This is a genomic window from Streptomyces sp. NBC_00569, from assembly GCF_036345255.1.
GTDB lineage: Bacteria > Actinomycetota > Actinomycetes > Streptomycetales > Streptomycetaceae > Streptomyces.
This window is the reverse complement of record NZ_CP107783.1, coordinates 7,723,429-7,949,276: the sequence shown is the minus strand read 5'-3', so window position 1 is coordinate 7,949,276 and position 225,848 is coordinate 7,723,429. Positions and strand designations below refer to the sequence as shown.

Below are 225,848 nucleotides of genomic sequence, written 5' to 3'. Positions count from 1 at the left end.
GGTACGGCTTTCCCTGCTTCCCGGGGGTGCCGGGCTTACCTGACTTCTGGGGACGCCGGCCGGGCTGGTCGTTCAAAGGTGCTCCGCTGCTGGTATCGGCTCGAACCCATTCAGCCTACGTCGGTCCCGCCCAGGCGCTCGCCCGGGGCGATCCGCACCCCGCGCGCCCAGTCGGCCGCGACCATCGGCTTCTTGCCCTGAGCCTGCACCCACAGCAACTCGACCGCGTACGAGCCGGTTCCCACGTACAGGTTCTTCTTGCCGACGGCGAGCTCGCCGGGCGCGAGATCGGTGCGGGCCGGAATCGGCACGGCCTGGATGAGCTTGAGGCGCTCGTCCCGGAAGACGGTCCAGGCGCCGGGCGCCGGCGTGCAGCCGCGGACGACGCGGTCGACGCGCAGGGCGGGCGCCGCCCAGTCGACCAGCGCGTTCTCGACGGTGATCTTCGGGGCGACCGTGATGCCGTCGGCGGGCTGCGGCAGGGCCTTCAGGGAGCCGTCCTCGATGCCGTCCATGGTCGCGGAGAGCAGTCCGGCGCCCGCGAACGCCAGCCGGGTGAGCAGGTCACCGCTCGTGTCGGTGGGCCGCACCATCTCCGTCACCGTCCCGTAGAGCGGCCCGGAGTCGAGCCCTTCCTCGATCAGGAACGTGGACGCACCGGTGATCTCGTCGCCGGCCATGATCGCGTGCTGCACGGGGGCGGCACCGCGCCAGGCGGGCAGCAGTGAGAAATGGAGGTTGACCCAGCCGCGCGCGGGGACGTCGAGGGCGACCTTCGGCAGCAGCGCGCCGTACGCGACGACCGGGCAGCAGTCGGGCGCGATCTCGCGCAGCCGGGCCAGGAACGCCTCGTCGCGCGGCTTCGCGGGCTTGAGGACCTCGATCCCCGCCTCCTCCGCGCGCTCGGCGACCGGACTGGCGACGAGCCGGCGGCCGCGGCCCGCGGGAGCGTCCGGCCGGGTGACGACCGCGGCGACCTCGTGGCGGTCGGAGGCGATCAGGGCGTCCAGAGCGGGAACGGCGACCTCGGGGGTGCCTGCGAAGACGAGCTTCATAGGTGTCTTTCGGCCTCTCGGGGCAGGGACTTGACGGGCAGCACACCAGTCTATGACCGTTCCACGGGGCCCTTCCCTCCGTTATTCGCGGCCGCTCGCCCCTGGGGGCGTACGCATCGACGCGCGCCCTGTGCATATGCGCATACGCCCCTCCAGCGTGACCCCTCACCAACTGGCGCGTTGGTCAAGGAAGAGTTGACCAACCAAGGGCCACAGATGCGGCCCGATCCGTTTCAACGCCGGTCTCGAGAGGCTTGTTCATGGCCGACCACGCAACCCACGACGCCCAGGCACGGGCCAGCCTGCACCTCCTGGTACGGGACATCGAGCGGGTCCGCCGGCAGGTGGACGCACTGCGCACCCTCACCGCCCAGCTCGGCAACGTCTACCGCCCACGCCGCTCCGGCCCCTCCGCGGGCTTCGTCGTCTACGGGCGCGCTCCCGCCCCGACCGTCCGCCTGGCCCAGGAGCTGCGCGACAGCGTCGAGACCCTGGTGACCGCCGCCGTCGACTTCGACCGCTCGCTGGGCTTCTCGTGGGACGCCGTGGGCTCCGCGCTCGGGGTGACGAAGCAGGCCGTACACCGCCGGTACGGGGCCCGCAGGGCCGCGGCACAGGCGGCGGCCGACGCCGAACGGGCGACGGAGACGGCCGGGACACGGCCCCCCGTCCCCATCGGCACGGCGACGATCCCGTCCGTCCCTGCCGCCCGCTCCATGCCCACGCAACCGACAGCGGGCAGCCAGGCACTGCGCGAGGACCCCCGCCCCACGGCCTTCCCCGGCCCGCGCAACGGCTGACCTCACTCACAGCCTCCCCGTCTGCCACATACGGGGAGGCTGAGGTGTGTCGGGGGTGTGCAGGGCGTTGTTCCGGGGCCCACCCGGGCCGGGCCCCCACCGGCCCTCGGGGCGAGCCGCCCCGCCGCGTCAGCCGATGTCCGGCGGATCGACCCGTACCCGTACCGGCTCCGTGCCCCCGCGGGCCATCCGGGCCGCCTGCGCGTGCTTCAGCGCCGACGCGAGTGCCGCGCCGCTGCCGGGCGGGACCCGGACCAGGACGCGCTCCCAGTGCTCCCCCGGCGGCGGGGCCCCGGGGCGGCGCGACGATCCCGGCGGTGCGTCCGGCACCGGAACAGGGCCCAACACCTCGGCGTCGCCCGGCAGTTCCACCGCCGCCAGGAATCCGGCCAGTGCCTCGGGCGCGCCCGAGACCGCCGCCATCCTCGACACCGGCGGGAAGCCGAGTTCGGCCCGCTCGGAGAGCTCCCGCACGGCGTGCCCCACGGGGTCCCACCGCACCAACGCCTGCACGGGACGCAGTGTCGGCTCGGCCACGATCACCACCGTGCCGCCCACCCCCTGTGGTCTCACCAGCGAGGCTGCCGCGATCCAGCGCCGCAGCGCGTCCTCCCCCGCCCGCAGATCGGGGCGGCCCAGCATCGCCCAGCCGTCGAGCAACAGGGCGGCCGCGTACCCGCCTTCGGCCACCGGCTCCGCGCCCGGCGTACTCACCACCAGGGCCGGCGCCCCCGGCACCGTGTCGAGGACCTGCTCCCGCCCGGACGTGCGCACCGGCACCGCGGGAAACGCCCGCCCCAGCTCCTCCGCCGTCCTGCGCGCCCCCACGACCTGCGCCCGCAGCCGGAACCCCCCGCACTCCTGGCAGTGCCAGGCGCTCTCCTCCTGGCCGCACCAGCCGCACTTCAGGCTGGACGTCCCCTCACTCGCCTCCAGCGGCCCGGCGCAGTGGCGGCAGCGCGCGGGCTCGCGGCACCGCTCGCACGCGAGCCGCGGTACGTAACCCCGTCGCGGCACCTGCACCAGAACCGGCCCGCTCTTCAGCCCTTCCCGCACCACCTGCCACGCGAGCGAGGGCAGGCGCGCGGCCCGCGCCGCCTCGTCGCGCGCGAGATCCCCGTCCCCCACCGTCCGTACGAGGGGTGCGGCGCCCCGCACCTGGTCACGCCCCGCGACGAGGGGCGCGGCCCAACCGCTCTCGACGAGCTGCGCGGCCTCGACCGTGCAGCTCCAACTCCCCAGCAGAAAAGCACACTTGTCGTGCGCGGACCGCAGCAGCAGCACATCGCGCGCATGCGGCTGCGGGGCATGCGGCTCCGCGTGGCTGGAGTCGCCGTCGTCCCAGATGACCACGAGACCCAGATCCCGCACGGGGGCGAACATCGCGGCCCGGGTGCCCACGACCGCCCGCACCGACCCGCGCCGCACCCCGAGCCACTCGCGGTACCGCTTCTCGGGGCCCGCGTCGGCGGTCAGCACGGCATGCCGTCCCTCGCCGAGTACGGCGCCCAGCGCGGCGTCGACCCGGGCGACCACGCGCCCGTCGGGCACGACGACCAGGGCGCCGCGCCCCGAGGAGAGGGTCGCGGCGACGGCACGCGCCACTTCGTCGGCCCACTCGGGTCCGGGCAGCGCGGTCCACACGGCCCTTGGCGCGCCGCCCGACGCGAGAGCCTCCAGGAATCCGGCCCCGCGCTCGTACCGCCGCCAGCTGCCCGCGTCCGGCGCCGGCGGAGGCGGGAGCGGCTCGGGCGACGGCTTCTTCTCCGCGCGTGCGTTCCGTGGCGGGACGGCCAGCTGGAGCACGTCGGCGAGGCTTCCCGCGTACCGGTCGGCGACGGCGCGGGCGAGACCGAGCAGTTCCTCCCCGAGCACGCGCTCGGGCGACACGACCTGCGCGAGGGCGGCGAGCGGCCCCTGGTACTCGGACGCGGCGACCCGTGCGACGACGAACCCGTCGATCAGGCCGCCCCCCTCGCGGCGCCCGTCCCGCACGGAGTGCTTCCCGGCGCCGAACCGCACGCGCACCCGCACGCCCGGCTGCGCGTCGGCGTCGAGCTCCTCGGGCACCGCGTAGTCGAAGTACCGGTCGAGATGCAGCACGCCCTTGTCCACGAGCACCCGGGCGACGGGCAGCTCCTTCGCCAGCGGCGCACCCCGCCAGGTCCGCGGCTTGGCCTTCGGGACCTTGGCGCGGCGGACGGTCTCCCGGATGAAAGCGAGTTGCTCCGCTTCGGGCCGGTCATTCTGGCTGCTCACAGTTGCATTCCTACCAGAGCGGTCCGACATCGCCGTCGGGCGTGGGCGACGGGCTGCGGGCGGCTGGGGGTTGCTCGCGCGGCTCCCCGCGCCTCATGAAGGCGAGAGCCGCGCCCGAGAACGACACCGGGGCCCGTCCCTCCCGAAAGGGAGGGACGGGCCCCGGTCGAGCCGACGTATCCGCTACAGGCCGGCAGCCTTGCGCAGCGCGTCCACGCGGTCCGTGCGCTCCCACGTGAAGTCGGGGAGGTCGCGGCCGAAGTGGCCGTACGCGGCGGTCTGCGCGTAGATCGGGCGGAGCAGGTCGAGGTCGCGGATGATCGCGGCGGGGCGGAGGTCGAAGACCTCGCTGATCGCGTGCTCGATCTTCTCCGTGTCCACCGCGGCCGTGCCGAACGTCTCGACGAACAGGCCCACGGGCTCGGCCTTGCCGATCGCGTACGCGACCTGGACCTCACAGCGGGTGGCGAGGCCGGCCGCGACGACGTTCTTGGCGACCCAGCGCATCGCGTAGGCGGCCGAGCGGTCGACCTTGGACGGGTCCTTGCCGGAGAAGGCGCCGCCGCCGTGGCGGGCCATACCGCCGTACGTGTCAATGATGATCTTGCGGCCGGTCAGGCCGGCGTCACCCATCGGGCCGCCGATCTCGAAGCGGCCGGTCGGGTTCACCAGAAGGCGGTAGCCGTCGGTGTCCAGCTTGATGCCGTCCTCGATGAGCTGGCCCAGGACGTGCTCCACGACGAACTCGCGGATGTCGGGGGCGAGCAGCGACTCGAGGTCGATGTCCGACGCGTGCTGGGAGGAGACCACGACCGTGTCGAGGCGGACGGCCTTGTCGCCGTCGTACTCGATGGTGACCTGGGTCTTGCCGTCGGGGCGCAGGTACGGGATCGTCCCGTTCTTGCGGACCTCGGACAGGCGGCGCGACAGACGGTGCGCGAGGTGGATCGGGAGCGGCATCAGCTCGGGCGTCTCGTCGCACGCGTAGCCGAACATCAGGCCCTGGTCGCCCGCGCCCTGCTTGTCGAGCTCGTCCTCGTCACCCTCGACACGCGACTCGTACGCCGTGTCGACGCCCTGGGCGATGTCGGGGGACTGCGAGCCGATGGACACCGACACGCCGCAGGAGGCGCCGTCGAAGCCCTTCTTCGAGGAGTCGTAACCGATCTCGAGGATCTTCTCGCGCACGAGCTGCGCGATCGGCGCGTACGCCTTGGTCGTGACCTCACCGGCGACGTGCACGAGGCCCGTGGTGATGAGCGTCTCCACGGCGACCCGGGAGGTCGGGTCCTCCCGCAGAAGCGCGTCGAGAATGGTGTCGCTGATCTGGTCAGCGATCTTGTCGGGGTGACCCTCGGTCACGGACTCCGAGGTGAACAGGCGACGGGACACAACGCTCCCTGTGGTTGCAGCGGCTGCTGGCTGATCATTTGCGGACGGCCGGGGGCTGCGCCCGGCGTCGTCCGCGACCAGTTTATCGGTCACTCTCGGCCGTCGGACCACGCGTCTCGCTACTTGGGAGCGCTGTGACCAGCGGCACTGCATTCTGCGGTACGACGATCGCTCTTAGGAAGAGGCGAAGGTGTCCGAATTGTAATGGTCTATTGCGGTTCGGTGCCTCCGCTGGAGCGAAAGTGGCGTTCACTCGCCGTCATAGATCCGCTCCTGGGCCCGCGCGTCGCCGATGGGCAGCAGCCGGACGACCTCGTCCCAGATCGTGTCGGAGAGCACTTCCTTCGGACCGTACGGGACCGGGGTCTCGCTGCCGTCCGCGCCGAGCAGGACGGCCTCGTTCTCCTCGGAGCCGAAGGTCTTGCGCTCCCCCACCTCGTTGACGACGAGCAGGTCACAGCCCTTGCGGGCCAGTTTTTTGCGGCCGTTGGCGAGGACGTCGTCCGTTTCGGCGGCGAATCCGACGACGATCTGCCCGGGGCGCGGCCGGTCCGCCGAGAGCTCGGCGAGGATGTCCGGATTGCGGACCAGGACGATGGGCTCCGGCTCCTGCCCGTCCTTCTTCTTGATCTTTCCTGTGGCGTACGTCTCGGGGCGGAAGTCGGCCACCGCGGCCGCCATGACCACCACGTCCGCCTCCGGTGCCGCCTCGAGGGCGGCCTCGCGCAGCTGTACGGCCGTCCCGACGTGGACGACGTCGACGCCGGGCGGGTCGGGCAGCGCCGCGTTCGCGGCGAGGAGGGTGACGCGGGCACCGCGGGCGACCGCCGTGCGCGCGAGGGCGTACCCCTGCTTGCCCGAGGAGCGGTTGCCGAGGAAGCGGACCGGGTCGAGGGGCTCGCGGGTGCCGCCGGCGCTGATGACGACGTGACGTCCGGCGAGGTCCTGGACGGTCGCCTGATCACCGCGCGCGAGGACCCGGCGTACGAATTCGAAGATCTCCACGGGGTCGGGGAACCGGCCCTTGCCCGTGTCGACGCCGGTGAGGCGGCCGACGGCGGGGTCGATGACGAGGGCGCCGCGTCGACGGAGCGTGGCCACGTTCTCCCGCGTCGCCGGGTGCTCCCACATCTCCGTGTGCATGGCGGGGGCGAAGACGACCGGACAGCGGGCGGTCAGGAGCGTGTTCGTGAGGAGGTCGTCGGCCAGGCCGTGCGCGGCCTTGGCGAGCATGTCGGCGGTGGCGGGCGCGACGATCACGAGGTCGGCGTGCTGCCCGATGCGGACGTGCGGAACCTCGTGGACGGACTCCCACACCTCGGTCGACACCGGGTTGCCGGACAGCGCCGACCAGGTCGCTTCGCCCACGAAGTGCAGGGCGGACTCCGTCGGCACGACGCGTACGTCATGTCCCGACTCGGTCAGCCGGCGCAGGAGCTCGCACGCCTTGTAGGCGGCGATTCCTCCGCTGACCCCCAGAACGACCTTGGGCTTGTCCACCGTCCGTGCCTCCCCGCACTCGGATTCCCGTACTCGGGAACGTACGACTCCATGACACACCACAGGCCCGGCAGTCGCACTGCCGGGCCTGTGGTGAAGAAAAACTGATTGATTACTGAGCCGGGCCCTCGATGGCCTCCGACGTCAGCAGCCCCGCGTTGATCTCGCGGAGCGCGATCGAGAGCGGCTTCTCGTGGACGTGGGTGTCCACCAGCGGGCCGACGTACTCGAGCAGGCCCTCACCGAGCTGCGAGTAGTACGCGTTGATCTGGCGCGCGCGCTTGGCGGCGTAGATCACGAGGCTGTACTTCGAGTCGGTCGCCTCGAGCAGCTCATCAATCGGCGGGTTGATGATGCCCTCGGGCGCGGTAATGGAAGAGGACACTCTCTGCCTTCCGATGGGATTGAAGATCACATGTGATCAGGAAAACGCGGGACTGCTCCGGCGGAATTCGAGATCACAAATAGATCGAAGATCAAACAACTCTCATCAAGGCTAGCAGCTCGCGGGCCACGTCCTCGACGGAGGTGTTGACCAGGGTCGTGTCGAACTCAGCCTCGGCGGCGAGCTCGATCTTGGCGGCCGCGAGTCTGCGCTCGATCACCTCGGGGGCCTCGGTCCCCCGGCCGGTGAGCCGGCGGACCAGCTCCTCCCAGCTCGGCGGGGCGAGGAAGACCAGCTGGGCCTCCGGCATCGACTCGCGGACGAGCCTGGCGCCCTGGAGATCGATCTCGAGGAGGACGGGTTCGCCCGACTCGAGACGGTCCAGGACGGCCCGGCGGGGGGTCCCGTACCGGTTGCCCGCGAACTCGGCCCATTCCAGCAGCTCGCCGTTGGCGATCAGCTTGTCCATTTCCTCGTCGGTGACGAAGAAGTAGTGGACACCGTGCTTCTCGCCGGGGCGCGGCTTGCGGGTGGTGGCCGAAACCGACAGCCAGACCTCGGGGTGTTCCTTGCGCATATGAGCGACGACCGTGCTCTTGCCGACCCCGGAGGGGCCGGAGAGCACGGTCAGCCGCGGACGTTCACTCATGCAGCGATTATTCCAGCTATCCCCGCATGCCCGGACCAGTCGGTCCGGGCACGGAGGACTAGGCGCCGGTGCTGCCGAACTCGCGCTCCAGCGACGCGATCTGGTTGGAACCGAGTCCGCGCACGCGGCGGCTCTCGGAGATTCCGAGCCGCTCCATGATCTGCTTGGCGCGGACCTTGCCCACGCCCGGGAGGGACTCAAGGAGGGCGGAGACCTTCATCTTGCCGATGACGTCGTTCTCCTGACCCTGCTTGATGACCTCGTGCAAGGAGGCGCCGGAGTGCTTGAGTCGATTCTTGACCTCGGCCCGCTCCCGGCGAGCCGCGGCGGCCTTTTCGAGCGCGGCTGCGCGCTGTTCAGGGGTAAGGGGCGGAAGAGCCACGCCTACGTCACCTCGGATGTCGAACTGTCGGATACGGACCGGTGAGGAACCTAGTCGCCCCTCACCTGGGGAGCAACGAGCAAAGCGCTCGCCCGTTCCTCCCCCACTGCCTTGAGAGTGCGGGAGGTGCCCCCACTCGACGGAGACTAGCGGCCAGGACCGCCTGAGTCAGCGAGAACAGACGAAAAGTCCTGGTCAGCCTCCGTCGAGCCAGACATTACAGACATATGACCCCGGATTTCTGCCCGGATCCGGATGCGAGCCCTTCCCCGGGGCCCCACTGAAACATCACGGAATGGTCAAGGAGGCCCTCAAGGGCCCCCGCGAAGTCCGTTTTCGCACCTCGGCAGCACCGCGACAGCGCCTCTCAGCACCGAGAACAGCTGCGAATCCGTGACCTGATGCCCGCATTCCGGATACCTCACGTGCATGCCGAAGGCCCCCGCACGCGTGTGCGGGGGCCTTCGGGCGTTCGGACCGGGTCAGGCCGCGACGACCGCCGCACGGACCTCGTCGGCGAAACGGACCGACGCCTCGCGCAGGGCGGCGACCGAGGGGCCGGCCTTCAGAACGGCGCGGCTGACGTTCGGGACGACGTTGCGCGCGGCCGCGCCGAAGACACCGGGCAGATCCGCCGGGGTCGCGCCCTGGGCGCCGATACCCGGGGCGAGGAGCGGACCATTGATGTCCAGGTCGTACGAGGACAGGTCCCCGAGCGTCGCCCCGACGACGGCGCCGAACGAGCCCATGGGCGTCTCGCCCGCGTTCTCCTCGGCGAGGTGGGCGAGCATCGTCGCGCCTACGTTGCGGCCGTCGGCGCGTACGGCGTGCTGGACCTCGCCGCCCTCCGGGTTCGAGGTGAGCGCGAGGACGAAGAGCCCGGCGCCGGACTCGCGGGCCAGGTCGACGGCAGGCTTCAGGGACCCGTAGCCGAGGTACGGCGAGACGGTCAGGGCGTCCGAGAAGAGCGGGGAGTCCTTGTGCAGGAAGGTCTCCGCGTACGCGGCCATGGTGGAGCCGATGTCGCCGCGCTTGGCGTCCATGACGACGAGCGTGCCGGCGGCGCGCAGGTCCGCGACGGCGCGCTCCAGGACGGCGACGCCGCGCGAGCCGAAGCGCTCGAAGAACGCCGACTGCGGCTTGACGACGGCGACGGTGTCGGCGAGCGCCTCGACCGAGATCCGCGTGAAGCGCTCCAGGCCGTCGATGTCGTCGTTCAGGCCCCACGCCGACAGCAGCGCCGCGTGCGGGTCGATGCCGACGCAGAGGGGGCCACGCTCGTCCATGGCTCGGCGCAGGCGGGCGCCGAAGGGTTCGAGAACCGTCATGCGTGGGCCTTCTTCACGTCGGCGCCGACGGCGTCGGCGAGGGTGGCGTACGGCGAGGTGTTCAGGCGGGCGGCGAGGCCCTTGTGGAGGTCGCGAGCATAAAACGGGCCCTCGTAGATGAAGGCGCTGTAGCCCTGGACGAGGGTGGCACCGGCGAGGATGCGCTGCCAGGCGTCCTCGGCGTTCTCGATGCCGCCGACGCCCACCAGGGTGATCCGGTCGCCCACGCGCGCGTAGAGGCGCCTGAGGACGGCCAGGGAGCGTGCCTTGAGGGGCGCGCCGGACAGGCCGCCGGTCTCCTTCACGAGGGACGGGTCGGAGGTCAGGCCGAGGCCGTCGCGCGCGATGGTGGTGTTCGTGGCGATGATCCCGTCGAGGCCGAGCTCCACCGCCAGGTCGGCGACGGCGTCGACGTCCTCGTCGGCCAGATCGGGGGCGATCTTCACCAGGAGGGGGACGCGGCGCGAGGTGACGGTGCGGTCGGCGGCCTCGCGCACGGCGGTCAGGAGCGGGCGCAGCGCCCCGGTGGCCTGGAGGTTGCGCAGGCCGGGCGTGTTCGGCGAGGAGACGTTCACGACGAGGTAGTCGGCGTGGGCGGCGAGCCGCTCGGTCGACTTCACGTAGTCGCCGGCCGCCTCCTCCTCGGGGACGACCTTGGTCTTGCCGATGTTCACGCCGACGGTGGCCCTGAAAGCGGGCTTGCGGGCCGCCAGGCGCTCCGCCACGGCCGCGGAGCCCTCGTTGTTGAAGCCCATGCGGTTGATCAGCGCGCGGTCCGGCACGAGGCGGAACAGGCGCTTCTTGGGGTTGCCGGGCTGCGGCTCGCCCGTGACGGTGCCGATCTCGATGTGGTCGAAGCCGAGCATCGTCATGCCGTCGATCGCGACGGCGTTCTTGTCGAAGCCGGCGGCGAGCCCGAAGGGGCCGTGCATGCGCAGGCCGAGGGCCTCCGTGCGCAGTTCCTTGTGGCGGGGCGCGAGGACGGCCGCGACGAACGTGCGGAGCACGGGGACGCGGGCCGCGAGACGGATCCAGCGGAAGGCCAGGTAGTGGGCCTTCTCCGGGTCCATGCGCTTGAAGACGAGGTTGAAGAAGAGTTTGTACATCGTGGGTGTCCTCACACGGAGGGGGACACCGTTTCCGATGTCCCCCTCAGTGGGCTGCTAGTCGCGGGCCGCGGTCAGGTGTTCCGCGTGTTCCTGGAGTGAACGGACGCCCACGTCACCGTGGTTGAGGGCGTCGATGCCCTGTACGGCGGCCGCGAGGGCCTGCACCGTGGTCAGGCACGGGACGCTGCGCGCCACCGCCGCCGTACGGATCTCGTAGCCGTCGAGGCGGCCGCCCGTGCCGTACGGGGTGTTGACGATGAGGTCGACCTGGCCGTCGTGGATGAGCTGGACGATCGTCTTCTCGCCGTTCGGGCCCTCGCCCTCGCTGAGCTTGCGCACGACCGTGGCGTTGATGCCGTTGCGGCGCAGCACCTCGGCGGTGCCGGACGTGGCGAGCAGCTCGAAGCCGTGCGCGACGAGCTCGCGAGCCGGGAAGATCATCGTGCGCTTGTCCCGGTTGGCGACCGAGATGAACGCGCGTCCCTTCGTCGGCAGCGGGCCGTACGCGCCGGCCTGCGACTTGGCGTACGCCGTGCCGAAGACCGAGTCGATGCCCATGACCTCGCCGGTGGAGCGCATCTCCGGGCCGAGGACGGTGTCCACGCCGCGGCCCTGGATGTCGCGGAAGCGGCTCCACGGCATCACGGCCTCCTTGACGGAGATCGGCGCGTCCAGCGGCAGCGTGCCGCCGTCGCCGGTCTTCGGGAGCAGGCCCTCCGCGCGCAGCTCGGCCACGGTCGCGCCGAGCGAGATGCGCGCGGCGGCCTTGGCGAGCGGCACCGCGGTCGCCTTCGAGGTGAAGGGGACGGTGCGCGAGGCACGCGGGTTCGCCTCGAGGACGTACAGGATGTCGCCGGCCATGGCGAACTGGATGTTGATCAGGCCGCGGACGCCGACGCCCTTGGCGATGGCCTCGGTCGAGGCGCGCAGGCGCTTGATGTCGAAGCCGCCCAGCGTGATCGGGGGCAGGGCGCACGCCGAGTCGCCGGAGTGGATACCGGCCTCCTCGATGTGCTCCATGACGCCGCCGAGGTAGAGCTCGTGACCGTCGTAGAGCGCGTCCACGTCGATCTCGATCGCGTCGTCGAGGAAGCGGTCGACGAGGACAGGGCGGGACGGGGAGATCTCCGTGGACTCCTCGATGTACGAGGCGAGGCGGGTCTCGTCGTACACGATCTCCATGCCGCGGCCGCCGAGGACGTACGACGGGCGGACGAGGACCGGGTACCCGATCTCGTCGGCGATGGCCTTGGCCTCGGAGAAGGTGGTCGCCGTGCCGTGCTTGGGCGCGGGCAGTCCGGCCTCGGCGAGGACGCGGCCGAAGGCGCCGCGGTCCTCGGCGGCGTGGATGGCCTCGGGCGGGGTGCCCACGACCGGTACGCCGTTGTCCTTGAGCGCCTGCGACAGGCCCAGCGGGGTCTGGCCGCCGAGCTGGACGACGACGCCCGCGATCGGGCCCGCGAGGGACTCCGCGTGGACGATCTCCAGGACGTCCTCGAGCGTCAGCGGCTCGAAGTACAGACGGTCGGAGGTGTCGTAGTCCGTGGACACGGTCTCCGGGTTGCAGTTGACCATCACGGTCTCGTAGCCGGCGTCGCTCAGGGCGAAGGAGGCGTGGACGCAGGAGTAGTCGAACTCGATGCCCTGGCCGATGCGGTTCGGGCCGGAGCCCAGGATGATCACTGCGGGCTTGGTGCGCGGCGCGACCTCGGTCTCCTCGTCGTACGAGGAGTAGAAGTACGGGGTCTTCGCGGCGAACTCGGCGGCGCAGGTGTCGACCGTCTTGTAGACCGGGCGGACGCCGAGCGCGTGCCGGACCTCGCGGACGACGTCCTCGCGCAGACCGCGGATCTCGGCGATCTGGGCGTCGGAGAAGCCGTGCCGCTTCGCCTCGGCGATCAGGTCGACGTCGAGGCGCTCGGCGGCGGCCAGCTCGTCGGCGAGCTCCTTGATGAGGAAGAGCTGGTCGACGAACCAGGGGTCGATCTTCGTGTACTCGAAGACCTCTTCCTGGGTGGCGCCGGCGCGGATGGCCTGCATGACGGTGTTGATGCGGCCGTCGGTCGGGCGGACGGCCTCGGCCAGGAGCTCGGCCTTGTCGCCGGGCTCACCGACGAAGGTGAACTGGCTGCCCTTCTTCTCCAGGGAGCGCAGCGCCTTCTGGAGGGCCTCGGTGAAGTTGCGGCCGATCGCCATGGCCTCGCCCACCGACTTCATGGTGGTGGTGAGGGTGGAGTCGGCGGACGGGAACTTCTCGAAGGCGAATCGCGGGGCCTTGACGACCACGTAGTCGAGCGTCGGCTCGAAGGAGGCCGGCGTCTTCTCGGTGATGTCGTTCGGGATCTCGTCGAGCGTGTAGCCGACGGCCAGCTTGGCGGCGATCTTGGCGATCGGGAAGCCGGTGGCCTTCGACGCGAGCGCCGAGGAACGGGAGACGCGCGGGTTCATCTCGATGACGATGATCCGGCCGTCCGCCGGGTCGATCGCGAACTGGATGTTGCAGCCGCCGGTGTCGACGCCGACCTCGCGGATGATCGCGATGCCGATGTCGCGCAGGCGCTGGTACTCGCGGTCGGTGAGCGTCATCGCCGGGGCCACGGTGATGGAGTCACCCGTGTGGACGCCCATCGGGTCGAAGTTCTCGATGGAGCAGACGACCACGACGTTGTCGTTCTTGTCGCGCATCAGCTCGAGCTCGTACTCCTTCCAGCCGAGGATGGACTCCTCCAGGAGCACCTCGGTGGTGGGAGACAGGGTCAGGCCCTGGCCGGCGATGCGGCGCAGCTCCTCCTCGTCGTGCGCGAAGCCGGAGCCCGCGCCGCCCATCGTGAAGGAGGGGCGGACGACGACGGGGTAGCCGCCGAGCGTGTCGACGCCCTGGATGACGTCGTCCATGGTGTGGCAGATGACCGAGCGGGCGGACTCGCCGTGGCCGATCTTGGCCTTGACGGCCTCGACGACGCCCTTGAAGAGGTCGCGGTCCTCGCCCTTGTTGATGGCCTCGACGTTGGCGCCGATGAGCTCGACGCCGTACTTCTCGAGGACGCCGTTCTCGTGCATGGAGATCGCGGTGTTGAGCGCGGTCTGGCCACCGAGGGTGGGCAGGAGCGCGTCGGGGCGCTCCTTGGCGATGATCTTCTCGACGAACTCGGGGGTGATCGGCTCGACGTACGTGGCGTCGGCGATCTCCGGGTCGGTCATGATCGTCGCCGGGTTGGAGTTCACGAGGATGACCCGCAGGCCCTCGGCGCGCAGGATGCGGCAGGCCTGGGTGCCCGAGTAGTCGAACTCGGCGGCCTGGCCGATGACGATCGGTCCGGAACCGATGACCAGGACGGACTGGATATCGGTGCGCTTAGGCACGCTGGCCCTCCATGAGCTCTACGAAGCGGTCGAACAGGTAGGCCGCGTCGTGCGGGCCCGCCGCTGCCTCGGGGTGGTACTGGACGCTGAATGCCGGCTGGTCGAGGAGGTGGAGCCCCTCGACGACCTGGTCGTTCAGGCAGACGTGGGAGACCTCGGCACGGCCGAAGGGGGTGTCGGAGACCTTGTCGAGCGGGGCGTCGACGGCGAATCCGTGGTTGTGCGCGGTGACCTCGACCTTGCCGGTCGTGCGGTCCTGCACCGGCTGGTTGATGCCGCGGTGGCCGTACTTCAGCTTGTAGGTGCCGAAGCCGAGGGCGCGGCCGAGGATCTGGTTGCCGAAGCAGATGCCGAACAGCGGGGTCTTCCGGGAGAGGACCTCCCGCATGACCGCGACGGGGCCGTCGGCGGTGGCCGGGTCGCCCGGGCCGTTGGAGAAGAACACGCCGTCGGGCTGGACGGCGTAGATGTCCTCGGCCGTGGCCGTCGCGGGCAGCACGTGCACCTCGATGCCGCGCTCGGCCATCCGGTGCGGGGTCATGCCCTTGATGCCGAGGTCGACGGCGGCGACGGTGAAGCGCTTCTCACCGATCGCGGGGACGACGTACGTCTCCTTGGTGGCGACCTCGGCGGCGAGGTTCGCGCCCTTCATCTCGGGCGCCTGGCGCACCTCGGCGAGCATCGTGCCGGCGTCGGGCAGCGCGTTGCCGGAGAAGATGCCGACGCGCATGGCGCCGCGCTCGCGCAGGTGGCGGGTGAGGGCGCGGGTGTCGATGCCGCTGATGCCGACTACACCCTGCTTGCGCAGCTCCTCGTCGAGGGAGCGCCGCGAGCGCCAGTTGGAGGGCACGCGCGCGGGGTCCCGCACGACGTAGCCCGCGACCCAGATCTGCTTCGACTCGGGGTCCTCGTCGTTCACGCCGGTGTTGCCGACGTGGGGGGCGGTCATCACGACGACCTGGCGGTGGTACGACGGGTCGGTCAGCGTCTCCTGGTAACCGGTCATGCCGGTGTTGAACACCGCCTCGCCGAAGGTCTCCCCCACGGCCCCGTAGGCGCGGCCGCGGAAGATGCGGCCGTCCTCCAGGACGAGTACGGCGGGAGCGTTGGCGGCTCCCCGGGTGGAGGTCGTCATCGTGCGGTGCCTTCCGTCGTGATGGTCGTGCTGTTCATGCTGCTTGTGGTGTCGGTACTGCTTGTGCTGTTCGTGTCGATCATGTTGTTGAGGGTCTCGACCCACTCGGCCTGCTCCGCCGCGTGGTCGGAGCGGAAGCCGGAGTCGATCAGCTTGTCCCCGTGCCCCCAGGTGACGATCAGGAGACCGCCCTCCGTGAGGACCTTGCCGGCGATGCCCTTGTCGAGCCGGGCCTCGCGCAGCTGTGCGACGGGGATGAAGAAGTCCGTGGCTCCGGGGCGTACGACGTCCAGACCCGCGTCCGTGAGCGTGAGCTCGACGCGGCTGCGGGTGCCGAGGCCGTGCGCCACGATGCGGTCGAGCCACTGCCCCGCGGTCGTGGAGCCGTGGTACCGGCCGCTCAGCTCAAGTCTGGTCGGACCCGGCGCGGACGGCGCGGCGAGGAGCGGCGGCAGGTCGCCCTGGAGGGTGCCGCGCCACTTCCACCCCTGGCGCATCAGCCAGTAGACGAGCGCGATGAAGAGGAGCAGTCCGACGATCCAGCCGATCCGGTCGGGCCAGTCCGTCACGTCCGCCGACTTCTGTTCGGCGGCGAGCACTGCCAGTGGTTGCGTCAGTCGTGTCACGCGAGCTTCCCGTCGACGAGCGTGGCCTTGCCCCGCAGCCACGTGTGCGTGACGCGCCCGGGCAGCTCACGCCCCTCGTAGGGCGTGTTGCGGCTGCGCGAGGCGAAGCCGGCGGGGTCCACGGCTCCACGGTAATCGGCGTCGACCAGGACGAGGTTCGCGGGCTCACCTGCCGAGACGGGCCGTCCGTGTCCGTCGGCCCGGCCGATCTGCGCGGGCTTGACGGACATGCGGTCGGCCACGCCGGCCCAGTCGAGCAGCCCGGTCTCGACCATCGTCTGCTGCACGACGGACAGGGCGGTCTCGAGCCCGACCATGCCCATGGCGGCCGCGGCCCACTCGCAGTCCTTGTCCTCGTGCGGGTGCGGCGCGTGGTCGGTGGCGACGATGTCGATCGTGCCGTCGGCGAGCGCCTCGCGCAGGGCCATGACGTCGCGCTCGGTGCGCAGCGGCGGGTTGACCTTGTAGACGGGGTTGTACGTACGCACCATCTCGTCGGTGAGGAGCAGGTGGTGCGGGGTGACCTCGGCGGTCACGTCGATGCCGCGGGACTTGGCCCAGCGCACGATCTCGACGCTGCCGGCCGTGGACAGGTGGCAGATGTGCACGCGGGAGCCGACGTGCTCGGCGAGCAGCACATCGCGGGCGATGATCGACTCCTCGGCGACGGCGGGCCAGCCGCCGAGGCCGAGCTCGGCCGACACGATGCCCTCGTTCATCTGGGCGCCCTCGGTGAGGCGGGGCTCCTGGGCGTGCTGGGCGACGACGCCGCCGAAGGCCTTCACGTACTCCAGGGCGCGGCGCATGATCACCGCGTCGTCGACGCACTTGCCGTCGTCGGAGAAGACGGTGACGCCGGCGGCGGACTCGTGCATGGCGCCGAGCTCGGCGAGCTTCTTGCCCTCCAGGCCGACGGTGACGGCGCCGATGGGCTGCACGTCGCAGTAGCCGGACTCCTGGCCGAGCCGGTAGACCTGCTCGACGACGCCGGCGGTGTCGGCGACCGGGAAGGTGTTGGCCATCGCGAACACGGCGGTGAAGCCACCGGAGGCGGCGGCCCGGGTGCCGGTCAGGACGGTCTCGGAGTCCTCGCGGCCCGGCTCGCGCAGGTGGGTGTGGAGGTCGACGAGGCCCGGCAGGAGGACCTTGCCGCCGGCCTCGACGACCTCGGCGCCCTCGGCGGACAGGCCGGTGCCGACCGCCTCGATGACGGAGCCGTCGATCAGGACGTCCTGCTGCTCGCCGCCGAGCACCTTCGCACCACGGATAAGGATCTTGCTCATGGTTCTTACTTCTCCTCGGTACGGGTGTGGGTGACGGCGGGCTCGTTGCCGCCCAGAAGCAGGTACAGGACGGCCATGCGGATGGAGACGCCGTTGGCGACCTGCTCGATGACCGTGCAGCGGTCGGAGTCGGCGACCTCGGCGGTGATCTCCATGCCGCGGACCATCGGGCCCGGGTGCATCACGATGGCGTGCTCGGGCATCTTCGCCATGCGGTCGCCGTCCAGGCCGTAGCGCCGCGAGTACTCGCGCTCGGTCGGGAAGAAGGCGGCGTTCATCCGCTCGCGCTGGACGCGCAGCATCATGACGGCGTCGGACTTCGGCAGGGTGCTGTCGAGGTCGTACGAGACCTCGCAGGGCCAGGTCTCGACGCCGACCGGGACGAGGGTGGGCGGGGCGACGAGGGTGACCTCGGCGCCGAGGGTGTGCAGCAGGTCGACGTTCGAGCGGGCGACTCGGCTGTGCAGGACGTCCCCGACGAGCGTGATGCGCTTGCCCTCGAGGTCCTTGCCGAGTCCGGCGTCGCGGCCGACGAGGCGGCGGCGCATGGTGAACGCGTCGAGGAGCGCCTGCGTGGGGTGCTGGTGGGTGCCGTCGCCCGCGTTGATGACCGGGGCGTCGATCCAGCCCGAGGTGGCGAGGCGGTAGGGCGCGCCGGAGGCGCCGTGCCGGATGACGACGGCGTCGACGCCCATCGCCTCCAGGGTCTGGGCGGTGTCCTTGAGGGACTCGCCCTTGGAGACGCTGGATCCCTTGGCGGCGAAGTTGATGACGTCCGCGGAGAGGCGCTTCTCGGCGGCCTCGAAGGAGATCCGGGTGCGGGTCGAGTCCTCGAAGAAGAGGTTGCAGATCGTGCGGCCGCGCAGGGCGGGCAGCTTCTTGATCGGCCGGTCGGCGACCCGGGCCATCTCCTCGGCGGTGTCGAGGATGAGGACGGCGTCGTCGCGGGTGAGGTCGGCGGCCGAGATGAGGTGTCGCATCATCGGGGAGGCTCCGTAGGAAAGTTCAGGAGTATTCGGGCATACGGGCGCGCGGCGGCACCCTCAGGGTCGGGCTGAGGGTGGCTACTGCTCGCCGGCCGGAGCGGTCCGCTTGGCGCCGAGCAGCACGGAGTCGCGTCCGTCCTCCTCGGCGAGCTGGACCTTGACCGTCTCCCGCAGCGACGTGGGGAGGTTCTTGCCGACGTAGTCGGCTCGAATGGGGAGTTCGCGGTGGCCGCGGTCGACGAGGACCGCGAGCTGCACGGCGCGGGGGCGCCCGATGTCGTTCAGGGCGTCGAGTGCGGCGCGGATGGTGCGGCCTGAGAAGAGCACGTCGTCGACGAGGACGACGAGGCGGCCGTCGATGCCGTCGGCGGGGATCTCCGTGCGGGCCAGCGCACGCGGCGGGTGCATGCGCAGGTCGTCGCGGTACATGGTGATGTCGAGGGAGCCGACCGGGATCTTCTGTCCGGTGATCTCTTCGAGCTTGTCCGCGAGCCGGCGGGCCAGGAAGACGCCGCGGGTGGGAATGCCCAGGAGCACGACGTCTTCGGCGCCCTTGGCGCGCTCGACGATCTCGTGAGCGATGCGGGTCAGTACCCGCGCGATGTCGGGGCCCTCGAGTACGGGGCGTGCCTCATCGGAGCTGCTGATGTCCATAAAAAACGGACCCCCTTCTCCGCCTCACGGGACGGACCTTAAAGGACGTCGGATTTGCGCCGTCAACGCTACCAGGCCCGCAACGCCACGAATCACCCCCCTGGAGGTGCGGGACACGCCGTTCCGAGGGATGGTCGGTAACGGACCACTCGGCTTGACGCAGCCAAGTAACGCTGCGTAACCTCACAGTGAGTTACCAGCCACGCGGCGGAGCCGCACGTTGATACAGCGTCCGGGAGCTATATGTCCAGCGAATACGCCAAACAGCTCGGGGCCAAGCTCCGCGCCATCCGCACCCAGCAGGGCCTTTCCCTCCACGGCGTCGAGGAGAAGTCCCAGGGACGCTGGAAGGCGGTCGTGGTCGGTTCGTACGAGCGCGGCGACCGTGCCGTGACCGTGCAGCGCCTTGCCGAGCTGGCGGATTTCTACGGGGTGCCGGTGCAGGAGCTCCTGCCGGGCACCACGCCGGGCGGTGCGGCCGAGCCCCCGCCGAAGCTCGTTCTCGACCTCGAGCGCCTGGCCCACGTCCCGCCGGAGAAGGCGGGCCCCCTGCAGCGCTACGCGGCGACGATCCAGTCCCAGCGCGGTGACTACAACGGCAAGGTGCTGTCGATCCGCCAGGACGACCTGCGCACCCTCGCCGTCATCTACGACCAGTCGCCCTCGGTCCTCACCGAGCAGCTCATCAGCTGGGGCGTCCTGGACGCCGACGCGCGTCGCGCTGTCGCACACGACGACCTCTGACAGACAGAAGTCGGCAGAAACGTCACGCCAGAGGGGCGGGCCCGCTTTTTCGCGGCCCGCCCCTCCGGCGTTCTTGTGCCCTGCCGCCCTGCCGCCCTGCGTCCCGCAGCCGCCCCGTGCCCGCCGGCAGTCCCGGGGCTCCGGAGCCCCGGAGCCCCGGAGCCCCGGAAAAGCATCAGGCCCGGGGCGGAACACTGAAGAGTGTTCCGCCCCGGGCCTGATGACTGTCGCTGTCTGCCTGCCTGCTATGCCTCGTCGCGGCGCAGCGTCGGCTTCAGGTCCTTGAAGCGGCCCAGAAGCCCGTTGACGAAGGCCGGGGAGTCGTCCGTGGAGAACTCCTTGGCGAGCTGCACGGCCTCGTCGAGCACCACGGCGTCCGGGGTGTCGTCGACCCAGACGAGCTCGTAGGCGCCCAGGCGCAGGATGTTGCGGTCGACGACCGGCATCCTGTCCAGGGTCCACCCGACGGCGTACTGCGCGATGAGCTCGTCGATACGCGCGGTCTTGCGCGCGTATCCCTCGACCAGCTCCATCGTGTACTCGCTGACCGGCGGCTGCCGGGTGTCGGACCGGGAGAGCCGGATCCAGTCCGCGAGGACCGTCTGGACGTCGACTCCGCGCTGGTCTGCCTCGAAAAGGATCTGGAAGGCGCGCTTGCGGGCCGTGTTGCGAGCAGCCACGGTTAGCTGTTCACCCGGCCGAGGTAGTCGCTCGTGCGGGTGTCGACCTTGATCTTCTCGCCGGTCGTGATGAAGAGCGGCACCTGGATCTGGTGGCCGGTCTCCAGCGTGGCGGGCTTGGTGCCACCGGTGGAGCGGTCGCCCTGGACACCGGGCTCGGTCTCCTGGACGACGAGCTCGACGGCGGCCGGCAGCTCGACGAAGAGCACCTCGCCCTCGTGCTGCGCGACGGAGGCGGTGAAGCCCTCGATCAGGAAGTTGGCGGCGTCACCGACGGACTTGCGGTCGACCATGAGCTGGTCGTACGTCTGCATGTCCATGAAGACGAAGTACTCGCCGTCCATGTACGAGAACTGCATGTCGCGCTTGTCGATCGTGGCCGTCTCGACCTTGACGCCGGCGTTGAAGGTCTTGTCGACGACCTTCCCGGAGAGCACGTTCTTGAGCTTGGTGCGCACAAAGGCAGGGCCCTTGCCGGGCTTGACGTGCTGGAACTCGACGACGGACCAGAGCTGGCCCCCGTCGAGCTTGAGCACCAGGCCGTTCTTGAGGTCGTTCGTGGAAGCCACGGTTGCGGAATCTCCTGGACTGACGATGGACGACCCCGGGGGCGCGCGCCGTTACAGCGCGAGCAGCTCCTTGGTCGTAATGGTGAGTAGCTCGGGTCCGCCGTCCGCCTCGGGGCGCACGACGAGCGTGTCATCGATCCGGACACCGCCCCGGCCCGGGAGGTGGACCCCCGGTTCGACGGTGACCGGCACACAAAGGTCCAGTTTACCCATGGCCGCGGGGGCCAACTGCGGCTCCTCGTCGATTTCGAGTCCGACACCGTGTCCGGTGAGCTGTGAGAGGCCGTCCGCGTACCCCGCGGAGTCCAGTACATGGCGCGCCGCGCGGTCCACCTCACGGCACTCGGCGCCGGGTGCGAGGCTCTCCCGGCCGGCCCTCTGGGCTGCGAAGACCAGGTCGTACAGGTCGATCTGCCAGTCCGCGGGCGAGGTACCGATGACGAACGTACGGCCGATCTCGCAGCGGTATCCGCGGTAGGCGGCGCCGAGGCAGACCGAGAGGAAGTCGCCCTCTTCGACGCGGCGATCGGTGGGGCGGTGGGCGCCACGGCCCGAGTTCGGCCCGGTGCCGACCGAGGTCGGGAACGCGGGGCCGTCGGCGCCGTGGTCGACCAGGCGGCGCTCCAGCTCCAGGGCGAGATGACGTTCGGTGCGACCGACGAGGATCGATTCGAGCAGTTCACCGAGGGCCTGGTCGGCGATCTCGGCGGCGATGCGCAGGAAGGAGATCTCGTCCTCGTCCTTGACGAGCCGCAGCTGCTCCACGGCGCCGCCCAGGTCGGCGAGGCGCAGCCGGGGCGCCACGGAACCGAGCGCACGGTGCCTGGCCACGGTCAGATGGTGTTCCTCCACGGCCAGCGAGTCCACCCCCAGGGAGAGCGCGACGTCGGCGGCCGCGACGGCGGTGTCCCCGCCGGGCGCATCAAGCACCTGGACGCGCAGCGACTCGTCGGGCCGTCCCTCGGCGGGCTGCTCGCTGGGCGGCTGCCGGCACATCAGGACGTCGTCCTCGGCTTCGGGCCCCTTCCCCAGCAGGAGTACGGCGCCGTGGGGCGCCGCGCCCGCGAGATAGCGAACGTTGGCGGGGCGCGAGACGAGGACGGCCGCATTGCCGCCCGCCGCAGCGCGCTCCCTCAACCGGTCCCTACGGGCCGCGTACACCTCTGACATGAACCGAGCGTACGAGCGGTGGCGGAACGCGGCCCGGTCAGCGCGTCCGGACGAGCGGCGCGGAGGCCTGTACGGCGGGCCGGGGGCCCGCTACCACTGGGGCGGGCTCGCGATCGAGCGGGCGAGTACGTCGTCCAGGACACGGGCCGTGGTGGGGACGTCCATCTGGGAGTTGTCGATGATGGGCAGGCCCGAGCCGTACCAGCCGGCCATGCGGCCGTGGATGCGGGCGACCTCCTCGTCCGTGAGGCGGCGGTTCCCGCTGCGCTCCGCGTTGCGCTCGAGGACGATCTCCAGGCCGGGGAGCAGCACCACGGGCAGCAGGCCGGGGCCCACGTGCCGCTTCCAGCCGCCGAGACCCACGACCGGACGGTCCGGGAAGACGGCGTCGTCGAGGACGCACGAGATGCCGTTGGCCAGGAAGTTGCGCGCGGCGAAGCCGCAGGTGCGGCGGGCGAGGCGGTACTGGGCCTCGGAGTGGTCGTTCCACCCCGACTGCGGGTCGGCGAAGCCGGAGCGCACCCACTCGCGCACGTCGTCGAGGCTGATGTGGGCCGTGGGGACACGGCGCTGGTCCGCCCAGAACTTGGCGACGCTCGTCTTGCCCGCGCCGGCCGGGCCGATGAGCAGGACGGCGAGCGTCGTGGCGGTGGCGTCGGCGGTGCCGGCCGCGGGCGGCGGGCTCGGCATGGCGACGGGGCCGCCGGGCGGGAGCTGCACATGGCCCGTGGTGTCCCGCGAGGGGGGCGGGGCGTGCTGAGGGCCGCCCGGATGCGGGTGCTGGCCCTGCGGCGGCGGACTGTGCGGGGCCTGGGGATGCGGGGCGGGTTGGTGCGGGGCGGGCGCCGGAGCGTGCGGCGCGGGTGCCTGCGGGACCGGGCCCGAGGGGCCGGGCGGGCCCGCGAAGCCCGGGGCAGGCGGTGGCGGACCCGCTGGTCCGGGGCCCGGGTGGTGCGCGGCCTGGGACCAGCCGGCGGCCGGTCCGTGCCCCGAATGAGGGGGCGGCGGCAGCGGCGAACCCACTGCGTGCTGCATCCGGTGCGACTCCGTCTCGTACAGGCAACTGGCGCCGGCGAACAAGGCGCTACCGAACGGTACCTTCCCCGGCCGCCGTTGTGTGAACGGCCGGGGAGGTCGCGAAGTGCCCGAAGGCGGGAGCTATTCGGCCACTTCGCCGTACGCCGCGAGGAGCACGGCCGGGTCGGGGCCCTCGAGGACCGTCGGCTTGGCGAGGCCGTCGAGGACGATGAACCGCAGCAGGTTGCCGCGGGACTTCTTGTCGACCTTCATGTTCTCCAGGAGCTTGGGCCACTGGTCGTAGCGGTAGCTCAGGGGCAGCCCGACCGACTCGAGGACGGTGCGGTGCCGGTCGGCGGTCGCGTCGTCCAGGCGTCCGGCGAGACGGCCCAGTTCGGCGGCGAAGTGCATGCCGACGGAGACGGCGGCGCCGTGCCGCCACTTGTAGCGCTCGTTCTTCTCGATGGCGTGCGCGAGGGTGTGCCCGTAGTTGAGGATCTCGCGCAGGCCCGACTCCTTGAGATCACCGGAGACGACCTCGGCCTTGACCTTGATGGAGCGCTCGATGAGCTCGGCGGTGTGCGGGCCCTGCGGGGAGCGTGCCGCCTCGGGGTCGGACTCGATCAGGTCGAGGATCGCCGGGTCGGCGATGAAGCCGGCCTTGATGATCTCCGCGAGGCCGGACACGAAGTCGTTGACCGGCAGCGAGTCGAGGGCCGCGAGGTCGCAGAGCACGCCGGCCGGCGGGTGGAAGGACCCCACGAGGTTCTTGCCCTCGGCGGTGTTGATCCCGGTCTTGCCGCCGACGGCCGCGTCCACCATGCCGAGCACGGTGGTCGGCACGGCGATCCAGCGCACCCCGCGCAGCCAGGTCGCGGCCACGAACCCGGCGAGGTCCGTGGTGGCGCCGCCGCCCACGCCGACGATGACGTCGGTGCGGGTGAAGCCGGACTGGCCGAGCGCCTTCCAGCAGTAGGCGGCGACCTCGGCGGTCTTGGCCTCCTCCGCGTTGGGCACCTGGATGGCGACGACTTCGAAGCCCTGGTCGGCGAGGTCACCGCGCAGCGCCTCACCGGTCTCGGCGAGCGCCTCGGGGTGGATGATCGCGACGCGCTGGGCGGACTCGCCGATCAGACCGCCGAGTTCGCCGAGGAGCTGACGTCCGACGAGGACCTCGTACGGGTCGGTGCCCGCCGTGCCGCCGACCTGGATCCGGGTCACCTGCTGCTCGGTCATGCCTTCTTCAACTCCAGGGCGTCGAGGACCGCGTCGGCGACCTCTTCGGGGGTGCGGTCGTCGGTGGGTACGACGACGCGGGCGACTTCGGTGTACAGGTGGCGGCGGGCCTCCATCAGCTCGCGCCACTGGCGGCGCGGATTGACGGCGAGCAGCGGACGGGCCGTGTTGAGGCCGGTCCGCTTGACCGCCTCCTCGACGTCCATCGACAGATAGACGACAGGGAGCGGAGCCAGCAGCGCGCGCGTCGACTCGTCGAGGATCGCTCCGCCGCCGAGCGCGAGCACACCCGGGTGCTCGGCGATGGCTTCGCGCACGGCCTGCCGTTCGAGTTCGCGGAAGCGGGGCTCGCCCTCGTCCACGAAGATGTCCGCGATGGGGCGGCCCTGGGCGGCCACGATGTCGGCGTCGGTGTCCCGGTAGGGGGAGCCCAGCCACTCGGCGAGCAGCTCCCCCACCGTGGACTTGCCGACGCCCATGGGGCCGACGAGTACGACCAGCGGGCCGGTCACCGGATCTGGAGGTTGTCGAGGTACGACCGCACGTTGCGCCGGGTCTCGGGGACGCTGTCGCCGCCGAACTTCTCCGCGACGGCGTCGGCGAGCACGAGCGCGACCATGGCCTCGGCGACGATGCCGGCGGCCGGGACCGCGCACACATCGGAGCGCTGGTGGTGAGCCTTGGTGGCCTCGCCGGTCGCCACGTCGATGGTGGCGAGCGCGCGCGGAACAGTCGCGATGGGCTTCATCGCGGCGCGCACGCGCAGCAGTTCACCGGTAGTGAGGCCGCCCTCGGTGCCGCCGGAGCGGCCCGACGTGCGCTTGATGCCCTCGTCCGTGCTCACGATCTCGTCGTGCGCCTTGGAGCCGGGCACGCGCGCGAGCTCGAAACCGTCGCCGACCTCGACACCCTTGATGGCCTGGATACCCATGAGGGCCCCCGCGAGCCGGGCGTCGAGACGCCGGTCCCAGTGCACGTGCGAGCCGAGGCCCACCGGCACGCCGTAGGCGAGGACCTCGACGACGCCGCCGAGGGTGTCACCGTCCTTGTGGGCCTGGTCGATCTCCGCGACCATCGCCTTCGACGCGTCCGCGTCCAGGCAGCGCACCGGGTCGGCGTCGAGCTTGTCGACGTCGGCCGGGGTCGGGTAGACGCCGTAGGGCGCCTTGGCGCTCGCCAGCTCGGTGACGTGGCTGACGATCTCGATGCCGGCCGTCTCCTTGAGGTAGGAGCGGGCGACGGCGCCGAGCGCGACGCGGGCCGCCGTCTCACGGGCGGAGGCGCGCTCCAGGATCGGGCGGGCCTCGTCGAAGCCGTACTTCTGCATACCGGCGAGGTCGGCGTGACCGGGGCGGGGCCGGGTCAGCGGCGCGTTGCGCGCCAGATCGGCGAGGATCTCGGGGTCGACCGGGTCAGCCGACATGACCTGCTCCCACTTGGGCCACTCGGTGTTGCCCACCATGACCGCGACCGGCGAGCCCATGGTGAGTCCGTGGCGCACGCCGCCGAGGAAGGTCACCTCGTCGCGCTCGAACTTCATCCGCGCGCCGCGTCCATAGCCGAGCCGCCGCCGGGCCAGGTGGTCCGCCACCATCTCCGTGGTGATCGGCACGCCGGCGGGAAGTCCCTCCAGCGTCGCGACAAGTGCGGGTCCGTGGGACTCCCCCGCGGTCAGCCAGCGCAACCTGCTCAACGGTGCTCCTCTTGCTCGCGCCTCGAACTGCGATGGCGCGGCCGGGTGCGCGGCCCTGGCCCGCCACCCCCGATCCTCCCACGTCCGCGCACCTGACCCGGCCCCCGGTCCATCAGACGGACGCCGGGACGGACACGGCCCGGGTCAGCCGGCGAGTGCCCGCTCCCCCGCCCGGCGCATCGCACCGAGCGGCGCCGGGGCGCGCCCCGTCATCTGCTGGACCTGGAGGACGGCCTGGTGCACCAGCAGGTCGAGCCCGCTGACGACCGCTCCGCCGTACCCGGACCAGCGGGCCGCGAGCTGTGTCGGCCAGGGGTCGTAGAGGACGTCGAAGAGGGTGCCGGGCCGCTCGGGGATGTCGGCGGCGAGGGCGTCCGTGGTGCCGGCGGGCGTCGTGGCGACGACCAGCGGCGCGGTGAGGGCACGCGCCGCGTCCGACCACTTCCCGATCTTCACGTCCACGTCGAGCCGCTCGCCCCACTCGCGCATCTCGGCGGCGCGGGCGTCACTGCGTACGTACGCGACGATCTCGCCGGTGCAGATCCGCGACAGGGCGGCGAGCGCGGAGGAGGCGGTGGCGCCCGCGCCCAGGATCGCGGCGGACTCGGCCTTGTCGATGCCGCGCTCGGCGAGGGCGGCGACCATGCCGGGGATGTCGGTGTTGTCGCCGACCTTGTGCCCGTCCTCGGTGAGGACGACGGTGTTGACGGCCTCGACGGAGGCGGCCGTGTCGCTGATCGTGTCGAGCAGCGGGATCACGGCGCGCTTCAGCGGCATGGTCAGCGAGAGGCCCGCCCACTCGGGCCCGAGCCCGGCGAGGAAGTCGGGCAGAGCCACCTCGTCGACCTCGAAGCGGTCGTAGGACCAGTCCTCCAGGCCCAGTTCCTCGTAGGCGGCACGGTGCAGCACCGGGGAAAGGGAGTGGGCGATGGGCGACCCGAGCACGGCCGCCCTTCTGATTGACGGCATCAGTTCTTCCTCGACGCGTTCCACTTGTCGACCAGCTTCTGGTGTTCCTCGTTCGTCTTGGTGAACTCGCTGGTCTTGCCGTCCATCGAGATGAAGTAGTACCAGCCGTCGCTGGTCGGGTCGACGGCACCCTTCAGAGCTTCCTCGCCCGGGTTTCCGATCGGCCCGGGCGGCAGGCCCTTGTAGTAGTACGTGTTGTAGCGGTTGTCGTACTTGCGCAGCGCGGTGAGGCTCAGATCGATCTTGCTCTGGTTCTTGACGTAGTTGTACGTCGAGTCGAACTCCAGCATGCCGTTCGTCTGCTCGTTGCCGGGCTTGAGGCGGTTGTAGACGACCTCGGCCATCTTGCGGAAGTCGTCGTGGCTGGTGCCTTCGGCCTGCGCGAGGCTCGCCACGGTGATCAGTTGCCACGGACTGTCGAGGCCAAGGCTCTTGGCCTTCTTCTCGACGCCGTAGGCCTCGTACGTCTCCGTCGCCCGCGACACCATCTGCTTCAGGACCGCCTCGGGCTTTCCGCCCTTGGCGACGCCGTAGCTGGACGGGTAGAGGAACCCTTCCAGCGGGTCCTTCACATTCGGCTCGTTCATGGCCCAGGCGGGCAGTCCGAGCTTCTTGTAGTCCTTCTTCGCGACCTTTTGCGTGGTCCCCTTGGCGACGCCGAGCCGCTTGTCGATCTGCTCGTAGACCCACACGTTGCGGCGGCCCTCGGCGATGATCAGGTTGTTCCGGCTGCTCGGGCTGAGCATCATCTCGACCGCGCTTGCGGCCGACATTTCCTTCTCCAGCGTGTATCCGCCGTCCTGAATGGACTTGCCGCGCGGATTCTGCTCCTGCGCCGAAACGAAGGCGTCTACGCTCTTGATGACGCCCGCTTCCTTCAGACGCTGGCCGATGACATAGCCACCCGCACCCTTGGGAATGTCCACGGAAACGGATTCGCCATTTCCGGACCCCGCATAATCCGGCGCCGATCCAAAACGGTTCTGATAGAACTGATACCCGAAATAGCCGACACCGCCGACACCGCCGACGAAGATCACGGTGAGGACCAGGCAGGCGCATCCGCTGCGCCGCTTCTTCGGCTTCTTGCCGCCGCGGCCGCGGCGGCTGCCCCGGTCGCGCGGGTCGTCGTAGTCGTCGCCGTCGTCATCGCCGCCACCGGCGAAGAACGCGTGCTCACCCTGGTCGGGGCCCGGGTCCCAGTTCGTCTCCGGCTCCGCGGCGGCCCCGCGCCGCCCGGGCGGCTCCGGCGGCGGGTACGCGTCGGGGGTGCCGTAGAGATCCGGCTGCTCACCGCCGTACGCGACAGGCTGCTGCTGACCGCCGTACGGGTCCACGGGGTCGGCGCTGTACGGGACATGGCCGTGCTGACCGGTGTCCCAGCCGCCGCCCTGCGGCTGGCCGCCGTACTGCTGACCGCCGCCGTACTGCTGCTGGCCGTGGCCGTACTGGTCGTGCTGACCGGTGCCCCACTCGCCGCCGTGCTGCTGCGGCTGCTGCTGGTGGGACTGGGGATGCTGCTGCGGCTGCTGCGGGTGGGACTGGGGATGCTGCTGCGGCTGCTGCGGGTGGTACTGCCCCTGGCCGCCGTAGGCAGGCTGACCGTCGGCGGCCTGCTGCCCCCACCCCTGGTCCCCGTACAGCGGGTCCTCGGGGTGCCACGGTTCGGAGCCAGGGCCCCGGCCATACTCAGTCATCGATCCCCTACAAGCCGCGAGGCGGCGGCCGCGTCCGGGTGGCAGGGCAACCGTTCCGCCTCTTGATGCTGTGCGGCAGCTGTTCGAACGCCGCCGATCGCGCGGAACGTTACCGTATCGCGATCAGATGCCCACTTCGACGCCCTCGCCCGGAGCTTTACCTGACGCCCGTTCGGACTCCAGTGCCTGCTGGAGAATGACGACCGCGGCCGCCTGGTCGATGACAGACCGGCCCTTTTTGGACTTCACGCCCGAGGCGCGCAGCCCCTGGCTCGCCGTCACTGTGGTCATCCTCTCGTCCACGAGCCGCACGCCGACGGGGGCGATCCCGCCGGCCAGCTCCTGGGCGAACGCGCGGACCTTGACCGCGGCCGGCCCCTCGCCCCCCTTGAGGGAGCGAGGGAGTCCGACGACGACCTCGATCGGCTCGTACTCCTCGACGAGCTGCCGCAACCGCCGGTGAGCGGCCGGGACATCGCGTCCCGGCACGGTCTCCACCGGGGTGGCGAGGATCCCGTCGGGGTCGCACGAGGCGACCCCGATCCGGGCGTCCCCGACGTCGATCGCGAGCCGTCGGCCGCGTCTCATCAGGCGGTTTCCGCGACGAGTCGCTCGACGGAGGCCACGGCGTCACCGATGGCGGCCGGGTTCTGGCCGCCGCCCTGGGCGACGTCCGGCTTGCCGCCACCGCCGCCGCCGAGGGTCTTGGCGGCCGTGCGGACCAGGTCACCGGCCTTCAGACCGCGCTCACGAGCGGCCTCGTTCGTGGCGATGACCGTCAGCGGCTTGCCGTTGACCGTCGTGAACAGGGCCACCACGGCGGGGCGTCCGCCCTGGATGCGGCCCCGCACGTCGAGGACCAGCTTGCGCAGGTCGTCGGCGCCGGTGCCGTCCGGGACCTGACCGGTGACCAGGGCGACCCCGCGCACGTCGGTGGCGCCCGCGGCAAGACCGGCGGCGGCCTGGAGGACCTTCTCCGCGCGGAACTTCTCGATCTCCTTCTCGGCGTCCTTCAGCTTGCCGAGCATCGCCGAGATCTTCTCCGGCAGCTCCTCGGAGCGGCCCTTGACCAGCTCCTGGAGCTGGGCGACGACCGTGTGCTCGCGGGCGAGGAAGTTGTACGCGTCGACGCCGACCAGGGCCTCGATACGACGCACGCCCGAGCCGATGGAGGACTCGCCGAGCAGCTTCACCAGGCCCAGCTGGGCGGTGTTGTGCACGTGCGTGCCACCGCACAGCTCCTTGGAGAAGTCGCCGATGGTGACGACGCGGACGCGCTCTCCGTACTTCTCACCGAACTCGGCGATGGCGCCCTGCTTCTTGGCGTCGTCGATCGACATGACCTCGGCCTGCACGTCGAGTTCACGCGAGAGGACCTCGTTGATCTTCTGCTCGACGTCCGTCATCACGGCCGTGGGCACGGCGGACGGCGAACCGAAGTCGAAGCGGAAGCGGCCGGGCTGGTTCTCCGAACCGGCCTGGGCGGCCGTCGGGCCGAGGGCGTCGCGCAGCGCCTGGTGCGTGAGGTGCGTGGCGGAGTGGGCACGGGCGATGGAGCGGCGGCGTGCCACGTCGATGACGGCCTGGGCCGGGGCGCCGACGGTGACCTCGCCGACCTGGACGACGCCCTTGTGGACGTAGACGCCCGGGACGGGCTTCTGGCAGTCGCGGATCTCGATGACCGCGCCGTTGTCCAGCCTGATGCGGCCGGTGTCGCCGATCTGGCCGCCGCCCTCGGCGTAGAAGGGGGTGCGGTCGAGGACGACCTCGACCTCGTCGCCCTCGGAGGCGGCCGGGGAGGAGACGCCGTTGACCAGCAGGCCGACGATCGTGGACTCGCCCTCGGTCGACGTGTAGCCGATGAAGTCCGTGGCACCGGCGGCGTCCGCGATCTCGCGGTAGGCGCCGACGTTGGCGTGGCCGGTCTTCTTGGCCTGGGCGTCGGCCTTGGCGCGCTCCCGCTGCTCCTTCATCAGGCGCCGGAAGCCGTCCTCGTCCACGGACAGGCCCTGCTCGGCGGCCATCTCCAGGGTGAGGTCGATCGGGAAGCCCCACGTGTCGTGGAGCAGGAACGCCTTGTCGCCGGCCAGGACCGAGCCGCCCGCGGCCTTGGTCTCGGTGACAGCGGTGTCGAGGATGTTCGTGCCGCCCTTGAGGGCCTTGAGGAAGGCGGCCTCTTCGGCGAGGGCGACGGTCTCGATGCGCTTGCGGTCGGTGATGAGCTCCGGGTACTGCTGGCCCATCGTGTCGATCACGACGTCGACGAGGTCCTTGACGACCGGACCGGTGGCGCCCATGAGACGCATGTTGCGGATGGCGCGGCGCATGATGCGGCGCAGGACGTAGCCACGCCCCTCGTTGCCGGGGGTGACTCCGTCACCGATGAGCATCACGGAGGTGCGCATGTGGTCGGCGACCACACGCATCGAGACGTCGGTGTCGTGCTTGTCGCCGTACTGGACACCGGTGAGTTCGGTGGCCTTGTCCATGACGACCCGCAGGGTGTCGGTCTCGTACATGTTCTGTACGCCCTGAAGGATCATGGCGAGACGCTCGAGGCCGAGACCCGTGTCGATGTTCTGCGACGGCAGGTCGCCGAGGATCTCGAAGTCCTCCTTGCCGATGCCGACGCCGCGCTCGTACTGCATGAAGACCAGGTTCCAGATCTCCACGTACCGCTCGTCGTTGACGGCCGGGCCGCCCTCGACGCCGAACTCGGGGCCGCGGTCGTAGTTGATCTCGGAACAGGGGCCGCAGGGGCCGGGGACGCCCATGGACCAGAAGTTGTCCTTCTTGCCCAGGCGCTGGATGCGCTCCTTGGGCACGCCGACGACCTCGTGCCAGATGCGCTCGGCCTCGTCGTCGTCGAGGTAGACCGTGATCCAGAGCTTCTCCGGGTCGAGGCCGTAACCACCGTCCGCCACGGAGCTGGTGAGCAGCTCCCAGGCGTACTTGATGGCGCCTTCCTTGAAGTAGTCGCCGAACGAGAAGTTGCCGCACATCTGGAAGAACGTGCCGTGACGCGTGGTCTTGCCGACCTCTTCGATGTCCGGCGTGCGCACGCACTTCTGCACCGATGTGGCGCGCGGGGCGGGCGGCTTGACCTCGCCGAGGAAGTACGGCTTGAACGGGACCATGCCGGCGGGGACGAGCAGCAGAGTCGGGTCGTCCGCGATGAGCGACGCCGAGGGCACGACCTTGTGGCCACGCTCCTCGAAGAAGCTCAGCCAGCGGCGGCGAATTTCAGCCGACTCCATCAGTGGTCCTCATTCCGGTTGTACGAGTACGTCGTGTTCTCGAGGTACTTGGGGTTGTTCTTCACGTGGTTGTTCTTCACGTGGTTCTCGATGACGGCGAAGCGGCGCTGCGCGGGGAGTTCGGCGTCCACCGGGGCGTTGAGGCCCAGCGCGTCGTCGAGTTCGGCCTCGCGCTCGGCCATACCGTCGCGGACGTCGAGGGCGAAGTCCTTGAGGCGGTGGCCCGCCTCGATCGCCTTGTTCGCGGCCTGCGCGGCGAGGCTCTCCGGCGTCAGCTTCTTCAGCTTGCGGTTGACCTTGGTGGTGGCCCATACGCCGGCGGCTGCGCCCGCGGTGAACCAGAACGTACGGCGGAACATCGCTGCGTCAGTCCCTCTTATTCCGGTTGTTGCGCGTGGCCTGCTTGCTGCGCCGCGCCGACGGGACGGTGCGGCCCACGATCACGGTGCGGCGGGACGGCTTGGCGGGCGCGTCGGCTGCGGAGGCACCCGTGGACTTGCGACCGATCGCGCGGCGCACGCCGTAGCCGAAGGCGGCCACCTTGACGAGCGGGCCACCGAAGGTGGAGGCGACGGTGGAGGACAGCGCCGACGCGTTCGACGTGACTTCCTGGACGTCCGACGCGATGGCGTCGACCCGGTCGATCTGCGTCTGTGCGGAACGCACGGCCGCGGAGGCGTCGGCAAGCAGCGGGACCGCCTGCTCGGTCACATCCGCCACGAGCTTGGTGGTCGCCCTGAGCGTCTGGGCCAGCCTCGCCAGAGCCACCGCGAGGAAGGAGACCAGGATCGCCCAGAAGACGGCCACCAGGATCCCGGCCACCTCTCCACCGGACACTTAGCACCGCTTCCTGAACATCGAAAAGTCGTCCCCCGAGCCTATCGCGCCGGGGTCCGCGCTCCGTACCGGATTACCTCTCGCCGCGGCCGGAGTTACGCGCACCGATTGTACGGAGTGCGTACGGATGAGTACGCTCCGTACTTCATGCGACGCGAACTGCGCCCTGCCGACAGGCCCGAGGGTTCCACCCCTCCCGGCAACCTCCCCCTCGAGCTCAACCGCTTCGTCGGTCGTTCCGCCGAACTCGCGGAGCTCACGCGGGCTCTTGAGGCGGCTCGCCTGGTCACCGTGACCGGTGCCGGCGGAGTCGGAAAGTCCCGCTTCGCCGCGAGAGCGGCCGCCCCGGCCGCGGGGCACCTGGGCTGTGACGCCGTCCGGCGGGTGGACCTCGCCGCCGTGCGCGAGCCGAAGCTGGTCGAGTACGCGCTCGCCGCTGCCCTCGAACTGACCGACCACACGAGCCGCCCGCAGCGCGAGGTCCTTCTCGACCATCTCGGGCAGCGCCAACTCCTGCTCGTCATCGACGGGTTCGAGCATCTCGTCGACGCGTGCGCCTCGCTCGTGACCGAACTGCTCGGCGCGGCGCCGGATCTGCGGATCCTCGCGGTGGGGCGCAGACCCCTGTCCGTGGAAGGGGAACGGATCTTCCCGCTGGCACCGCTCGACACCGCGGACGCGGCCGAGCTCTTCGCGGACCGGGCCGCCGCACTGCTGCCCGGCTTCGCCCTGGACGACGGGAACCGGACGGATGTCGTCGAGGTGTGCGAGCGGCTCGACTGTCTGCCGCTCGCGGTGGAACTGGCGGCGGGGCGGCTGCGGGCACTGTCACCGGCGGACCTGCTCGGCCGGCTCGACGACCGGTTCAGGCTGCTGACGGGCGGCACGCGCGGGGCGCTGCCGCGGCATCAGACGCTGCGGACGGCGATCGGCTGGAGCCATGAGTTGTGCACGGCGCAGGAGCGGCTGCTGTGGGCGCGACTGTCGGTCTTCTCCGGGCAGTTCGACCTGGACGCGGCGGAGTACATCTGCAGCGGGGACGGGCTGCACGCCGACGCGGCCCTCGATGTGCTCTCCGAGCTGATCGCGCAGTCCGTGGTGATCCGCGAGGAGGCGGACTCCGTGGTGCGCTACCGGATGCTCGACACGGTCAGGGCGTACGGCGCGCACTGGCTGGAGGTGTCGGGCGACACCACGCGCATGCGGCGCAGGCACCGCGACTGGTACATGGGTCTGGCCACGTGGGGCGAGCTGGACTGGTTCTCGCCGCGGCAGGCGCAGGTGGCGACGCAGATCGGGGCGGAGCTGCCGAATCTGCGGGCCGCGCTGGAGTTCTGCCTGACGGAGCCGGGCGAGACCCATCTGGGGCAGTACCTCGCGGGCACGCTGTGGTTCTACTGGGCCGGCTGTGGCCATCTGTCGGAGGGACGGCACTGGCTGGAGCGCAGCGTGGAGCTCGACGCGGAGGCCGAGGACGGCGACTACGACTATGCCCGGTCCCGTCTGAAGGCTCTATGGGTGCTCGGCTATGTGGCGATCCTCCAGGGCGACACGGTGCCCGCGCTGGCCGCGCTCCAGGAGTGCCGTGACGAGGCGGAACGAGTCGGCGACGCCACGGCGATCGCGTACGCGGTGCATCGCAGGGGCTGCCTGGCCCTGGTCACGGACGATCTGCCGCGCGCCGAGGAGCTTCTGCGGACGGCCCTCGCCGGGTACCGCGAGATCGGTGAGCTGAACAGCAGCGTGCTGATGGGCCAGGTCGAGCTGGCGATGGCCGTGGCGTTCCAGGGGGATCTGGCCGCGGCGGTCGAGCTGTGCGAGGACGTGCGGCTGGTCTGCGAGGACCACGGCGAGCGATGGACGCTGGCGTACGCGCTGTTCGTCCTGGCGTACGCGGAGTGGACCAAGGGCGATCTGGTGCGGGCGCGGCAGCTGCTGCGCGAGTGCCTCGTCATCGGGGACACGTTCCACGATCTGCTGGGCACGGTCCTGACGATCGAGCTGATGGCGCTCGTCACCGTGACGGAGGGGGACGCGGGCGAGGCGGCGCTGCTCCAGGGTGCGGCGGGCCGGATCTGGCCGTCCGTGGGACTGCCGCTGTTCGGCTCGGCGCACTACAACGCGCCGCACGAGCGGTGTGCCTCGGACGCCCGGGCCATCCTCGGCGACGCGCGGTTCGAGTCGTTCGTGGCGGCCGGGGCGCGCCTGAAGCCCGGGGAGGCTGTTCAGCGGGCACTCGGACGGGACACCGCGTCCCGACCGGCCGTGGTGCCGGGACCGCGTACCGCGCATCCGGCCCCGGAAACGCGCGAACCCGCCGCCTCTCCGACCGTGCAGGGCGGGGAGACGACGGGCTGAAACGCAGGAAGTGCTACGTCCGCCGGATGATCAGCGGGCGTAGTACTCGACGACGAGCTGCTCGTCGCAGATCACGGGGATTTCCTTGCGGTTCGGGTCACGGTCCAGACGGAAGGCCAGGGCCTTCAGGTTGACCTGGAGGTAACGCGGGATCTCGCCGTCGGGGGCGAAGCCACCCTCACGCGCGACCTGGAACAGCGGCTTCTCGCGGCTGCGCTCGCGGACCATCACGACGTCGTCGGGACGGACACGGTACGACGGCTTGTCGACCTTGCCACCGTTGACCTCGATGTGGCCGTGAACGACCATCTGGCGGGCCTGGTAGATCGTGCGGGCGATGCCCGAACGCAGAACCAGGGCGTCGAGACGACGCTCCAGCTCGATGACCAGGGCCTCACCGGTCTTGAGCTGCGTCTTGGCGGCACGCTCGTAGGCGCGGACGAGCTGGCGCTCGGACACGTCGTACTGCGCGCGCAGACGCTGCTTCTCGAGCAGACGGACCTTGTAGTCCGAGTTCTGCTTGCGGCCGCGGCCGTGCTCGCCCGGCGGGTAGGGGCGGGCCTCGAAGTACTTGACGGCCTTCGGGGTCAGCGCGATACCGAGGGCACGCGACTTCTTGACCTTGGGGCGGGACTGGTTCGTCATGAACCAAACACCTCATTGTTCTGTGTGGATACGGCTTCACCAGGGTTAAGGGAGGTCGCATCCGCAGCCGGGGAAACCCGCCTTGTCCTTGCGGACGGGGCAGGCAGCCGCTCCCTGGTCTGGGCACATACGTGCAGCACGCGAGTGGCCCACCGACCGCTTCCCGGGGTCCGGGACGGTGGTGGGCTGCCCGCGACACCTATCGACGGTGCGCGACGCTCCTGGATCCCCATGCCTTGCGGCGTCGGGGTTCCGGCTGCATGTCCCGCTCTGGTGGTGCCGGCCGGGGCCGGACGCGAGACGCAGCGCTTCGGGAAGTTTACAGGGTGGCGAGGAGTGCTGCGGACCGGGGTCGCGCGACCCAAGGAGCGCGGCGAACTGCGCGACCGGCCACGGAACTCCCGCACCCGGCAGCGCACCCGCCGCACACGCTCAGCCCCCGCCGTCGCCGCGCAGCCGCTCCCGCACCCGCTCCACGACGTCCGCGTACCGGGCTTCGCCGCCGTACCGCGTCGGCTCGTAGTACCGCCGGCCGGCAATCGCGTCCGGCGCGTACTGCTGGGCGGCGATGCCTCCGGGGACGTCGTGCGGATACACGTACCCCTGCGCGTGGCCGAGCTTGGCCGCGCCCTTGTAGTGGCCGTCACGCAGGTGGGGCGGGACGGGGCCCGCGAGACCCTTGCGGACGTCCTCCATGGCGGCGCCGATCGCCGTCGTCGCGGAGTTCGACTTCGGGGCGAGGGCGAGGGCGATCGTCGCGTGGCTGAGGGTGAGCGCCGCCTCCGGGAAGCCGATCATCGCGACGGCCTGGGCCGCCGCGACGGCCGTGGGCAGCGCCGTCGGGTCGGCGAGGCCGATGTCCTCGCTCGCGGAGATCATCAGGCGGCGGGCGATGAAGCGGGGGTCCTCGCCGGCCTCGATCATGCGGGCCAGATAGTGCAGGGCCGCGTCCACGTCCGAGCCGCGGATGGACTTGATCAGGGCGCTCGCGACGTCGTAGTGCTGGTCACCGTCACGGTCGTACTTGACCGCGGCGCGGTCGACCGACTCCTCCAGGGTCTGGAGGGTGATCTCCTTCTCCTGCTTGGCGAGGGCCGAGCCCGCGCCCGCCTCCAGCGCCGTGAGCGCCCGGCGCGCGTCGCCGCCCGCGATGCGCAGCAGGTGGCCCTCGGCCTCATCGGGCAGCGTGACCGCGCCACCGAGGCCGCGCTCCTCGGCGAGGGCCCGCCGGAGCAGGGCGCGCAGGTCGTCGTCCGTGAGGGATTCGAGGGTGAGGAGCAGGGAGCGGGACAGGAGCGGGGAGATGATCGAGAAGTACGGGTTCTCGGTGGTCGCCGCGATCAGCGTGACCCAGCGATTCTCGACGGCCGGCAGCAGGGAGTCCTGCTGGGCCTTGCTGAAGCGGTGGATCTCGTCGAGGAAGAGGACGGTCTCCTTGCCGTGGCCACCGAGTGCCCGGCGGGCGCCGTCGATGACGGTCCGCACTTCCTTGACGCCCGCGGTGATCGCGGAGAGCTCGACGAAGCGCTTGTTCGTCGCCTTGGAGACGACGTACGCGAGGGTCGTCTTGCCGATGCCGGGCGGGCCCCAGAGGATCACCGACGAGGGCCCGGCGGGCCCCCCGCCACCCTCCCCCACGAGGCGGCGCAGGGGGGAGCCGGGCTTCAGCAGATGCTGCTGGCCGACGACTTCGTCGAGGGTGCGCGGGCGCATCCGGACGGCCAGGGGGCTGCTGGACGGGTCCTTTTCCTGGCGGTCTTCGGCTGCGGCGGTGAACAGGTCGGGCTCCACGTCGAAAACCCTATGTCACCCCACTGACAATCCCGCCCGGCCCCGTGCAGCAGGGCCCCCGGCCGTGGCTCAGCTGGTCCAGAAGTCCCACCAGCGCGTCAGGATCAGCATCCCGATGACCCCGACGTGCAGCACGGGCAGGACCCACGTGAACTCACCGAAGAACGACCGCAGCCAGGACGGCGCGGGCAGGAACCCGTTGCGCACGTTGAACGACGTCACGTACCAGAACATGACGATCGTGGCGACCCACGCCAGAGAGCACCACAGGCACAGCGAGTTGATCCGGTACAGCGACTGGAACTGCAGCCACGTGCAGAACCCGACCCCGAACAGCGTGCCCGCGTTGAACGTCAGCCAGTACCAGCGCGGGAACCTCGCCCGCCCCAGCAAGCTCATCCCCACACAGATCACGACGGCGTAAGCCGCGAGCCCCAGCATCGGGTTCGGGAACCCGAACACCGACGCCTGGTCGCTCTTCATGATGTTCCCGCAGGACACCACAGGGTTGAGGCTGCAGCCCGGCGTGAAGTTCGGGTCCTCGAGCAGCTTGAACTTGTCGATCGTGATGACCCACGCCGCGAGCAGCCCCGCCGCACCGGTGATCACCAGAAGCAGCGCGAAACCCAGGGAACCCCCGGCGCTACGGGCAGAGCCCGCTCCGTCGTCGCCGGTGGAAGAGGAGGCGCTGTCGCTTGCCGTGGTCGTCTTGCTCATCACGCCGTTCCGTCGCTTGGGGTGGTGGCCTGCTGGCAGCCTCATTCTGCCGCACGCTCCTGTGTGTCCACCGTTCGATGGTCATCAGCATGTACGGCCGACGGTCGCGAAGTGTTCGCTCCGACGGAACACGCCCTGAGATGACGACGACGGACGACGCACACGGCGCGAACGGACAAGGAGCGGGGCACGCGCGTGCCCCGCTCCTTCGACCGCTCCAGGGGCCCGGCTACGCCAGCTTGGCCTTGAGGACGGCCACGATCTCGTCGACCGCCACCGCGTCCTGCTCGCCCGACTCCATGTCCTTGAGCTGGACGACGCCGTCGGCGAGGTCGCGCTCGCCGGCGACGATCGTGAAGCGGGCGCCGCTGCGGTTCGCGTTCTTCATCGCGCCCTTGAGGCCCTTGCCGCCGTACGAGAAGTCGGCGGAGACGCCGGCCCGGCGCAGCTCCGTCACCTTGGAGAACAGGACGCGGCGCGCCTCCTCACCGAGGGGGACGGCGAACACGCTGGTGGTGGAGGGGAGTTCGAGCTCCACGCCCTCCGCCTCGAGCGCCAGGACCGTACGGTCGACGCCGAGCGCCCAGCCGACGGACGGGAGCGACGGGCCGCCGATCATCTCGGAGAGGCCGTCGTAACGGCCGCCGCCACCCACCGCGGACTGCGAGCCGAGACCGTCGTGGACGAACTCGAAGGTGGTGCGCGTGTAGTAGTCGAGGCCGCGGACCAGCTTCTCGTCGTCCTCGTAGGCGACGCCCTCGGCGGTCAGGAGCTCACGCACCTGCTCGTGGTACGCCTTGCAGCCGTCGCACAGGTAGTCGCGCAGCGAGGGCGCGCCGACGAGCTGCTTCTGGACCTCGGGGCGCTTGTCGTCGAGGACGCGCAGCGGGTTGATCTCGGCGCGGCGCAGGGTGTCCTCGTCGAGTTCGAGACCGCGCAGGAAGTCCTGGAGCGCGGCGCGGTAGACCGGCCGGCACTCCTTGTCGCCGAGCGAGTTCAGCAGGATGCGGAAGTCGCGCAGCCCGAGCGAGCGGTACGCCTGGTCGGCCAGGATGATCAGCTCGGCGTCGAGCGCCGGGTCCTCGGCGCCGATCGCCTCGGCGCCGACCTGCGAGAAGTGCCTGTAACGGCCCTTCTGGGGGCGCTCGTAGCGGTAGTACGAGCCGGAGTACCAGAGCTTGACCGGGAGGTTGCCGGCCTTGTGGAGGTTGGCCTCCAGGGCGGCACGCAGCACGGACGCGGTGCCCTCGGGGCGCAGGGCGAGCTTGTCGCCGCCCTTCGTCTCGAAGGCGTACATCTCCTTGGTGACGATGTCGGTGGACTCACCGACACCGCGCGCGAACAGCTCGACGTTCTCGAAGCCGGGCGTCTCGACGTAGCCGTAGCCGGAGTTCCTCAGCGGGGTGGAGATGGCGTCGCGCACCGCGAGGTACTTCGCGGAGTCGGGGGGAAGCAGGTCGTACGTGCCCTTGGGGGCCTGAAAGGTGCTCACGGAAGTCTCTCGTCACATTCCTCGTCGGGGAGCCTCGAAGGAGGTTCCCTGGCCGGCGGCCACCTGCCGCAGATACGGGTTGGTGGCGCGCTCCTGGCCGATGGTCGTCTGGGAGCCGTGCCCGGAGAGCACCACGGTCGAGTCGTCGAGCGGCAGGCACACGCGTGCCAGCGATTCGAGCATGTCGTCCATGGAGCCGCCGGGCAGGTCGGTGCGTCCGATGGAGCCGGCGAAGAGCAGATCCCCGGAGAAGAACACGGACGGGATGTCCGCGCTCTCGGGCATCCTGAAGGCCACCGACCCCTTGGTATGACCCGGCGCGTGCGCCACGGTCAGGTCGAGACCCGCCAGCTTCAGTTCGGTGCCGTCGCTCAGCTCCCGCACGTCGTCGGGCTCCCCCACGGTCAGCTCACCCATCAGCGGCATGCCGATGGAGCGGCCGAGCGCCTTCTCCGGGTCGCTCATCATGTAGCGGTCGGAGGGGTGGATCCACGCCGGGACGTCATGGGCCCCGCACACGGGGACGACGGAGGCGACGTGGTCGATGTGGCCGTGCGTGAGGATGACCGCGACCGGCTTGAGCCGATGCTTCTTGAGCGCGTCCTCGACTCCCTGGGCGGCCTGGTGGCCGGGGTCGATGATCACGCACTCCTCACCCGCGGCGGGGGCAACCAGGTAACAGTTGGTGCCCCAGGCCCCGGCGGGGAACCCGGCAATCAGCACGATCGTCCTTCGTATGTCGTCCGGCGGAAGTGTGTCCGCAGAAGAATGCGGCAGATCAGAGCCTACCGGCGCTGCCGATTCCACAGCTAACCCATATACGGTACGGGGCACACAGCAGGCGGTCGTAACAGGTCCAGTTCAGATCAGGTTCGTCCCGTTCGGATCACTTCGCATCGGTTCGGAATCAGGTCTCGCGACGTACGAGGAGTAGACCCGGTGGTCAGCAACGATCAGCGGCGGCGGCAGCTCGCCCGGGAAAAGTTCTTGCGGCAGCAGCAGCGGCGGGAGTCGGCGCGGCGCAAGGCGCGCACACGCAACACGGTGATCGCATCGGCGTTGGCCGTGGTCGTGGTGGCGGGCGCCGGCGCGTTCGCCGCCGGGGCCTTCGACGGCAAGGACACGAAGGACTCCGCGGCCTCCAAGCCGAGCGCGAGCCCCTCCAAGGCCGCCGACCCGTGCGCGAAGCCCGCCGCGGGCAAGGTGAAGTCGCTCAGCTGGAAGAAGGAGCCGGCGCTCACCATCGACAAGTCGGCCGGCTACACGATGAACCTCGCGACGACGTGTGGCGCCATCGGCATCGACCTCAAGACGAAGGAGGCGCCGCACACGGTGAACTCCTTCAACTTCCTGGCCGGCAAGGGCTTCTTCGACCACACCAAGTGCCACCGGCTCACCACCAACGGCATCTACGTCCTGCAGTGCGGCGACCCCAAGGGAACCGGCGCGGGGGGCCCGGGCTACACGATCCCGGACGAGAACCTCAAGGACAAAAGCCTGAAGGGGAACGTGTACCCGGCGGGCACGATCGCGATGGCGAACACCGGCCAGAAGCACACCGGCGGCAGCCAGTTCTTCCTCGTGTACCAGGACAGTCAGTTGCCGCCGAGCTACACACCGTTCGGGACCATTTCCGATTCCGGCATGAAGGTGCTCAAGAAGATCGCCGCCGCTGGTGAGAGCACCGGGCAGGGCGACGGTGCCCCGAACGCCACCGTCGTGATCGACAAGGCGACCGTGAAGAAATCCTGACCGCCGGCGGTGAAATTTCGGTCGCGCTGGATGCGGACAGCCGCCCCGCCGGTCGCCTATGTTGGCCGTGACGAAACTGTGGACGATGCCCGGGGCCCCAAGGCGCCCCGCAGGCATCATGTGGAGGAGGCGCTGTGAGCAGCGACCCGTGGGGCCGCGTCGACGAGACGGGGACCGTGTACGTGCGTTCGGCCGACGGCAGCGAGCGTGAAGTCGGTTCGTGGCAGGCAGGTTCTCCTGACGAGGCCCTCGCCTACTTCAAGCGCAAGTACGACGGCCTGGTCGTCGAGATCGGGCTCCTCGAGCGCCGGGTGCAGACGACCGACCTGTCGGCGAAGGACGCCACGACCGCCATCGAGCACCTGCGCGAGCAGGTGACGGACGCGCACGCCGTCGGCGATCTGGAAGCTCTGGGCAAGCGTCTGGACAAGCTCGTCGAGACCGTCGACGCGCGCCGCGAGGAGCGCAAGGTCCAGAAGGCGAAGCAGTCCGACGAGGCGCGGCACGCCAAGGAGGCCCTGGTCACCGAGGCCGAGGAGCTCGCCCAGAGCGAGCAGTGGCGCTCGGCCGGTGAGCGGCTGCGGGCGCTGGTGGACACCTGGAAGGGTCTGCCGCGTCTGGACCGCAAGTCGGACGACGAGCTGTGGCACCGCTTCTCGCACGCGCGCTCGGCGTTCTCGAAGCGCCGCAAGGCGCACTTCGCCTCGCTGGACGCGCAGCGCGAGGACGCCCGCCAGGCCAAGGAGAAGCTGGTCGCCGAGGCCGAGTCGCTGTCGGGCTCGACCGACTGGGGCACCACGGCCGCCCGGTACCGCGAGCTGATGACGGACTGGAAGGCCGCGGGCCGCGCCCAGCGCGAGCACGAGGACGACCTGTGGAACCGCTTCCGCGGCGCCCAGGACGTGTTCTTCGCGGCCCGCAGCTCGGTCTTCGCCGAGCGGGACGCCGAGCAGGGCGAGAACCTCAAGCTCAAGGAGGAGCTCGCCGACGAGGCCGAGAAGCTCCTGCCGATCGGGGACCTGAAGACGGCCCGCGCCGCCTTCCGCTCGATCAACGAGCGCTGGGAGGCCATCGGCCACGTGCCACGCGACGCGCGTCCGAAGGTCGAGGGCCGGATGCACGCCGTGGAGCGGGCTCTTCAGGAGTCCGAGGAGACCGAGTGGCGCCGTACGAACCCGGAGGCACGCGCGCGTGCCGAGGGGCTCACCGGTCAGCTCCAGGCCGCGGTCGACAAGCTGCGGGGCCAGGTCGACGCGGCCCGCGCGCAGGGCAACAACGCGAAGGCCGACAAGCTCGAGCGTGAGCTCGACGGCCGTCAGGCGCTGCTCGACCAGGCAGTCAAGGGCCTGCACGAGTTCGGCGGCTGAGCAGTCATCACATGAGAGGGGCCCCCGGCGCTGAGCGCCGGGGGCCCCTCTCATGTCGGTTCGACTACGGCCTGCGTGCCGACGTCACGCGGTAGACGTCGTAGACGCCCTCCACTCCCCTGACCGCCTTCAGGACGTGACCGAGGTGCTTGGGGTCGCCCATCTCGAAGGTGAAGCGGGAGGTGGCCACCCGGTCGCGGGACGTCTGCACGGCCGCGGACAGGATGTTGACGTGCTGGTCGGACAGGACCCTGGTGACGTCCGAGAGCAGTCGCGAGCGATCGAGGGCCTCCACCTGTATGGCGACCAGGAAGACCGAGGACTGCGTGGGTGCCCACTCGACCTCGAGGATCCGCTCGGGCTCGCGGGACAGCGACTCGACGTTCACACAGTCGCTGCGGTGCACCGAGACTCCGCTGCCGCGCGTGACGAAGCCGATGATGGGGTCGCCGGGGACGGGCGTACAGCAGCGGGCCAGCTTGACCCACACGTCGTCGACGCCCTTGACGACCACGCCTGGATCGGCGTTCGCACGGCGCTTGCGGCCGCGCGACGGGGGTGCGCTCTCGGCGATGTCCTCGTTGGCGGCCTCCTCGCCGCCGAGGGCCTGCACGAGCTTCTGGACGACGCTCTGCGCGGTGACGTGGCCTTCGCCGATCGCCGCGTACAGGGACGAGATGTCGGGGTAGCGCATCTCGTGCGCGAGCGTGACGAGGGAGTCGCCCGTCAGGATGCGCTGGATCGGCAGGTTCTGCTTGCGCATGGCCCGCGCGATGGCGTCCTTGCCCTGCTCGATCGCTTCGTCGCGGCGCTCCTTGGAGAACCAGGCGCGGATCTTGTTGCGCGCGCGGGGCGACTTGACGAAGCCCAGCCAGTCCCGCGAGGGCCCGGCGCCGGCCGCCTTGGAGGTGAAGACCTCCACCAGATCGCCGTTGTCCAGGGTCGATTCGAGCGGTACGAGCCGCCCGTTGACCCGGGCTCCTATGGTGCGGTGGCCGACCTCGGTGTGGACCGCGTAGGAGAAGTCGACGGGGGTCGCTCCGGCCGGGAGCGCTATGACGTCGCCCTTCGGCGTGAAGACGAAGACCTCGTTGCGCGAGAGGTCGAAGCGCAGGGACTCCAGGAACTCGCCCGGGTCCTCCGTCTCCTTCTGCCAGTCGAGCAACTGGCGCAGCCACGCCATGTCGTTGAGGTGGTCGTCCTTGCCGGTGGCCTTCGGCTGGTCGCTGCGCACCTTGGAGGCGCCGGCGACGGCCTCCTGCTTGTACTTCCAGTGCGCGGCGATGCCGTACTCGGCGCGGCGGTGCATGTCGAACGTACGGATCTGGAGTTCGACGGGCTTGCCGTTGGGGCCGATCACCGTCGTGTGCAGCGACTGGTACATGTTGAACTTGGGCATCGCGATGTAGTCCTTGAACCGGCCGGGGACCGGGTTCCATCGCGCGTGCACCGTGCCGAGGGCCGCGTAGCAGTCCCTCACCGTGTCGACCAGGACACGGATGCCCACCAGGTCGTAGATCTCCGCGAAGTCACGGCCGCGGACGATCATCTTCTGGTAGACGCTGTAGTAGTGCTTCGGGCGGCCGGTGACGGTCGCCTTGATGCGGGCGGCGCGCAGGTCGCTCTGCACCTCGTCGGTCACTATGGCGAGGTACTCGTCGCGCTTGGGCGCGCGCTCGGCCACCAGACGCACGATCTCGTCGTACATCTTGGGGTAGAGGATCGCGAAGGCGAGGTCCTCCAGCTCCCACTTGATGGTGTTCATGCCCAGGCGGTGCGCCAGCGGAGCGTAGATCTCCAGCGTCTCGCGGGCCTTCTTCTCCTGCTTCTCGCGCTTGAGGTAGCGCATCGTGCGCATGTTGTGCAGGCGGTCGGCGAGCTTGATGACCAGGACGCGCGGGTCCTTGGCCATCGCGACGACCATCTTGCGCACGGTCTCGGCCTGTGCGGCCTCGCCGAACTTGACCTTGTCGAGCTTGGTGACGCCGTCGACGAGGAGGGCGACCTGGTCACCGAAGTCGCGGCGCAGGGTGTCCAGGCCGTACTCGGTGTCCTCGACGGTGTCGTGCAGCAGGCCCGCCATGAGCGTCGCGGGGTCCATGCCGAGCTCGGCGAGGATCGTCGTCACGGCCAGCGGGTGCGTGATGTACGGGTCGCCGCTCTTGCGCTTCTGGCCACGGTGCCAGCGCTCGGCGACCTGGTAGGCCCGCTCGACCTGGCGGAGCGTGGACGTCTCGATCTTCGGGTCGTTGCTGCGCACTATCCGCAGCAGCGGCTCGAGAACGGGGTTGTACGGGTTCGAGCGCTGCACGCCGAGACGGGCGAGGCGGGCGCGGACGCGGTTCGAGGAGCCGGAGCGGGCGGGCTGGCCTGCCGCGGGGCGCACCACGGGCGGCGTGGGCGGTGCGGCCGGAGCCGGGGCGGCGGCAGCGGGCCCGGGGGCCGGGCTCTTGCCGGCGGGGGGCTTGGGGCGCGGCTGCTGCTCGGCCGTCCTGCCCTGCGGGGTGCCGGTGGAGCTCTGCCCGGTCTGGCCGGTCTTCCCGGGCTTCGCGGGCACGCCTGCGGGAGCCGCGGCCTGGTCGGCCTTCTGGTCGGGCTTGGCGGCTGTGGGTACCCCCACGCGCTCGGCGCTGGGGGAGAGTGGCTTGGCCTCGTCTGGCAACGGCGCTCCTCGTGCGCGACGGGTCCCCCGTTCAGGTCCCGGAGAGCCCATGGTATCGACACTGGGCCGCCCGCTCGCCTTCGGCCGGTGGGACGGCCTTCAACAGGGCAAACGCAAAAGGCGGGCACCGGATTCCTCCGGGCCCGCCCTTACGCCTGTGACCAGGTGTTCAGACCTTGAGCAGTGCGTCCAGCGGGGCGCCGTCAAGAGCCGGAAGCAGCCGTTCGCGGCCGCCCAGGAAACCCAGCTCCATCAGGACGGCGATGCCGGCGACCTCGGCGCCCGCGCGCCGGATGAGCCGCACCGACGCCTCGGCCGTGCCGCCCGTGGCGAGGACGTCGTCGATCACCATGACGCGGTCGCCCGTGACCAGGTCCTCGGCGTGCACCTCGATCTCGGCCGACCCGTACTCCAGGTCGTACGACTGGCTGAGTGTCGCCCCGGGGAGCTTGCCCGCCTTGCGTACGGGGATGAAGCCGAGCCCGGCGCGTACGGCGGCGGGGGCGCCCAGGATGAACCCGCGCGCCTCCAGGCCGACCACCTTGGTGGCGCCGTTGGCGACACAGAGCGCCGCGAGGGCGTCGGTCAGTGCCGTGAAGGCCGACGGGTCCGCCAGGAGCGGGGTGATGTCCTTGAACATCACGCCCGGCTCCGGGTAGTCCGGCACATCGCGGATGCGGCTGTGGAGCAGCGCCGAGAGTTCTGCGAGCTCGGTCATCGACGCTTCCCCGAGGGCCGGCCGCGGCCGCGGTTGCGCGACGCGGGCTGGTGGCGGGGGCCGACGACCGCGGCGCCCTCGTCGTCGTCCGACAGGTCGTCGTCGAAGTCGTCGCCCTCACCCTGTGTTGCCGGGGCCTCGGCGGACTCGCCCTTGGCGGCCGCCGCGGCGCGCTTGGCGAGCACGCGCTTCTTCAGGGCCTTGATCTGCGGGTCGCGTTCCTTGAGGTCGGCGACGAGCGGAGTGGCGATGAAGATCGACGAGTACGCACCGGCCGCGAGACCGACGAACAGCGACAGCGAGATGTCGTTGAGCATGCCGGCGCCGAGGAAACCGCCACCGATGAACAGCAGGCCCGCCACCGGCAGCAGCGCGACGACCGTGGTGTTGATCGAACGCACCAGGGTGCCGTTGATGGAGCGGTTGGCGATCTCGCTGTACGTGTAGCGGGTCTGCTTGGTGATGTCCTTCGTGCCCTCCTTCAAGGAGTCGAAGACGACCACCGTGTCGTAGAGCGAGTAACCGAGGATGGTCAGCAGACCGATCACCGTACCCGTGGTGACCTCGAAGCCGACCAGGGCGTAGATACCGACCGTGATTGTGATGTCGTGGATCAGTGCGACCAGGGCCGCGATGGCCATGCGCCACTCGAAGGCGATGGCCAGATAGATCACCACGAGGATCATGAACACGATCAGGCCGGTCCATGCCTTGTTGGCGATCGTCTCGCCCCAGCTGGGTCCGACGAGGTCGGCGTTGATCTTCGCCTCGGGGACGTTCAGGTCCTTGGCGAGTTCGGTCTTGATCTGGTCGGACTTGGCGGTGTCCACGCCGGAGATCTGGATGCGCAGACCGCCGGTGCCGAGCTCCTGGACGATCGCGTCGTGCCCGGAGGCCGCTTCGGCGGAGCGCTCCGCCGAACCCGCGGAGACGCTGGTCTTCGGAGTGGTGAAGACCGCGCCGCCCTCGAACTCGATGCCCATGTTCAGACCACGCACCGCCAGGCCGACGATGGCCGTGATGGTGATCAGGATCGAGATGCCGTACCAGATCTTGCGCTTACCGATGAAGTCGTAGCCGACTTCACCGCGGATGAGCCGGGCGCCGAGATGGCCGAGCTTCGACATCTCACGCCTCCTTCGTGTCGACAGGGCCTACGGGAGAGCCGGTGGCACGGCGCGTGCGGCGCAGTGGCGGCTTGGCGCCGAGCCGCTTCGGGTCGAGCCCGGACCACGGGTGACCGCTCGCGAAGAACTTCTTGCGGGCCAGGATCGTCATCAGCGGCTTGGTGAACAGGAAGACGACGACCACGTCGAGCACGGTGGTCAGGCCGAGCGTGAACGCGAAGCCCTGGACCTTGCCGACGGTGACGACGAACAGCACCGCGGCGGCGAGGAACGACACGAAGTCGGAGACCAGGATCGTGCGCCGGGCTCGCGGCCAGGCGCGCTCGACAGACGGCCGCAGCGAGCGACCCTCACGGATCTCGTCCCTGATGCGTTCGAAGAACACGATGAACGAGTCGGCCGTGATACCGATCGCCACGATCGCGCCACAGACCGCCGGCAGGTTCAGCGCGAAGCCGATGGCCGGGCCCAGGAGCGTCATGATCACGTAGGTGAGGACGGCGGACACGAGGAGCGAGGCGAGCGCGATCAGCGACAGGCCGCGGTAGTAGACCACCAGGTAGATCACGACGAGCAGGAGGCCGATGGCACCGGCGATCAGGCCGGCGTGCAGCTGCTCGCCGCCGAGGGCCGCGGTGACCGTCGTGACGCTCTGCTCCTGGAAGGAGAGCGGGAGCGCACCGTAGGACAGCACGTTGGCGAGGTCCTGGGCGGACTGCTGGTCGAAGCTGCCGGAGATCTCCGCGCTGCCGCTCAGGGTCGAGCTGACGCTGGGAGCCGAGACCACGTCGCCGTCGAGCACGATGGCGAACTGGTTCATCGGCGGCTGCTGCTGCGAGAGCTTGCTGGTGATCTTCGCGAACTTCTTCGAGCCACCGCCCGTGAAGTCCATGTTGACGACCCAGGCACCGGTCTGCTGGTTGATCGTGGCCTGCGCCTTGTCGACGTCCTTACCGTTCACCTCGGCGGGGCCGAGGATGTACTTCTCCCACTGGCCGGACGAGTTCTTGCCGCACGCCACGGCGGTGTCCTCGGGCCTGACGCCCGCGGTGACCTGGCTGCGGGCGGCCTTGTCGGTGCAGTCGAGGTCCGTGAACTTCTTCTGCAGCGCGGCCGTGGCCGCGTCCGGGGTGGGGCTCGCCGAGGGGGTGGGCTTGCCGCTCGCGGAAGCGCTCGCGCTCGGCGTCGGGGAGGTGTCCGCCTTCAGGGCGTCGGTGACAGCACGGCCCTGCGAGGTCGCGGAGGCGGTCGGCGTGGGGGTCGGCGTGCTGGACGCCTTGCCCTTGCCGCCGTCCGTGGCCTTGTCGGTCGCCTTGTCGGTCGCCTTGCCGTTGCCCGAGCCCGAAGGGCTGGCGGAGGGCTCGGGGGTGGGCGCACCGGCGGCCACGGTGATCACGGGGCGGAAGTAGAGCTGGGCGGTCGTGCCGACCTGCTCGCGCGCCTGCGCCTCGTTCGTCCCCTTGGGGATGTTGACGATGATGTTGTCGGAGCCCTGGGTCTGGACCTCGGACTCCGTGACACCCAGACCGTTGACGCGGCGCTCGATGATGCTCACGGCCGTGTTCATGTTGGTCTGGTTGACCGCGTTCTTCTGACCCGGCTCGCTCTTCGCCTTGAGCGTGATGCTCGTACCACCGGCGAGGTCGATGCCCAGGCGCGGCGTGGTGTGGCCGGACAGGAACATCCCGCCGGTCAGCGCCACCATCGCGATCAGGATGAAGGCCAGTGTGCGGCCCGGCCTGCTCTGGGCGCCGTGACTTCGGCCCTTCTTGGGTGCTGCCACCTTCTCGTTCTCCCTCTCCATCCGTCCAGCAGCGGGGTACGTGCCCGGACGGCCATGAAATGGTGTCGAGAATCCGTGCGGAAATCACACGTCCAGGACCGCGGAGCGCGAGCGGGCGCGCGCGGCCCTGGGGGCGTGACTACTTCGCGTCGGACTCGCCGTCGGTCTTCTTCGGCTCGGCGCCGTCGGCCTCGGGGGCCGCGTCAGTGGCAGCGGCCTCGTCCTTCTTGCCGAGGTCGATGCGCGAGTCGTCGGAAGCGCCGGCGGGCTCGTCGGTCTCGGTGAGGGAGGAAGCGTCGTCCGGCACGATCGCACCATCGGCGCCGAGGGCGTCGTGGTCATCGTTGTCATCACTCTCGGTGCCGTGGACGATGCGGTTGTACTCGTCGTCGCCGAGGACGGCGCCGATCGAGTTCTTCGCGTAGACGGCGTGGACGCCGGGGGCCACCTCCAGAAGGACCATCTCGTCGTGGACCTCCTTGACGGTGGCGTACATGCCCCCGATCGTGCGGACGCCGGAACCGGGCTGCATCTGGTCCCGCATCTGGCCTGCCGCCTGCTGCTTCTTCTTGGCGGAGCGGGTCATCAGGAACATGGCCCCGATGAGCACGATGAACGGGAGGAGGGTCACGATATTCACGGGACGGAAATTCCTTCGCACGACCGCGCACGTAAGCGGCCTGTTGGATGGGGGTGGGCACGCCGTCCACAAGGGCGGCATCGGCGGAGTCTAAGCGAGTCCACGCTCAAGGAACAACGCTCGACATGGCACCGGGGTTCCTGACCTCACGACTACGCTGCGCGATCAGGCCCCGAACAGGTCCTGTTGTCCGCTTGTGCCCCTTGTCTGCTGGGGCGGCGTGAGGCCGAGGTGCGCCCAGGCCGCCGGGGTGGCGACCCTCCCGCGTGGCGTACGGGCCAGCAGGCCTTCGCGTACGAGGAAGGGTTCGGCGACCTCCTCGACCGTCTCGCGCTCCTCCCCCACGGCGACCGCGAGGGTGGAGAGGCCGACGGGGCCGCCGCCGAAGAGCTTGATCAGCGCTTCCAGGACGGCGCGGTCGAGCCGGTCGAGGCCGCGGCCATCCACCTCGTAGACGCCGAGGGCCACGCCGGCGATGTCACGGGTGATGTGCCCGTCGGCCTTGACCTGCGCGTAGTCGCGGACCCGGCGCAGCAGTCGGTTGGCGATACGGGGGGTGCCTCGGGAGCGGCCGGCGATCTCGGCGGCGCCCTGGGCGTCGATCTCCACGTCGAGGAGGTTCGCGGAGCGGTGGATGACGCGCTCCAGCTCGGCCGGCTCGTAGAACTCCATGTGCGCCGTGAAGCCGAAGCGGTCGCGCAGCGGCGGGGGCAGCAGGCCCGCGCGGGTGGTGGCGCCCACGAGGGTGAACGGGGGCAGCTCCAGCGGAATGGCCGTGGCGCCGGGGCCCTTGCCGACGATGACGTCGACCCGGTAGTCCTCCATCGCCATGTAGAGCATTTCTTCGGCGGGGCGGGACATGCGGTGGATCTCGTCGAGGAAGAGGACCTCGCCCTCCTGGAGGGAGGAGAGGATCGCGGCCAGGTCGCCGGCGTGCTGAATGGCCGGGCCGCTGGTGATCCGGATGGGGGCGCCCATCTCGGCCGCAATGATCATGGAGAGCGTGGTCTTGCCGAGGCCGGGCGCTCCGGAGAGCAGGACGTGGTCGGCGGTGGCACCACGCGCGCGTGCCGCCCTGAGAACCAGGTCGAGCTGTTCACGGACCTTCTCCTGACCGATGAACTCGCCCAGGTCCTTGGGGCGCAGGGCGGCCTCGACCGCCTGGTCCTCGCGGTCGGCGACAGAGCCCACGAGCCGCTCGGAGTCTGGCGTCGCCTCGGTCGTGTCGTCCCAGTTCATGAGGTGTGCCTCGCGGTGGTGGTGGTTCGGGCGGGGAGCGGGCGCGGCCCGGTCAGCGGGTGCGGTTCAGCGTCTGGAGCGCGGCCTTGAGGAGCTTGCCGACCTGCGGCGTGCCCCCCTCCGCCTCGGCCTGCGGGGCGACCGCCTCGATGGCCTCGTCGGCCTCGCGGGTGGCGTAGCCGAGCCCGATGAGCGCGGCGTGCAGCTGGTCGCGCCAGCCGGAGGTCACGGGGACGCCCACGCCCGTACCGGTGCCGAGGGGCGCGCCGAGCCGGTCCTTGAGTTCGAGGAGCAGCTTCTGGGCGCCCTTCTTGCCGATGCCGGGCACGGCGGTGAGCGACTTCTCGTCACCGGAGGCCACCGCGCGGCGCAGGGCGTCGGGGCTGTGCACGGCGAGCATGGCCTGCGCGAGCCGGGGTCCGACGCCGCTGGCGGTCTGGAGCAGCACGAAGGTCTGCCGCTCGTCGTCGTCGGCGAAGCCGTAGAGCGTGAGCGAGTCCTCGCGCACGACGAGGGAGGTGGCGAGCTTGGTCTGCTGGCCGATGCGGAGCCCGGAGAGCGTGTTCGGGGTGCACTGGACGGCCATGCCGATGCCGCCGACCTCGACCACCGCGGTGTCAGGGGCGAGGGCGGCCACCGGGCCGCTGACGAAGGCGATCATGCGATACGGCCTTTCGGTGCTGTGGCAGGTTTCGATGCGTGCAGGGCGACGGCCTGCTGGAGTCTGTTCTGCGCGGGGGCGCGCCAGATGTGACAGATGGCGAGGGCCAGGGCGTCGGCCGCGTCGGCGGGCTTGGGGGGTGCGTCCAGTCTCAGCAGGCGGGTCACCATGGCGCCCACCTGGGCCTTGTCGGCCCGTCCGCTGCCCGTCACGGCGGCCTTGACCTCGCTGGGCGTGTGGAGGGCTACGGGGATGCCGCGGCGGCTGGCGCAGAGCATGGCGACCGCGCTCGCCTGGGCCGTCCCCATGACCGTCCGCACGTTGTGCTGGCTGAACACCCGCTCCACGGCGACGAATTCGGGCCGGTACTCGTCGAGCCACTGCTCGATGCCCTGCTCGATGGCGACGAGACGGTGGCCCAACTCCGCGTCGGTCGGGGTCCGTACGACGCCGACCCCACGCATCGTCAGGGGCCGCCCCGCGACCCCCTCGACCACGCCGACACCGCACCGGGTCAACCCCGGGTCCACGCCGAGTACGCGCACCCCGCCCCTCCTTCGATAGCCAGTTTGTGCAGGCTATCGGGTACCGCTGACAATGCGACGGGCCGACGGGGTGTGTGTCCCGTCGGCCCGTGTGCTGCCTGCGTGTCAGGCGTCGACCTTCTCCATGACCTCGTCGCTCACGTCGAAGTTGGCGAAGACGTTCTGCACGTCGTCGCTGTCCTCGAGCGCGTCGATGAGCTTGAAGATCTTGCGGGCGCCCTCCTCGTCCAGCTCGACCTGCATGGTCGGGACGAAGTTGGCGTCGGCCGAGTCGTAGTCGATGCCGGCCTCCTGGAGCGCGGTGCGCACCGCGACCAGGTCGGTGGCCTCGCTGAGCACCTCGAAGGACTCACCGAGGTCGTTGACCTCTTCGGCGCCCGCGTCGAGCACGGCGCCGAGGACGTCGTCCTCGGACAGCTCACCCTTGGGGACGATCACGACACCCTTGCGGTTGAACAGGTACGAGACGGAGCCGGGGTCGGCCATGTTGCCGCCGTTGCGGGTCATGGCGACACGCACGTCGGACGCGGCACGGTTGCGGTTGTCGGTGAGGCACTCGATGAGCACCGCGACACCGTTGGGACCGTAGCCCTCGTACATGATCGTCTCGTAGTCGGCGCCACCGGCCTCGAGACCGGCACCGCGCTTGACCGCGGAGTCGATGTTCTTGTTCGGGACCGAGCTCTTCTTGGCCTTCTGGATGGCGTCGAAGAGCGTCGGGTTGCCGGACACGTCGGAGCCGCCCGTGCGGGCAGCGACCTCGATGTTCTTGATCATCTTCGCGAAGAGCTTGCCGCGCTTGGCGTCGATCACGGCCTTCTTGTGCTTCGTCGTAGCCCATTTAGAGTGGCCGGACATCTGCCTGTCTCCTTCGCGTAACCAACCCAGTACGAACTCCCCCTGGCCTCAAGGGCCGGGGGACCCCCCGAGATCCTACAAGGACCCGGCCACCAGCTTCGCCCGCACCATGTCGACGAACAGCGCGTGCATCCTGTGGTCGCCGGTCAGCTCGGGGTGGAAGGACGTGGCGAGGGCGTTTTCCTGCCGTACAGCAACTATGTGCCCGTCGTACTCCGCGAGTACCTCGGCACTGGCGCCCACCGACTCGACCCAGGGGGCGCGGATGAAGACGCCCTCCACGGGGTCGCCCTCCACACCGCGTACGTCGACCGCCGCCTCGAAGGACTCGTTCTGACGTCCGAAGGCGTTGCGGCGCACGATCATGTCGATCCCGCCGACCGTCTCCTGGCCCGAACGCGGGTCGAGGATCTTGTCGGCGAGCAGGATCATGCCCGCGCAGGTGCCGTACACCGGCATGCCTTCACGCACGCGCGCGCGAAGGGGCTCCATGAGCCCGAACAGGACGGCCAGCTTGGAGATGGTGGTCGACTCCCCGCCGGGCAGGACGATGCCGTCCACCTCGGCGAGTTCCTCGGGCCGCCGCACGGGCCTGGCCACGGCGTCCGCCGTGGCCAGGGCGACGAGGTGCTCCCGTACGTCGCCCTGGAGCGCAAGGACGCCCACTACGGGAGAGGTCATTACCAGCCCCGGTTCGCGTAGCGCTCGGTTTCGGGGAGGGTGTCGCAGTTGATGCCGACCATGGCCTCGCCCAGGTTACGGGAGGCGTCCGCGATGATCTTCGGGTCGTCGTAGAAGGTGGTGGCCTTCACGATGGCGGCGGCGCGCTTGGCGGGGTCGCCGGACTTGAAGATGCCGGAGCCGACGAAGACACCCTCGGCGCCGAGCTGACGCATCAGGGCGGCGTCGGCGGGCGTGGCGACACCACCGGCGGAGAACAGCACCACCGGCAGCTTGCCGAGCTCGGAGACCTCCTTGACGAGCTCGTAGGGGGCGCGCAGCTCCTTGGCGGCGGCGTACAGCTCGTTGTTGTCGAAGCCGCGCAGCTTGGCGATCTCGTTCTTGATCTGGCGCAGGTGGCGCACGGCCTCGACGACGTTGCCCGTGCCGGCCTCGCCCTTCGAGCGGATCATGGCCGCGCCCTCGGCGATGCGGCGCAGAGCCTCGCCCAGGTTGGTGGCGCCGCACACGAAGGGGGTCGTGAACGCGAACTTGTCGCTGTGGTTGACCTCGTCGGCCGGGGTCAGCACCTCGGACTCGTCGATGTAGTCGACGCCGAGCGACTGCAGGACCTGGGCCTCGACGAAGTGGCCGATGCGGGACTTGGCCATGACCGGGATGGAGACGGCCTCGATGATCTCTTCGATCATGTTCGGGTCGGACATCCGGGCCACGCCGCCGTCCTTGCGGATGTCGGCCGGCACCCGCTCGAGCGCCATGACGGCCACCGCGCCGGCGTCCTCGGCGATCTTCGCCTGCTCGGCGTTGACGACGTCCATGATCACGCCGCCCTTGAGCTGCTCGGCCATGCCGCGCTTCACGCGCGCGGTGCCGGTGGTTTCGACGGACTGGGGGGTGCTGGACACGGGTGACCTCGCTCGATGGAAAAGAAAGGGGGATTGCTACTCCACAGAGGAAACGCCCCGCGACCAGTCCACATCAAGGGCCAATGTCCGACCGGTGGCTCATTCTCCGTACATGCGCCCGGTCACCACCGTGTTACGTGCTGGGCCGGTCCGCCCCTTATGTAGTGGGCCGGTCCGCGAGCGCGACGGGCGGCTCGTCGTCCATCTCGAAGGCCAGAGGGAACGGCGCGTGGCCCGCGAGCCGGAACCAGCGCACCTTGCGGTGCCTGCGCAGGGCGCGTGCGGCCCGTACGGCGTCGTTGTGGAAGCGCCGGGCCATCGGCACCCTGCGGACGGCCTGAGCAAGCTCCTCGGCCGCGTCGGGGCCGCCCGGGGCGGCGCGCACCTCCTCCATCTGCCCGGCCTCGCCGAACACGGCCCGCAATGCCTGGCTCAGCTCGCTCTCGGCGACCTCACGGTGGTCCTCCTCGGCCTGCCGCGCCGCGTGCGCGGCCTCGTACAGGACGATCGAGGCGGCAGGGTCGAGCACTCCGGAGGTGGCCAGCTCCTGCGCCACCGAGGCGCGGCGCAGCAGTTGGGCGTCGAGGGCGGCGCGGGCGGCGTCGATCCGGGCGTGCAGCCGGTCGAGACGGCCCGCTGTCCAGCTCAGGTAGAGGCCGACCGCGATGAGGAAGACCGCGATCCAGATCAAAGTGGAGGTCACGGGCGCAAAGGCTACAGCCGTGCACCGCACCGTCGATCAGCCGCGTACGCGACGGGAGGGACGTACCGGTTTGTGCGCGTGGCGCGCCGGTACGTCCCGTCAGTCGCGCGCGAGCCCGAACCGGGCCCGCAGTCCGCTGCGTTCGTCGGTGGCCACGGCCGCTGCGCCCGTGGTCACCGTCTCGTACACGGACAGGATGTCCGCCCCCACGGTCGACCAGTCGAAGCGCCGCACGTGCTTGCTGCCGCGCTCGCGCAGTTCCTCGCGCCGGTCGGCGTCACCCAGGAGCCGGACGGCCGAGTCCGCCAGAGCGTTCGCGTCCTCGTTGGCGAACAGCTCCCCCGCGCCGCCCTGGTCGAGGACCTGGGCGAACGCGTCGAGGTCCGAGGCCAGGACGGGTGCGCCCGCCGACATGGCCTCGACCAGGATGATGCCGAAGCTCTCGCCGCCGGTGTTGGGGGCCACGTACACGTCGACGCTGCGCAGCAGCCGGGCCTTGTCCTCGTCGCTGACCATGCCGAGGAAGACGACCTGTTCGCGCATCTCGGCGGGCAGGGTCTCGACGGCCTCCTCCTCGTCACCGCGTCCGGCCACGAGCAGCCGGGTCCCGGGCCGCTCGGCCAGGATCCTCGGCAGGGCCCTCATCAGTACGGGAAGACCCTTGCGGGGCTCGTCGATGCGCCCGATGAAGCCGATGGTGCCGCCCTGCCACTCGGCCTTGGGCTCGGCGCCGGCGAAGAAGTCCACGTCGACGCCGTTCGGGATGACGACGGCGTCCCCGCCGAGGTGCTCCACGAGCGTGCGGCGCGCGTACTCGCTCACCGCGATCCGCGCGCTGATCTTCTCCAGGGCGGGCTGGAGGATCGGATACGCGGCGATCATGGCGCGGGACCGCGGGTTCGACGTGTGGAACGTGGCGACGATCGGCCCCTGCGCGGCCCAGCAGGAGAGCAGCCCCAGCGAGGGCGAGGCCGGCTCGTGGATGTGGATCACGTCGAACGTGCCGTCGTGCAGCCAGCGCCGCACGCGCGCGGCGCTCAGGAAGCCGAAGTTGAGCCGGGCGACCGAGCCGTTGTAGGGCACGGGGACGGCGCGGCCCGCCGAGACGACGTACGGCGGCAGCGGGGTCTCGTCGTCGGCCGGGGCGAGGACGGACACCTCGTGCCCCAGGGCGATGAGGTGCTCCGCGAGATCGCGGATGTGGAACTGGACGCCGCCCGGCACGTCCCAGGAGTACGGGCAGACGATGCCGATCTTCACGGTCGGCGCTCCTCGAGGTCAGCGAGCCAGAGTCGCTGCAGCATGTGCCAGTCCTCCGGGTGGTCGGCGATCCCTGTGGCGAAGGCGTCGGCCAGCGCCTGCGTCATGACAGACGTCTTTTCGGCGCGGGTACCTGTCTCGGGCACCTCGATGGGGGCGTGGATCCGTCCGCGCATGACGGGCGACTCGTCGTACCAGAGGGTGACCGGGAGGAGCAGGGCGCCGGTCTGCTGGGCGAGTATCGCCGGGCCCGCGGGCATGCGCGCGGTGTCGCCGAAGAACTTCACCTCGACGCCGGACTCGGACAGATCGCGGTCGGCGACCAGGCAGACCAGGCCGCCGCCGCGCAGGCGGCGCGCGAGGGTGCCGAAGGCGGATCCGCCTTCGTGCGGCAGGACCTCCATGCCGAGGCTCTCGCGGTAGGCCACAAAGCGGTCGTAGAGGGTCTCGGGCTTGAGGCGCTCGGCGACCGTCGTGAACGGGGTCTCCAGCTCGGTGGTGACCCAGGCGCCCGCGAGGTCCCAGTTGCCCAGGTGGGGCAGGGCGAGGATGACACCCTTGTCGGAGGCGAGGCCGTCGGTGAGGTGGTGGACGTCGTCGATGTCGAAGCCGTTCCTGACCCGGTCCGCGCTCCAGGACGGCAGCCGGAACGACTCCATCCAGTACCGCAGGTACGAGCGCATGCCCGCCTTGGAGAGCTCCTTGAGGCGCTCCGGGGAGGCGTCGGGCACCACGCGCGCGAGGTTGGACTCCAGGCGCAGGACACTCTTGCCGCGCCGCCTCCACGTGAGGTCGGCGATGGTGCGGCCCAGGCGGACCGCGACGGGCTCGGGGAGCTTCTTGACCGTGCTCCAGCCCGCTCCGTAGAGGGCGTCGACGAGCCGTTCGCGCGCGTTGCTCACGATGCGGTCCCGCTCTCCTGGGAGGCCTCGGCGGCGGCCTCCGCGTCGGCCTCCGCCGACTCCCTGCGGACGGTCACCATCCGCTGGATCAGCGTCACGAGGCTGCCCGCGGCGACGGCCCACAGGGCGATCGGCAGCAGGACCTGGATGCCGGGCACACCGAACGTGTGCAGCCCGGCGAGGCCGGCGGCGACGAGGGTGATCACGAGCCGCTCGGCGCGCTCCACCAGGCCGTTGACCGCGACGGGCAGGCCGATGGCCTCACCGCGGGCCTTGGTGTACGACACGACCTGGCCGCTGGCGAGGCAGAAGATGGAGACGGCGCACAGCATGTTGTCGTCGCCGGATCCCGCGTACCAGAGGGCGAGGCCGCCGAAGATCGCGCCGTCCGCGACGCGGTCGAGCGTGGAGTCGAGGAATGCGCCCCAGCGGCTGGTGCGGCCGAGCTGGCGCGCCATGTTGCCGTCCACGAGGTCCGAGAACACGAACAGCGTGATGACGATCGTGCCCCAGAAGAACTCCCCGCGGGGGAAGAAGACCAGCGCGCCCGCCACGACCCCGGCCGTACCGAGGAGCGTGACCGCGTCGGGGCTGACCCCGCGACGGATGAGAAACGCGGCGAACGGTGTGAGGACACGCGTGAAGAATGCACGCGCGTACTTGTTCAGCATGGCCTTCCCGAGGGTCGGATGGCCGCGCGGCCCTTCTGGCTACCGGCTGGCCCATCGTAGTCACGCGCGCGCGTGGTCGGCCTACGGGCACCCGCGTGCCCCGGGGGATCACGTACGACGTATGGACGCACCGTGACGCGAGTGGAAAGCTCGAAGACACCGCGGGCGTCGTCGGAGCCGCCGTCGCGGGTCCCACGTGTCCGCGCCCAATGGGACCCCCTCTTCAGCAGGGGTGCCACCTCACCGTGCAAGTAACCGGGAGGCAAGGCATGGGCGACAAGGCGAACACACACACCGGAGCCGCCGGCAGGGCTACGGCGGCCGACCACCCCGCGTCCGTGAGGAATGTGGTGCTGGTCGGCCACAGCGGATCGGGCAAGACGACATTGGTGGAGGCTCTCGCGCTGACCGCGGGGGCGGTGAACAGGGCGGGCCGGGTGGAGGACGGCACCGCCGTTTCCGACTACGACGAGATCGAGCACCGGCAGCAGCGGTCGGTGCAGCTCTCCCTGGTGCCCCTCGAATGGGACGGGTACAAGATCAATCTTCTGGACACCCCCGGATACGCGGATTTCGTCGGGGAGCTGAGGGCCGGTCTGCGGGCAGCGGACGCGGCCCTCTTCGTCGTCTCGGCGTCCGACGGGCCCGAGACCATGGCGGGCGCGACGCGCATGGTGTGGGAGGAGTGCGCGGCGGTCGGCATGCCACGCGCCATCGTGGTGACACACCTGGAGGCGGCGCGTTCCGACTTCGAACAGATGACGCGGACCTGTGAGACGTTCTTCGGCGGCGACGATCCGGACGCCGTCATCCCGCTCTACCTGCCCCTGCGCGGCGAGCCGGGGCCCGACGGGCACGCGCCGGTCACCGGCCTCGTCGGCCTCCTGTCACAGCGCGTGTTCGACTACGCGTCGGGCGAGCGCAAGGAGTCCGAGCCGGACCCCGATCAGCTGCCGCTCATCGAGGAGGCACGCAACCGTCTGATCGAGGGGATCATCGCCGAGAGCGAGGACGAGACCCTCATGGACCGCTATGTGGGCGGTGAGGAGATCGACTACAAGACGCTGGTCGGGGACCTGGAACGGGCCGTCGCGCGCGGTGTCTTCCACCCCGTGCTCGCCGCTGCCCCCGCGGCTGCGGGCGCCCGGCAGGGCATCGGCACGGTCGAGCTGCTCGAACTCATCACGGGCGGCTTCCCCACTCCCCTGGAGCGCGCGGCCCCCGTGGTCACCACCCCGTCGGGCGACGCGCGCACGGTGAACGTCTGCGATCCGGACGGCCCCCTGGTCGCCGAGGTCGTGAAGACGGCGTCCGATCCGTACGTGGGCCGGATCTCGCTGGTACGGGTCTTCTCCGGAACCCTGCGACCCGACGACACGGTGCATGTGTCGGGGCACGGCCTCGCCGACCGCGGCCACGAGGACCACGACGTCGACGAACGCATCGGCGCCCTCTCGTCACCCTTCGGGAAACAGCAGCGCGTGCTCTCCCACTGCATCGCCGGTGACATGGCGTGCGTGGCCAAGCTCGGCAGGGCGGAGACCGGCGACACCCTCTCCGCCAAGGACGACCCGCTCCTCATGGAGCCCTGGGACATGCCGGACCCACTGCTTCCGCTGGCGATCCAGGCACACAGCAAGCCGGACGAGGACAAGCTCTCGCAGGGCCTGTCCCGGCTGGTCGCCGAGGACCCGACGATGCGGCTCGAACAGAACCAGGCCACGCACCAGGTCGTCCTGTGGTGCCTCGGTGAGGCCCATGCGGACGTCGCCCTGGAGCGGCTGCGCAACCGGTACGGCGTCCAGGTCGACGTGGTCCCCCACAAGGTCTCGCTGAGGGAGACGTTCGCCGACAGGTCGGCAGGTCGCGGGCGGCATGTGAAGCAGTCCGGCGGGCACGGGCAGTTCGCGATCTGCGAGATCGAGGTGGAGCCGCTGCCGAACGGCTCCGGCATCGAGTTCGTGGACAAGGTCGTCGGCGGTGCGGTGCCCCGGCAGTTCATCCCGTCCGTGGAGAAGGGCGTGCGGGCACAGGCCGCCAAGGGCGTGGCCGCGGGCTATCCCCTCATCGATGTGCGGATCACGCTGCTCGACGGCAAGGCGCACTCGGTGGACTCCTCCGACGCGGCGTTCCAGACGGCGGGCGCGCTGGCGCTGCGGGAGGCGGCGGCGGACGCGAAGATCCATCTCCTGGAGCCGGTGGCCGAGGTGCAGGTGCTCGTCGCCGACGAGTACGTGGGCGCGGTGATGAGCGACCTGTCGGGGCGGCGCGGCCGCGTGGTCGGCACGGAACAGGCGCCGGGGTCTCGCACGCTCGTGCGGGCGGAGATCCCGGAGATCGAGATCGGCCGGTACGCGGTGGACCTGCGGTCGCTGTCGCACGGCACGGGGCGGTTCAGCCGGGCGTACGCGCGGCACGAGCCGATGCCTTCGCAGCTGGGCGACAGGATGCGCCAACAGGCCCAGAACGTCTCATAGTTGGCCCTACCCCGGCCGTCCGACAGCCGGGCCGCCCGCCCGATCCCCTTCCGGGCGGGCGGCTTCGGCCGTCCTCTGACGGATGTCGGCGGGCCCGGATACGCTGAAGACCCGATCAAGCCGATGACCTGATCAACAGGTGTGCGGGGCAAGGAAGTCGGGAAAGCCGCAGGAGCGAAGGCGCGCGGCGATGGGGGCGGCAGTGGCGGACGACGTATTCGACTTCAGGCCCGGAGCGCAGGTGCCGTTGCACGGCTCCGCGGGCCAGACCGCGGCCACGTACGCCCTCGCTTCGGCGGCGTACCGGGACGCGAAGGTGGACGAGCTGCTCGCCGCCAACAGCGAGTGGCACAAGTCCGAGGTGAAGAAGGGACTTTGGTCGCTGGCTGCGCCGAATCTGGGCGAGGCGTTCTCGCGGGCCGTCCAGGGCCGACTGCTCGGCGGCGCCCGCAAGCCGCTCATCCAGTCCTTCGGCACCGAGCCGCAGGTCGTCGTCGAGCACTGTCTCGCGGCGAACCGGATCCGTAAGCAGCGCGACAGCTGGCTGACGGCCGTGATGGCGCTGTGCGGCCTGCTCTTCCTGCCCGGCCTGATCGTGTGGCTGCTCGTCTTCCAGATCCGCCGCATGATCGCCGGCCACGAGAACAAGCGCATGGCCGCGCTGTTCACGACGCTGATGGTGGCGGTCGCGGCCGTCGCCGTGATCTTCATGGTCCGGCTGCCGTTCACGGGCTTCTGGGCCTGGTACCTGCGGGCGGCGGTCGTGGCGCCCGTGGTCGGATGGCTGTGGGCCCGCCAGATCTGCGAGCGCACGGCGCAGGACATGCGGGAGCGCTGGGACAGCCTGCTCGCGGGCGGCGGCATCGGCGCCAAGATCCCGGAGGCGGTGCCCGGCAGCCCGGGCGAGACGGCCGCCGAGCGACTGCGCCAGAGCCTCGCCAAGCTGACCGCCGAGCAGCAGTCCAACGCCGTGTTCTACGCGGGCCCCAAGGGCATCCTCGGCATGGGCACCCGCTGGGGCAGCTGGCAGCTCGCCGAGGAACTGATTCCCCGCGACGAGGGCGCGGAGATCCACCCGTTCCGCAGCTGGGACGTCATACGGGCGGTCCACGACAAGCTGCGGCTCCTGGAGCGCGGCCCCCTGCACACGGGCGGGTTCCCGACGCCGTCGATCAAGCACTGGATCGTCTCGCCGATCGGGGAGAACGCGAAGAAGGTGGCCCGCCCCAGCGGCACCGACGTCGAGGCCTTCCAGATCAAGAACCACGAGATACAGCGGATCTGCAACGAGCAGCAGTTCGGCAGCGGTGACCGCCACTACCTGGGCGTGCAGTTCACCCTCTGGGACGGCCAGTTGGTCATCACGATGCTGATCACGGTGACGGTGCTGCACGAGACGCTGCGCATCGAGATCACGGGCCATGCGCTCGGCCCGGTGCACTCCCTGTTCACGACGAAGCCCGAGCCGAAGGTGAAGGAAGTCGCCAAGGCCGTCAAGTTCTGGGAGACGGTGGAGAAGAAGCTCCCGCTCATCGAGCCCGACGAGGTGGTCCGCCTCGCGGTGCGCGCGCCCTTCACGTGGTACCCGCCGCTCCTGGACTTCATAGGCGGCAAGCTGATCCTGCCCGAGCCCTTCGGACTGCGGCACGCCTGGGCGGACAAGCCGTGGCGGCACCGCTTCATGGCGGACGACGCGCTGCGCACGGCCACCCCGGTCCTGCGCGTGGTGCACGCGGCGGCGATCAAGGTCTTGGAGGAGAACGGCGTGGACACCGAGAAGTTCGGTACGCGCTCGTCGTTCCTGAGCAACCTGGTCCAGTCCCCGACGCCGATGAACGCCGACGTGTACGACACCTGACCGGGCGCGGCCGGCCCCGGACGTACTCGCCCGGGGCCGGCCGACCGGTCACGATCGGCTCAGTCGGCGTCCGGCCAGGCCTTGGCCAGCGCGGTCCTGGTGTCGCCGAGCAGCTGCGGCAGCACCTTGGTGTGACCGACCACGGGCATGAAGTTGGTGTCGCCGCCCCAGCGCGGAACGATGTGCTGGTGAAGGTGCGCGGCGATGCCCGCCCCCGCCACCGTGCCCTGGTTCATGCCGATGTTGAAGCCGTGCGCCCCGGACGCGGTGCGCAGCGCGGCCATGGCGTGCTTGGTGAAGAGGGCCAGCTCGGCGGTCTCGCCGTCGTCCAGGTCCGTGTAGTCGGCGACGTGCCGGTACGGCAGCACCATCAGGTGGCCACCGTTGTACGGATAGAGGTTGAGGATCGCGTAGACGCTCGCGCCGCGCGCCACGATCAGCGCTTCCTCGTCGGTCATGCCGGGTGCGGCGCAGAACGGACAGCCGTCGTCGGCGCCCGGTCCGGTCGGCTTGTTCTCCCCCTGGATGTAGGCCATCCGGTGCGGCGTCCAAAGGCGCCCGAACCCGTCCGGCTCACCCACCGGCCCCGTGTGCTGCTCCGGCTCACTCGTCATGTGGTGCAGCATATGGCTTCGCCCGTTCGAAGCGTGTCGGCGGGGCAGCTCCCGGTCCCCGCCCGCGATCCTTGACCGATGGACGAGAGACGGCGCACGCCGTGGGAGCACCGGATGGAGACCCCGCTGACGGTGGCGGCCCTGCTGTTCCTCGCGTCGTACGCGGTCAGAGTCCTGGGGCACGAGCTTCCGGAGGCGGTGCGCGACGCGTGTCTCGCGGTGACCTCCGCCGCCTGGGCCGTCTTCGCGCTGGACTTCGCCATCCGATGGCGCCACAGCGGCAAGGGGCTCTCGTTCGTGCGCCACCACTGGCTGGACGCGGTGGTCGTGGTGCTGCCGCTGCTGCGCCCACTGCAGATCGTGCGGACCTACGACGCCGTGCAGCGCCGGCACGAACAGCCGCGGCTCAGTCTGCACGCGCGCGTGGCGACCTACGCCGCAATGTCCACGGGGCTGCTCGGATTCTCCGCGTCCCTGGCCATGTACCAGGTCGAGCACGGGCAGCCGCACGCCACGATCCGTACCTTCGGGGACTCCGTGTGGTGGGCCTGCTCGACGCTGTCGACCGTCGGATACGGCGACATGGTCCCGGTGACCCCGCTCGGGCGTCTGGTGGCGGTGGCGCTGATGGCGTGCGGCCTGGCGCTGCTCGGGGTGATCACGGGCTCGTTCTCGTCCTGGATGTTCCAGGTGTTCCGGCGCGACGGCGACGAAAGGCCCCCGGGGAACTTCCCGGGGGCCCCTTGATGTCGTACGTCGCTGCCGTCAGCGGCGGCGTCAGACCTGCACGCGCTCCTCGACGACCTTGACGATCTTCTCGATCGCCTCGTCGACGGGGATGCCGTTCTCCTGCGAGCCGTCGCGGTAGCGGAAGGAGACGGCGCCGGCCGCCATGTCCTCGTCGCCCGCGATGATCATGAACGGCACCTTCTGCTTCTGCGCGTTCCTGATCTTCTTCTGCATACGGTCCGACGAAGAGTCCACGTCGACGCGCAGCCCCCTCCTCTTCGCCTTGGCCGCGAACTCCTCGAGGTACGGGATGTGCGCGTCACCGATCGGGATGCCGACCGCCTGCACCGGCGCGAGCCAGGCCGGGAAGGCACCCGCGTAGTGCTCGAGGAGCACCGCGAAGAACCGCTCGATGGAGCCGAACAGCGCACGGTGGATCATGACCGGGCGCTGCTTGGTGCCGTCGGGGCCGGTGTACTCCAGGTTGAAGCGCTCCGGCAGGTTGAAGTCGAGCTGCACGGTCGACATCTGCCAGGTGCGACCGATGGCGTCCTTCGCCTGGACGGAGATCTTCGGGCCGTAGAACGCGGCGCCGCCCGGGTCCGGGACCAGCGGGAGGCCCTGCTTCTCGGCGACCTGGCGCAGCGTCTCGGTGGCCTCTTCCCAGACCTCGTCCGAGCCGACGAACTTCTCCGGGTCCTTGGTGGACAGCTCCAGGTAGAAGTCGGTGAGGCCGTAGTCGCGCAGCAGGCCGAGGACGAAGGTGAGCGTCTTGTCGAGCTCCTGCGCCATCTGCTCCTTGGTGCAGTAGATGTGCGCGTCGTCCTGCGTGAAGCCGCGAGCGCGGGTGAGGCCGTGCACGACGCCCGACTTCTCGTACCGGTACACGGTGCCGAACTCGAAGAGGCGCAGCGGCAGTTCACGGTAGGAACGCCCGCGCGCATCGAAGATCAGGTTGTGCATCGGGCAGTTCATGGGCTTGAGGTAGTAGTCCACGCCCTCGTCGAGCTGCATGGGCGGGTACATGCCGTCGGCGTACCAGTCCAGGTGGCCCGAGGTCTCGAAGAGCTTCCCCTTCGTGGCGTGGGGGGTGTAGACGAACTCGTAGCCCTCCTCCTCGTGCCGGCGGCGCGAGTAGTCCTCCATGACCCGGCGGATGATGCCGCCCTTGGGGTGGAAGACGGCCAGACCGGAACCGATCTGGTCGGGGATGGAGAACAGGTCCAGCTCGTTGCCCAGCTTGCGGTGGTCGCGCTTCTCGGCCTCGGCGAGGAACTCCAGGTGCGCCTTCAGCTCGTCCTTCGACGGCCAGGCGGTGCCGTAGATGCGCTGGAGCATCGGGTTCTTCTCGCTGCCGCGCCAGTACGCCGCCGCGTTCCGCATCAGCTTGAACGCGGGGATGTTGCGGGTGGTGGGCAGGTGGGGACCGCGGCAGAGGTCCTTCCAGCACAGGTCACCGGTCTTGGCGTCGAGGTTGTCGTAGATGGTCAGCTCGCCGCCGCCCACCTCGACATTCGCACCGTCGTCGGTGGACGCGGAGCCCTTGATGCCGATGAGCTCCAGCTTGTACGGCTCGTCGGCCAGCTCCTCGCGGGCGTCCTCGTCGGTGACGACACGGCGCGAGAAGCGCTGCCCGCGCTTCTGGATCTCCTGCATCTTCTTCTCGATGGCCTTGAGATCCTCGGGCGTGAAGGGCTTCTCCACGTCGAAGTCGTAGTAGAAGCCGTCCTTGACCGGCGGACCGATGCCCAGCTTCGCGTCGGGGAACAGCTCCTGCACGGCCTGCGCCATCACGTGGGCGGTGGAGTGGCGCAGGATGTTGAGGCCGTCCTCGGAGGAGATCTCGACGGGCTCGACCTCCTCGCCGTCCTGCACGGCGTACGCGAGGTCCTTCAGCTCGCCGGCCACACGGGCGGCGACGATGGTGCGCTCGCCGGCGAAGAGCTCGGCGGCCGTAGTGCCCGTCGTCACCACGCGCTCTTCCCGCTCGGAATCGCGTTGGATGATCACACGGACGTCTGACACCGGACTCTCCTGCCTGAAGGGGGCACGCGATGATCTGGCCACGCGCGCAATACACAGGGGATCGTACCGAGCCCGGGGCCCGACTCGCGAAACGGCATCGACGCGGCCCGCGCCGCGATCCCCGCGCACACGCCGGGAACCCTCCGCCCACGCGCCCGTGGCGTCAGTCGTCCCCGCTGCACGCCTCCTCGAAGAAGTCCAGATTCTCCTGGAGCGACTTCATCAGCCGGTCCCGCTCGGCCTCCTCCACCTGTACGGGCACCACCTCGCTCGCCCCGGTCAGCCGCCGGAAGCCGCCCCGGCTCTCCAGCCGCCCGTGCACCCTGATCGGCAGCCCCACGAGATGTGCGTGCCCCGCCGTCCGGTACGCCTCCTCGTCCAGCGTCATCCGGACGTGCGGCACATCGGCGCCCCCCATGACGTGCAGCCGCACCGTGCCTTCTCCGCGCGGCCCCGATCTGCGCATGCGCACGACGGTCCCGGTGATCCGGACGGCGATGGACGGCTCGGACTGCAGATAGCGGGCGCTCGCCTCCCGCAGCACCGCCAGGTCGCCGGGCGAGAACTCGAGGGGCGCGTCCCCGGCCGTGCACTCGTCGGGCACCCCGGCCGCCGGTGACCACTCGACGCCGACGCGGGCTCCCTCCGTACCGCGGACGAGGGCGATGAGCGCTTCGACGAGCTCGTGACTCACCCCCGCCTCGACCGCACCGTCGAAGGCGTCCATGCCGCCGGTGGCCCGCCGGTAGTCGATGGCCTCGCGGGCCGCGTACAGCGCCTGGTGGAGACGGACCGCGAGTGCGCGGCCCAGGGCGACGGGCACGAACGCGGTGAGCCTGCGGCCGCCGGGGGCGTCACCGACGAGGACGGTCTCCAGCGACGCGGCGGCGGGCCTGCGGTGGCGGGCGCCGTAGTAGCCCGCCCTGCCCCGGGCGGCGAGCGCGGCGGCCAGCAGCATCCGCCGGGCGGCGGCGCGCAGTTGCTCCTCCACCGGCCACGCGGCGCTGCCCGCGGGCCCGGCCGGCACATCGCGCCACCAGCGGATCTCGTCGCTCGGCACGGTGAGCGAGACGAGGACCTCCCGCGCGGACGGCGACCCGCTGCGCTCCAGGGCCTCGAGCGCCTCGCCGAGCAGGTCATCGCTGTCGGGGAAGGCGCGGGTCTCCGGGACGAGCAGGCTGGTGCGCCCGGAGGCACCGGGCAGCGTCCAGCGCACATAGCGCCCGGTGGCGCCGCCGCGGCGTTCCCAGCCGTGCCGGTCGAGCAGTGCGTTGAGCACGACCGGGTCGACCTGCTCCGGTCCGGGGCCCGCGAGGTCGGTGGGGTGGGATCGGGCGGTGTTCAGGGCGCGCAGGCGCTCGTCGGTCGGGCGGTGCTGCATCAGGGTCTCCCTCCCTGTCCGTCAGGGCCTCGCGCGTTGCCCGTCAGGGGCTCCCGCGTCCTTCAGGGCCTTCCGCCCGTCCCGATGCGCGTCATGATCTCGCAGAGCGCACGGTCGTCGAAGATCCGCGAGGTCGGGATGCGCACGGTGGTGCGGCGCCTTCCTGTCACGGGGTGGCCGGCCAGGTTGGTCCAGTAGCAGCAGTGCCGCAGGTCGAGCCGGTCGTGGCCGGCCCGCAGCCAGTCGTCCTGCGAACGCGGCACGATCATCACGACCAGGATCTTGTGCACCGACACCGGTGTGCGGGCGAGCTTCTCCAGGTGTGCGTTGTCGAGCGTGAACGAGAAGGACGGCCCCGGCGGGCTCGGCGTGAGCTGGTACGTGCACTTGAGCTGCACCTTGATGGTGACCTCGTCGTCGACCGTGTGCCCGGGGGCGCTGTGGCTGACGTGCCAGTCGATTCCGTTGTCAGGGAACGGCTGAGAGAGCGAACAGCCCGCGGCTGCCGCTACGGCGTGCAGATAGCCCACCTGGAGTGTCTCCATGCAGGCGGTGGTGGCGAGTGTGCCGCGCGGCGGTGCGATCCGGTCGGGCAGCAGCCCACCCTGTTCGGGCTGCGCGAGCGCCATGTCCAACTGACCTTCCGAAACAGGTGAATCCCCTGGGCGGGCCGCTGAACTGCCGTGACCCGTATCTGTGTTGTCTCCGGTCGGCGTACGACGCAAACAGCCCGGGTATCACCGAAACGGGCAGCAGCGAGGGGCCATCTGCCGGGTGTGAACGAGGAGTTGCATTGACATGACGTGCTGGTACGAGGGTCCTCTGGCCGCCTTCGACACCGAGACCACCGGCGTGGACGTGGAGAGCGATCGCATCGTGTCGGCCGCGATCGTGGTGCAGGACGCCGCGGGCAGCCGGCCGCGCGTCTCACGCTGGCTCGTGAATCCGGGGGTGCCGGTGCCGGCCGGGGCGACGGAGGTGCACGGCCTGACGGACGAGCACCTCCAGCGCAACGGCCGCTGGCCGGCTCCCGTCATGGAGGAGATAGCCCGGCTGCTGGGCGAGCAGGCCGCGGCGGGCCGCCCGCTCGTGGTGATGAACGCGCCGTTCGACCTGACGCTCCTGGACCGGGAGTTGCGGCGACATCGCGCCTCCGCGCTCGGCCGCTACATGGAGAGCTCGTCGCTGTGCGTCCTCGATCCACGCGTCCTCGACAAACACCTGGACCGCTACCGCAAGGGCCGCCGCACCCTGACGGACCTGTGCGCGCACTACGAGGTGGAGCTGGAGGGCGCGCACGACGCGGCCGCGGACGCGCAGGCGTCCCTGGATGTCGTACGGGCCGTGGGGCGCCGCTTCGCGTCCCGCCTGGAGCGCCTGTCCCCCGCCGAGCTGCACACCCTTCAGGCGGTGTGGCATGCCGCGCAGGCGCGTGGGCTGCAGGCGTGGTTCGCGCGCAGCGGCAATCCGGAGACGGTGGATCCGGCGTGGCCGATGCGCACGGAACTGCGGGAGGCCGCCTGACAGTTGCCCGTACGGGCTCGGGTCCGGGGCGCAGAAAAGCCGGTCCGTCTGCTGACGGACCGGCTTTCTCCCGGGTGGGCGATACTGGGTTCGAACCAGTGACCTCTTCGGTGTGAACGAAGCGCTCTCCCACTGAGCTAATCGCCCGGGAACGGGTTGAACCATACAGGCCCCGGCGGGTTTCCAACAAACCGGTTCGGTCAGCACCGCCGCAGATGCGCGACGAGCCCGCGCCGCCCACCCCGCATCATCAGCGCGTGGTTGGCGAGGAACACCGGCCTGCCGACGAGGGCGAACCGCCGCAACAGGGGTTTGCACACCTCCACCTCCTGCTCGTACACCGCGCGCGTCCCGCCCTCTTGCGCGCACACGGTCCACCGCACCCAGCCCTCCAGGTCGCCGGACATGGCGATCTCCAGGACCCCGGCCTCGATGTCGCGGCGCAGCGCGGTGGCGGTCACGAACAGGTCGTACGGGAGGAGCGAGCGGAAGCGGGCGGTGCCGCGGCGCTCGTCGAGAGGTGTCGCCTCGCGCACTTGCGGCCACCACAGGGGGTATTCCTCGGCACGCTCAAGGGCCGCGAACACGTCGGCGAGCTCCGCGGGCAGGTCCCAGACACTGCGAAAGCGGTAGCGGTTCCAGTCCATGATGCGAGTCTCCCCCGTGACGCGGTGACTCAACTGAACATGAATTGGCTTGATGGTGACTGTCACTGATTCACCATCAGCAGTTCCTGATTCCCGGCGAAGTCCCAGAACTCTGAAACAGGGTCAGGTTCGCCCGCCCGTCGAATTACCGAAGGGTCCTCACGGGGTTTATATCCCAGGCATCCGTACGGATTATGGGATTCCTGTTCCGGTCGCCGGACATCAGGAGCGCGACGCGGCCAGAAACCGCTTGCCGATCACGGCGGCCGGACCCGGAAACGCCGAGTGCCCCGGAGGCTTGAAGCCTCCGGGGCACTCGGTCCGGGGTGGGCGATACTGGGTTCGAACCAGTGACCTCTTCGGTGTGAACGAAGCGCTCTCCCACTGAGCTAATCGCCCGGGCGCAGAGAGAACATTACCGCATGTCAGCAGGTGCTCCGACCAGCCCTGGCACCCCCGGCGCGACCCTCGCGGACCGCCTCGCTCACTCCTTGATCTTCCACGGCATCTCGAAGCCGAACTTCCACACGTAGATCGCCACGAGCACCGCGATGATCACCACGCCGACCGATGTCAGGATGATGTTCCGTCGGCGCACCGCGGGGTCGAGCGCGCGCTGCGTGGCCTCGGTGACCTTGCGCTTCGTCCAGCGGAGCACGAGCTGCGCCCAGACGAACTCGGTCGCCCAGATCGCCATGCCGCCGAAGATCACCAGCCAGCCCGGGCCCGGCAGCGGCAGCATGATCACGCCCGCCACCACCACCGCGAGCCCGACCACGAAGACGCCGACCTGCCAGCTCAGATGCAGGGCCCTGCGGGCCTTGATGAACTCCGGCGCCCGCGAGCCGAGCTCCGGCTCGGCCTTCGCCCCGCCCCCCGCCGTCTCGGCCGCGGATTCGGACTCGGCCGCCTCGTCACTCCCCGTATTCATACAACCAAACCTACCCGACGGAAACCCGTCACCGGAATGGCCGCTCCGGAGCGAGAAACACTCGGCCGTCCGAGCTACCTAAAGGCACTCAAAACACTCAGAGGGGTTTACAACGGCACCGTAGGTGGCATGTCGATTTCGCCGACGTGCGAATCCCCGAGCGCACACTGAGCGAAAGGCCCTGGCGCTTATGAACACCACGGTCAGCTGCGAGCTGCACCTGCGCCTCGTTGTGTCGAGCGAGTCCTCACTGCCTGTACCCGCAGGACTGCGGTATGACACGGCCGATCCCTACGCCGTGCACGCCACCTTCCACACCGGAGCAGAAGAGACGGTCGAGTGGGTATTCGCCCGCGATCTGCTCGCCGAGGGCCTGCACCGGCCCACCGGCACCGGCGACGTCCGAGTCTGGCCATCCCGTAGTCACGGCCAAGGCGTCGTCTGCATCGCACTGAGCTCTCCGGAGGGCGAGGCTCTGCTCGAAGCCCCTGCGCGGGCGCTGGAGTCGTTCCTGAAGAGGACCGACGCGGCCGTGCCACCCGGCACGGAACACCGCCACTTCGATCTCGACACGGAGCTCTCACACATCCTGGCCGAAAGCTAAGGCCTGGAGCCGACGCCGGCACACCGCCGGGGTCACGCACCGCGAGAGCCGCTCGATGCCGTCCACTCGGGGAGACGGACCGAGCCATAACAACTGCATATGACACACACCGATGCCGTCGCCATGGGAGCTCCCACGGCGGCGGCGTCGGCGCGTCCATGGGCCGACGGCCGGGCGCCACACGGTCGGGCGGACCTATAACATCGGCCAGCATCGGCGGGCGCAGGCCCGACCCCCAGGCCAGGGAGCAAATCGTGCTGATCACCCACGACACCCGGTGCGCCCTCGACACCGTGGTCGATCTGGTGAACACCGCACCGGACGACGAGCAGGCCGTCGACGGGCTGGCCGATGTGGCAGCCCTGCGCGAATTCGTACGAAGGAACGACATCAGCGACGTCGGGATGCTCACGGAACGTGACCTCGACGGCGTACAGAGCGTGAGGGGACGGTTCGCCGCCGTGTTCGCGGCGCCCGACCCGCACGCGGCCGCCTCGCTCATCAACGAGCTGGTCGCCGCCGCGGGCACCACGCCGCGCCTGACGGACCACGACGGCTACGACTGGCACGTGCACTACTTCGCACCCGGCGCGTCCGTGGCCGACCATCTGGCGGCCGACTGCGGGATGGCGCTCGCCTTCTTCGTGGTCGCCGGGGAGCAGGAGCGGCTGCGGCGGTGCGAGGCCCCGGACTGCCGGCGGGCCTTCGTCGACCTCTCCCGTAACCGGTCCCGCAGGTACTGCGACAGCCGCACCTGTGGAAACCGCTTGCACGTGGCGGCGTACCGGGCGCGCCGCAAGGAGGCGGCGGGCTGACCCGCCCGGGGCCTCACAGCAGGAACAGATCGTGCAGCGAAGCCAGGAGCAGCAGGCAGCCGATCACCGCCAGAAAGATCATCAAGGGCGGCTGTGACAGCGCGAAGAGGCAGCCTCGGCGTTCGTCGACCATGAGGGCGTCGTGTCGCTCGTCGGCCTGCGGGGCGGAACCGCCCTGTGTTGTGTCCAGCATCTCGCGGCGATGATGACGCAGCCGGCACACCGCAGTCGATCAACACGCTCAAAAGAAGCGGGAGTTCGCCGGATCCCGTGACATGGGTGGTACGAGGTCGACCGGGAAGGGTCGGCGGCTTCCGTTTTCCGACCGGGGTCGACCGACCGTCCGAGAGATTGCTCGGGTCAGATCCCGTGCTTCTTCAGAATCGCCTCGATGTCGCTGAAGTCCTCGGAGCCGGGCTTCGCCGCAGGACGGGCCGCCGCGGGCCGGGCGGTCTGCCCCAGCGAGGGGGCGGAGGCCGCGGGTGCCACGGCCTGGGTATCGGTGGCGGCCTTCGCCGCCTTGCGCTCCTTACGGGTGCCACCGCTTCGGCGCTCCACCGCGCGGGTCACCATGAACAGGAGCCAGGCGCCACCGAGCACGACGAATCCGGCCCACGCCGTGGGGCTGAACGCGGTGTTCGCCAGCCAGCCGACCGCACCGGTCATCACCAGACCGATCGGCACCAGCGAATACGCCGCTGTGCGCGCGGCCGCGAGGAAGCGCTTCCGGTACGCGGTGACCGCGGCGATGCCCAGCCCGGCCACGGAAACGGCGGAACAGACGGTCTCGGCAATCATCCGGTCCTCCTGGCACAGGCAGCGGGCGACGGAGCTTTCCGTCCTCTCCATCGTGCACCGCCCCTGGGTCCGGAGGCCACGGTCCAGCCCGACCTCAGGGACATTTCCGGGTACGGCCTCCTCCGTAGGTGCCGGTCCGGGGCCTGTCAGGGGTCCTGCCAGGGGCTGATCAGGGAGTCTGCCGCAGGTGCCGGTTGGGGTCCGCGGCGCCCGGCTGGAAGACTGGTCACATGAACGACGCCTCTCCCGCCTCCGCCCCTCAGGGCCGCCCCGTGCTCGACGTCTGGTGCGAGCTCCAGTGCCCCGACTGCCGCACCGCTCTCGACGACGTGCGCGCACTGCGGGCCCGCTACGGCGACCGCATCGACCTGCGCCTGCGGCACTTCCCGCTGGAGAAGCACAAGCACGCCTTCGCCGGCGCGCAGGCAGCCGAGGAGGCCTTCGAGCAGGGGCAGGGCTGGCCGTACGTGGAGGCGGTGCTCGGCCGGGTCGAGGAGCTCGACCGCAAGGGCGAGGCGTTCCTCGTCGAGGTCGCGCGTGAACTCGGCCTGGACGCCGAGGAGTTCGACACCGCACTCATCGACGGCCGGCACATCCTGATCGTCGACGCGGACCAGGCCGAGGGCAAGGCGATCGGCGTCACGGGCACACCCACGTACGTCATCGACGGTGAGCGGCTCGACGGCGGCAAGAGCCAGGACGGCCTGCGCGAGCGCATCGAGGAGATCGCCGACCGGCTGCTCGGCTCGTAGCCGGCGGCCCGCGGGCCGCTCAGAGCAGCGGCTTGTACAGGTGGAACTCGGTCGCCCGGTATCCGAGCGACTCGTACAGACGGACGGCCGGGGTGTTGCCCGCGAAGACGTTCAGCCCCAGGCGGGCGGCGCCCGCGGCGTGCGACTCGGCCTCCGCCAGGAGCATCAGCGACCGCCCGTGGCCGTGTCCGCGATGCTCGGCCGCGACCTCGACGTCGTAGACGTACGCGCTCTCGCCGCGCAGCGCGACCCACAGCGTGCCCACGACCGCGCCCTCCGCCTCGAGCACGCTCAGGACCGCGTCCCGTGCGGCGAGCCCTTCCGCGAGCGTCGCCGCGTGATCGGCCTCGGCCTTGGCGCGTGCCTGGGCCTCCGGGACGCCCCGCTCGACCAGGGTGCGCACATAACCGGCCTGCGTGTGCGTCTCCCACGCGGTGAACTCGGGGCCGGTCATGCGCCGTCCCGCGCTGCCCGCCGGAAGCGTGGGGGGCTCGGCGGGAAGCTCCTTCTCCATGTTCCGGTTGCGCTCGACGTAGCCGAGGGCGGTGGCCAGGGCGAGGGCACGCTCGGCCGGCGCGGGGATCGAGACCTCGATCCTGCCGCAGCCCCAGCTGCGCGCCACCTCCTCGGCGGCGAGCGCGGCGACGGTGCCGCGGCCACGCCCGCGGTCCGCCTCGTCGATCCGCAGATCACGGATCCGGGCCACCCCCTCGCCGTAGACGGGGTGGGTGCCCAGACCCAGCTCGCCGACGGGGCGGCTGTTCACGCACACCTGGTAGTGGCGTGACCGCGTCCCGTCGGCATCGCGCTGAAGCGGCTCGGTCGGCCGCAGGGTGGTGGTCATCAGGGGTGTTCTACCCGCCCTGCGACCACCGTGTCACCCGGATCAGGAGTCGTCCTGTCTACGGGTCGAGGTCGTCCGCCGCGCGCTCGTCGAAGACGCGCATCGCCTTGGCCGTGACGGGACCGGGCGCGCCGGGCAGCTCGCGTCCGTCGACCCGGTGCACGCCCTGCACGTCGCGCAGCGTGGACGTCAGGAAGATCTCGTCGGCGCGCTCCAGGACGTCCAGCGGCAGATCGGTCTCCTTGGCGCCGGTCCACTCGACGGTCAGCGCGCGGGTGATGCCCGCCAGGCAGCCGGAGGCGACCGGCGGGGTGTGGATCTCGCCGTCGAGGACGACGAAGACGTTCGACCCCGTGCCCTCGCAGAGCTGACCCACCGTGTTGGCGAACAGCGCCTCGGAAGCGCCCTGTTCGCGCGCGCGAGCGAGCGCGACGACGTTCTCCGCGTACGAGGTGGTCTTCAGGCCGGTGAGCGCGCCGCGTTCGTTGCGCGTCCACGGGACCGTGACCGTGGCGGTGGAGTCGGGGCGCCGGGCGGCCTCGCCGAGGGCGACCACCAGTGTCGGCCCGTGCTCACCGCGGTCCGACCCCAGCGGGGAGAGCCCTCCGGTGTACGTGATCCGCAGCCGGCCGAGCGGCATCGGGTTGGCCTCGAGGACGGCGTCGCAGGCCCGGCGCACCTCGTCGAGGTCGGGCTCGGGCAGACCGAGACCGCGCGCGGAGCGGGCGAGCCGGTCCAGGTGGCGGGTCAGCGCGAACGGCTTCCCGTCGACCGACTTCACGGTCTCGAAAATGCCGTCGCCCACAGTCAGGCCGTGGTCGAACACCGAGACACGGGCGGCCTCGAGGTCCTGCAGTGTGCCGTCGAGCCAGATCTTCACGTAGGGATCCCTCCACTTTCCTGGTACGTACCCGACGCTACCGCGAGCAGCCGAGAAGCCTTCAGTTCGGTCTCCCGCCACTCACCTTCGGGGTCGGATCCCCAGGTGATTCCGGCGCCGGTGCCGAACCTCAGGACGCCCTCGGCCCGGTCGGCCCAGAAGGTGCGGATGCCGACGGCCAGCTCGCCGGTGCCCCGGTCGGCGTCGACCCATCCGATGCCGCCGCAGTACGGACCTCGGGGCGCCGTCTCCAGGGCGTCGATGATGCGCAGGGCGCTGGACTTGGGCGCTCCGGTGACCGAGCCGGGCGGGAACGCGGCGTCGAGCAGGTCACGCCAGCCCGCGCCGTCGCGCAGTTCACCGCGGACGGTGGAGACGAGGTGGACGAGGCCCGGGTGCTTCTCCACGACGCACAGCTCCGGGACGGTCACGGAGCCGGTCGCGCAGACGCGTCCGAGATCGTTGCGGACCAGGTCCACGATCATCACGTTCTCCGCGTAGTCCTTCTCCAGGAGGTCCGCCTCGGTACGGCCCGTGCCCTTGATCGGTCCGGACTCGACGGTCCGCCCGGTGCGGCTCAGGAAGAGTTCAGGGGACGCGGTGGCTATCTCCACGCCGTGCTCGGGAAGGCGGATGGTCCCCGCGTAGGGGGCCGGGTTGCCGCGCGCGAGGAGCGCCGTGAGGGCGTCCACGTCCGCGCGCGGGGGGAGGGGCGCGGACATGACGCGGCAGAGATTGGCCTGATAGACGTCGCCGGCCGCGATGAGGGCGCGGATCCTGCGGACGCCCTCGGTGTACGCGGCCCGGTCGAGGGACGACGTCCAGTCACCGGCCGCGGGCCCCTGCCAGGCCCCGGGGACCGGGGCGGGCACGGGCTCCTCCCGTACGGAGTCGAAGCGGGCACACACAAGACGGCCCTCGAAGTCCGCGGACACGGCCCAGAAGCCGGCGGAGTCCAGGGCCTCGGGATCGCTGGTCACGTCGCGCAACTCGGTCGCTACGAGACCGCCGAAGCGGGCCAGAGGGGGCAGGTCGTGAGGGAGGTCGCGCACGTCTTCGAGTCTATGGCGGGTGTCCCCCGCGTGACCTGGGGCGGTCGCACCGCAGCACGCTGCGCAAACGCGTTTTTGTACTGGCCCAGGAATCCGCTAGAGTTCAACACGTCGCCGGGACGCGCAAGCGAAACGGAAACGACAAGCGGACGTAGCTCAGTTGGTAGAGCGCAACCTTGCCAAGGTTGAGGTCGCCAGTTCGAACCTGGTCGTCCGCTCAGGAAGTGGGGGATCTTCCCGAACCCCCACACTCCTGGTGGAGTGGCCGAGAGGCGAGGCAACGGCCTGCAAAGCCGTCTACACGGGTTCAAATCCCGTCTCCACCTCCAAGGACGATTAGCTCAGCGGGAGAGCGCTTCCCTGACACGGAAGAGGTCACTGGTTCAATCCCAGTATCGTCCACTGGATCATCGCGAAGGTCATCTTCCCGACGGTCCGAAACCCCGCGCGATTAGCTCAGCGGGAGAGCGCTTCCCTGACACGGAAGAGGTCACTGGTTCAATCCCAGTATCGCGCACGCAGTACCACTCACGGGTCCTGATACAGTCTGGTCCGTCCCGCGCGATTAGCTCAGCGGGAGAGCGCTTCCCTGACACGGAAGAGGTCACTGGTTCAATCCCAGTATCGCGCACACTCAAGAAGCCCCCAGCCTTTCGGCCGGGGGCTTCTTCATGTGCAGGGCGGCTCAGGAGGAGAAGAGCATCCGGCCGAAGCCGCCCTTGTGGTGGCCGTGGTGACCGTGGTGACCGCCGTGGTGCGGGGCACCCCAGGCGGGGGCGGGGGCCGACGGGTACGCCTGCGGGGCCGGAGGCGCCGGCGGCACCTGTTGCTGCCACTGGGACTCGAGGCGCGTCAGGGACTCCAGCTCGCCGTAGTCGAGGAATATCCCCCGGCAGCCGCTGCACTGCTCGATCTGGACGCCATTGCGGTTGTACGTGTGCATCGGTGCATGACACTTGGGGCACTGCATGGTCGGCTCAACTCCTCGCCGTTCGGCACTTCTTCGCCGGAACACTTCCCGGCATCGGTCCGTTGCACCCTACTTCGCCACGCCGTGTGCCAACTCGGCCGGTACCGCTGCCATTCGGTCACAGGCGTCGACCATGGCCTCCTCCGCCTCGTCGAGCGCCCGGCCGGCCGCGACGGCCTTGGCCACGGCAAGCGCCGCGGTCTGGACGGTGAGGGCGCGGGCCGGGGCGTCGAGGGTGGACCACGGGTCGCCCTGGAGCGACGGAGCGCCGCCCGCCTCCTGGTACGCGGTGAGGAACCTCGTCCACTCCTGTGCGGGAAGCAGGCCGCACGCGAACCACGCAGCAGGGCGGGCGAGGTCCCAGGCCGGGTCTCCGGTGCCGAGGTCGTCGACATCGATCAGGAGCCAGGGGCCGGTGCCGGCGGGGCGGCGGACGAGCTGGCCGAGGTGCAGGTCGCCGTGGCACAGGGCCGACGCGTGCCGGGCGGGGCTCTCGGCGCGGGCCCAGGGCGGCAGGCCCGACCAGGCGCGCAGGATCGGGGAGGACGCCGGGTGAGGGCCGGCGGCCAGGAGCCGCGCGACGGCGAGAGCCGCCTTGGCCGGGCCGCGCATCGGCGGGAGCGGGCCCGGGAGTTCCGCCGTGGGCACCGCGTGGAGGCGGGCCAGGAGCGTGGCCGCCTCCTCCCACGGCGCGTGTTCGGGGGCGTCGGGGTCCACGGGGCTGCCGTGCGGCCAGACGGTGACGAGCCGGTCGTCCACATCCGCCGCGACCGGGGCGAGGGGCGGCAGCAGGATGCCGGGGAGTGCCGCCGCCGCGGCGAGGCGGGCGCCGAGCTCGGCGGGATCCGTACCGGGGGCGTGGGCCTTGGCGACGATGTCTCCGTGGCGCACGACCGTGCCGTCCGCCCGGTCGGCGAGTACGGTGCCCGCGGCCGGGCAGGCGCAGGGCCCCTGACCGGGGTGCGCCGCGCGGCGTGCCGTGGCGGTGAGTGCGGGCAGCAGGACGGATGCGGTCATCGGTGGTTCCCCCCGGGTGGTGTCACCACGAGCGTATGCAGAGACCGGCGGGTGGGTCCTGCCGGTGCGCGGGCAGAACAATGGCCGCGCAGCTCCCCAGCTGCGCGGCCATCATGTGCCGTCCGCCGCACCCCCGTCCCCACGGGGTTTCATGGCCGGATGTCCCCGCCCGGACCGCTCTTCCGGGCCTGGGGCGCCGCTCAGCGCCCCAGCATCACGCCCACGGACGACGCTTGTGTGACCACTGCTTCCCAGCCGCCGAAGACGACTACGAGCAGGGCCGCCAGGGGAAGAACCATGGCTGTCGCCACCAAGGGGTGACGGCGCTCGGAACGACGGCCGCCGAACGCGGCGAATGCCCTGCGTCCCTGCGTGCGGACCATCGTCCGCGGTGCCGTGTCCGCCATGGTTCCTCTCCCGGTCAAGATCTTCGGTTTGGCAGCGGCGGGTACCTGACCTCGGGGGACGAGTGCTTGCACCCGCCGCTTGACCTCAAATCTAGGCGCGTCAGGCGCCACGGGCGTCATGCCCTCGTACCGATTGCCGGGCCTCCCGGAGGATGACCGCCGCTCCTTCGCCTACTCCCCTGGGTGGAGAAGAGGACCTAGGTCTCGGGCTAGGTCTCGGGGTCTTCCCGGAGGGGACGCCCGGCGCGGGCCGCCGCCTCCGAGGGCTCCTCCCTGGGCACCGGCTGCTCGACCAGGGCGAGTACGCGGGTCGCCATGAATCGTGCCGTACGCACGACAGATCCGGAGCGGGTGACTTCGCTCACTTCCACCACGCCCCTGCGGACCGCCGTCTCGACCCGGCGGCCCGCCCGACTCGCCACCACCTCGTACGTGCGCGTCGTGTCCCCCGCGTCCACGACTATCTCCACTCGGTCACCCTTCACAGGCCCAATCCCCCTTCTACGACGGATGGTTGGCGATCAGGGCAGGTGCGGGTCGCACCGCTCCCGCTTTCCCTGACCACCTCTCAAGTTTCCCACCGGGCACTGACAATCGATCGGATCGCGAGGGCGCGGCCTATGCGCGCACCCGGCCGTGGAAACGTAAGCTGTCGCTCGTCAAACGGACCGGGCAGCGGGGATGGACATGGCGATGATGCGCCTGAGGCGCGAGGACCCGCGTGTCGTCGGCTCGTTCAGGATTCACCGGCGGCTCGGCGCGGGCGGGATGGGCGTCGTCTATCTGGGCTCCGACCGACGTGGCCAGCGGGTCGCGCTGAAGGTGATCCGGCCCGATCTCGCGGAGGACCAGGAGTTCAGGTCGCGCTTCGCGCGCGAGGTCTCCGCGGCCCGCAGGATCAGGGGCGGCTGCACGGCCCGCCTGGTCGCGGCCGATCTCGACACCGACAAGCCGTGGTTCGCCACCCAGTACGTCCCCGGGCCCTCGCTGCACGACAAGGTCGCCGAGGAGGGGCCGCTGGCCGCCTCCGACGTGGCCGCGGTCGGTGCGGCGCTGTCCGAGGGGCTCGTCGCCGTGCACGAGGCGGGCGTCGTGCACCGCGACCTCAAGCCGTCGAACATCCTGCTGTCGCCCAAGGGGCCGCGCATCATCGACTTCGGCATCGCCTGGGCGACCGGCGCCTCCACGCTCACCCATGTCGGTACGGCTGTCGGCTCCCCCGGGTTCCTCGCCCCCGAGCAGGTGCGGGGCGCCGCCGTCACGCCCGCCACGGACGTCTTCGCGCTCGGCGCCACCCTCGCGTACGCGGCGATGGCCGACTCGCCCTTCGGGCACGGCAGTTCCGAAGTGATGCTGTACCGGGTCGTGCACGAGGAGGCCCAGCTGCACGGTGTACCGGACGCCCTGTCCCCGCTGATCCGGGCCTGCCTCGCCAAGGACCCCGCGGAGCGGCCCAGCACGCTCCAACTGTCCCTGCGGCTCAAGGAGATCGCGGCCCGCGAGGCGCAGGGCCTCGGCGACGCAAGGCCGCCCGCCCCGCGCGGGGACACCGACCGGCCCACGGGCCGGCTCGCCGAGCAGTACGCGGAGCAGCGCACGCAGCGCCGCGCTCCGCAGGGCACTCCCCCGCCCCGTCCGAGCAACGGCTCCTCACGGACCGGCGGCAGCACAAGGCCGGGCGCGCCCCGCAACACGACGCGTTCGGGCTCGCGCCCCGCTGCTCCCCGCAGCAACGGCGGGCGGCAGGGGCCGCGTACGACGGGGACCGGGAAGCGACGGCCCGCCAATCCGCGGCTGCTGCGCCAGCGGCTCTTCGTGTTCGTGGTGGTGACGCTGCTCGTGGCGCTCGCGATCGCGGCGGCGCAGGGCTGCCAGGGGCCGTCGCGCGGGCTCGGTGAGCCGCGCGACGGCGTGCACGCGCAGGAGACGCTGCCGCGCCCCTACCTCTGAGGTCCGGTCAGGACCGGGGGCTGCCGGTGGCCACCGCGTAGAACGCGACCGCGGCAGCCGCTCCCACGTTGAGCGAGTCGACGCCGTGGGCCATCGGGATGCGCACCCATTCGTCGGCGGCGACCAAGGCCTGGGTGGAGAGGCCGTCGCCCTCGGCGCCGAGCATCAGGGCCACGCGGTCCATCCTGTGCGGGGCCACCTCGTCGAGGCTCTTCGCCTTCTCGTCGGGGGTGAGAGCGAGCAGGCTGAAGCCCGCCTCGCGTACCGACTCCAGTGACTTGGGCCAGGATTCGAGGCGCGCGTAGGGGACCGAGAAGACGGCGCCCATGGAGACCTTCACCGAGCGGCGGTAGAGCGGGTCGGCGCAGTCCGGGGAGAGCAGGACCGCGTCCATGCCGAGCGCGGCCGCGCTGCGGAAGATGGCGCCGATGTTCGTGTGGTCGTTCACCGCTTCCATGACGACGACGCGGCGCTGCGTGGCGAGGAGTTCACCGGCGGTCGGGAGCGGCTTGCGCTGCATCGAGGCGAGGGCGCCGCGGTGCACGTGGTAGCCGGTGACGCGCTCGGCGAGGTCCGGGCTCACGGCGTAGACCGGGGCCGGGACCTCGTCGATGACGTCGCGCATGACGTCGACCCACTTGGCGGAGAGCAGCATGGAGCGCATCTCGTACCCGGCCTGCTTGGCCCGTCTGATCACCTTCTCGCCCTCGGCGATGAAGAGGCCCTCGGCGGGCTCGCGCCTGCGGCGGAGCTCGACGTCGGTCAGGCCCGTGTAGTCGCGCAGGCGCGGGTCGTCGGGATCTTCGATGGTGATGAGACCTTGAGCTTCAGCCACAGGTTGATACTGCCTTGTCCTGGGTGCGGTGCCAACGGCTCGGAGCGAGTTCTGTTACCGCTGGTTACGTGTGGGGGTTCGAGACGGGTCAGGCGGTGCGCCGCGGGCCCACCGCGACGACGTCGCCGATGACGATGACGGCCGGGGGCCGCACCTCGTGGGTGCGGACGGCCTCCTCGACCGTCTCCAGGGTCGCGTCCACGCGGCGCTGGGCGGCGGTGGTGCCCTCCTGGACCAGGGCGACCGGCGTCTGCGCGGACTTGCCGTGCGCGATGAGGGTCTCGGCGATCCTGCCGATCTTGTCGACGCCCATGAGGACGACGAGGGTGCCGCGCAGCTTGGCGAGGGCGGGCCAGTCGACGAGCGAGCGCTCGTCGTCGGGCGCGACATGGCCGCTGACCACGGTGAACTCATGGGCGACGCCGCGGTGGGTGACCGGGATGCCCGCCGCTCCGGGGACGGAGATCGAGCTGGAGATGCCGGGGACGACCGTGTACGGAATGCCCTCGGCCTCCAGCGCGATGGCCTCCTCCATGCCGCGGCCGAAGACGTACGGGTCGCCGCCCTTGAGGCGTACGACGGCCTTGCCCTGCTTGGCGTGCTCGATGAGCGCGTTGTTGATGGCCTCCTGGGCCATGTAACGGCCGTACGGGATCTTCGCCGCGTCGATCACCTCGACGTGCGGCGGGAGTTCGTCGAGCAGGTCGCGGGGGCCGAGCCGGTCCGCGATGACGACGTCCGCCTCGGCGAGGAGACGGCGGCCGCGCACGGTGATCAGGTCGGGGTCGCCGGGTCCGCCGCCGACCAGGGAGACACCGGTGGCGCGGGTGCGGTGGTGCGGGGCGACGAGCGTGCCGTCGCGCAGGCCCTCGACGATCGCGTCGCGCACGGCCGCCGTGTGGCGGGGGTCGCGCCCGGCGGCGTCGGTGGTCAGGACGGCGACCGTGACGCCCTCGGAGCGGCCGGTGGCCGGTGTCCAGGCGGTGGCCGCGTCGGCGTCGTCGGAGCGGACGCACCAGACGCGGTGGCGTTCGGCCTCGGCGGAGGCCGCCTCGTTCGCGGTGCGGTCGCCGGTGGCGATGAGGGCGTACCAAGCGTCGGCCAGGTCCCCCTCCGCGTACGGGCGCCGCGACCAGGTGAGTTCACCGCCGTCGGCCATGGCCTCCACCGAGGGCGTCGCGGTGGGCGAGACCAGGTGGATGTCGGCGCCCGCCGCGATGAGGGCCGGGAGGCGGCGCTGGGCGACCTGGCCGCCGCCGAGTACGACTACGCGGCGGCCGGTGAGACGGAGGCCTACGGGGTACGCGGGGTGTTCTGCGGCCATGGGCGTGCGGCTCCTCGTGCGGGTGGCGCGTGTGACGGGTGATGCCTACGAGGCTCGCTTCGGCGCTGGAGCGGGCCTTTGACGTGCGGGTTCAGCGTACGGGGCGGGCGGGACCCGTGTCCCGGCCCGCCCCTGTGACGGTGAGGGCTGCCGCCCTCGGCCCTGCTACTTCTCCGTGACGCCCGCCGAGTCGAACGTCGCCACCTCGTGCATCGCACGGGCCGCGCTCTGGACGATGGGCAGGGCGAGGAGCGCTCCCGTGCCCTCTCCGAGGCGGAGGTCCAGGTCGATCAGGGGGCGCAGGCCCAGCTTGTTCAGGGCCGCCACATGGCCGGGCTCCGCGCTGCGGTGGCCGGCGATGCAGGCCGCGAGGACCTCGGGGGCGACGGCGCGGGCGACCAGGGCGGCCGCGCCGGCGCTGACGCCGTCCAGGATCACCGGGGTGCGCAGCGACGCGCCGCCCAGGAGGAGACCGACCATCGCCGCGTGCTCCAGGCCGCCGACCGCGGCGAGGACGCCGATCGGGTCGGCCGGGTCCGGCTGGTGGAGGTCGAGCGCGCGACGGACGACCTCGACCTTGCGGGCGTGGGTCTCGTCGTTGATGCCCGTGCCCCGGCCGGTCACCTCGGACGGGTCGACGCCCGTGTAGACCGAGATCAGGGCGGCCGACGCCGTGGTGTTGGCGATGCCCATCTCGCCGGTGAGGAGCGCCTTGTTGCCGGCCGCGACGAGGTCACGGGCCGTCTCGATGCCGACCTCGATGGCCGCCTTGACGTCCTCACGGCTCAGCGCGGGCCCGGTGGTCATGTCGGCGGTGCCGGCCCGGACCTTACGGGGCAGCAGGCCCGGGGTCGCCGGGAGTTCGCTCGCCACGCCCACGTCGATGACGCAGACCTCGGCGCCGACCTGGTTCGCGAACGCGTTGCAGACCGCGCCGCCGCCCAGGAAGTTGGCGACCATCTGGGCCGTGACCTCCTGCGGCCACGGGGTGACACCCTGGGCGTGCACGCCGTGGTCGCCCGCGAAGATCGCGACGGCCGCGGGCTCGGGGATCGGGGGCGGGCACATCCGGGACAGGCCGGAGAGCTGGGCCGAGATGATCTCCAGCATGCCGAGCGCGCCGGCCGGCTTCGTCATCCGCTTCTGCCGCTCCCACGCCTCGCCGAGCGCCTTGGCGTCCAGCGGGCGGATGTTGGAGACGGTCTCGGCGAGCAGGTCGTGCGGGTCCTCGCCGGGCAGGGCGCGGCGGCCGTACGTCTCCTCGTGGACGACCCAGGACAGCGGGCGTCGCTTGGACCAGCCGGCCTGCATCAGCTCGGGCTCGTCCGGGAACTCGTCGACGTAGCCCACGCAGAGGTAGGCGACGACCTCGAGGTGGTCGGGCAGGCCGAGGGTGCGGACCATCTCGCGCTCGTCGAAGAAGCTGACCCAGCCGACGCCGAGACCTTCGGCGCGGGCCGCGAGCCACAGGTTCTCGACGGCGAGCGCGGAGGAGTACGGGGCCATCTGCGGCTGTGTGTGGCGGCCGAGGGTGTGGCGGCCGCCGCGCGTCGGGTCGGCGGTGACGACGATGTTCACCGGGGTGTCGAGGATGGCCTCGATCTTCAGTTCCTTGAACTGCTTCGCGCGGCCCTTGGGCAGGGACTTGGCGTACGCGTCCTTCTGGCGCATGGCCAGTTCGTGCATCGTGCGCCGGGTCTCGGCGGAGCGGATGACGACGAAGTCCCAGGGCTGCGAGTGGCCGACGGACGGCGCCGTGTGGGCGGCCTCCAGGACGCGGAGCAGCACGTCGTGCGGGATCGGGTCGCTGCGGAAGCCGTTACGGATGTCGCGGCGCTCGCGCATGACTCGCAGGACGGCCTCGCGCTCGGCCTCGTCGTAGCCGGGAGCGGCCGGGCCCGCGTGGTCGTCGGCCGGGGCCGGCGGCGTCTCGGGGGTCGCGTCCGTCACGTCCTGAGGGGCGGGGTCGGCCTCGCGGGCGGCGGGGACGAGGGTCTCCGGCGCAGCCTCCACGAGCGTCTGCCCGGTCTCCGCGACGGGCTCGGCGGCCTCAGGGGCGATCTGCGGCGCTTCGGCCGGGACGGGGGTCTCGGCGACGGCGACGGGGAGCACGGGAGATGCCTCGGCGGGCGCCTCGAACGCCTCGGGCGCCTCGTTCACCCCGGCGGTCGCGTAGAGCTCAGCCGCCTCGGGGATCTCAGTCACCTCAGGGATCTCAGGGGCTTCGTGCGTTGCCTGCGGCTCGTTCGTCGCGTGCGTTTCGTTCATCGCGTGCGCCGCGTCGTCGACCGCGTGCGCGTCATGTGTCTCGGGTACCACGTGGACTTCGTGTGCTTCTTGCGCTTGGGGGACCTGGTCCGCGTCGGGTGTTTCGAGGGCCTCGTCGATGAGGACGGGGGCCGGGGCGGCGGGCGCCGCCTGTTCGGGCGACTCGGCCGCGGGTTCCGGCAGCGGCGGCACGACCATGTGCTGCGGCGGCGTCGGCGCGAGGTGCGGCGTGGTCGGGATCGTCCCCTCGACGGGCACGAACTGGCCGAGCGGCTGCGCCGCCTGGTCCGCCGGACCCTCGGAGGGAGCCTGCGGGAAATGCCGGCCCTGGACCGCCTCGGGTGCCATGGCGAACTGGCCGGAGTGCGGGTCGACGGGGAGCTCACCGGGGTGCGCGGCCATCTGCTGATGCCCCGCGTAGGCGGCCACCGGCTCGGGCTGCACCGCGAACTGGGCGCTCTCGGGGCCCTGCCCGACCGGCGCGAACTGCACACCGTTCGGAGCGGAGGAGTAGTCGACGGCGTACTCGGCCGGCGCGGCCTGCTCCTCGGCGAACAGGACAGCGTCGGGAGCCGCCGCGTACACCGGCACCTCCTCGGGGACGGCGAACTCCGGGGCCACCGTGGCCTCCGCCGGCTGCTCGGCCTGCGCGGCGTGCGGGTCCTGCAGGTCCTGCGCTTGCTGCGGCGCCGGGGCGAACACGGGGGCGTCGCCGACGGTCTGCTGCGTCGGGGCGGCCGGTGCGACGGGAGTGGCGTCCGGGACGACCGTTTCTGCTGCGGCCTCCGGCGCGAGCTCCTGTGCGACCTCCGCGGTGGGCGCCTCGAAGTCCTGCTGCGGCTCCTGCACGCCCCAGGGAGCGGCGCCCTGCGGCGGGATCTCACCGAGCTGCGGCGCCGGGGCGCCCGTCTCGTCGCGCGGGATGTCGAGGTACTCGGGCTCCGTGGTGGGCGGGCCCGCCTGACGTACCGGCATGGGGTTCGGCGGTGTGTGCGCGGGGCCTCGGTCGGCGAGCGAACGGACGGGGCTGCCCGTGCCGTCCGGCACCGGCGGGCCCATGTGCAGCGGGCGACGCGCGGGCCCGGGGTGCGGGGCGGGCGAGGGCCCCGGCACTCGGACGCCGTTCAGGTCGACCTGGCCGCTGTCCCGGCCCGCCGTCTCGTGGGGGCCCGGCTCGTGCGGGGCGGGCATCGGGGCGGCCTGCGGCTCGCCCCAGGCGCCCTGCGAACCCGGCATCAGCAGCAGATCGTCGTCTTCGGTGGGGGTTTCGGAGGGGTCGAGGAAGGTGTACGCACCCGGGGCGGGGACGCCCGGCTGTTCCACCGTGCCTGCGTTCTCCGGCAGCCCCTCGCCCGGAACCTGGCCGGTGTCGGTCATGCGTACCCCTCGCCCATCGGTTAGTGCTTCTTCGGCAGCCCCCGGCCGTCGGCCGGGGATGCGACCCCAGTGACCGGAGCGGCGCACCGACCGCCCGTCATGAAGAACGAGCGTGAGTGCCGTGCGGCACGAGCCGGCTGAGGACAACAGGTATTGTCCCGCTCGGCCGGCTGCCACCGCACCTGGATCGGGCACGGCCCGCTGTGGACTGCGCCACGTTGCGCATCCTCCGGTCCTGCCGTACCACACGCACCCCAAAAGTGGCGCGTTTTCCGGACATTGACCGACGGAAAGCCGGACGTCCGGGTGCAGTACAACGATCGGCCAGCCTACAGCGCGCCCCGGAGCGACGGGGTCACGGGTTGCGGTCGGGCAACTCCCCGGAGAGCAGGAACCCCACGGTCCGCTCCTTCTCGGTCCAGGCGCGAGTGTCCAGCTCGACGGACTGCAGGAGCGAACACTCGACCCGGTAGCCGTGCTCCGTCAGGTCCCGGCCGATGAGTTCGGCGGCATCGCGTGTCGCGGCGTGCGTCACGATGCGTCGGGGACGGCGGTCCGCGACGGCGGAGACGACGGCCGCTCCCCCGCCCCCGATGCGTACGACATCGGGTTCGGGCAGGTCTTCGAGGATGTGGGGCGCCGTGCCGTGCACGATCTGCGGCTGCACGCCGAAGCGGCGGGCGGTGGCGAGCGTGCGGGCGCAGGCGTCGGCGTCCCGGTCGACGGCGATGACGGCGGCGCCGAAGCGGGCGGCCTCCGCGGTGAAGGCTCCGTTGCCGCAGCCGATGTCCCAGACGAGGTCGCCCACGCGCGGCCCGGTGCGGGCGAGTTGGGCGGCGCGCAGGGGCTCGGTCTCGCCCTCGCCGAGGCGGCCGCCGTACTCGGCGGCGGGCAGTGCCCAGCCGCGCGGGGTGGCCGAAGGGGCGCCGCCGGCGAGCCAGGCGCTGTCGTCGGACGGGGCGGTCGGGCCGCCGATGACGATGACGACGTTCGGGTCGCGCCAGGTGTGGTCGGCGGCATTGTCGCTGGTCACAACGGTGACCTGCTCGCGGTCGGTGCCGAGCTCCTCGCAGATGACGAAGGTGCGGTGGACGCCTTCGAGGAGCAGTCCGAGTTCGGCGGGGCCCGCTCCGGGCGAGGTGAGGACGGCGACCTTGGGGTGGGCGCGGCAGACGTTGACGGCGCGGCGCAGGGTGCGGCGTTGGGCGACGACGACCTGGGCGTCATCCCAGGGCATGCCGGCGCGGGCGAAGGCCTGGGCCACGGAGGAGACGGCGGGGACCACTTCGACCTCGAGGCCGAACTCGGGCGCGCGCAGAGTGCGTACGACTCCGAAGAAGCCGGGGTCTCCGTCGGCGAGGACGACGGCGGTGCCGCGGTGGGCGGCGATGCGGCGGGCGGCGAGCGACACACTGCCGAGCCTGATCCGCTCGGCGCGGCCCGGGAGCTCGGGAAGGGCGAGGTGGTGGCCCGCGCCCGCCACGAGGGTGGCGGCACCGAGGGCGGAGCGTGCCGCCGCGGTCAGGGGCGAGCCGTCCCAGCCGATCACCGTGACCCGGTCGGCCATCGTCGTCAGTCTCCTGGGGGTTCTCGCGGGTCGAACGGGCTCGGTGAGCGTACCTGGTGTACCTGGGTGCGACCTTCGGGGTCAGTTCCAGTCCGGAAAGGTCGTGTATCCGCCGGTCTCGGCGAACTCGTCGGAGACGCCGTCGAGGTCCTCGGGCAGCAGGCTCCACACGATGAAGTCGGTCCGCAGGTCCTCCCAGCCGCCGTCCTCGGTACGGGTACGCGCTATGCACGCGTTGCGCAGGACGCCCTCGCTGATGCAGCCGATCTTCTGGGCGACCTGCTGGGAGGCGGTGTTGTCGGCCGCGGTGCGCAGCTCCAGGCGCTCCAGGCCCTGCTCGCGGAAGAGCCAGCGGGCGGTGGCGAGCGCCGCCTCGGACGCGTAGCCCTCGCCGCGGGCCCAGGGCGCGATGATGTACGACAGCTCGGTGGAGCCCACGTGCCAGTTCGTCTTGCCGAGCTGGACGATCCCGACCAGGCGCTGGGTGAGGAACTCGGTGACGGCCAGGTCGAGGCCGCGGCCCGCGATGCGCTCGGTGGGGGCGTACCGGGTGATCCAGGTGCGGGCCTGGTCCTCACCGAAGGGCTGGGGCACCGACGTCCAGGCGGCGACCATCTCGTCGTTCATCATCTCGGCGAGGGCGGGGGCGTCGTCCTCCTCGAGGGCACGCAGGACCAGCCGCTCCGTGCTGATGGAGATGTCCGGGAAGCCCCGAGTACCAGTCGTCATGGCGCCGCTCCGTAACCTTCATGGCCTGGTGAAGTGCCCAGCATGCAGCATGAAGGCACGTAACCGCACCACGGGGTCCTCTCCCGGTGCGGAAGAGGACCCCGTGCAGGTGCGGTGGCTGCGGGTGGTGTCAGCCGGCGGCGACCGGAAGCACCGAGCCCTTGTACGTGTCCTCGATGAACCTCTTCACCTCGGGCGAAGTCAGCAGCCCGGCAAGCTTCTTGACCCGGGGGTCGTCCTCGTTGCCCTGCTTGACGGCGAGGACGTTGTTGTACGGGTTGCCCTTCACGGACTCCACGAGAATGGCGTCCTTCTCGGGGCTCAGGTTCGCGTCGAGCGCGTAGTTGTTGTTGATGACCGCCGCGTCGACGTCCCCCAACGAGCGGGGCAGCTGGGCCGGTTCGAGCTCCTTGAAGACGAGCTTCTTCGGGTTGGACGCGATGTCCTGCGGGCTCGCGTTCGCGCCTGCGCCCTTCTTGAGCCCGATGACGCCCTTGGAGGCCAGGAGTTCGAGCGCCCTGCCCTCGTTGGTGGTGTCGTTCGGCAGTGCCACGGTCGCCCCGTGACGGAGGCCGGTGACGTCGTCGGTCTTCTCGGAGTAGACGCCCATGGGCGGCAGGTACACCTCGGCCACCGCGCTCAGGGTGGTGCCCTTGGACTTGTTGAAGTCGTCCAGGTAGGGCTTGTGCTGGTACAGGTTGGCGTCGAGGGTGCCGTCCTGGAGGGCGGTGTCCGGCAGGACGTAGTCCGTGAACTCCTTGATCTCCAGGTCGAGTCCGGCCTTCTTCGCCAGGTGCTGCTGTACGTACGCGAGGACTTCACCGGCCGGCGTCGGGGTGGCGCCGACGACGAGCTTGCCGCTCCTGTCGCCGGAGCCGGACCCCGGGTCGCCGGACCCGCAGGCCGTCAGGCCGAGCGCGAGGGCTCCGGCGATGACGGCTGCGGGGATCGTGACGGCGCGCATCAGTAGGTGCTCGTGTCCCGGCTCAGAAGGAGGGGAGCACGGAGCCCTTGTACTTGTCCTCGATGAACTTCTTCACCTCGGGCGACGTCAGCAGCTTCGCGAGCTTCTTGACGCGCGGGTCGTCCTCGTTGCCCTTCTTCACGGCGAGGACGTTGTTGTACGCGTTGTTCTTCGTGGACTCCAGGGCGAGGGAGTCCTTGGCGGGGTTGAGGTGGGCACCGATCGCGTAGTTGCCGTTGATCACCGCGGCGTCGACGTCCTGCAGGGAGCGCGGGGTCTGGGCCGCCTCGACCTCCTTGAACTGGAGGTCCTTCGGGTTCTTCGCGATGTCCTGCGGGGTCGCGGTGGCCTCGGAGCCGCTCTTGAGCGTGATGAGCTTGTTGGCGGCGAGGAAGCGCAGGGCGCGGCTCTCGTTGTCGGCGTCGTTCGGGAGGGCGATGGTGCCGCCCTTCTTCAGGTCGCCGAGCGCCTTGGCCTTCTGGGAGTAGAGGCCGAGCGGCTCGAGGTGGACCGTGGCGACGGACTCGAGGTGCGTGGCGTTCTTCTTGTTGAAGTCTTCCAGGTACGGCTGGGTCTGGAAGTAGTTGGCGTCCACGGACCCGTCCTCGGTCGCCGTGTTCGGCGTGACGTAGTCGGTGAACTCCTTGACCTCGAGGTTGAGGCCGGCCTTCTTCGCCAGGTGGGCCTTCACGTACTCGAGGATCTCGGCGTGCGGGACGGGGGTCGCCGCGACGACGAGCGGGTCGGAGGCCTTGGCCTTGGTGTCGCCCTTGTCGGAGCCGCAGGCGGTCAGGCCCAGGGTGAGGGCGCCGGTGGCGAGGACAGCAGCGGTGATCTTGGTGGTGTTACGCACGAAAAGTGCCTTTCTCCATGGGTGGTGCAACCCGCCGGGTGGGGCGGGGAGACAGTGATCAGCGGGTCAGGGGGTCAGCGGGTCTTGGCCGGGGTGGCCTCCGCGGTGGCGACACCGCCCAGCAGACCGGCGAAGGCGCGGAAGCGGAGCGGTTCGCCGCCCTTGCCGCTCCGGCGGTGCAGGACGCGGGCTCCGCTGTCGCCGGCGAACTGGATCAGTGCGATCACGACGGCGAGGATCGCCACGATGATCCACATCAGCTCGGCCTCGAAGCGCTGGTAGCCGTAGCGGATCGCGAGGTCGCCGAGGCCGCCCGCGCCGACCGTGCCGGCCATCGCGGAGTAGCCGATGATCGCGATGATCGTCGTGGTGGTGGCCGAGATCAGCGACGGCAGCGACTCCGGCACGAGGACCTTGCGGACCACGGTCCAGGTGTTGCCGCCCATCGACTGCACGGCCTCGACCAGACCGCCGTCGACCTCGCGCACGGAGGTCTCGACGAGTCGCGCGAAGAACGGGATGGCGCCGATGGCGAGCGGCACGATGGCGGCCTCGCGGCCGATGGTGGTGCCGACGATCCAGCGCGTGAAGCCCATCAGGGCGACCATCAGGATGAGGAACGGCATCGAGCGGACGATGTTCACGATCTGCCCGATGACCTTGTTCACCACGGCGTTCTGCAGCAGGCCGCCGCGGTCCGTGAGGACCAGCAGGACGCCGAGGGGCAGGCCCACCACGACCGCGATCAGCGTGGACCAGCCGACCATGTAGAGGGTGTCCCAACACGCCTGGGACAGCAGCGGCTGCATCTCCGACCAGGTCACTTGGTGACACCTTCCTTCAGCAGTACGGGCTCGTGACCCTGGATCTCGACCTGGAGGCCCTGCTCGCGCAGGAACCCGATCGGCACGACGTTCTCGTCGAATCGGCCGGGCAGCTCGATGCGCATGCGGCCGACCTGCTTGCCCGCGACGGTGTCCATCGCGGCGCCGAGGATCGAGATGTCGATGTTGTAGGTGCGCGACAGCTGCGAGATGACCGGCTGGGTCGTCGACTCCCCGTGGAAGGTGACGTCGATGACCGTGCGGTCCGCGCCGGAGGCGTCACCGCTGACCGGGAAGAGCGCGGCGGCGAGCTCGGAGCCGGGCGTCGCGAGCAGCTCGCCGACCGTGCCGGACTCGACGATCTGTCCGCGCTCCATGAGGGCGGCGGAGTCGCAGACCGTCTTGACGACGTCCATCTCGTGCGTGATGAGCAGGACGGTCAGGCCGAGCTGCTGGTTGAGGTCGCGCAGGAGCTGGAGAATCGAGCGGGTGGTCTCGGGGTCGAGGGCGCTGGTGGCCTCGTCGGAGAGCAGCACCTTCGGGTCGCCGGCCAGGGCGCGGGCGATGCCGACGCGCTGCTTCTGGCCGCCGGAGAGCTGGGCCGGGTAGGCCTTGGCCTTGTCGGCGAGCCCGACCAGGTCGAGGAGCTCCAGCGCCTTGCGGGAGCGTTCCTTGCCCGACTTGCCGAGGATCTCGAGCGGCAGCTCGATGTTGTCCTGGACCGTGCGCGAGGACAGCAGGTTGAAGTGCTGGAAGACCATGCCGATACGGCTGCGTGCCTCGCGCAGCTCCTTGCCGGCGCGGGAGCCGCGGCCGACGAGGGCGGTGAGGTCCTGTCCGGCGACCGTCACGGTGCCGGAGGTGGGACGCTCCAGGAGGTTGACGCAGCGGATGAGGGAGGACTTGCCGGCGCCGGACTGGCCGATGACGCCGTACACCTCGCCCTCGCGGACGTGCAGATCGACGCCGTCGAGGGCGGTGACCTCTCGACCGCTCGAGCGGTAGACCTTGGTGAGGCCCTGGGTGGTGATCACGTGGGATTCCGTCACTGTCGATTGCGCGGCGCGGGTGAGCGCCTGCGGCGGGCATTCATGGTCGGGATCGGCCTGGGCGCAGCACGGTTCTCGCTGTGGCGGTGGAACCGGGGGGAGACTGTGCGCGGGGCGGCCCGGTCACGTACGGAATGAGCACGGACAGGGCGCGGCGTTTCGCTTCGGGGCGCGAGAACAGGCGGTGCGGGGGCCCTCAGAAGGCGCACATTCGACACATACAACGAGCACCGGGCGTCATCGTCGCCTCGGTCGCAAGGGTGCGGCTGCTCGTCGTGGTCATGCGAAAAGTAAAGCAGAAGTGCGCCCGGATCCCCGAACCGCTGTCCGAATAGCGGACAGCCCTGGACAGTGGACTGCCCGGCCCGGCCCCCGCCCGAGTGACCCGTGCGGCCAGTGCGGGCAGGGGCAGGAGGTGGTTCCCGCCGTCCTCCACGCCCGGCCCGGCACCCGGCGCGCTGTGGCCAACGCCACGGTGGCGGGGCCGCGCGCAGCGGGCCTTTTCGGCCGTAATAGGGTCTCGGCATGCTTGATGCCCTGACGGTCGCGACCGCTGTCGCCGCGCTCGCGCTCGCCGCCTGGTGCGGCTTCGCCGCCTACCGCGACCAGCCGACCAAGGACTGGCACTTCATCGGCATGGCCGTGGTGTCGCTGCTCGCCACGGTCCAGCTGATCGTCGGCATCGTGCAGCTGGCGCGCGGCGAGAAGCCCGACCAGGGCACGACGATCTTCGTGGCCTATCTGATCGGCGCCTTCGCGTGCATTCCGGCGGCCGGCTTCATGTCGCTCGCCGAGCGCACCCGCTGGGGTTCGGCGACGGTGGCGGCCGGCGGCATCGTGCTGGCCGTCCTGCAAGTGCGGCTCTACGACATCTGGGGAGGCTGAGGTGTCCGTGACCTCACAGAGCGAGAGCGGCAGCAAGCCGCAGAGACTGACCAGCGGCCCCGGCACGCTGCTGGTGTGGCTGTACGGCGTGATGGTGGTCGGCGCGGTCTCGCGCTCGGCCGTCCAGATCTCGACGGAGTTCGGCCACGCGCCGCTCGCCTACTCACTGTCGGCGCTCGCGGGCATCGTGTACGGCTTCATCACGTACTCACTCGTGCGCGGTGGGGAGAAGGCCCGCAGGGCGGCGCTGGTGTGCTGCGCCGCCGAGCTCGTGGGCGTACTGACCGTGGGGACGTGGACACTGGCGGACCCGTCGGCGTTCCCGGACGCCACGGTCTGGTCGGACTACGGCATGGGCTATCTGTTCATTCCGGTACTGCTCCCGGTGACTGCCATGTTCTGGCTCAACAAGGCGCGCAGGACTGCCGCCCAGGGCTTGCCGGCAGGGCCCTAGGGAACTGCCGGCCCTCTAAGCGACGAAGGCACCCGCTTCCGCGTCCTTGGCGAGCGTCACCACGGTGAGCCGCTCGTCGACGCGCTTCGTGGACACGGCCGCGTAGCCGTGCTTCCGGTAGAGCCGCAGGTTGTGCTCGCTGCGGTGGCCGGTGAACAGCTGGAAACGCTTGGCGGCACCGTCCGCGCCGAGCTTCGTCTCGACAGCGTCGAGCAGCCGCCCGCCCAGGCCGTGGCGCTGCATGCGCGGGTGCACGACGAGCTTGCCTATCCGGGCCGTGCCGTCCGCGTCGATGGTGCCCCGCACCGCGGCCACGACTTCCTCCCCGAGCCGGGCCACCAGGACCGTGCCGCCCGCGAGTTCGGCCCTGACGGAGTCGAGCGGTTCCGTCAGCGGCTCGATCGAGTAGTCGCCGTAGAGCTCGGCCTCGCTCTGGTAGCACAGGTACTGAAGTTTGAGGATCTTCTCGGCGTCCTGCTCGGTCGCCGCAGAGATGATCACGCTCATGCCCATGTGTGCATGCCTCCCGCTCACCTGCTCCGCCGGTTGTCTATCGCTCCTTTCCCCAGGGTTCAGGAGCCGCAACCTCCGCTGCCAGCATTCTGCGCAGGCATCCCAGACATCTGGAACGTTCCGGACCGAGGCTGCCCTGTGAGATACCCAACTCGCCTGCGATCTCGCGGTAGGTGAGGTCCTGCGGCGACAGGAAGGCGGCCACGACGCGGGGGCAGCGCCCGGGCAGCCGGCGCACTGCGGCGTGCAGCGCGCGGTGGCGGTCACCGGTCAGTGCTCGCTGTTCCGGGCCGTGTTCGAAGTCGTCGGCGGGCTCGGTGACGTACGAAATCTCCCGCAGCGCGGCGTGGCGGGTGCGGCGGGCCTCGGAACTGACGGCGGCTGTGAGCCAGGCGACGGGGTCGGCGGGCGGGCCGTCGGAGTCGATACGCTCCAGCAGGCGCAGCCAGACGGCCTGTTCGAGGTCGCCGGGTTCACCCGCGCCGGCGTGGGCCTCCGCCGAGACCTCGGCGGCGATGAGCGGGCGCAGGGTGTCGATGACCAGGTCGTACGTCATGCCGGGCGGGACGCGGCCGCCCGGGCGTGTGGTTGCCGGGGCGGCCGCGCGTCACCCCAACCGGGGCCGGGGTGCGCGGTGTTGACGGCGCGCTGACGGAGGTCAGGCCTTCAGGAAGTCCTCGCGGGCGAGGAGCGCCGTGTCGCAGTTGTCCGAGAAGATGCCGTCGATGCCGGTGGCCAGGTAGGCCTTGAAGGCGCCGAACGCGTCGCCGTAGGCGTTCGGGTCGGTGCCCTTCTTGAAGTCGGCGGGCAGGAAGGTGTTCTCGTTGCGCATCGTGTACGGGTGCAGGATCAGGCCCGCGGCGTGCGCGTCCTTGACGAGCGTGGTGGGCGCGAGGAGCTTGCCGTCCTTGTCCTTGGGAATGACGAGGTCGAGCGTGGGGCCGATGCCCTGGGCGTACGAGGCGATCTCGTCGAGGCCCTCGGGGGTGATGAGGTCGGCGACGGTGCGCGGGTCACCCGCGTCGACGAAGTCCCAGGGGCGGGAGTTCGCCGTCGACAGGAGCACGACGAGCGGGTTGTCGACCAGCTTGTTCAGGCGCTGGATGCTGGTCGGCTCGAAGGACTGGAGGAAGACCGGCGAGTTCTTCTTGTTGACGCCGTACTTGCGCAGGAGCGTGGCGACGCGCTCCTCCAGGCCGAGGCCGAGCTTGCGGAAGTAGGTGGGGTGCTTGGTCTCGACGTGGATCCACACCTCCTTGCCGCGCTCGCGGCTCTGCCGCTCCCGCCACTTGAGGACCTCTTCGAAGGTGGGGATCTCCCAGCGGCCGTCGTAGAGGGTGTTGCGCTGGCGGTTGCCGGGGATGCGCTCCTTGGCGCGCAGGGTCTTCAGCTCGGCGAGCGTGAAGTCCTCGGTGAACCAACCGGTGGTGGCGACCCCGTCAAGGCTCTTCGTGGTCTTGCGGCCGGCGAACTCGGGGTGCGCGGAAACGTCGGTCGTCCCGCCGATCTCCGGCTCGTGACGGCATACGAGGTGACCGTCCTTGGTGGGCACGAGGTCGCCCGCCTCGATGACGTGCGCACCCATGTCCAGGGCCAGCTGGTACGAGCCGAAGGTGTGCTCCGGTCGGTAGCCGCTCGTACCGCGGTGGGCGATGACGGTCGGCGCGGGCAGGCTCTTGTAGCCACCGCCACCGTGATGTCCGCCACCGCTGCGCTCGTCGGCGCTCGCCACGCCGGGCGCGCCCAGGACGGCTCCGCCCGCGCCGAGCACCGCCGCACCCAGTACCGAACGGCGGCCGAGCTGCGACCCCCGGGACTCCTGAGACTTCCGCATCCCCATTGAGCACTCCTCCCACATCGCTGCCTTGCACCTGTCAAAGCGCAACCGATCGTAGGTGTGCGGGAGTGACCAGTGGGAGACCCTGGGCCGAACGGAAGGGTGATGCGGGGTGACTCCTGTGCGCCGGATGACGGCCAACGGAGCGTAAATGCGGGTCAACACTGCGTATCGAGTGCGTGAACCCGATGTGCAACGGGCCGGGGGCCGCGAGTATCGTCCTCACCTGCACAGACTTCAGCTCATCAACCACGGCTTAGGCCGCCACCCCTTGACACCGGAGGGCCCGTTGTCCCGTTTCGCGTTCATCAAGGCAGTGCTCTCACCGATCATGCGCCTGATGTTCCGCCCCCGTGTGGAGGGCGCCGAGAACATCCCGGGCACCGGTCCGGTCATTCTCGCGGGCAACCACCTGACCTTCATCGACTCGATCGTGCTGCCGATCGTCTGTGACCGTCAGGTCCTGTTCATCGGCAAGGACGAGTACGTCACCGGCAAGGGCGTCAAGGGCCGCGTCATGGCGTGGTTCTTCACCGGCGTCGGCATGATCCCGGTCGACCGGGACGGCGCGAACGGCGGTGTCGCGGCGCTCATGACAGGCCGTCGCGTCCTGGAGGAGGGCCAGGTCTTCGGCATCTACCCCGAGGGCACCCGCTCCCCCGACGGCCGGCTCTACCGCGGCCGCACCGGCATCGCCCGGCTGACCCTGATGACGGGCGCGCCCGTCGTCCCGTTCGCGATGATCGGCACGGACAAGCTCCAGCCGGGCGGCAGTGGCCTCCCGCGGCCCGGCCGCGTCACGGTCCGCTTCGGCGAGCCGATGGAGTTCTCCCGCTACGACGGCATGGGCCGCGACCGCTACGTGCTGCGCGCCGTGACGGACTCGGTGATGGCGGAGGTCATGCGCCTGTCCGGCCAGGAGTACGTGGACATGTACGCGACCAAGGCGAAGGCCGCCTGAGCGGGTCGCACTGGAACATGACGAAGGGCCGCACCCGGTGGGTGCGGCCCTTCGTCATACATATGGACGCCTCGACGCCAGGTGATGGTGCGTCATCCGTACGGCCGTGTCGTCATCCGTACGGCCGCGTCCGTCACGGGTGTTCGACGCCGTCCTCCAGCTTCTGGCCGCGCAGCAGGAACCACGCCGCCACCGCCGTCGCGAGGAGTACCGCCGCGCCGACCCCCGCGGCCGCCCGCAGCCCGTCGACGAAGGCGTCCTGCGCCGCCGAGATCAGTTCGCTCGCGCTGTGCGCGGGCAGCGCCGAGACGGAATCGACCGCGCCGCCCAGGGATTCGTGGGCGGCCGACGCCACCTCGGACGGGGTGCCGGCCGGGGCCGTGAAGTCCCGGTAGACGCCCGTGACGATGGAGCCGAGCAGGGCGATACCGAGGGCCGCGCCCAGCTCGTACGCCGTCTCGGAGACCGCCGAGGCCGAGCCCGCCTGCTCCTTCGGCACGTTGGAGAGGATCACGTCGGCCGTGACGGTGAACGAGAACCCCGCGCCGACGCCGACGATCAAAAGCACCGACCCGAGCAGCGGATAACCGGTCGACTGGCTCAGCCCGGTCAGCCCGGCCAGGGCGAGGCCCACCGCGGCGAGGCCGCCCGCGACGACGGAGCGCACGGAGAACCGGCGCGCGACCCTGCCGGCGACCAGCCCGGCCGCCACCGCGCCGATGGCGGCGGGCAGTTCGGCGAGACCGGCCTCGAACGGACCGCGCCCCTGGACCAGTTGCAGGAACTGGGAGAGGAAGAACACCAGACCCGAAAGACCGAGGATGGTGAGCAGGTCGGCCAGGACCGCGGCCGAGAATCCGCGGTGGCGGAACAGGCGCATGTCGAGGAGCGGCGCGGGCAGCGTGAGCTGGCGTCGGACGAACCACGCCAGAGCGGCCAGTCCGAGCACGCCGGACGCCGGCACCTGCCAGCCGAGGCCGTGCGACGCGGCCTCCTTGACCGCGTAGACGACGCCGATCATGCCGACGAGGGACAGGACGACGCTGATCAGGTCCCACGGGCCGCCCGCCGGGTTCTTCGACTCGGGCAGCAGCTTGACGCCGACGACGACGAGGACCGCCATCACGGGCAGGTTGATCAGGAAGACCGAGCCCCACCAGAAGTGTTCGAGCAGGAAACCGCCGACGACGGGACCCACGGCCGCGCCCGCCGAGGCCGCCGCACCCCAGATGCCGACGGCGAGGGAACGCTCGCGCGGGTCGGTGAAGATGTTGCGGATCAGGGCGAGGGTCGAGGGCATCAGGGTGGCACCCGCGACACCGAGCAGCGCCCGGGCCAGGATCATCATTTCGGGGCTCGTCGCGTACGCGTTGAGCACCGAGACGGCACCGAACGCAACCGCGCCGGTGAGCAGCAGCTTCTTACGGCCGATGCGGTCGCCGAGGCTGCCCATGGAGACCAGGAGTCCCGCGATCACGAACGAGTAGACGTCGCCGATCCACAGGAGCTGCGTACCGGTCGGCTCCAGGTCCTCGCTGATGTACGGCGTCGCGAGACCGAGCACCGTCGCGTCGACCGCGACCAGGAGCACCGCGAGCACGAGGACGGAGAGCGCGAGCCATCGTCCTCGTCCGGGCCTCGGCTCCACCTCCGCCGCGAATGTGCGCTGGTGTGTGCTGGTCATGGTTCCACTCTCCGTCTGGCGCCGCCGAGCAGAAGCTCGACGATCATGTGTTGGAAGTCCTTGGCGGCCACACGGCCGTCCTGTACGGCCCAAGCGCCCCCGCCGATCAGGCTGTAGAGCGCCTCCGTGAGCCACGCGGGTGTCAGGTCGATACGGAACTCGCCGCGCTCCTGGCCGCGCGTGAACAGCCCGGCGATACGGGCGTCGAGCCGGGCCCAGCCCTCGTTCTGCGACTCGCCCTCGAAGAGCTGGTTCTCCGTGACGAGGAAGGCGAGGAGTCCGGCGCACGGCTGGACCTCCGCCACGAGCCGGCGTACGGCGTCGTCGGCGCTGCCCTCGTCGAGCCGGGCGGCGTCGAGAGCCGCTTCGCACTCCTGGATCCCCAACTCCTCGAGGGCCCGGACGAGTGCGTCCCGGCCCGCGAAGTGCCGGTGCAGCGTGGCGCGGCTGAGACCGGCCGCCCTGGCCACCTCGTCCATCGTGGCCGTGGCCTTGCGGGTGAGCAGGGCGGCTGCGGTGCGCAGCACCTGGTCTCGGTCGACTGACATGAGACGAGGATAGACCATGTGAGACATGTTTGTCTCATGCAGGCCGTAGACGTCTCACAGGGGCTGGCTATACAGGGGCGAATCGGGGCGGGGCGGGCGCGCCAGAGGGGTTCGCGGGCTCGGGTCAGGTCCGCCAGGCCTCGCGGCACAGGGCTGTGGACGCCTCGTCGAGGTATCGGGCCGTGGCGAGCCAGGCACGGGCGAAGGCGTCGGTGTCCGCCGAGACGAGGCGGCCGAACCCGTCGCGGCCCCGCTCGGCCGCGGATCTGCGCATCGCGTCGAGGAGCTCGGCGGCGGTGGACAGGCCGGCACGCCGCAGGAGCGCGGTGTCGGGTGTGGTGGCGTGCGGTGCCGTGGTGTGCCGTGCCGTGGTGTGCGGACGGGCCGGTGCTGCGTGCGTCAGAGCTCGGCGGCCCGCGACAACCACCTGTTCCGTGCGGCGGCGCAGGATGTGGAGGGGAGCGGAGGGGGTGGGGCGGACTGGGCCGGGTGCGGGTTCCGGCAGGGGTGATGTGGGGGTCACGTCCTGGCGTTGGAGGCGGTCCAGGCCGAGGTCGTACCGGCCCGTGGGGAGACGGACGGCGAGGAGGGCGGCCCGGGGATGCCCGGCGGGCACGAGGCGCGCGACCGCACGGACTCTGGTCCCGGAGGCCGTGGCGAGGAGGGCGAGGTTCTCGCGGTGGGCCAGCTCGGGGTGGTCGTCGGCGGCGGTCAGCCGCACGGTGAGCCCGTCGCACTCGGCCAGGAGGCAGTCACCGCCGGCCTCGCGGGCCACGCCGGTGAGCGTGGCGTCGAGGAACAGCAGGTCCTCTCCCGTGGCCCGGGGGGCTTTGGCGGCTCCAGCGGCGAGGGCGCGCGCCACCTGGTGAGCCACGGGGACGGACCACAGAGCCGCGAGCGGTTCCGCGGTCCAGTCGGCTCCCGCGGCGGCCGCGGCCCGCACGCCCCGGCCCGCGCCGAGCCGCCCGTCGGCGGAGACGGTCGCCCCGGAGACCACGAGCCCGGCGCGGGCCAGGTCCCGGTGCGTGAGTGCGGTGTCGCCCATCCTGACGGCTCGGTCACCGGCGTTCCTGGCCCTCGCCGGTCCCCCGGGGGCCACGTCGGGAACGGTGTAGAGGCGGCCGGCGGCGTCGGCGGTCCAGGTGACCACGCCCGCGTGGCCGGTCGAGGTGAGGACGGGTTCGGTGAACAGTCCGTAGAGCCGCAGCGAGCCGCCCGGCGCGTAGGCGCGGCGCGCCGTTCCCCGCAGGGCGGCGTGCGCGTCCGGGGTCCCGGGTCGGCGCAGCCCGTACGCGGTGGCGAGCAACTCCGCCAGGGCGTCGGCCAGTTCGGCTGTTCGGTGGCCGGGTTCGGCGGCGCGGGCCGCGCGCAGGCCGTTCACCGTACGGATCGCGGCGGCCGCGGGCCGGGGCAGGGCCGCGAGGCGGGCTGTGTGGGCGGCCCTGAGCAGACCGGCCTGGAGCACGGCACCGGCGCCGTCGACACCGGCGTCGAGGACGAGAACGGCGGCCTGCCACAGGGCTTCGGCGGCGGCTGCCTGGGACGGGGTGGTGGGCGCGGAGCCGGTGAACGGAAGGGTGGTGGGCGCGGAGGTGGTGGGCGGAAGGGTGGTGGGCGCAGAAGTGGGCGGCGCAGAAGTGGGCAGCGCAGAGCTCGTGGGCTCAGAGGCGGGCGGCCCAGAGGTAGGCGGCGCAGAGCTCGTGGGCTCAGAGGCGGGCGGCCCAGAGGTAGGCGGCGCAGAGCTCGTGGGCTCAGAGGCGGGCGGCGCAGAAGTGGGCAGCGCAGAGCTCGTGGGCTCAGAGGCGGGCGGCCCAGGGGTGGGCGGCGCAACCCTCGTGGGCTCAGAGGCGGGCGGCGGTGAGGTGCGGGCTTCGGTCGGCTCGGTGGGGGGTGCGGTTGCGTCCGCCTCGTCCGGGGCCGGCGGGGACGGCTGATCGGGCGCGTCGGAGGGGGCGGGTGCGGATGTGTCGTCCGCGATCGGTGCGAGGGCCGCCGCCGCGGCCCGGTGCACGCAGGCCGGGGCGAGCAGGCAGCCGCAGCGGATCGCGTCCTCGGCCGTGACCGTGCCTCCGGGTGCGTGCAGTTCGACGAAGGTCTCGTCGTCGACCGCGATACGGCAGATGCCGCCGTCGGACGTCACCGGTCGCGCGGCGAGCTTCTCGACAGCCGCGTCGAGGCGCTTGCGCAGGCGCGGGGAGAGCGCGGCCACGACGGCGGCGGTGACCTCTGGCGGTACCGGAGGAAGTTGCGGCGTCGGGTGAGACCGCGGCTGAGAGTGTGGCGTCGTCAACGGATCTTCTCCCCTACCCAGCGGGCGAGTTCGAGCGGGCTGAGTGCGGCGACCGGCATGCCCGCGGCGACGAGCTGTCCCGCGATGCCGGTGGAGTAGCGGGGGCGCCCGGCGTCGTCGAGGCTCGCGCAGCCCAGTACATGGCAGCCCGCGCCGACGAGTTCGCGTACCTCGGCGAGCATGCCGCCGACGGGGTAGCCCTCCTCGAAGTCGCTGACCACGACGACGAGGGTGCGCGAGGGCGCGGTGACGAGCGTGCGCGCGTGGCGCAGTCCGGCGGCGATGTGGGTGCCGCCGCCGACACGTGCCTCCAGGAGGAGGGCCAGCGGGTCGTGGACGTGGTCGGTCAGGTCGAGGACTGTCGTCGAGAACGCCAGGAAGTGCGTGGACAGCGCGGGCACGCCGGCCAGGACCGACGCGGTGAGCGCCGACCAGATGGTGGAGGCCTCCATCGAGCCGGACACGTCCGTGAGGATGATCAGCCGCCAGTCCGCCGAGCGCTGGGCCCTTCCGTGGAACACGGGGCGCTCGGGGACGACGTGGATCCGTCCGTCGTCGGTGCGCCGGGCCGTCGCGAGGTTGGCGCGCAGGGTGCGGGCGAGGTCGAGTCTGCCGCCGGGTCGCCGGGTCGGGCGGGCGGTCGCCGCGCCGGTGAGTGCGGGGCGCAGGCGGGTGGCGAGGGTGCGGGTGAGCTCGTCGACGAGTCGCCTTACGAGGGGGCGCAGGGCGGCGAGCTTGGCCTCGGGCAGGCCGCCCGCGTGCTGGAGGACGGTGCGCAGCAGTTCCACGGAGGGGCGTACGGCTTCGGGGTCGAGCGCGGACACGACGTCCGTGCGGCCGCGGGTGGCCGCGGCGGCGAGGACCTCTTCGCGGATGCCGGGGCCGAAGAGCGCCGTGAGTTCCTCGGCCCATTCGCGTACACCGGGGTAGGGCGCCTCGCGCCCGCCCCGGCCGCCCGCGCCGCCGGGCAGATCGCCGCGCGCGCCTTCGCCTCGGCCCTTCCCGTACAGCTCGTCCAAGGCGGTCGCCAACGGGGCGATGCCCTGAGGGAGTTGATCTCCTCGCCGGCCGAGGACGAGGCGCCATCGCTCGGCGGGGGCGATCCGGGCGTCGCCGGTCGGGGGGACGGGAACGGGAGCGGTCACGGGCGTGGGAGCGGATGGGGGTACGGGGTGAGGGCGGTCGTGCGTGTCCGGCGCCGTGGGCAGGAGGCCGAGCGCGGCCAGCGCCTCTCGGGCGGCGAGATCCGCGGTGGTCCACGCGGCCAGGGTCCGCGCGTCCGTGTCCGGGGGGAGGTCGGCATCGAGGGTGCCGTCGATGCGTTCCTCGATGACGGTGAGCAGCCGGTCGCGGGCGGCCGGGCTGAGCGTGTCGAACCCGCCGCGCAGGGCGGGGAGCCGTTCGAGGAAGGGGCTGTCGGGCAGTTCGCCGACGCGGTCGAGCAGCGGGGCGAGCGCCTCGGGAGCCGTCTCCAGGAGGGATCCGGCAGCGGTGAGCAGGCCGGTCAGCTGGGCGGTGAGCTCCGCGCGGGTGCCGGGATCGGTGGCCGTGTCGACCCAGGACGCCGCGCGTGCGCCGAAGACGGTGGCGGGGGTGTGCCCGAGCAGAACGCGCACCGCGGCCGCGGCGCCACGCATGAGCGGCGTTCCGCCGTCGGCCAGCCGCGCCAGCGAGTCGGCGAGCCGCATTCCCCCGAACACGTCGGCACGCCGCGCGAGTTCGACCAGAGCGCGGGCGTCGTCCGGGTCCTCGGAGCCGGCGAGCCCGTCGAGGCTGCGGACGGCGGCGACGGTGAGGAGGTCGGCGCAATCGGCGAGCGCGTGGGGCCAGGGGGTGGGGGCGGCGGTGAGGTCTGCGGTGGGGGCGTCGGCAGGGTCAGTGGCGGCGTCCGGCACGGCCAGGCCCGCGATGTGGCCCGAGGTGAGGCGGTCGGTGAGGTCGAGGCCCCTGAGGAGTTCCGGGAGGGTGCCGATGGCGGGCAGCACCGTGGTGACCTCTGCCAGGGATTCGGCCGCGAGTGCGGACAGCGCGCATGCGGCCGCCTCACCGAGCGTGGTCAGCGCCTGCGCCGCGGTCGGGCCGCCCTCCGCGTGGGCGGCACGGAGGCGTGCGCGGAGCACGCCCTCCGCCACCTGCGCCGGGGTGACGCCCCGGGTGGTCGCCGTGGTGAGGACCGCCGCCGTGGCGGGCGTCCAGCGCACGGTCCAGCGCGTGGTGAGCGCGTCGGCCCCGCCTGCCCCGCCGACAGTGGTCTCCTGCGCGTACGGGATGCCGCACAGCGCGAGGCGGCGCAGCAGCACCTCGCGCCTGCGGTCCGGGTCGGAACGCAGGGGGTCGAGCCGAAGCTCCTTCTCCCGCCCGCCACTCGCCGGGCCCGGCAGACCGAGCGCGGCCAGCTCCGCCTCGACGGCCGGTGCGAGTCCGCCCCGGGGTGCGCCGGGGGCGGCGCGGCCCGTGCGCTCGCCGACGAGGACCCGCTCCAGCGCGCGGGCGACGGCGCGTCCGCGACCCAGCGGCTCGCCCTGGGCCAGCACGGTCTGCACGGCCTCGACGAACTCGCTCCGGCCCGGCGCGGGCAGCCCGCGCAGGCTTGCGAGGTCGCCCGCCACGCGGCGGATCTCGCGGGCGTCCGCCGGACCCGACGGGTGGCCCTGGGCGCGCAGTTCGCCGGTGACGCGGACGGCGCAGCGCAGGGCCGTCTCACCGACCGCGGCCGGGTCCCCCGCCGACTCCAGGACCTGGTGCTGCCACTCGGGGTCACGGATCCCGGCCGGATACCCGGAACGGGCGTCCAACAGCGCGTACGTGTACGGGATCAAGGAGACGGCGCAGGTGGCCGCCGCCCGCGATGCCGCCCCCGCCGGGGCTTCCGCGTGCGGCTCGGCGGGCACCCGGGCCTGCGACTCGACCGACGGCGGGGCGGCTGCCGACGGTCCGGCGCCGGGCCTGGTCTCCGGCGACTCTGCGGGTGCCCCGGCCGACGCCTCCGCGACCGGCCCGCCGAGCACCCCCGCCGACGGCCCCGCGACCGACTCCCCCGGCTCCTCGTCCCTCAGCGCCCGCGCGCTCAACGCGGGCGCGTGGAACGCCCCGATCACCGCCGCCGCCCTGCGCCCGCCTCGTGCCGCCTCCCGCAGGCGGGCCCGCATCCACTCTTCCCTGGCGAGGTCGAGCGGGTCGATTCCCGGGCCGTCCTGTGCGTCGCGGCGCAGGGCCCAGCCGGTGAGGAGCGCCGCGCGGCGCAGGGCCTGTGGGGTGGCGCCCGGGGCGGGTGCCTCCACGAGGCGGTCCCAGAGGTCGTCGCCGTCGCGGCCGGTCAGCCGTCCACGCACCGCGTCGTGCAGACTCCGCCTGCGTCCGGCGGGGGCGGATGCCTGTTCCGCCGGGCGCGTTACGCGCGGCTCCCGCCAGGCCCGTTCCGCCAGTGGCAGATCACAGGCCAGCACCGGGACGCTGTTCCGTGCGGCCCAGCGCAACGCCGCGAGCTCCGGCGAGAAGTCCGCGAACGGGTAGAACGCCGGGCCCGACTCCGCCTCCCCGTCGAGCACCGCCGCGAGCGCGACCGGCGCCACCGTCTCCTCGTGCGCCAGCCAGGGCAGCAACTCCTGTGTCTCGGAAGGGAGTTCGACCAGCAGGACGTCCGGGGCCGCCTCGTCGAGGAGTCGGGGGACGACCGCGGCCAGCGACGGCGCGTGGTGGCGTACGCCGATGAGGTAGGGCCCGTCGGGATCGGTGAGCGCGTCGACGGCCGCGCCCGCGTCGGTGGTCATGGTGGGTCAGCCCTCCAGGACGGAGCGCAGGTCCCACAGCGTGCGCCAGGTCGCGGAACCTTCCTCGGCACGGCGCCGCACCGCACCGTCCCAATAGCCGAGCAGCCGCGCCGCGTCCGCCGGATCGTCCTTGCGGACCACGCCGGTGAGGTGGCCCGGCAGGAGGGCGAGGGCGTCGCGGTCACCGGGGAAGTAGGCGGCGGCGACGCCGAGCGCCGTCGCGACGGAGACGGCCTCGGCCGTACTCATCACGGTGGACGGCCGCTCCACCTCCCAGCCCTCGGCCGAGCGGCCCGACCGCAGCTCGCGAAAAGCGGTGACCAGGACGTCGAGGACCATGTCGTCGAGCTGGTACACGGCTCCCGCCCGTTCGACGGCTGCCTTCGACTGGCGGCGTACGAGGTCGAGTTCGGCGTCGAAGTCGCCGATGGGGCCGACCGTCTCGAAGTTGAAGCGGCGCTTGAGCGCGGCGGACATCTCGGAGACGCCCTTGTCGCGGAGGTTCGCGGTGGCGATGACGTTGAACCCGGGGGCCGCGTGGGCCTGGGCCGCGTCCGTGCCTGCCAGCTCGGGGACGGCGATGCGCCGTTCGGAGAGGAGGGAGATCAGGGCGTCCTGCACCTCGGGGAGGCAACGGGTGACCTCCTCCACGCGTGCGACGGCGCCCTGGGTCATGGCCGCGAGCACGGGTGAGGGTACGAGTGCCTTCAGGCTCGGACCCTGGGCGAGCAGCAGGGCGTAGTTCCAGCCGTACTTGAGCTGGTCCTCGGTGGTGCCGGCGGTGCCCTGGACAGTGAGCGCGCTGGTGCCGCTCACGGCGGCGGCGAGCAGTTCCGACAGCATCGACTTGGCGGTGCCGGGCTCGCCGACCAGGAGCAGTCCGCGCTCGCCGGCGAGCGTGACGACGCAGCGTTCCACGAGGGCGCGCTCACCGACGAACTTCCGCCGGACGGCGAGCCGGCGCGGCACGCCCTCGCCGGGGTCGGCGCCTTCGGGCAGGCGCAGCGGTTCGTCGGCGCCCATCACGAACGTGACGACGGCGCGCGGGGTGAGCCGCCAGCCGGGAGGGCGCGGGCCGGAGTCATGGGCGGCGAGGAACGCGAGCTCGTCGGCGTACAACTCCTCGGGGGGCACGATCTGCCGCGGCGCGGCGGGCATCGTGCCCAGGACGGTGTCGGTCGTGGTGCTCATCGGCGGCGCTCCCGCGGCTGCGTGGCCCCGCACTGCGCGGCCGGGACGGACTCGGTGGTGGTCGTACTCATCGGGCGACGCTCCCGCAGCCGCGCACCCCGACACCGCGCGCGGGGGACGGTCGGCGCGGTCGCCCCGCTCGGGATGGTCGGCGCGCTCGGAATGGTCGAGACGGTCGGCGTAGCCGAGACGGCCGGAACAGGGACGGTCGTGGTCGGCGCGCTCGGGACGGTCGGCGTGGTCGAGGCGGTCGGAACAGGGACGGTCGTGGTCGGCGTCGCCAGGACACCCGAGGCTGCACGGTCTCCCCAGTGCGCCGCCAGGACCGATTCGGTCGTCGTGCTCATCAGGCGGCAACCCCGCAGCCGCGTGCCCCGGAACCGTCCGCTCGGCGCGGTCGGGACGGTCGGCGCGCTCGGCGCGGTGGGCCCGCTCGGCGCGGTGGGCCCGCTCGGCGCGGTGGGGACGGGTTCGGTGGTGGCCAGCGACGGTTGCGTGACCGGCCGTCGCATGTGTCGCACCGCCGAGGTGACCCGAACTACCCCGGTCGTCACTGCCCGCCGCACGCCCCAACGCCACAAGCCAGGCACCGCCGGGGCGACCCGGACTACCCCGGTCATCACTGCCCGCTGCGCGATCCGACGCCACAAGCCACGCACCGCCGAGGTGACCCGGCGCGTCCTCCTCCTCATCGGCGCCGCCCCTTCCGGGTCGCGCGGGTCGTGAGTTCTTCGAAGGCCGGGACGTCGCCGGCGCGCACCCGGTCCCACGCTCGGGTGAACAGTTCCGGGACGGGCCGCAGCGGGACCGTCGCGGTGTGGCCAGGGATGTCGTACAGGTCCCGCTTCCAGGACTCGACGGGCAGCGCGGGCGCCTTGAGCGCCAGCCAGGCGCCGGGCAGGAACAGACCGCGGCCCGCGCGGGTGCGCTTCGCCTGCACCACCAGTGCGGTCGCGGCGAGTTCGGCGCGGGCCTTCTTCATGCGGGTGGACTTCCAGCCGGTCCAGCGTGCGCTGTTGCGGTCGGTCGGGTCGGGCAGGGCGAGCAGTTGCAGGTAGAGGGCGGCGGCGTCCTCGCCGATGCCGTGCGCCTCGGCGACCTCGGTGACCAGGCCGGGGACACTGCGCGTGGGGTCCTGCGCGTAGCCCTCACGTCCTGCCTCCCGTCCACCCGCACCCGGCCCGTCCACACCCGGCGCGCCCGCCGACACCGCGCGGCCGAGCCCGTCTCCCAGTACCGCCCTGATCGCCCGTAGTGGGGCGTCCGCGCGGTATCCGGTGAGGCCCTCGATCAGGCCGAGCGCCGGGTCGTCGGGGCCGGTGAGGCCGGCCGGGCGCAGGAGGACGGCCTCCTGCCGGTGCCAGGGGTGGACCACGAACGCCGCGCCCACCCGCGTCAGCCCGTCCGCTCCGGCGCCGCCCGCCTCGGGCATGCCGTACGCCTTGCGCAGTTCGGGGGCGGTGGCGTCGCCCTTCTCGGTCCAGGCGAGGCCGAGCTGGAGCAGCAGCCCGGGGTCGGCGAGCCGGGTGCGCAGGGCCTCGAGGGCGACGGGCAGGGCGGCGCGCAGCGGGTGCCCGTACGGCAAGCCGTAGGCGAGCGCGCCGAGGGCGGACACAGCGGGCACCAGGTCCCTGACGTGCGGTACCGCGGTGGCGTCATCGCCCGTCAACCGGCCGTCCGTGTGGAGTCGCTGGACGGTGGTGCGGCTGAGCCACGGGGTGTGCCGGGGGTTGAGCACGGCCTCGGCGTTGCCGATGGTGGAGACCCCGTTCAGCGAGATCTCCATGTCCTCGGGGAGGCGTACGAGGGTGCCGAACCGCTCCGTCCAGACCTTGCGGGCGGCCTCGACGGCCGGCCCGGTCTCCCAGAGGTCGGCGACGGTCTCGGGGAGCAGCGCGGTGACCACATCGACGCGGTCCTGCCATGGGAGGGCGGTCAGGCGGTCGTGACCCGCCTCCACTTGCGTGCGGGTGAGCCCGGAGCGGGCCTGGCACTCGGCGGATGCGACGTCGTCGGCGAGGACGCCGGAGGGGCGCCCCGCGAGGAGCAGCGCCGCCTGGACCGGGCCGCAGCCTGGCGCGGCCGCCAGTGCGGTCGCGTTCTCCGCGTGCCAGGGCGTGGCACCGCGCTCACGAACGAGGGCGGCGAGCGACGCGATCCGGTCGCCGGTGAGTGTGCCGGGGATCCGCTGTGCCTCACCGGTGATGAAGTGGGCGACCGGCCCGAACACGCCCGAAGGGTCGTGGTCGAGGGCCAGCCAGTCCACCCCGTCGTCGTGACTGCGCGTGCGGACCGCAGCGAGGATCGCGACGGTGCGGTCGCCCAGGCGGAGGACCTGGCCGGCGCGTGGCCGGTAGGCGCCCTTCTCTCGGAGTTCCACGCTGCGCAGCTGACGGTGCGGATCCGCGAGGGCGCCTTCGGCGACGGCGTCCAGGAGGTGCAGGAGCGCGGATCTGTCGGTCTCGTCCATGCCGGGGACGGTGGCGCGGTACGCCAGCGCGGGCAGGTGGCGCAGGACGCTCAGCCAGGTGGACGTGCAGCTCGGGATGGTGAGTTCGTCCGTGGTCCAGCCGCCGGTGAGCTTCGTGAGGTCGTGCCCGCCGGGCAGCGGGGTGCCTTCGGCAGCCTTGCCCGCGATGACGTGGCCGACGGACCTGATCTGGCGCAGTGTGCTCCAGGTGCCGGGGCTCCAGTGGCCGTGAACGGTGTGGCCGAGGACGCCGCGGATCGCGCTGAGCAGGGTCCGGTCGTCGCCGTCGTGGGGCGAGAAGTCGTGGAACATCTCCTGCCTGCGCGCCGCGACGGGCCGTGCGGCCGCCGCCTGAGGGTCGGTGAACTCGGCCACGGATTCGCGGAGTTGGACCATGGCGAGCGTGATGGCGCCGATGCCCGCATGCAGCGACGGGTGCCCGATCGCGGGCAGGGCGCGCTCGGTCGCGGCGAGCAGGTCGCGGCCGAACTGGTCGGACGCAGCCTGCTTCTGCTCGTCCGTGAGGCCGGTCCTGGCCTCGCCCGTGGTCTTCCTCCGGTGCTGTGCCAGCGCTGCCGCCGCGTCGTCCGCCAGTGCGGCGGCCTGCCCGTCGGCGAACGCGCGCAGTGCCTTGGAACCGTCCGCGTCGCGGGCCCGCATGGCGTGCCAGAACGGCGCGGGCGGGACGAGCGGCGTGCCGGCCGCGTATTGCGCGCCCGCGCGGGACGTCACGATGTCGCCGAAGGATCCCTCGGCCGGCCCGGCGCCGTCCGCGTAGAGGCCCAACTGGGTTCCGGCGACGGCGAGTACGGGCTCCGCGCCGCCGGGCAGGCGCAGCGCGCCGAGCGGCACGGGGGCGCCGCCGCCGCTGAAGCGGGCGGGCAGCGTGACCTCGCGACCGTCGGGCGTACCCGCCGTCAGCCGCTCCTCCACGCCGTCTGCGGCGCCGTCGCTGCGGACCCAACGGCCGACGACCGTGCCGTCGGTGCCCAGGGGGCTGTTCTCCAGGCCCGCCTGGAGGGGCAGTACCTGGCAGTCGGCCTGCCGCAGCCGTCCTTCGTCATGCACGGCGCCCGCGAGGAGCGGCGGCAGCGAGGAGCGGCCGGTGGCGCCGGTGGCGGGGTCGTACTCGATCCATGTGCTGGCCGTGCTCGTGGTGCGCAGCCGCCAGTGGTTCACGCCGTCGCCGCTGACCCGGTGTTCCTTGGGCAGGGTGGTGTCGCCCGCGTGCAGGGGGCGGGCGCCGGTGCTGCGGCCGCCGTCGGGGAGGGGCAGGGAGGCGTCCAGGGTGTGTGCGCGCCACTGGGTGGCCGACTCGCCGCCGAGGTGGAAGACGTCGGCGGGGCGCGAGGACCAGTAGGCGCGCTGCTTGCCCTCGTGCCACCAGGTGACGAGAAGTTCACCGCCGACGAAGCGGAAGGCGGGCTGCCGCCAGTGGTCGGGCTTGCCGGGGATACGCAGGTCGTGTTCGAGGAGGATGCCGTCGGGTCCCGCGACGACGGCCTTGTCCCGGTGGGCGACGATCAGCGCGGGCCAGGCCTCCTGGACGGTGAGCCCGCCGCCGTGGCGCTGCTCGGGCACGGGCCCGAGCAGTTGCATGGCCTCTTCGAGCGCGGGCCAGCCCAGTTCGTCGACGATGCCCGCGCGCAGGGTGCGGCCGAGGTTGCCGCTGAGGTCGTGGGCGCGGACGCGGGCGACGGCGTCGGGCGCCACGTCCGCCGCGACCGACCGGAAGCGCCTGAGGTGCTGGAGTGCCGAGCGGGCGCCGGGCAGGCCCGCCGCCGCGGTGAACGCCTCGGCCTGTTCGGTGAGCCACTCGGCCAGGAGCGGGCGCAGGACCGGGTGTTCCGCGACGGCGAGGGTCTTGCGACCGCCCACGCTGCGGTGGGAGTTGCCGCCGATCGCTTCCTTGAGCAGGGGCCTGAACCGCGCGTCGGCGGCCACCGCGGCGAGGTCGCTGCGGCCTGTGTCGGGTCCGCCGAACCAGTCGTCGAGGCCGATCCCGTGACCGTCCGTGCGGGGCGCGGGGTCCGCCACGGCGACGCCCGACGCGAGGCACACGTCGATGAGGTCCAGGTCGGCCCAACTGCGCCAGCCGCGCCCGCGGAACAGGTCGACCGGCCGCCCCTCGGCGCGCAGGCGGGCCGCCATGCGCTCCACGAGGCCGTACGTCATCGGGGAGCGGCGCACCCCGCGCCAGCCGCCCTTCAGGTGGGTGGACCAGCGCGCCAGCCAGTCCCCCGCGTCGACGGCCGCGTCCGGGGCCGGGTCGGTGAGGAGCTGATCGGCGCCGGTCTCGGCGAGCAGCTCCAGCCAGTCGCCCTCGGAGCCGTTGTCGTGTCCGAACCCGGTCGGCATGATCTCCAGCAGCCGCTCACGGACGGCGGGTTCCTGCGCCGCGAGGACCAGGAGGGTGGGCCGGTACGCCGTCCAGAACGTGCCGGGCGCGCGTACCACCGCAGGGGACGCCAGGAGGTCCGCGAGCAGTCGGCACTCCTCCTCGACCCGGTCAAGTCCGGCGGCCTTGATGAGCTTGCGGGCATCCTGCGGCAGGGCGGCGTACGGCGGCATCCCGGCGCCGCAGCGCTCGACGATGAGCCTGCGGTACTGCTCCCAGGCCGCCTGCGGCGCGAGACGCTGTGTCAGGTCCCGCACATGGTCCTTGAGCGCCTTGACGGTGAGCGCGCCGGCGAAGGCGAACTCGAGGAACACCGCGCGCTGCCGCTGCTCGTCCACGACGAGGCTGTGGACGCGCTCGGCCTCGCGTGCCTTGCCGAAGAGGGCAGCCGCATAGGTGGTGTTCTCGTGCCGGAGGAAGGCGCGGCCCGCCTCCTCGTAGTACGTGGGCAGGAAGTGCGGGACGGAGCGCCCGAGGCGCTCGCCGAGCTCCTCGAACCCGTCCTTGGCGGCGCCCGCGCGGGCCTTGGCCATGCGGGCGAGGCGCTCGACGTCCTTGACGAGGGCGAGGGCGTGGTGCCCGTTCTCCGGGTCGTTCACCAGGGCCCAGGCGGGGAAACCGAGGGTTTCGCGGCGTACCTGGCCGAGCCCGTCACGGACGCTCTCGCGCCGCAGCCCGAGGAAGTCCAGGGCGAGGTCCTCGGCGTCGCCGAGCGTGCCCGGCACGAGGCGCACGACAGTGCGCCCTTCGAGGACGGGGTGGGTGTACGTGCGGGCCGTGAGGTCGTCGGCGTCCTCGCCGCTGTGCGCGCCGGGGAGCAGGACGGCGCCCGCCTCCAGGAGTGCTCCCGTGTCGACCGTGCCGTCGCCCGTGCCCATCGTGCCCCGCTCCCCCGCTGCCTCGCCCGCCGAAGCCGCCGTACCCGCTGTGCTGGTCGTGTCTGCCGCGCCCGGACCCGTGCCCGCGCCGCTCACCGCCGTGTTCACGCCGCCTGCTCCCCGTCCTCGAGCTCGCGGCCCGCGTAGAGGGCGGCGGCCATGCGCAGGCCCTCCGACCAGGCCACCGGCCCGACTTCGGCGAGGGCCAGGGCCTGTCCGCCCTCGGTGGTCCAGGTGAGCGGTCCGGTCTCCGTCTCGGCGTAGCCCTCGTAGTCGCCGATCCAGACGCGGGCCTCGACGGTGCGTCCGGCTTCGAGCACGGGCTGGACGGCGTGGCCGCCGCGCACCCGATAGCCGAGGGAAGTGGCGCGGCCGGCGAGGAAGCGGAGTTCCTTGAAGGCGCCGCCCTCGTAGTCGTCGACCGCCTGGGCTGCCGGGTCGCGGTCGGCGCCGCGGGTCCAGATCTCGCGGAACAGCTGCTGGACGCCTTGGTCGACCCCCAACTCGACGGCGAATTCGCGCAGTTCGCCGAGGTCGTCCAGGAGGACCGGGTGGGGAATGCTGATCTGCCGCGGGCGGATGCGCACGGTGTCCCCGTCGAGGTCGACGAGGCCGATGCCGCGCTCGGGGTCGGCGTCGCGCAGGAACCCGGCGACCGTCCCGTCGTCGCCGGTGACGACCAGGTCCTTCAGGGCGGCGCGCCAGGCCGGGTCGGGCCAGACCTCGGCGAGCACCGCCGCCGGTACAGGAAGGGAGCGGGTCATCCAGCGCTCGGCCCGCTCCCGGCAGTCGCGCTCGTGCCGCTCCAGCCACTCGGTGAGCTGCCGGAGCCCGATGACGGCCTGCTCGTCGGCGATCTTCGGCGGCACCGACTTCAGGAGCCGCCCCTTGCTGTTGCGGCAGACGACCTTGCCTCCGTCGTCCAGGGCGACTTCATAGTCGCCCGCGCGCATCCACCCCACCACTGCCTCCCCGACAGTCGCTTCCCGTTCCCCAGATGTCGACCATCGGTCGTGGGCGCGCGCCGAAGGCACGCGTCACGAGCACCGGTTGTGAGCCGGTGTTGATCAACTGCAGGAGACTTTAGGGGCAGCCACTGACAACGCGGTGCGGCCCGGCCCCCTGAAGGGCCGGGCCGCACAAAAGGCAGGTCAGGACTTGGCGTCGGCCCATGCGCGCTGCACGGCGAGGTCGTCCTTCACCTCGGCGAGCTGCACCGCGACGGCCGAAGGAGCGGTGCCGCCCCGGCCGTTGCGCGAGGCGAGCGCGCCCGGCACATCGAGGACGGTGCGCACCTCGGGCGTGAGGTGCTCGGAGATCTTCGCGAACTGCTCGTCCGTGAGCTGGTCGAGCTCGATGCCATGCTGCTCGCACTCCTTGACGCACTCACCGGCGACCTCGTGCGCGACGCGGAACGGCACGCCCTGCTTGACGAGCCATTCGGCGATGTCGGTGGCGAGCGAGAAGCCGGCCGGGGCGAGCTCCTCCATCCGCTCCCGGTTGACCGTGAGCGTGGCCATCATGCCGGTGAACGCGGGCAGCAGGACCTCGAGCTGGTCGCAGGAGTCGAAGACCGGCTCCTTGTCCTCCTGGAGGTCGCGGTTGTACGCGAGCGGGAGGGCCTTGAGCGTGGCCATGAGGCCGGTCAGGTTGCCGATGAGGCGGCCGGACTTGCCGCGGGCGAGCTCGGCGATGTCCGGGTTCTTCTTCTGCGGCATGATCGACGAGCCGGTGGAGAAGGCGTCGTGGAGGGTCACGAAGGAGAACTCCTTCGTGTTCCAGATGATGATCTCCTCGGCGATGCGCGAGAGGTTCACGCCGATCATCGCGGTGATGAAGGCGAACTCCGCGACGAAGTCCCGCGACGCGGTGCCGTCGATGGAGTTGCCGGCCGAGCCGCGCTCGAAGCCGAGGTCCTTCGCGACGGCCTCCGGGTCGAGGCCGAGCGACGAACCGGCCAGGGCTCCGGAGCCGTACGGCGAGACCGCCGTGCGCTCGTCCCACTGCCGCAGCCGCTCGGCGTCCCGGGACAGGGACTGGACGTGCGCGAGGACGTGGTGCGCGAACAGGACCGGCTGGGCGTGCTGGAGGTGCGTGCGGCCGGGCATGGCGACGTCGGCGTGCGCCTCGGCGAGGCCGACGAGCGCGTCCTGGAGGTCGGCGACGAGGCCGCCGATGACGCGCGCGTGGTCGCGCAGGTACATGCGGAAGAGCGTGGCCACCTGGTCGTTGCGGGACCGGCCCGCGCGCAGCTTGCCGCCGAGGTCGACGCCGAGGCGCTCAAGGAGGCCGCGCTCCAGCGCCGTGTGGACGTCCTCGTCGGCGATCGTCCCGACGAACGAGCCGTCCGCCACGTCCGCTTCGAGCTGGTCGAGGCCCGCGAGCATGCGGGTCAGCTCGTCCTCGGTGAGCAGGCCCGCCTTGTGCAGCACGCGCGCGTGGGCGCGGGAGCCGGCGATGTCGTACGGCGCCAGGCGCCAGTCGAAGTGGACCGAGGCGGAGAGTTTCGCCAGGGCCTCGGCGGGGCCGTCGGCGAACCGGCCGCCCCAGAGGCGGACATCGCCGGTGTTGCTGCTCACGGTTGCTCCTAGATGTGCGGTGACGCGGGGCGGGTTTTCTCTTCCCCGTCCCGCCCCTTCCCGTAACGGGTATCAGGCGAGGTCGCGCTTCGCCGCGCTCTTCGAGGACAGGGCGAAGACGTCGATGACGTCATGCATGAGTATGCATTGCACTGCATGATTCGTCAATCGGCCCGTCGATCGACCACCCATGGACCGAGACGCGCGCGAAATCCTTAGACAGGCGAACGATCTCGGGTCGATAATCCAGAACCATGGGAAAGACCTACGAACGCATAGACGGCAGGCTGCGCACCTTCATCGAGGAGCAGCCGATGTTCTTCACCGCGACCGCGCCCCTCTCCGAGGACGGCACGGTGAACCTCTCACCCAAAGGACTGAGGGGATCCTTCGCCGTGCTCGACGAGCGGACCGTCGCCTACCTCGACTTCGCCGGCAGCACCGCCGAGACCATCGCGCACCTGCGCGAGAACGGCCGCATCACCCTCATGTGGTGCGCTTTCCAGGGTCCTCCGAACATCGTCCGGGTGCACGGCCACGGAGAACCCGTCTTCCGTGACGACCCACGGTTCAGGGACCTGCTCGAACACTTCCCCGACATCGACCCCAGCCTCCACGGCCTGCGCGCCATCGTCGTCGTGACCGCAGACCTCATCCGCGACAGCTGCGGATACGCGGTGCCCTTCATGTCGTACGACGCGGACCGCGACCTGCACGGGAGGCGGTTCGCGCGCGAGGACGACGCCTCCCTGAGCGAGTACTTCAAGAAGAAGGAACACATCGAGCACAGCATCGACGGACTTCCGGGGCTGCCGCTCCCGCTGCCTCCGACTACCGTCTGACACATGCGCTCACGACCTGTCACCATCGCGTCCCTGGCCGCGACGACCGCCCTGCTGATCCTGGGCGCGGCACCGCCCGGCGGGCCCGCGCCGCTGCCCGCCCGGATGGCCGACACGGGCGGCGGCTCCCAGCTCGTCACCGCGCAGGCCGCGCGCACGGGCTCCATCACCGGCACCGTCACCTGGTGGGACCGGCGCGACGGCCGGTGGGTCGCGGCAGGTTCGGCGGCGGCGCGGTTCGGCGCGAAGGGCCTCACCGACGGCGGCTCGCGCAAGCAGGGCACGTACACGACACCCACGGGGCTGTACGGCCTGCCGTTCGCCTTCGGGACCGAGCCCGCCCCGGCCGGTACGACCGCCGCCTACCGGCGCGTGCACCAGGACTCCTGGTGGTGCCAGGACAACGACTCGCGGTCCTACAACCGCTGGACCGAGCCGCGTCCGGCCGACTGCCGCGCCGCCGAGTCCGAACACCTCGTGTCGTACGCGACCCAGTACGCGCACGCCTTCGTCGTCGCCTACAACTACGACCGGCCGGTGCGCGGACGCGGAGCGGGGATCTTCCTGCACGTGAACGGGCGCGGGGCGACGGCCGGATGCGTGTCGGTCCCGGCGGACGCGATGCGGCGCATCCTGCGCTGGGCCGAGCCGGGCCGGCGGCCGCACATCGCAATCGGAACGGCGAGCGGCGCGACCGCGATCACGCGCTACTGAGGCGGCGCCTTCGGCAGGCGGACCGTGAACACGGTCTCGCCCGGCTCGCTGCGCAGCGTCGCGGTGCCGCCGTGTGCCTCCGCGACCGCCGTCACGATGGCGAGGCCGAGTCCGGTGCCGCCGCCCGCCCCGGCCGGCCTGGGCCGGTCGCCGTGGGTGAAGCGTTCGAAGATCCCGTCGCGGATCTCCTCCGGGACGCCGGGACCGTCGTCCCGTACCGACAGCGACACCCCGAGCTCGTCGGCGTCGATGCGGGCGGTGACCCGGGTGCCGGGCGGGGTGTGCAGGCGGGCGTTGGCCAGGAGGTTGGCGACGGCCTGGTGGAGGCGGTGCGCGTCGCCCGTGACGGTGACCGGTTCTTCCGGGAGCTCCATGACCCAGCGGTGGTCCGGACCCGCCGCCCGGGCGTCGGTGACCGCGTCGAGCACGAGGCGCGTGAGGTCGACCGGCTCGCGTTCCAGGGGTCGGCCCGCGTCCAGGCGGGCGAGCAGGAGCAGGTCCTCGACCACCTCGCCCATCCGTCCGGACTCCGCGGCGATGCGCTCCAGCGCACGGCGGACCTCGGCGGGTACGGGGCCCCGGTGCAGGAGGGCGAGTTCCGCGTGGCCGCGGATGGAGGCGACGGGGGTGCGCAATTCGTGGCTCGCGTCGGCGGAGAAGCTGCGCAGGCGTTCCTCGGAGGCGTGCCGGCGGGTGAGCGCGTCCTCGACGTGGCCGAGCATGCGGTTGAAGGCGGACGCCACCTGGCCGACCTCGCTGCGCGGGTCGGACTCGGGGGCGCGCGGCGGCAGGACCACCGCGCCGCTCGCGAGCGACAGTTCACTGACGCGGGTGGCGGTCGCGGCGACCCGGCTCAGCGGGCGCAGGGACCAGCGCACCCAGAGGGCGCCGGCGACGCCGGTGGCGGCGAGCGCGATCCCGAAGACGCCCGCCGACACGAGTTCGAGGCGGTGCACGGTGGCTTCGAGGGGCTCCAGCGGCAGGCCCGTGACGAGGACGTCGCCGTCCCTCCCCTCGAAGGCCTCGACCCGGTAGCGGTCCAGGGACGACAGCCGCACGGTGTGACCGCGCCCGTCGACGGGCAGGCGGGCGAGGGTCCTGCGGTCCGCACCCGACAGGCGCACGCCCAGGTCGGCAGGGCCATCGGAGACTGCGCCCGCCCGGACGACGGCGGCGCTGGTGACGGCGCCGCCGAGGAGCCGGACGCCGAGGGTGCCGGTGGCCTGGCGGCGGGTGTCGGCGTGCTCGTCCCCGTCGTGATCGTCGGGCGCCCGGCCGCTGTGTTCGAGGCTGGCGGGCAGGGCGCTGCCGGCCTCGTGGAGCTGCTGGTCGAGCCGCCCGGTGAGAAAGCCGCGCAGTTCGACGACCGCGGCCACACCGACGGCCGCGCAGCTGACGGCGAGCAGCAGGACGAGCCCGGCGGTGAGCCGGGCGCGCAGGGTGTGCGGGATGCGCGGGCGCGGCCGGTTCATCGGCCGGCCGGCTTCAGGACGTACCCGGCGCCGCGCACCGTGTGGATCATGGGTTCGCGGCCGGCGTCGATCTTCTTGCGCAGGTAGGAGACGTAGAGCTCGACGACATGGGCCTGGCCGCCGAAGTCGTAGGACCAGACGCGGTCGAGGAGCTGGGTCTTGCTGAGGACGCGGCGTGGGTTGCGCATCAGGCAGCGCAGGAGCTCGAACTCGGTCGGCGACAGGTCGATGCCCGTGCCGCCGCGCGTGACCTCGCGGGCGTCCTCGTCCATCACCAGGTCACCGACGGTGAGCTGGGCGCTCGCGGCGAGTTCCCTGGTCATGCCGGCCCGGCGCAGCAGGCCGCGCAGCCGCGCCACCAGTTCCTCCAGGCTGAACGGCTTGGTCACGTAGTCGTCGCCGCCCGCGGTGATGCCGGTGACCCGGTCCTCGACGGTGTCGCGGGCCGTGAGGAAGAGCACGCAGACGTGCGGCTGCGCGGCGCGCAGTTCGCGCAGGACGGACAGGCCGTCACGGTCCGGCAGCATGATGTCGAGGACGACGGCGTCGGGACGGAAGTCGAGTCCTTCGCGCACGGCGTCACGGCCGGTCCCGGCGGTGCGGACGTCCCAGCCCTCGTAGCGCAGGACTCCGGTCACGACCTCGGCGATGTCGGGTTCGTCGTCGACGACGAGCACGCGCACGGGGGTGCCGTCGGGGCGGGTGAGTGCGGGGCGTTCGTTCATCTCGTCGCAAGGCTCTCTCGGATTGCTGTGAGTTCGCTCTGAAGAAGGTGCGGGGCCGCCCGTTCAGAGCCCGCTCAGAGGTTCGGGCCGCACAGTTGCGTCCTGTCCGGCCCGCCCGACCTGATCCGACGAGGAGCCGCTCCGGTGACCACCACGCACAGCCCCCCGCCGCTGCGCCACCGAGCCCCGCGCCCGGCGCGCCGCCGCTCCCCCGCGGTGCCCCTGCTGGCCGCCGCGGGCGCGGGCGGGGCCGCGGTGCTCGCCCTGTGGTGGCAGGGTACCGGCGTCGTGTCCGGCGCCGACGGCTGGCTGACGGGGGCGGGCCGGATCATGGGCCTGATGTGCGGCTACATGTGCGCGCTCCTCGTCGCCCTGATGGCGCGCGTGCCGCTTCTGGAGAAGGGGCTCGGCAGCGACAGGACGGCGCGCTGGCACGCCTCGGCCGGCCGCTGGACGGTCGGTCTGCTCCTCGGCCACATCCTCCTGATCACTCTCGGCTACGCGGCGCAGAGCCGTACCGACCCGGTGTCGGAGCTCGGCACGATCGTCCTCGACTACCCGGAGATGCTGAAGGGCACGGTGGGCGCGGCCGTGCTCGTGCTCGTGGGCTTCGTGTCGGCACGCGCGGTGCGCCGCCGAATGCGGTACGAGACCTGGTACTACCTGCACGTCCTGACGTACGCGGCGATCTTCCTCGCGTTCGGGCACCAACTGGCGCTCGGCGCCGACTTCACGGGCGGGGCGGCCGCCCGTGCGGCCTGGTACGCCCTCTATCTGGGGGTGGCCGCGCTCGTGCTGTGGTTCCGGGTGCTGGTGCCGGTGCGGCTCAACGTCCGGCACCGGCTGCGCGTCGAGGCCGTCGTGCGGGAGGCGCCGGGGGTGACGTCGGTGTGGGTGGGCGGCCGACGGCTGGAGGCGCTCGGCGCGGAACCGGGTCAGTTCTTCCGCTGGCGCTTTTTCACGCCCGGCATGTGGGGAGCCTCGCACCCGTACTCCCTGTCGGCGGTGCCGCGCGGCGGGTTCCTGCGGATCACGGTGAAGGCGCTGGGCGACCACAGCGCGTCCGTCGCGGGCCTGACGCGGGGTACGCGGGTGTGGGCGGAGGGGCCGTACGGGGCGCTGACGGCGGGGCTGCGGCGCTCGCGCCGGGTGCTGCTGCTCGCGGGTGGCACGGGCATCACCCCCCTGCGCACGCTCTTCGAGACGCTGCCGGCGGCGCCGGGCGACCTGACGCTGCTCTACCGGGCGCGCACCGCCGAGGAGTTGGCGCTGCGCGGTGAACTGGAGTCGATCGCGGCCGGCCGCGGCGCCCGCCTCGTGTACGCCCTGAACGACGCCGACGGCACCCGGACGGACGTCACCGCGGACGGACTGCGCCGGATGCTCCCGGACATCGCGGCCCACGACGTCTACCTGTGCGGGCCGCACGGCCTCGCGCTCGCCTCGTACGACGCCCTGCGCGAGGCCGGAGTGCCCGCTTCCCGTGTCCACTACGAGTCGTTCGAGCTGTGAGCCGCGCCATGAGAGCCCATCCGATCCGCCGTACCGTCCTGACCTGCGTCGCGACCGTCTCCGTGACGACGCTGGCGCTCGCACTCAAGCCGCACTCTCCGCCGGCCACGGCGGCCCCGCGGACCCCGGCGTCCAGCCGGTCCCCGGCGGTCCCGGGCGGCACCGGGTCCGGCAGCGCGAGCGGGAAGCGGACTCTCACCGGCGAGACCGTGCAGACGCGTTACGGCCCCGTCCAGGTCGAGATCACCGTCGACGGCGCGAAGATCACCGCCGTCCGTGCCGTCAAGACCCCGTCGGGCGACCGGCGCAGCCAGGACATCGCCTCGTCCTCGGTCCCGACCCTCGTGCAGGAGACCCTGGACGCCCAGAGCGCCCGGATCGACACCGTCTCCGGCGCCACGTTCACCAGCGAGGGCTACATCTCGTCGCTGCAGAGCGCGCTGGACCAGGCCCGTGGGTGAGGCGGCCGGGCTGCACCGGGTCGTGCACACCATGGGCACGGTGTTCTCGATCACCGTGCGCGGCACGGACGTGGATCCGCGGGCGCTCGACGAGGCGGAGGCGTGGCTGCGTCATGTGGACGCCGTCTTCTCGACGTACCGAGAGGACAGCGCGGTCAGCCGGATCGCCCGGGGCGAGCTCGCGCCCCAGGACTGTGCGCCCGAGGTCCGCGAGGTGCTGCGACGGTGCGAGCGGGCGCGGGAGCACACCGGCGGCTGGTTCACCGCGGGGCACTCCGGCGGCTTCGACCCGAGCGGCCTCGTCAAGGGGTGGGCGGTGGAACGCGCGGCCGAGGGGCTGCTCGCCGCGGGCGCGACCGGCGTCTGTCTGAACGGCGGCGGCGACGTCCAGCTCCACGGCGGCCCGTGGCGCGTGGGCGTCGCGCATCCGCTGCGCCCGGGTCGGGTGGCGGCGGTCGTCGAGTCCCGGCAGGGCGCGCTCGCGGTGGCCACGTCGGGTCCCGCGGAGCGCGGCTGCCACGTCGTCGACCCGCACACCGGGCAGGCACCCGTCGGCGGTCTCGCCTCCCTGACCGTCGTCCACGAGGGGCTCACCGACGCGGACACCTGGGCGACCGCCGCGTACGCGATGGGTCCGGGGGCGCGGGCGTGGCTGGAGGCGCAGCCCGGGGTCACGGCGTTCGCGGTGACGGCGGACGGGGAGACCTGGTCGGTGACCCCCTGACGAGGACAGGGGGAAGATGTGACGGCCCCATGAAGATGTAAGGACCACATAACGAGACGCGGTTGCGGGCGGGCCGGGCGGCGGCGTTGCATCACCCGGTGCAGACCGAACAATTGATCCCTCAGCCGACGGACACCGGCAACCGCGCCGCGCGCCTGGCCGTGACCGTGTTCCCCGTACTCGTGCTCGCGGCGGGCGGTATCGGGCTCGCCCTGCCGGACGCCTTCGTGAGCTGGAAGACGAACGTCCCGTACCTGCTGGGTGTGGTGATGTTCTGCATGGGGCTCACGATGACCCCGCACGACTTCAAGGGCGTCGCGAAGCGGCCCTGGGCCGTCGGCCTCGGACTCGTCGCGCACTACGTGATCATGCCGGGGCTCGGCTGGCTGATAGCCAACGCCCTCGACCTGCCGCCCCAGTTGGCGGCGGGCGTGATCCTCGTGGGCTGCGCCCCCAGCGGCACGGCCTCCAACGTGGTGACGTATCTGGCGCGCGGCGACGTGGCCCTGTCCGTCTCCGTCGCCACCGTCTCGACCGTGCTCGCCCCGCTCGTCACGCCGCCGCTGACCCTGCTCCTCGCGGGCGAGTTCCTGCCCGTGGACGCGGGATCGATGGTCACGGACATCCTCAAGACCGTGCTGCTGCCGGTCATCGCCGGACTCGTCGTGCGCCTGGTCCTCGGCCGGTACGTCGACCGGGTGCTCGGCTTCCTGCCCTGGCTGTCGGCGCTGACGATCGCCGTCATCGTGGCCGTGGTCGTCGCGGGCAGCGCGACGGCGATCAAGTCGGCGGCCGGGCTCGTCCTGCTCGCCGTCGTCCTCCACAACGGCCTCGGCCTCGCACTCGGCTACGGCGCCGGAAAGCTGGCCCGCCTCGGGGCGCCCGCGTCCCGCGCGATGGCGTTCGAGGTCGGCATGCAGAACTCGGGGCTCGCCGCGTCGCTCGCCACAGCCCACTTCAGCCCGCTCGCGGCGCTCCCCGCGGCGGTGTTCTCCGTGTGGCACAACGTGTCGGGCGCCCTGGTCGCCGCCTGGATGTCGTACCGGGCTCGCCGCGCCGAGCAGGCCTGAGAGAACGCGAAAGCGCCCCGGACCGCCCGTGCATCGGGCGGTCCGGGGCGCGAGCCCGGACGATTCAGCGCGCTCAGTGGTCGTTCTGGGCGAGCCGCAGCAGATGGTCGGCGAGCGCCTGCCCGCCGGCCGGGTCGCGGCTGATCAGCATCAAGGTGTCGTCACCCGCGATCGTGCCGAGGATGACCTGGAGTTCCGCCTGGTCGATCGCCGAGGCGAGGAACTGGGCGGCGCCGGGCGGGGTGCGCAGGACCACGAGGTTCGCCGAGGCCTCCGCGGAGATCAGCAGTTCCCCCGCGAGCCGCCGCATCCGCTCCTCCTTGGCGGAGCCGCCGAGCGGGGCCTGCGGGGTGCGGAATCCGCCCTCGCTGGGCACCGCGTAGATCAGCTCGCCGCCGGTGTTGCGGATCTTGACCGCGCCCAGCTCGTCCAGGTCCCGGGAGAGCGTCGCCTGCGTGACCGTGAGGCCGTCGTCGGCGAGGAGCTTCGCCAGCTGGCTCTGCGAGCGCACCGGCTGCCGGTTGAGGATGTCCACGATCCGGCGGTGGCGCGCGGTGCGGGTCTGCGGCACGGCGGGTCCCGCGGCATGCTCGTTGTCCTGCGCCTGACTCATCGTCGTCGTCCCATTCCTCAGGATCGTCCTTCCCCGTCGGCCGCTTCGAGGGCCTTGTCCAGGACGCCGGGCAGCGCCTGGAGGAGGGTGTCCACCTCGTCGTCGTGGAGGTTGAGCGGCGGCATGAGCCGTACGACATCTGGGGCGGGCGCGTTCACCAGGAGGCCTGCGTCCTGAGCCGCCTGCTGCACCTGGGGCGCGAGCGGCTCGGTGAGCACGATACCCAGGAGGAGCCCGGCGCCCCTTACGTGGCCGACGAGCGGGTGCCCGAGTGACGTGATTCCGTCCCTCAGCCGCGCCTCGGCACGCTTGACGTTGCCCAGGAGGCCCTCGCCCGCGACGGTGTCGAGCACCGCGAGGCCGGCCGCGCAGGCGACGGGATTCCCGCCGAACGTCGTGCCGTGGTGACCGGGCTTGAGCAGCTCGGCCGTCTCACCGAACGCGACGGTCGCGCCGATGGGCAGTCCGCCGCCGAGCCCCTTGGCGAGCGTGACGACGTCGGGGGCGATGCCCTCCTCCGCCTGGTACGCGAACCAGTGGCCGGTCCTGCCGATACCGGTCTGCACCTCGTCGAGGACGAGCAGGGTGCCGGTGGCCCGGGTGATCTCCCTGGCCGCCCTGAGGTAGCCGGCGGGCGGGACGACGACGCCGTTCTCGCCCTGGATCGGCTCGATGATCACGAGCGCGGTCTCTTCCGTGACCGCCGCCCGCAGCGCCTCGGCATCGCCGTACGGGACATGCGTGACGTCGCCGGGCAGCGGTACGAACGGCTCCTGCTTGCCGGGCTGGCCCGTCAGCGCGAGGGAGCCCATCGTCCGGCCGTGGAAGCCGCCCTGGGTGGCGACCATGTGCGAACGGCCCGTCAGGCGGCCGATCTTGAAGGCACCCTCGTTGGCCTCGGCGCCCGAGTTGCAGAAGTACACGCGGCCGGACCGGCCGAAGAGCTGGAGGAGCCGCTCGGCGAGCTCGACGGGCGGCTCGGCGACGAAGAGGTTCGAGACATGGCCGAGGGAGGCGATCTGCTCGGTGACCGCCTGGACGACCGCGGGGTGCGCGTGGCCGAGGGCGTTGACCGCGATGCCGCCGACGAAGTCGACGTACTCCTTGCCGTCGGCGTCCCACACCTTGGCGCCCGCGCCGCGGACGAGGGGCAGCCGGGGCGTGCCGTAGTTGTCCATGAGCGCGCCCTGCCAGCGCGCGGTCAGCTCCTGGTTGCTCATGACTCCCCCTGTGCGTCGATGGCGCTCACGTCGGTGGCCTCGGGGGCGTCCGGCACGACCATCGTGCCGATGCCCTCGTCGGTGAAGATCTCCAGCAGGATCGAGTGCGGGACCCGGCCGTCGATGACGCGGGCGGTCGTCACGCCGCCCCGCACGGCGTGCAGGCAGCCCTCCATCTTGGGCACCATGCCGCTGGCCAGCTCGGGAAGGAGCTTCTCCAGCTCGCTCGCGGTGAGCCTGCTGATGACCTCGTCGGAGTTCGGCCAGTCCTCGTAGAGGCCCTCGACGTCGGTCAGGACCATCAAGGTCTCGGCGCCCAGCGCCGCGGCGAGGGCCGCAGCCGCCGTATCGGCATTGACGTTGTAGACGTGTCCGTCGTCCTGGGAGCGGGCGATCGAGGAGACGACGGGGATACGGCCGTCCGCGAGCAGGGCCTCGATGGCGCCGGTGTCGATCTCGGTGATCTCGCCGACCCGGCCGATGTCGATCAGTTCGCCGCCGATCTCGGGCTTGTGCTTGGTGGCGGTGATGGTGTGCGCGTCCTCGCCGGTGAGGCCGATGGCGAGCGGGCCGTGCTCGTTGAGGAGCCCGACGAGCTCGCGCTGCACCTGGCCGGCCAGGACCATCCGCACGACGTCCATCGCGTCCTCGGTGGTGACCCGCAGGCCCGCCTTGAACTCGCTGACGATGCCGTGCCGGTCGAGGGCCTTGCTGATCTGCGGTCCGCCGCCGTGCACGACGACGGGCTTGAGGCCCGCGTGGTGCAGGAAGACGACGTCCTGCGCGAAGGCGGCCTTGAGGTCCTCGTCGATCATGGCGTTGCCGCCGAACTTGATGACGACGGTCTTGCCCTGGTGCCGGGTGAGCCAGGGCAGCGCCTCGATGAGGATCTGCGCCTTGGGCAGCGCCGTGTGCTTCCGTGTCGTGCTCATGAGCTGTACGCGCTGTTCTCGTGGACGTAGTCCGCGGTCAGGTCGTTCGTCCAGATCGTCGCGGTCTCGGAGCCGGCCGCCAGGTCGGCGGTGATGACGACCTCCCGGAAGCGCATGTCGACGAGCTCGCGGTCCTCGCCGACGCCACCGCTCTTGCAGACCCAGACGCCGTTGATGGCGACGTTCAGCCGGTCGGGCTCGAAGGCGGCGGACGTCGTGCCGATCGCCGACAGCACCCGGCCCCAGTTGGGGTCCTCGCCGTGGATCGCGCACTTGAGGAGGTTGTTACGGGCGATGGAGCGGCCCACCTCGACGGCGTCGTCCTCGGTCGCGGCGTTGACGACGTCGACCCTGATGTCCTTGCTGGCGCCTTCGGCGTCGCCGATGAGCTGCCGTCCGAGGTCGTCGCAGACCGTGCGGACGGCCTCGGCGAACTCGGCGTATTCGGGGGTGACTTCGGCGGCACCGGAGGCCAGGAGCAGCACGGTGTCGTTCGTCGACATGCAGCCGTCGGAGTCGACGCGGTCGAAGGTGACCTTGGTGGCGTCCCGCAGGGCCTTGTCCAGGACGCCGGCCTCCAGGTCGGCGTCCGTCGTCAGGACGACGAGCATGGTGGCGAGGCCGGGGGCGAGCATGCCCGCGCCCTTGGCCATGCCGCCGACCGTCCAGCCGTCGCCCTCGAACACCGCGGTCTTGTGCACGGAGTCGGTGGTCTTGATGGCGACGGCGGCCTTCTCACCGCCGTGCGGGCCGAGCTGCGCGACCGCCGTGTCGACGCCGGGCAGGAGCTTGTCCATGGGGAGCAGTTCACCGATGAGGCCGGTCGAGGCGACGGCGACCTCGCCCGCGTTCAGGCCGAGCGCCTCCGCGACCTTCTCCGCCGTGGCGTGGGTGTCCTGGAAGCCCTTGGGGCCGGTACAGGCATTGGCGCCACCGGAGTTGAGGACGACGGCGGACACGAGCCCGCCCTTGAGGACCTGCTCCGACCAGAGCACCGGCGCGGCCTTCACGCGGTTGGAGGTGAAGACGCCGGCGGCGGCCAGGCGGGGCCCGCTGTTGACCACGAGGGCCAGGTCCGGGTTGCCGTTCTGCTTGATCCCGGCGGCGATGCCCGCGGCCGTGAATCCCTTGGCTGCCGTCACACTCACGCTGTCTCCTCGTTCGCTTCTCCGCCCGCGCAGCGCAGCGGCGCGGCTTTCGTTCCCGTCTGCGGCCCGGTGGCTGCGCGCGCGTCGCTCACGGCGCGACTCCGATCGTGGTAAGCCCCGTGGTCTCGTCGAGACCGAGGGCGATGTTCATGCTCTGGAGGGCGCCGCCCGCGGTGCCCTTGGTGAGGTTGTCGATGGCGCTGATCACGATGATCCGGCCGGCCGCCGAGTCGTACGCGACCTGCACCTGCACGGCGTTCGAGCCGTAGACCGAAGAAGTGGCGGGCCACTGCCCCTGCGGGAGCAGGTGCACGAACGGCTCATCGGCGAAGGCCTTCTCGTAGACGGCCCGTACGCTCTCGGCGCTCACGCCCGGCTTCGCCTTGGCGCTGCACGTGGCGAGGATGCCGCGCGGCATCGGGGCCAGCGTCGGCGTGAAGGAGACGGAGACCGGCACACCGGCGACCGCGCCCAGGTTCTGGATCATCTCGGGGGTGTGCCGGTGACCGCCGCCCACGCCGTACGGGGACATGGAGCCCATGACCTCGGAACCGAGCAGGTTCGGCTTGGGTGCCTTGCCCGCACCGGACGTCCCGGACGCGGCGACGATCACGGCCTCCGGCTCGGCGAGCCCGGCCTCGTACGCGGGGAAGAGCGCGAGGGAGACGGCGGTCGGGTAGCAGCCGGGGACCGCGATGCGCTTGGTGCCCTCCAGCGCGGCGCGCGCGCCGGGCAGCTCGGGGAGCCCGTAGGGCCAGGTCCCGGCGTGCGAGCTGCCGTAGAACTTCTCCCAGTCGCCCTCGTCCTTCAGCCGGAAGTCGGCGCCCATGTCCACGACGAGCGTGTCCTCGCCGAGCTGCTCGGCGACGGCGGCGGACTGCCCGTGCGGCAGCGCGAGGAAGACCACGTGGTGGCCGGAGAGCACCTCGGCGGTCGTCGGCTCGAGGATCCGGTCGGCCAGCGGCACCAGGTGCGGCTGGAGCGCGCCGAGGGGCTGCCCCACGTTCGAGTTGCCGGTCAGGGCGCCGATCTCCACATTGGGATGAGCGAGCAGCAGACGCAGCAGCTCTCCGCCCGCGTATCCGCTTGCCCCTGCCACTGCTACGCGTACCGCCATGGAACCCTCCTCTTGGATGGCATGACTATACGCATGAATGCACGTTTATGCAATGCGAGTGATCGCCGAGCCTCGGTCCCGTCAGTCGGCGATCAGTCGGCGATCAGCTGATTCCCGCCGCGCAGGCCGTGGCGTGATGCGGCCCGCTCACGCCGGCGGCGTACGAGGTAGCGGCCGGGGGCGATGCCGGTGCCGCCGTGTTCGGGGTGGATGAGACAGGCGACGGCGGTGTTCTCGATCATGCCGAGCGCGAGGCCCGTGGGGTCGACGACGCGGTCCGTCCAGTGGCAGGCGCCCTCGTCCGCGACAAGGGTGTGCGGATTGCCGCCCGCGGCGCTGCGCAGGAGCTCGATCCCGGCAGCGGGGACGCGCCGCCGGTCGGAGCGCCTCGGCTCGCGGAGATGCCCGGCGTGGCGCAAGGGATTTCCGACGGCTCGACCCCGTCGCCGGGCGGGGTCGCGCCAGGCGGCAAGATGGGGAGCACGGGCGACGAGATGGGTGGGACGAGATGAGTGAGGCCTGGCCGGTCCCCGACGTGCTGGCCCATCTGGCGGGCCGGTGGCACGTCGAGCGGACGGTGCGCGACCTCGCCGGCGACGCGGTCGGCACCTTCTCCGGCACCACGGACTTCACGTCGGACGACGCGGGCGGGCTGCTGCACCACGAGGCGGGCACCTTCGTGTGGCACGGCACCGCCCGGCCCGCCGAGCGCAATCTGCGGTTCCTGCCGGGCGAGGCCCCCGGCACGGCCGTCGTGCGGTTCTCCGACGGCCGCTTCTTCCACGACCTGGACCTGCGCACCGGCCGTCACACGGCGGACCATCCCTGCGCGGCGGACCTCTACCGCGGCGAGTTCGAGGTGACAGGGCCGGACCGGTGGCGGATGGAGTGGCGGGTCAGGGGCCCGGCGAAGGACCTGGTGCTCACCACCGCGTACACGCGCGCCGCGCCCTGACTCACACCGCGGCGTCGAGCCGCACGCTCCAGCGGCCCGCGCCGCCCGTGAGGACGGCGGCCGACAGGGGGCGTACGTCGATGTTCCAGTACGTCGACGGGGGCGCCTTGAGCGCGTAGACGAGCGCCGCCCGCACGACGGCCGGCTCGGCGACCGCCACAACGGTCGCGCCGTCGTCGTTCGGCCGCGTGTCGAGCCAGCCGCCGACCCGCGATATGAACGCGAGCAGCGACTCCCCGCCGTGCGGCGCCGATCGCGGGTCGCGCAGCCAGGCGTCGACGGCGCCCGGCTCGACGGCCGTCACCTCGGCGAGCGTGCGCCCGCGCCAGCGGCCCATGTCACAGTCCCTCAGGGCGAGTTGGGCCAGGGGCGCGAGTCCGAGCGCCTCGGCGGTGCCGCGGCTGCGGGCGGTGGGCGCGCAGTAGCGCAGCTCCGCCGCGGCGAGCGGCACCAGCGCGGGCGAGGCCAGCTCCACCTCGTGCCATCCGGTGTGGTCGAGGGGCCGGTCGTCGTCGAAGCGCTCGGCGAGCAGCGAGGCGCTGCGCGCGGCGGCGAGAAGCGTCACGCGAACGGGCATGCGGTGATCGTGGGGCGTGCCACGGCTGCGGTCAAGAGTCCACGGGGCGTATGTCCGCCGCATGCGCCCCGCCGCGCGCTCACCGCAGGGTGAGCACCATCCAGTTCTCCGGCTCGGCGAGCGCCGCGAAGCCCACCTTGTCGTACACCCCGTGCGCGTCCCGGGTGGCGAGCATGATGCGGCGCAGGCCGAGCGGCTCCAGGTGGCCGCGGACGGCGGCGACGAGCGCGGTGCCCACGTGCTTGCCGCGGACGGCCCGGTCCACGTAGACGTCGCAGAGCCAGGCGAAGGTGGCCTGGTCGGTCACGACACGGGCGTACGCGACCTGCTCACCCGATGCGGTGTCGTACACCCCGAAGTTCAGCGAGCCCGCGATCGCCCGGTCCTGGTGTTCGCGGGCGCGGCCCATGGCCCAGTAGGCGTCCGTCGAGAGCCAGCGGTGCACGCGGGCGGCGTCGACTCGGGAGGCGTCGGTCGAGATCTCGTAGCCGCCGGGGAGCGCCGGGGCCGTGGTGGGCGTGTCGGTCATGACGCGAGATTCGCAGGCGGGTCCTGTGCCCGTCGAGCGGGTTTCGGGCGCTGCTCCCTCCCGTCGTCTACTGGAGCACCTCGTCGCACACGGCCCGCAGCCGGCGGATGCCCTCCGTGATCTCCGCGGGCCCGGCGACCGCCGCGAAGCTCAGCCGGATGTGCGGGGCCGGGGGCTCGGCGGAGAAGTAGGGGCGGCCTGGCGCGACGGCGACACCCGCGCGCAGCGCCCCCGTGACGAGCGCCGCCTCGTCCGTGCCGTCGGGCAGCCGCGGCCACAGCAGATAGCCGCCCAACGGCACGTGCCCGACCGCGAGTTCGGGCAGGGTGGCGCGCAGGGCCGCCGTCATCGTGTCGCGGCGCAGCGTCAAGTGGGCGGCCACGGTGCGCAGATGGCGCGGCCAGGCAGGTGAGCCGACCAGTTCGAGGGCGGCCTCCTGGAGCGGGCGCGGCGCGAAGAAGTGGTCGACGACCTGAATCGCGCGCAGCCGTTCGAGGACGGGGCCACGCGCGGCGAGGCAGCCGATGCGGAAGCTCGGCGAGGTCGCCTTGGTCAGGGAACAGACATGGACGACGACGCCGTCGTGGTCGTCGGTGGCCAGCGGCCTGGGCAGCGGCCCCGCGTCCTCGTGGACGAGACGGCGCGCGAAGTCGTCCTCGACGATGAACGCCCCTGCCTCGCGCGCGATCCGCAGCACCTCGGGGCGCCGCTGCGCGGAGAGGACCGCGCCCGTGGGGTTCTGGAACAGCGGCTGGCACACGAACACACGCGCCCCCGTCGCCCGGAACGCCTCGGCGAGCAGCTCAGGACGCACCCCGTCCGTGTCGACCGGCACGGGCACGGGCCGCAGCCCCGCCGCACGCGCGATCGCCAGCATGCCCGGATACGTGGGTGATTCCACGAGGACGGGGGCGCCGGGCGGGGCGAGGGCGCGCAGCGCGGTGGCCAGGGCGGACTGGCCACCGGACGCGATCAGCACCTCGGCGGCGGTGATGGCGCCGCCGATGCCGCGGGCGAACCACTCGCGCAGTTCGGGGATGCCGTCGACCGGGGGCCGCCCCCACGCGCCGGGGCGGCGGCCCGCGCGGGCCAGAGCGGCGGCCATGGCGCGTTCCGGCTGGAGCGAGGGGTGCAGATAGCCGCCGTTGAACTCGACGACTCCCGGTGGCGGGGCGGAGAGCGTGACCAGGACTCCCGAGGCGTCCACGGCCCGCGGCACCACCTCCGTCGCGGAGTCGGCGCTCAACGCGAGCGCCTGCCAGGAGATGTCACCGGCCGGCTGTGCCGCGGCACGGGGCTCCGCGCGGAACGCCCCGGCCCCCGGACGCGTCACGACGAGCCCCTCCGCGGCGAGCTGCGCGAGCGCGCGCGACACGGTCACCGGGCTCACCCGGAACCGTTCGACGAGCGCCCGACTGGACGGCAGCTTTCCACCTGGAGAGTAGCGATCCAGCTCCTCCCGCAGCCTTTCCGCCAGCTCGCCCACACTGCTACGCTCATGCATGAGGACAGAGAGTAGCGCTACTACCGCCACTGGGATAGCAGTTGACGCCGGCGCGGCCCCCGCCGCGGACACCGCGGCACGTCCTGGACCCACCCCCCTGACGGCGAAGGCGACCCGTGGCGGGACCGTCCTCGCCGCGCTCGGTGTCACCGCCTTCTCGCTCACCTTCCCCGCCACCGCCTGGGGGCTCGAAGGGTTCGGGCCGTGGAGTCTCGTCACGGTGCGGAGCGTCCTCGCCGCCGTGATCGCCGGCTCCTGTCTGCTCGCGCTGCGCGTCGCCGTCCCCGAGCGCCGCCACTGGGCCGGTCTCGCCGTGGTCGGCGCGGGCGTCGTGCTCGGGTTCCCGTTGCTCACGACGCTCGCCCTGGAGACGGCCACCACCGCGCACTCCGCCGTCGTCGTCGGCCTGCTGCCCCTGACGACCGCCCTGCTCTCTGCGCTGCGCACCGGCGCGCGGCCCTCGCGGAGCTTCTGGATCGCGGCATGCGCGGGCGCCGCCGCCGTGATCGCGTTCACCGTGCAGCAGAGCGGCGGCACGCTCACGACCGCCGACCTGTACCTCTTCGGCGCACTCCTCATCTGCGCCGCCGGTTACACGGAGGGCGGCCGCCTGGCCCGCGTGATGCCGGGCTGGCAGGTCATCGCCTGGGCACTCGTGATGTGTCTGCCGGTCGCCGTGCCGGGTGCGCTCGTCGCGCTGAGCCACGAGCCGGTGCACCTGACGGGGCACGCCGTCGCGGGGCTGCTCTGGGTGGCCGCGGGCTCGCAGTTCGTGGGCCTGGTCGTCTGGTACCGCGGCATGGCCGTCATCGGCATCCCCAAGGCGAGCCAGCTCCAGCTGGCCCAGCCGCTGCTCACCCTGGTCTGGTCGGTGTTCCTGCTCGGCGAGCACCTCTCCCCCGCCGCGCCGCTGACCGCGGCGGCCGTGCTCGTGTGCATCGCCGTGACGCAACGGTCCCGCGGCTGAGGGTCCCCGACTCCGGGACTCGGTCCTACCCTTGAGATACGGGTCGACGAGGGACGAGGAGGTCACTCACGATGCGTGCCACCAAGGGCGACCATCTGCGGGTGCACGGCAGGACCGTGGGCGAGCACGACCGGGTCGCCGAAATCGTCGAAATCATGGGCCACGACGGCGAGCCGCCGTTCAGGGTCCGCTTCCAGGACGGCCACGAGGCGGTGATGTCACCGGGTCCCGACTCTGTCGTGCAGCACGAGGAGCCGGCCCCCTAGTCACATCCGGCCCTCTCAGTAGTGGTCCTCGACCACCCGGGCCATCGCGCCGATCCGGTCGGCGCCCACCTCCTTCGCCGAGAAGAACACATGTCCGTTCACCTGCGGATAGCGCTCGGCGAAGGTGAGGTGGCGGGAGAGTTCGGCCGGATCCTGCCACGGGGCGGGCTGCGCCGGATCGCCCGCCTTGTAGAGGGCCTCGCCCGCGTAGAGGCGCACCCCCGTCCCGCGTGCGACGTCCGACCACCACGGCACGAGCTTCGCGTAGTCGGCGGCGGCGAAGCCGATGTTCCAGTAGATCTGCGGGCAGATGTAGTCGATCCAGCGCTCGCGCACCCACTTGCGGGTGTCGGCGTGCAGGTCGTCGTACGTCTGCACCCCGGCCCGGGTGTCCGAGCCGAGCGGGTCCGTCGCCGCGTTGCGCCACACGCCGAAGGGGCTGATCCCGAACTGGGTGCGCGGCCTGATCCGCTTCACGCTCGCGGCCATCTCGCGCACGAGCCGGTCGGTGTTGTCGCGCCGCCATGACGCCCGGTCCGGGAAGCCCCCGCCGTACGCCGCGTAGGCCTCGTCGTCGTCGAAGACCTGGCCCGCGACCGGATACGGGTAGAAGTAGTCGTCCCAGTGCACGGCGTCGATGTCGTAGCGGCGGACGGCGTCGAGCATCGCGTCCTGGACGAACTTGCGCACATCGGGCAGGCCCGGGTTGTAGTAGAGCTTCCCGCCGTAGGGGACGACCCAGTCGGGGTGCAGGCGGGCCGGGTGCGTGGACACGAGACGGGAGAGGTCCGTGTGGTTCGCGATCCGGTAGGGGTTGAACCAGGCGTGCAGTTCGAGCCCGCGCCGGTGCGCCTCCGTGACGGCCGTGCCGAGCGGGTCCCAGCCCGGACTCTTGCCCTGCACCCCCGTGAGGACGTTCGACCAGGGCTCGTACGGGGAGGGCCACAGCGCGTCGGCCGTCGGCCGGACCTGGAAGACCACGGCGTTCAGGTGCCGGCCCACCGCCGTGTCGAGGTGGGCGATGAGCTCCGCACGCTGCTGGGCCGCGCTCAGTCCCGGCTTCGACGGCCAGTCCCGGTTGGCCACCGTCGCCAGCCACGTGCCCCGCATGTCGCGGGCCACCGGCGCGTGACGGGACCCCGAGGCGGCCGCGTCCCCCGCGGCGAGCCCGGTCAGCGCGGCCGCCGCCGCGACCGTGAAGCCCCTGCGTGACAAATGCCTCATCCAGCCACCCACTGACCAACGGGCCCAGCCGTCCCGGGCCGCACTGGGGACAGCATGCCCGACCCGGCCCGCCATCTACGGGAGGTTCCGAGTAACGTGCAGGGCCGAGGCAGGCGCCGGAACCCGGGGGTCCTGCCGGCCGGAGAACAGCGAAAGGCACGAGGTGACCGACCCTATGGGGGACATCCAGCGCGTCGGAGTGGTGGGCTGCGGCCAGATGGGAGCCGGGATCGCAGAGGTCTGCGCCCGCGCCGGTCTGGACGTCATGGTGGCGGAGACCACCGGAGAAGCCCTGGAGATCGGCCGTACCCGGCTGCACAACTCCCTCTCCAAGGCGGCCGAGCGCGGCAAGATCAGCGCGGAGGAGCTGGCCGAGACCCTGGCCCGCCTGAGCTTCACCACCGACCTCGGGGAGTTCTCCGACCGGGACCTCGTCATCGAGGCCGTCGTCGAGAACGAGCAGGTCAAGACCGAGATCTTCCAGGTCCTCGACCAGGTCGTCACCCGGCAGGACGCCATCCTGGCCTCCAACACCTCCTCGATCCCGCTGGTCAAGCTGGCCGTGGCGACCTCGCGCCCCGACCACGTCATCGGTATCCACTTCTTCAACCCGGCGCCCGTGCAGAAGCTCGTCGAGCTGATCCCGGCCCTCACCACCTCCGAGGGCACCATCAGCCGCGCCCAGGCCCTCGTCGAGAAGATCCTCGGCAAGCACGCGATCCGCGCCCAGGACCGCTCGGGCTTCGTGGTCAACGCGCTGCTGATCCCGTATCTGCTCTCCGCGATCCGGATGTTCGAGTCGGGCATCGCCAGCCGCGAGGACATCGACAACGGCATGGAGCTCGGCTGCGCCCACCCCATGGGCCCGCTCAAGCTCTCCGACCTCATCGGCCTCGACACCGTCGCCTCGGTCGCCGACTCGATGTACGCCGAGTTCAAGGAGCCGCTGTACGCCGCTCCCCCGCTGCTCCAGCGGATGGTCGACGCGGGCCGTCTCGGCCGCAAGACGGGGTCGGGTTTCTACCAGTACTCATGACCCCGCGCGGTTCCACGCCGCGTTGACTCTGCGTAGTCGCAAGTTCGGGCCCGGCACTCTTCGGAGTGCCGGGCCCGAACCATTCGCACACCGTGTGCGCACCGGGCCCGCATATGCCCATCGCACACTCTCCCGCCGTGCCCACCAGGCGAGTTGACTTTCCGTGCGTAAGGCAACGGATGTGCCGACTACGGAAAGGAGCCGACCCGTGACCGCCGACCCCGAGCGTCCCGTGGTCCCGGAAGAACTCGCGGAGTTACGCCGCAGCCTCGATGTGGGTCTCGCCCGCGTCGACGGCAAGCTGGCGTTGCTCACCCAGCGCGATGAACAGAGCGTCAAGGACCAGGACGAACTGAGCACCCGGGTCGCCCAGCTCGAGCACGCCCGATGGCCACTGCAGGCCGTCGCCGCGATCACCGCGGCGGGCGCGCTCGCCCTTGCCGTCTGGCAGGCGTTCGGACGCTAGCGCCGTTCGTCCGGGTCAGGCCGGGGCATCCTGCCCCAGCCTGAGATGGTGCAGCATCAGCAGCGCGGCCGCCATGTTGGCGGCCGGGACCTCGCCGCGGGCGACCATGTCAGGGACGAGCTTGAGAGGGACCCACTCCCTGCGGTCCGACTCGAAGTCGTCCTCGGGACGGCCGATGTACGAACCCTCCTCGGCCCAGTAGACGTGGTGCCTGGCGTCCTCGAGACCGTTGGACGGCTCCACGCTCATCAGATGGCGTAAGGGTCCCGGCCGCCAGCCGGTCTCCTCCTCCAGTTCCCTGGCGGCCGCGGCGGCGATGTCCTCGCCGTCCTCGACCACTCCCGCCGGGAGCTCCCAGCCCCAGCTGTCGGTGATGAAGCGGTGCCGCCACAGGAGCAGCACCTCGTTGGTCTCGTTGACCACGGTGGCCACGGCGACCGGCCGCAGCCGTATGACGAAGTGGTCGAGATGCCGGCCGTCCGGGAGCTCCACATCCGCGAGATTGACCCGGAACCAGCGGTTTTCATACACCGTTTGTTCGTTCTGTTTCGTCCACTGCACGGTTCTGCCACCTTCCGCCGAGTTAGATGGCAATATCGCAGCAGCGGAGCGTGAGAGAGCGGTGCAGGTCGGGCTCAGAGCGGTACGCGCAGTGCCCCGTCGATGAGTTCGGCGGCCTCGGCCGTGCCGGCACAGCCGTTGCGCACCAGGTGTTCGCGCACCGCCCGGAGTCTGTCGCGCAGCCGCTGAGACTCCATTCCCCGCGCCCGTTCGGCCATCTCGACGGCGATCGCGACGGCCTTCTCGGCGTTTCCCTGTCTCAGCTCGATCTGGCTGAGCATGGCGAGGCGGTGCACCCGCCCCCGGTCGTGGGCGGGGTTGTGCACGGCCGCCGCCGCGTGTTCACGCGCCGAGGTGAGGTCGCCGAGGCTCAACAGGGCCTCTGCCACCTGCACGTTGACCAGTCCGGGCTGGACATAGCCCGTCTCGTCCGGTTCATGGCCGCGCCGGATGCGGTCGGCGGCCGACTCGGCTCGCCGGATACAGGACAGGGCGCCGCTGCCGTCGCCGAGATGTGCGTACGCCTTGGCCTGCATCGCGTACAGATCCGAGGCGAGCGCGGGTGTGATGTGCCGTCCGGCGGCCCGCAGCGCGGCCTCCGCGAAGGCCACCGACTGCCGGTACTGCCGCATGTGGAGCGACTGGTTGACCAGGAGGGCGATGACATAGGCGCCGAGACCCCGGTCACCGCTCGCCTTGGCGAGGCGCAGGGCCTGGTGGAAGTAGCGCTGGGCGAGGCCGTGCGCGTCGGAGTCGTAGGCACAGATGCCCGCGATGGCGACCAACCCGCCGGTGGCGCGGTGCAGTTGGCGGCCCGTCTCGTCGGTGTAGCTGCCGCGCAGCAGGGGCGCCGCCTCCGCGTTGAGGAAGCCGACGATGCGGGTGCGCGTCGCGATGCCGCCGGCCTTGCGGTACATCTGCTCGTAGTGCGTACGGGCCGAGCGCATCATCTCCAGGTCGGCGGCGCTGACCCGGTGGCGCCCGCCGCGCGACACATCGGTGTCCTCGGGCGGGTTCTCCCACTCCCACACGGGCATCACGGCCGGAGTGCCGGTGACCGCGGGGGCGCCCAGTATGTGGGGCCGCTGCTGTTCGTCCGAACGCCACAGGGCGGTGGCCCGCTCGACGAATCCGGACAGGCTCTGGCCGTGCGGGGTGGCCGGTTCGCCGGGCATGCCCAGGCCGATGTCGTCGAGGGTGACGGGGCGGTGCAGGCGGGCGGCGAGGACCTCGCAGATGAGGTCGGGCACCTGGCCCCGTGGCCGCTGGCCCTTCAACCACCGTGCGACGGCAGTGTGTTCGTAGCGCAGGGCGAGTCCCCTGGCGCGGCCCGCCTGGTTCACATGTGCGGCGAGGCCCGCATGGGAGATCCCGGCCTCGTCGAGGATCGCGTCGAGCAAGGTGTTGGGCTGCATGGAGGGCCCTCCGGTGGCTCGGTGCCGTCAGCGTAGTGGAGCGGGCTTCACACGGGGTGTGAACGGAGTGCCCGAATCCGGGTGGTGCGCTCTCTTTTGTGGCGTGATGCAACTCGATTGACTGAACTGCCTCGCAAGAGGCCGGCCGGGCCGCCGGCTCCCCCTCGTACAGTGCGGCGGCCCGTTTTGCGCCGTCCGACCGGCCGCCTGCCCGACACTCCGTGGCCGGCGGACGGCGCGCCCCGGGGCGGGAGCCCCGGGGTCAGGTCACCCGGTGGCCCCGTTCACTTGGCAGCGCTGTGAACGCGGGGCTCCCCGTGCTGCAGGGGAACTCGCCTGCGGTCGTTGCGCACGACGAGGAGCGCGGCGTCGTCGTTCGGCAACCCGCCCGTGTGGCGAAGGAGTTGGGCGCACACGGCACGGATGACGGCCTCGGGGACGACCGGCTGGACGCGTACGGCCTCGGCGAGCGCGGCGGGCAGCGGGAAGAACCGGCCACGGGCGTCCCGCGCGTCCTCGAGCCCGTCGGTGTGGAGCAGCAGCCCCTCTCCGGGAAGAAGCCGCCCGCACGCGACGACGGGCAGTTCGGCCGGCAGCGGGAACGGGCCGAGCGGCGGCAGGGGTTCACCGCCCACGACCAACTCGGCGTATCCACGCGCCACGGCTGCGGGACCCGTATGGCTCCGGAGCAGATACGGCCAGGGGTGCCCGCAGTTGAGCGCGAGCACCTCCCCGTCCTGCCGGATCTCCAGGAGCAGAACGGTGACGAACTCCTCCGCGACCGGACTGACCGGTTCGGCGCCGCCGGCCGCGGGGTGCTCGTCCCGCGACCGCTCGCGCAGATGCCGGGCCATGGCCCGCTCGAGCCGCCTCAGCACGCAGGTCAGTTCGGCCTCGTCGTGCGCGGCCTCGCGGAAGCTCCCGAGGACGGCGGCGACGGTCGCGAGGGCGGCGAGGCCGTGCCCGCGGACGTCCCCCATGACGACCCGCACACCGTGGTCGGTGGCGATGACCTCGTAGAGGTCACCGCCCACGGTGGCGCCCCGGTCGGCCGAGAGCTGCCCCGCCGCGATGGCCAGGCCGTCGATACGGGGCGGCAGCGGGCGCAGCAGCACGTTCTGTGCGGCCCCCGCGATCCTGCGCAGCTGGCGCACCTCGCGCCGGAGGCCGCGCCGCACATGGAGTATCAGACCCGTACCGACGGCGAAGAACACGGCGCTCGACGCGATGCGCGCGCCGAGTCCGTTCTCCTGCGCGAGCGGGCAGGCCAGCTTGAAGGTGATCGCCACGGCGCCCCAGGCCGTGGGCAGCGCCAGATCGAGCGCGCGGCGCACACGAAGGGATCGGGCGCGGGAGCGGGTGAGCCGGGACCTGAAGGGGGTGCGGGGTGGTCGGGAGGGCGTCCTCGGATGGTTACGGATCATGCCGACGGCCTCCCTAAGGCCCTGTTCAGCGCGGTCGGCCCTACGGCCGCAACGATTCTGTCGACCGCCGGCCCCCAGCGGAGCGGATCACCGCCACTTCTCACCCGAACGAGTGAGGGGCACCTCCGGTGGTCCGGAGGTGCCCCTCACTGCGTCTCGCTCTGCCGGGATCAGGCCCCGCGCAGCACCGCCCCGGTGCGCTCGGCGGCCAGCGCCACCGCCGCGTCGCGGGCCGCGGAGGCCTCGTCGACGGTCAGCGTGCGGTCAGTGGCGCGGAAGCGCAGCGCGTAGGCGAGGGACTTGTGGCCCTCACCGAGCTGCTCACCCGTGAACACGTCGAACAGGCGGAGGGACTCGAGGAGTTCACCCGCCCCCTCGCGCAGCGCCTTCTCCACGTCGGCGGCCGGCACGGAGGCGTCGACGACGAGCGCGACGTCCTGCGTGGCCACGGGGAACGTGGAGATCCGCGGCGCCCGGAGCGCGCCGGTGCCGGCCCGCTCGACGAGGTCGAGGTCGACCTCCATGGCGCAGCTGCGCTCGGGCAGGTGCAGCGCCTTGATGACGCGCGGGTGCAGCTCACCGGCGTGGCCGACGAGGGTCTCCTCGCCGTCAAGCACGACGTACAGCGCGGCGCACCGGCCCGGGTGCCACGGCGCGTGCTGGTCGTTGCGGACGATCAGCTCGACGCGCGCCTCGCGGGCGACGGTGCGGGCCGCCTCGACGGCGTCCGCCCAGTCGCCCTGCCGGCCCTTGCCCCACCAGCCGTCCTGCTCCCGGGCGCCCGCGAGGACGACGGCGGCGCGGCGCGGCTGACGCGGCAGCGCGGCGTCGAGGCCGGCGATCTCCTCGTCCGTGGGACGCCGGTCGACGGGCAGACGGGCCGCCGCGGTCTCCTCACCGGTCGGCCGGAAGACCAGGCCGGTCTCGAAGAGCGCCAGGTCGTGCGAGCCACGGCCGTCGTTGCGTCGCAGCGCCTCCAGGAGGCCCGGCAGCATCGTCGTGCGGAGCGCGGGCTCCTCGTCGGAGAGCGGGTTGACCAGCTTGACCGTGGTGCGGCGCGGGTCGTCCTGCTCGATGCCGAGCTTGCCGAGCGTCTCGTCGCTGATGAACGGGTAGTTCAGCGCCTCGACGTAACCGGCGCCCGCCAGGGCGCGGCCGACGCGGCGGTGCAGCCTCTGGCGCTCGGTGAGGCCGCGGCCGGCCGGGGGCCGGGGCAGCGTGGAGGGCAGGTTCTCGTAGCCCTCCAGGCGGATGACCTCTTCGGCCAGGTCGTTCGGCTCCACGAGGTCGGGCCGCCAGGACGGCACGGTGACGGTCAGGGTGTCCTGCCCGTAGACGTCGCAGCCGACCTGCTGGAGGCGGCGCACGACGGTCTCGCGGCCGTACACGACACCCGCGACCTTGTCGGCGTGGTCGGCCGGGATCCTGATGGTGTGCGGCGCGGAGGGCGCGATGACCTCGGTGACGCCGGCGTCGGCGGTGCCGCCCGCGAGCAGCACGAGCAGGTCCACAACGCGCTGGGCTGCGGCCGACGTGGCCTGCGGGTCGACGCCGCGCTCGAAGCGCCTGGACGCCTCGGACAACAGCTTGTGGTGGCGCGCGGTGCGGGCGATGGAGACGGCGTCGAAGTGTGCGGCCTCGACGACGACCTCGGTGGTGGCACCGGCCGTGTTGTCGTGGTCCGCGATCTCCGTGTTGGCGCCGCCCATGACCCCGGCGAGGCCGATCGGACCGCGCTCGTCGGTGATCACCAGGTCCCCGGCGTCCAGGACGCGCTTGGCCCCGTCGAGAGTGGTGAGCTTCTCGCCCTGCTCGGCCCTGCGCACACCGATCGCACCCTGGAGGAGGGAGCGGTCGTACGCGTGGATCGGCTGGCCGATCTCCATCATCACGTAGTTGGTGATGTCGACGGCGAGCGAGATCGGACGCATGCCGACCTTCTGCAGACGGCGCTGCAGCCAGATCGGGGAGCGCGCCTCGGGGCTGAGGCCGGTGACGGTGCGCGCGGTGAAGCGGTCGCAGCCGACGGGCTCGGAGATCTGCACGGGGTAGCCGTACTCGTTCGGCCCGGGAACGTCGATGAGCGCCGGGTCGCGCAGCGGGAGCCCGTACGCGATGGCCGCCTCGCGGGCGACGCCGCGGATCGACAGGCAGTCGCCGCGGTTGGCGGTGACGGCGATGTCGAGGACCTCGTCGACCAGTTCGAGCAGCTCGATGGCGTCGGTACCGACCTCGTGCTCCGGCGGCAGCACGATGATGCCGTGGCTTCCGTCGTCGCCCATGCCCAGCTCGTCGCCGGAGCAGATCATGCCGTGCGAGGTCTTGCCGTACGTCTTGCGCGCGGCGATCGCGAAGTCGCCGGGCAGGACTGCGCCCGGCAGCACCACGACGACCTTGTCGCCGACGGCGAAGTTACGGGCGCCGCAGACGATCTCCTGCGGCTCGCCCGTGCCGTTGGCCCGGCCGACGTCGACGGTGCAGAAGCGGATGGGCTTCTTGAAGCCCTCCAGCTCCTCGATGGTCAGCACCTGACCGACGACGAGGGGGCCCTTGAGGCCGGCGCCGAGCTGCTCGACGGTCTCGACCTCGAGGCCGCTGTCGACGAGCTTGGCCTGCAGGTCGCGGCCGGTCTCGGTGGCGGGGAGATCGACGTACTCCCGCAGCCAGGAAAGCGGGATACGCATCAGATCTCCATCCCGAACGGCCGGGTGAACCGGACGTCAGCCTCAACCATGTCTCGCATGTCTTCGACGTTGTGGCGGAACATCAGCATCCGCTCGATGCCGAACCCGAAGGCGAATCCGCTGTACTTCTCGGGGTCGATGCCCGCCGCGGTCAGCACCTTGGGGTTGACCATGCCGCAGCCGCCGAGCTCGATCCAGCCCTCGGAGGAGCAGGTGCGGCACGGCCGGTCCGGGTTGCCGACGGACTCGCCGCGGCACACGTAGCAGACCATGTCCATCTCGGCGGACGGCTCGGTGAACGGGAAGAAGTTCGGGCGCAGCCGGGTCTTCATGCCCTCACCGAAGAGCGCCTGGACCATGTGGTCGAGGGTGCCCTTGAGGTCGGCCATGGTCAGGCCCTCGTCGATGGCGAGGAGCTCGACCTGCATGAAGACGGGGGTGTGCGTGGCGTCCAGCTCGTCGGAGCGGTAGACGCGGCCCGGGCAGATCACGTAGACCGGCGGCTCGCGGTCGAGCATGGACCGGATCTGCACGGGGGACGTGTGGGTGCGCAGCACGACGTTCGACTCGGTCGCACCTTCCCCCTTCGGTCCCTGGGGGCCCTCGACGAAGAAGGTGTCCTGCGTGCCGCGCGCCGGGTGGTCGGGGCCGATGTTCAGGGCGTCGAAGTTGAACCACTCCGCCTCGACCTCGGGGCCCTCGGCGACCTCGTAGCCCATGGCCACGAAGACGTCCTCGATGCGCTCGGAGAGCGTCGTCAGGGGGTGGCGGGCGCCGGCCGGGATCCGGTCGTAGGGCAGCGTGACATCCACGGCCTCCTCGACCAGGACGCGCGCGTCGCGCTCGGCCTCGAGCTCCGACTGGCGGGCGGCCAGCGCCTTGCTGACGGCGCCGCGGGCCATGCCGACGCGCTTGCCGGCCTCGGCCTTGGCCTGCGGGGGCAGGGCGCCGATCTCGCGGTTGGCGAGCGACAGGGGCGAGGTGCCGCCGGTGTGGGCGACCTTGGCCTCCTGGAGCGCGCCGAGGGAGTCCGCGGCCGCGAAGGCGGCGAGCGCCTCGTCCCGCATGCGCTCGATCTCTTCCGGTTTCAAGGCCTCGACCTCAACAGGGTCGTACGACTTATTCGGTGCCGACATCTCTTCCCGTGCTTCCGGTTGGTTTGGCGGATGGTCCCCGTCCACGACTCGGAGACGATTCGTCTCAGGATTGGGACGCAAAGTGCCAAAGACCGAGTCTAACGGGGGTGGGGTGTGCCGATGCGCCCGTGGGGGCCCGCTCAGGCGTTCAGGTACGCCGGGGCCCCCACGGGCAACGTAAATCGGAACTGGGCGCCGCCGCCGGGCGCGCGGCCGACCGTGATGGTCCCGCCGTGGGCCTCGACGATGCCCTTGACGATGTACAGGCCGAGTCCGGTGCCACCGCGCTTGCTGCCCCGCCAGAAGCGGGTGAAGACGCGGTTCATGGACTCCTCCGGGATGCCGGGCCCCTCGTCGCTCACGGTGACCGACGTGCCGGCGCACTCCCGCTCGCGGGGTGATGCCGAGGGCATGACGTCGATGGTGACCGTTCCCTCGCCGTGGCGCACGGCATTTTCCAGGAGGTTGCTGAGCACCTGGTCGATCTTGTCCGGGTCGGCCCAGAGGTCGGGCAGGGGCTGTTCCACCCGGACGAGGAAGCGGTCGGCCGGCTGTCCCGAGGCGACGTGGGCCTGGATGTGGCGGGCCACGGCGGCGCCGATGTCGACGGGCTGGCGGCGCACCTCGAGGCGGCCGGAGTCGATGCGGGAGATGTCGAGGAGCTCGGCGATGAGCCGCGTGACGCGGTTCGCGTCGGCGTCGACGGTCTCCAGCATCAGCTTCTTCTGGTCGTCGGTGAACCGCTCCCACTTCGCGAGCAAGGTCGCGGTGAAGCCCTTCACCGACGTGAGCGGCGAGCGCAGCTCGTGCGCGACGGTCGCGATCAGCTCGGCGTGGCTGCGCTCGGTGCGGCGGCGGGCCTCGGTGTCACGGATGGAGACGACGACGCGGTGGACGGGGCCGGTGGGCGCGGTGCGCACGTAGCGCGCGGAGACGAGCACCTCACGGCCCCCGGGCAGCAGCAGATTGCGCTCGGGCTGGGCGAAGCGGGTGGCGAGGCCCCCGTACGGGTCGGTCAGCTGCCACCAGCGGCGGCCTTCGAGGTCCTCTAAGGGGAGCGCGCGCTCCAGGGGGTGACCGAGGGCGTCGGCGGCGGGCACTGCGGTGATGCGGACGGCCGCCGCGTTGAAGCAGATGACGTGCCCGGTCTCGTCGGCGACGACGAGTCCGTCGGGCAGGTCGTCCGGGTGGAGGCCGCTGTCGGCGAAGGTGGTGAGGTCGTCGGGGCCGCATCGGGGCGCGGGCCTGCGCAGGGTGTCCCGTGCCCCCGGTGCTCTGCTCGTGCCGACGCTCATATCCCCGTATCCCACCTCTCGGAAGGATGTTGTGGCTTCCGAGCTCGCCACACTACTAGCTGGGGGTGACGGAGCGGCACCCTCCGGGGGCTCGCTGTGCGCGCGCGGAGGCGTACAGGCAGACGGCGGCGGCCGTGGCGAGGTTCAGGCTCTCGGCCTTGCCGTGGATCGGGACCCGCACGACGGCGTCCGCGAGCTCGCGGGTCTCCTCGGGGAGCCCCCAGGCCTCGTTGCCGAAGATCCAGGCGGTGGGGGTGCCCATGGTGCCGCGGTCGAGCTCGGTGTCGAGGTCGTGCTCCCCCGCGCCGTCGGCGGCGAGGATGCGTACGCCCGCGTCCTTGAGCCCCTGTACGGCCCGCTCCACGGGCACGCCGACGGCGACCGGCAGGTGGAACAGCGAACCGACGGACGCCCGCACCGACTTGGGGTTGTACAGGTCGACGGACGCGTCGGTCAGGACGACGGCGTCGGCGCCCGCGGCGTCGGCGCAGCGCAGGACGGTGCCGGCGTTGCCGGGGTCGCGGACGTTGGCGAGGACCGCGACGAGCTGGGGCCGGGCGGCGAGGACGTCCTCGAACGGGGTGTCCAGGAAGCGGCAGACCCCGACGAGACCCTGCGGGGTGACGGTCGTCGAGATGTCGGCGATGACGTCCTCGTCGGCGAGGTGCACCCGGGCGCCGGCGTCGCGCGCCTCCGCGAGGATGTCGGCGTAGCGCTCGGCGGCGTCGAGGGTGGCGAACAGCTCGACGAGGGTGTCCGCGTGCCCGGCGGCCTCCCGCACGGCCTGCGGCCCCTCGGCCAGGAACAGCCGCTCCTTGCCCCGGAAGTTCCGCTTGGCAAGCCGCCGCGCGGCACTGACGCGGGACGACTTGGGGGAGATCAACTCGGGGCCGACCATGAACTCACCTTCGGGGGGCAGAAGTTGAACAGGGGCGGGGCGACGCGCCCCGAAGGGGGCGCGGGGAAGTGCGCGAACAACCCCCACCACCCCGCAGCCGACAACGGACGCACTCGGACCCGCAAGCCAAGTGGCTTGCGGGTCCGAGAAGCATCCGGCTGAAAGCGGAGCGTCACGCAGCCTTGGGCGCGTTCACGTCGGCCGGAAGGGCCTTCTGCGCGACCTCGACGAGCGCGGCGAACGCGTTCGCGTCGTTGACGGCCAGCTCGGCGAGGATCTTGCGGTCCACCTCGATGTTGGCGGCCTTCAGACCCTGGATGAGGCGGTTGTACGTCATGCCGTTCTGGCGGGCAGCGGCGTTGATGCGCTGGATCCACAGCTGACGGAAGTCGCCCTTGCGCTTCTTGCGGTCGTTGTAGTTGTAGACCAGGGAGTGGGTGACCTGCTCCTTGGCCTTGCGGTACAGGCGCGACCGCTGACCGCGGTAACCCTTGGCGGCCTCGAGGACTGCCCTGCGCTTCTTGTGGGCGTTCACTGCCCGCTTGACGCGTGCCACTTGTTGACTCCTTGTAGCGGGGCCGTGGTTGGACTCACACGACCCGAAAACGAATTGGTCCCGGTCCGAGCTCGGCGCGCTGATGCGCGCCCGAACTCACTTGCCGAGAAGCTTCTTGATCTTCTTGGCGTCGCCCGGGGCCAGCTCGACCGTGCCGGTGAGGCGGCGCGTCACGCGGGACGACTTGTGCTCGAGCAGGTGGCGCTTGCCGGCGCGCTCACGGAGCACCTTGCCGGAGCCGGTGATCTTGAAGCGCTTGCTGGCACCGCTGTGCGTCTTGTTCTTCGGCATAGCGCCGTTCTCTCCTCGTCAGTGGCGTTCCCTGCCGGTCCGGGGTGCGGACCGGCATACGGAACGTCCAGATGTATCGGTTGGCATCCGGTCCGTACGGGCTGTACGTGACCGGATCAGGCCTCGGCGGAAGCCTCGGCCGTGGCCTCGTCGGCAGGGGCTTCGTCGGTCGCCTCGGCCGGGGCCTCAGGCTCCGACTCGCCGGCGTCGTCGCTGGCCCGCTGCGTACGACCGTGCGTCGGCAGGGCCTTCTGCTCGGCCTTGCGGGCCTCCTGGGCCTCACGAGCCTCGGCCATGGCCTCGGTCTTCTTCTTGTGAGGACCCAGAACCATGATCATGTTGCGGCCGTCCTGCTTCGGGTTCGACTCGATGAACCCGAGGTCCTCGACGTCCGAAGCGAGACGCTGCAGCAGTCGGTAGCCGAGTTCCGGCCTGGACTGCTCGCGACCACGGAACATGATCGTGATCTTGACCTTGTCGCCCTGCTTGAGGAACCGGACGACATGACCCTTCTTGGTGTCATAGTCGTGCGGGTCGATCTTCGGCCGGAGCTTCATCTCCTTGATGACCGTGTGCGCCTGGTTCTTGCGCGCCTCACGGGCCTTCATGGCCGACTCGTACTTGAACTTCCCGTAGTCCATGAGCTTGCAGACAGGCGGACGGGCTGTCGCCGCCACCTCGACGAGGTCGAGGTCGTACTCCTGAGCGAGCTCAAGGGCCTTGGCAAGCGGAACAATCCCGACCTGCTCGCCGCTGGGACCGACAAGTCGCACTTCGGGAACGCGAATCCGGTCGTTGATGCGGGGCTCGGCGCTGATGGATCCTCCTCGGTAGCACCACACGACGGTCTGGCGGACCGCCGCGTAACGTCTGTTTCGTAGTACCAACCGCGCCGAAACACAAAAAATGCCCCGGACGGTACACAGGCGGGGCTCCAAGGACTACCGGAGCACCGACGCGTATGACCGCGGGGCGCACATCGGACGGCTCCATCGTCCGTACGGAACGATGGGGGCCATCTGACCGGTGACCCGCCGCCCTCGAGGGGCAGCAAGGTGGGAGATCGGAGCCTCCACTTGTGGGCCGGTCACTCAAGCCAGTGGCATGCGTGTCCGGCCGGTCGTTACACAAGGTTAGCAGCTCTCGGGGGGTGGGCCCAACCGGGTGCGCGGGCGGCATATCGTGGGGCACATGAATGACGCCACCCCCGCCGCCGAAAACGCCGAAGACACTGATTACGACGCCCTGACCCGGGACATCGCCGAGGTCCCCGCCGTCGAGGTGATCGTGACGGTCGCGGTCAACCTGATGAGCGCCGCCGCGGTGAAGCTCGGCCTCACCGAGGAGGGCGACGCCCACAAGGACCTCGACGAGGCCCGCAAGCTCGTGCACGCCCTCGCCGGTCTGCTCGACGCGAGCACGACCGAGATCAGCTCGTTCCACGCGGCGCCGCTGCGCGACGGTCTGAAGTCCCTGCAGCTGGCGTTCCGCGAGGCGTCCTTCGTGCCGGACGAGCCGGGCCAGGGCCCCGGCGAGAAGTACACGGGCCCGGTCTACGGCTGATCGTCCCGATCTTTCACACGCGTACGTAGAAGGGCTCGCCGGGTGGCGTGGTCCCGGCCGGCAGAAGTGCCAGGTCGAGACCCCGCACCAGGCGGGCCCTCAGTGTTTCGTCGGCGGCGATGCGCCCGGCGACGGCGCGGGCGGTCTCGGCGGGGTCGGCCGACGGGTCGAGGACGAGCGCGAGGATCCCGTCGGCGCTGCCCGGGCCCAGATGGGCGCGCCGGACGCCGGGCTCGGCGGCGACGGCGGCACGGATCGCCTCCGTGACGGCCGGGTCGGCGAGGGGGTCGGCGGTGGTGCGGCCCTCGTTCGCGGCGCGCAGGGCGGCGCCGCTGAGCTCGTACGCGACCGGGCCCGCGAGGTCGATGACGACGGTGTCGGCCTGTTCGTGCGCGGCGGCCTGGAGCGCCTGGTGCAGGGGTACGGCGACGGGGCGGGCCTCCGGGTCCCACAGCGCGAGGGCCGCGGTGGAGGTGAACGCGGGCAGGGCCTTGCGGTCGCCGGCCTTGAGGGTGGGCACGGCCATGTCGCTGGTCTTCTCGCGGCGCAGCCCGTTCTCGTCCTCCTCCACCTCGCCGAGTACGGCGACGACGGGGACGAGGAGCCGGGCTTCCTTGAGGGCCGCGAGGACCGGGCCGTGCGCGGTGCGGTCCTCGGCCCACGCGGCGAGGGCCGCGCTCAGCCGCGGGTCCGCGGAGCCGTCGTCGTCGGAGAAGCCGGGGTCGGGAATGTTCTTGTTCGCCACGTTCACCGACCCTACCGACCCGGCGGCGCGATCTTCTCAGCGGACCCAGAGCCTGGTCTCACGGTGCGCACAGGACGGGCGCCGAGCATCCGGGCATGCACCGGAACGGACTCGCGGCGTGGGCCGCCCTTCTCACGGGAACGCTCGTGGGGACCCTCATAGGCTGCTCGCCGGGCGGGGCGGGGGAGGCGGTTGCGGTCGCCGCCACCGCGTCGGCGCCCTCGTCCGGGGCGGCCTCCGCCTCCGCACCCGACGAGGAGGTCCCGGTGGACCGTGACGACGCGCTCGCCAAGGCGCTGAAGCCTCTGCTTCCGGACGGTGACGCGCGGGTCTCCGTGGCGGTGTCCGCACTGGACGGGGCGACGGACGGCGCCGTGTACGACGGCACGTCCGCGTTCGACACCGCGAGCATTGTCAAGGTCGACATCCTCGCGGCGCTGCTGCTGCGGGCGCAGGACGAGGGGCGGGCGCTGACCGCGCAGGAGCGCGCGTACGCGACGGCGATGATCGAGAACAGTGACAACGCGTCCGCGACAGCCCTGTGGCAGGCGATCGGCGGCGCGGACGGGCTCGACGCGGCGAACCTGACGCTGGGGCTGACCGGGACGAGGGCGGGCGCGGGCGGCGAATGGGGTCTGACGCGGACGACGGCGGAAGATCAACTGACGCTGCTGCGGGCCGTGTTCGGTACGGAAGGCACGGAGAGCGCGAAGAGCGCGGGCTCGGGGCTGAGCGCGGCGTCGCGCGCGTACGTCGCCGGGCTGATGGGGCGGATCGCGGCGGATCAGCGGTGGGGTGTGTCCGCGGCGGCCGACTCCGCGTCCGTGTGTGCGCTGAAGAACGGGTGGCTGCCCCGCAGCGCGACCGGGCTGTGGGACATCAACAGCGTCGGGCGGGTGTCCGTGGGCGGGCAGCGGTATCTGGTCTCGGTGCTCTCCGACGGCAATGCGACCAAGGAGGCGGGGGTGGCGCTGGTGGAGGGGGTCGCAAAGGCGGCTGTCTCCGTGCTCACCGGCTGAGGCTCGGCAGGTCAGCGGACCGTGCGACGCCCGCGCCACAGATAGACGGCGGCCGCGAGGAGTACGACGCCGAGGCCTCCCGCGACGGCGCCCACCCAGCCGGTCGAGCCGTCGGCGTCGGGGGCGTCGGGTCCCGTGCCGAAGAACTTCTCCGAGTACGTGGCCGAGCGCAGGCCCTCGGGCTTGAGGGAGTCGCCCTTGCGGATCGCGGCCGCCGGGTCGACGAAGCCGAAGCCGAGGGAGTCGTCGCGGCCGCCCGAGGGGGCGTCGCGGGCGGTGTCCTCGAGGAGCTGCTTGATCTGCGCGGGCGTGAGCCCGGGGTGGGCGGCGCGGACCAGCGCGACGGCGCCGGAGACGAACGCGGAGGCGGCGCTGGTGCCCCAGCCCGAGTAGTACGTGCGGTCGGGGTCGGCGATCGCGATGGCGTTGCCGGGGGCGCTGACGGTGGCGTACCAGCGGCGGGTGGAGAAGGGGGCGCGGTGGAGGTAGCGGTCGACTGCGGTGGCCGTGATCACTCCGGGGTACGCGGCCGGGTAGGAGACGTGGTCGCCCTTCTTGCCGCCGTTGCCCGCGGAGGCGACGACGACGGAGCCCTTCTTCAGGGCGTACTGGACGGCGGCGTCCTCGGTGGCTTCCGGGTGGGCGGTGGCGGAGTCGTCGCCGAGGGAGAGGTTGATGACGTCGGCGCCGTGGTCGGCGGCCCAGCGGATGCCGTCGGCGAGTGCGCTGCCCCGGCTGGAGCGGGCTTGTCTGCGGGCCGGGTCGCCGTCCTCCAGGATCACGCGGACGGGCAGGATCTTCGCCTGGGGGGCGATGCCGAGTACGCCGTCGTCGCCGCCGGGGCCGTGGCCGTGACCGGCGATGATCCCGGCCATGGCGGTGCCGTGCCGGGCCCAGGAGCGGTCGCCCCGCTTGGCTCCGAAGCCGACGAAGTCCTTGGCGGGCAGGACGTTGCCCTTGAGGTCGGGGTGGGTGTCGTCCACACCGGTGTCGAGGACGGCGACCGTGATGCCCTTGCCCTTGGTCGTGCGCCAGGCCTCCTCGGTGTGCATGGCGTCCAGGCCCCACTGCTGGGCGCGGATGGAGTCGGCGTGGGCGGTGGTCGACGGGAGCAGCGCGAGGGCCGCGGCGGCCGTGAGCGCGGTGGCGGCGTTGCGCCAGGCGGCGGCCGTGCGGGTCATGACGGCTCCTCGGTGGCCTTGGCGACGGCGGCGCGCAGGCTGCGTTCCACGCGGTCGGCGATGCCCTGTGCCTCGTAGCCGAGACCGGCCTGTGCGGGGGTCGTGGCGCTGCCGGATTTCATGGCCTCGGCGGCGGGCTGCGGGTCCGTGACGGTACGGGCGTCGGCGAAGCCGGAGACGGCGTAGGCGACGACAGGGGCGTCGGTGAGGACGGAGATGGTCCAGGAGGCGCGCTGGGCGTCGCCGAACCCTGCGGCGAGGGTGCCCTTGGCCGCGTACGGGTGGGGCATGAGGTCGTTCCTGCGGTCGAGACCGTCCTCGGTGAACCGGGTGCGCAACGCCTTCATGGCCTCGGTGTCCGCCTTGGTGAACAGCAGGCCGACGGTGGTGACATGGCTGCGGGTGGCGTCGGTGTAGGTGGCGCGCAGGAGGCGCACGCACCCGGCCGGCCCGAGCGCCCTCTGCAGCAGCGGGTCGAAGGCGTTCTCGCAGGTGCTGTCCGGGGCGACGGCGATGCGTGTCCAGGTGCGGTCGGCGCCGCCGGGGCCCGCTCCGTCGCCCTTGATGACGGGCGGGAACAGCCGGTCGACGGGGACGCTGTGCCAGAGGGTTCCGGCGGCGGCGTACGAGCTCGGCGAGCCGATGCTGCCGTCACCGTCCCCGGCCAGCCAACTCCCGGTCGCCGCACCGCCGATGAGGCCGAGTCCGAGCACGGCACACGCCGCGGCGGCCGCGACGCGGGGCCGTATCCGGGAGCCGATGGGGCGCAGGCGGGTGGTGCTGTCGTCGTACGAGGCGGGGCGGGCGAAGAACACGAAGGGGCGGCCGGCGCCGGGTTGCGGGGTGAGGTCGACGGCTCCGACCGGGCGCCTCCCGACGGGGGGCTCGCCCGGGACGCGCGGGGGCGCGGCGGGGCAGGGGACGGTGGCGTGCGGTTCGCCGGGGCCGCGCGGCGGGGTGGCGGGGCGGCGCGGGGCGGCTGCCGCGGGGGGTGTGGCGGGGCGGGGCGGGGGCGGGCCGTCGGCGCTCTGCGCGGCGGTGTCCCTGATCGGGCGCAGCCGGGTCGTGGTCTCCGTCGGGCGCTCGGGCGGCAGGGGGCCGGCCCCGGGGCGCGTGGCGGGCGCCGGCCGGTCGGACGCGGGTGCCGCGGGCGCGCCCGGCACGGGCGGGGTGTCCGGGAAGCGGGCCGAGGCCGGGGGCGGCGGAGGCGTGTGGTCCGGCGCCGGGGTGTGCGCGGGGCGCGGGGGTATCGACGCGTCCGGGCCGGCGGAGGCGTCGGCCGACTCGTCGCGCGGCGTGGGCGGCTGGGAGGGGCGCGGCGGGATCGGCGCGCGGCGCGCTTGCGTGCTCATGCCTCCCCGTTCCCGTCCCGTTCTCGTCCTGCGTGCGCGTCACTCTACGGGCTGACGCGGCTTCGCAGGGAACCCGGACCGCAGGTCAGGACGATCTGCCCGGATCCTCCCCCTACCCCGCGGTAATCGTGTCTGGCAGGCTTCGGCCATGACACCCCGCGCAGCCGACAGGGCCCGCTACGACCGGGCCACCGCTCATCTCGACGCCCCGCTCGCGATCGTCGATCTGGACGCGTTCGACGCCAACGCGGACGACCTGGTGAGGCGGGCGGGCGGAAAGCCGATCCGCGTCGCGAGCAAGTCGGTGCGCTGCCGGGCCCTCCTCGAACGGGTGCTGGCCAGGGACGGTTTCGCCGGGATCATGTCGTTCACGCTCGCGGAGTCCCTGTGGCTGGCGCGGTCCGGTTTCGAGGACGTGCTGCTCGCGTATCCGTCGGCGGACCGGGCCGCCTTCGCCGAGCTCGCGCACGACCCGAAGCTGGCGGCGGCGGTCACGGTGATGGTCGACGACCCGGCCCAGCTGCGGCTGATGGACGACGCGCGGGACGGCGGGCGCGAGGAGATCAGGGTCTGTCTGGAACTGGACACCTCGTGGCAGGTGCTCGGCGGCCGCGTGCGGGTCGGCGCCCGCCGCTCCCCGCTCCGCTCCCCCGCCCAAGTCGCCGACATGGCGCGCTCCGTGGCCCGGCGGCCGGGGTTCCGGCTCGTGGGTCTGATGGCGTACGAGGGGCATGTCGCGGGTGTCGGGGACGCGGTCGCGGGGCGGCCGGTGCGGTCGCGGGCGATCCGGCTGATGCAGGCGGCGGCCCGCAAGGAGCTCGCGGTCAGGCGGGCCGAAGTGGTGCGCGCGGTACGGACGGTGGCGCCGGACCTGGAGTTCGTGAACGGCGGCGGCACGGGCAGCGTGCAGCACACCGCGGCCGAGCGCGCGGTGACCGAGATCGCTGCGGGGTCTGGTCTCTATGTGCCGCGCCTGTTCGACAATTACACGTCGTTCACGGGCCGGCCCGCCGCCCTGTTCGCGCAGCCCGTGGTGCGCAGGCCGGGCGTCGGGGTCGTGACCGTGCTCGGCGGCGGCTATCCGGCGTCGGGCGCACCGGGAGCCGACCGGCTGCCGGTCCCGTATCTCCCGGAGGGCCTGCGCTACGACCCGCAGGAGGGCCCGGGCGAGGTGCAGACACCGCTCCTCGGGTCGCCCGCCGACGATCTGCTGATCGGCGACAAGGTGTGGTTCCGGCATGCGAAGGCCGGCGAGTTGTGCGAGCGGTTCGACGTGCTGCGCCTGGTGGAGGGCGACACGGTGACGGCGACCGTGCCGACGTACCGCGGCGAGGGCTACACGTTCCTCTGAGGACCCTGAGTACCTGAGTACCTGAGTGCCTGAGGACGCTAAGGCGTGTCGGTGGGGCCGATGCTGCTGCCCACGCCGCCGTCCGACCCGCTGTCTCCGACCGCCTTGATGCCCTTGACGATGCGGTCCATGTCGGAGAGCGGCGGCGCGTCCTTGCCGGCGTCGACGGTGATGCGGACGGTCACCAGGGACTCGGAGCCGACGCTGGAGGGGAAGACGACGGACTGGACGTAACCGCCGGGCCCCTTCCCGGTCTTCACCTTCCAGCGGACGAGGTAGCCGGCGCGTCCGGCGACTGCGATCTGGCGGGCGGCGATCCGCTGGTGCGACTCGATGCCGCCGAAGGGCTGCTGGTTGATGCCGTTCTTGTCGTACGAGGCGTTCGCGGCGTCCTTGATGTCCCGTTCGGCGATGACCTCGGGTGAGGTCTCGTCGGTCCCGGTGACGGTGCGGGAGACGACGGTGCCGTGCCGGCACAGCCCCGAGTCGCCCGGGCAGTCGTAGGTGCGCGGGGTGGTGATCAGCATGTCGTCGTCGACGACGTTCTCGGCCTTCTGCCAGCCGTCGAGGACGGGGAGCGTGATGCCGTTGAGCTGGTCGACGGCGGTGGACGCGTCCTCGGTGGGGGTGGGCTCGGCGCTGCTCGCGGTGGCGGTCGGGTCCTTGGGCGTCGGGGCGCTCGCGGTGGGTGCCGTGCGGGTGTGGGGGCCGTCGCCGCCGCGGCCGAGCAGCACGGCGCCGGTGGCGATGGAGGCGACGAGCACGATGCCGGCGGCGGCCAGGGCGACGGTCCTGGCGCGGCGGCCCGGTGCGGCGGGCGGGCGCTGCGGGCCCGCGGCCGGGAGCGGGGGCTCGACGGGCGGCCCGAAAGCCTGTGGCGCGGCCGGGGTGTTCTGCGGCTGCCGCCGGTGCTCGGTCCACGCGGCCCCGTCCCACCATCGCTCGGTGGGCGGGGCCGTGGGGTCCGGATACCAGCCGGGCGGGGGCGTCATGCTCATCCCGGCACTCTAAATTGCGCGGGGAAGGTCAGTACACCGCGTCCGCCCGGTCGGGCACGACGGAGCCGTCCGGGCGCAGGACCGGGCCGAAGCCGCCCTCGGGCTGGTTGTACGCGGCCGTGGAGCAGGGGTAGCTGCCGGACTTGCGCGGGAGCGGTTCGATGAACATGGGGTTCACGACCCAGCGCCCGTCGGCGTTGTCGTAGGCGCGGCACATCACCTCGTTCTTGTTGCGGTTGAGCACGAGGTGCGCGCCGGTGGCGTCGCCGACGAAGGTGACGTCGGTGTCGGCGTCACCGCCACCGAGGGCGATGCGCTTGCTCCGACGCTGCTTCTCCCAGGCCGACTTGCCCTTGACATGGAAGATGTCCTGGTTGATCCAGCAGCGCTTGCCGTCGATGTACGGGATGGCCTCGCCCTGGGTGCGTCCGACCCCGCCGCAGCCTTCGTTGTAGGTGGTGATGCGGCCCTTGCTGTCGAGGACGGAGCGGATGGCGATGGTGTGGGCACGGTCGATGCCGACGCCGCCCCGGCCGCCCGACCACACCTCGGTCACGGGCTCGGACCCGGCCGACACGATGTAGACGTCGAACCCGGCCTTCTGCAGCGTGCGGATGAGGTCGCGCTGCTGCTCGTAGTAGCGCACGTAGCCGGGGATGGTGTGCGTGCCGAGCGTCTGGGTCGAGCCGACGGGTGCGGCCAGGGCCTCGCGGCGGGCCTGGGCGGCGTACGACTCCAGTTCGGGGACGGTGTGTCCGGCGAACAGCTGCGGCACCCAGGCGTACTGGGGCACGGTGCGGCGGTGGTTCCACTCACCGGCGAAGGCGGCGGCGCCGCTCATGGTCCTGCCGGACTCGCGGATGTTGAAGATCTCGTCGGTGCAGTCGGTGTCGGTGGAGGTCGGCAGGGGCGCACCGACCGGTACGGCGGTGCCGCAGGCGGCGGTCAGTGCCTTGTCGGCGTCGTCGGTCAGCCACTTGCTGGTCTTCTTCCAGCTCGCGGGCCGCAGGATCTTGTCGTGCTTGAGCGACCAGGCGATCGTCGCGTCGGTGACGTCGTTCTTGGAAACGGTGTTGTCCCAGTCGAACGCGGCGACGGGCCGGGGCCCGTGGTGGCCGGAGCAGGTCCCGCGCTCGTCGATCATGCGCTGGAGCCTGGCCCGGTTCTGGCCGTACCAGGACAGCTTCTTCGAGAGCTGCGGGCAGGCCCGGTCGGTGGTGGGAGCGGACGTGGCGGCGGCCGCAGGAGAGACGAGAGCCGTGGCCACCAGGACGGTGACCACGGCTGAAGTCCACGCGGCAACATCTCTGTTACGCATGTCTGGGGACCGTACACCTACCGGGCGCGTCCCCTACAGAGGCGTGACGTACGCCCCCGAGATGCCGCCGTCGACGAGGAAGTCGGTGGCGTTCACGAACGAGGAGTCGTCGCTGGCGAGGAAGGCCACGGCGGCGGCGATCTCGTCGGCGTCCGCGAAGCGGCCGACCGGGATGTGCACGAGGCGTCGCGCGGCGCGCTCGGGATCCTTGGCGAACAGCTCCTGGAGGAGCGGGGTGTTGACCGGGCCCGGGCACAGGGCGTTGACCCTGATGCCCTCGCGGGCGAACTGCACGCCGAGCTCGCGCGACATGGCGAGGACGCCGCCCTTGGAGGCCGTGTACGAGATCTGGGAGGTCGCCGCACCCATCCGTGCCACGAACGAGGCGGTGTTGATGATGGAGCCCTTGCCCTGCTGCCGCATGTAGGGGATGGCGGCCTTGCAGCACAGGAAGACGGAGGTGAGGTTGACCTCCTGGACGCGCTTCCAGGCCTCCAGGCCCGTGTCCAGGATGGAGTCGTCGTCGGGGGGCGAGATCCCGGCGTTGTTGAAGGCGATGTCGACCGAGCCGTAGGTGTCGTACGCGGTCCTGAAGAGGGCCTCGACCTGTTCGGCGTCGGTGACGTCGACCTGGACGAAGGTGCCGCCGACCTCTTCGGCGGCCTTCTTGCCGGCGCTCTCGTCGATGTCGGCGCAGACCACGTTCGCGCCCTCGGAGGCGAGGCGGCGGGCGGTGGCGAGGCCGATGCCGCTGCCGGCTCCGGTGATGACGGCGGTGCGGCCGGTGAGGCGGCGGCAGATGTTCTCTGTCACTGTGCGGGACCCTCCGTGCTGATGAAGACGTTCTTGGTCTCGGTGAAGGCGGTGAGGGCGTCGGGGCCCAGTTCGCGGCCGACGCCGGACTGCTTGTAGCCGCCGAACGGGGTCGAGTAGCGGACGCTGGAGTGGGAGTTGACCGAGAGGTTCCCGGCGCGGACCGCCCCGGCGACGCGCAGGGCGCGCCCCACGTCACGGGTCCACAGGGACCCGGAGAGCCCGTACTCGGTGGCGTTGGCGAGCCGGACCGCGTCGGCCTCGTCGTCGAAGGGCAGGACGACGGCGACGGGCCCGAAGACCTCCTCGGAGGCGGCGGGCGCGTCGGGGGCGGTGTCGGTGAGGACGGTCGGCGGGAACCAGAATCCGGCGCCCTCGGGGGCGCTGCCCCGCACTGCGGCCGCTGACCCGTCGACGTACGAACGGACGCGTTCCAGCTGGGACTTGGAGATGAGCGGGCCCATCTGGGTCTTCTCGTCGGCGGGGTCGCCGACGACGACGGACTCGATCGCGGGCGCGAGCAGCCCGAGGAACCGGTCGTACACGGACCGCTGGACGAGGATGCGGGTGCGGGCGCAGCAGTCCTGGCCGGCGTTGTCGAGGAACGACATGGGGGTCGCCGCGGCGGCCGCCTCGATGTCGGCGTCGGCGAACACGATGTTCGGGCTCTTGCCGCCGAGTTCCAGGGTCACGCGCTTCACCTGGCCGGCGCACTCGGCCATGATGTGTTTGCCGACGCGGGTGGAGCCGGTGAACACGATCTTGGCGACGCCGGGGTGCTCCACGAGGGCGGCTCCCGCCACGTCTCCCGCGCCGGGAAGGACCTGGAAGAGGTACTCGGGAAGGCCTGCTTCCAGGGCGAGTTCGGCGAGGCGGAGCGCGGTGAGCGGGGTCGTCTCGGCGGGCTTGAGGATCACCGCGTTCCCGGCGGCGAGCGCCGGGGCCGTGCCCCACGCGGCGATCGGCATGGGGAAGTTCCAGGGCGCGATGACACCGACGACGCCGAGGGGTTCGAGGATCGTGATGTCGAGGCCGCCGGCGACGGGGATCTGGCGGCCGGTGAGCCGCTCCACTCCCCCGGCCGCGTAGTCGAGCAGGTCGCGGACGTTGCCGGCCTCCCAGCGGGCGTTGCCGATGGTGTGTCCGGCCTCGCGGACCTCCAGGCGGGCGAGTTCCTCGACGTGCTCGTCGACGACGGCGGCGAAGCGGCGCAGGAGGCGGGCCCGGTCGGCGGGGGCCGCGGCCGCCCAGCCGCGCTGCGCCCGGTGGGCGCGCAGCACCGCGGCGTCGACCTGGTCGCGGGAGGTCCCGTGGATCGTGGCGATGACTTCTTCGGTCGCCGGGTTGAGGATGTCGTGCACGCTAGAGCCTTTCGAACGACCTGCGGAGTTCCCAGTCGGTGACGGCGGCGTCGAACGCGTCCAGTTCGACCCGCGCCATGTTGCGGTAGTGCGCGACGACCTCGTCGCCGAACGCGGCCTTGGCGATGGGGCTGTTCTCCCACAGCTCGGCTGCCTCGCGCAGCGTCGTGGGAACGTGCTCGTACTCGCCGGTGTAGGCGTTTCCGGTGCACTCCTCGGGCAGTTCGAGCTTCTGCTCGATGCCGTACAGGCCGGCGGCCACGAGTCCGGCGACCGCGAGGTGGGGGTTCACGTCGCCGCCGGGCAGGCGGTTCTCGAAGCGCATCGAGCGGCCGTGGCCGACGACGCGGAGCGCGCAGGTGCGGTTGTCGTAGCCCCACGCGGCCGCGGTCGGCGCGAAGGAGCCCGGCTGGAAGCGCTTGTACGAGTTGATGTTGGGCGCGTAGAGCAGTGAGAAGTCGCGCAGCGCGGCGAGCTGGCCCGCGAGGAAGTGCCGCATCACCGGTGACATCCCGCCGGGGTCGTCCGCGGTGCCCGCCATGACGTTGGTGCCGGGCTCGTCGATCGACTGGAGCGAGAGGTGGATGTGACAGGAGTTGCCCTCGCGCTCGTTGAACTTGGCCATGAAGGTGAGCGAGACACCCTCCTGGGCCGCGATCTCCTTGGCGCCGGTCTTGTAGATGGCGTGCTGGTCGCAGGTGACGAGGGCCTCGTCGTAGCGGAACACGATCTCGTGCTGGCCCGGGTTGCACTCGCCCTTGGCGGACTCGACGACGAGGCCGGCCGCGGCCATGTCGTTGCGGATACGGCGCAGGAGCGGCTCGATGCGTCCGGTGCCGAGGACCGAGTAGTCGACGTTGTACTGGTTGGCCGGGGTCAGGTTCTTGTAGCCCGCGTCCCAGGCCTGCTCGTAGGTGTCCTTGAAGACGATGAACTCGAGCTCCGTGCCGACGTGGGCGGAGTAGCCGAGTTCGGCGAGCCGGTCGAGCTGGCGGCGCAGGATCTGCCGGGGTGCGGCCACGACGGGCGAGGCGTCGTTCCACGCCAGGTCCGCGATGAGCATCGCGGTGCCGTCGTTCCAGGGGACGCGGCGCAGGGTGGAGAGGTCGGCGTGCATGGCGAAGTCGCCGTAGCCGCGGTCCCAGGAGGACATCTCGTATCCGTCGACCGTGTTCATCTCGGTGTCGACGGCGAGGAGGTAGTTGCAGCCCTCCGTGCCGTGGGCGAGGACCTCGTCGAGGAAGAAGCGGGCGGCGAACCGCTTGCCCTGGAGCCGCCCTTGCATATCGGGGAAGGCCAGGACGACAGTGTCGATCTCTCCACTCTCGACGAGGGACGTGAGCTCCTCGACGCCGAGCGGGGGTGTGCGGTCTGCCACGGGAAGGCCTCCTTCGGGCTTCTTCGGTCAGCCGGAAGCCATAAGGTATTGCGGAGAACCATTGCTTGGGAAGGGGGTACGGCCATATGTCGCACACGGATGGCGACGACCGGCTCACGCCGGTGCTGCGGCCCGTGCGGGCGGGCAACGGATTCGAGGAGGCCCTGGAGCAGATCCTCCAGGTCGTCCGCCTCGGCCTGGTGCCGGGGGGCGAACGCCTGCCCTCCGAGCGGGAGTTGGCGGACCGGCTCGGCATCAGCAGGGTGACCCTGCGGGAGGTCCTGAAGGTGCTCCAGGACCAGGGCCTGGTCGAGTCGCGGCGCGGGCGCTACGGCGGCACGTTCGTGGTGGCGCGCACGGACGCGCCCAGTGAGGACGAGCTGCGCCGCCGCCTCAAGGACGTGGACGTCGAGGACGCGCTGCGCTTCCGGGAGGTCCTGGAGGTCGGCGCGGCCGGCCTGTGCGCCGCCCACGGCCTCACGGACGAACAGGCGGCGCGGCTGCGCGACGCCCTCGCGCGCACCCACGACGCACCCCTCGCCGACTACCGCCGGCTCGACACGCTGCTGCATCTCACGCTCGCCGAGCTGTGCGGGTCGCCCTCGCTCACGGCGCAGTACGCGGCGGTGCGCGCGAAGGTGAACGACCTCCTCGACTGCATCCCGCTGTTGGTACGGAACCTGGAGCATTCTCAGCGCCAGCACACGGCGCTGGTGGAGGCGGTGCTCGACGGGGACGCGGACGGGGCGCGGGAGATGATGCGCGAGCACTGCGCCGGCACCGCCGCTCTCCTGCGGGGCTTCCTGACCTGAGCCCGTGAGGGACCGGCGCGTGACGCAGGGGTCTTGATTTCTTCGTATGCTCCCCGCAAAGGTATGGATCCACTCCATTGAGCATCCACCGTACGACGGGGAGCCCGTGCCATGACCTTGGACACCCAGAACACCCGCCCCACCGGTGACACGGGGGACGACTATCTGGAACGCAGAACGCTGCGCCGCGGCAGCGCGGGCTGGCTGCTCCTGACCGGGCTCGGCGTCGCGTACGTCGTCTCCGGCGACTACTCGGGCTGGAACTTCGGCCTGGCGCAGGGCGGCTTCGGCGGCCTCGGGATCGCGATGGCCCTGATGGGCGTCATGTACGCGTGCATGGTGTTCTCGCTGGCCGAGCTGTCCTCGGTGCTGCCCACCGCGGGCGGCGGCTACGGCTTCGCGCGCCGCGCCCTCGGCCCCTGGGGCGGCTTCCTCACCGGCACGGCCATCCTCATCGAGTACGTCCTCGCGCCGGCCGCCATCTCCATCTTCATCGGCGACTACGTCGAGTCGCTCGGCCTGTTCGGCCTGACCTCCGGCTGGCCGGTCTACCTGGCCTGCTTCCTCGTCTTCATCGGCATCCACCTGTGGGGCGTGGGAGAGGCGCTGCGCTTCAGCTTCGTCGTCACCGGCATCGCGGTCGCGGCGCTGCTCGTCTTCGCGGTCGCCGCGTTCACCGACTTCGACGCGTCGAGGCTCAACGACATCCCCGTGGACACGGGCGCGTTCGGCGCCAACTCCTGGCTCCCCATGGGCCTGTTGGGGATCTGGGCGGCGTTCCCGTTCGGCATGTGGTTCTTCCTGGGCGTGGAGGGCGTGCCGCTCGCGGCCGAGGAGACCAAGGACCCGGCGCGCACCCTGCCCCGCGCCATCCGCTGGTCCATGGCGATCCTCGTGGTCCTCGCCGTCCTGACGTTCCTCGCCTCGTCGGGGGCGCGCGGCTCGGCCGCCGTCCAGGGGGCGGGCAACCCGCTCGTCGAGGCGCTCCAGCCCGGCGGCAGGGCGACCGCGCTGAGCCGCATCGTGAACTACGCGGGGCTCGCGGGCCTGGTCGCGTCGTTCTTCTCCCTCATCTACGCGGGCTCGCGCCAGCTCTTCGCGCTCTCCCGCGCGGGCTACCTCCCCCGCTTCCTGTCGCTCACCAGCCGGCGCAAGGCGCCCTACCTCGGCCTGCTCGTGCCGGGCGCGATCGGCTTCGCGCTGGCGGCCGCCACGGGGGACGGTGCCCGCATGCTGAACGTCGCGGTGTTCGGCGCGACGATCTCGTACGCTCTGATGTCCCTGTCGCACATCGTGCTGCGGCGCCGGGAACCGGGCCTCGAGCGGCCGTACCGCACTCCGGGCGGCGTGCTCACGTCCTCCGTGGCGCTGGTCCTCGCGTGCGCGGCGCTGGTCGCCACGTTCCTGGTGGACGTGACGGCGGCGCTGATCGCGCTCGGGGTGTACGCGGTGGCGGTCGGGTACTTCGGGGCCTACAGCCGCAGGCATCTGGTGGCGCGGGCCCCCGAGGAGGAGTTCGCGGCGCTCGCGGCGGCAGAGGCCGAACTGGAACGGGACTGACCATGGCGAGGGAGCACAGGCACATGATGGGCAGGCCGCTGATCGGGGTCAGCACCTACTTGGAGGCGAAGGCGAGCTGGGGCGTGTGGGAGTTGCCCGCCGCGCTGCTGCCCGCCGGGTACCCGCGGCTCGTGCAGTCAGCGGGCGGCCTCGCCGCGATGGTGCCGCCGGACGACCCCACGTACGCGCCCTCGGTGGTCGCCCGGCTCGACGGGCTCGTCGTCGCGGGCGGCCCCGACGTGGAACCGGGCCGGTACGGCGCCGCGCGCGAGGAGCGCACCGGGCCGCCCGCGGCCGAGCGGGACGCGTGGGAACTCGCCCTGATCCGCGCCGCGTTGGCGTCCGGCAAACCGCTGCTCGGCATCTGCCGGGGCATGCAGCTCCTGAACGTGGCCCTCGGCGGCACGCTCACCCAGCACATCGAGGGGCACGTCAAGGACATCGGCGTCTTCGGGACGCACGCGGTGACGCCCGTGCCGGGGACGCGGTACGGCGAGCTGGTGCCCGAGGAGTCGGACGTGCCGACGTACCACCATCAGGCGGTCGACCGGCTCGGCCGGGGTCTGGTCGCGTCGGCCCACGCGGCGGACGGCACGGTCGAGGCGGTCGAACTCCAGGGCCTCGCCTGGGTACTGGGCGTGCAGTGGCACCCCGAGATGGGCGAGGACGCGCGCGTCATGGGCGGCCTGATCCGCGCGGCGGCGCGGGGCGGCTCCTGACGTCACGGGCAGCGCTCAGGCCGGCCCGCGCGTGAGAGCGAGCAGCTCCCTGGCCGGCCCCACCGGCCGGTGCCCGGTCGGCCAGACCGCGCGCAGGTCCCGGCGCAGCCGGACGCCTTCGAGCGGGATCTCGACGAGCCTGCGGGCGGCGAGTTCTTCGCCGACGGCGAGCTCGCTGAGGACGGAAGGGCCCGCGCCGCTCACCGCCGCAGCCTTGACCGCGGTCGTCGACGACAGCTCGATGAGGGGGCGCGCCAGGCCGCCGAGCGCGGCGTCGAGGACCTGCCGGGTGCCCGAGCCGCGCTCGCGCAGGATGAGCGGGGTCGCCGCCAGCTCGTCGGCCGACAGCGGCTTCCTGCGCCGGGCCCAGGGGTGTCCGGGGGCGGTGACCACGATGAGCCGGTCGTGGGCGATGACCGTGGCGTCCAGGCCCGCGGGCACCGCGAGGCCCTCGACGAAGCCGAGGTCCGCGTCGCCGGACAGGAGGCGCTCCGCGACCGCCGCCGAGTTGCCCGCGTGGAGCGACACCGCCGTGTCGGGGCGCTCCGCGCGCAGCGCGAGCAGCCAGTTCGGCAGCAGGTACTCGGCGATCGTCATGCTCGCGGCGACCCGCAGCCGCGAGTCACGGCGGTCGCGCAGCGCCTGTGCCCCGGCGTCGAACGCCGCCGCCGCCTCGACGATCCGCCGCGCCCAGTCCGTGACGAGCGCGCCCGCGTCGGTGAGCCGTGAGCCGCGGGGCGACCGGTCGACCAGGGCCACCCCTAGCTGGCGTTCCATGGAGCGGATGCGGCTGCTGGCGGCGGGCTGCGTGATGCCCGTCTCGCGGGCTGCGCGGCCCAGGCTGCCGAGCCGCGCCACGGCGAGCAGGAGTTCCAGCGCGCCGAGGTCCGGGACCCGGTGGGCGAGCCCCGCCCCCGTCGCAGAACCGTCCGCCGCACCCGCCGTATCGCCGCTCATAAATCCAGCTTATGCCCTCATAGAGGCATGGTCCCTGGTGGGGGGACCGGCCCGGCGCGACCGTGGGTTCATGGTCACCGCCGCCCAGCCGCTGCCAGCGGCCCGCATCCCGTCCCTTCGATGTCCGGCCGTCCGCCGGCTCGGTCCCAACTGGTACGCGTCCGTGATGGGAACCGCGATCATCGCGAACGCGGGCGCCGCGCTCCCCGTGCACGTTCCGGGCCTGCGGGCCCTGTGCACCACGATGTGGGCGCTGTCCCTCGTGGCGCTCCTCGTTCTCCTCACGGCGCGCGCCCTGCACTGGACGCACCACAGCGACCGCGCCAAGGAGCATCTGCTCGACCCGGCCGTGGCCCCCTTCTACGGCTGCCTCGCGATGGCACTGCTCGCCGTCGGCGGCGGCACGATGCTCGTCGGCCAGGACTGGATCGGGACACAGGCGGCCGTCGCCCTGGACACGGTGCTCTTCACGGCGGGAACGGTGATCGGGCTCGTGGCGGCGGTGGCCGTCCCGTACCTGATGGTGACCAGGCACCGGATCGAGCCGGGGCAGGCGTCCCCCGTGTGGCTGCTCCCCGTCGTGGCGCCCATGGTGTCCGCGGCCGTCGGCCCGCTCCTGGTCCCGCATCTCCCGTCGGGCCAGTGGCAGCAGACCATGCTCCTCGCCTGTGTCGCCATGTTCGGGCTCAGCCTGATCGCCACCGCGGTGATGCTTCCGGTGATCTTCGCGCGCCTGGTGACGGCGGGACCGCTGCCCCTGATGCTCACGCCCGCGCTGTTCCTCGTGCTCGGCCCCCTCGGGCAGTCGACGACCGCCGTCAACAAGTTCGCGGACACCGCGCCGGGCGTCCTGCCGGCCCCGTACGCCCAGGGGTTCGGCGTCTTCGCCGTCCTGTTCGGAGTCCCCGTGATGGGGTTCGCGCTGCTGTGGCTGGCGCTCGCGGCGGCGCTCGTGGTGCGGGCCCGCCGCCGCGGCATGCGGTTCTCGATGACGTGGTGGGCGTTCACCTTCCCCATCGGCACCTGTGTCACCGGCGCGGAGGGCCTCGCCAAGCACACGGGGCTCGCGGCGTACGACGTGCTCGCGGTCGTCCTGTACGCCGTGCTCGCCGCCGCCTGGGCCTGCGCCGCCGTGCCCACGGTCCGCGGCCTGATCAGCGGAGAGCTGCTCGCAGCGCCGCGCGCAGCACAGCCGGCGCCTGCGTCAACGACGGCCCGTACCACGTGAGATGACGCCCGCTGACGAGCGCGGCGGGCACCGGGAACTGCTCGGGCCCGTCGTCGCGCGTGAAGCGGTACGGCTCGTCGGGCAGCACCACCAGGTCGATGTCCGCCGAGCGCAGTTCGTCGGCCGCCAGGCGCGGGTAGCGCTCACCGTGGTCCGCGTACACGTTGTCCACGCCGAGCCGGGCGAGCACGTCACCGGCGAAGGTGTCCCTGCCGAGCACCATCCAGGGGCGCCGCCACACCGGCACCGCCGCCCGCAACCGCCGGGTGGGAGGCTCCAGTCCGTCCCAGGCCGCCGCGGCCTCGTCCAGCCAGCGGGGCCGGCGGGGAGAGCCGCAAGCCCTGAGGACGCGCTCCAGCTCACGCAGCGCGCCGGGCAGATCGCGGATCTCGGTGACGAGGACGTCGAGTCCCGCGGCGCGCAGGGCCGCGAGGTCGGGCGCACGGTTCTCCTCCTCGTTGGCGATCACCAGATCGGGGGCGAGGGCGATGATCCGTTCGACGTCGGGGTTCTTCGTGCCGCCGATCCGTACGACTCCGCTGCCGAGGTCGGCCGGGTGGGTGCACCAGTCCGTGGCACCGACGAGGGCTCCGGGCAGCGTGACGGCGACCGCCTCGGTCAGCGAGGGGACGAGGGAGACGACGCGCGGGCCGCGGGGCACGGTCACCGCCCGGGTTCGTCCCGCGCCTCGATGTGTTCGGCGACCGCGACGACGAGCACGCGCGCGTCCCCGGCGGTGGCCCGCCAGCGGTGCCGTACGCCACCGGTCAGGTACAGGCTGTCACCGCGGCCCAGCCGATAGGCCCTGCCCTCGGCCTCGACCTCGACGGCGCCTTCGGTGACGTACATCAGCACGTCGTTGCGGAGCTGGAACTCGCGGCCCGGGTCGTGGTCGCCGATGAACTCCTCGGCGTGCAGCTGGTGATGGCCGCGGACGAGGGAGCGCACGACCGATTCGGGGGACACGTCCTCGGCGACCGTGGTGTCGTCCGCGCGCACCAGGTCCACGGTGTGGGCGGGGTCGGCGGCGGCCAGGAGCTCGACCGCCGTGGTGCCGAGCGCGTCGGCCACCTTCTCCAGGGAGCGCCGGCTCGGCCGGGCGCGTTCGTTCTCGATCTGGCTCAGGAACGGGACGGACAGGCCGCTGCGCTCGGCCACGGTGGCAAGGGTGAGCTCCTGGGCCCGGCGCCTGCGCCGCACGGCCGCGCCCACCCGAAGAGTCTCCTTGTGTTCGTCCATCGCTCCGGCTGCCTCCCGCGCGTCGTCATCTGCTCGGCTCCTTGCACCCTACGCAGGTTCGCCGGACGGTTTCATGTGAGCGGCGGAACGCGCGTGGGCGGCCGGTGCTGAACACCGGCCGCCCACGCGCGTCGGAACTACTTCGGAACGTACTCGGGAACTACTGCGGAGCCATCCGGTCCGCGACGCCCTTGTGCGCCTTCAGCCACGCGTCCACGGCCTCTTCCTCATGGCCCTGACCGCGCTTCTTGATCTCCGCCTCGAGGCTGCCCAGCTCGCTCTCGCTCATCTTGAAGTTCTTGAACCACTTCGTGAGCTGCGGGTACTTCGAGGGGAAGCTCTTGTTGGCGATGGTGCGGATCGTGTTGCCCTCACCGAAGAGCTTCTTGGAGTCGGTCAGCTTGTTGAGCTTGTACTCGCTGTACGCCCAGTGCGGCGACCAGAGCACGACGGCGACCGGCTGCTTCTTGGCGTACGCGCGCTTCAGCTCGGCGAGCATCGCGGGCGTGGAGCCGTCGACGACCTTGTACTCCTTGTCCAGGCCGTAGCCCGGCAGCACGTTCTTCTTCAGCAGGTTCATCTCGCCGGTGCCCGGCTCGATACCGATGATCTTGCCGTCGAAGGTGGAGCCCTTGCCCTTGAGGTCCTGGAGGGACTTGACGCCCTTCACGTAGGACGGCACGGCGATCTCGAGCGACGTCGGGCTGTACCAGGAGCCCAGGTCCGTCAGGTTGTCCTTGTGCTTGTCCCAGTAGTTCTTCTGGGCATAGGGCAGCCAGGCGTCGAAGTTGACGTCCAGGTCGCCGGAGCCGAGACCCGTGTAGACGGGGCCGACGTCCATCTGCTTCAGGTTGAGCTTGTAGCCGCGGTCGCCGAGGACCCGCTTCCACAGGTAGGTGACCGCGACGTCCTCGTCCCAGGGGAACCAGGCGACGTTCACCGGACGGGCGGCCTCGCCCTTGCCACCGGCCGTCGACGACTTCTTGACCGGGGCCAGCTTGTCGACGACGCCGGGGTTGGACTTCAGCCAGGTCTTGACGGCGTCCTGCTGCTTGCCCTTGCCGGCCTTGTTGATCTCGGCCTCAAGACTCGTGAGCTGCTTCTCGGTCAGCTTGAAGTTCTTGAGCCACTTGCCGACCTCGGGGTTGTCGTCGGCGAAGCCCTTGCGGGACAGCGTGTGCACGCCGTCACCCTTGCCCCAGGCACCCTTCGGGTCCTTGAGCTTCTTCAGCTTGTAGTCGTTGTACGCCCAGTGCGGGGACCAGAGCGTCGTGACGATCGGCTCCTTCTTGGCGTACGCGCGCTTCAGCTGCGCCAGCATCGCCGGCGTGGAGCTGTCGACGACCTTGTACTCCTTGTCGAGACCGTACTCCTTGAGCACCTTGCTCTTGAGCAGGCTCATCTCGCCGGCGCTCGCCTCGATGCCGGTGATCTTGCCGTCGAACTTCGAGGCCTGGCCCTTGAGGTCCTCGAGCGAGTCGATGCCCTTCATGTAGGCCGGCACCGAAAGCTCCAGGGACGTCTCGCCGTACCAGGCACCGAGGTCGTCGAGCTGCTTGCCGTACTTCTTCCAGTACTGCGCGTGCGTGGTCGGCAGCCAGGAGTCGGTCTCGAAGTCGATCTGGCCGGAGGCCAGCGACGTGTAGAGCGGACCCGCGTCGAGCTGCTTGGCTTCCACCTGGAAGCCGCGCTGCTCCAGGATCTCCTTCCACAGGAAGGTGGAGGCGACGCCCTCGTCCCACGGGATGTAGCCGATGGAGATCTTCTTGCCCTGGCCGACGTCGGACGCGTCCGCCACGGGGTTCGCGCTCTTCGAACCGCCGAAGATGCCCATGCTGCCCGCGACGAGCGCGAGGATGACGACACCGACGACCGCGACCTCGGGCCGCGGACGGTAGTTCCAGACCGTGAGGCCGTGCGCGGCGCGCACCTTGGCGAGCGCGCGGCGGCCCATCGGGGAGGCCTGGGTGCCGAGCGCGCTGGTCATGCGGTCCAGATAGATCGCGAGGATCACGATGGCGACGCCGGACTCGGAGCCGAGGCCGACGTTCAGCTGGCCGATGGCCTCGTTCACGTCGGCGCCGAGGCCCTCGGAGCCGACCATGCCCGCGATGGCGGCCATGGACAGGCCCAGCATGATCACCTGGTTGACACCGGCCATGATCGACGGGAGCGCGAGCGGCAGCTGGACGCGGAACAGCGTGTTGCGCGGGGTGTCACCGAACGCGTCGGCGGCCTCGACCAGTTCCTTGTCGACCTGCCGGATGCCCAGCTCCGTCATACGGACGCCGGGGGCCAGAGCGAAGATCAGGGTGGCGACGATGCCGGCGGGGGCGCCCGAGCCGAAGAACAGGATGGCCGGGATGAGGTAGATCATCGCGGGCAGCGTCTGCATGAAGTCCAGGACCGGACGCACGACAGCGCTGACGCGGTTGGAGCGGGCCGCCCAGATGCCGACCGGCACCGAGATGACCAGCGCGATGATCGTCGCCACGAGGACGAGCGACAGCGTCATCATCGCGTGGTCCCACAGTTCGAGGGAGTCGATGAAGGCGAATCCCACGAAGGTCAGGACACCGGCCACCGTGCCGCGCAGCCAGAAGGCGACCACCGCGAAGATGCCCGCGAGGATCAGCGGCTGCGGGGCCTGGAGGACCCAGTTGATGCCGTCGTAGGCACCGTTGAAGACGTTCTTGAAGAAGTCGAAGAGCCACGCGGCGTTGCTGAGCAGCCACTCGACGACGTCGTTGACCCAGTCACCGAAGGGAATCCTAGGCACCGGTGCTCACCTTCTTCACCGGCTCGTCGCCCTCGCCACGCGGCGCGGGGACGGCGTCCTTCGGAGTCTTCGTCATGGAGGTCTGCGCGGTGGGCTTCATCGGCTCACCGAGCACGGCGAGGAGCCGTTCCCGCGTCACGACGCCTGTGAGCTTGCCGCTCTCGTCGGTCACGGCGACGGCGACGCCGTCCGTGGAGCACGGCGTGAACAGCTCGATCACCGGGGTGTCCTCGGTGACCGTCGCCGGCGCGTCGGCCGGGTCGTACCCCTTCTCGGGGGCGGTCATGATGGCGCCCGCGGTCAGCACGCGGGAGCGGTCCACGTCCTGGATGAACGAGGCGACGTAGTCGTTGGCCGGCGTGACGAGGATGTCCTCGGCGCTGCCGATCTGGACGATGCGGCCGTCGCGCATGACGGCGATGCGGTCGCCCAGGCGCATGGCCTCGTTCAGGTCGTGGGTGATGAAGACGATGGTCTTCTTCAGGGTCTTCTGGAGCTCGAGGAGCTGGTCCTGCATGTCGCGGCGGATCAGCGGGTCGAGCGCGCTGAACGACTCGTCCATGAGGAGCAGGTCCGCGTCGGTGGCGAGTGCGCGGGCCAGGCCCACGCGCTGCTGCATACCGCCGGAGAGCTCGTCGGGCCAGGACTTCTCCCAGCCGGCGAGACCGGCCAGACGCAGCGCCTCGACGGCGCGCTGCTCGCGCTCCTTGCGCGGGACGCCCTGGACCTCGAGGCCGTACGCCGCGTTCTCGAGCACGCTGCGGTGGGGGAAGAGCGCGAAGTGCTGGAAGACCATGCTGATCTTCTTGGAGCGCACGGCCCGCAGGTCGCGGGGGCTGAGCGCGGTCAGATCCTGGCCGTCGAAGCGGACATGCCCGGCAGTGGGCTCGAGCAGTCCGTTCAGCATGCGCAGAAGCGTGGACTTGCCGGAGCCCGACAGACCCATCACGACGAAGATCTGGCCCGGCTCGACGGTGAAGGAAGCGTCGATCACGGCAGCGGTGGTGCCGGCGGCGCGCAGTTCCTCACGGTCTGCTCCGTGGCGGAGTTTCTCCACCGCTTCATCGGGTCGTCTGCCGAACACCTTGTACAGGTCTTCGGCTTGCAGCGTGGACACATACACCTCTCGGGTAGAACCATGACGGCCCGCCTCCCCCGCCGGCGGGCCGTGGAGCGATGCGAGGTCCGCTCGCAGGCCGGAAACACATCCATTGGTTGAATGAGGGACCGGGTTCGCTCCGGGGGCGCGCCTGCCCTCACTTATGCAGATCAAACGGAAGAGTGTTCCAGTTCACATCGTGTTCACTTCCGGAACCAGATCCGCCACATCCTCGCGAGGCGGTGGCTGTCGGTGCCGTGCGGCAGGATGTGGGACGTGACCCAGCGAACCGATCGCCTGATGCTGCTCGACACCGCGTCCCTGTACTTCCGGGCCTATTTCGGGGTCCCCGACTCCGTGAAGGCCCCGGACGGGACGCCGGTCAACGCGGTGCGCGGCCTGCTCGAATTCATCACCCGGCTCGTGCACGACCACCATCCCGACTCGCTGGTGGCCTGCATGGACGCGGACTGGCGCCCCCAGTGGCGGGTCGACCTGATCCCCTCGTACAAGGCGCATCGCGTCGCGCAGGAGACCGAGGCAGGGCGGGACGGTTCGTACACGGAGGAGATCCCCGACACCCTCTCCCCCCAGGTCCCGATCATCGAGGACGTGCTCGACGCGGTGGGCATCGCGCGCGTGGGCGTCGAGGGGTACGAGGCGGACGACGTCATCGGCACGTTCACCGGGCGGGCCACCGGTCCGGTCGACATCGTCACCGGCGACCGTGACCTCTTCCAGCTCGTCGACGACGCGCGTGAGCGCCGCGTCCTGTACCCCCTCAAGGGCGTCGGCACCCTCCAGGTCACCGACGAGGAACTGCTGCGCGAGAAGTACGGCGTCGACGGCTCCGGTTACGTGGATCTGGCCCTCCTGCGCGGCGACCCGAGCGACGGCCTGCCGGGCGTGCCCGGCATCGGCGAGAAGACGGCCGCGAAGCTGCTCGCGCAGTTCGGGGACCTGGCCGGGATCATGGCCGCCGTCGACGACCCGAAGTCGAAGCTGACGCCCTCGCAGCGCAAGCGCCTGGACGAGTCGCGCCCGTACATCGCTGTCGCGCCGACGGTCGTGCGGGTCGCAGGGGACGTGCCCCTGCCGGACGTGGACACGGCGCTGCCGCGCGAAGCGCGCGATCCCGCGGCCCTCGACAAGCTCGCGGAGCGCTGGGGCTTGGGCGGATCTTTGCAGCGGCTGCTCACCACCCTGGAGCGCTGAGTGTTAACTTAGGTAAACCTAAGTAATCAGTGATCTTCAGGGGAGGCCGCCATGGCGGAACGTCCGGAACGCAGGAAGCCGACGGCGCACCGGGGCGAGGTCCTGCGCACCGAGCGGCTCACCCCGCACATGCAGCGCGTGGTCCTCGGCGGGGACGGCCTCGCCGCGTTCGCCGCGGGCGGCTGCACCGACCACTACGTGAAGCTGCAGTTCCCGCTCGACGGCGTCACCTACCCCGAGCCGTTCGACCTCGGCCGGATCCGCGAGGAACTGCCGCGCGAGCAGTGGCCCGTGACGCGTACGTACACCGTGCGCGCCTGGGACCCGGTGGCGCGCGAGCTGACGCTCGACTTCGTGGTGCACGGCGACGAGGGCATCGCCGGTCCGTGGGCGCGGGACGTACAGCCGGGCGCGAGCGTGCATCTGGCCGGTCCCGGCGGCGCCTACACCCCGGACACAACCGCCGACTGGCATCTGCTCGCCGGTGACGAGAGCGCCCTGCCCGCGATCGCGGCCGCCCTGGAGGCGCTGCCCGAGGGCGCCGTGGCCCACGCCTTCGTGGAGGTCTCCGACGCCACCGAGGAGCAGAAGATCGACTCCGCCGCGCAGGTCGTCTGGCTGCACCGCGGCGGCCGGCCGGTGGGCGAGGCCCTGGTGGAGGCCGTACGCGGGCTGGCGTTCCCGGCCGGCCGGGTGCAGGCCTTCGTGCACGGCGAGGCGGGCTTCGTGAAGGAGCTGCGCCGTCATCTGCGTACCGAGCGGGAGATCCCGCGCGAGGACCTCTCGATCTCCGGGTACTGGCGCCTCGGTCACAACGAGGACGGCTGGCAGGCCTCGAAGAGGGAGTGGAACGCGCAGGTGGAGGCGGAGCAGGAGACGGCGTAGGGCCGTCTCCCACTCCCCCTGGGGCGCCCCCTCAGGGAGAGCGCCTCCCCTGAGGCGTGGTGCTCAGACGGACCGCTGGTACGAGCGGAAGGTGCGGGTCGACAGCCACACCGCCGCGACGGCCAGCACGAGGAGCGCTCCGCCGCGGGTCAGCACGTCGCTCCAGTCCGGGTGGTCGGACATCGCCGAACGGCCCGCGACCATCGCCCAGTTGAGCGGGTTGAAGTCGGCCGCGTGCCGCATCCACGACGGCATCTGCGACGGCGCCATGAACGCGGAGGACAGGAAGGTCAGCGGGAGCAGCAGGAACGTGTTGATCCCGATGATCGACTCCCGCTCCCTGACCAGCATGCCCAGCGCGTTCGACAGCGCGCCGAACACCGTGCCGAGGAGCACCGCGGCGGCGACGAGGATCAGCACTCCGCCCGCCCCGCCCGGCAGTTCGGCCCCGCCCAGGAGGCCGAGCAGCACGATGACGACGGACTGGAGCGCGGTGACCAGACCGTTGCTCACCACATTGCCGTTCATCAGGGCCCCACGGCTCACCGGCGTGGTGAGGAACCGGTTGAGCGTGCCGCGCTGGATCTCGTCCAGCGTCGCCATGCCCGCCCACATGTTGGAGCTGAGCGCGCTCATCACGACGACGCCGGGGATGAGGTAGTCGAGATAGGTCGTGGTCCCGAAACCGCCCAGCTCGACGACCTTCTTGAACAGGTTGCCGAACAGGAACAGCCAGACCACCGGCTGGATCAGGGTGATCAGCAGATACGCGGGCTGACGCAGGAACACCACGAGCTGACGTTGCGTCATGTACCAGGTCTGCGGGATCGCGGTACTCATCGGGCACCTCCGGCGGGGGCGAGGGCATCGGCGGCGGACTCGTCCCCGGTGGCGGCCTGCGCCTCGGAGTAGCGGCGGCCGGCGTAGCGGAGATAGACGTCGTCGAGCGAGGGCCGGGCCACGGTGGCGGCGGTGACCGCTACGCCCGCCCTCTCCAGCGCGCCGAGCAGGGCGGGCACGGCGGCAGCCCCGTCGTCGGTACGGACACTGACGCGCCGGCCGTCGAACTGGGTCTCGCGCACTCCCGGCAGCGCGGCGAGCGCGCCCTCCAGCAGCGTGCGGCCCGTGTCCGGGACCGGGGCGCGCAGCTCCAAGTGGACGGCGTCCCCGCGCAGTTCACCCTTGAGGCCGTCGGGGGTGCCCTCGACGACGACATGGCCGCGGTCGACGACGGCGATGCGCTCGGCGAGCCGGTCGGCCTCTTCGAGGTAGTGCGTGGTGAGCAGGATGGACAGGCCCTCGTCGCCGGCGAGGCGCGTGATCTCGTCCCACATCGCGGTGCGGGCCTCCGGGTCGAGGCCGGTGGTGGGCTCGTCGAGGAAGAGGACCTCGGGCCGGTGGACGAGGCCGAGCGCCACGTCGAGGCGGCGCTGCATGCCGCCCGAGTAGCCCTTGACCTGGCGTCCGGCGGCGTCGGAGAGGTGGAAGCGGTCGAGGAGTTCGGTGACGCGCCGGTTCAGGCCGGCTCCGCGCAGGCCGTAGAGCCTGCCCTGGAGCTGGAGGTTCTCGCGGCCGGTGGCGACGGGATCGGCGCCGGACTTCTGGGCGACGACACCGATGGCGCGGCGCACGCGGTCGGGGTGCCGCAGCACGTCGTGGCCCGCGACAGTGGCGGTCCCGGAGTCGGGGCGGGCGAGGGTGGTGAGGATCTTGACGGTGGTGGACTTCCCCGCACCGTTCGGGCCGAGCAGGCCGAAGACGGTGCCGGGTTCCACGGTGATGTCCAGGCCGCTGAGCGCGGTGACATCGCCGGGATAGGTCTTGACGAGTTGACGCGCCTGCACTGCGGGCGCACGGGTGCTCATGACGACGGCTCTCCTGTGTGAGCGGACGACGGTGGATCCGCTCGCGGGTGTGAGCGGATGACGACCGATCCACGTGAAGAGCGCCGGGCTATCCTGGGTGTGCCGCACCTCGATCGCCTGGCTCGCCGCACGGTGGGTCGGTCCGGGGTTCGAGACCCTGGCGGGACTGCTGCAACAGTCCTGCCGGGGTCTGTTTGTCTGTCTCGGTCTGCTTCTCTCCGGGTCTCTCTTCTCTTCCTCGGTCGAACCTCACCGGTTCACGGGTGGATCACCGGTCGGGGCGGGTGTCCTCCAACTCGGCGAACTCCGGCGGGATTTCACCGGTCTCCTGGAACGTCCGCCACTGTTCGACGCCGTCGAGCGTGCCCTCCTTGACCTCCCGCAGGAAGCCCCGGATCCACTCGGCCTGCGCCTCGACCATGTGCAGCTGATACTCGGTCTCCACGAGGAAGATCCGCGGCAGCGTCTCGTACAGCTTCATGAGTCCGCCACGCGCGCTCGCCGCCTGGACCTCGAGCGAGGCGAGCCGCTCCTCCAGCAGTCGCGTCACCTCGTCGGGGTGTATGACCCCCATGAGGGAGAGCGCCGTCTCGAAGATCGGGTACTCGCGCGCGGGCACGGCGAGCAGGTCGGAGAGCCACTCGAGCGCTTCCTCCCGGCCGTCGTCGGTGATCCCGTAGAGCGTGCGCTCCGGCCGGTTCCCCTGCCGCTGCACGTCCGCGACCTCGACGAAGCCGTGCTTCTCCAGGTTCTGGACGACCGTGTAGAGCGAGCCGTAGTTGATCTTCGTCGTGGTGTCCTTGCCACGCCGGCGCAGGGTCTGCGCGATCTCGTACGGGTGCATGGGCTTCTCCATGAGCAGCACCATCACCGCGAGGGCCAGCGGATTGCCCAGCTTGCGCCGCTTCGTGGCCACGGACCTCACCTCACCCCTCGCACCCGACACCCCGTATCCGAATATCCGTAGCCGAACATATCGCGATAGACCATCGAGGTCAACACACGATGTATCGCGAAAGCGGCGCGTGCGCAAGAGGCGCGTGCGCAAGAGGCGCGGACTTCGGTGCGGGGATCTGGTGGCGGCGACCGCGGCAGGTCCGGGTCGCGGCCGCGTCACACCTGCGGACGGCGGTCCCCCCGCACGCGCGCGTGGAGGTGGCAGTCGTGCCAGCCGTCCGCGTGCAGGAGCGCGCTGCGCTTCGTTCCCTCCAGGGCGAACCCCGACTTGAGGGCGACCCGGCAGGACGCCATGTTGCTGACGGCGTGCTGGAGTTCGAGGCGGTGGAAGCCGATCTCGTCGAGCGCCCAGCGGGACAGCGCGGCGACGGCGCGCGGGGCGACACCGGCGCCCCGCGCCGCGGGCAGGACCCAGTACGCGACCTCGGCCAGTCCTTCGTGCAGGGACAGGGACCGCAGCCCCGTGCGGCCCACCACCTCGCCGGTGTCCGCCGTGGCGAGGGCCCAACTCGCCCTCTGCTCACCCTCCCAGGCGTCCCTCCACTCCTCCATCCAGCCGCGCGCCTCGTCCTCGGACTCCGCGACCCGCGCGTGCCAGTGCTGGATCGTCGGGTCGCGGAACGCCGCGTACACGGCGGGCACGTCGTCGTCCCGCCAGGGCCTCAGGACGAGGCCGCCCTCGGCCTCGATGGTGGGCTGAGGGCCGCGGGCGAGCGTGCCGGTGGCCAGGACCTGCGCAATCGTGATCGGCATGGGCCCCATCCTGCCCCCGGCCGCCCGCCTCCGTCCGTGGTTCCTGGGGACCGGCGGCCGCCCGTAGGCTGGGCCGCGATGAGACGTAAGCGGCGCATTCCGCCCTCCCCGCTGCCGCAGCGCGACGGCATCGACGCCTTCCGGGTCATGCTGCCGCTCGACGGCGCCTGGAGCACCGTGCGCGACCATCTCGTGGAGCGGCTCGCGCCCGGACCCGCGGTGATCGACGCGATGCTGCGCGAGGGGCGGATCGTGGGCGCGGACGGGGCCGCGGTGACGGCGGACGCGCCGTATGTGCCGGGCGCCTGGGTGTGGTTCCACCGCGACCTGGCGCCCGAGGTGCCGGTGCCGTTCCCCATCGGGATCGTGTACCGGGACGAGCACATCGTCGTCGCCGACAAGCCGCACTTCCTTGCGACGACGCCGCGCGGCAGCCATGTCACCGAGACCGCGCTGGCGCGCCTGCGGCGCGAGTTGAACCTGCCGGCGCTCGGTCCGGCGCACCGGCTCGACCGGCTCACCTCGGGCCTCGTCCTGTTCGTCGTCCGGCCCGAGGAACGCGGCGCGTACCAGACACTGTTCGGCGACAAGCGCGTACGCAAGGAGTACGAGGCGGTGGCCGCCCACGACCCGGGAATCGCCCTGCCGAGGACCGTGCGCAGCCGGATCGAGAAGGAGCGCGGGGTGCTGGCCGCGCGCGAAGTACCCGGCGCGGAGCCGAACGCGGAGAGCCGGATCGAGCTCGTCGGGCACCGCGGTGGGCTCGGCCGCTACCGGCTGCTCCCCCACACCGGCCGCACCCACCAGCTGCGCGTCCACATGAACGCGCTCGGCCTGCCGATCCTCGGTGACCCGATCTACCCGGCGATCCTCGACGAGGTGGCGCCGGACGACTTCCGCCGCCCGCTCCAACTCCTCGCCCGGACCCTGGAGTTCAGGGATCCCGTGACGGGCCGGGAGCACCGATTCGAGAGCGGGCGGATGCTCGAGGCCTGGTCGGCGTACGAGGAGTGGGCGGGCGGCGGGCCGACGGCGCCCACGCACCCCTCGTAACGCCTGCGCGCGGCCCGGTCAGTAGCCGCGCCACCAGCGCAGGAAGCGCCGCCAGGCGCCCTGCGGTGGTGCGGCGGGCTCCGGGAACGCTGCCGGCGGCTGCTGCTGCGGCTCCGGGGCGGCCGCCGGAACGGGGGCGGGCGCCGGCGGGGCGTGCGTCGACACCTGCCATTCGTCGCGCGGCTCCGGGACCGGCCGGATGCCGGGCTTGGCGACGACGTCCTGCGGCGGACGCGGCTCGAACTTCACCGGCAGCTCCACCAGGTGCTGCGAGAGGATCGAGGAGCGCCAGCGCAACTCGTGCTCGTGCACCGAGAGTTCGACATCGGGAAGGCGCATCAGGAGCGCGTCGACGCCGATGTCGGCGATGGCGCGGCCGATGTCCTGTCCGGGGCACTCGTGCGGTCCGCCGCCGAAGGCGAGGTGCGAGCGGTTGCCCTGCATGTTGGCGGACAGGTCGGGGCGTACGACGGGGTCGACGTTGCCGGGCGCGATGCCGAAGATCAGCCCGTCGCCCCGGCGGATGTGCCGGCCGCCGAGCTCGGTGTCCTCCTTGGCGAAGTAGCCGACCATGGCGCTGAACGGCGGCTCGTCCCACAGGGACTGCTCGACCGCCTCGGGCACGGTCATCTGGCCGCCGTTGAGCCGGGCGCGGAAGCGGGGGTCGGTGAGGACCACGCGCAGGACGTTCGCGATGAGGTTGGCCGTGGCCTCGTACGCGGCGATCAGGACGAGGCGCAGGTGCTGGGCGACCTCGTCGTCGTCGAGGGCGGCGGGCTGGGCGATGAGGTGGCTGGTGAAGTCGGCCTCGGGGTGGGCCCGGCGGCGGGCGGTCAGCCTGGTGAGGACGCCCATGATGTATTCGTTGCTGGCGATGGCGGTCTCGGTGCCCTTGATCATGTCGCGGGCGGCCTGCACCATCCGCTCGTTGTACTCCTCGGGCATGCCGAAGATCCGGCACATCACCATCATCGGCAGATGCTCGGCGAACTGGCTGACGACGTCCGCCTCGCCGATCTCGCAGATCTTGTTGACCAGCTCGTTCGAGGCGCGGTTGATGAAGCGCCGCAGGCCCCGGGCCTCGATGGTGCCGATCGCCCCGGTGACCGCGCCGCGCAGCCGCTGGTGGTCGGCGCCCTCGGCGAAGCTGCAGATCGGCTGCCAGCTGAAGACGGGCGCGAGGGGGTTGGTGGGGGTGACGCTGCCGTCGAGGACGGCGTTCCAGTGGCGCGCGTCGCGGTTGAACTGGGAGGTCGAGCGGACCATGTGCAGGTTCTCGCTGTGCCCGAGGACCGCCCACATCGGCACGTCGTCGTGGATCAGGACGGGGGCGACGGGGCCGTGTTCGGCGCGCAGCTTCTCGTACACGGCCGCGATGTCGTCGTCCGCCTCGGGACCGTAGAGCCGGCGCAGGCCGCCGGGGCCCAGGGCGTGGGCCGGGCAGCCGGGCGGCGGACTGAGCGCGGCCTCGTCCGTCCCGGCGTGTGGGTGGGGGGGAGTCGTCACGGTGATCGCTCCGGTGGTGTGGAAAGTCTGTGTGGAAAGGCTGTGTCGGGGAAGAGGGCGGCAGGGCACCCGCGGGATCAGACGCGGGCGAGCGCCAGTTCGTGCAGATAGCGCATCAGCGTCATCAGGACGTCCCGGCTGGAGGCGCGGCGCCGGGCGTCGCACTCGAGGATCGGGACGCCCGGGTCGAGGTCGAGGGCCTGGCGCAGTTCGTCGGCGGGGTAGCGCGGGCCGTCGGGGAAGGCGTTGTTGGCGATGACGAACGGCACGCCGCGCTCCTCCAGGCGCCCGATCACGTCGAAGCTGACTTCGAGGCGGCGGGTGTCGATGAGCACGACGGCGCCGAGTGCGCCCTCGAACAGGCCGTTCCACAGGAACCAGAAGCGCTCCTGGCCCGGGGTGCCGAAGAGGTAGAGCACCAGCTCGTCCGTGATGCTGATGCGTCCGAAGTCCATGGCGACCGTGGTGGCGGTCTTCGTCTCGGAGCCGTAGTTGTCGTCGACTCCGATGCCCGCCTGGGTCATGGTCTCTTCGGTGGTGAGCGGCCTGATCTCGCTGACGGATCCCACCATCGTGGTCTTGCCCACGCCGAATCCGCCCACGATGACGACCTTCACTGCAGCCGTGACCGTGTCGGGCAGATGGTCCTCGCTCCGGGGCCCCGGAATGTGGGGTCCGTCCCGGAGCGTGTCAGAGCTTTTGAAGTCCATGCATCACCGCTTCGAGGAGGGAACGGTCGGCGACGGCGCCGCGGATGACGGGGGCGCGCGCCTGGACCAGTTCGGCCGCGAGGAGTTCGCCGAGCAGCACGGTGACCACGCTGAACGGCAGACTGAGGTAGGCCGAGATCTCGGCCGTGGACAGGGGCGACTTGCACAGCCGTAACAGGGCTGCCTGCTCGGGCGGCGCAGCGGGAGGGGGGTCGGCGCGCGCGATGATCAGGGTGACCAGGTCGAGTGGCGCGCGCTCGGCCCCCTCGCCGCCGCCCGTGATGGTGTACAGACGTTCGGGGTTGGCGCCCTTGCCGTCCTGTCCGCGGCGTTCGCGCTGCGGCGGCTCCGCCCGGGAGGGTTGCGGGGGATGCGTCATACGGTCTGCCCGTTGCGCCGGGGCGGACTGGTCAGGTGTGCGCCGATGCGTACGACGAGGTCGCGCATGCGGTTGCTGATGAGTCCGGCGTCCACGTGGGCGTCGGCGAGGACCGCGAGGTACGCGCCCTTGCCCGCGGCCATGAGGTAGAAGAACCCTCCGCTGACCTCGATGATGACCATGCTCATCCGGCCGTCGCTGTCCGGGATCTCGCTGGCCACCGCGGTGGCCAGGCTCTGGAGTCCGGCGCAGGCGGCGGCGATGCGGTCGGCGGCGTCGGGGTCGCCGCCGTAGCGGGCGATGCGCAGGCCGTCCGCGGAGAGCACCACGACCTGCCGGGTCTGGGGTACGCCGTCGGCGAGCTCCTTGAGCATCCAGTCGAAGTTTGCCCTTTGCTGGATCACTGGCGGTCTCCCTCGTCGACCTGCTGATTGGTCCCGGTGGGCTCGCCCGACGCGTCGCCCTGCCCGTCACCCTTGAGCCCGTTCATGAACGCCTCGACCCACAGGCCCGGTTCGGGCTGGTCCGGCTTCTCGGGTTCGGCCTCGGAGGCCGGCACCGGGATGGGCGTCCACTGCGGGGGCTGGTCCGCGCGGGGCGCCGCCCCGCTGCCGTTCTCGGGCGCCCTGGGCGTCACGATGATCTGCTGGTCGATGACCTTCGTGTCGACCTTCCTGCGGCGCTGCGGCAGGCCGTTGGCGCGCCACTCGGTGACGACGGGGACGTCGTCCTCCATGGCGGCCATCAGCGGCGCGGAGGGACGGGGTCCCGTGGTGGGTCGGCGCAGCTTCTTCTTGCGGGGCTCCTCCACGATGGGCTCGCCGTCGTTGTTGACGCGAGGCACACCGGAGGCGCCGATGCCGTGCGCGAGGCCGGGCGCGGGGTCGGTCGTGATCATGATCCGCGGCACGATGAGGACGGCGCGGACGCCGCCGTACGCGGACTGGCGCAGCGCGATCTGCATGTCGTACATCTGCGAGAGCCGGCCTACGACGGCCATGCCGAGGCGGGGGTTCTCGCCGAGGTCGTTGAGGTCGATACCGGCCTTGGCGCGGGCGAGCATCTCCTCGGCGCGGCCGCGGGCCTCCTCGCTGAGGCTGACGCCGCCGTCCTCGATCTCGATGGCGATGCCGGTCTGCACCTCGACCGCGGTGACATGCACCTTGGTCTGCGGCGGCGAGTAGCGCGTCGCGTTGTCCATGAGCTCGGCGAGCGCGTGGATGAGCGGCTCGACGGAGATGCCGCGGATGGCGACCTTGGCGATCGAGTGCAGCTCGATGCGGGGGTATTCGAGGATGCGCGACATGGCGCCGCGCAGCACGCTGTAGAGCGGCACCGGCCGGGGCCACTGGCGGCCGGGGCGGGCGCCGCCGAGGACGGTGATGGAGTCGGCGAGCCGGCCGATCAGCGCGGTGCCGTGGTCGATGCGCAGGAGGTCGTCGAAGACCTCGGGGTTGCGGCCGTGGTCCTCCTCCATCTCGCGCAGTTCGGCGTTCTGCTTGTGCACGATGGACTGGACGCGGCGCGCGATGGAGACGAAGGCGCGCTGCGCGGCGTCGCGCATGTTCTCCTCGCGGTCGATGAGGTCGAGCACCTCGGCCATCAACCTGCGCTGGGCGTCGGCCAGTTGGGAGTGCGCGGGGTCGCTCTCGACGACGACCTTGACGGCTTCCGAGGCCGTGTCGCCGGAGCGCAGCCGGTACAGGGACTCGGGCAGCAGATACCTGGCCATCCACTGGGCCTCGTCGTCACGGGCGGCGAGGCTGCGTTCCAGGTGCGCGACGTGGCGGGCGGACTGGGCCCGCTCCCACTTGATCGTGCGGCCGCGGCGTACCGCCTCGGCGGCCACCAGGATCAGCAGAAGCGTGGCGACACCGCCGCACAGGGCGACGGCGAGCCGCGCGGGCTGCGCCACCACCGCGACGGCGGCTCCGGTCGCCGCGGCCATGGCCACGGCGGGCAGCAACAGCACGCGTGTGTAGGGGATTTCTCGGCCACCGGGAGGCGATTGAACACTCACCATGTATGCCCTCTGAACGGTCGGATCGGGGAAATGTGGTTACGGGGACGTGCTGACGTGCGCGTGGGGGGACGAACTCGAACCATCTACAAGATTGGGAACAAACGCACGAATATGTGCCAACTCGGTGCGCTGCGGGCGAGCTTAGTCCCGTGGGATCATCGCTGTGTCATATTCCGCAAGCACCTGAAATGGCCGGGCGGGAGGAATACACTCGGCTCCATTTACACGCTCAGCGGCTGCTCGCACACATGGAGTGATCACGTCCGGCTGTGCGAAATCCCCGCCACGGAAGGGCCGTTGGGCCCTCGGCGCGCGGCGTGTGTGAGGTCAGAGGCCCGCGATGCGCGGGGCCCCGTCCGCGGTCGTCGCGGCGAGGACCGGTACGGAGCGTTCGGGATCGCGGCGGTGCACGAGAATGACGCCTTCGGTCAACCGGTGAACAGATCGGCATTCAGCGGGAGTTCACCCTCGTCGCGCGCACGCCCAGTTCGGTGGCGGCGGCAACCGCCCCTGGATCTAAATGAGTTCGGCGCGAACGGGCACGGACGGCATGAACGGCACTGAGTCGCGTACGGCCCAGATCCCCGCGCCCGTCAGGGGCGCGGGGAACGGCCCGACCGGTCACCACCGGCCGCGCCTCCTAACCGACGGACGAGTACGCCACCACGCCGCGCCGCAACGCGTCCACGGCCTTGCGTGCGTTCTTGGCGACCGTGTTCCCGTCTCCCGCGCCGGAGACGGACGGCGCCGCGGCCGCGATCTGGCCGAGCACGTCGATGACCTGCTTGCACCAGCGCACGAAGTCACCGGCGGGCATGTCCGCCTCGCGCAGGACCTCGTCGAGGCCCTTGCCGGACGCCCACTGGTGCGCGGCCCAGGCGAAGCCCAGATCGGGTTCGCGCTGGCCGACGCCCTCGGTCTGGCTGATCTTGAACTCTTCCTCCAGGGCGTCGAGCCGGCCCCAGATGCGGACCATCTCGCCGAGCGCCGCCTTGGCCTTGCCGGACGGCAGCTTGGGCGCGAGCGCGTCGTCACCGACGCGGGCCTCGAACACCAACGCCGAGACGCACGCGGCCAGTTCGGCCGGGCTGAGGCCCTCCCAGACCCCGTCGCGCAGGCACTCGCTGGCGAGCAGATCGAGCTCGCCGTAGAGACGCGCGAGGCGCTTGCCGTTCTGCGTGACCTCGTTGCCGCGCAGATAGTCCATCTCGGTCAGCAGGGCCACGATGCGGTCGAAGGTGCGGGCGATCGTGTTCGTCCGGCCCTCGATGCGGCGCTCCAGCTGCTGCGTGTCGCGTCGCAGCCGGTAGTAGCGCTCGGCCCAGCGGGCGTGGTCCTCGCGCTCGTCGCAGCCGTGACACGGGTGGGCGCGCAGCTCGGCGCGCAGCCGCGTGATCTCGCGGTCGTCGGCCGCCGCCGCGCGGCCCTTGCGGTGCCGGTCGGGCACGATGTGGCCGGCCTTGGTGCGCAGCGCGGACGCGAGGTCCCGCCGCGACTGGGGCGAGCGCGCGTTGAACGACTTGGGGATCCGCATCCGATCCAGCGCCTCGACGGGCACCGGGAAGTCGATCGACGCGAGCCGCTTGACCTGGCGCTCGGCGGTCAGGACCAGCGGACGCGGGCCGTCGTGCTGCTCGAAGCCACGGTGTCCGTTCGACCGGCCGGCCGGGATGCCGGGGTCGAGGACGAGCGCGAGCCCGGCGAACTTGCCGGAGGGAACGTGGATGACGTCGCCCGGCTTGAGCTTCTCCAGGGCGGCGGCCGCCGCGGCGCGCCGCTGGGCCGCACCCTGCTTGGCGAGGTCCGTCTCGCGGTCCTTGAGCTCCCGGCGCAGCCGTGCGTACTCCTCGAAGTCCCCCAAGTGGCAGGTCATGGAGGCCTTGTAGCCTTCCAGGCCCTCCTCGTTGCGCTGTACCTGACGGGAGATCCCGACGACCGACTTGTCCGCCTGGAACTGTGCGAAGGACGTCTCGAGCAGCTCGCGCGAGCGGTGCCGGCCGAACTGCTCGACCAGGTTCACCGCCATGTTGTACGACGGCTTGAAGCTGGAGCGCAGCGGGTACGTGCGCGTGCCCGCGAGTCCCGCGAGGTGCTCGGGGCTGAAGCCGCGCTGCCACAGGACGACCGCGTGGCCCTCGACGTCGATGCCGCGCCGGCCGGCCCGGCCGGTGAGCTGGGTGTACTCGCCGGGCGTGATGTCGGCGTGCTGCTCGCCGTTCCACTTGACGAGCTTCTCCAGCACGACGGACCTGGCCGGCATGTTGATGCCGAGCGCCAGGGTCTCCGTCGCGAAGACGGCCTTCACGAGACCGCGTACGAACAGCTCCTCGACGACCTCCTTGAACGTCGGCAGCATGCCCGCATGGTGGGCGGCGATGCCGCGCTCCAGGCCTTCGAGCCACTCGAAGTACCCGAGGACGTGCAGGTCCTCGTCGGGGATCGCGGCCGTGCGCTCCTCGACGATCTCGCGGACGCGGGCGCGGCGCTCGTCGTCGTTGAGCCGCAGGCCCGCGTACAGGCACTGCTGCACGGCGGCCTCGCATGCGGCGCGGCTGAAGATGAACGTGATCGCGGGCAGCAGCCCCTCGCTGTCGAGGCGCTCGATGACCTCGGGGCGGCCGGGCGTCCAGATCCGGGAGCGCTGTCTGCGCTCGCGCTCGCGGTCCGCCTCGCGCACCATCTTGCCCTTGCGGCGGTCGCGCGGGTTGTACGAGCGACTGGCCTCCATGCGGGCCATGCGCGTCAGGTCCGGGTTGACGGCCTTCTTGCGGCCCTCGCCCTCCTCGAAGAGGTCGTACATCCGGCGCCCGGCGAGCACATGCTGGAACAGGGGTACGGGCCGGTGCTCGGAGACGATCACTTCGGTGTCACCGCGCACGGTGTCGAGCCAGTCGCCGAACTCCTCCGCGTTCGACACGGTCGCCGAGAGGGAGACCAGGGTGACGGACTCCGGGAGGTGGATGATCACCTCTTCCCAGACGGCGCCGCGGAAGCGGTCGGAGAGGTAGTGCACCTCGTCCATGACCACGTAGCCGAGGCCGAGGAGGGTCTGTGAGCCCGCGTACAGCATGTTCCGCAGGACCTCGGTGGTCATGACGACCACCGGAGCGTCCGCGTTCACGCTGTTGTCGCCGGTCAGCAGGCCGACCTTGTCGGCGCCGTACCGCTTGGCGAGGTCGGCGTACTTCTGGTTCGACAACGCCTTGATGGGCGTCGTGTAGAAGCACTTCTTGCCCTGCTGGAGGGCCAGGTGGACGGCGAACTCGCCGACGATCGTCTTGCCGGAGCCCGTGGGCGCGGCCACCAGAACGCCCTTGCCCGTCTCGAGAGCCTGACACGCCTCGATCTGGAAGGGGTCGAGGCCGAAGTCGTACATCTCGCGGAAATCGGCGAGCGCGGTGGCCTGCTCGGCAGCGCGCCTACGTGCTGCCGCGTACCGCTCGGCCGGTGAGAGGTCCTCTGTCATCGTGCATTCGAGACTACCGGCCGCCACTGACAACGGACGATCTTTATTGTGATCGGTCCCTTCCGGGGCCGGGGAGCCACGAATTCCGGAGCGGGCCCACGATCTCCAGGACCTGGGCCCACGGGCTCCAGGCGTCAGGGCCCTACGATCAGCGCGGCCCGCGGCACGCACTCGACCGTGAGGGGCAGGCTTCCGAGCGGCTCCCCGTCGGCGTACCCGGTGATCCCCTCCGCGGCCAGTTCGACCTTCTTGGCGCGGTGGACGGTGACCACGGGGTGGTCGAGGTGGGTCCCCTTGTAGACACGCGGGAAGACCTTGAGCAGCGTCGCCCGCGAGCAGTCCCCGACGACCGTGATGTCGAAAAGTCCGTCCGTCATGTCGGCGCCCGCACAGATCTTCATGCCACCGCCGTACGACGTCCCGTTCCCCACGGCGACGAGCGTGGCCTCGACCTCCAGCACGGGGCCGTCGTCCAGGGTGATCCGGTACGGAACGGGCTTGAAGGTGGCGAGCTCGGCGACGATCGCGAGGTCGTACTTGAAGCGGCCGCCGGGCCAGCGCATCCGGTTGCCCCGGTCGTTGACCCGGGAGTCGAAACCCGAGGCCAGGACGGTACCGAACCAGTGTCCGTCGGCCCTCCCCAGGTCGAGCTCGCGGATCCGCGAGGCCTTGAGCGCGTCGGCGACGAGGGCGCCCGCCGCCGCCGGGTCCCGCACGGGCAGTCCGAGGGAGCGGGCGAAGTCGTTCCCTGTCCCGACGGCGATCACGCCGAGTGGGGTGCGGGTGCCCGCGACGGCCTGCAGCGCGAGGTTGGCCATGCCGTCACCGCCGACGGCTATGAGCGCTCCGGTGCCGGCGTGGACCGCGGCACGCGCGCGCGTGAGCGCGTCGTCGGCGTCCTCCCCCACGACCGTACGCACGGAGAAACCGGCCGCCCGCAACGCGGAAGCGGCCGGCTGCGCCGCCTGGGCGCCCCGGCCGCGCCCGGCGGTGGGATTGACGAAGAGGGTGATCTCGCTGGTCACGGGCGGACCATACAAGATCGTGCCGCCCTGTCAGGTCACGTCGTCATAACCGTTGACCCGGTCATGGTCCGAGCTCGCCTGCTCGGGCAGCGTGTTGCCCGCCGAGACAGGCTCGGGCGTGAGGTCCAGGTTCGAGGCCTCGTCGTCGTCCAGGTCCTCGTGGTCCCTGGCCTTGCGGCGGTCGTTGAGCAGGGAGAAACCGGCGGCCGCGAAGTACAGGATCCAGATGGGTCCGGCGAGCGCCAGCATGCTCAGCGGGTCGGTGCTGGGCGTCGCCACGGCCGCGAAGACCGTGATGCCCATGATCATGGCGCGCCACCACCCGATCATCCGCTTGCCCGTGAGCACCCCGGTGAGGTTGAGCATCACGAGAAGCAGCGGCAGCTCGAAGGAGAGCCCGAACACGACCACCATGCGTGTGATCAGGTCCAGGAGATCGTCCAGCGGCAGCTGGTTGTCGACACCGCCCGGCGAGAAGTCGAGCAGCACCCTCGCCATCGTGGGGAGGGTCTTGTACGCGAAGAAGGCACCGCACAGGAACAGCGGGAAGCCGGTGGCGACGAAAGCGGTCGCGTACTTCTTCTCGTGCTTGTGCAGGCCGGGTGCGACGAAGCCCCACAGCTGGTAGAGCCAGACCGGCGACGCGAGGACGACACCCGCCATCAGCGAGATCTTCAGCGCGAGCGTGAACGGCGTCAGCAGACCGTTGAGCACGATCCGCGCGCACGTCTCGTCGTGCTGTCCCTTGTTCGCCTGCTCGGCGAGCTCGGCGAAGCTCGACTTGCAGCCCACCGAGTCGAGCACCGGATTGGTGAAGAACTCGATGATGTCCTTGTAGAAGAAGGCGGCGACGATCGTGACGACGACGATGGCCAGCAAAGCCTTCGCGAGCCGGTTGCGTAGCTCACGCAGGTGTTCCGCGAGCGGCATCCGCCCCTCGGGATCCTTCTCCGTCTTGCGGGCAGACTTGAGCAACCCACGTCCTCATCTCGTGCGACAGGCCGCCTTCGCGGGGCGGCCCGGGATCAGCGCTGCGAAGTCTGGTCGGTCGGCTCGGTGACCGGGCGGCCGCCTGTCACGTCACCGGGGGCGGCCTTGATCGTGCGCTGCGCCGGGGTCTGCCCGTCGTGCTGCGGCGGGTCGGCCGGCGCGGTCTGCTGGCCGTCGGACTTCATGGCCTTGGCCTCGCTCTTGAGGATGCGGGCCGACTTGCCCAGCGAGCGCGCCATGTCGGGAAGCTTCTTCGCGCCGAACAGCAGGACGATGACGACGAGGATCAGAATGATCTCAGGGGCGCCGATCTTTCCGAACATAAGCGTTTACCTTCTCACCGAGGCGGCAGGGGCGGGGCTGCCGGTACAGGTCGGACTGATGTCCGACCACCGTGCTGGCAGCGATCGTATCCCGCGGGGGTGAACAGGGGGCAATCCCTCTGCGTACTCCCAGTTGCGGTCCGCGCCTCGCTCGACGGGCCGCGCCTCGCAGCGTACCCGCCCGTCCCGGCAACCGGACAGGGCACAGAGGTAAAGCGCTTACCAGCATGTCTCCCCCGTCACATTCGACGGGTCCTGCGATCAGAGAAGCTCGCGGCCCGTGCGGGCCGTGGCGGTCGCCGCCCGCTCCAGGTCCTCCGCCGCGCGGTTGATCTGCTGTGTGGTGTCGGCGACTTGGCGCCCGAGGCGCTGCGCCTCGACAAAGACCTTGACCGCGAGCACGCCGAGCACGGCGAGTCCCACGAACCCCACAGCAATCGCCAGCATCGCCCAGAACATGGGCCGAGCCTAGACGGTCTGATGGAGGCGGAGCGTGCTCACCCCTCCGCCGGTGAGGAGTTCGATGATGCGCTCCCCGGCCGGCTTGCGTACGGCGGCGCCGCACTCGGGGCAGGTGAACGAGTAGAACGTGGTGCGGCGGGTGGCGCCGATCGCCAGGCGCAGGGCGCCCGCGGAGAGTTCGAAACGCTCACGGCAGTCGGGGCAGGCGGCCTTGAAGAGCACCGGACCCACCACCGCGGACAATCCACCCATTTCGACCATCCCAGACTTTTCAGAAATTCCCGAACTTCTGGCACCCCCGGGCCGCACCGCGGTCAACGGCACGCCCACCCTTCTCACCTCGGCCGCGCGCGTGAGGGCCGTCACAGACCCGCCCGCGGCCAACGCCCCTACCCCTGACCGTCGTACGCGGCCAGCGCCTCTCCGGCAGCCTGCCGCGCACTCTCGGCGAGCCCGAGCGGCGAGACGATACGCCCGTCGCGGCCGAGCCGGAGCGCGAGCCGCCTCAGCGACGACGGCTCCGGCGTGCGCAGCGTGATCCGCAGGCCGCCGTCCGCCAACTCCTCGGCGCTGTCGTGCGGGTAGTACTCCGCGACCCAGCGTCCGCCGGGACCGACCTCGACCACGACCTCGGGATCCTCGGCCGCGGGCTGCACGAGCCCCTCGGACAGGTCCCGCAGTTCGATCTCCGGCGGCGCTGACGGCTCGTCCAGGATCCGGATCTCGGCGACCCGGTCGAGGCGGAAGGTGCGCCGCGCCTCGGAGCGCCGGCACCAGGCCTCCACGTAGGTGTGGCCGACGCTCACCAGACGGATGGGGTCGATCTCCCGCTCGGTGAGCTCGTCACGGGCCGGGGAGTAGTAGCGGATCCACAGCCGGCGCCGCTCCGAGATCGCCCGGTCGACGTCGGCGAAGACGCCGCCCTCGGACTCGAAGGTCACCGAGAGCCGGGCGCTCGCGCCGGCCGCCTCGCCGGCCGCGGCCTCCAGCTTCGCGGTGGCCCGCAGGAGCGCGAGCCGGTCGCTCTCCCTGAGGCCGGGCAGCGTGGACACGGCGCGGGCGGCGACGAGCAGCGCCGTCGCCTCGTCGGCGGCGAGCCGCAGCGGCGCGGCGACGTCGTCCGGGTTGTGCCACCAGATGCGGTCGCCGTCCGTGTCGATGTCGAGGAGGTCACCCCCGCGGAAGCTCGTCCCGCACAGCGGCAGGATGTCGAGGTCCGAGATCAGCTCGTCCTCAGTGATCCCGAAGGCGCGGGCGACATCCTCGACGCGCGCTCCAGGGCGCTCCCGCAGATATGTCACGAGGGACAGCATCCGCCGGGTCTGGTCGATGGCGTTCGTGGCCATTGGTCCTCGTTCCCCTCAGCCCTTGGCCACGGCACGCAGCCGGTCGACGACCTCGGCCCGCAGCTCGGCGGGTTCGAGCACGACCACGTCGGGCCCGAACTCGACCAGCCAGGCGTCGAGCCCGTGCCCGTACGGAATCTCCAGCTCGTCCCAGCCGTCGCCGAGGTCGCGCACGGCGGAGGCCTTGGCGCGCAGCGGATAGCCGGAGCCGGTGCGCAGCCTGATGAGGGCCGTGCGGTCGGCGGTCTCGCCGGCCCAGCTCGCGACGGTCTCGCGGACGGTCACGACGTCGGGCACGTCCGCGGTGAAGCGGCCTGCCCGGGAGCGGACCTTGCCGGTGATGCGGGAGAGCCGGAAGACGCGCTCGGCTCCGCGGTCGCGGTCCCAGCCGGCGAGGTACCAGTGGCCGCGCCAGCACTCCAGCGCCCACGGCTCGACATGCCGCTGCTCGGGCCGCGCGGCCGTGGCCTTGCGGTAGTCGAAGACGACGGGCCGCCGGTCGCGGCAGGCCAGCATCAGGGGTTCGAAGGATGCCTCGTGTGCGGGGATACGGGGTTCGAGGGCCGAGTGCGCCTCGTACGGGTCGACGTCCTCGGGGAGTCCTGCGGCCCTCAGCTTCTGCAGGGCTCCGCTGGCGGCGCCGGCGAGGCGGGCCTGCTGCCAGACCTTCGCGGCGAGGCCCAGCGCGGCGGCCTCCTCGGCGTCGAGGGTGACGGGCGGCAGCCGGTTGCTGTCGCGGCGGGCGAGATAGCCGATCTCCCCGTCGAGGCTCTCCACGGTCGCGATGACCAGGCCGAGCTCCCGCAGGTCGTCCTTGTCACGCTCGAACATCCGGTTGAAGCTGTCGTCGGAGTTGGCTTCCAGGTAGGCCTCGATGGAACCGCGCAGCTCACGCTTGCTGAGTGGGCGTCCCGTCCCGAGCAGACACAGCGCCAGATTCATCAGCCGCTCGGCCTTCGCAATGGCCATCGACGCCCTACGTCCTCTCTTCGAGAGCCCCCTGGCTCTCCCCCATCCGAACGTCGACCGTACCGCTCCGGAGTGTCGTGGCAAAAGCCGAGGACAAGGGGTGCATCCCAAAGGGACGCGGCCGAGGACGGCGGAGGGAGACGGGCTGGGCCCATGCCGGAAGGCATGGGCCCAGAGTTGACCGCTTGCGGTCACAACCTGATCAGACGGCGACCGCGTCGCTGACGATCAGACGCCGACCAGGTCGCAGACGAAGATCAGCGTCTCGCCGGGGGCGATCACGCCGCCGCCGGCGCCACGCTCGCCGTAGGCGAGGTGGGCGGGGATGGTCAGCCGGCGGCGGCCGCCGACCTTCATGCCCTGGATGCCCTTGTCCCAGCCGGTGATGACCTGGCCGGCGCCGAGCTGGAACTCCAGCGGGTTACCGCGGTTCCAGGAGGCGTCGAACTCCTCGCCGGTGGAGAAGGCCACGCCCACGTAGTGGACCTTGACGTAGTCGCCGGGCTTGGCGACGGCGCCGTCACCCTCCCAGATCTCCTTGATCTCCAGGTCAGCCGGCGGCTGGCCCTCGGGGAAGTCGATCTCGGGCTTCTCGATGCTCACGTCTCTTGCTCCTGCTGCTAAACGGTTGGGCAACCCGGACAGTCTTGCATCCCGCAGGGTCAGGACGTGGCCAGGATGTCGACGACGAACACGAGCGTCGAGTTGGCCGGGAGCGTGTCGCCCTTGGCCTGCTTCCCGTACGCCTGGTCGGCCGGGATCACCAGCAGGACGCGGTCGCCCACGTGCTTGCCGACGAGACCCTTGTCCCAGCCCGGGATGACCTGGCCCTGGCCGATGACCGTGGTGAACGGCTGGCCCGCGTTCCACGAGGAGTCGAAGAGCGTGGCCTTCGGCTTGCCCTCGTTGATCTTCCAGGCGGCACCGCTGTACTGCATGGTGACCGTCTTGCCGCTCTTGATCTCGGCCCCCTTGCCCTGGATCAGGACCTGGTCGACCAGCTTCTTCGGCGGGTCGTTCTTCGGCACGGAGATCGTCGCGGGCTCCGGCTTGTCGGCCTTGATCTGCGGCAGGTTCGACGGGATGGACGCCTGCGTGCCCGTCGCCATCTTCGGGGTGACCTTGCCGACGTCGATCGCGAAGACCAGCGTGTCGGTGCCGGTGACGCCCGCCTGCTGGTTGCCCTGGCTGCCGAAACCGGCGGCCGGCGGCGCCACGACGAGGACGCGGCTGCCCTCCTTCTGGCCCACCAGGGCGTCCGCGAACGCCGGGATGACCGACTTCGAACCCGCGGTGATCATCTGCGGGCTGCCGCCCTGCTGGTAGGAGCTGCCGAGGTCCTTGCCGCTCTTCCAGACCTTGCCGGTGAAGTTCATCGACACCAGGTCGTCCTTCTTGACCACGGCGCCGTCACCCTGCGACAGCGTGTGCACGACGAACTTGCCGCTCGGCTCGGCCTTCGGCACGGTGATCTTCGCCTGCTTGCCGACGGCGCCACTGATCTCCGGCATGGGCGAAGCCGCGTCGACGGGCTTGGGCGCGGCCGCCTCGGCCTGGGGCGAGGAGGACGCCGAGTCCGCCTTGTCCGTGTCGCTCTTCTTGTTGTCATCACCCCCGCACGCCGTCGCGGTCAGCGCCAGAGCCGGGACGATGAGCAGAGCAGCAAGTCGGCGTCGCACAGTGATCCTCAGGTTGCGGGTTACGTGAGTACGGTCCCGCCACTGTAGGCCCTCACGTCACATACCCGGGGTACCGCACACGCACCAAAGGGCCCCGTACGTAGATCACGTACGGGGCCCCGGGCCGACGGTGAGGTGGTCGTCCTACATTCCGGCGATCAGCTTCTCCACCCGGTCGTCCACCGACCGGAAGGGGTCCTTGCACAGCACCGTCCGCTGCGCCTGGTCGTTCAGCTTCAGGTGCACCCAGTCGACCGTGAAGTCACGGCGCTGTTCCTGGGCCCTGCGGATGAAGTCGCCCCGCAGCCGCGCGCGCGTGGTCTGCGGCGGCACCGACTTGCCCTCGAAGATCTTGAGGTCGTTGCAGATGCGGGCCGCCTGTCCCTTCCTCTCCAGGAGGTAGTAGAGGCCCCTGCGGCGGTGGATGTCGTGATACGCGAGGTCTATCTGCGCGACCCGCGGATGCGACATGGTCATGTTGTGCTTGGCCCGGTACCGCTCGATGAGCTTGTACTTCATCACCCAGTCGATCTCGGTGCCGATCCGGTCGAGGTCCTCGGCCTCGATCGAGTCGAGAACACGGCCCCACAGTTCGAGGACCTGCTCGACGGTGCCGGTGCGGATCCCGCGGCGCTCGCAGAAGTCCACGGCCTTCTCGTAGTACTCGCGCTGCACCTCGAGGGCGGATGCCTCGCGGCCGCTGGCCAGACGCACCTTGCGCCGGCCGGTGATGTCGTGGCTGACCTCGCGGATGGCCCGGATCGGGTTCTCCAGTGTGAGGTCACGCATGACCGTGCCGGCCTCGATCATGCGGAGCACGAGGTCGGTGGCGCCCACCTTGAGGAGCATCGTCGTCTCGGACATGTTCGAGTCGCCGACGATGACGTGCAGGCGCCGGTAGCGCTCGGCGTCCGCGTGCGGTTCGTCGCGGGTGTTGATGATGGGGCGGGAACGCGTGGTCGCGGAGGACACGCCCTCCCAGATGTGCTCGGCACGCTGGCTCACGCAGTACACGGCGCCGCGCGGAGTCTGCAGCACCTTGCCCGCGCCACACAGCAGTTGCCGTGTGACCAGGAACGGAATGAGGATGTCCGCGAGTCGCGAGAACTCCCCGTGACGGGCCACCAGATAGTTCTCGTGGCAGCCGTAGGAGTTTCCCGCCGAGTCGGTGTTGTTCTTGAAGAGATAGACGTCGCCCGCGATTCCCTCCTCGTGCAGGCGGCGTTCGGCGTCGACGAGCAGGCCTTCCAGAATGCGCTCGCCCGCTTTGTCGTGCGTGACCAACTCGGTCACGTTGTCACATTCGGGAGTTGCGTATTCCGGATGTGACCCGACATCGAGATAGAGGCGGGCGCCGTTCCGCAGAAAGACATTGCTGCTGCGGCCCCATGACACGACACGGCGGAAGAGGTACCGCGCCACCTCGTCAGGAGACAGGCGGCGCTGTCCCCTAAACGTACATGTGACGCCGTACTCGTTCTCCAGCCCGAAAATGCGGCGGTCCATGAGTGAACATTACGCCTGATGCCCTGTACTGAAACCGGGTTCGACAGCACCGTTTCGATCATTTTCCGATGAGCCCGCGACACGCCCGGCGCCACGGGGAGCTGCGAGGACCCGTCCGGTGGCGAGAAGCACGAGCAGCGCGGCCACGCCCGCGGCTCCGGGAACGGCGAAGCCCCACACCGTGCCGCCCCACTCGACGACCGGTCCGGCCGCGGCGGTTCCGATCGACGTACCCACCGTGAACGTCGTCACGAGCCACGAGAACGCCTCCGTCACCGTGCCCCGCGGCGCGTGCCGGTCGACGATGATGAACGCGCACGCGATCGACGGGGCGAGGAACACCCCGGCGAGCGCCGTCAGGGCCGTCATGGCCACGACGCCCGGCATCAGCACCAACGGCACGTAGAAGAGGGCCAGCAGGGCCACCAGCCACCGCAGCCGCCGCTCGGGCACCCCGGCCCACTGCCGCGCCCCGTAGACCGAGCCGCCCGCCAGCGCGCCGAGCCCGAGCGCCGCCATCAGCCAGCCGTACGTCACGTCGCCGCCGTGTCCGTCCGCGTACGAGACGCCCGCCACCGTGATCGAGCCCAGCGCCGTCCCGATGAACAGGAACGCCCCGAGGAGCGCGAGGAGTCCGGGCGAGCGCAGGGCGCCCAGCCAGTGCGCCTCACGCGGCGCCGAGCGCCACGCGCGCGAGGGCTGCGACACGACCACCGACAGCGCGCCGAGGACGCCGACGACGTTCAGAACGATGAGCGCGGCCTGCGCCGACCACAGCGAGACGCACACGGTGACGAGCAGCGGGCCGACGGTGAACATGACTTCCTGCGCCACCGCGTCCATGGCGTACGCGGTGTGCACCTGGTCCTCGCGCGGCAGCACGTTCGGCCACAGCGCGCGCAGCCCGCCCTCGAGGGGCGGTGTGAACAGGCCGGCCGCGCCCACCGCGATGTACGCGAGCGCCGGTGCCCCGGTCCCGGCGAAGGCGAAGACGGTCATGGCCAGGGCCGACGCCAGCGCCGCCGGGAGCTGCACCCGGGGCTGTCCCCGCAGGTCCACGAGCCGGCCGAGCAACGGCTGTCCCACCGCGTTGGAGACGCCGTACACCGCCGCGAGGGCCCCGGCCAGGCTGTACGTGCCGCCCTCGGCGCGCACGAACAGCACGATCGCGATGGCGGCCGTCGCGTTCGGCAGCCGCCCCACCAGGGTGCCCGCCAGCAGCCGCGCCGCGTGCCGCGCCTTGAGGATCTCCGCATATCCCGCGGCCATCGTCCGCCCTCTCGCCGCCCCGAGGCGCCCTAGGTTTTACGTATAACTTCGAGGGTCATACGTACCATGTCCGCAGACCACGGGTCCACCCGAAAGGCCCCGCTGCACACCCCACGGAGGCATGAGTGACGACCGGGTCAGACGAGACGGCCCCCGCGCGTCCCACCAGCCGCGACGTCGCCCGCGCCGCCGGAGTCTCCCAGGCCGCCGTCTCCCTCGTACTCGGTGACAAATGGCGCGGCCGCGTCGCCGAAGCCACCGCCGAACGCGTCCGCGCCGCCGCCCGCGACCTCGGCTACCGCCCCAACCTCGCCGCCCGCAACCTGCGCCTCGGCCGCACCCGCACGGCCCTCCTCGTCGTCCCCGCCCTCACCAACGAGTTCTTCGCCGGTGTCTACACCGGCGCCGCCCGCGTCGCCGCGGAGCACGGCTTCGGCGTCGTGCTCTACCCCTCCCCCGAAGGCATCGGCCCCGCGCGCGACCCCTTCGACTCCGCACGCGCGGCCCTCGACGGCGTCCTCGCCTCCTCCATGGCCTCCGACGCCGTCACCGCCATCCGCGGCGGCGGACTCCCCCTCGTCATGCTCGACAGCGACCCCGACGACACGGCGGGCACCGGCGGCGCGGCCACCGTCAACCTCGACATCGCCGACGGGATGCGCCAGGTGACGGACCATCTGCTCGCCCTCGGCCACCGCCGGTTCCTGCACCTCGCCTCGGCCGTGCCCTCCTGGACCTTCGACGTACGCGCCCAAGAACTCGCCGACCGCACGGCCCGCGTCCCCGGAACCCACGTGAGCACGGTGCGCTCACCCCTGACGGTCGAGGCCGCCCGCACCGCCGCGCAGGCCGCGCTCACCGCGCCGGGGCCCCGCCCCACGGCGATCGTCTGCGACGACGACAAACTCGCCACCGGCGCCTACAAGGCCGCCCGCAGACTGGGCCTGCGCATCCCCGGCGACCTCTCCGTCACCGGCTTCGACGACCTCTCGCTCGCCACCGCCGTCGAGCCCGAACTCACCACCGTGCGGCTGCCCGCGGAGCTCTTCGGCGAGCGGGGCATGGCCGCGCTCCTCGCCGTCCTCGACGGCCGTGCCCCGGAAACCACCGCGCTCCCCGTCGAGTTGGTCGTCCGCGGCTCCACGGCCGCGCCCGCGGGCTGACACGACGAACGGCGCCCCGACCGCTCGCACGGTCGGGGCGCCGGACACCTCGGCAGGAAACCCTGCTCACTCCTCGTCGTCGGACTCCGCGTCACTGCTCTCCACCGGCTCGGCGGACGTCGCCGCACCGGCCTCGAGCAGCCGCGACAGCTGCGGCCCCACGATGCGCTTGAACTTCCGCTGCTGCGGGCGCGTGCGGTCGAGGACCGCCACCTCGAGCCGCTCCGCGGGGATCTCCCGCTCACTGCCGCTGGTGTCCCGCGACAGCGCCTGCACCGCCAGCTTCAGCGCCTCGGCGAGAGTCATCCCGTCCCGGTGACGCTGATCCAGATAGGTGCTGATCTGCTCCGCGTTCCCCCCGACCGCGACCGAGCCGTGCTCGTCGACGATCGAGCCGTCATGCGGAAGGCGGTAGATCTGGTCACCCTCGGGCTCGGACCCGACCTCGGCGACCACCAGCTCGACCTCGTACGGCTTCTCGGCGCTGCTCGAGAAGATCGTGCCCAGCGTCTGCGCGTACACGTTCGCCAGGCCACGCGCCGTCACATCGTCGCGGTCGTAGGTGTAACCGCGCAGGTCGGCGTAGCGCACTCCGCCGATCCGCAGGTTCTCGTACTCGTTGTACTTGCCGGCGGCGGCGAAGCCGATCCGGTCGTAGATCTCGCTGAACTTGTGCAGCGCGCGGGACGGGTTCTCGCCGACGAACACGATGCCATCGGCAAACTGCAGCACAACCAGGCTGCGACCGCGGGCGATGCCCTTGCGGGCGTACTCCGCCCGGTCGGCCATGGCCTGCTGGGGTGAGACATAGAACGGCGTCGACACCGGCTGTCCGTCCCTTTCTGTCAGTGACTCAGTGACTCAAGTCTCGGGCGAATGGCGCTTCGGGCATGACGGATGCGTACCGGTCAGAGAAGCGCGGCCCGCGGGCCGTCGGGCTGCTCGAGCCGGCGGTCGAGGATGGAACGGGCGATCTGCGCACCCTCCTCGTCGGTGAGCCTGCGGAACCCGTCGTCCGTGATCACGGTGACGATCGGGTAGATCCGGCGTGCCACGTCGGGACCACCGGTCGCCGAGTCGTCGTCCGCCGCGTCGTACAGGGCCTGCACGACGAGCGTCGTGGCCTCCGCCTCCGTCAGATCGTCGCGGTAGAGCTTCTTCATCGCCCCACGCGCGAAGATCGACCCGGAGCCGGTCGCCGCGTACCCCTGCTCCTCGCTCCGTCCGCCCGTGACGTCGTACGAGAAGATGCGGCCCTTGCCGCGGTCCACGTCGTACCCCGCGAACAGCGGCACCACGGCCAGACCCTGCATGGCCATGCCGAGGTTCGACCGGATCATGGTCGAGAGCCGGTTCGCCTTGCCCTCCAGCGACAGCTGGGCGCCTTCCACCTTCTCGAAGTGCTCCAGCTCCAGCTGGAAGAGCTTCACCATCTCCACGGCCAGACCGGCCGTACCGGCGATGCCCACCGCCGAGTACTCGTCCGCCGGAAAGACCTTCTCGATGTCGCGCTGAGCGATCATGTTGCCCATCGTGGCCCGGCGGTCACCGGCGAGGACCACACCGCCGGGGAAAGTGACGGACACGATCGTCGTGCCGTGCGGCGCCTCGATCGCGCCCTTCACCGGCAACGCGCGGTTCCCGGGCAGGATTTCCGGCTGATGCACGGACAGGAAGTCCACGAAGGACGAGGATCCAGGCGTCAGGAAGGCTGCTGGTAGACGCCCGGTGCTACGAGTGTTGGCTTCCACGCGATTCCTTCCACGTAGGCGGCGGCGCGACGGATGACGTCGGGACGAGTGTCCCAACTTGCCGATGGCCGAATTGCAGTTGAAGCACAGTACGTCAGGGACCCTACCCGCGGAACGGCAGTGATCCACATCCGTGGCCGGGTGCTTGGGACGGCTTCGGTCGACGACCCGCCCGCCCCCGGCACCCCGGCCACGCCACCTTCAGTTCAAAGGTGGAACGAGCTACTCGCCGCCCTTTTGAACGAAGCTCCGCACGAAGTCCTCGGCGTTCTCCTCGAGGACGTCGTCGATCTCGTCCAGCACGGAGTCGACGTCGTCGCTCAGCTTCTCCTGGCGTTCCTTGAGGTCCTCGGAAGCCTGCGCGTCCTGCGCCTGCTCCTCGACCTCCTCGGTGGAACGCGTCGCCTTCTGCTGTCCGCCGCCGGTGTCCTTGGTCGCCATCTACCTCACCCCGCTCGGTTCGACGTTCTTGATCAGACCCTACAAGCCGGGTCCGACATCGGCCCCGCACTTCGTCCAACGTGCGAGGCCCACCTCTGTGATTCCCCTGCCGCCGGCTTTTCAGCCTCCGGACAGCACCCGGACCAGATCTTCGGCCGTGCGGCACCGGTCGAGCAGCTCCTTCACGTGATTACGCGTTCCGCGAAGGGGTTCGAGGGTTGGGACCCGCTGCAGAGAGTCACGGCCGGGCAGATCGAAGATCACCGAGTCCCAGGAGGCCGCGGCGACGTCGTCCGCGTACTGCTCCAGGCAGCGTCCCCGGAAGTACGCCCTGGTGTCCTCCGGAGGCTTCGTACGGGCCCTCTCGACCTCCGACTCGTCCAGGAGGCGCTTCATCCTGCCGCGGGCCACGAGACGGTTGTACAGGCCCTTCTCGGCCCTCACATCGGCGTACTGGAGGTCGACGAGGTGGAGCCGCGCGGCGTCCCAGTCGAGGTTGTCGCGGCGGCGGTAGCCCTCCATGAGCTGCCGCTTCGCGACCCAGTCGAGCTCTCCGGCCAGGCTCATCGGATCGCTCTCCAGTCGGCCGAGCACGTCCTCCCAGCGGGTCAGGACGTCCTTGGTCTGTTCGTCGGCGTCCGCCCCGTAACGCTCCTCGACGTACTTCCTCGCGAGCTCGAAGTACTCCATCTGGAGCTGCACCGCGGTGAGCGTGCGGCCGCTGCGGAGCGTGACCAGGTGTTGCAGGCCGGGATCGTGGGAGACCTGGTGGAGGGTGCGCACGGGCTGGTCGACGGCCAGGTCGACGGCGATGAAACCGTCCTCGATCATGGAGAGGACCAGGGCCGTCGTGCCGAGCTTGAGATAGGTCGAGATCTCGGAGAGGTTCGCGTCGCCGATGATCACGTGCAGGCGGCGGTACTTCTCCGCGTCCGCGTGCGGCTCGTCCCTGGTGTTGATGATGGGGCGCTTGAGGGTCGTCTCCAGGCCGACCTCGACCTCGAAGTAGTCCGCGCGCTGGCTGAGCTGGAAGCCGTGCTCATGGCCGTCCTGGCCGATGCCGACGCGGCCGGCGCCGGTGACCACCTGGCGGGAGACGAAGAAGGGCGTCAGGTGGCGCACGATGTCCGAGAAGGGGGTCTCCCGCTTCATCAGGTAGTTCTCGTGCGTGCCGTAGGAAGCACCCTTGTTGTCGGTGTTGTTCTTGTACAGGTGGATCGGCTGGGCTCCGGGGAGCTGGGCGGCGCGCTCGGCGGCCTCGGCCATGATGCGCTCGCCGGCCTTGTCCCACAGGACGGCGTCCCGGGGGTTGGTGACCTCGGGGGCGCTGTATTCAGGGTGTGCGTGGTCGACGTACAGGCGGGCACCGTTGGTGAGGATGACGTTGGCCAGGCCGATGTCCTCGTCGGTGAGCTGGCTGGAGTCGGCGACCTCCCGGGCGAGGTCGAAGCCTCGCGCGTCCCGCAGCGGATTCTCCTCCTCGAAGTCCCAGCGGGCGCGGCGCGCCCGGTGCATCGCCGCCGCGTAGGCGTTGACGATCTGGGACGAGGTGAGCATGGCATTGGCGTTGGGGTGGCCGGGGACGGAGATCCCGTACTCCGTCTCGATGCCCATTACTCGCCGTACGGTCATGCGGCCCTCCTTGCCCGGCGGCGCCCCCGTTCGAGGGCGGCGCTCAAGTACCGCTGGTTCTCCGGTGCGCGTGCGGTGCCCGTCCCCGCGCTGCGCGACTCGGCGGTACGAAGAGCCTAGAACGCCTATGCGCTGGTGGGGAGATCATTACCGTCATTGCTGTTGCTGAGCCTGCGAGCCGGCCGTTGCCGGGAAACCGGAAAGTCGGCCGGAATTGTTGCCTGGAAAACAGTCGGCTGCGGGTACCCGGTAGAGGCACCCGCAGCCGCCCTGCCTTTTACAGGTACTGCCCGGTGTTCGCCACCGTGTCGATGGAGCGGCCGGTGTCCGCGCCCTGCTTTCCGGTGACGAGCGTACGGATGTAAACGATCCGTTCGCCCTTCTTACCGGAGATGCGAGCCCAGTCGTCCGGGTTGGTGGTGTTCGGCAGGTCCTCGTTCTCCTTGAACTCGTCCACACAAGCCTGGAGGAGGTGGGAGACCCTGAGGCCCTTCTGGTTGTGCTCGAGGAAGGCCTTGATGGCTGCCTTCTTGGCGCGTCCGACGATGTTCTCGATCATGGCGCCCGAGTTGAAGTCCTTGAAGTACAGGACTTCCTTGTCACCGTTGGCGTACGTGACCTCGAGGAAGCGGTTCTCCTCGCTTTCCGCGTACATCTGCTCCACGGCGGTCTGGATCATCCCGTGGACCGTACTGGCGCGGTCGCCGCCGTGCTCCCCGAGGTCGTCGGAGTGCAGCGGGAGACGGGCGGTCAGGTACTTGGCGAAGATGTCCTTGGCCGCCTCGGCGTCCGGGCGCTCGATCTTGATCTTCACGTCGAGTCGTCCGGGCCGCAGGATCGCGGGGTCGATCATGTCCTCACGGTTGGAGGCACCGATCACGACCACGTTCTCCAGGCCCTCCACACCGTCGATCTCGGCGAGCAGCTGGGGGACGATGGTGTTCTCCACGTCCGAGCTGACGCCGGATCCGCGGGTGCGGAAGAGGGACTCCATCTCGTCGAAGAAGACGATGACGGGCGTGCCCTCGCTGGCCTTCTCACGCGCACGCTGGAAGACGAGGCGGATCTGCCGCTCGGTCTCGCCGACGTACTTGTTGAGCAGCTCCGGACCCTTGATGTTGAGGAAGAAGCTCTTGCCCGTGGCCTGTCCGGTCACTTCCGCGACCTTCTTGGCAAGGGAGTTGGCCACCGCCTTGGCGATCAGGGTCTTGCCGCAGCCGGGAGGTCCGTAGAGCAGGACGCCCTTGGGCGGCCGCAACTCGTGCTCCTTGAACAGGTCCGGGTAGAGGTAGGGGAGCTCGACCGCGTCGCGGATCAGCTCGATCTGGTTGCCCAGACCGCCGATCTGCTCGTAGCCGATGTCCGGGACCTCTTCCAGGACGAGCTCTTCGACCTCGCTCTTGGGTACGACTTCGTAGACATAGCCGGATCGGGGTTCGAGCAGGAGGGCGTCGCCGGGCCGGATGGTGATGTCGAGGAGCGGTTCGGCGAGCCGGACCACCCGTTCTTCATCGGTGTGGCCCACCACCAGGGCGCGCTCGCCGTCCTCGAGGATCTCCTTGAGGGTGACGATGTCGCCGACGCTCTCGTACTCCATGGCCTCGACCACGTTGAGCGCTTCGTTGAGCATCAGTTCCTGGCCGCGCCTGAGCTCATCGAGCTCCACGCTGGGGCTGACGTTCACCCGGAGCTTGCGGCCGCCGGTGAAGATGTCGGCGGTACCGTCCTCGTTCGCCATGAGGAAGACTCCGAAGCCGGCCGGCGGCTGCGCGAGCCGGTCGACTTCCTCCTTGAGGGCCACGATCTGGTCGCGGGCCTCCCTGAGCGTGTTGGCGAGCCGCTCGTTCTGTGCGGACACGCCGGCCAGGTTGGTCTGCAGCTCGACGATCCGCTCTTCGAGAATCCTCGTATGGCGCGGAGAGTCGGCGAGCTTGCGTCGCAGGACGGCGATCTCCTGCTCAAGATAGGCAATCTGACCGGCGGGGTCGTCGGACCCTCTTCCCGGGCGGATGCCGCGGTTCATGTCGTCGTCGTGGGCTGCCACGGTCCTCACCTCCTCCAAGGGGAGCTGGACGCTTCCAGACCCTACCTGGGTGGGTGTCGATTGAAACCCCTAGATCACAAAGACGAAGGGGGTGTGTCCGATCTTCACCCTTGCGCTCTCCCTCACGCCAGGGGAATACCCACCCAACAACATCGGAAAGCGGCCGGTTGTAGGGTCGAAGTGTTCAACACCCGTCGGAGCTGGCCCGACTTGCTGGTACGCGGGACGGTTCGAGGCAGGAAGCGGCAGGAGATATGAGCGTGCAGCAGGAGGCCGGATCCGGCACCGACAGCGGTGTCGCCCTTGAGGTGTGGATCGACCAGGACCTCTGCACCGGCGACGGGATCTGCGTGCAGTACGCGCCGGAGGTCTTCGAGCTGGACATCGACGGACTGGCCTATGTGAAGGGCGCGGAGGACGAGCTGTTGCAGGCGCAGGGGGCCACCACCCCGGTGCCGCTGCCGCTGCTGAACGACGTCGTGGACTCCGCGAAGGAGTGCCCGGGCGACTGCATTCATGTACGTCGCGTTTCGGACAGGGTGGAGGTCTACGGCCCTGACGCGGAGTGACCGCGGGGTTCCCGCGCGTCACTCGACGTGGGGGAGGCCGACGAAAGGGGCCCGTGCCGCCGTTCCCGGCGGGCAGGGCCCCTTTTCGTGTGCCGCGCCTCAGACGCTGCGTGCCTCCGCGGGAGTGGAGCGCACGAACGCGTCGCCCTTCCACTGCCACTTGGCCTTGTCCTGGGTGTCGGGGCAGCAACTGGGGACGGCGGAGCTGGAGTAGCCGAGGAGCGTTGCGGTGACGGCCTGGTCGCGTACCGCCACGTCGTCGGCGGTGAGCCGGTCCTTCGGGTCGACGAGGGTGGCGACGATGCGCGGCGCGGCGTGGGCCTCGTGGGGCTGGGTGAGGACGTAGACACCGTTCGGCGGGGTGCCGGAGCCGGCGTCGCAGCGGACCACGGCGACGGTTTCCGGCCTGCCGTCACCGTCGAGGTCCCCGGTGGCCTTCTTCACCACGAGGATCTTGGCCGGACCGCAATCGAGCGGGAAGTGGACGGCAGCCGCGTCGGGCGGTGCGGCGGCGGCTCTGGTGCCGACGGGCTGTGTTCCCGGCTGGGCCGCGGTGGCCGCGCCGGGCTGCAAGAACGAGGAGGCCGCGACGACGGCCGATACGGCCGCGGCGGTCGCGAGCCAGTGGATGGGGCGGGTGGTGGTGTGCGCCAGTTCCGGGACGGCGGGGTGCTGCACTAGGAGTGTCTCCTGTGAGGGCTGTGCCGGTGGGGGTGGCCAGCATCGTGCCATACCTCACACCGTGGGGGAACGTCAGGGTCCGCTGATTCTCAGCTTCCTCACGTGTCCTTGCCGTATCGTGCGCGCCGCTCCTCAACGAACGGGCGCCGCCGTCGAGTTCCCCCGATATGCGGGGAACTCGACGGCGGCGCCCGTGCGTTGTGTCGGGTGTTCGGGTCAGCGCCCGGCGTTGCCGCCGTCCGCGTTCGGGCCCGAGTAGTCCTCGCCGTACGCACCCTTGGCGGGGCGGCGGCGGCGCATGGGCGGCTCCACGCCGTCCGCCAGGCGACGGGCGGTGAGGAGGAAGCCGGTGTGGCCGATCATGCGGTGGTCCGGGCGGACGGCCAGACCCTCGACGTGCCAGTTACGGATCATCGACTCCCAGGACGTCGGCTCGTTGAAGCAGCCGATCTCGCGGATGGACTCGACGGTCCGCGCGAGCTGGGTGGTGGTGGCGACGTAGCAGCAGAGGATGCCGCCGGGGACGAGTGCCTTGGAGACGACCTCGAGGCACTCCCAGGGGGCGAGCATGTCGAGGATGACGCGGTCCACGTCGGCGTCGCTCAGGTTGTCCTGGAGGTCACCGACGGTGAGCTGCCACGCGGGGTGGGGGCCACCGAAGTAGCGCTCCACGTTCTGCGTGGCGATCTCGGCGAAGTCCTCGCGGCGCTCGTAGGAGTGCAGCATGCCCTCGTCGCCGATGGCGCGCAGCAGGAAGCTGCTCAGCGAGCCGGAGCCGACGCCTGCCTCGACGACGCGTGCGCCGGGGAAGATGTCGGCGAAGGCCAGGATCTGCCCCGCGTCCTTGGGGTAGACCACGGCGGCGCCGCGGGGCATGGACAGGACGTAGTCGGGGAGCAGGGGGCGCAGCGCGAGGTAGGCGACGTTTCCGGTGGTGCGGACAACGCTGCCCTCGGGAGCGCCGATCAGCTCGTCGTGGGGGAAGGAACCCTTGTGGGTGTGAAAGTTCTTCCCGGCCTCGAGCGTGAACGTGTAGTGGCGGCCCTTGGGGTCGGTCAGCTGTACCTGGTCCCCGACCTTGAAGGGCCCGCGTCGGCGGGCGGCACCGGTCGGTTCGGACATGTGACCAGCCTACCGGTCCGCGGAGGGCCCGCGGACCAGGGGCGCCGGGCTGCGGGCCCGGTCAGGAGGGGCGGGCCATGGCCTTGACGAAGGCGCGCTCCACGTCGGCGGCGGACAGGACGCCGTAGATGGCGCCGCTCTCCTCGACGACGAGGTACTCGGTGGCGGGGGTGGCGCGCAGGGCGTCGAGGAGCTCCTCGCCGGCGAGCTCCGCGGAGACGCGCATGCCGTCGGTGAGGTCCTGGGCGAGGCCGCTGACGGCGACCCAGGGGCGGCGGTGTTCCGGTACGCCGACGATGGCGGCCTCGCGCACGAGGGACCTGGGTTCCCCGTCGGCGTCGACGATGACGAGGGCGCGGGCGCCCGCCTCGTTGGCGCGGCGCAGCGCCTCGGACAGCGGGGTGGCGCTCTCCACGGGGACGGCACGGCGGGTCAGGGTGCGGGCGCGCAGCTCCGGGAGGTGTTCGCGCAGGCGGGCCATGCGAAGGCTGTTGCCGGCGCCGGTCCAGATGATCGCGGCGAGGATGGCGGCCAGCAGGGCGTCGGTGACGGTGTCCATGCCGCTGACGTCCGCGGCGCCTTCGCCGAGGGCGCCGGACTGGGTGAGCAGCGGGAGTCCGATGAGGACGGTGATCGCTAGGGCCCGGCCGACCCAGGCGGCGGCGATGGTGCCGCTCATCGGCTTGCCGGTGATCTTCCAGACGATGGCGCGGAGCATGCGGCCACCGTCGAGGGGCAGGCCGGGGAGCAGGTTGAACGCGGCGACGATGAGGTTGGAGATCATCAGTCCCGCGAGCAGGACTCCGGGCACGGTGCCGGGATCCACGGCGAGCATGCCGAGGTAGAAGACGCCGGCCAGGACGAGGGAGAGCAGCGGTCCGACGAAGGCGAGTACGAACTCGCGCCCCGGCGTCTCGGATTCCTTCTCGATCTCGGACACGCCGCCGAAGAACTGGAGCTGGATGCGGCGCACCGGCAGCTTGAAGCGGAGCGCGGCGACGGTGTGCGCGAGTTCGTGGACGAGCACCGAGGCGTAGAACGCGACCGCGAAGAAGAGGGAGACGAGATAGCGGACCGCGCCGAGTCCGGGCAGGACGTGGTCGAGTTGTCCGCCGAAGACCCAGGTGATGAGGGCCGCGACGAGGAACCAGCTGGGCGCGACGTAGACGGGGACGCCGAAGGGGCGGCCCATGAGGAGTCCGCCACGGGGCTCGGGAGCCTTGGTGGGGCGGCGGCCGCTTGTCGCGGGGGTACGAGTGGGTGGGGTGTCGTCCTGGGACACGGGGTCCTGGGCGGGCGGTGCCGTGTCATCGCCGTCGGCCGGGGTGTGCTGGGCGAACAGGTCCGAGCCGGAGGCGGTGTCCGAGGTGTCGCCCTCGTCGGCCGGGGTGTGCTGGGCGAACGGGTCCGAGCCGGAGGCGGCGTCCGAGGTGTCGCCCTCGGCGGCCGGGGTGGCGTCCTCGCGGTGCTCCTTGTGCGGCGGCTCCTCCGGGTCCCGGGGCGTGTGCGGGACGGAATTCGCGCGGGCCGTGCCGTTCGCGCCGGCGGCTGGTGGGGGCGTGGGGCCGGGGCGGGCGGCCTGGTGGTCGTCCGTCGTGCCGCTGCCGGGCTGCGGCCGGCCGCTCTCGTCCACGGTGATCCCTCGGTCCCCTCGTTGGAAATCCCTCGGTCCTGCCGTTGCACGATCATGCAGGGCGAGGGGGTCTGTCGTCGATGGTATGCGTCCGGTGCGGCGCGGCCCTCGTCGACTCCCCTGCGGTGCCGCGGGGTCCCGCTTCCCAGGACGCCCGTGAAGCGTTCGTACCTGACTGTCAGTGGCGGCCCGTAAGGTCTGTCGTCATGGAAACCAGCACCGAAGGGGCCGCCGCGGCCGCTCGCCCTGCGTCGCTCTCGCCGTCGCGCGCGAGCGACTTCATGCAGTGCCCGTTGCTCTACCGGTTCCGGGTGATCGACAAGCTGCCGGAGAAGCCGAGCGAGGCGGCGACCCGAGGCACGCTGGTGCACGCCGTGCTGGAGAGACTGTTCGACGCTCCGGCGGCAGAGCGGACGGCCCCGCGGGCCAAGGCCCTCATTCCCGGCCAGTGGGACCGGCTGCGCGAGGTGAAGCCGGAGCTGGCGGATCTGTTCGCGGACGACGGCGAGGGTGAGCGGATGACGCGCTGGCTCGGTGAGGCCGAGCAGCTCGTCGAGCGCTGGTTCACGCTCGAGGACCCGACGCGTCTGGAGCCCGCCGAGCGGGAGCTGTTCGTCGAGGCCCAGCTGGAATCGGGCCTGAAGCTGCGCGGCATCATCGACCGGGTCGACGTGGCGCCGACGGGCGAGGTCCGGATCGTCGACTACAAGACGGGCAAGGCCCCGCGCCCCGAGTACGCGGAGGGCGCCCTCTTCCAGATGAAGTTCTACGCGCTGGTGGTGTGGCGCCTGAAGGGCGTCGTGCCGCGGCGGCTCCAGCTGGTCTATCTGGGCAGCGGTGACGTGCTGACGTACGACCCGGTGGTGGAGGACCTGGAGCGGGTGGAGCGCAAGCTGCACGCGCTGTGGGACGCGATCCAGCTGGCCACGGAGACGGGCGAGTGGCGGCCGCGCCCGACGAAGCTGTGCGGTTGGTGCGACCATCAGGCGGTTTGCCCGGAGTTCGGTGGGACTCCCCCGCCGTATCCGCTTCAGATCAGGGTGTCCGGGTCGGACGCCGGCTAGCAGGGCAGAATGGGCCCGGACTACCGAAGGAGAGTTACGTGGCGATCCGCGTCCTACTGGTCGACGACCAGCCGCTGCTCCGTACCGGGTTCCGGATGATTCTGGAGGCCGAGCAGGACATCGCGGTCGTCGGCGAGGCCGGAGACGGCCTGCAGGCGCTCGACCAGGTCCGTGCCCTGCAGCCCGATGTGGTGTTGATGGACATCCGTATGCCGCGGATGGACGGTGTCGAGGCGACTCGACAGATCACCGGCCCCGGCCGGGACGGTCCGGCGAAGGTGCTCGTACTGACGACGTTCGACCTCGACGAGTACGTGGTGGAGGCGCTGCGCGCCGGCGCCAGCGGCTTCCTCCTGAAGGACGCCCCGGCCAATGAACTGGTGCAGGCGATCCGGGTGGTCGCGGCGGGCGAGGCGATGCTCGCGCCGAGCATCACGCGCCGGCTGCTCGACAAGTACGCGGACCATCTCCCGTCGGGCGACGACCCGGTGCCCGACACCCTGCACACGCTGACCGAGCGTGAGGTCGAGGTCCTGAAGCTCGTGGCGCGCGGCCTGTCGAACGCCGAGATCGCGGCGGATCTGTTCGTCAGCGAGACGACGGTGAAGACCCATGTCGGCCATGTGCTGACGAAGCTGGGGCTGCGCGACCGTGTGCAGGCCGCGGTGTACGCGTACGAGAGCGGTCTGGTGCGTCCCGGCGCGCAGTAGAAGCAGGCGTCGGAAAGAACAGGTCGGTGGCCGCCTCCCTTCCCGGGAGGCGGCCACCGACCGTTCAGGCGGTGCCCTTGCTGATCTCCCAGAAGCGGAACACGGTCGACGCGTCGAGGCAGGACTCCAGGCCGTAGACGCTGTCGCGGACGACGGCGTACTGCTTGGCCTGCCAGACGGGCAGGACCGGCAGCTGGTCGGCGACGATGTTCTGGAGCTGCTCGAAGTCCCGGTCGGTGGAGGCGCGGTCGCTCTCCGCCCCGGTCTCCGGGATGATCTTCCCGGTGATGGTGCTGTTGGTGTAGTTGTTCCCGAGTACGTTGCCGGCGCCGAAGAACGGCTGGGTGAAGTTGTCGGGGTCCGGGTAGTCCGGGACCCAGCCCTTCACGTACACGCCGTACTTGCCGGTCTTGATGTCCTTCTCGTACTGGCCGAACGCGATGGACTTCATGTCGGCGTCGAACAGGCCGCTCGCGTTGAGCTGCTTGGCGATGGCCGCCAGTTCCTGGTCGGTGGCGGGGCCGTAGCGCGAGGGCGTCGACCAGAGGGTGATCTTCACCTTGCCGGTGATGCCGTCGGCGCGCAGCGCTGCGCGGGCCTTGGCGGGCGAGGGGTGGGCGCCGTAGGTGTCGAAGAAGGCCGTGTTGTGGCCGCTGATGCCCGCCGGGATGATCGAGTACAGCGGGGTGGCGGTGTCCTGGTAGACCTCGTCGACCAGGGCGTCCCGGTCGATCAGGTAGGCCATGGCCTTGCGTACGGACAGGCGTCCCGCGACGGGGTCCTTCATGTTGAAGACCAGGTGCTGGACCTCGGCACTGGTGCCCTCGACGACGTCCATGGTGCTGCTCGTCGAGGTGGAGTTCTCGATCCCGGCGATGTCCTTGGCGGCGAGTCCTCGGTAGGCGAGGTCGATGTCGCCGCCGACGAGGGCCTTCTTCAGGCCCGCCTGGTCGCCGTGGAAGAACTTGATGGTCATGCCGGAGTTCTGGACCTTCGCGGTGCCCTTGTAGCCCGGGTTGACCGAGAAGACGGCCTTCTTCTTGTCGAAGGAGTCCAGCTTGTAGGGGCCGGAGCCGACGGCCTTGCCGTCCGTGCGCAGGCCGTCCATGGAGTAACCGGTGTGGTCGACGATGGAACCGGCGCCGGACGCGATCTTGCTGGGGAAGGTGGCGTCCGCGTGCTTCAGCTTGAAGACGACCGTCTTGGCGTTCGGCGTCTCGACCTTGTCGAGCATGGGGAACATGATCGCCGGGCCGGCGTCGTCAGCGATGTTCATCATGCGGTCGAAGGAGAACTTGACGTCCTTCGACGTGAGCTTGTGGCCGTTGCTGAACGTGAGGCCGTCGCGCAGGGTGCAGGAGTAGACGCGGGTGCCGGAGTCGGTGAAGGAACACTCCTTGGCGGCTTCGGGTTCCGGCTCCGTGCTGCCCTTGGGGAAGCTCAGGAGCGACTGGAACACGTTGTTGAACAGCAGCCACGACCCCGGGTCGTAGCCGGACGCCGGATCGGTGGCCTGGATGTCGTCGGACATTCCCATGACCACGGCCCCGCCCTGCCCTGCGGCATCGCCCTGGTCGGTGCCACAGCCGGCCAGCAGGGCCGCGGTGAGTCCCGTCCCGAGGGGCAGGATCAGCCACTGGTTGCGCATTCTCACGTACGTGCCTTGTCGTCAGTGGTGCGGAAATCGGGCGAGCCGGCCGCCCGGAGGGGAGGCCGGCTCGCGCGGGGATCAGCCGCTCACGCCGCGGCCGAGCTCCCAGAGCTGGAGGATCGAGGAGGAGCTCAGCGCCCACTCGACTCCGGTGATGTCGTCGCGGGCGGCGACGTACTGCTTGCCCTGCCAGAGCGGCAGGACCGGTACGTCGTCGGCGACGATGTTCTGGATGCTCGTGAGGCTCTTGGAGGCGGTCAGCCGGTCGGCCTCACGACGGGACTCGGGGATGAGCTGGTCCCGGATCGTGCTGTTCGCGTACGGGGACGCGAGGAAGTTGTCCTTGTCGAGGAACGGCGCGATGAAGTTGTCGGCGTCGGGGAAGTCGGGGAACCAGCCGAGCCCGTAGACGTCGTACTTGCCCTTGAGTTCGGAGGCGCGGTACGTGTCCCAGGCGTCGCCCTTGATGCCGACGTCGAACAGGCCGCTGGAGTTGAGCTGCTTCTTGAGCACCTCGAACTCCCGCTTGGTGGCGGGGCCGTAGTGGTCGGTCGTGTAGTGCAGGGTCAGCTTCACCGGCGTGGTGATGTCGGCCCGGGACAGGATCGAGGCGGCCTTGGAGACGCTCGGCTCGCTGTACTTGTTGAAGAACGAGTTCGTGTGGCCGGTGATGCCGGCGGGCACGAGCGAGTAGAGCGGCTCGGCGGAGGTGCCGTAGACGTCGGCGGTGAGCTGGCCGCGGTCGACGACCTGCGCCATCGCCTGGCGGACGGCCTTGCTCTTGACCACCGGGGCACTGGTGTCGAACCCGAGGTAACGGATCTCCATGCCCGGCATCTCGACCAGGTTGATGTTCTTGCCCGGGTTGTCCGAGAGCTGCTTGATCTGCTCCGGCGACATGGTGCGCGTCATCATGTCGACGTCGCCCTTTTCGAGGGCCTTGCCCATGGCGTCGGCGTCCGCGAAGGAGACCAGTTCCACCTTGTCGTTCTTCGGCTTCAACTGCCCCTTGTAGTGGGGGTTCTTGGTGAAGACGGCCTTGACGAGGGTGTTGTTCCTGACCTTGGCGTCAAGGGTGTACGGGCCCGAGCCGTCGACCGCGAAGCCGTTGCGCAGCCTCCCCTTCGTGTAGTCGTCGGGGTTGACGATGCCGGCGGTGGGTGTGGCCAGCTTGTACGGGAAGGTGGCGTCGGGGCTCTTCAGGTGGAAGATGACCTCGTTGCGGCCCTTGGTCTCGATCGTGTCGACGCTGGAGAGCAGCGCGGAGGAGCCGCTGTCGCTCTTGATGCCGAGCACACGGTCGATGGAGAACTTCACGTCGGACGCGGTGACGGGGGTGCCGTCGGCGAACGCGAGGCCCTTGCGCAGGGTGCAGGAGAAGCGCTCGTTGCCGGTGTCGGTGAAGCCGCAGGTCTGGGCGGCCTCGGGCACCGGCTCGCCGCCGCCGCGCGGCATGGCCATCAGGGTCTGGATGGTCTGGCGCAGCACGTTCCAGGAGCCCGCGTCATAGGCGTACGCGGGGTCGAACGGGGCCGGGACGGCCTTCGAGGCGACGAACCGGTCGGTGGTACCGACGGCGATCGGGTTGCCGTCCTTGCCCCCGCTGTCGGACCCTCCGCAGGCGGCGAGCACAGGCGCGAGCAGGCCGATGACGGCCGGCAACACCAAAGTCTTGCGGTTCATGCTCGAAGTTCTCCAGAGCTGTCGATCCCGTGGGCCCGGCAACGGGGGTGGTGTCGACGGGACACGAGGGGTTACGGCGATGTTCTCGCCACGACATTAATGCGCACGGCGAAGCGTCCCGAAGGGGCCGGAGCCATGGCTTCATCACGCTGCGAAACCGGGCGCGGACACACCGATAACCCCACAGGGGTCGCTTCGGCCCAGGGTCCGACCAATCGGGACACAAGGTCACTCGGAGTGGAGCGGGGGGTGGGGTCGCAGCACAGCTCCGCATACCTGTCGACCCCACGCCGAGTGGGAAACGTCACATGCTCAACTGGGTTGATGGGCGCAGCATTTCGGCCACGCGCGAGCGGCGTTACCGAAGGTTCAGTAGCCCATCAGGCCATGCAGGAATGGCAGGTTGACGTGTTCGAGCGAGGGGACGACGGTGCGCCGGTAGGCGGGTGCGATGGGGGCCACGGAGGGTACGGCGACGACGTGGCAGCCGGCCGCCTCGGCGGCGGCGACCCCGGTGGCGGTGTCCTCGATGACGGCGCATCTGGCCGGATCCGCACCCAGTCCCGCGGCGGCGAGCAGATACGGGTCGGGGTACGGCTTCGTCCGCTCGACCTCGTCACCTGCGACCGTGAGCGCGAAGTGCTGGGGGCCGAGCGAGGTCAGGACCCGGTCGATGATGCGCCGGTGCGAGGCGGACACGAGGGCCGTGGGCACGTCGTGGGCGGCGAGTTCGGCGAGGAGCCGCGCGGCGCCCGGCATGAGCGGCAGGACGCTGCTGATGCGCTCCTCGAAGCCGTCGTTGAGCAGCACGGTCAGCTCGGGGAGCGTGATGTCCGCGCCGGTCGCCTCGATGAGGAAGCCGGCACTGCGGGTCATGGGGCCGCCGACGACGACTTCGCGCCACGCCTCGTCGAGCGCGTGCCCCAGCGAGCCGAAGACGGCGACCTCGGCGTCCCACCAGAAGCCTTCGGTGTCCACCAGAGTGCCGTCCATGTCGAGGAGCACGGCCTGCAGGGCGGAGCCTTCGGCCGTTCGGGTACCGAGAGCGGGGACCGTACTGGTCATCCGGGCACACCTCCGTGAGGGACGAGAAGGCCGGCTGCCTCCTTTTGACGGGAAGGCAACCGGCCTGCACTGGACCGACCAGTGTACGACTTCCGGGGATCAGCGCGCGCGCTGACACCCCGCGGGCGGTCTGCGCACCGCGCTAGCGCGCGTTGAAGTACTTCGCCTCGGGGTGGTGGATGACGATCGCGTCCGTGGACTGCTCCGGGTGGAGCTGGAACTCCTCCGAGAGGTGGACGCCGATGCGCTCGGGCTCCAGGAGCTGAGCGATCTTGGCGCGGTCCTCGAGGTCCGGACACGCTCCGTAGCCGAGAGAGAAGCGGGCGCCGCGGTACTTGAGCGCGAACATGTCCTCCATCTCGGCCGGGTCCTCGCCGGAGAAGCCCAGCTCCGAACGGACGCGTGCGTGCCAGTACTCGGCGAGCGCCTCGGCCAACTGGACGGACAGGCCGTGCAGTTCGAGGTAGTCGCGGTACGAGTTCGACTCGAAGAGCTTGGCGGTCTCCTCGCCGATCCGGGAGCCGACGGTGACGACCTGGAGGCCGACGACGTCGGTCTCGCCCGACTCCTCGGGACGGAAGAAGTCCGCGAGACACAGACGGCGGCCACGGCGCTGGCGCGGGAACGTGAAGCGGGTGCGCTCGTTGCCCTGGTCGTCGAGGATGATCAGGTCCTCGCCCTTGGACACACACGGGAAGTAGCCGTAGACGACGGCCGCTTCCAGGAGGTTCTTGGTGTGCAGTTCGTCCAGCCAGCCGCGCAGCCGCGGGCGGCCCTCGGTCTCCACCAGCTCCTCGTACGTGGGTCCGTCGCCGGTGCGCGCCTGCTTGAGGCCCCACTGGCCCTTGAACAGGGCGCCCTCGTCCAGCCAGGACGCGTACTCCTTGAGCTGGATGCCCTTGATGACGCGGGTGCCCCAGAAGGGGGGCTCGGGGACCGGGTTGTCGGTGGACGTGTCGGAGCGCGCCGGCCCCTCTTCGGGCCGCTCCTCGATCTGTACGGCGCCCGCCTTGACCCGGCGCTGCTTGAGCTCGGGGAGCGTGGCGCCGGGGACGCCCCGCTTGACGGCGATGAGGGCGTCCATGAGGCGCAGACCCTCGAACGCGTCACGCGCGTAACGGACTTCGCCCTCGTAGATCTCGTGGAGGTCCTGCTCGACGTACGCCCTCGTCAGCGCCGCGCCGCCGAGAATCACGGGGAAGTCGGCGGCCATCTTGCGCTGGTTGAGCTCCTCCAGGTTCTCCTTCATGATCACCGTGGACTTGACGAGGAGTCCGGACATGCCGATGACGTCGGCCTTGTGCTCCTCGGCGGCTTCCAGGATCGCGGAGACGGGCTGCTTGATGCCGAGGTTGACGACGTTGTAGCCGTTGTTCGACAGGATGATGTCGACGAGGTTCTTGCCGATGTCGTGGACGTCGCCGCGCACGGTGGCCAGGACGATGGTGCCCTTGCCCTCGGCGTCGGACTTCTCCATGTGCGGCTCCAGATAGGCCACCGCGTTCTTCATGACCTCGGCGGACTGGAGCACGAACGGCAGCTGCATCTGGCCGGAGCCGAAGAGTTCGCCGACGACCTTCATGCCGTCCAGGAGCGTCTCGTTGACGATCTCGAGGGCGGGGCGGGTCTGCAGCGCCTCGTCGAGGTCGGCCTCCAGGCCGTTCTTCTCGCCGTCGATGATGCGGCGCTTGAGGCGCTCGTCCAGGGGCAGCGCGGCCAGTTCCTCGGCCTTGCCGGCCTTGAGGGACTTCGCGGTGGCGCCCTCGAACAGCGCCATCAGCTTCTGCAGCGGGTCGTATCCCTCGGCGCGACGGTCGTGGATCAGGTCGAGAGCCGTCTGCACCTCCTCCTCGCTGAACCGGGCGATCGGGAGGATCTTCGACGCGTGCACGATCGCCGAGTCGAGGCCCGCCTTCACGCACTCGTCGAGGAAGACCGAGTTGAGGAGGATGCGGGCGGCCGGGTTCAGGCCGAAGGAGATGTTCGACAGGCCGAGCGTGGTCTGCACGTCGGGGTGACGGCGCTTCAGCTCACGGATCGCCTCGATGGTGGCGATGCCGTCCTTGCGCGACTCCTCCTGGCCGGTGCAGATGGTGAAGGTGAGGCAGTCGATGAGGATGTCCGACTCATGGATGCCCCAGTTGCCGGTCAGGTCGTCGATGAGGCGCTCGGCGATGGCGACCTTGTGCTCGACGGTGCGGGCCTGGCCCTCCTCGTCGATGGTCAGCGCGATCAGGGCGGCGCCGTGCTCCTGCGCGAGGCGGGTGACCTTCGCGAAGCGGGACTCGGCGCCGTCGCCGTCCTCGTAGTTGACGGAGTTGATGACCGCGCGGCCGCCGAGCTTCTCCAGGCCGGCCCGCAGGACCTCGACCTCGGTGGAGTCCAGGACGATCGGCAGGGTGGAGGCGGTGGCGAAGCGGCCGGCCAGCTCCTCCATGTCGGCGACGCCGTCACGGCCCACGTAGTCGACGCAGAGGTCGAGCATGTGCGCGCCCTCGCGGATCTGGTCGCGGGCCATCTCGACGCAGTCGTCCCAGCGGCCGTCCAGCATGGCCTCGCGGAACTTCTTGGACCCGTTGGCGTTCGTGCGCTCGCCGATCGCCATGTACGAGATGTCCTGGCGGAACGGGACCGTCTGGTAGAGCGAGGCGGCGCCCGGCTCGGGGCGCGGCTCGCGGACGGTGGGAGTGAGGCCTCGGACGCGCTCGACGACCTGGCGCAGGTGCTCGGGGGTGGTGCCGCAGCAGCCGCCGACGAGGGAGAGCCCGTACTCGCGGACGAACGTCTCCTGGGCGTCGGCCAGCTCGGGGGCGGTCAGCGGGTAGTGCGCGCCGTTCTTGCCGAGGACGGGCAGGCCGGCGTTGGGCATGCAGGACAGCGGGATCCGGGAGTGGCGGGCGAGGTAGCGCAGGTGCTCGCTCATCTCGGCCGGGCCGGTGGCGCAGTTCAGGCCGATCATGTCGATGCCGAGGGGCTCCAGGGCGGTCAGTGCCGCGCCGATCTCCGAGCCGAGGAGCATCGTGCCGGTGGTCTCGACCGTGACCGAGCAGATCAGCGGGAGATTCGCACCGGTGGCGTCGAGGGCGCGGCGGGCGCCGATGATCGAGGCCTTGGTCTGGAGCAGGTCCTGCGTCGTCTCGACGAGGAGCGCGTCGGCGCCGCCGGCGATCATGCCTTCGGCGTTCTGCTGGTAGGCGTCGCGCAGCGCGGTGTACGCGGCGTGGCCGAGGGTGGGCAGCTTGGTGCCGGGGCCCATGGAGCCGAGGACCCAGCGCTGCTGTCCGGTGCTCGTGGTGAACTCGTCGGCGACCTCGCGGGCGAGGCGCGCGCCGGCCTCGGAGAGCTCGAAGACGCGCTCAGGGATGTCGTACTCCCCCAGGGCCGCGAGATTTGCGCCGAACGTGTTGGTCTCGACGCAGTCGACGCCGACCGCGAAGTACTCCGCGTGGACCGAACGGACGATGTCGGGGCGGGTGACGTTCAGGATCTCGTTGCAGCCCTCGAGGTTCTCGAAGTCCTCGAGGGTCGGGTCCTGCGCCTGGAGCATCGTGCCCATCGCGCCGTCGGCCACGACCACACGGGTGGCCAGGGCTTCGCGGAGGGCGTCGGCTCGGGTCCGGCCGGCGGAGTCGGTGGACGGGACGGGCGTTGGCAACGAGGCCATGAAAGTGCTCCCTGAGGTGCGACGGCTGTCGGCTTTGCGGCTCCCATGGAGGAGGCGCACCCGGTCAGGGTAGCCGGGCCGGTGGTTTCCGCGCGGAGGCGTCCACTGGCCGGAACGGCCACGTGGCGCGGGGTGCGGATGTGTGCGGGTGCGCTCCGAACCGGGGCGTCGAGCCAAACGGGGCGAAATATAGGCTCCTCGCGTATTCGCACGAGGTCGGCAACGACCGATAGTGTTCAGCATTGTCGAACGTTGCTCGGCGAGAGGATCGAGGGAGGAAGGGCTGGGATGGCACGGAACATCCAGTCACTCGAGCGGGCAGCCGCCATGCTGCGGCTCCTTGCGGGCGGTGAGCGCCGGCTCGGCCTCTCGGACATCGCCTCGGCGCTGGACCTGGCCAAGGGCACGGCGCACGGCATTCTGCGTACGTTGCAGCACGAGGGCTTCGTCGAGCAGGACGCCGCGTCGGGCCGCTACCAGCTGGGCGCGGAGCTGCTGCGCCTCGGCAACAGTTATCTCGACGTGCACGAGCTGCGGGCACGCGCGCTGGTGTGGACGGACGACCTGGCGCGCTCCAGCGGCGAGAGCGTCTATCTCGGCGTCCTGCACCAGCAGGGCGTACTGATCGTGCACCACGTGTTCCGGCCCGACGACAGCCGTCAGGTCCTGGAGGTCGGGGCGATGCAGCCGCTGCACTCCACGGCGCTCGGCAAGGTCCTGTCGGCGTACGACCCGGTGGCGCACAGCGAGGTGGTCGAGGTGGAACGCAAGGTGTTCACCGGGCGGACCGTGAGCGACATGGCGGAGTTCGAGAACCTGCTGGACCTGACCCGCGCGCGCGGGTACGCGGACGACGTCGAGGAGACCTGGGAGGGCGTCGCGTCCGTCGCGGCCCCGATCCATGACCGGCGGCGCATGCCGGTCGGCGCGGTCGGCATAACAGGCGCCGTGGAGCGCGTGTGTGTCGACGGGGAGCTGCGCCCCGAGCTCGTCGCCGCCGTGCGGGACTGCGCCCGCGCCGTCTCGCGGGATCTGGGCGCCAGCCGCTTCTGAGCTCCCCTCGCCGCCCCGCCGGCACCCCTGTACGGACCGAAGGCCCCGCTTCCCGGCGGGGCCTTCGCCGTTTCAGCGTGCAGGCCGCACCTTTCCGGGACACCATCGACGGACGCGCAGTCCAGACACGGAACCGATAGCCCGGCCCGATCAATAACGATCGAGTTTTCGATAACAGAACCCTTGACTAGCGAGTAACCCCGGGGTGAGACTCGCGTCCATCGGTCGGCATTGTCGAACACCTACCGGCAATAGACGTTAGAGTGTGGCAAGCCAGGGCCGAAAACGCTCTCACCTGAGGGCGCGAACCACCGGAGAGGGACCCGGGGTTCGGCTTCCCCTGGACGAAGGACAAAGGAGTCGCGGGTGTCCAGCTCCGACATCTTCATCGGCGAGACCATCGGTACCGCCGTGCTCATCCTGCTGGGCGGTGGCGTGTGCGCCGCCGTCACGCTGAAGCGCTCCAAGGCGCGCAACGCCGGCTGGCTCGCGATCACCTTCGGGTGGGGCTTCGCGGTACTGACCGGTGCCTACCTGGCAGGGGGCGTGTCAGGCGCCCACCTGAACCCGGCGGTCACCATAGGCCTCGCCATCGAGGGCGGCACCAAGTGGAGCGACGTACCGCTCTACCTGGGCTCGCAGCTCCTGGGCGCGATGATCGGCGCCCTGCTGGTCTGGGCCACGTACTACGGCCAGTTCCAGGCGCATCTGACCGACCCGGAGATCCTCGAGGCCCCGCCGGCCGAAGAGGGCATGATCACCGAGAAGTCCGCGCCCAAGGCCGGACCGGTGCTCGGCATCTTCTCGACCGGCCCCGAGATCCGGAACGTGGCGCAGAACCTCGTCACGGAGATCATCGCCACGGTCGTGCTCGTCCTGGCCATCCTCACGCAGGGCCTCAACGACGGAGGCAACGGCCTGGGCGTCCTCGGCGCCATGGTCACCGCGTTCGTCGTGGTCGGCATCGGCCTCTCCCTCGGCGGGCCCACGGGCTACGCGATCAACCCGGTCCGTGACCTCGGACCCCGCATCGTGCACGCCCTGCTGCCCCTGCCGAACAAGGGCGGCTCCGACTGGACGTACGCCTGGATCCCGGTCGCCGGCCCTCTCATCGGCGGCGCCATAGCGGGCGGTCTCTACAACATCGCCTTCAAGTAGGCGACCGACCCCCTACGCACCCTCCGCCAGAGCCGCACCGAGAACTTCCAGGAGCAGACCGTGACCGACGCACACACCGCGGGCCCGTTCATCGCAGCGATCGACCAGGGCACCACCTCCAGCCGTTGCATCGTCTTCGACAAGGACGGCCGGATCGTCTCCGTCGACCAGAAGGAGCACGAGCAGATCTTCCCGAAGCCGGGCTGGGTCGAGCACAACGCGACCGAGATCTGGACCAACGTCCAGGAGGTCGTCGCCGGGGCCATCACCAAGGCCGGCATCACCCGCGACGACATCAAGGCCATCGGCATCACCAACCAGCGCGAGACGACGCTGCTGTGGGACAAGAACACGGGTGAGCCCGTCCACAACGCCATCGTCTGGCAGGACACCCGCACCGACGCCCTGTGCAAGGAGCTCGGGCGCAATGTGGGCCAGGACCGCTTCCGCCGCGAGACGGGCCTCCCGCTGGCGTCCTACTTCGCGGGCCCCAAGGCCCGCTGGCTGCTCGACAACGTCGAGGGCCTGCGCGAGCGCGCCGAGGCGGGCGACATCCTCTTCGGCACCATGGACAGCTGGGTCATCTGGAACCTGACCGGTGGTGTCGACGGCGGTAAGCACGTCACCGACGTGACCAACGCCTCCCGCACCATGCTGATGAACCTCCACACCATGGAGTGGGACGCGAAGATCGCCGAGTCCATCGGCGTCCCGCTGACCATGCTCCCGGAGATCCGCTCCTCCGCCGAGGTGTACGGCGAGGTCAGCGGCGGCAGTCTCGGCGACCTCCTCGGCGGCATTCCCGTCGCGTCCGCGCTCGGCGACCAGCAGGCGGCCCTGTTCGGCCAGACCTGTTTCTCCGAGGGCGAGGCCAAGTCGACGTACGGCACCGGCACCTTCCTCCTGATGAACACCGGCGACAAGCCGGTCAACTCGTACAACGGCCTGCTGACCACCGTCGGCTACCGCATCGGCGACCAGAAGGCGGTCTACGCCCTGGAGGGCTCGATCGCCGTCACCGGTTCGCTGGTGCAGTGGATGCGCGACCAGATGGGCCTGATCTCCACCGCCGCCGAGATCGAGACGCTCGCGTCGTCGGTCGAGGACAACGGCGGCGCGTACTTCGTGCCGGCCTTCTCCGGTCTGTTCGCCCCGTACTGGCGCTCCGACGCCCGCGGTGTGATCGCCGGCCTGACCCGGTACGTCACCAAGGCACACCTGGCGCGTGCCGTCCTGGAGGCCACGGCCTGGCAGACCCGTGAGATCACCGACGCCATGACGAAGGACTCCGGCGTCGAGCTCGCGGCGATCAAGGTCGACGGCGGCATGACCTCCAACAACCTTCTGATGCAGACGCTCTCGGACTTCGTGGACGCCCCCGTGGTGCGCCCGATGGTCGCCGAGACCACCTGCCTCGGTGCCGCCTACGCCGCCGGTCTCGCCGTCGGCTTCTGGACCAGCACCGACGACCTGCGCGCCAACTGGCGCCGGGCCGCCGAATGGACCCCCAACATGGCCGCGGAGAAGCGCGACCGTGAGTACAAGAGCTGGCTCAAGGCCGTTGAACGCTCCATGGGCTGGCTCGACGAAAGTGGCGAGGAGTAAGACATGACCACCCTGCAGAGCGTCCCTGCCCTCGGGACGCATCCGGCCGCCGGCTCGACTGCGTCGTTCAAAGCAGCGAGCCGCGCCGAGACCCGGGAGCAGCTTTCCAAGGCTCAGTACGACCTCCTGGTGATCGGCGGCGGAATCCTGGGCATCTCCACCGCCTGGCATGCCGCGCAGTCGGGACTGCGGGTGGCCCTGGTGGACGCCGGCGACTTCGCCGGCGCCACCTCCTCCGCCTCCTCCAAGCTGCTCCACGGCGGTCTGCGCTACCTGCAGACCGGCGCGGTGAAGCTGGTGGCGGAGAACCACTTCGAGCGGCGTGCGGTGTCGCGTCAGGTGGCACCGCACCTCGCCAACCCGCTCACCTTCTACCTGCCCGTCTACAAGGGCGGCCCGCACGGCGCCGCGAAGCTGGGCGCGGGCGTGTTCGCGTACAGCGCCCTGTCGGCGTTCGGTGACGGTGTCGGGCACCTGCTCTCCCCCGCGAAGGCACAGCAGGACGTGCCCGAGCTGCGGACGGAGAACCTCAAGGCCGTGGCCGTGTACGGCGACGACCAGATGAACGACGCGCGCATGGCGCTGATGACCGTCCGCGCGGCCGTCGACTCCGGGGCCGTCGTCCTCAACCACGCCGAGGTCACAGGCCTGCGCTTCACCCGGGGCCGGGTCACGGGCGCGGACCTCAAGGACCGTGTCGACGGCGAGGAGTTCGGCGTGAACGCCCGGCTCGTGCTGAACGCGACCGGTCCCTGGGTCGACCACCTGCGCGCCATGGAGGACCCGAACGCGGCGCCCTCCATACGCCTGTCCAAGGGCGCCCACCTCGTCCTCAAGCGCACCTCCCCGTGGAAGGCCGCGCTCGCGACGCCGATCGACAAGTACCGCATCACGTTCGCCCTCCCGTGGGAGGACATGCTGCTCCTCGGCACGACCGACGAGGAGTACGAGGGTGACCCGCGCGACGTGTCGGTCACCGAGAAGGACACCGACCAGATCCTGGACGAGGCGGCCTTCTCCGTACGGGACCAGCAGTTGAAGCGGGATCTGATCACGTACTCGTTCGCGGGTCTGCGCGTGCTGCCGGGCGGGCCCGGCGACACGTCGAAGGCCAAGCGCGAGACGGTCGTCACCGAGGGACGCGGCGGGATGCTGTCCGTCGCCGGCGGCAAGTGGACGACGTTCCGCCACATCGGCCGCACGGTCATGAAGAAGCTGGAGTCGCTGCCGGGCCACCCGCTGGGCGAGGACTTCGAGCCGGTCAAGGAGCTGCCGAAGCGGATGCCGCTGCCGGGTGTCGCCAACCCGCGCGCCGTCGCGCACCGCCTCCTCGTCGACAACCCGGCCCCGGGTCCGCGCATGGCGGCCGACACGGCCAGGCACCTGGCCACGCACTACGGTTCGCTGGCCTTCGACATCGCGCGGATGGCCAACGAGAACCCGGAGCTCGGCGAGCGGGTCCACCCGGACGCCCCGGAGATCTGGGCGCAGGTCGCCTACGCCCGCGACCACGAGTGGGCCGAGACGGCGGACGACGTGCTGCGCCGTCGCACCACGCTCACGATCCGCGGCCTCGCCACGGACGACGTGCGGGCCAAGGTCCAGGACGTGCTCGACAAGAAGTAGGCACCCCTGGCACCACCTGACTCGAGGGGCGGCTCCCACGGGGGGAGCCGCCCCTCTCGCATGCCCCGGTGCGCTGCCATGCCGCGTACACACGCCCGCAACGCCCGGGCGCGAGAGTGGGGGCATGAAGTTCCAGGTCCTGTCCATCATCGGCCATGCGCCGCACCCACTCTCCGGTGAACTCCCATCCGCCGCCGACCGGTTGGCGCAGGTCGTCGACGTCGGTGCCGCGGCGGAGGAGTTCGGCTTCGACGCGTACGCGGTCGGCGAGCGGCACGCGGGGGCGTTCCTGTCGTCGAGCCCGACGGTGCTCCTCGGCGCGCTGGCCGCCCGTACGTCCCGTATCAAGCTGCTGACCGGCGTGACGGTCGTCGCGATCCTCGATCCGGTACGGGTCGCGGAGGACTACGCGACCCTCGACCAGCTCTCCCGTGGACGCGTCGAGTTGGTCATCGGCAAGGGCGCGGAGGCCGGCCACTTCGACCTCTTCGGGCTCGACGAGGAGCGGCAGTGGGACCTCCAGAAGGAGAAGTACGAGCTCCTTCGGCGGCTGTGGAGCGAGGAAGGCGTCGACTGGGAGGGCGAGTTCAGGCCCGCCCTGAAGAACGTGACGACGGTGCCGCGTCCGTACGACGGACTGCCGCGCGTCTGGCACGGCTCGGCGACCTCGCTCAACTCCCCCGAGCTGGCGGCCCGGCACGGCGATCCGCTGTTCACGGCCAATGCCGTCCAGCCGCGGGCGGCCTACGCGAAGCTCATCGACCACTACCGGGAGCGGTTCGAGGCGTACGGGCACGATCCGGCGCGGGCGCATGTCGCGGCGGGCTCGGGCGGCCTGCTCATCGCGGACTCGCACGAGCGGGCGGTGGCGCGCTTCAAGGAGCTGTACGAGGCGAAGGTCGCGCAGTCCTTCAAGCCGCACCTGGAGGGCAGGGCGGGGTACAACACGCCGTTCCGCACGATCGAGGACGCCATCACGGACGGGCCCCAGCTGATCGGTTCGCCGCAGCAGATCATCGACAAGATCCTCGGCTACCACGAGGTGTACCGGCACGACCTCCAGTCGGTCACCGTCGACGCCTTCGGGCAGGGGACGGGCGAGCAGGTCGAGACGCTCCAGCGGTTCGCCGAGGAGATCGCTCCGGTGATCAGGAGAGAGGCGCCCAGCTCCCTGTGGGAGTGAGCGCCCCGGTTCCAGGAAGCCGCATCGTCGCCGGGCGACCGCTGCGTCGCCCGGAACCCGCTCCGTCTCTATGAAGCCGCTTCGTCCGGGGTGTCGGACGCGAGGATGGAGTTCTCCAGCTTGCGCAGGAGCCGCGCGAGCTGGCGGCACTCCGAGGGGGAGAGCTCGCCGAGCATCCGGCGTTCGTTGTCCAGGTGCTCGGTGAACACCTCGTCGACCGTGGCGAGGCCCGCGTCCGTGAGCCGTGAGTAGACGACTCTGCGGTCGCCGGCGTCGCGTTCCCTGACGATCAGGCCGTCCTTCTCCAGGCGGTCTATGCGCAGGGTGACCCCGGCCGACGAGACGAGCCCCTGGTCGGCGAGCTGCCCGGCGGTCAGGCGATACGGCTCGCCGGAGCGGCGCAGCGCGGTCAGCACGTCGAACCCGGCGACGGAGAGCCCGTGCCGCTCTATCGAGGCGATCAGCTTGGTGTTGTACCGCAGGAACGAGCGGTGCAGCCGGGCGAGGACCTCCAGTGGGGTCGTGTCCAGCTCGGGCCGCTCACGCGCCCAGTCCTCGATGACCTCCGCCACGGCATCACGCCGTGGCGCCTTCCGTTCAGCCATCCCCGTCCCCTCGGCCGCTCCCGGGCGCGACGCGATGTCCTACGCCCCTGAAAATCCTACCCCTGAAGCGATCGGGGGCCGGACGCGCGTCGGGCGAAGAGGCGGATCACGGCGATCGTGACGAGGACGGCCGCGGCCGGGACGGCGGCCTTCCGGAGGAGGACGGGCAGCGCTGCCGCGCCGAGGTCCACCGCTTCGGGCTCGCGGGCCTGGGACGGGACCGCCGCCGCGGCCTCCGCGGTGGCCGGTTCCCTCAGCAACGCCTCCAGCCGGTCGGCGAATTGGCGCACGATGCGGTCACCGACCTCGGTCATGATGCCGCGGCCGAACTGGGCCGGGCGGCCCGTGATGTCGAGGTCGGTGCTGACGCGGACCCGTGTGCCCGCCGGGTCCGCGGCGAGTGACGCGGTGACGGTGGCGGACGCGGTGCCCGCGCCCCGGGTCTCGCTGCCGCTGAGGTCGAGGACCATCGAGCGGCCGCTCTCGTCGCGGGTCACGGTGCCCTCACCGCGGTAGCTCATCTGCACGGCGCCGACCTTCACCTTGACGCGACCGGTGAAGGCGTCGCCGTCGAGGGTGTCGAGCACGGCGCCCGGCATGCAAGGGGCCACACGGCCGAGGTCGAGGAAGAGTTTCCACGCGTCGTCGGGCGTGGCCGGGACGGTGAAGGAGTGGTCGAGTCGCATGGGTGGGTGTCCAATCGTCGGGGTGGAGCGGCGCCGGGTCAGCGGGCGGCCGTGGGCCGGCCGGCCGCGCGGAGCAGGTCGCGGACGCGGCTGGGCGACAGGGGGCCGCGCCGGACGACCACGCCGAAGGGGCGCAGCGCGTCCTCGACGGCGTTCGCGAGGACGGCCTGCGGGGCGATGGCGCCGCCCTCACCGAGGCCCTTGACGCCGAGGTCGTTCATCGGGCTCGGGGAGTGGATCTCGTCGAGGTCGAGGTCGGGTATCTCGGACGAGGTCGGCACCAGGTAGTCCATGTAGGTGCCGGTACGGGGCTGGCCGTCGGGGCCGTAGATCATCTCCTCGTAGAGCGCGCCGCCGATGCCCTGGGCGATGCCGCCGGTGACCTGGCCCTCGGCGATCATCGGGTTGACGATGACGCCGGCGTCGTGGACGGCCACGTAGTGCAGGATCTCGGTCTCTCCGGTGTGTTCGTCGACCTCGACGACGGCGGCGTGCGCCCCGCTCGAGACGGCGAAGCCGGGTGGACGGAAGTGCACGGTCTCGCTGAGCTCGGTGCCGTGCCGGCCGTCGGTGGGTTCGGGGGTGCCGGGAAGCGGGGCCCGGCCGGCGAGTTCGGCCAGGGTGAGGGCCGGCCCCTCGGCGGCCTTGGACCTGATGACGCCCTCGCGCAGGTCGAGGCCGTCGGCGGGGACGCCGAGCCGGCGCGCCGCGGCCTCGATGATCTTCTCGCGGACGAGGCGGCCTGCCCGGTGCGTGGCGTTGCCCGCGTTGACGAGGGCCCGGCTCGCGATCGTGCCGACGCCGAACGGCGTCGCGGAGGTGTCCCCGCCCACCACGTCGACGGCGTCGAAGGGCACTCCGATCGCGTCGGCGGCGATCTGCGCCATGGACGTGCGATGTCCCTGCCCCTGGGAGGGCGCGCCGATCGCGAGCTTGACCCGGCCGCTGGGGGCGATGTCGATGCGGGCGGTCTCGAACGGGCCGAGTCCGGTCGCCTCGATGTACATCGCGAAGCCGATCCCGACGAGCCTGCCGTCGCGGGCGCCCTCGCGCTGCCGGGCGCGCACGCCTTCGAGGTCGGCCTTGGCGACGGCGCGCCGCAGCAGCTCGGGGAAGTCCCCGGAGTCGTACGACTGCGGTTTGCCGGAGCGGTCCACGAGGCCCGTCGCGTACGGCATCTCGTCGGGGCCCACGAGGTTGCGCGCCCTCAACTCGGCCGGTTCGATGCCGAGTTCGGCGGCGAGGCGGTCCATCGCGCGCTCCATCGCGAAGACGGTCTCGGGGCGGCCCGCTCCCCGGTAGGGCGTGGCGAAGGTGGTGTTGGTGAGGACACCGACGACGTCGATGTCCACGTGCGGGACGCGGTAGGGGCCGAGGAGGTGGCACACCGAGTTGTAGGGCACGACCAGGCCGGTCATGTTGTACGCGCCGAAGTTGACGGTGATGCGGTCGCGTACGGCGAGGAGGTGGCCCTGGGCGTCCGCGGCGAGTTCGATGCGGTGGATCTGCTCGCGGGCGTGCGAGGAGGCCGTCAGGTTCTCGTTGCGGTCCTCGCGCCAGAGCACGGGGCGGCCCAGGACACGGGCCGCGTACGGGACGAGCATCTCCTCGACGTAGAGGATGCCCTTCTGTCCGAAGCCGCCGCCGACGTCGGTGGCGATGACGCGGACGCGTTCCGGATCGAGGCCGAGCGTGTGCGCCGTGGCCTCCCGCACCCGGTGCGGGGTCTGGGTGTTGGACCAGACGGTCAGCTCGCCGCTGTACGGGTCGACCTGGGCCGAGACCGCGCGGGTCTCGATGGGCGAGGCGACATAGCGGTGGGCCTGAAACTCCTCGCTGACGACGGCGTGGGCCGAGGCGAACGCCGCGTCGGGGTCGCCCACCTTGGTGGCCACGGCGACCGCGGTGTTGTCACGCAGCTCGTCGTGGAGCAGCGGGGCGTCCTCGGCCAGTGCGCGGTCGGGGTCGACGAGGACGGGCAGGGGCGCGTAGCGGACGTCGACGAGTTCGAGGGCGTCCTCGGCGAGGTAGCGGTTCTCGGCCAGGACGACCGCGACGGGCTGGCCGACGTAGAGGACCCTGTCCGTGGCGAGGAGCGGCATCGGGGTGATCGCGACGTACGGGTCGAGGAGTTCGGCGAGGCCGGGCGGGGTACGCAGCTCCTCCTTGTTGAGCATGGCGGGCAGATGGGCCACGTCGGCGCCGGTCCAGACGGCGACGACCCCGGGGGCGGCGAGCGCGGCGGTGACGTCGACCGACCGGATGCGGGCGTGGGCGTGCGGGCTGCGCAGGAAGGCGGCCTCGGCGGCGCCGGGCAGGGCGACGTCGTCGACGTAGCGGCCGTTGCCCCGCAGGAGGCGGTCGTCCTCGACGCGCGGGACGGGGCGGCCGGTCCAGGGGCCGCCGCCCGGCGCGGGCTGCCGGGGTGCGTGGGACGGTCCGTGGGACATGCGGGTCACTCCCCCCGCCCGGCGGGGCCGCCGGCGAAGCGCTCGTCCAGCGCCTGGCACACGGCACGGCGGATGTTGCGGTAGCCCGTGCAGCGGCACAGGTGTCCGCTGAGGGCGTCGGCGACATCAGCCGCGTCGGGCCGCTGGGGCTGTTCGGTCAGCGCGGTCGCCGTCATCACGAATCCGGGGGTGCAGAAGCCGCACTGCATCCCGTGGCACTCGTGGAACGCCCGCTGTACGGGGGTGAGCGGGGCGTCACCGGGGGCGAGGCCCTCGACCGTGCGCAGCTCGGCGCCCTCGCACTGCACGGCCAGGGTCAGGCAGGAGCGGGCGGGTTCGCCGTCGAGGAGGACGGTGCAGGCGCCGCAGACGCCGTGCTCGCAGCCGACATGGGTGCCGGTGAGGCCCAGCCGGTCCCGCAGGAAGTCGCTGAGCAGCAGCCGGGACTCCACCTGGGCGGTCACGGACGCGCCGTCGACGGTCAGGCGGATCTCGTGCCAGCCGGAGGGTTCGGCGAGCGGCGGCGCGGCGGCGCGGGTGGCCGCCGCCGGGTCGGGTGTGGCGAGGTCGGTGGTCATGAGCAGCGCTCCCAGGCGAGGGTGCAGGCACGGACGAGGAGGTGGGCGGCGGCCTCGCGGCGGTAGGCGGCCGTGGCGTGGACGTCGTCGGCGGGCGCGAGCCCGGCGAGCGCGGCGGACGCGGCCGCGTCGAGGGCCGCCGTTCCCGCGTCGGTCCCGGTGAGCGCCTCCTCGACGGCGGGCAGGCGGACGGGGACGGGGCCCGCGCCGCAGAAGACCGCGCGGGCGGCGCCGACCGTGCGCCGGTCCGGCGCCCGGCGCAGGGTGACCGCGACGCCGACGGTGGCGAAGTCACCATGTCTGCGGGCGAGTTCCTCGAAGGCCCAGCCGTCACGGGCCCTCGGCGGCAGGACGACCTCGGTGAGGAGCTCGTCCGGTGCCACGGCGGTCTGGAAGGTGGCCACGAAGAAGTCGGCGGCGCCGACGGTACGGGTGCCGCCGGGTCCGGCGATCACGAAGCGGGCGTCGAGGGCGAGCGCGGCGGTCGGCAGTTCGGCGGCGGGGTCGTGGTGCGCGAGGCTGCCGCAGACCGTGCCGCGGTGGCGGATCTGCGGGTGCCCTATGCGCCGGATCGCCGCCGCGAGGAGGGGCCACCCCTCGCGCACCACGGGGTCGTCCGCGGCCCGGGACTGCCGGACGGCGGCGCCGATGTGCAGAGCGCCCGACACGTCGGTGTACAGGCGGTCGAGGCCGGGGACCCGCGTGATGTCGACGAGCAGTCCCGGGCGGGCGAGGCGCATGCTGAGCATGGGGATCAGGGACTGGCCGCCGGCCAGGACCTTGGCCTCCCGCTCCTCGTCGGCGAGGAGGGCGAGCACCTCGCCGACGCTGCCTGGAGCGCTGTAGTCAAAGGGTGTCGGTTTCAACCGGCTTCCACCAGGCCTCTCGGGTCGACACAACTATCTAATGCCTGAAATGATTTACACTAAAGTTTCTTCTTGGCAAGAGGGTGCAGCCGATTCGATGTGCTCGAGGTGAGAGACATGCGACACGTGATCGACCAGGCAGCCGCGTGGCAGGCGTCCGCGACCCGCTTCGCGATGGCCACGGTCGTCCGCACCTGGGGCTC

At 71.2% G+C, this 225,848-nt stretch carries 205 protein-coding genes, 7 tRNA genes and 1 pseudogene (2 of these 213 only partly in view); 53 read left to right on the top strand and 160 right to left on the bottom strand.

What is annotated here, in order from left to right; all coding sequences use genetic code 11:
• Together OHO83_RS35815 and fmt are read right to left on the bottom strand one after the other, a co-directional pair.
• Positions 1-76, bottom strand: partial view of an RsmB/NOP family class I SAM-dependent RNA methyltransferase gene (locus OHO83_RS35815; RefSeq protein WP_330280294.1) — the start only. 1,382 nt of this gene lie to the left of the window's left edge; 76 of the gene's 1,458 nt are visible here — the first part of the coding sequence; the start codon lies at positions 74-76; its stop codon lies beyond the left edge, outside the window.
• Positions 77-110: 34 nt separating this feature from the next.
• A complete protein-coding gene (fmt, locus tag OHO83_RS35810) occupies positions 111-1,055 on the bottom strand; it encodes a methionyl-tRNA formyltransferase (protein WP_330280293.1) in 945 nt (314 codons plus the stop codon).
• Positions 1,056-1,315: 260 nt separating this feature from the next.
• On the opposite strand from fmt, the gene OHO83_RS35805 reads away from it, so the two are divergent.
• Entirely contained in the window at positions 1,316-1,855 is a 540-nt protein-coding gene (locus tag OHO83_RS35805) for a hypothetical protein (RefSeq protein WP_266668350.1), read from the top strand.
• Between the two features lie 129 nt (positions 1,856-1,984).
• On the opposite strand, the gene OHO83_RS35800 is transcribed toward OHO83_RS35805, so the two are convergent.
• From OHO83_RS35800 to pyrR, 14 genes are all read right to left on the bottom strand, one after another.
• A complete protein-coding gene (locus OHO83_RS35800) occupies positions 1,985-4,114 on the bottom strand; it encodes a primosomal protein N' (protein ID WP_406516924.1) in 2,130 nt (709 codons plus the stop codon).
• 183 nt (positions 4,115-4,297) lie between these two features.
• A complete protein-coding gene (metK, locus tag OHO83_RS35795; RefSeq protein ID WP_266668352.1) occupies positions 4,298-5,506 on the bottom strand; it encodes a methionine adenosyltransferase in 1,209 nt (402 codons plus the stop codon).
• 249 nt (positions 5,507-5,755) lie between these two features.
• Positions 5,756-7,006, bottom strand: a complete 1,251-nt coding sequence (gene coaBC, locus OHO83_RS35790; protein ID WP_266668353.1) for a bifunctional phosphopantothenoylcysteine decarboxylase/phosphopantothenate--cysteine ligase CoaBC — start codon at positions 7,004-7,006, stop codon at positions 5,756-5,758.
• Positions 7,007-7,118: 112 nt separating this feature from the next.
• Positions 7,119-7,391 (bottom strand): DNA-directed RNA polymerase subunit omega, encoded by a 273-nt coding sequence (gene rpoZ, locus OHO83_RS35785; RefSeq protein WP_005319902.1) that lies wholly within the window; start codon positions 7,389-7,391, stop codon positions 7,119-7,121.
• 91 nt (positions 7,392-7,482) lie between these two features.
• Entirely contained in the window at positions 7,483-8,040 is a 558-nt protein-coding gene (gene gmk / locus OHO83_RS35780) for a guanylate kinase (protein ID WP_116503433.1), read from the bottom strand.
• A gap of 58 nt (positions 8,041-8,098) precedes the next feature.
• The gene (locus tag OHO83_RS35775) at positions 8,099-8,422 is read right to left on the bottom strand and encodes an integration host factor (RefSeq protein WP_026246651.1); all 324 of its coding nucleotides are present in this window, start codon (positions 8,420-8,422) and stop codon (positions 8,099-8,101) included.
• A gap of 482 nt (positions 8,423-8,904) precedes the next feature.
• Positions 8,905-9,750, bottom strand: a complete 846-nt coding sequence (gene pyrF, locus OHO83_RS35770; RefSeq protein ID WP_266668356.1) for an orotidine-5'-phosphate decarboxylase — start codon at positions 9,748-9,750, stop codon at positions 8,905-8,907.
• The gene (locus OHO83_RS35765) at positions 9,747-10,856 is read right to left on the bottom strand and encodes a quinone-dependent dihydroorotate dehydrogenase (RefSeq protein WP_330280291.1); all 1,110 of its coding nucleotides are present in this window, start codon (positions 10,854-10,856) and stop codon (positions 9,747-9,749) included. The genes pyrF and OHO83_RS35765 overlap by 4 nt, the downstream gene beginning before the upstream one ends.
• A 57-nt stretch (positions 10,857-10,913) precedes the next feature.
• Complete coding sequence (gene carB / locus OHO83_RS35760) at positions 10,914-14,222, bottom strand: carbamoyl-phosphate synthase large subunit (protein WP_330280290.1); 3,309 nt, start codon at positions 14,220-14,222, stop codon at positions 10,914-10,916.
• Positions 14,215-15,357, bottom strand: coding sequence for a glutamine-hydrolyzing carbamoyl-phosphate synthase small subunit (gene carA, locus OHO83_RS35755; protein ID WP_266668362.1), 1,143 nt, complete (start codon positions 15,355-15,357; stop codon positions 14,215-14,217). The genes carB and carA overlap by 8 nt, the downstream gene beginning before the upstream one ends.
• Entirely contained in the window at positions 15,354-15,983 is a 630-nt protein-coding gene (locus tag OHO83_RS35750) for a PH-like domain-containing protein (protein ID WP_266668364.1), read from the bottom strand. The genes carA and OHO83_RS35750 overlap by 4 nt, the downstream gene beginning before the upstream one ends.
• Complete coding sequence (locus OHO83_RS35745; protein ID WP_266668366.1) at positions 15,980-17,266, bottom strand: dihydroorotase; 1,287 nt, start codon at positions 17,264-17,266, stop codon at positions 15,980-15,982. Before OHO83_RS35745 ends, OHO83_RS35750 begins: the two co-directional genes overlap by 4 nt.
• Before the next feature lie 5 nt (positions 17,267-17,271).
• On the bottom strand, positions 17,272-18,249 hold the full coding sequence (locus OHO83_RS35740; protein ID WP_100597419.1) for an aspartate carbamoyltransferase catalytic subunit: 978 nt from the start codon (positions 18,247-18,249) through the stop codon (positions 17,272-17,274).
• 81 nt (positions 18,250-18,330) lie between these two features.
• Positions 18,331-18,906, bottom strand: coding sequence for a bifunctional pyr operon transcriptional regulator/uracil phosphoribosyltransferase PyrR (pyrR, locus tag OHO83_RS35735; RefSeq protein WP_116503417.1), 576 nt, complete (start codon positions 18,904-18,906; stop codon positions 18,331-18,333).
• A gap of 243 nt (positions 18,907-19,149) precedes the next feature.
• Here pyrR and bldD point away from each other — a divergent pair, with 243 nt between their 5' ends.
• Positions 19,150-19,650, top strand: coding sequence for a transcriptional regulator BldD (gene bldD / locus OHO83_RS35730; RefSeq protein WP_100597417.1), 501 nt, complete (start codon positions 19,150-19,152; stop codon positions 19,648-19,650).
• Between the two features lie 245 nt (positions 19,651-19,895).
• Here the strand turns inward: bldD and nusB are convergent, their stop codons facing one another.
• The 13 genes from nusB to OHO83_RS35665 all read right to left on the bottom strand — a co-directional run bounded on the left by nusB (position 19,896) and on the right by OHO83_RS35665 (position 32,775).
• Positions 19,896-20,330, bottom strand: coding sequence for a transcription antitermination factor NusB (nusB, locus tag OHO83_RS35725; RefSeq protein WP_266668371.1), 435 nt, complete (start codon positions 20,328-20,330; stop codon positions 19,896-19,898).
• A 2-nt stretch (positions 20,331-20,332) separates the two neighbouring features.
• The gene (gene efp, locus OHO83_RS35720) at positions 20,333-20,899 is read right to left on the bottom strand and encodes an elongation factor P (RefSeq protein WP_266566568.1); all 567 of its coding nucleotides are present in this window, start codon (positions 20,897-20,899) and stop codon (positions 20,333-20,335) included.
• A gap of 51 nt (positions 20,900-20,950) precedes the next feature.
• Complete coding sequence (locus OHO83_RS35715) at positions 20,951-22,069, bottom strand: aminopeptidase P family protein (RefSeq protein WP_266668373.1); 1,119 nt, start codon at positions 22,067-22,069, stop codon at positions 20,951-20,953.
• 90 nt (positions 22,070-22,159) lie between these two features.
• A complete protein-coding gene (locus OHO83_RS35710) occupies positions 22,160-23,104 on the bottom strand; it encodes an AAA family ATPase (protein ID WP_329436082.1) in 945 nt (314 codons plus the stop codon).
• 123 nt (positions 23,105-23,227) lie between these two features.
• Positions 23,228-24,322, bottom strand: coding sequence for a 3-dehydroquinate synthase (gene aroB / locus OHO83_RS35705; protein ID WP_266668377.1), 1,095 nt, complete (start codon positions 24,320-24,322; stop codon positions 23,228-23,230).
• Positions 24,319-24,801, bottom strand: a complete 483-nt coding sequence (locus OHO83_RS35700) for a shikimate kinase (protein ID WP_266676196.1) — start codon at positions 24,799-24,801, stop codon at positions 24,319-24,321. Before OHO83_RS35700 ends, aroB begins: the two co-directional genes overlap by 4 nt.
• 29 nt (positions 24,802-24,830) lie before the next feature.
• Positions 24,831-26,015: a chorismate synthase gene (gene aroC, locus OHO83_RS35695; RefSeq protein WP_266668379.1), complete on the bottom strand. Its 1,185-nt coding sequence runs from the start codon at positions 26,013-26,015 to the stop codon at positions 24,831-24,833.
• Between the two features lie 144 nt (positions 26,016-26,159).
• On the bottom strand, positions 26,160-26,984 hold the full coding sequence (locus OHO83_RS35690) for a shikimate dehydrogenase (RefSeq protein WP_330280289.1): 825 nt from the start codon (positions 26,982-26,984) through the stop codon (positions 26,160-26,162).
• A complete protein-coding gene (gene mltG, locus OHO83_RS35685; RefSeq protein WP_330280288.1) occupies positions 26,984-28,681 on the bottom strand; it encodes an endolytic transglycosylase MltG in 1,698 nt (565 codons plus the stop codon). The genes OHO83_RS35690 and mltG overlap by 1 nt, the downstream gene beginning before the upstream one ends.
• A gap of 123 nt (positions 28,682-28,804) precedes the next feature.
• A complete protein-coding gene (gene ruvX / locus OHO83_RS35680; protein ID WP_266668385.1) occupies positions 28,805-29,269 on the bottom strand; it encodes a Holliday junction resolvase RuvX in 465 nt (154 codons plus the stop codon).
• On the bottom strand, positions 29,269-31,938 hold the full coding sequence (gene alaS / locus OHO83_RS35675; RefSeq protein WP_266668387.1) for an alanine--tRNA ligase: 2,670 nt from the start codon (positions 31,936-31,938) through the stop codon (positions 29,269-29,271). Before alaS ends, ruvX begins: the two co-directional genes overlap by 1 nt.
• The gene (locus tag OHO83_RS35670) at positions 31,938-32,297 is read right to left on the bottom strand and encodes a DUF6167 family protein (protein WP_116503396.1); all 360 of its coding nucleotides are present in this window, start codon (positions 32,295-32,297) and stop codon (positions 31,938-31,940) included. Before OHO83_RS35670 ends, alaS begins: the two co-directional genes overlap by 1 nt.
• Before the next feature lie 7 nt (positions 32,298-32,304).
• The gene (locus tag OHO83_RS35665; RefSeq protein WP_266668390.1) at positions 32,305-32,775 is read right to left on the bottom strand and encodes a DUF948 domain-containing protein; all 471 of its coding nucleotides are present in this window, start codon (positions 32,773-32,775) and stop codon (positions 32,305-32,307) included.
• A gap of 147 nt (positions 32,776-32,922) precedes the next feature.
• Between OHO83_RS35665 and OHO83_RS35660 the strand changes: the two genes are divergently transcribed.
• Positions 32,923-35,133 carry an ATP-binding protein gene (locus tag OHO83_RS35660; RefSeq protein ID WP_330280287.1) on the top strand — a complete coding sequence of 737 codons (2,211 nt, stop codon included), beginning with the start codon at positions 32,923-32,925 and terminating at the stop codon, positions 35,131-35,133.
• A 30-nt stretch (positions 35,134-35,163) separates the two neighbouring features.
• Here the strand turns inward: OHO83_RS35660 and rpsD are convergent, their stop codons facing one another.
• The 5 genes from rpsD to OHO83_RS35635 all read right to left on the bottom strand — a co-directional run bounded on the left by rpsD (position 35,164) and on the right by OHO83_RS35635 (position 40,501).
• The gene (rpsD, locus tag OHO83_RS35655; RefSeq protein ID WP_100597404.1) at positions 35,164-35,778 is read right to left on the bottom strand and encodes a 30S ribosomal protein S4; all 615 of its coding nucleotides are present in this window, start codon (positions 35,776-35,778) and stop codon (positions 35,164-35,166) included.
• A gap of 432 nt (positions 35,779-36,210) precedes the next feature.
• Positions 36,211-37,569 carry a replication-associated recombination protein A gene (locus tag OHO83_RS35650; protein ID WP_266668395.1) on the bottom strand — a complete coding sequence of 453 codons (1,359 nt, stop codon included), beginning with the start codon at positions 37,567-37,569 and terminating at the stop codon, positions 36,211-36,213.
• Between the two features lie 69 nt (positions 37,570-37,638).
• Entirely contained in the window at positions 37,639-38,286 is a 648-nt protein-coding gene (locus tag OHO83_RS35645; protein WP_330280286.1) for a vitamin K epoxide reductase family protein, read from the bottom strand.
• A 229-nt stretch (positions 38,287-38,515) separates the two neighbouring features.
• Positions 38,516-39,778, bottom strand: coding sequence for a histidine--tRNA ligase (gene hisS, locus OHO83_RS35640; protein ID WP_329436072.1), 1,263 nt, complete (start codon positions 39,776-39,778; stop codon positions 38,516-38,518).
• A gap of 12 nt (positions 39,779-39,790) precedes the next feature.
• Complete coding sequence (locus OHO83_RS35635) at positions 39,791-40,501, bottom strand: MBL fold metallo-hydrolase (protein WP_266668401.1); 711 nt, start codon at positions 40,499-40,501, stop codon at positions 39,791-39,793.
• A 216-nt stretch (positions 40,502-40,717) separates the two neighbouring features.
• On the opposite strand from OHO83_RS35635, the gene OHO83_RS35630 reads away from it, so the two are divergent.
• Positions 40,718-41,530, top strand: coding sequence for a peptidylprolyl isomerase (locus OHO83_RS35630; RefSeq protein WP_330280285.1), 813 nt, complete (start codon positions 40,718-40,720; stop codon positions 41,528-41,530).
• Between the two features lie 134 nt (positions 41,531-41,664).
• A complete protein-coding gene (locus OHO83_RS35625; RefSeq protein ID WP_266668405.1) occupies positions 41,665-42,897 on the top strand; it encodes a DUF349 domain-containing protein in 1,233 nt (410 codons plus the stop codon).
• 64 nt (positions 42,898-42,961) lie between these two features.
• Here OHO83_RS35625 and OHO83_RS35620 read toward each other — a convergent pair whose 3' ends face one another.
• The 15 genes from OHO83_RS35620 to pgsA all read right to left on the bottom strand — a co-directional run bounded on the left by OHO83_RS35620 (position 42,962) and on the right by pgsA (position 58,252).
• The gene (locus OHO83_RS35620) at positions 42,962-45,559 is read right to left on the bottom strand and encodes a RelA/SpoT family protein (RefSeq protein ID WP_329436069.1); all 2,598 of its coding nucleotides are present in this window, start codon (positions 45,557-45,559) and stop codon (positions 42,962-42,964) included.
• A gap of 169 nt (positions 45,560-45,728) precedes the next feature.
• The gene (locus OHO83_RS35615; protein WP_266668409.1) at positions 45,729-46,277 is read right to left on the bottom strand and encodes an adenine phosphoribosyltransferase; all 549 of its coding nucleotides are present in this window, start codon (positions 46,275-46,277) and stop codon (positions 45,729-45,731) included.
• A complete protein-coding gene (gene secF, locus OHO83_RS35610) occupies positions 46,274-47,404 on the bottom strand; it encodes a protein translocase subunit SecF (protein WP_266668411.1) in 1,131 nt (376 codons plus the stop codon). The genes OHO83_RS35615 and secF overlap by 4 nt, the downstream gene beginning before the upstream one ends.
• A gap of 1 nt (position 47,405) precedes the next feature.
• Positions 47,406-49,187: a protein translocase subunit SecD gene (gene secD / locus OHO83_RS35605; protein WP_330280284.1), complete on the bottom strand. Its 1,782-nt coding sequence runs from the start codon at positions 49,185-49,187 to the stop codon at positions 47,406-47,408.
• A gap of 139 nt (positions 49,188-49,326) precedes the next feature.
• Positions 49,327-49,827 (bottom strand): preprotein translocase subunit YajC, encoded by a 501-nt coding sequence (gene yajC / locus OHO83_RS35600; RefSeq protein WP_266566520.1) that lies wholly within the window; start codon positions 49,825-49,827, stop codon positions 49,327-49,329.
• Positions 49,828-49,992: 165 nt separating this feature from the next.
• On the bottom strand, positions 49,993-51,066 hold the full coding sequence (ruvB, locus tag OHO83_RS35595) for a Holliday junction branch migration DNA helicase RuvB (RefSeq protein WP_266668416.1): 1,074 nt from the start codon (positions 51,064-51,066) through the stop codon (positions 49,993-49,995).
• A 52-nt stretch (positions 51,067-51,118) separates the two neighbouring features.
• Positions 51,119-51,727 carry a Holliday junction branch migration protein RuvA gene (gene ruvA, locus OHO83_RS35590; RefSeq protein ID WP_266668418.1) on the bottom strand — a complete coding sequence of 203 codons (609 nt, stop codon included), beginning with the start codon at positions 51,725-51,727 and terminating at the stop codon, positions 51,119-51,121.
• On the bottom strand, positions 51,724-52,272 hold the full coding sequence (gene ruvC, locus OHO83_RS35585; protein WP_266668420.1) for a crossover junction endodeoxyribonuclease RuvC: 549 nt from the start codon (positions 52,270-52,272) through the stop codon (positions 51,724-51,726). The genes ruvA and ruvC overlap by 4 nt, the downstream gene beginning before the upstream one ends.
• A gap of 105 nt (positions 52,273-52,377) precedes the next feature.
• On the bottom strand, positions 52,378-53,130 hold the full coding sequence (locus OHO83_RS35580) for a YebC/PmpR family DNA-binding transcriptional regulator (RefSeq protein ID WP_266566512.1): 753 nt from the start codon (positions 53,128-53,130) through the stop codon (positions 52,378-52,380).
• Between the two features lie 75 nt (positions 53,131-53,205).
• Positions 53,206-53,811 (bottom strand): pyridoxal 5'-phosphate synthase glutaminase subunit PdxT, encoded by a 606-nt coding sequence (gene pdxT / locus OHO83_RS35575; RefSeq protein ID WP_116503361.1) that lies wholly within the window; start codon positions 53,809-53,811, stop codon positions 53,206-53,208.
• Entirely contained in the window at positions 53,811-54,716 is a 906-nt protein-coding gene (gene pdxS, locus OHO83_RS35570; protein ID WP_116503359.1) for a pyridoxal 5'-phosphate synthase lyase subunit PdxS, read from the bottom strand. The genes pdxT and pdxS overlap by 1 nt, the downstream gene beginning before the upstream one ends.
• Positions 54,717-54,873: 157 nt before the next feature.
• On the bottom strand, positions 54,874-55,419 hold the full coding sequence (locus OHO83_RS35565; protein ID WP_100597002.1) for a hypothetical protein: 546 nt from the start codon (positions 55,417-55,419) through the stop codon (positions 54,874-54,876).
• Positions 55,420-55,518: 99 nt separating this feature from the next.
• Positions 55,519-56,679, bottom strand: a complete 1,161-nt coding sequence (locus OHO83_RS35560; protein WP_330280283.1) for a glycosyltransferase family 4 protein — start codon at positions 56,677-56,679, stop codon at positions 55,519-55,521.
• Positions 56,676-57,581, bottom strand: coding sequence for a phosphatidylinositol mannoside acyltransferase (locus tag OHO83_RS35555; protein ID WP_330280282.1), 906 nt, complete (start codon positions 57,579-57,581; stop codon positions 56,676-56,678). Before OHO83_RS35555 ends, OHO83_RS35560 begins: the two co-directional genes overlap by 4 nt.
• Positions 57,578-58,252: a phosphatidylinositol phosphate synthase gene (pgsA, locus tag OHO83_RS35550; protein ID WP_266668430.1), complete on the bottom strand. Its 675-nt coding sequence runs from the start codon at positions 58,250-58,252 to the stop codon at positions 57,578-57,580. Before pgsA ends, OHO83_RS35555 begins: the two co-directional genes overlap by 4 nt.
• Before the next feature lie 269 nt (positions 58,253-58,521).
• Between pgsA and OHO83_RS35545 the strand changes: the two genes are divergently transcribed.
• Together OHO83_RS35545 and OHO83_RS35540 are read left to right on the top strand one after the other, a co-directional pair.
• The gene (locus OHO83_RS35545) at positions 58,522-60,729 is read left to right on the top strand and encodes an elongation factor G-like protein EF-G2 (RefSeq protein ID WP_330280281.1); all 2,208 of its coding nucleotides are present in this window, start codon (positions 58,522-58,524) and stop codon (positions 60,727-60,729) included.
• A 190-nt stretch (positions 60,730-60,919) separates the two neighbouring features.
• On the top strand, positions 60,920-62,587 hold the full coding sequence (locus OHO83_RS35540; RefSeq protein ID WP_266668434.1) for a hypothetical protein: 1,668 nt from the start codon (positions 60,920-60,922) through the stop codon (positions 62,585-62,587).
• A 59-nt stretch (positions 62,588-62,646) separates the two neighbouring features.
• On the opposite strand, the gene OHO83_RS35535 is transcribed toward OHO83_RS35540, so the two are convergent.
• Positions 62,647-63,213: an HIT family protein gene (locus OHO83_RS35535; protein ID WP_266668436.1), complete on the bottom strand. Its 567-nt coding sequence runs from the start codon at positions 63,211-63,213 to the stop codon at positions 62,647-62,649.
• 66 nt (positions 63,214-63,279) lie between these two features.
• On the opposite strand from OHO83_RS35535, the gene OHO83_RS35530 reads away from it, so the two are divergent.
• Positions 63,280-63,948, top strand: a complete 669-nt coding sequence (locus OHO83_RS35530) for a potassium channel family protein (RefSeq protein WP_329436060.1) — start codon at positions 63,280-63,282, stop codon at positions 63,946-63,948.
• A gap of 30 nt (positions 63,949-63,978) precedes the next feature.
• Here the strand turns inward: OHO83_RS35530 and thrS are convergent, their stop codons facing one another.
• The 3 genes from thrS to OHO83_RS35515 all read right to left on the bottom strand — a co-directional run bounded on the left by thrS (position 63,979) and on the right by OHO83_RS35515 (position 67,965).
• Positions 63,979-65,955: a threonine--tRNA ligase gene (thrS, locus tag OHO83_RS35525; protein WP_330280280.1), complete on the bottom strand. Its 1,977-nt coding sequence runs from the start codon at positions 65,953-65,955 to the stop codon at positions 63,979-63,981.
• Between the two features lie 163 nt (positions 65,956-66,118).
• Positions 66,119-67,336, bottom strand: coding sequence for a hypothetical protein (locus tag OHO83_RS35520; RefSeq protein ID WP_330280279.1), 1,218 nt, complete (start codon positions 67,334-67,336; stop codon positions 66,119-66,121).
• A gap of 62 nt (positions 67,337-67,398) precedes the next feature.
• Positions 67,399-67,965 (bottom strand): DUF4365 domain-containing protein, encoded by a 567-nt coding sequence (locus tag OHO83_RS35515; protein WP_266668444.1) that lies wholly within the window; start codon positions 67,963-67,965, stop codon positions 67,399-67,401.
• Positions 67,966-68,134: 169 nt separating this feature from the next.
• On the opposite strand from OHO83_RS35515, the gene OHO83_RS35510 reads away from it, so the two are divergent.
• Positions 68,135-68,860 carry a 3'-5' exonuclease gene (locus OHO83_RS35510; RefSeq protein ID WP_116503337.1) on the top strand — a complete coding sequence of 242 codons (726 nt, stop codon included), beginning with the start codon at positions 68,135-68,137 and terminating at the stop codon, positions 68,858-68,860.
• 75 nt (positions 68,861-68,935) lie between these two features.
• Here the strand turns inward: OHO83_RS35510 and OHO83_RS35505 are convergent.
• The 4 genes from OHO83_RS35505 to OHO83_RS35490 all read right to left on the bottom strand — a co-directional run bounded on the left by OHO83_RS35505 (position 68,936) and on the right by OHO83_RS35490 (position 70,438).
• Positions 68,936-69,007: transfer RNA gene (locus OHO83_RS35505), tRNA-Val, on the bottom strand.
• A gap of 53 nt (positions 69,008-69,060) precedes the next feature.
• On the bottom strand, positions 69,061-69,507 hold the full coding sequence (locus tag OHO83_RS35500) for an SRPBCC family protein (RefSeq protein ID WP_330280278.1): 447 nt from the start codon (positions 69,505-69,507) through the stop codon (positions 69,061-69,063).
• A 327-nt stretch (positions 69,508-69,834) separates the two neighbouring features.
• Positions 69,835-69,906, bottom strand: a tRNA-Val gene (locus OHO83_RS35495).
• 85 nt (positions 69,907-69,991) lie between these two features.
• Positions 69,992-70,438 carry a TIGR02611 family protein gene (locus OHO83_RS35490; RefSeq protein ID WP_266668449.1) on the bottom strand — a complete coding sequence of 149 codons (447 nt, stop codon included), beginning with the start codon at positions 70,436-70,438 and terminating at the stop codon, positions 69,992-69,994.
• A gap of 190 nt (positions 70,439-70,628) precedes the next feature.
• Between OHO83_RS35490 and OHO83_RS35485 the strand changes: the two genes are divergently transcribed.
• Both OHO83_RS35485 and OHO83_RS35480 read left to right on the top strand, forming a co-directional pair.
• Positions 70,629-71,042: an SsgA family sporulation/cell division regulator gene (locus tag OHO83_RS35485; RefSeq protein WP_003959770.1), complete on the top strand. Its 414-nt coding sequence runs from the start codon at positions 70,629-70,631 to the stop codon at positions 71,040-71,042.
• A gap of 254 nt (positions 71,043-71,296) precedes the next feature.
• On the top strand, positions 71,297-71,857 hold the full coding sequence (locus OHO83_RS35480; RefSeq protein ID WP_330280277.1) for a CGNR zinc finger domain-containing protein: 561 nt from the start codon (positions 71,297-71,299) through the stop codon (positions 71,855-71,857).
• A 13-nt stretch (positions 71,858-71,870) separates the two neighbouring features.
• On the opposite strand, the gene OHO83_RS35475 is transcribed toward OHO83_RS35480, so the two are convergent.
• Together OHO83_RS35475 and OHO83_RS35470 are read right to left on the bottom strand one after the other, a co-directional pair.
• Entirely contained in the window at positions 71,871-72,050 is a 180-nt protein-coding gene (locus OHO83_RS35475; RefSeq protein ID WP_116503883.1) for a hypothetical protein, read from the bottom strand.
• 167 nt (positions 72,051-72,217) lie between these two features.
• Positions 72,218-72,655 carry a hypothetical protein gene (locus OHO83_RS35470; RefSeq protein WP_330280276.1) on the bottom strand — a complete coding sequence of 146 codons (438 nt, stop codon included), beginning with the start codon at positions 72,653-72,655 and terminating at the stop codon, positions 72,218-72,220.
• A 230-nt stretch (positions 72,656-72,885) separates the two neighbouring features.
• Here OHO83_RS35470 and OHO83_RS35465 point away from each other — a divergent pair, with 230 nt between their 5' ends.
• Positions 72,886-73,407 (top strand): DsbA family protein, encoded by a 522-nt coding sequence (locus OHO83_RS35465; protein WP_266668456.1) that lies wholly within the window; start codon positions 72,886-72,888, stop codon positions 73,405-73,407.
• Positions 73,408-73,426: 19 nt separating this feature from the next.
• Here the strand turns inward: OHO83_RS35465 and OHO83_RS35460 are convergent, their stop codons facing one another.
• The 3 genes from OHO83_RS35460 to OHO83_RS35450 are packed head-to-tail and all read right to left on the bottom strand — an operon-like array spanning position 73,427 to position 76,183.
• Entirely contained in the window at positions 73,427-74,251 is an 825-nt protein-coding gene (locus tag OHO83_RS35460) for a GNAT family N-acetyltransferase (protein WP_266668458.1), read from the bottom strand.
• A gap of 58 nt (positions 74,252-74,309) precedes the next feature.
• Complete coding sequence (locus OHO83_RS35455; RefSeq protein WP_266668460.1) at positions 74,310-75,131, bottom strand: aminotransferase class IV; 822 nt, start codon at positions 75,129-75,131, stop codon at positions 74,310-74,312.
• Positions 75,128-76,183 (bottom strand): chorismate-binding protein, encoded by a 1,056-nt coding sequence (locus OHO83_RS35450; protein ID WP_266668462.1) that lies wholly within the window; start codon positions 76,181-76,183, stop codon positions 75,128-75,130. Before OHO83_RS35450 ends, OHO83_RS35455 begins: the two co-directional genes overlap by 4 nt.
• 145 nt (positions 76,184-76,328) lie before the next feature.
• Between OHO83_RS35450 and OHO83_RS35445 the strand changes: the two genes are divergently transcribed.
• From OHO83_RS35445 to OHO83_RS35425, 5 genes are all read left to right on the top strand, one after another.
• Positions 76,329-76,401 (top strand) — tRNA-Gly (locus tag OHO83_RS35445).
• A 37-nt stretch (positions 76,402-76,438) separates the two neighbouring features.
• A tRNA-Cys gene (locus tag OHO83_RS35440) sits at positions 76,439-76,512 on the top strand.
• Position 76,513: 1 nt separating this feature from the next.
• A tRNA-Val gene (locus OHO83_RS35435) sits at positions 76,514-76,585 on the top strand.
• Between the two features lie 43 nt (positions 76,586-76,628).
• A tRNA-Val gene (locus OHO83_RS35430) sits at positions 76,629-76,700 on the top strand.
• A gap of 42 nt (positions 76,701-76,742) precedes the next feature.
• A tRNA-Val gene (locus OHO83_RS35425) sits at positions 76,743-76,814 on the top strand.
• Positions 76,815-76,868: 54 nt separating this feature from the next.
• Here OHO83_RS35425 and OHO83_RS35420 read toward each other — a convergent pair.
• The 4 genes from OHO83_RS35420 to OHO83_RS35405 form a co-directional block, all read right to left on the bottom strand.
• Positions 76,869-77,153 carry a TFIIB-type zinc ribbon-containing protein gene (locus tag OHO83_RS35420; protein ID WP_116503309.1) on the bottom strand — a complete coding sequence of 95 codons (285 nt, stop codon included), beginning with the start codon at positions 77,151-77,153 and terminating at the stop codon, positions 76,869-76,871.
• Between the two features lie 69 nt (positions 77,154-77,222).
• Entirely contained in the window at positions 77,223-78,170 is a 948-nt protein-coding gene (locus OHO83_RS35415; protein ID WP_330280275.1) for a phosphotransferase family protein, read from the bottom strand.
• Positions 78,171-78,370: 200 nt separating this feature from the next.
• Positions 78,371-78,577 carry a hypothetical protein gene (locus tag OHO83_RS35410; protein ID WP_116503303.1) on the bottom strand — a complete coding sequence of 69 codons (207 nt, stop codon included), beginning with the start codon at positions 78,575-78,577 and terminating at the stop codon, positions 78,371-78,373.
• Positions 78,578-78,786: 209 nt separating this feature from the next.
• The gene (locus tag OHO83_RS35405; protein WP_266668466.1) at positions 78,787-79,062 is read right to left on the bottom strand and encodes a hypothetical protein; all 276 of its coding nucleotides are present in this window, start codon (positions 79,060-79,062) and stop codon (positions 78,787-78,789) included.
• 196 nt (positions 79,063-79,258) lie between these two features.
• Between OHO83_RS35405 and OHO83_RS35400 the strand changes: the two genes are divergently transcribed.
• Positions 79,259-80,527, top strand: coding sequence for a serine/threonine-protein kinase (locus tag OHO83_RS35400; protein WP_266668468.1), 1,269 nt, complete (start codon positions 79,259-79,261; stop codon positions 80,525-80,527).
• A 7-nt stretch (positions 80,528-80,534) separates the two neighbouring features.
• Here OHO83_RS35400 and OHO83_RS35395 read toward each other — a convergent pair whose 3' ends face one another.
• The 9 genes from OHO83_RS35395 to OHO83_RS35355 form a co-directional block, all read right to left on the bottom strand.
• On the bottom strand, positions 80,535-81,362 hold the full coding sequence (locus OHO83_RS35395; RefSeq protein ID WP_266668470.1) for a TrmH family RNA methyltransferase: 828 nt from the start codon (positions 81,360-81,362) through the stop codon (positions 80,535-80,537).
• 88 nt (positions 81,363-81,450) lie between these two features.
• A complete protein-coding gene (gene cobA, locus OHO83_RS35390; protein ID WP_266668472.1) occupies positions 81,451-82,686 on the bottom strand; it encodes a uroporphyrinogen-III C-methyltransferase in 1,236 nt (411 codons plus the stop codon).
• A gap of 165 nt (positions 82,687-82,851) precedes the next feature.
• Positions 82,852-86,331 carry a nicotinate-nucleotide--dimethylbenzimidazole phosphoribosyltransferase gene (gene cobT, locus OHO83_RS35385; protein ID WP_330280274.1) on the bottom strand — a complete coding sequence of 1,160 codons (3,480 nt, stop codon included), beginning with the start codon at positions 86,329-86,331 and terminating at the stop codon, positions 82,852-82,854.
• A 355-nt stretch (positions 86,332-86,686) separates the two neighbouring features.
• Positions 86,687-87,898 (bottom strand): precorrin-6y C5,15-methyltransferase (decarboxylating) subunit CbiE, encoded by a 1,212-nt coding sequence (gene cbiE, locus OHO83_RS35380; RefSeq protein ID WP_330280273.1) that lies wholly within the window; start codon positions 87,896-87,898, stop codon positions 86,687-86,689.
• Between the two features lie 81 nt (positions 87,899-87,979).
• Positions 87,980-88,627 (bottom strand): GNAT family N-acetyltransferase, encoded by a 648-nt coding sequence (locus tag OHO83_RS35375; RefSeq protein ID WP_266668476.1) that lies wholly within the window; start codon positions 88,625-88,627, stop codon positions 87,980-87,982.
• A 130-nt stretch (positions 88,628-88,757) separates the two neighbouring features.
• Positions 88,758-89,591 (bottom strand): MetQ/NlpA family ABC transporter substrate-binding protein, encoded by an 834-nt coding sequence (locus OHO83_RS35370; protein WP_266668477.1) that lies wholly within the window; start codon positions 89,589-89,591, stop codon positions 88,758-88,760.
• Between the two features lie 22 nt (positions 89,592-89,613).
• The gene (locus OHO83_RS35365; RefSeq protein WP_266566441.1) at positions 89,614-90,444 is read right to left on the bottom strand and encodes a MetQ/NlpA family ABC transporter substrate-binding protein; all 831 of its coding nucleotides are present in this window, start codon (positions 90,442-90,444) and stop codon (positions 89,614-89,616) included.
• 74 nt (positions 90,445-90,518) lie between these two features.
• Positions 90,519-91,268 (bottom strand): methionine ABC transporter permease, encoded by a 750-nt coding sequence (locus OHO83_RS35360; protein WP_266668478.1) that lies wholly within the window; start codon positions 91,266-91,268, stop codon positions 90,519-90,521.
• Positions 91,265-92,302 carry a methionine ABC transporter ATP-binding protein gene (locus tag OHO83_RS35355; RefSeq protein WP_266668479.1) on the bottom strand — a complete coding sequence of 346 codons (1,038 nt, stop codon included), beginning with the start codon at positions 92,300-92,302 and terminating at the stop codon, positions 91,265-91,267. The genes OHO83_RS35360 and OHO83_RS35355 overlap by 4 nt, the downstream gene beginning before the upstream one ends.
• Positions 92,303-92,842: 540 nt before the next feature.
• Between OHO83_RS35355 and OHO83_RS35350 the strand changes: the two genes are divergently transcribed.
• A complete protein-coding gene (locus OHO83_RS35350; RefSeq protein ID WP_330280272.1) occupies positions 92,843-93,202 on the top strand; it encodes a hypothetical protein in 360 nt (119 codons plus the stop codon).
• A gap of 1 nt (position 93,203) precedes the next feature.
• Positions 93,204-93,656, top strand: coding sequence for a hypothetical protein (locus OHO83_RS35345; RefSeq protein WP_266668481.1), 453 nt, complete (start codon positions 93,204-93,206; stop codon positions 93,654-93,656).
• Between the two features lie 15 nt (positions 93,657-93,671).
• On the opposite strand, the gene OHO83_RS35340 is transcribed toward OHO83_RS35345, so the two are convergent.
• The 3 genes from OHO83_RS35340 to OHO83_RS35330 all read right to left on the bottom strand — a co-directional run bounded on the left by OHO83_RS35340 (position 93,672) and on the right by OHO83_RS35330 (position 96,009).
• Positions 93,672-94,169, bottom strand: a complete 498-nt coding sequence (locus OHO83_RS35340; protein ID WP_266668482.1) for a GNAT family N-acetyltransferase — start codon at positions 94,167-94,169, stop codon at positions 93,672-93,674.
• A 37-nt stretch (positions 94,170-94,206) separates the two neighbouring features.
• Entirely contained in the window at positions 94,207-94,725 is a 519-nt protein-coding gene (locus OHO83_RS35335) for an RNA polymerase sigma factor (RefSeq protein ID WP_266668483.1), read from the bottom strand.
• Between the two features lie 102 nt (positions 94,726-94,827).
• On the bottom strand, positions 94,828-96,009 hold the full coding sequence (locus OHO83_RS35330; protein ID WP_266668484.1) for a glycerophosphodiester phosphodiesterase: 1,182 nt from the start codon (positions 96,007-96,009) through the stop codon (positions 94,828-94,830).
• Positions 96,010-96,337: 328 nt separating this feature from the next.
• On the opposite strand from OHO83_RS35330, the gene OHO83_RS35325 reads away from it, so the two are divergent.
• Entirely contained in the window at positions 96,338-96,967 is a 630-nt protein-coding gene (locus OHO83_RS35325; protein WP_266676198.1) for a lysophospholipid acyltransferase family protein, read from the top strand.
• 133 nt (positions 96,968-97,100) lie between these two features.
• On the opposite strand, the gene OHO83_RS35320 is transcribed toward OHO83_RS35325, so the two are convergent.
• From OHO83_RS35320 to OHO83_RS35300, 5 genes are all read right to left on the bottom strand, one after another.
• Positions 97,101-98,651 carry an MFS transporter gene (locus OHO83_RS35320; protein ID WP_329436036.1) on the bottom strand — a complete coding sequence of 517 codons (1,551 nt, stop codon included), beginning with the start codon at positions 98,649-98,651 and terminating at the stop codon, positions 97,101-97,103.
• Positions 98,648-99,199: a TetR/AcrR family transcriptional regulator gene (locus OHO83_RS35315; RefSeq protein ID WP_266668486.1), complete on the bottom strand. Its 552-nt coding sequence runs from the start codon at positions 99,197-99,199 to the stop codon at positions 98,648-98,650. The genes OHO83_RS35320 and OHO83_RS35315 overlap by 4 nt, the downstream gene beginning before the upstream one ends.
• A gap of 124 nt (positions 99,200-99,323) precedes the next feature.
• On the bottom strand, positions 99,324-101,408 hold the full coding sequence (locus OHO83_RS35310; RefSeq protein ID WP_330280271.1) for a hypothetical protein: 2,085 nt from the start codon (positions 101,406-101,408) through the stop codon (positions 99,324-99,326).
• 77 nt (positions 101,409-101,485) lie between these two features.
• Positions 101,486-105,259, bottom strand: coding sequence for a DUF5682 family protein (locus OHO83_RS35305; protein ID WP_330280270.1), 3,774 nt, complete (start codon positions 105,257-105,259; stop codon positions 101,486-101,488).
• A gap of 6 nt (positions 105,260-105,265) precedes the next feature.
• Positions 105,266-106,450: an ATP-binding protein gene (locus OHO83_RS35300; RefSeq protein WP_266668489.1), complete on the bottom strand. Its 1,185-nt coding sequence runs from the start codon at positions 106,448-106,450 to the stop codon at positions 105,266-105,268.
• A gap of 21 nt (positions 106,451-106,471) precedes the next feature.
• Between OHO83_RS35300 and OHO83_RS35295 the strand changes: the two genes are divergently transcribed.
• A complete protein-coding gene (locus tag OHO83_RS35295; protein WP_330280269.1) occupies positions 106,472-107,176 on the top strand; it encodes a hypothetical protein in 705 nt (234 codons plus the stop codon).
• Here the strand turns inward: OHO83_RS35295 and OHO83_RS35290 are convergent.
• The 3 genes from OHO83_RS35290 to argH form a co-directional block, all read right to left on the bottom strand.
• Positions 107,139-112,196, bottom strand: coding sequence for a hypothetical protein (locus tag OHO83_RS35290; protein ID WP_443066105.1), 5,058 nt, complete (start codon positions 112,194-112,196; stop codon positions 107,139-107,141). The two genes, OHO83_RS35295 and OHO83_RS35290, sit on opposite strands and share 38 nt — an antisense overlap.
• A gap of 104 nt (positions 112,197-112,300) precedes the next feature.
• Entirely contained in the window at positions 112,301-113,158 is an 858-nt protein-coding gene (locus tag OHO83_RS35285) for a DUF4132 domain-containing protein (RefSeq protein WP_266668491.1), read from the bottom strand.
• Between the two features lie 189 nt (positions 113,159-113,347).
• Positions 113,348-114,775 carry an argininosuccinate lyase gene (gene argH, locus OHO83_RS35280; protein WP_116503257.1) on the bottom strand — a complete coding sequence of 476 codons (1,428 nt, stop codon included), beginning with the start codon at positions 114,773-114,775 and terminating at the stop codon, positions 113,348-113,350.
• A 254-nt stretch (positions 114,776-115,029) separates the two neighbouring features.
• Between argH and OHO83_RS35275 the strand changes: the two genes are divergently transcribed.
• Both OHO83_RS35275 and OHO83_RS35270 read left to right on the top strand, forming a co-directional pair.
• Complete coding sequence (locus tag OHO83_RS35275) at positions 115,030-115,617, top strand: pyridoxamine 5'-phosphate oxidase family protein (protein WP_329436026.1); 588 nt, start codon at positions 115,030-115,032, stop codon at positions 115,615-115,617.
• Between the two features lie 3 nt (positions 115,618-115,620).
• Positions 115,621-116,331: a L,D-transpeptidase family protein gene (locus OHO83_RS35270; protein WP_330280267.1), complete on the top strand. Its 711-nt coding sequence runs from the start codon at positions 115,621-115,623 to the stop codon at positions 116,329-116,331.
• On the opposite strand, the gene OHO83_RS35265 is transcribed toward OHO83_RS35270, so the two are convergent.
• On the bottom strand, positions 116,325-117,803 hold the full coding sequence (locus OHO83_RS35265) for a sensor histidine kinase (RefSeq protein WP_330280266.1): 1,479 nt from the start codon (positions 117,801-117,803) through the stop codon (positions 116,325-116,327). The genes OHO83_RS35270 and OHO83_RS35265 overlap by 7 nt on opposite strands.
• Positions 117,800-118,528, bottom strand: coding sequence for a response regulator transcription factor (locus OHO83_RS35260; protein WP_329436023.1), 729 nt, complete (start codon positions 118,526-118,528; stop codon positions 117,800-117,802). Before OHO83_RS35260 ends, OHO83_RS35265 begins: the two co-directional genes overlap by 4 nt.
• 144 nt (positions 118,529-118,672) lie before the next feature.
• On the opposite strand from OHO83_RS35260, the gene OHO83_RS35255 reads away from it, so the two are divergent.
• The 4 genes from OHO83_RS35255 to OHO83_RS35240 all read left to right on the top strand — a co-directional run bounded on the left by OHO83_RS35255 (position 118,673) and on the right by OHO83_RS35240 (position 122,295).
• Positions 118,673-120,040 (top strand): ferredoxin reductase family protein, encoded by a 1,368-nt coding sequence (locus tag OHO83_RS35255; RefSeq protein ID WP_266668496.1) that lies wholly within the window; start codon positions 118,673-118,675, stop codon positions 120,038-120,040.
• Positions 120,041-120,048: 8 nt separating this feature from the next.
• Complete coding sequence (locus OHO83_RS35250; RefSeq protein ID WP_330280265.1) at positions 120,049-120,501, top strand: FMN-binding protein; 453 nt, start codon at positions 120,049-120,051, stop codon at positions 120,499-120,501.
• A 31-nt stretch (positions 120,502-120,532) separates the two neighbouring features.
• Positions 120,533-121,225, top strand: coding sequence for an FAD:protein FMN transferase (locus tag OHO83_RS35245; protein ID WP_330280827.1), 693 nt, complete (start codon positions 120,533-120,535; stop codon positions 121,223-121,225).
• Positions 121,226-121,323: 98 nt separating this feature from the next.
• Positions 121,324-122,295 (top strand): bile acid:sodium symporter family protein, encoded by a 972-nt coding sequence (locus OHO83_RS35240; protein ID WP_266668499.1) that lies wholly within the window; start codon positions 121,324-121,326, stop codon positions 122,293-122,295.
• Positions 122,296-122,368: 73 nt separating this feature from the next.
• On the opposite strand, the gene OHO83_RS35235 is transcribed toward OHO83_RS35240, so the two are convergent.
• The 6 genes from OHO83_RS35235 to OHO83_RS35210 all read right to left on the bottom strand — a co-directional run bounded on the left by OHO83_RS35235 (position 122,369) and on the right by OHO83_RS35210 (position 127,744).
• On the bottom strand, positions 122,369-122,908 hold the full coding sequence (locus tag OHO83_RS35235; RefSeq protein ID WP_100597053.1) for an arginine repressor: 540 nt from the start codon (positions 122,906-122,908) through the stop codon (positions 122,369-122,371).
• Between the two features lie 17 nt (positions 122,909-122,925).
• Positions 122,926-124,128: an acetylornithine transaminase gene (locus tag OHO83_RS35230; protein ID WP_330280264.1), complete on the bottom strand. Its 1,203-nt coding sequence runs from the start codon at positions 124,126-124,128 to the stop codon at positions 122,926-122,928.
• Complete coding sequence (argB, locus tag OHO83_RS35225; RefSeq protein ID WP_266668503.1) at positions 124,125-125,060, bottom strand: acetylglutamate kinase; 936 nt, start codon at positions 125,058-125,060, stop codon at positions 124,125-124,127. Before argB ends, OHO83_RS35230 begins: the two co-directional genes overlap by 4 nt.
• Positions 125,057-126,208 carry a bifunctional glutamate N-acetyltransferase/amino-acid acetyltransferase ArgJ gene (gene argJ, locus OHO83_RS35220; RefSeq protein WP_330280263.1) on the bottom strand — a complete coding sequence of 384 codons (1,152 nt, stop codon included), beginning with the start codon at positions 126,206-126,208 and terminating at the stop codon, positions 125,057-125,059. Before argJ ends, argB begins: the two co-directional genes overlap by 4 nt.
• Positions 126,209-126,296: 88 nt before the next feature.
• A complete protein-coding gene (gene argC / locus OHO83_RS35215; protein WP_266668507.1) occupies positions 126,297-127,325 on the bottom strand; it encodes an N-acetyl-gamma-glutamyl-phosphate reductase in 1,029 nt (342 codons plus the stop codon).
• A gap of 92 nt (positions 127,326-127,417) precedes the next feature.
• Positions 127,418-127,744, bottom strand: a complete 327-nt coding sequence (locus OHO83_RS35210) for a hypothetical protein (RefSeq protein WP_329436017.1) — start codon at positions 127,742-127,744, stop codon at positions 127,418-127,420.
• Positions 127,745-127,833: 89 nt separating this feature from the next.
• Here OHO83_RS35210 and OHO83_RS35205 point away from each other — a divergent pair, with 89 nt between their 5' ends.
• Positions 127,834-128,280, top strand: coding sequence for a DUF6314 family protein (locus tag OHO83_RS35205; protein WP_329436015.1), 447 nt, complete (start codon positions 127,834-127,836; stop codon positions 128,278-128,280).
• 1 nt (position 128,281) lies between these two features.
• Here the strand turns inward: OHO83_RS35205 and OHO83_RS35200 are convergent, their stop codons facing one another.
• The 3 genes from OHO83_RS35200 to OHO83_RS35190 all read right to left on the bottom strand — a co-directional run bounded on the left by OHO83_RS35200 (position 128,282) and on the right by OHO83_RS35190 (position 130,890).
• Positions 128,282-128,857, bottom strand: coding sequence for a histidine phosphatase family protein (locus OHO83_RS35200; protein ID WP_266668513.1), 576 nt, complete (start codon positions 128,855-128,857; stop codon positions 128,282-128,284).
• Positions 128,858-128,936: 79 nt separating this feature from the next.
• Positions 128,937-129,386 carry a GNAT family N-acetyltransferase gene (locus OHO83_RS35195; RefSeq protein WP_266668515.1) on the bottom strand — a complete coding sequence of 150 codons (450 nt, stop codon included), beginning with the start codon at positions 129,384-129,386 and terminating at the stop codon, positions 128,937-128,939.
• Positions 129,387-129,453: 67 nt separating this feature from the next.
• Positions 129,454-130,890 carry an aminotransferase-like domain-containing protein gene (locus tag OHO83_RS35190; protein WP_330280262.1) on the bottom strand — a complete coding sequence of 479 codons (1,437 nt, stop codon included), beginning with the start codon at positions 130,888-130,890 and terminating at the stop codon, positions 129,454-129,456.
• Here OHO83_RS35190 and OHO83_RS35185 point away from each other — a divergent pair.
• Both OHO83_RS35185 and OHO83_RS35180 read left to right on the top strand, forming a co-directional pair.
• On the top strand, positions 130,889-131,857 hold the full coding sequence (locus tag OHO83_RS35185; RefSeq protein ID WP_266668519.1) for a DMT family transporter: 969 nt from the start codon (positions 130,889-130,891) through the stop codon (positions 131,855-131,857). The genes OHO83_RS35190 and OHO83_RS35185 overlap by 2 nt on opposite strands.
• 71 nt (positions 131,858-131,928) lie before the next feature.
• Positions 131,929-132,123: a DUF1918 domain-containing protein gene (locus OHO83_RS35180; protein WP_100597064.1), complete on the top strand. Its 195-nt coding sequence runs from the start codon at positions 131,929-131,931 to the stop codon at positions 132,121-132,123.
• Between the two features lie 15 nt (positions 132,124-132,138).
• Here the strand turns inward: OHO83_RS35180 and OHO83_RS35175 are convergent, their stop codons facing one another.
• Positions 132,139-133,347 (bottom strand): glycoside hydrolase family 10 protein, encoded by a 1,209-nt coding sequence (locus OHO83_RS35175; protein WP_266668521.1) that lies wholly within the window; start codon positions 133,345-133,347, stop codon positions 132,139-132,141.
• Between the two features lie 175 nt (positions 133,348-133,522).
• On the opposite strand from OHO83_RS35175, the gene OHO83_RS35170 reads away from it, so the two are divergent.
• Together OHO83_RS35170 and OHO83_RS35165 are read left to right on the top strand one after the other, a co-directional pair.
• Positions 133,523-134,383 (top strand): 3-hydroxybutyryl-CoA dehydrogenase, encoded by an 861-nt coding sequence (locus OHO83_RS35170; RefSeq protein ID WP_266668523.1) that lies wholly within the window; start codon positions 133,523-133,525, stop codon positions 134,381-134,383.
• A 208-nt stretch (positions 134,384-134,591) separates the two neighbouring features.
• Positions 134,592-134,849 carry a hypothetical protein gene (locus OHO83_RS35165; protein ID WP_266668525.1) on the top strand — a complete coding sequence of 86 codons (258 nt, stop codon included), beginning with the start codon at positions 134,592-134,594 and terminating at the stop codon, positions 134,847-134,849.
• 15 nt (positions 134,850-134,864) lie between these two features.
• Here the strand turns inward: OHO83_RS35165 and OHO83_RS35160 are convergent, their stop codons facing one another.
• The 10 genes from OHO83_RS35160 to infC form a co-directional block, all read right to left on the bottom strand.
• Positions 134,865-135,410, bottom strand: a complete 546-nt coding sequence (locus OHO83_RS35160) for an NUDIX domain-containing protein (RefSeq protein ID WP_266668527.1) — start codon at positions 135,408-135,410, stop codon at positions 134,865-134,867.
• A 74-nt stretch (positions 135,411-135,484) separates the two neighbouring features.
• The gene (locus OHO83_RS35155; protein WP_266668529.1) at positions 135,485-136,825 is read right to left on the bottom strand and encodes a transcriptional regulator; all 1,341 of its coding nucleotides are present in this window, start codon (positions 136,823-136,825) and stop codon (positions 135,485-135,487) included.
• Positions 136,826-137,109: 284 nt separating this feature from the next.
• Entirely contained in the window at positions 137,110-138,249 is a 1,140-nt protein-coding gene (locus OHO83_RS35150; protein ID WP_330280261.1) for a PP2C family protein-serine/threonine phosphatase, read from the bottom strand.
• Between the two features lie 170 nt (positions 138,250-138,419).
• Positions 138,420-140,933 carry a phenylalanine--tRNA ligase subunit beta gene (gene pheT / locus OHO83_RS35145; RefSeq protein WP_330280260.1) on the bottom strand — a complete coding sequence of 838 codons (2,514 nt, stop codon included), beginning with the start codon at positions 140,931-140,933 and terminating at the stop codon, positions 138,420-138,422.
• Positions 140,933-142,069, bottom strand: a complete 1,137-nt coding sequence (gene pheS / locus OHO83_RS35140; protein WP_329436006.1) for a phenylalanine--tRNA ligase subunit alpha — start codon at positions 142,067-142,069, stop codon at positions 140,933-140,935. The genes pheT and pheS overlap by 1 nt, the downstream gene beginning before the upstream one ends.
• 140 nt (positions 142,070-142,209) lie before the next feature.
• Positions 142,210-143,364, bottom strand: coding sequence for a sensor histidine kinase (locus OHO83_RS35135; protein WP_329436004.1), 1,155 nt, complete (start codon positions 143,362-143,364; stop codon positions 142,210-142,212).
• Positions 143,365-143,419: 55 nt separating this feature from the next.
• Positions 143,420-144,262 carry a TrmH family RNA methyltransferase gene (locus OHO83_RS35130; protein WP_266668535.1) on the bottom strand — a complete coding sequence of 281 codons (843 nt, stop codon included), beginning with the start codon at positions 144,260-144,262 and terminating at the stop codon, positions 143,420-143,422.
• 172 nt (positions 144,263-144,434) lie between these two features.
• Entirely contained in the window at positions 144,435-144,818 is a 384-nt protein-coding gene (rplT, locus tag OHO83_RS35125; RefSeq protein ID WP_266668537.1) for a 50S ribosomal protein L20, read from the bottom strand.
• Between the two features lie 96 nt (positions 144,819-144,914).
• Positions 144,915-145,109 carry a 50S ribosomal protein L35 gene (gene rpmI, locus OHO83_RS35120; RefSeq protein ID WP_100597076.1) on the bottom strand — a complete coding sequence of 65 codons (195 nt, stop codon included), beginning with the start codon at positions 145,107-145,109 and terminating at the stop codon, positions 144,915-144,917.
• A 116-nt stretch (positions 145,110-145,225) separates the two neighbouring features.
• Complete coding sequence (infC, locus tag OHO83_RS35115) at positions 145,226-145,951, bottom strand: translation initiation factor IF-3 (RefSeq protein ID WP_266668540.1); 726 nt, start codon at positions 145,949-145,951, stop codon at positions 145,226-145,228.
• Between the two features lie 349 nt (positions 145,952-146,300).
• Between infC and OHO83_RS35110 the strand changes: the two genes are divergently transcribed.
• Positions 146,301-146,672, top strand: coding sequence for a DUF1844 domain-containing protein (locus OHO83_RS35110; RefSeq protein WP_266668542.1), 372 nt, complete (start codon positions 146,301-146,303; stop codon positions 146,670-146,672).
• Between the two features lie 13 nt (positions 146,673-146,685).
• On the opposite strand, the gene OHO83_RS35105 is transcribed toward OHO83_RS35110, so the two are convergent.
• A complete protein-coding gene (locus OHO83_RS35105) occupies positions 146,686-147,417 on the bottom strand; it encodes an SseB family protein (RefSeq protein ID WP_329436001.1) in 732 nt (243 codons plus the stop codon).
• A 95-nt stretch (positions 147,418-147,512) separates the two neighbouring features.
• Between OHO83_RS35105 and OHO83_RS35100 the strand changes: the two genes are divergently transcribed.
• The gene (locus OHO83_RS35100; protein ID WP_330280259.1) at positions 147,513-148,436 is read left to right on the top strand and encodes a serine hydrolase; all 924 of its coding nucleotides are present in this window, start codon (positions 147,513-147,515) and stop codon (positions 148,434-148,436) included.
• A gap of 11 nt (positions 148,437-148,447) precedes the next feature.
• On the opposite strand, the gene mycP is transcribed toward OHO83_RS35100, so the two are convergent.
• On the bottom strand, positions 148,448-149,617 hold the full coding sequence (mycP, locus tag OHO83_RS35095; protein ID WP_266668548.1) for a type VII secretion-associated serine protease mycosin: 1,170 nt from the start codon (positions 149,615-149,617) through the stop codon (positions 148,448-148,450).
• Positions 149,614-150,969, bottom strand: coding sequence for a hypothetical protein (locus OHO83_RS35090; protein ID WP_330280258.1), 1,356 nt, complete (start codon positions 150,967-150,969; stop codon positions 149,614-149,616). Before OHO83_RS35090 ends, mycP begins: the two co-directional genes overlap by 4 nt.
• A 148-nt stretch (positions 150,970-151,117) precedes the next feature.
• Here OHO83_RS35090 and OHO83_RS35085 point away from each other — a divergent pair, with 148 nt between their 5' ends.
• Positions 151,118-152,320, top strand: coding sequence for an amino acid deaminase/aldolase (locus tag OHO83_RS35085; protein ID WP_266668552.1), 1,203 nt, complete (start codon positions 151,118-151,120; stop codon positions 152,318-152,320).
• 38 nt (positions 152,321-152,358) lie between these two features.
• Here the strand turns inward: OHO83_RS35085 and OHO83_RS35080 are convergent, their stop codons facing one another.
• Genes OHO83_RS35080 through OHO83_RS35060 form a run of 5 tightly spaced genes read right to left on the bottom strand, consistent with a single transcriptional unit; the run spans position 152,359 to position 158,188 of the window.
• The gene (locus OHO83_RS35080) at positions 152,359-153,318 is read right to left on the bottom strand and encodes a DUF2510 domain-containing protein (protein ID WP_330280257.1); all 960 of its coding nucleotides are present in this window, start codon (positions 153,316-153,318) and stop codon (positions 152,359-152,361) included.
• A 28-nt stretch (positions 153,319-153,346) separates the two neighbouring features.
• Positions 153,347-154,636: a haloacid dehalogenase-like hydrolase gene (locus tag OHO83_RS35075; RefSeq protein ID WP_266668554.1), complete on the bottom strand. Its 1,290-nt coding sequence runs from the start codon at positions 154,634-154,636 to the stop codon at positions 153,347-153,349.
• A 33-nt stretch (positions 154,637-154,669) separates the two neighbouring features.
• Entirely contained in the window at positions 154,670-155,449 is a 780-nt protein-coding gene (locus OHO83_RS35070) for a 3-oxoacyl-ACP reductase (RefSeq protein WP_266668556.1), read from the bottom strand.
• Entirely contained in the window at positions 155,446-156,810 is a 1,365-nt protein-coding gene (locus OHO83_RS35065; RefSeq protein ID WP_266668558.1) for an aldehyde dehydrogenase family protein, read from the bottom strand. The genes OHO83_RS35070 and OHO83_RS35065 overlap by 4 nt, the downstream gene beginning before the upstream one ends.
• 1 nt (position 156,811) lies before the next feature.
• A complete protein-coding gene (locus OHO83_RS35060) occupies positions 156,812-158,188 on the bottom strand; it encodes a glutamine synthetase family protein (protein WP_329435996.1) in 1,377 nt (458 codons plus the stop codon).
• An 86-nt stretch (positions 158,189-158,274) separates the two neighbouring features.
• Between OHO83_RS35060 and OHO83_RS35055 the strand changes: the two genes are divergently transcribed.
• From OHO83_RS35055 to OHO83_RS35045, 3 genes are all read left to right on the top strand, one after another.
• Complete coding sequence (locus tag OHO83_RS35055) at positions 158,275-159,000, top strand: FadR/GntR family transcriptional regulator (RefSeq protein WP_329435995.1); 726 nt, start codon at positions 158,275-158,277, stop codon at positions 158,998-159,000.
• A 111-nt stretch (positions 159,001-159,111) separates the two neighbouring features.
• A complete protein-coding gene (eat, locus tag OHO83_RS35050) occupies positions 159,112-160,560 on the top strand; it encodes an ethanolamine permease (RefSeq protein WP_266668564.1) in 1,449 nt (482 codons plus the stop codon).
• Positions 160,561-160,586: 26 nt separating this feature from the next.
• Entirely contained in the window at positions 160,587-161,279 is a 693-nt protein-coding gene (locus OHO83_RS35045) for a gamma-glutamyl-gamma-aminobutyrate hydrolase family protein (RefSeq protein WP_266676210.1), read from the top strand.
• 15 nt (positions 161,280-161,294) lie between these two features.
• On the opposite strand, the gene OHO83_RS35040 is transcribed toward OHO83_RS35045, so the two are convergent.
• Positions 161,295-162,236: a LysR family transcriptional regulator gene (locus OHO83_RS35040; protein ID WP_266668566.1), complete on the bottom strand. Its 942-nt coding sequence runs from the start codon at positions 162,234-162,236 to the stop codon at positions 161,295-161,297.
• 70 nt (positions 162,237-162,306) lie between these two features.
• Here OHO83_RS35040 and OHO83_RS35035 point away from each other — a divergent pair, with 70 nt between their 5' ends.
• A complete protein-coding gene (locus OHO83_RS35035; RefSeq protein WP_330280256.1) occupies positions 162,307-163,464 on the top strand; it encodes a TDT family transporter in 1,158 nt (385 codons plus the stop codon).
• Here the strand turns inward: OHO83_RS35035 and OHO83_RS35030 are convergent.
• From OHO83_RS35030 to OHO83_RS35015, 4 genes are all read right to left on the bottom strand, one after another.
• Entirely contained in the window at positions 163,391-164,131 is a 741-nt protein-coding gene (locus tag OHO83_RS35030; RefSeq protein WP_406318711.1) for a helical backbone metal receptor, read from the bottom strand. The two genes, OHO83_RS35035 and OHO83_RS35030, sit on opposite strands and share 74 nt — an antisense overlap.
• The gene (locus OHO83_RS35025; RefSeq protein WP_266668570.1) at positions 164,128-164,703 is read right to left on the bottom strand and encodes a helix-turn-helix domain-containing protein; all 576 of its coding nucleotides are present in this window, start codon (positions 164,701-164,703) and stop codon (positions 164,128-164,130) included. Before OHO83_RS35025 ends, OHO83_RS35030 begins: the two co-directional genes overlap by 4 nt.
• A gap of 160 nt (positions 164,704-164,863) precedes the next feature.
• Positions 164,864-167,482: an ABC transporter permease/substrate binding protein gene (locus tag OHO83_RS35020; protein ID WP_330280255.1), complete on the bottom strand. Its 2,619-nt coding sequence runs from the start codon at positions 167,480-167,482 to the stop codon at positions 164,864-164,866.
• Positions 167,475-168,599 (bottom strand): quaternary amine ABC transporter ATP-binding protein, encoded by a 1,125-nt coding sequence (locus OHO83_RS35015; protein ID WP_266668574.1) that lies wholly within the window; start codon positions 168,597-168,599, stop codon positions 167,475-167,477. The genes OHO83_RS35020 and OHO83_RS35015 overlap by 8 nt, the downstream gene beginning before the upstream one ends.
• 249 nt (positions 168,600-168,848) lie before the next feature.
• Here OHO83_RS35015 and OHO83_RS35010 point away from each other — a divergent pair, with 249 nt between their 5' ends.
• Positions 168,849-169,796: a 5'-3' exonuclease gene (locus OHO83_RS35010; protein ID WP_330280254.1), complete on the top strand. Its 948-nt coding sequence runs from the start codon at positions 168,849-168,851 to the stop codon at positions 169,794-169,796.
• 51 nt (positions 169,797-169,847) lie between these two features.
• Positions 169,848-170,681, top strand: a complete 834-nt coding sequence (locus OHO83_RS35005) for a siderophore-interacting protein (RefSeq protein WP_266668578.1) — start codon at positions 169,848-169,850, stop codon at positions 170,679-170,681.
• Between the two features lie 63 nt (positions 170,682-170,744).
• On the opposite strand, the gene OHO83_RS35000 is transcribed toward OHO83_RS35005, so the two are convergent.
• The 4 genes from OHO83_RS35000 to OHO83_RS34985 all read right to left on the bottom strand — a co-directional run bounded on the left by OHO83_RS35000 (position 170,745) and on the right by OHO83_RS34985 (position 174,256).
• Entirely contained in the window at positions 170,745-171,521 is a 777-nt protein-coding gene (locus tag OHO83_RS35000) for an ABC transporter permease (protein ID WP_266668580.1), read from the bottom strand.
• A complete protein-coding gene (locus OHO83_RS34995; RefSeq protein ID WP_266668582.1) occupies positions 171,518-172,546 on the bottom strand; it encodes an ATP-binding cassette domain-containing protein in 1,029 nt (342 codons plus the stop codon). Before OHO83_RS34995 ends, OHO83_RS35000 begins: the two co-directional genes overlap by 4 nt.
• 268 nt (positions 172,547-172,814) lie before the next feature.
• Positions 172,815-173,462, bottom strand: coding sequence for a PadR family transcriptional regulator (locus tag OHO83_RS34990; RefSeq protein ID WP_266668584.1), 648 nt, complete (start codon positions 173,460-173,462; stop codon positions 172,815-172,817).
• Positions 173,463-173,659: 197 nt separating this feature from the next.
• Positions 173,660-174,256 carry a GNAT family N-acetyltransferase gene (locus tag OHO83_RS34985; protein ID WP_266668586.1) on the bottom strand — a complete coding sequence of 199 codons (597 nt, stop codon included), beginning with the start codon at positions 174,254-174,256 and terminating at the stop codon, positions 173,660-173,662.
• Between the two features lie 78 nt (positions 174,257-174,334).
• On the opposite strand from OHO83_RS34985, the gene OHO83_RS34980 reads away from it, so the two are divergent.
• Positions 174,335-175,309: an RluA family pseudouridine synthase gene (locus OHO83_RS34980; RefSeq protein ID WP_266668588.1), complete on the top strand. Its 975-nt coding sequence runs from the start codon at positions 174,335-174,337 to the stop codon at positions 175,307-175,309.
• A gap of 18 nt (positions 175,310-175,327) precedes the next feature.
• Here the strand turns inward: OHO83_RS34980 and OHO83_RS34975 are convergent, their stop codons facing one another.
• The 17 genes from OHO83_RS34975 to OHO83_RS34895 form a co-directional block, all read right to left on the bottom strand.
• Positions 175,328-176,815 (bottom strand): cytochrome P450, encoded by a 1,488-nt coding sequence (locus tag OHO83_RS34975; protein ID WP_266668590.1) that lies wholly within the window; start codon positions 176,813-176,815, stop codon positions 175,328-175,330.
• A 77-nt stretch (positions 176,816-176,892) separates the two neighbouring features.
• Positions 176,893-177,525, bottom strand: coding sequence for a GTP-binding protein (locus OHO83_RS34970; protein ID WP_329435976.1), 633 nt, complete (start codon positions 177,523-177,525; stop codon positions 176,893-176,895).
• On the bottom strand, positions 177,506-177,904 hold the full coding sequence (locus tag OHO83_RS34965) for a DUF742 domain-containing protein (RefSeq protein ID WP_266668594.1): 399 nt from the start codon (positions 177,902-177,904) through the stop codon (positions 177,506-177,508). Before OHO83_RS34965 ends, OHO83_RS34970 begins: the two co-directional genes overlap by 20 nt.
• Entirely contained in the window at positions 177,901-178,308 is a 408-nt protein-coding gene (locus OHO83_RS34960; RefSeq protein ID WP_100597102.1) for a roadblock/LC7 domain-containing protein, read from the bottom strand. The genes OHO83_RS34965 and OHO83_RS34960 overlap by 4 nt, the downstream gene beginning before the upstream one ends.
• Positions 178,305-179,927: a sensor histidine kinase gene (locus OHO83_RS34955; RefSeq protein WP_266668596.1), complete on the bottom strand. Its 1,623-nt coding sequence runs from the start codon at positions 179,925-179,927 to the stop codon at positions 178,305-178,307. The genes OHO83_RS34960 and OHO83_RS34955 overlap by 4 nt, the downstream gene beginning before the upstream one ends.
• 640 nt (positions 179,928-180,567) lie before the next feature.
• Positions 180,568-183,393 carry a DEAD/DEAH box helicase gene (locus tag OHO83_RS34950; RefSeq protein ID WP_266668598.1) on the bottom strand — a complete coding sequence of 942 codons (2,826 nt, stop codon included), beginning with the start codon at positions 183,391-183,393 and terminating at the stop codon, positions 180,568-180,570.
• A gap of 134 nt (positions 183,394-183,527) precedes the next feature.
• On the bottom strand, positions 183,528-184,418 hold the full coding sequence (locus tag OHO83_RS34945; protein WP_266668600.1) for a diacylglycerol kinase: 891 nt from the start codon (positions 184,416-184,418) through the stop codon (positions 183,528-183,530).
• Between the two features lie 30 nt (positions 184,419-184,448).
• Positions 184,449-185,393, bottom strand: coding sequence for a twin-arginine translocase subunit TatC (tatC, locus tag OHO83_RS34940; RefSeq protein WP_266668602.1), 945 nt, complete (start codon positions 185,391-185,393; stop codon positions 184,449-184,451).
• Between the two features lie 50 nt (positions 185,394-185,443).
• On the bottom strand, positions 185,444-185,731 hold the full coding sequence (gene tatA / locus OHO83_RS34935; RefSeq protein ID WP_227293751.1) for a Sec-independent protein translocase subunit TatA: 288 nt from the start codon (positions 185,729-185,731) through the stop codon (positions 185,444-185,446).
• Between the two features lie 261 nt (positions 185,732-185,992).
• Positions 185,993-186,190, bottom strand: a complete 198-nt coding sequence (locus OHO83_RS34930; protein ID WP_266668605.1) for a hypothetical protein — start codon at positions 186,188-186,190, stop codon at positions 185,993-185,995.
• A 9-nt stretch (positions 186,191-186,199) separates the two neighbouring features.
• Positions 186,200-186,445, bottom strand: a complete 246-nt coding sequence (locus OHO83_RS34925; protein ID WP_227293753.1) for a phage terminase large subunit family protein — start codon at positions 186,443-186,445, stop codon at positions 186,200-186,202.
• A gap of 137 nt (positions 186,446-186,582) precedes the next feature.
• Positions 186,583-187,539 (bottom strand): helix-turn-helix transcriptional regulator, encoded by a 957-nt coding sequence (locus OHO83_RS34920; protein ID WP_266668608.1) that lies wholly within the window; start codon positions 187,537-187,539, stop codon positions 186,583-186,585.
• A gap of 15 nt (positions 187,540-187,554) precedes the next feature.
• Positions 187,555-188,508, bottom strand: coding sequence for a helix-turn-helix transcriptional regulator (locus OHO83_RS34915; protein WP_266668610.1), 954 nt, complete (start codon positions 188,506-188,508; stop codon positions 187,555-187,557).
• Between the two features lie 228 nt (positions 188,509-188,736).
• Entirely contained in the window at positions 188,737-189,111 is a 375-nt protein-coding gene (locus OHO83_RS34910) for an FKBP-type peptidyl-prolyl cis-trans isomerase (RefSeq protein ID WP_266668612.1), read from the bottom strand.
• A 59-nt stretch (positions 189,112-189,170) separates the two neighbouring features.
• Positions 189,171-190,187, bottom strand: a complete 1,017-nt coding sequence (locus OHO83_RS34905; protein ID WP_266668614.1) for an FKBP-type peptidyl-prolyl cis-trans isomerase — start codon at positions 190,185-190,187, stop codon at positions 189,171-189,173.
• A 144-nt stretch (positions 190,188-190,331) separates the two neighbouring features.
• Complete coding sequence (pafA, locus tag OHO83_RS34900; RefSeq protein ID WP_030606492.1) at positions 190,332-191,693, bottom strand: Pup--protein ligase; 1,362 nt, start codon at positions 191,691-191,693, stop codon at positions 190,332-190,334.
• Positions 191,694-191,702: 9 nt separating this feature from the next.
• A complete protein-coding gene (locus OHO83_RS34895) occupies positions 191,703-192,962 on the bottom strand; it encodes an MFS transporter (protein WP_266668617.1) in 1,260 nt (419 codons plus the stop codon).
• Positions 192,963-193,087: 125 nt separating this feature from the next.
• On the opposite strand from OHO83_RS34895, the gene OHO83_RS34890 reads away from it, so the two are divergent.
• Entirely contained in the window at positions 193,088-194,125 is a 1,038-nt protein-coding gene (locus tag OHO83_RS34890) for a LacI family DNA-binding transcriptional regulator (RefSeq protein WP_330280253.1), read from the top strand.
• Positions 194,126-194,191: 66 nt separating this feature from the next.
• On the opposite strand, the gene prcA is transcribed toward OHO83_RS34890, so the two are convergent.
• From prcA to arc, 6 genes and pseudogenes are all read right to left on the bottom strand, one after another.
• Positions 194,192-194,950: a proteasome subunit alpha gene (gene prcA / locus OHO83_RS34885; protein ID WP_330280252.1), complete on the bottom strand. Its 759-nt coding sequence runs from the start codon at positions 194,948-194,950 to the stop codon at positions 194,192-194,194.
• 83 nt (positions 194,951-195,033) lie between these two features.
• Positions 195,034-195,876 (bottom strand): proteasome subunit beta, encoded by an 843-nt coding sequence (prcB, locus tag OHO83_RS34880; protein ID WP_266668622.1) that lies wholly within the window; start codon positions 195,874-195,876, stop codon positions 195,034-195,036.
• Positions 195,828-196,023 (bottom strand): annotated as a pseudogene (locus OHO83_RS34875) (endonuclease domain-containing protein); the annotation flags it as partial. The pseudogene OHO83_RS34875 and the gene prcB, both read right to left, overlap by 49 nt.
• Before the next feature lie 75 nt (positions 196,024-196,098).
• Entirely contained in the window at positions 196,099-196,317 is a 219-nt protein-coding gene (locus OHO83_RS34870) for a ubiquitin-like protein Pup (RefSeq protein WP_011027899.1), read from the bottom strand.
• 120 nt (positions 196,318-196,437) lie between these two features.
• The gene (gene dop / locus OHO83_RS34865) at positions 196,438-197,949 is read right to left on the bottom strand and encodes a depupylase/deamidase Dop (RefSeq protein WP_341483354.1); all 1,512 of its coding nucleotides are present in this window, start codon (positions 197,947-197,949) and stop codon (positions 196,438-196,440) included.
• Positions 197,950-198,226: 277 nt separating this feature from the next.
• Positions 198,227-199,993, bottom strand: a complete 1,767-nt coding sequence (arc, locus tag OHO83_RS34860; RefSeq protein WP_266668625.1) for a proteasome ATPase — start codon at positions 199,991-199,993, stop codon at positions 198,227-198,229.
• 254 nt (positions 199,994-200,247) lie between these two features.
• Here arc and OHO83_RS34855 point away from each other — a divergent pair, with 254 nt between their 5' ends.
• The gene (locus tag OHO83_RS34855; protein WP_266668626.1) at positions 200,248-200,562 is read left to right on the top strand and encodes a ferredoxin; all 315 of its coding nucleotides are present in this window, start codon (positions 200,248-200,250) and stop codon (positions 200,560-200,562) included.
• A gap of 99 nt (positions 200,563-200,661) precedes the next feature.
• Here OHO83_RS34855 and OHO83_RS34850 read toward each other — a convergent pair whose 3' ends face one another.
• The 3 genes from OHO83_RS34850 to OHO83_RS34840 all read right to left on the bottom strand — a co-directional run bounded on the left by OHO83_RS34850 (position 200,662) and on the right by OHO83_RS34840 (position 203,998).
• Positions 200,662-201,240 carry a hypothetical protein gene (locus OHO83_RS34850; RefSeq protein ID WP_329435961.1) on the bottom strand — a complete coding sequence of 193 codons (579 nt, stop codon included), beginning with the start codon at positions 201,238-201,240 and terminating at the stop codon, positions 200,662-200,664.
• 219 nt (positions 201,241-201,459) lie between these two features.
• Positions 201,460-202,365, bottom strand: coding sequence for a tRNA (adenine-N1)-methyltransferase (locus tag OHO83_RS34845; RefSeq protein ID WP_116503110.1), 906 nt, complete (start codon positions 202,363-202,365; stop codon positions 201,460-201,462).
• Positions 202,366-202,426: 61 nt separating this feature from the next.
• Positions 202,427-203,998 (bottom strand): site-2 protease family protein, encoded by a 1,572-nt coding sequence (locus tag OHO83_RS34840; protein ID WP_330280251.1) that lies wholly within the window; start codon positions 203,996-203,998, stop codon positions 202,427-202,429.
• 206 nt (positions 203,999-204,204) lie between these two features.
• On the opposite strand from OHO83_RS34840, the gene OHO83_RS34835 reads away from it, so the two are divergent.
• Positions 204,205-205,062 carry a RecB family exonuclease gene (locus OHO83_RS34835; protein WP_330280250.1) on the top strand — a complete coding sequence of 286 codons (858 nt, stop codon included), beginning with the start codon at positions 204,205-204,207 and terminating at the stop codon, positions 205,060-205,062.
• A gap of 38 nt (positions 205,063-205,100) precedes the next feature.
• Positions 205,101-205,772 carry a response regulator gene (locus OHO83_RS34830; protein WP_116503106.1) on the top strand — a complete coding sequence of 224 codons (672 nt, stop codon included), beginning with the start codon at positions 205,101-205,103 and terminating at the stop codon, positions 205,770-205,772.
• A gap of 64 nt (positions 205,773-205,836) precedes the next feature.
• On the opposite strand, the gene OHO83_RS34825 is transcribed toward OHO83_RS34830, so the two are convergent.
• The 4 genes from OHO83_RS34825 to metH form a co-directional block, all read right to left on the bottom strand.
• Positions 205,837-207,426, bottom strand: a complete 1,590-nt coding sequence (locus tag OHO83_RS34825; RefSeq protein WP_266668633.1) for an ABC transporter substrate-binding protein — start codon at positions 207,424-207,426, stop codon at positions 205,837-205,839.
• A gap of 75 nt (positions 207,427-207,501) precedes the next feature.
• The gene (locus OHO83_RS34820; protein ID WP_266668634.1) at positions 207,502-209,106 is read right to left on the bottom strand and encodes an ABC transporter substrate-binding protein; all 1,605 of its coding nucleotides are present in this window, start codon (positions 209,104-209,106) and stop codon (positions 207,502-207,504) included.
• A gap of 369 nt (positions 209,107-209,475) precedes the next feature.
• On the bottom strand, positions 209,476-210,171 hold the full coding sequence (locus tag OHO83_RS34815) for an HAD family hydrolase (RefSeq protein ID WP_266668635.1): 696 nt from the start codon (positions 210,169-210,171) through the stop codon (positions 209,476-209,478).
• A gap of 142 nt (positions 210,172-210,313) precedes the next feature.
• Positions 210,314-213,835, bottom strand: a complete 3,522-nt coding sequence (gene metH, locus OHO83_RS34810; protein WP_266668636.1) for a methionine synthase — start codon at positions 213,833-213,835, stop codon at positions 210,314-210,316.
• 288 nt (positions 213,836-214,123) lie between these two features.
• On the opposite strand from metH, the gene OHO83_RS34805 reads away from it, so the two are divergent.
• The 5 genes from OHO83_RS34805 (at position 214,124) to OHO83_RS34785 (ending at position 220,460) form a co-directional block, all read left to right on the top strand.
• The gene (locus tag OHO83_RS34805; protein WP_266668637.1) at positions 214,124-214,888 is read left to right on the top strand and encodes an IclR family transcriptional regulator; all 765 of its coding nucleotides are present in this window, start codon (positions 214,124-214,126) and stop codon (positions 214,886-214,888) included.
• Positions 214,889-215,254: 366 nt separating this feature from the next.
• Positions 215,255-216,046 (top strand): MIP/aquaporin family protein, encoded by a 792-nt coding sequence (locus OHO83_RS34800; RefSeq protein WP_266668639.1) that lies wholly within the window; start codon positions 215,255-215,257, stop codon positions 216,044-216,046.
• Between the two features lie 60 nt (positions 216,047-216,106).
• The gene (gene glpK / locus OHO83_RS34795; protein WP_266668641.1) at positions 216,107-217,651 is read left to right on the top strand and encodes a glycerol kinase GlpK; all 1,545 of its coding nucleotides are present in this window, start codon (positions 216,107-216,109) and stop codon (positions 217,649-217,651) included.
• 3 nt (positions 217,652-217,654) lie between these two features.
• Positions 217,655-219,277 carry a glycerol-3-phosphate dehydrogenase/oxidase gene (locus OHO83_RS34790; RefSeq protein WP_266668643.1) on the top strand — a complete coding sequence of 541 codons (1,623 nt, stop codon included), beginning with the start codon at positions 217,655-217,657 and terminating at the stop codon, positions 219,275-219,277.
• 124 nt (positions 219,278-219,401) lie between these two features.
• Positions 219,402-220,460, top strand: coding sequence for an LLM class flavin-dependent oxidoreductase (locus OHO83_RS34785; protein WP_266668645.1), 1,059 nt, complete (start codon positions 219,402-219,404; stop codon positions 220,458-220,460).
• Between the two features lie 68 nt (positions 220,461-220,528).
• On the opposite strand, the gene OHO83_RS34780 is transcribed toward OHO83_RS34785, so the two are convergent.
• The 5 genes from OHO83_RS34780 to OHO83_RS34760 are packed head-to-tail and all read right to left on the bottom strand — an operon-like array spanning position 220,529 to position 225,645.
• Positions 220,529-221,065 carry a MarR family winged helix-turn-helix transcriptional regulator gene (locus OHO83_RS34780; protein ID WP_266668647.1) on the bottom strand — a complete coding sequence of 179 codons (537 nt, stop codon included), beginning with the start codon at positions 221,063-221,065 and terminating at the stop codon, positions 220,529-220,531.
• Positions 221,066-221,121: 56 nt separating this feature from the next.
• A complete protein-coding gene (locus tag OHO83_RS34775; protein WP_329435949.1) occupies positions 221,122-221,751 on the bottom strand; it encodes an SRPBCC family protein in 630 nt (209 codons plus the stop codon).
• A 38-nt stretch (positions 221,752-221,789) separates the two neighbouring features.
• Positions 221,790-224,201 (bottom strand): xanthine dehydrogenase family protein molybdopterin-binding subunit, encoded by a 2,412-nt coding sequence (locus tag OHO83_RS34770; RefSeq protein ID WP_266668651.1) that lies wholly within the window; start codon positions 224,199-224,201, stop codon positions 221,790-221,792.
• 5 nt (positions 224,202-224,206) lie between these two features.
• On the bottom strand, positions 224,207-224,779 hold the full coding sequence (locus tag OHO83_RS34765) for a (2Fe-2S)-binding protein (protein WP_266668653.1): 573 nt from the start codon (positions 224,777-224,779) through the stop codon (positions 224,207-224,209).
• Positions 224,776-225,645, bottom strand: a complete 870-nt coding sequence (locus OHO83_RS34760) for an FAD binding domain-containing protein (protein WP_266668655.1) — start codon at positions 225,643-225,645, stop codon at positions 224,776-224,778. The genes OHO83_RS34765 and OHO83_RS34760 overlap by 4 nt, the downstream gene beginning before the upstream one ends.
• 117 nt (positions 225,646-225,762) lie before the next feature.
• On the opposite strand from OHO83_RS34760, the gene OHO83_RS34755 reads away from it, so the two are divergent.
• Positions 225,763-225,848: the 5' end (the start) of an XdhC family protein gene (locus OHO83_RS34755; protein ID WP_266668657.1), read on the top strand. The gene runs 1,009 nt beyond the window's last position; only the first 86 of its 1,095 coding nucleotides appear in the window; the start codon lies at positions 225,763-225,765; its stop codon lies beyond the right edge, outside the window.

Excerpts from the sequence above, each read along its gene's own strand:
- OHO83_RS34930 (WP_266668605.1), bottom strand. The coding sequence starts at position 186,190 with ATGTTCTGGGCGATGCTGGCGATTGCTGTGGGGTTCGTGGGACTCGCC.
- alaS (WP_266668387.1), bottom strand. The coding sequence starts at position 31,938 with ATGGAGTCGGCTGAAATTCGCCGCCGCTGGCTGAGCTTCTTCGAGGAG.
- OHO83_RS35085 (WP_266668552.1), top strand. The coding sequence starts at position 151,118 with ATGACACCCCGCGCAGCCGACAGGGCCCGCTACGACCGGGCCACCGCT.
- OHO83_RS34965 (WP_266668594.1), bottom strand. The coding sequence starts at position 177,904 with ATGACGCATCCCCCGCAACCCTCCCGGGCGGAGCCGCCGCAGCGCGAA.
- pafA (WP_030606492.1), bottom strand. The coding sequence starts at position 191,693 with ATGGACCGCCGCATTTTCGGGCTGGAGAACGAGTACGGCGTCACATGT.
- pheT (WP_330280260.1), bottom strand. The coding sequence starts at position 140,933 with ATGCGTATCCCGCTTTCCTGGCTGCGGGAGTACGTCGATCTCCCCGCC.
- OHO83_RS35805 (WP_266668350.1), top strand. The coding sequence starts at position 1,316 with ATGGCCGACCACGCAACCCACGACGCCCAGGCACGGGCCAGCCTGCAC.
- OHO83_RS35175 (WP_266668521.1), bottom strand. The coding sequence starts at position 133,347 with ATGAGGCATTTGTCACGCAGGGGCTTCACGGTCGCGGCGGCGGCCGCG.
- OHO83_RS35335 (WP_266668483.1), bottom strand. The coding sequence starts at position 94,725 with ATGACGTACGACCTGGTCATCGACACCCTGCGCCCGCTCATCGCCGCC.
- rpmI (WP_100597076.1), bottom strand. The coding sequence starts at position 145,109 with ATGCCGAAGAACAAGACGCACAGCGGTGCCAGCAAGCGCTTCAAGATC.
- OHO83_RS34815 (WP_266668635.1), bottom strand. The coding sequence starts at position 210,171 with ATGACCAGTACGGTCCCCGCTCTCGGTACCCGAACGGCCGAAGGCTCC.
- bldD (WP_100597417.1), top strand. The coding sequence starts at position 19,150 with ATGTCCAGCGAATACGCCAAACAGCTCGGGGCCAAGCTCCGCGCCATC.
- OHO83_RS35090 (WP_330280258.1), bottom strand. The coding sequence starts at position 150,969 with ATGAGCACGCAAGCGCGCCGCGCGCCGATCCCGCCGCGCCCCTCCCAG.
- OHO83_RS35460 (WP_266668458.1), bottom strand. The coding sequence starts at position 74,251 with ATGACCACCACCCTGCGGCCGACCGAGCCGCTTCAGCGCGATGCCGAC.
- metH (WP_266668636.1), bottom strand. The coding sequence starts at position 213,835 with ATGGCCTCGTTGCCAACGCCCGTCCCGTCCACCGACTCCGCCGGCCGG.
- OHO83_RS35170 (WP_266668523.1), top strand. The coding sequence starts at position 133,523 with ATGGGGGACATCCAGCGCGTCGGAGTGGTGGGCTGCGGCCAGATGGGA.
- secF (WP_266668411.1), bottom strand. The coding sequence starts at position 47,404 with ATGTCGAAGCTCGGCCATCTCGGCGCCCGGCTCATCCGCGGTGAAGTC.
- OHO83_RS34790 (WP_266668643.1), top strand. The coding sequence starts at position 217,655 with ATGACCACCCTGCAGAGCGTCCCTGCCCTCGGGACGCATCCGGCCGCC.
- OHO83_RS34920 (WP_266668608.1), bottom strand. The coding sequence starts at position 187,539 with ATGGCCACGAACGCCATCGACCAGACCCGGCGGATGCTGTCCCTCGTG.
- OHO83_RS35005 (WP_266668578.1), top strand. The coding sequence starts at position 169,848 with ATGGCGGAACGTCCGGAACGCAGGAAGCCGACGGCGCACCGGGGCGAG.
- OHO83_RS35080 (WP_330280257.1), bottom strand. The coding sequence starts at position 153,318 with ATGAGCATGACGCCCCCGCCCGGCTGGTATCCGGACCCCACGGCCCCG.
- OHO83_RS35045 (WP_266676210.1), top strand. The coding sequence starts at position 160,587 with ATGGGCAGGCCGCTGATCGGGGTCAGCACCTACTTGGAGGCGAAGGCG.
- OHO83_RS35190 (WP_330280262.1), bottom strand. The coding sequence starts at position 130,890 with ATGCATGAGCGTAGCAGTGTGGGCGAGCTGGCGGAAAGGCTGCGGGAG.
- OHO83_RS35500 (WP_330280278.1), bottom strand. The coding sequence starts at position 69,507 with ATGGACTGGAACCGCTACCGCTTTCGCAGTGTCTGGGACCTGCCCGCG.
- OHO83_RS35290 (WP_443066105.1), bottom strand. The coding sequence starts at position 112,196 with ATGGGCACGGGCGACGGCACGGTCGACACGGGAGCACTCCTGGAGGCG.
- OHO83_RS35270 (WP_330280267.1), top strand. The coding sequence starts at position 115,621 with ATGCGCTCACGACCTGTCACCATCGCGTCCCTGGCCGCGACGACCGCC.
- OHO83_RS35715 (WP_266668373.1), bottom strand. The coding sequence starts at position 22,069 with ATGTCAGAGGTGTACGCGGCCCGTAGGGACCGGTTGAGGGAGCGCGCT.
- OHO83_RS35370 (WP_266668477.1), bottom strand. The coding sequence starts at position 89,591 with ATGCGCGCCGTCACGATCCCCGCAGCCGTCATCGCCGGAGCCCTCGCG.
- OHO83_RS35690 (WP_330280289.1), bottom strand. The coding sequence starts at position 26,984 with ATGCCGTCAATCAGAAGGGCGGCCGTGCTCGGGTCGCCCATCGCCCAC.
- OHO83_RS35265 (WP_330280266.1), bottom strand. The coding sequence starts at position 117,803 with ATGAACCGGCCGCGCCCGCGCATCCCGCACACCCTGCGCGCCCGGCTC.
- OHO83_RS34785 (WP_266668645.1), top strand. The coding sequence starts at position 219,402 with ATGAAGTTCCAGGTCCTGTCCATCATCGGCCATGCGCCGCACCCACTC.
- OHO83_RS35410 (WP_116503303.1), bottom strand. The coding sequence starts at position 78,577 with ATGGCGGACACGGCACCGCGGACGATGGTCCGCACGCAGGGACGCAGG.
- OHO83_RS35530 (WP_329436060.1), top strand. The coding sequence starts at position 63,280 with ATGGACGAGAGACGGCGCACGCCGTGGGAGCACCGGATGGAGACCCCG.
- cobT (WP_330280274.1), bottom strand. The coding sequence starts at position 86,331 with ATGACCGACACCGGCCAGGTTCCGGGCGAGGGGCTGCCGGAGAACGCA.
- OHO83_RS34895 (WP_266668617.1), bottom strand. The coding sequence starts at position 192,962 with ATGGCCGCGGGATATGCGGAGATCCTCAAGGCGCGGCACGCGGCGCGG.
- OHO83_RS35765 (WP_330280291.1), bottom strand. The coding sequence starts at position 10,856 with ATGTACAAACTCTTCTTCAACCTCGTCTTCAAGCGCATGGACCCGGAG.
- dop (WP_341483354.1), bottom strand. The coding sequence starts at position 197,949 with ATGACCGTACGGCGAGTAATGGGCATCGAGACGGAGTACGGGATCTCC.
- OHO83_RS35330 (WP_266668484.1), bottom strand. The coding sequence starts at position 96,009 with ATGGGGATGCGGAAGTCTCAGGAGTCCCGGGGGTCGCAGCTCGGCCGC.
- OHO83_RS35250 (WP_330280265.1), top strand. The coding sequence starts at position 120,049 with ATGAGAGCCCATCCGATCCGCCGTACCGTCCTGACCTGCGTCGCGACC.
- OHO83_RS35245 (WP_330280827.1), top strand. The coding sequence starts at position 120,533 with ATGGGCACGGTGTTCTCGATCACCGTGCGCGGCACGGACGTGGATCCG.
- OHO83_RS35040 (WP_266668566.1), bottom strand. The coding sequence starts at position 162,236 with ATGAGCGGCGATACGGCGGGTGCGGCGGACGGTTCTGCGACGGGGGCG.
- OHO83_RS35300 (WP_266668489.1), bottom strand. The coding sequence starts at position 106,450 with ATGAGCACCACGACCGACACCGTCCTGGGCACGATGCCCGCCGCGCCG.
- OHO83_RS34770 (WP_266668651.1), bottom strand. The coding sequence starts at position 224,201 with ATGTCCCACGGACCGTCCCACGCACCCCGGCAGCCCGCGCCGGGCGGC.
- OHO83_RS35540 (WP_266668434.1), top strand. The coding sequence starts at position 60,920 with ATGGGGGCGGCAGTGGCGGACGACGTATTCGACTTCAGGCCCGGAGCG.
- OHO83_RS35510 (WP_116503337.1), top strand. The coding sequence starts at position 68,135 with ATGACGTGCTGGTACGAGGGTCCTCTGGCCGCCTTCGACACCGAGACC.
- OHO83_RS35340 (WP_266668482.1), bottom strand. The coding sequence starts at position 94,169 with ATGGGCATGAGCGTGATCATCTCTGCGGCGACCGAGCAGGACGCCGAG.
- OHO83_RS35580 (WP_266566512.1), bottom strand. The coding sequence starts at position 53,130 with ATGTCCGGCCACTCTAAATGGGCTACGACGAAGCACAAGAAGGCCGTG.
- OHO83_RS35305 (WP_330280270.1), bottom strand. The coding sequence starts at position 105,259 with ATGACCACCGACGCGGGCGCGGCCGTCGACGCGCTCACCGATCCCGAC.
- OHO83_RS35025 (WP_266668570.1), bottom strand. The coding sequence starts at position 164,703 with ATGGACGAACACAAGGAGACTCTTCGGGTGGGCGCGGCCGTGCGGCGC.
- OHO83_RS35545 (WP_330280281.1), top strand. The coding sequence starts at position 58,522 with ATGGGCGACAAGGCGAACACACACACCGGAGCCGCCGGCAGGGCTACG.
- OHO83_RS34855 (WP_266668626.1), top strand. The coding sequence starts at position 200,248 with ATGAGCGTGCAGCAGGAGGCCGGATCCGGCACCGACAGCGGTGTCGCC.
- OHO83_RS35235 (WP_100597053.1), bottom strand. The coding sequence starts at position 122,908 with ATGAGTCAGGCGCAGGACAACGAGCATGCCGCGGGACCCGCCGTGCCG.
- OHO83_RS35205 (WP_329436015.1), top strand. The coding sequence starts at position 127,834 with ATGAGTGAGGCCTGGCCGGTCCCCGACGTGCTGGCCCATCTGGCGGGC.
- OHO83_RS34995 (WP_266668582.1), bottom strand. The coding sequence starts at position 172,546 with ATGAGCACCCGTGCGCCCGCAGTGCAGGCGCGTCAACTCGTCAAGACC.
- mycP (WP_266668548.1), bottom strand. The coding sequence starts at position 149,617 with ATGACCCGCACGGCCGCCGCCTGGCGCAACGCCGCCACCGCGCTCACG.
- OHO83_RS34845 (WP_116503110.1), bottom strand. The coding sequence starts at position 202,365 with ATGTCCGAACCGACCGGTGCCGCCCGCCGACGCGGGCCCTTCAAGGTC.
- carA (WP_266668362.1), bottom strand. The coding sequence starts at position 15,357 with ATGACGACCTCCACCCGGGGAGCCGCCAACGCTCCCGCCGTACTCGTC.
- cobA (WP_266668472.1), bottom strand. The coding sequence starts at position 82,686 with ATGGCCGCAGAACACCCCGCGTACCCCGTAGGCCTCCGTCTCACCGGC.
- OHO83_RS34970 (WP_329435976.1), bottom strand. The coding sequence starts at position 177,525 with ATGGACTTCAAAAGCTCTGACACGCTCCGGGACGGACCCCACATTCCG.
- OHO83_RS35515 (WP_266668444.1), bottom strand. The coding sequence starts at position 67,965 with ATGGCGCTCGCGCAGCCCGAACAGGGTGGGCTGCTGCCCGACCGGATC.
- OHO83_RS35200 (WP_266668513.1), bottom strand. The coding sequence starts at position 128,857 with ATGCCCGTTCGCGTGACGCTTCTCGCCGCCGCGCGCAGCGCCTCGCTG.
- OHO83_RS35275 (WP_329436026.1), top strand. The coding sequence starts at position 115,030 with ATGGGAAAGACCTACGAACGCATAGACGGCAGGCTGCGCACCTTCATC.
- OHO83_RS35195 (WP_266668515.1), bottom strand. The coding sequence starts at position 129,386 with ATGACCGACACGCCCACCACGGCCCCGGCGCTCCCCGGCGGCTACGAG.
- OHO83_RS34805 (WP_266668637.1), top strand. The coding sequence starts at position 214,124 with ATGGCACGGAACATCCAGTCACTCGAGCGGGCAGCCGCCATGCTGCGG.
- aroB (WP_266668377.1), bottom strand. The coding sequence starts at position 24,322 with ATGACCGAGCAGCAGGTGACCCGGATCCAGGTCGGCGGCACGGCGGGC.
- OHO83_RS35375 (WP_266668476.1), bottom strand. The coding sequence starts at position 88,627 with ATGACGACTGGTACTCGGGGCTTCCCGGACATCTCCATCAGCACGGAG.
- OHO83_RS35100 (WP_330280259.1), top strand. The coding sequence starts at position 147,513 with ATGCACCGGAACGGACTCGCGGCGTGGGCCGCCCTTCTCACGGGAACG.
- OHO83_RS35075 (WP_266668554.1), bottom strand. The coding sequence starts at position 154,636 with ATGCGTAACAGAGATGTTGCCGCGTGGACTTCAGCCGTGGTCACCGTC.
- OHO83_RS34925 (WP_227293753.1), bottom strand. The coding sequence starts at position 186,445 with ATGGGTGGATTGTCCGCGGTGGTGGGTCCGGTGCTCTTCAAGGCCGCC.
- pdxT (WP_116503361.1), bottom strand. The coding sequence starts at position 53,811 with ATGACCTCTCCCGTAGTGGGCGTCCTTGCGCTCCAGGGCGACGTACGG.
- OHO83_RS35700 (WP_266676196.1), bottom strand. The coding sequence starts at position 24,801 with ATGGGCGTCGGCAAGTCCACGGTGGGGGAGCTGCTCGCCGAGTGGCTG.
- OHO83_RS35470 (WP_330280276.1), bottom strand. The coding sequence starts at position 72,655 with ATGATTGCCGAGACCGTCTGTTCCGCCGTTTCCGTGGCCGGGCTGGGC.
- OHO83_RS35465 (WP_266668456.1), top strand. The coding sequence starts at position 72,886 with ATGAACGACGCCTCTCCCGCCTCCGCCCCTCAGGGCCGCCCCGTGCTC.
- ruvX (WP_266668385.1), bottom strand. The coding sequence starts at position 29,269 with ATGAGACGCGGCCGACGGCTCGCGATCGACGTCGGGGACGCCCGGATC.
- OHO83_RS34835 (WP_330280250.1), top strand. The coding sequence starts at position 204,205 with ATGGAAACCAGCACCGAAGGGGCCGCCGCGGCCGCTCGCCCTGCGTCG.
- mltG (WP_330280288.1), bottom strand. The coding sequence starts at position 28,681 with ATGACTGAGTATGGCCGGGGCCCTGGCTCCGAACCGTGGCACCCCGAG.
- gmk (WP_116503433.1), bottom strand. The coding sequence starts at position 8,040 with ATGAGTGAACGTCCGCGGCTGACCGTGCTCTCCGGCCCCTCCGGGGTC.
- argC (WP_266668507.1), bottom strand. The coding sequence starts at position 127,325 with ATGGCGGTACGCGTAGCAGTGGCAGGGGCAAGCGGATACGCGGGCGGA.
- OHO83_RS35520 (WP_330280279.1), bottom strand. The coding sequence starts at position 67,336 with ATGCAGCACCGCCCGACCGACGAGCGCCTGCGCGCCCTGAACACCGCC.
- OHO83_RS35260 (WP_329436023.1), bottom strand. The coding sequence starts at position 118,528 with ATGAACGAACGCCCCGCACTCACCCGCCCCGACGGCACCCCCGTGCGC.
- OHO83_RS35415 (WP_330280275.1), bottom strand. The coding sequence starts at position 78,170 with ATGACCGCATCCGTCCTGCTGCCCGCACTCACCGCCACGGCACGCCGC.
- OHO83_RS35400 (WP_266668468.1), top strand. The coding sequence starts at position 79,259 with ATGGACATGGCGATGATGCGCCTGAGGCGCGAGGACCCGCGTGTCGTC.
- OHO83_RS35155 (WP_266668529.1), bottom strand. The coding sequence starts at position 136,825 with ATGCAGCCCAACACCTTGCTCGACGCGATCCTCGACGAGGCCGGGATC.
- argB (WP_266668503.1), bottom strand. The coding sequence starts at position 125,060 with ATGAGCACGACACGGAAGCACACGGCGCTGCCCAAGGCGCAGATCCTC.
- OHO83_RS35350 (WP_330280272.1), top strand. The coding sequence starts at position 92,843 with ATGCTTGATGCCCTGACGGTCGCGACCGCTGTCGCCGCGCTCGCGCTC.
- OHO83_RS35535 (WP_266668436.1), bottom strand. The coding sequence starts at position 63,213 with ATGCTGCACCACATGACGAGTGAGCCGGAGCAGCACACGGGGCCGGTG.
- OHO83_RS35185 (WP_266668519.1), top strand. The coding sequence starts at position 130,889 with ATGAGGACAGAGAGTAGCGCTACTACCGCCACTGGGATAGCAGTTGAC.
- OHO83_RS34915 (WP_266668610.1), bottom strand. The coding sequence starts at position 188,508 with ATGGCCATTGCGAAGGCCGAGCGGCTGATGAATCTGGCGCTGTGTCTG.
- rpsD (WP_100597404.1), bottom strand. The coding sequence starts at position 35,778 with ATGACGAACCAGTCCCGCCCCAAGGTCAAGAAGTCGCGTGCCCTCGGT.
- OHO83_RS35135 (WP_329436004.1), bottom strand. The coding sequence starts at position 143,364 with ATGAGCGTCGGCACGAGCAGAGCACCGGGGGCACGGGACACCCTGCGC.
- OHO83_RS35740 (WP_100597419.1), bottom strand. The coding sequence starts at position 18,249 with ATGATGCGACACCTCATCTCGGCCGCCGACCTCACCCGCGACGACGCC.
- OHO83_RS35615 (WP_266668409.1), bottom strand. The coding sequence starts at position 46,277 with ATGACCGAGCTCGCAGAACTCTCGGCGCTGCTCCACAGCCGCATCCGC.
- OHO83_RS35490 (WP_266668449.1), bottom strand. The coding sequence starts at position 70,438 with ATGAATACGGGGAGTGACGAGGCGGCCGAGTCCGAATCCGCGGCCGAG.
- OHO83_RS34950 (WP_266668598.1), bottom strand. The coding sequence starts at position 183,393 with ATGACAGAGGACCTCTCACCGGCCGAGCGGTACGCGGCAGCACGTAGG.
- pyrF (WP_266668356.1), bottom strand. The coding sequence starts at position 9,750 with ATGACGGTTCTCGAACCCTTCGGCGCCCGCCTGCGCCGAGCCATGGAC.
- OHO83_RS35150 (WP_330280261.1), bottom strand. The coding sequence starts at position 138,249 with ATGATCCGTAACCATCCGAGGACGCCCTCCCGACCACCCCGCACCCCC.
- OHO83_RS35670 (WP_116503396.1), bottom strand. The coding sequence starts at position 32,297 with ATGTTCCGCCGTACGTTCTGGTTCACCGCGGGCGCAGCCGCCGGCGTA.
- OHO83_RS35130 (WP_266668535.1), bottom strand. The coding sequence starts at position 144,262 with ATGGTCGGCCCCGAGTTGATCTCCCCCAAGTCGTCCCGCGTCAGTGCC.
- OHO83_RS35645 (WP_330280286.1), bottom strand. The coding sequence starts at position 38,286 with ATGAGCAAGACGACCACGGCAAGCGACAGCGCCTCCTCTTCCACCGGC.
- OHO83_RS35660 (WP_330280287.1), top strand. The coding sequence starts at position 32,923 with ATGCGACGCGAACTGCGCCCTGCCGACAGGCCCGAGGGTTCCACCCCT.
- OHO83_RS35475 (WP_116503883.1), bottom strand. The coding sequence starts at position 72,050 with ATGCTGGACACAACACAGGGCGGTTCCGCCCCGCAGGCCGACGAGCGA.
- fmt (WP_330280293.1), bottom strand. The coding sequence starts at position 1,055 with ATGAAGCTCGTCTTCGCAGGCACCCCCGAGGTCGCCGTTCCCGCTCTG.
- OHO83_RS35745 (WP_266668366.1), bottom strand. The coding sequence starts at position 17,266 with ATGAGCAAGATCCTTATCCGTGGTGCGAAGGTGCTCGGCGGCGAGCAG.
- OHO83_RS34955 (WP_266668596.1), bottom strand. The coding sequence starts at position 179,927 with ATGGTGAGTGTTCAATCGCCTCCCGGTGGCCGAGAAATCCCCTACACA.
- OHO83_RS35035 (WP_330280256.1), top strand. The coding sequence starts at position 162,307 with ATGGTCACCGCCGCCCAGCCGCTGCCAGCGGCCCGCATCCCGTCCCTT.
- tatA (WP_227293751.1), bottom strand. The coding sequence starts at position 185,731 with ATGTTCGGAAAGATCGGCGCCCCTGAGATCATTCTGATCCTCGTCGTC.
- OHO83_RS35110 (WP_266668542.1), top strand. The coding sequence starts at position 146,301 with ATGAATGACGCCACCCCCGCCGCCGAAAACGCCGAAGACACTGATTAC.
- OHO83_RS35000 (WP_266668580.1), bottom strand. The coding sequence starts at position 171,521 with ATGAGTACCGCGATCCCGCAGACCTGGTACATGACGCAACGTCAGCTC.
- OHO83_RS35320 (WP_329436036.1), bottom strand. The coding sequence starts at position 98,651 with ATGACCAGCACACACCAGCGCACATTCGCGGCGGAGGTGGAGCCGAGG.
- OHO83_RS35315 (WP_266668486.1), bottom strand. The coding sequence starts at position 99,199 with ATGTCAGTCGACCGAGACCAGGTGCTGCGCACCGCAGCCGCCCTGCTC.
- OHO83_RS35420 (WP_116503309.1), bottom strand. The coding sequence starts at position 77,153 with ATGCAGTGCCCCAAGTGTCATGCACCGATGCACACGTACAACCGCAAT.
- eat (WP_266668564.1), top strand. The coding sequence starts at position 159,112 with ATGACCTTGGACACCCAGAACACCCGCCCCACCGGTGACACGGGGGAC.
- OHO83_RS35325 (WP_266676198.1), top strand. The coding sequence starts at position 96,338 with ATGCGCCTGATGTTCCGCCCCCGTGTGGAGGGCGCCGAGAACATCCCG.
- OHO83_RS35055 (WP_329435995.1), top strand. The coding sequence starts at position 158,275 with ATGTCGCACACGGATGGCGACGACCGGCTCACGCCGGTGCTGCGGCCC.
- OHO83_RS35230 (WP_330280264.1), bottom strand. The coding sequence starts at position 124,128 with ATGAGCAACCAGGAGCTGACCGCGCGCTGGCAGGGCGCGCTCATGGAC.
- OHO83_RS34775 (WP_329435949.1), bottom strand. The coding sequence starts at position 221,751 with ATGCGACTCGACCACTCCTTCACCGTCCCGGCCACGCCCGACGACGCG.
- OHO83_RS34870 (WP_011027899.1), bottom strand. The coding sequence starts at position 196,317 with ATGGCGACCAAGGACACCGGCGGCGGACAGCAGAAGGCGACGCGTTCC.
- OHO83_RS35485 (WP_003959770.1), top strand. The coding sequence starts at position 70,629 with ATGAACACCACGGTCAGCTGCGAGCTGCACCTGCGCCTCGTTGTGTCG.
- pyrR (WP_116503417.1), bottom strand. The coding sequence starts at position 18,906 with ATGGACATCAGCAGCTCCGATGAGGCACGCCCCGTACTCGAGGGCCCC.
- cbiE (WP_330280273.1), bottom strand. The coding sequence starts at position 87,898 with ATGGCCGACCGGGTCACGGTGATCGGCTGGGACGGCTCGCCCCTGACC.
- OHO83_RS35180 (WP_100597064.1), top strand. The coding sequence starts at position 131,929 with ATGCGTGCCACCAAGGGCGACCATCTGCGGGTGCACGGCAGGACCGTG.
- OHO83_RS35010 (WP_330280254.1), top strand. The coding sequence starts at position 168,849 with ATGTGGGACGTGACCCAGCGAACCGATCGCCTGATGCTGCTCGACACC.
- pgsA (WP_266668430.1), bottom strand. The coding sequence starts at position 58,252 with ATGCTGAACAAGTACGCGCGTGCATTCTTCACGCGTGTCCTCACACCG.
- pheS (WP_329436006.1), bottom strand. The coding sequence starts at position 142,069 with ATGTCGGCACCGAATAAGTCGTACGACCCTGTTGAGGTCGAGGCCTTG.
- OHO83_RS34780 (WP_266668647.1), bottom strand. The coding sequence starts at position 221,065 with ATGGCTGAACGGAAGGCGCCACGGCGTGATGCCGTGGCGGAGGTCATC.
- ruvB (WP_266668416.1), bottom strand. The coding sequence starts at position 51,066 with ATGAACTGGGACGACACGACCGAGGCGACGCCAGACTCCGAGCGGCTC.
- OHO83_RS35710 (WP_329436082.1), bottom strand. The coding sequence starts at position 23,104 with ATGCAGCACGCAGTGGGTTCGCCGCTGCCGCCGCCCCCTCATTCGGGG.
- OHO83_RS34985 (WP_266668586.1), bottom strand. The coding sequence starts at position 174,256 with ATGCCGATCACGATTGCGCAGGTCCTGGCCACCGGCACGCTCGCCCGC.
- OHO83_RS34820 (WP_266668634.1), bottom strand. The coding sequence starts at position 209,106 with ATGAACCGCAAGACTTTGGTGTTGCCGGCCGTCATCGGCCTGCTCGCG.
- OHO83_RS34980 (WP_266668588.1), top strand. The coding sequence starts at position 174,335 with ATGAGACGTAAGCGGCGCATTCCGCCCTCCCCGCTGCCGCAGCGCGAC.
- ruvA (WP_266668418.1), bottom strand. The coding sequence starts at position 51,727 with ATGATCGCCTTCGTCAGCGGCCCGGTGGCCGCCCTCGCCCCTGACACC.
- OHO83_RS34765 (WP_266668653.1), bottom strand. The coding sequence starts at position 224,779 with ATGACCACCGACCTCGCCACACCCGACCCGGCGGCGGCCACCCGCGCC.